The following is a 223680-nucleotide window of genomic DNA, read 5'->3' on the forward strand; positions in this document are numbered from 1 at the left end:
GTCATTGAGGGCATCGAGCACCAACTCCCACAGCCCTAACAAGGTCCAGCGCCGAAACTGGCGATAGACGCTCGACCACTTGCCGAACTCTTCAGGCAGATCACGCCAGGCAGCACCAGTGCGAGCAATCCAGAAAATGCCATCCAGAACAAGCCGGTGGTTGGAGGCAGGCCGACCGCCTTGCCCACGCACCGCCATCAAAAAGGGTTCAAAGAATGCCCACTCCGCATCCTCCATCAGCAACCGCGCCAAGATAACCTCCGCAAAAGCTATCTTGAATCACAACTCAGCCCGTTTGTGAATCCAGTTTGTCAACAGGGCCTAGTCTCCCCCAGCACAGATTTCAGCAATGTGACATCAGAGAGTATATTCCGGGCGACCGTCAACATAAAATTAACGTAGAAGCATTGATGCGTTTAGCGCTCTTGCGAACTGGCTCACTCCCAAGGCCCCGTCGTTACCGGTTTCCATACATCGCATGCACCGGAACTATTTGGGGCCGAGTTCCAAGGTGGGCGAGCAGCCTTTTTGCGGAAAGTCTTCCAGACGGCTCGGCTGCTGAGGGCGTTGCGGTGGCTGCAGGCGCAGGTCCGCTCGATATCGAAGCGGTGGCGGACGAAATCGGACAGGGTTCTGATGCGCTTGCTACCCTTGCGGATCGCCATGAACGAAGCGGAAAATAAGTAGGACAGTGGTTTTGTCGGCGCCGGGGTGATCGCTGGGGCGGGTGTGGCGGTTTTTGTTTCGCGCGAAGACGCAAAGGCGCGAAGGGGTTGGGTTTCGGGGCGGCCTTGCGGGTTGATCGGACCTTTCGATATTGCTGCCCCGGCCTTGCCAGGGCGGGCCTTTTTTGAACCCTCCCGCTGTCCGCACACCGCCTGAATGCGGGCGCACCCTCTTCGCGCCTTCGCGTCCTCGCGCGAATCCCCCCCCATCTGTAGGAAATCCCCAACAGCGCCAACAACTTGACGCTGTCCTACATCGGTTGGATTGTGGCAGACATGGTCATGACAGACCAATCCAACATGCCCGCCCCGCCGCTCGCCGAGCCTGCGGAACATCACAATCCAGACCATATCGCGGCCATGGCGCGCGGGATCGATCCGGTGCCGGTGCGCACACGGCTCGATGGCTGGACGCCGGAGCGACAGCGCGATTTCATCGCGGCGCTGGCGGCGTGCGGGGTGGTGGCCGAGGCGGCGGCGCGGGTGGGGATGAGCGCCCGCAGCGCATACAAGCTGCGCGCCCGCCCCGGTGCCCGCAGCTTTCGCGAGGCATGGGAGGTGGCGGTGGACAGCGCGATGGAGCGGCTGGCCGATGCCGTCTTCGCGCGCGCGCTGCACGGCGTCTCTCGCCCCATTTTCTATCAGGGCGAACAGGTGGGCGAGCGCCGCCATTATGACGAGCGGCTGGCGATGTTTTTGCTCAGCCGCCGCGCGCCGGACCGGTTCGGCTGCTGGATCGACCGGCGCGAGGTGCGCTGCGACGCGGACGAGCATGGCGCCGCGCTGGCCGAGGCGCTGGACCGGGTGACAGCGGATGCACTGGCGCAGGACGCGGCCGAAGCGCGGGCGATGGCCGGTGATGCCCCGGACCGGGCCGCGGCTGCGACCGCGGGCGCGGGTCCGGGTCCGGCTGTGGCGGGCGAAGCGGCGGGCGATCCGCCATATGATCCGCCATGCGATCCAGAAGAGGATGTGGACGATCTCGGCACATGGTGGCTGGAGGAGGGCGAGGATGAGGGTGATGCCGCCGTGCCCGAACGCCCGCCGCTCCCGCGCCCGGCCTATTATACCGATCGGCAGGTTGAGGAACGGCGCGAAATCCGCGAGCGCGTGCCCACGGCGGAGGAAGTCGACGCGCAGCTGGAGCGCAAGCTGGAAGCCTATGCCCGTGCGCAGCGGATGGCCGCCGAGCGCAGGGCTGCGCGGGACCAGGCGGCAGGCGACCAGAGCGAATCCGCGCCGACATATCGCGACCAATGCGAACTTCCGGACGGGGCGGATGGCTGGCCGGGTAGGTCGTGCGGCGGCGGGGCGTCCGGCAGCGCGCCTGCTGCTTGGGCCGCTCCGGGCTAGGCGCGGCGGCGGGGTGGGTATAGTCTGGGCGGCATGACCCGATTGTTCGCTCTGCTCGCCCCGTTGTTCCTGCTGGCCGCCTGCCAGAATGGCATGGCGGGGTCGCAAGAGGAGGATGTGCGGCCCTTCGCCGGGATCGATGCGGCGGAGACGGTGCGCTTTTCCGGCACCGAGCCCTTCTGGGGCGGCGAAGTGACGGCCAGCCAGCTGCGCTACACCACGCCGGACGATCCGGACGGGGCGGCGATAGCGGTGGACCGGTTTGCGGGGCGCAACGGCGTGTCGTGGATCGGCACGCTGGACGGGGCGGACTTCGTGCTGGCGGTGACGCCGGAGCAGTGCCGCGACGGCATGTCGGACCGGACCTATCCCTATGCCGCGCTGCTGAAGATCGGCGCGGACCAGCGGGAGGGCTGCGCCTGGACGGACGCACAACCGTTCACCGGGCCGGACGCGCCATGAGCGGCGGTATGAAGGGCTTGGCGGACAATTTGCCGGAGAAGGCGGCGCTGCTGCGGCGGGTGAAGGCGTCGCGCGGCGGCTGGAACCCGGATTTCCGCCCGCCCGGTCTGGAGCCGACGGGGCCGGGCGAGGAATCGGTATGGGACTATCCGCGCCCGCCGCTGATGGCGCCCGCCCCCGCGCCGATCCGCGTGCTGCATGGCGACAGGCTGGTGGCCGCCAGCGATCGGGCGGTGGAGGTGAAGGAGACGGCGGGCGCGCCGGTGCCCTATGTGCGCCCCGCCGATGTGCGGACCGACTGGCTGGTGCCCAATGGGCGCCTGTCCGTCTGCGAGTGGAAAGGCGTGGCGGTCGGTTTCGATCTGGTGGTGCCCGGCGCAGCGCCGGTGGCGGACGCGGCCTGGTGCTATCCCGATCCGTTCGACGATCTGGCCGAGGGCTATGCGGGGCTTGCCGGCTGGTTCGCCTTCTATCCCGGCAAGCTGGCATGCTTTGTGGGGGAGGAACGGGCGCGGCCGCAGCCCGGCGGCTTTTACGGCGGCTGGGTGACCGACCGGATCAAGGGGCCGATCAAGGGCGCGCCAGGGTCCCAGGGCTGGTGAAGGAACGAAGGAGGGCATGAAAAAGGCCCGCGGGGCGAACCCGCGAGCCTTGATAATTCAAATGGGATCAGCCGATCAGGACGGCATCAGCACCGTGTCAATCGCGTGGATCACGCCATTGGTGGCGGGCACGTCCGTCGCGGTGACGGTGGAGGTGTTGCCGGCCGCATCGGTCAGCGTCACGGTGCCGCCATCGGCCTTGGCCGTGAGCATCTCGCCATTGACCGTGGTCAGCTCTGCGGTGCCGCCATTATCGGCGATCATCTTGGTCAGCGCCGCGGCATCCACATTGCCGGACACGACATGATAGGTCAGGATACCAGCCAGCTTTTCCTTGTTGGCCGGTTCCATCAAGCTGCCGAGCGTGGCGGAATCGACCTTTTCAAAGGCCGCGTTGGTCGGCGCGAACACGGTGAAGGGGCCGGGGCCGCTCAGCGTTTCGCCAAGACCGGCGGCGGTGACGGCCGAGACGAGGGTAGAAAACTGCGGATCGCTCTGGGCGACTTCGACGATGGTGCCGGCGGCTTCCGGCGTGGCCATGCTGTCCATGTCGGTCGTGGCCATATCGGCGGTTTCGGTGTCGGTCGTGGCTTCCTGCGCACAGGCGCCGGTCATGCCCACAAGAAGGGCAGCGGCAGAAATCTGGATGAGGCTTTTCATGCGATAGTCTCCATTTATAATCTATGTAGGAAACAGGTGGGCTTATCCTTTGTTCCAACAAGCGACAGAATATCGCGGATTACATCTTCGGGCTGCGCGCAATCCGTACCAGTTCGCGGTCCAGCGCCTGCAGGAAATTGGATCGGTCTGCCTTGCTGAACGGGGCAGGGCCGCCGGTTATGCCGTCGGCCCCGGCGCGCAGGTCCGCCATGATGGCGCGGGTGGCGATGGCGGGGCCGATCGATGCGCTGGTGAACGGTTTGCCGGTGGGGGCCAGCACGGTGGCGCCGGCTTTCAGGCAGCGATCCGCCAGCAGTATATCGGCGGTAATGACGATGCTGCGCGGCGCGGCCTGCTCGGCAATCCAGTCGTCCGCCGCGTCGAAGCCGTCGGAGACGACCACCCGTTCGATCAGGGGATGGTCCGGCACGCGCAAATGGCTATTTGCCACGATGCGCACCGGTACCTCGTGGCGCCAGGCCACGCGGTAGATCTCGTCCTTCACCGGGCAGGCATCGGCGTCCACCAGGATCATCGCAGACATTTCAGCGCCTCCTGCCGAAGGGCCAGTCGATCACGCCGCCGACCCACAGCGCGAGCCAGATGAGCACCGGCTGCAGCAGCATGCGCGGCGCATGATAGGTCCAGCCAAGCATGGGTTCGGGGGAGGACATGTCGATCACCATATGGTGGATATTCGCCGGAAACACGCAGACGGCATAGAGCGCCAGGCCGATGCCGGCGGCGCGGCGGAGTGGGCGGGAAAGTGGCTGCAGCAGGCCCGCCGCGCCCAGCAGTTCGGCCACGCCGGTCAGCGCAATGACGGCGTGCGGGGCTGGAACCCAGGCCGGTGTAATCGACAGAAAGGGTGCAGGGGACAGGATGTGCAGCACGCCGGCGGCCAGATAGGCCATGGCCAGCAGCCAGCGCCAGATGGTCCGCGCACGACTTTCCGGCGCCCTGGCGGATTGTGTGGAAGCAAGGGACTTGGGCAAGATGGCGGCACTCCAGCAAAGGTCTTGCCCTGCTTTGCGCAGCGCCGCGCGCCAGGCAAGGGGCCCGGCACGCGATCGAGTGGATCAGTCGTTCTTCATATTGTCGAGGCCGCGCACCACGCCGGACTTCAGCGATGGCTGGGAGGCGTTGGTTTTCTTCTTTTCCGCCTTGGGTTTGCGAATTTCCTTGCTGGATTTCTTCTGGCTCTTGGCCATGCCTGGTTCCGATCGGGGCGGGATGCCCTGGCGAGAGCCTACACTGGATCAAGGCCGGCAGCGTCATGAAATACGGAAGTTGGAGAGGCGGGGGCGCTCACCGCCTGGAAAAGCCGCGCGATAGCGGGGAAGCTCTTTGCCGCCTGCTGCGTTGGGCGGGCATGCCGAATTTGATCGACCATATTGCGCACCGTAGATCCGCAGGAGGCGCATGGTCGGCAAAGCCTGCCAAGGCGCGCTGGCTTGCCGCCGGGATAGGCCTGCTGCTCATCGGCACGCTGTTTGTAGCGATCTTAGGTCATGCCATCGCCGACGGGGCCAATTTCGCGTTCGACCGGGCGATACTGCTGATGATGCGCGAGGGCGCCGGCCAGGGTGCTCCCATGGTGCCCGAAGGCCCTGCCTGGCTGCAAAAGGCGATGATCGCCATCACGGCGATGGGCAGCGGCACCATATTGACGCTTGTCGTTTTGGCCAGCGCCGGGTTTCTGCTGGTGCAGCGCCATCTGCTCACCGCCGCGCTGGTGGTGATCGGCGGTTCGACCGGCCCGGTCGCTGTCGCCATCGCCAAAGCTGTTTTCGGCCGGGTGCGGCCTGATGTCATCAACCATCTGGTGGAGGAAGGATCGGCCAGCTTCCCGAGCGGCCACGCCGCCAACAGCGCGGCGGTGTATCTCACCTTGGCGCTGGTGCTGGTACAGATCGTGGAGCGCAGGCGTGAGCGCACCTATATCATTGCCGTGGCGGCGGCGCTGGTTTTGGCGATCGGGTGCAGCCGGGTCTATCTTGGCGTGCATTGGCCCAGTGACGTGCTCGCAGGCTGGACCTTCGGGGCGCTCTGGGCTGCTGGCTGGTGGGCGATCGCGCATTGGTTGCGGGCCCGTTTTGCCCCGGATCATGGAATCGGCGTGACGCCGGACCAATCCGCTTGATCGCGCTTTGCCACGCTCCGCCCTTGATTTTCCGGGCAAAGGCGTGAACGCTCGAACCTCCCCCCATTTGGGGAAAGGATTTCTCGCCGTGCAAACGGCAGTCCGTAGACAGGCATAATAAAGGAAAGCGCAGCATGGCTGACAAAAAACCCGCAAAATCGAATGCGCTGCAGCGCGAGGTGACGGTGACACCCGAACTGGCCGATATCACCGGTGAAGGCCCGCTGACGCGCGCTTCGGTGACCAGCAAGGTCTGGGATTACATCAAGAAGCATGATCTGCAGGCTGCAGACGACAAGCGCCAGATCGAGCCTGACGACAAGCTGGGCAAGGTGATCGGCAAGGAGCGGATCTCGATGTTCAAGATGACCGCCGCGATCTCCAAGCACATCAAATAAGATAAGGGGCGCTTCGGCGCCCCTTTTTTTCGGTTCCCAAATATGGCGCAAGGCAAGACCGAACCTGTCGATAGGATGCTGCGCAGGGGGCAGTGCCTGTGCGGCGCGACCAGCTATCATGTCCTCGGTGCGCTCGACGAGGCAGCGATTTGTCATTGCACCATGTGCCGCCGCGCAACTGGATCTGCGCTCAACGTCGCTGTGCCCGTGACGACCGATCGCGTGGAATGGACGGGGCGTGAAAAGCTGACGGAGTTCGAGAGCAGCCCCGGCAAGATGCGCGCCTTCTGCGGTGGGTGCGGCGCGGCCGTTTACAGCCGGCGCACGGACAAGCCGCACAGCATCCGGCTACGCATCGGACTGCTCGAGCAGATGGATGAAATCACCGACCTCTATCACATCTACTGGGCCAGCCGGATTGGCTGGATCGACCGTTTCGACGCGCTGCCGAAGAACGACGGCGAGGAGCCGGGCCGCGACTAGCCGCCCTCGGCCCCCCACGCTGCGGGCGGCGCGGCAATACGGTCGCTATAGTCGAACGTCACAGTGAAGCCTTGCTGCTCGCCGACATCGGGGACGGTCAGCGTTGCCGCTGCACTTCCCATATCGATGATGAGCGGCGTATCCGCACCAGCGATGGCGAAGCGCTGCTGCGTGGTGCTGCTGTCACCGTCGCTCGTGGCGGTCGTGCCATTCAACGCTCCCGGTGTGCCATCTTCGGCCTGTTTTGCGATATTCAGCGTCAGACCATTATCGGCGCGCATCAGGCTAAAGCGACGAGAACGATCCCAGACTTCCTCCGAGGGGCTGACCTGCAACGGGCCGATATTGGCGTGCAACGCCATGGTGACAGGGCCGCCGGCCGCGCAATCGCCGATGGACAGCACCAGTTCCTTGCCAGCGAGCTGCGCGTTGCCGCCGGCCACGCTGCCGCGGAAAGCGCGGCCACATTTGCTTTCCACATTCTGCATGAAAGCCGTCTGCGGACCGGTTGCAGCCTGCTCTCTGGCGGCGCTGTCATCGGCCGTGCCGCATCCTGCCAGTGCCAGACAAGCCGCCGTTCCGGCCGCGATCAGTGCTTTGCGCATATCCTCATCCCTTCCCCTGTGCTAAGCGGAGATCATGGCATAATCTGCTGCGCTTCCCAAGGATGTAGATAGCTGCTATACCGCACCCGCTATCGTCGCCCACCGACGGAACTTGGCGTCTTGGCGCGTGCGCAAGCATCTGCCGCTACACTGCTTTCCTTCCAGAATCGACTTCCGGCGAATGAGGCGCCGCAACACGTGCGGCGTCGGCCAAATATGTTTCTGTACGAAAGGAAACGCATATGCCTACCGGCACCGTAAAATTCTTCAATTCCGACAAGGGCTATGGCTTCATCCAGCCCGAAGACGGCGGCGAAGACAGCTTCGTTCACATCAGCGCCGTTCAGGCTGCTGGCATGGACACCCTGCAGAAAGAGCAGCGCGTGAGCTACGAAATCGAGCAGGGCCGCAATGGCAAGAAATCTGCCGTGAACCTGCAGTCTGCCTGAATCCATTCGGATTTGACGTATGATTGATTAACCGAGGCCCGTTCGAGAGCAAAGCAATGCAAAAAGAAGCGAAGTTTTTTCTCGAGCGGGCCGAGGCCGATGCTGCCCTCGCGGCTTCCACCAGTCTGGACAATGTGCGCGACCGTGCGTTGCGCAGCGAAAAGGCCTGGCGTGCCATGGCTGACCGGGCTGAGCGGACAGCCGTGGAACGCAAGACGCGGGAAGCCGAAGCGGAAGAACGGCGCATCGCCGCCGCCTGACACGGCGGAAGACCAGGAGTTAGACTCTGTTTTAACCGTGAGGCGTTTGGCCAGCTGGCCGGACATGTCATGCTCGTAGCGTTGCTGCGGGCATTTTTTGTGCCGAAAGCGCGCGATCAACATGCCGTCCGGAAACCACATTGTAAAATCAGCAGTTTAGCTCGAAAGCTACAGTTCAGTGACAAAATGCTTGCGCTGATGTGACATGGCTGTCATTCTTCTGTCATAAAGAAACAGGAGAAGATGATGTTGCTGCCCCTATTGCTAGCTGGCTCGATTTCCATCCTGCCGCCGACGGGCGCGGCGACGGCAAACGACAGCCTCGAAATCAATTACGATCAAGAGCAGCTTGGTTTTGCCGCCATGCAGGCTGGCGATACGATGACGGCAATCCAGCAGTTGGAACGGGCATCGGCGGAGCTTCCCGATGACCCGGGGCGCCTCATCAATCTCGGCACGGCCTACGCACGTATGGGGCGTCTTATCGATGCGCGCGCTGCCTTCAGCCGCGCCGCTGCATCCCGCACCCATTTCGATCTGATTTTGGCTGATGGCAGCGTGGTCGACAGCCGCCGGGCAGCATCCTATGCGCTACGGAAACTCGACGACCGACCAAGCCTCATGATCGCAAGCGGTAACTGACTGCCCTGACGATCCGTTTCTGGCGATCTGGAAAATCTGGATAAGACCAGCATGACGCGCCTGTCGATCAATCCGGATCGACGGCGCGCCATTGTTTGTGCTTGATCATGATCGCGGAAAATAGCTCGGATCCGATCAGGCGCTGAAGCCAGTCCTGCACATTGGGCAGAGCCTGCCGGGCAAACCAGTCCCGATCCGTTGCCGCAAACTGCCGCACGAACGGAAAAATCGCGATGTCGGTCAGCCGTCTATGCGCGCCACCAAGATAGGCAGCGCTTTCCAGCCGTTCCTCCAGCCTCTGCAGCAAGGCCAGACCCTCGGCCCGGTGTTCTTTTGGATCGCTGTCATGGCGGGTGTCATATTTGTAGCGATCGAGATGATGTTTGAACGGGCCATCATTGGCCGCGATCAGCGTCGCATCGTCGCCATCCAGCCACTGTTCCGGATCGTTGGAACGCAGCGCCCAGTGCATGATGCCCAGGCTTTCCTCGATTACCGTGCCATCTGAAAGAACCAGCACCGGCACCGTCGCTTTGGGCGATGCTTCGCGCAGTTCGGGCGGTTTGTCGCGAAGCACCACTTCGCGATGTTCATAGTCCGCGCCGCTGACGCGCAGCGCCATGCGCGCGCGCATGGCATAGGGGCAGCGCCGGAAGCTGTAGAGGACAGGCCTATCCGTCATCACGGCCGCCCGGCTGTTTCGCGCCGACATGCGGTTCGCCGCGGGCCGCCGCCAGCGCAGCCTGCCGGTGCCGTTCCGCATAGCGCGCGCGCTGGTCATCGCTGCGGCTTTCATGGCAGGCGGGGCAGCTGACGCCGCGTTCGAACTTCGGGTCTGCGCGTTCGGCATCGCCCACCGGCATGCGGCAAGCGCGGCACAGTTCATGATCGCCCGGCGTCAGGCCGTGGCCCACGCTCACCCGTTCATCGAACACGAAACACTGGCCATCCCAGCGGCTTTCCGCCTGCGGCACCTGCTCAAGATAGGACAGGATGCCGCCTTCCAAATGATAGACCTCGTCCAGGCCCTGCTGCTTCAGATAGGCGGTGGATTTCTCGCATCGGATGCCGCCGGTGCAGAACATGGCGATCCGGGGCGCCCGATCACCTGCGGTCAATGCATCGCGATTATCCTCGAACCATTGCGGGAAATCGCGAAAGCTCTTGGTGCGCGGATCTATGGCCCCCCGAAAGCTGCCGATCGCCACCTCATAATCATTGCGCGTATCGATCAGGATCGTGTCCGGATCGTCGACCAGAGCGTTCCATTCCGCGGGCGGCACATAGCGCCCCACCGCACCGACCGGATCGATATCCGGCTGTCCCATGGTCACGATCTCTTTCTTGATCCGAACCTTCATTCTGTAAAAAGGCATGGCCGCGGCGCGCGAATCCTTGGTCGACAGATCGGCGCAGCCGGGCAGCGCGCGAATATGCCGCAGCACCGTTTCGATGCCATCGTCGGTCCCGGCGATCGTCCCGTTGATCCCCTCAGGTGCCAGCAGCAGCGTGCCTTTCACCGCGGCATCGCGGCAGCATTGCTCCAGCGCCGCACGCAAGCCGGCAAGATCGCCAAACGGCGTGAACTTGTAAAGCGCGGCAACGCGGATCGGCATATCGTCTTGAGTCATGGTGGCAGTCTCGGTTCAGGTTCAGATGCCGGCATACCATGCATAATTGGCGACATCTTCCCAATATCCGCCCTTGCCCTGGCCAATGTCCTCCAGACTTGCCACCGCCTCGATAGCCTGCAGATATTTGGCCTGCTTATAGCCCAACTGTGTTTCCACCCGCAGGCGCAGCGGCGCGCCATTGCGCACGGGCAGCGGTTCCTCGTTCAGCCGATGCGCGATGATCGTTTGGGGATGGCGTGCATCGATCATGTCGATGCTCTCATAATAGGGAATGCCGCCGCCCATCACATCAGCGCAGCGGAACACGATATAGCGCGCGTCCCGGCGGATCCCCGCCTGATCGAGCAGCATGTGCAGCGGCACGCCTGTCCAGGTGCCGATGGCGCTCCAGCCTTCCACGCAGTCATGCCTTGTGGTCTGCGTGCGCTGGGGCATCGCGCGCAGCTGATCGAGCGTCCAGCGGCCGGGGCGATCGAACAGGCCGCGCGCTTCCAGCGTCCAACCGGCAAAATCGCTGGCGATGGCGGCTTGATAGGCCGGATTGTCCGGCGCCTGCGTTCCATTGCCCCGAAAGAAGGGGGATCGTTCCGATATCGGAAATTCGCGGGCCAGGGCAGCGCGGCTGCCAAGCGACCGGTGCACCGCAAAGTTGAGATCGGTGGCCGAGCGCAGAACGCCGCGAAACGCCTCATTTTCATTCAGCATGTCGCAGCCGGATAAGAACAGGCCCGATCCGACGGCGGCTGTCGAACCGAGCAGCTTGCGGCGGGTAATCGGCTGATCGCTCATGCGCGTTCCTCCACCGGTTTCCGGCCACCGCTGATCATGCCGCGGAGCTGCATAAGGGGGCGTGTCAGCAGCACGAGCGCGACGTGCACCAGAAAAAACGCGAAGAGCGACCAGGCGAAGATGAAGTGCAGCGATCGTGCGCTCTGCCGCCCGCCGAACACGTCCAGCAGCCATGTCCAGTTCGCATCCATCGCCGGAGACATGGCGATGCCGGTAAAGATCATGCCGGGGATGAGAATGAAGATGGTGAGGATATAGCTGATCTTCTGCAGCCAGTTATATCCCTTGCGGGGGGTCTCACCGACAAATTCGAAACGCGCATGGCGCGCGAGATCACGCTTGATGTTCTGCGCCGCCCATTCGCTTTTGCGGATATGCAGATCGCGCTGGACATGGCGGTTGATGAGCGAGGCGATCATGAAGGCGAGCAGGGTAAAGGCCAAAAGGCTGGCAAAGAAGAAATGCCACAGACGCGCATCGGCCAGGCTGTAATAGCCGGGGATGGTCGCCCAGTGCGGAAACCGTTCGAGCACCAGCCAGGGCTGATCATAATTGGCGCCATAGCTTCCCCAATATAACATGGGGTGGGCGTTGAAGATATTGAGGCCGCTCATGAACAGGATGGCCAGGCTGAGCACGGTCAGCCAATGCCAAAGCCGGGTGGTCCATGCATGCTTGACGCGCATGGCCGCAGGCGGGGGCTGCTGATCCGCCGAAGCGGGGGGATGGATCTCGGTTCGGCTCATCTATTCAGCCCTTGCTTTAGCAGGCGTGTCTGCAAGCTGCCAGCGTTGAGGTGGGGCATGTGCGACCGCCACAGCGTGCCCGCCGGCACCGCGCATGTCATACGTCGCGCGGCTTGCCTTGGACGCGATATGTCTGTTCCTTTTGCGCCAATGGCGTGGCAGACAGCTCAAAACCATAACATTTGCAGAGGAAGCGTCATGGCTCTGGCCCCCGATGTATCGTCGAGTACCGATCCGCACAAAATCGAAAAGCCAGGCGAGCATATTCACGCACCGGGCCTGCAGGGTTTCGTTTTCGCGCTGTTCCTGATCTTCGGTGGCATCACGTCGCTCAACGATGTGATCATTCCCAAGCTCAAAGAGCTGTTCACGCTCAATTTCACGCAGGCCATGCTGGTGCAGTTCTGCTTTTTCACGGCGTATCTGGTGATCGGCATTCCCGGCGCGAAGCTGGTTAAGCGGATCGGCTATATGCGCGGCGCCGTGGCCGGTCTGCTCACCATGCTGGCAGGCTGCCTGCTGTTCATTCCAGCATCGCAGACCGCCACTTATGCGTTGTTCCTGTTCGCGCTGTTCGTGCTGGCAAGCGGTGTGGTGATCGTGCAGGTGGTCGCCAATCCCCTGATCTCGCTGCTTGGCCCGGCCAAGACATCGCATAGCCGCCTGACCTTTGCGCAGGCGTTCAATTCCCTTGGCACCACCATCTTCCCCATCATCGGCGCTGCCTTGATCCTCGGCAGTCTCGCCGATCTCAGTGCGTCCGAACTTACGGGGCCGGAGCTCAGCGCCTACCGTACGGCGGAAAGCCAGGCGATCGTCGGTGGATATCTGGCGATTGCGGTGATGCTTGCCATCGTCGCCGCCGTGGTGTGGATGTTCCGTAACAAGCTGGAGGGCGAAAAGCATGAGCCCAGCTCCGGCCTCGGCGGGCTCGATCTGCTCAAGCGCAAGCGGTTCGGTTTCGGCGCGCTATGCATCTTCCTTTATGTTGGCGCGGAAGTTTCGATCGGTTCGCTCATCGTCAGCTATCTGGAGCTGCCCGGCGTCATGGCGCTGAGCCAGGCGAAGGCCGGTTCGATGATCGCGCTTTATTGGGGCGGGGCAATGATCGGGCGGTTCATCGGCTCGGCCGTTCTGCGGATCCTGAGCCCCGGCAAGGTTCTGGCATTCGTTGCGCTGGGCGCCATCACGCTGCTGCTGATTTCCACCAACACCACCGGCGCGGTGTCCGGATACAGCCTGCTGGCGATCGGCCTGATGAACGCCATCATGTTCCCGACCATCTTCAGCCTGGCCTGCGAAAAACTCGGCAGCCGGGCGGCAGACGGCTCGGGCATCATCAATGTGGCGATCTTCGGCGGCGCGGTTGTTCCGCTGCTGACCGGGGTCGTCGCCGATGTGGGCGGGAGCCTGTATCTGGCGCTGATTATTCCCGCGATCTGCTACGGCATCATCGCGTCCTTCGGATGGTATGCGCGCCGGCCTGCCGTCGCCTGACCGTCATGTGCAGGCCGTCCCGGTCACTCGATCGGGCGGTCGTGATCCAGCATGTCTTCTTCCTGGCTGTGCTGGCGTTCCTGCTGCACCTTTTCGCCGATCTCGTCGTCCGCCGATACATCTTCGTGGACGTCTGGGTCGGCGGGGTCTGGCAAGGTCTTCTTGTCCATGGCAGCGCTGCCATCACCGGCTGAACCGGGCTTGGTGTTGCGGGCAATCTCCAGCGGGCTGCCGCTGTCGAAACGCAGGCGATAGATTGGCTCGGGCAGACCGAACCCCTGTTCTTCCAGCGTGATCTTCACCGCGCGGATGGCGGCGCTGCGTGCCTTGAACCAGTCCGTCTGGGTCTGATCGATCCAGCCCAGGAACCGCAGCATGATGTTGCTGTCGCCCACTTCCTCAAGCCGTCCATTGGGGGCGGGATCGGCAAGCACGAAGGGCAGGGACTTCAGCCGGTCGATACCGGACGTGATCGCCTTGCCGGGGTCATCATCGGCATCCACGCCCAGAACGAAGTCGAAACGGCGTTCCGGATTGCGGGTGAAGTTCAGGATTTCGGCCATGAACACGGTGTTGTTCGGGATACGTAGATGGTTGCCGTCCAGCGTCATCAATATGGTGGCGCGGCTGGTGAGACGAATGACGCGGCCTTCGCGATCCCCGATCACCACATGGTCATTGGCGCGGAATGGCTGGCGGATGGAGAGCATCAGCGAACTGACATAATTGTCGACCGTGTCCTTCACCGCGAAACCGATGGCGAGCCCGACCACACCGGCGGAACCGAGGATCGCGCCCAGCAGCGTGGTTGCCCCCAACAGATCGAGCGCGATGATCAGGCCGATGAGGATGACCACCAGCCGAACGGTGGTGGCGATCAGATCGGCCAGAAAGCTGTTGGGGGAAATGCGTTTCCACAACGGTTTGGCACGGGCCAGCGCGCTTCCAGCAAACCAGAACAGGGCAATGATGACGAGCGCGATCGCCAGCAGCGGCAACAGCTGGACGATTTGCTGCACACGCGCCGTCAGCCGCTCCATCACCGGTGCCACGCTTTGCGACACATCTCCGTTGCGCGTGATGTTGTTCTGCACCGCCACCACGCCAGTGACGCGCAGGGCAATCTGGCGGGCGCGGTCGATATCCGAAGCCTCGCTCACTGCGCCAGACAAGGTCACCACGCCGGATTCCACCGACACCCTGGTCGGCTCCAGCCCGTCCAGTTCGCTATAGATGGCGCGCAGCCTGCTGGTGATGGCCTGGTCCTGATCGGCAGATTCGCTGATCGAGATCGCGCTGCTGCTGTCGGGACTTTCAGGCTCGGATGCGGGGGCCGACGATCCGCCGCCAAGGCCGGGCAGGGCCTGCGCGCCCAGCGGCGCGGCGGCCAGACACCAAAGCAGCGCGATGGCGGTCAAGATGGTTTTCATGCGTCTGCTTCCCGTGGCCGAAACTGGCGCGCAGCCGCGATCGGCGCTGCGGGCTATCCGGCGCACGGTATCGCGCACGGATGCCGCGGGCAAATGATTGATTTAGGACGGATTGGCCGTTGCGGCAGCGGCGCAGAGGCTCGCCAGATGATGCGCCAAGGCTCCGCCCTGGCTGCCGGTGCTCAATCCGCTTCGGGCGCGGTCTCGGTCTCGGTTGCGGGCGCGGCACCGGGCGATGTCGCCGCGCGCAGCCGCGCTGCCATGCCTTCCAGCGTCACCAGCGCGATCCGCTCCTCGGTAGAGGCGTCAGAACGAAGCATCTCGGCTACCGCGATCTGCATCTGCGTGATGTTGTCGATCGACTGCAGGCTGGCCATGTGTCGGCGCAGCGTCTCCGGGTGGCTGCCAAGATCATAGGCCAGATCGGCCAGGATCTGGGTCATGCGCAGCAGCTCGTCGGCCAGCGCGAGGTTCAGCGGATCGACCTGCTGGCTATCCTGCTCCTGTAAATGCGACATCATGTTCATTTGGACAGCAATCCGATCAGTGTTTTTCCAAGGTCTTCGGCCTTCACCGGCTGCGAGGCATAGCCGCGCTCCATGGTAAAACCGCCGTCGCTGCTTGGCAGCAGGCAGTGGCCGCGCACCCCGGCAATGGCGTTGGCCGCGCCTTTGCCGTCTTCATTATCGGACAGCAGGAGCAGACCGACCACATCCACCGTGGCGGCCTTGGCCGAGGATGCAAACAGCAGCGAGATCGAGGGGCGTTCGCCCGCCACGGGATCGCGCGGCAACAGCTTCAGTTTGCCGTCCGGCCACGCCGTCACCACGAGATGCGCCTCGCCCTGCGGGGCGAAATAGATCGTGCCCTTTTCGATCGCCATGTCGTCTTCGGCCACGACCACGCGCGGCGCGACCTGTGCGTCCATCTTTTCCGCCATGCCCTTGACCACGCCGGGTTCCAGATGCTGCACCACGATCATCGGCGGACAATCGGCCGGCAGCTGCCCGAACAGGCTGAACATGGACGATGTGCAGGAAGCGTCCGCGCCGATCACGGTCAGACGGCCGTTCCAGTCGATCGCGGCGCCGCCGCCCGAAGGGCCAGCCTCGCCGCCCGGTACGGGCATGCGGGCATTCTTTGCGGTCGCGATCGTCTTGCCCAGCTTGCCGATGATCGCATCCAGCTCCGCCGGGGCTGCCACCTTGGGTTTGGGAAGACAATCGACGGCACCAAGCCGCAGAGCCTCCACGGAATCGGCTGCGCCGTCGGTGGTCCGGGTGGAGAACATGATCACCGGCATGGGATCATTTTCCATGATCTCGGCCAGATATTCGATCCCGCTCATGCCGGGCATTTCGATATCGAGCGTCATCACATGAGGACGGTGTGTTTTCACCATCTCGCGCGCCTCGGCTGCGCCATTGGCCAGCCCCACTACCTCCACATCCTTGACGCGCTCCAGCGCACCGCAAAGCAGCGCGCGCATCGTCATGGAATCGTCAACAACAAGAACCTTGGTCTTTGACATGTCTTACTCCTGCGCGAGTGCCGCAACCGATGGCACGCCATCCACCAGCCGCTCTAGTGAGAGAACGAGGATGAGCCGTTCGTCGATCGTGGCCAGGCCATCCAGGAAATTGGAGGCCACGGAATCGCCCATGTCCGGCAGGGGCTGCATGGCATCGGGACTGACCGTCACGATGTCGTTCACGGCATCGACGATGATGCCCTGCATCTGTTCGCCGATCTGGACCACGATGATCACGTGCCGCGCCGTGGGATCGGTCTCACCCCAGCCGAGGCGATGGCGCAGATCCAGGATCGGCAGCACGGATCCGCGCAAATTGACCACACCGCGCACATAGTCCGGTACGTTCGGCAGCGGCGTGGCCGGTGCCCAGGCCCGGATTTCGCGGATTGCCATGATGTCGATTCCCAGCACCTGATCGCTCAGCTGGAATGTGATAAGTTGACGGCCCATCTGTTTATCCCTTCAAATCAATGCAGAACGCGGCGAATGGCCGTGGCCAGCTTTTCCGGATCGAACGGCTTGGTGATCCAGCCGGTCGCTCCGGCGGCGCGCGCGCGCTGCTTCTTCTCGTCCGAACTTTCCGTGGTGAGCACCAGAATGGGCAGCGTCCGCTCCCCTTCGCCGCGCACACGTTCGATCAGGCCAAACCCGTCGAGGCGAGGCATGTTGATATCCGTGATCATCAGATCGGGCTTACCATGGGACAGGACTTCCAATGCATCGATGCCGTCCTCGGCTTCGGACACCTCATAGCCGAGGTCGCACAGCGCTGCCCGAAGCAGCATCCGCATGCTCGGCGAGTCATCGACGGTAAGAATGGATTTGGACATTTCAGGCTCCTTGCCGAGAATTCAAAATAGTTCGACGTCGCCGGTGGATACGGGCGGCATGATGGGGGTGGATTTCTTAACTGGCGGCGCCATGGCGGCGGTGTTCTGCACCGACCGGCAGCGCGCCAGACCAAGCGCTGCACGAAACTGGACGCGGCGTGCGCAATTATCGCCGACATCTTCGCCGACCAGAGGAATGCCCTCCGCCCGCAGGAATTGCCGCGCAAAGGCTATATTCTCGCCGCCGATATCGCGGAAGCTGCTGCGCATCGTGGCACCGCCATAGATCCGCGCCTTCATCCGTTTGCGCATCGCCCCTTGCGCCATCATGTTGTTGATCAGCAACTCCATCGCATACACGCCGTAGCGTTGCAGCGACGCGCTATCGGTCGCGGTGCCGCTGGCGAGGAGATAGTGGTTGATGCCGCCCACCTTGGCGACCGGATCGAACAGGCAAGCGGCCACGCAGCTGCCCAGCACGGTAACCAGCACGACTTCGGGATCGCTCGAAACGCGCGTCTCCCCCTGGGCCACGGTGACATTGCGAAAACCAGCGCTGGGTTTGGCCATCATGTTCATGCTGCACACGCCTTCATGATTTCTCCTCCCATTCGGGACAACGGAATTTCCTTTTCGACGCCGCCCAGCTTGTAGGCTTGCGCCGACATGCCATAGACGACGCAACTGGCCTTATCCTGGCCGAGCGTCTTGGCACCTGCGTCACGCATGGCTTTCAGGCCAAGTGCACCATCGCTGCCCATGCCGGTCATGATGGCACCCACGGCGGCGCTTCCGGCCACACGCGCCACCGAATGGAACAATTGATCGACCGAGGGGCAGTGGCCGCTGACGCGATTTCCAGAGGCTACCCGGCAATATAATTTGCCAGGTACGCCGCCGAGCTCGAGGTGGGTCGGGCCTCCCGGTGCCAGATAGACCGTGCCCTGTTGCAGCGGCGCGCCGGGACGTGCCTCGACCACCTTGGGCTTGGAATGCCTATCGAGCCGGGCGGCAAAGCTGGATGTGAACGCGTCGAGCATATGCTGCACGACGAGGGTGGGCGGGCAATTTTCCGGAAAGGTGCTGAGCAGGTGCAAAAGCGCCTCGACCCCGCCGGTGGATGCGCCGATGGCGATAATCGCATCGGCGCGGGGTTTGACGGCCAGCACATGTGCCGCCGCCTTGGGCAGGGCAGCATGGGCCGAGCGCTTGCCATGCTTGGCCGCCGCTTTCACGGTGGTTGCCAGCGTGGCGCTTTCCGGGCTGGAAAGAATGGATTTGTTCACGCATTCGAACGCGCCCAGCGCCAGCGCATTCACGCTGGCTGTGGCTCCGGCGGCCGTCAGCGTGGACAGCATGACGACCGGCATCGGGCGCAAACGCATCAGGCGTTCCAGAAAGTCGAGCCCGTCGATCCCCGGCATTTCCACATCAAGGGTAACCACATCGGGATTGAGCGATTTGATCAGCTCCCGCGCGGCATAGGCATCCGCAGCGGTGCCCACCACTTCGATATCCGGATCCTTTTTCAGCAGGTTGGACACCGCAGCGCGCATCGCCAGCGAATCGTCCACGATCAGGACGCGCACGGTCATGCCGCGATCTTCCGAAAGGCGGTGCGGCCGATCATTTCGAAGCGCTTGGCCACCGGGCCTTCCAGCCGTTCGGAATGGCCGATATACATCATACCGCCCGTCACCAGCTGGTCGGCTAGGCGGGATTGCAGACGCTCTTTGCTGGGGCCATCGAAATAGATCATCACATTGCGGCAGCAGATGGCATCGAACTGCCCACGCATCGGCCAGTCGTTGAGCAAATTGAGCGGCAGGAACGAAATGGCGGCGCGCAAGGCTGGGTCGACGACCAGGCTCTGTTCGTCCTTCCGGGTCCATGTACGGCGCAGCTCGTGCGGCACGGTCTCCATGGTTTGCGCCGGATAGATGCCGGTGCGTGCCGTGGCCAGCACGGTTGGCGAGAGATCTGTGGCCAGCATTTTGAAGTTTTGCTTCAACAAGCGTGCTGCTTCATCACGCTTGCTGCCGAGCGCGGACATCAACCAGGTATAGGGCTCTTCACCGCTCGAGCATGCGGCGGACCACAGGCGCACCTTGCCGCCCTTGGTCAGGCGCTGGGCCAGACCCGGCCAGACTTCTGCCGTGAAATGATCGAAATGATGGCTTTCGCGAAAGAAACTGGTGTGATTGGTGGTGAGCGCATCGATCGCGCGTTCGCGTTCCGCTGCGTCCTGATCGATCAGCTTGAGATATTCCGCCACCGATTTCAGGCCGCGCTCGCGCACGCGCGGGGCCAGACGGCCATAGACCATCTGCGTCTTGCTGTCCGGCAGCAGAATGCCGGCGGTCGAATAAGCGATTTTCGCGATGATACGGTGATCGTCCATCGTGAAATCGAACTCGCGCCTGCCGGGCGGCATCTGCATGGCGGTGGCAGCGCTCACGCGGCCATCTCCAGCGTCTGCGCGGGCGCTGCGCCGGCAAAACGGCGCGCGGTCAACATGTCGACGTCAAGGATCAGGGCTACCTGCCCGTCGCCCAGGATGGTGGCACCCGCAAGCCCGTTGATGGCGCGGTAATTCGCCTCCAGGCTCTTGACCACCACCTGTCTCTGGTCCTCGATGGAATCGACCATCAACGCGGCCAGTCCATGGTCTCCATCGACCACGATCAGCACCGCCTCACGCGGGTTGGTTTCCGCATTATCGATATTCAGCTGACTGGCGATCCGGTGCAAGGGGACATAGGAGCCGCGCACGTCCAGCATGGCCGCGCCATCGCCCAGTTCGCTCACATTATGCTCGTTCGGTCGCAGGCTTTCCACGATATGGCTGAGCGGAATGACATAGGTCTGTTTGCCCACGGTCACGATCATGCCGTCCAGAACGGCCAGCGTCAGCGGCAGGCTGAGCGAAAAGCTCGATCCGACTCCCTCGCGGGACTGAATGCCGATACGGCCGCCCAAGGCCTGAATATTGCGTCGCACCACGTCCATGCCGACCCCGCGACCGGACACGCTCGACACCTGCTCCGCCGTGGAGAAGCCAGGTGCAAAAATCAGATTGTCGATCTCTTCATCGCTCATTGCCGCATCGGGCTGAATGATGCCGCGCTCGACGGCCCGTTCCCGGACGCGCTTGCGGTTGATGCCGCCGCCATCGTCCGACACCGTGATGACGATGCGGCCGGAATGGTGCGCGGCGGACAGTTTGACGACGCCCTCTTCAGGCTTGCCGGCGGCCACCCGTCGTTCCGTGCTTTCCAACCCGTGATCGACGGCGTTGCGGATAAGATGGGTCAGCGGTTCGCCGATGCGCTCGACGACCGTTTTGTCGACTTCGGTCATCTCGCCCTCGACCTCCAGGCGCACACGCTTGCCGGTTTCGCCTTCAAGCTCGCGGATGATGCGCGGCACGCGGCTGAACACGGTGTTCATCGGCTGGGCGCGGATCGCCATAGTGGATTCCTGCAGATCGCGCGTCAGCAGATCGAGGTCGCCAAGCTCCGGAATGCCGGCCAGATCATGGTCGGAAAGCTGCTGCGCCAGCATGGCCTGGGTAATGACCAACTCGCCGACCAGATTGACCAGCTTGTCCAGCTTGTCGAGATCGACCCGAATGGTCTGGTTGGCGGCCACCAACTTAGTGGGCTTGGCCGGCGCGCTTTTGGCCGGCTCGCTTTTCGGCGGTGTCGGCGCAGTTGGGGCGCTGTCGATCTCGGCTTCCGGTGCGGAAGCGGGCTGGCTGGCGCTTGGCTGCGGCTTGTCGTCTGACTCTTGCGCTGCCGGGTGCGATTCCGCGGTCGGCAGGTCTTCTTCCTGCGCTGACGGCGCATCTGCGCCACGCGTCAGTTCCAGCGTATAGCCATCGGTGAATTCGAAGACCGAGCGAATATCGTCTTCCTCAACGGATTCCGGTACGCTGATCGTCCACGTCAGATAGCTGCATTCCGCATCGAGAGAGGCCAGTGGCGGCAGATCGTCGAGATCGACTTGCTGCGTCGTTGCGCCGAGACGCGCCAGTTCGCGCAGCAGAAGAAGCGGTTCCGATCCATTGTCGAAGGCATTGCGGGCCGGGCGCACGCGCAGATTCCAGTCGGCCGGTGCCGTTTCGGCCACAGGCTCGGGCGCTTCGGCAGGACCGCCCAGCATGGCCATCAGGTCGTCAAACCCGTCATCCCCTGCTGGCGCTGCTTGTGCTTCGGGCACAGCGATGTCGGCCGGTTCGGCGGCGTCTGCGGCATTCTGGTCCACAACCGCAGCCTGCTTCAGCCGTTCGAGCATGTCGACATCGGCCGGGGCCTCTTCCGTGTCCCGCGCCGCTGCCACATGGTCGGCAAGCATGTCGAACGCTGCCAAAATGGTGTCCAGCAATGGCTGGTCCAGAGTCAGCGTCTCGTTGCGCACCAGATCGAGCAGCGTTTCATATTCATGCGTATAGGCTTGCAGGCGTTCGTGGCCGAATGCGCCCGCGCCGCCCTTGATCGAATGAACGCAGCGGAAGATGGTGTTGATAGTCTCCGGGTCGTGGCTTTCGTCACGGATGGTGGCGAACGCCTGCTCCATGCCGGCCAGGCCTTCTTCGCATTCCTGAAAGAAAAGGATTTGAATTTCATCTGTATTCACGGTCCGTATCCTTTTCTATGCGGGCTGCAGCAGCAGATCGAGACCGGCAAGTTGCGCCATGCCGGTCAGGGCATCGCTGGGATCCTCGATACGGAAAACCAGCTTTGCCTCTTTGGCGGCCTGTTGCGCAGAGACGAGAACCTGAAGACATGCCTGCCCAACCTGCTCGACATCCCCGCCATTGAGCAGCACGGATTCACCGCGATCGATGGTGTTTTTGAGGTTCGTTCGCAGCGTGCCAGCGGCAAGCGTGTCGAGAGAGGCTGGTAAGATAATAGGCATGAAATACAGGTCCTGTAGTGCCGAAAACGAAGGGTCAGTGGATCAGAATTCCGACCAGTCATCGTCGGCCAGCGCCGCATTGCCGACGCTGCGCGCAGCGGGCGCGGGCCGGGAAAGCTGACGGGCGGCATTGGCGGCGCGGGCCTGCAGCTGATGGACAGGGGGCGACTGCGCCGCACGTGATCCCCGTCCGCCGATGGTAAAGCGCGACACCTGCTGTGCCAGTGCATTGGCTTCTTCGGAAAGGCTGCGGGCGGCGGCGGTGGCCTGCTCAACCATGGCGGCGTTCTGCTGGGTCACGCCATCCATTTCGGAGACGGCGGTGTTGACCTGCTGCAGACCATTGGCTTGCTGTTCGGCAGAGTCCGCAATGGTGGCGAACATGGTGCTGAGTTCACCGACACCAGCGATGATGCGCTGCAACGACTTGCCCGTCTCACTGACCAGCTCGACGCCAGCATCGACCTGCTGGGACGAGGCCATGATCTTCGATTTGACGTCCTTCGCAGCGTCGGCAGAACGCTGTGCCAGTGCGCGCACTTCGGAGGCGACCACGGCAAATCCCTTGCCGGCGTCGCCAGCGCGTGCCGCTTCCACACCGGCGTTGAGCGCCAGCAAATTGGTCTGGAACGCGATCCCGTCGATGACCGAGATGATCTCGCTGATCTCGCTGGATGCCCGCTCGATCCCGTTCATCGCACTGACGGCGCGCTCGACGATCTTGCCCGATTCCTCGGCTTCGCTGCGGGTCTGGCCGACCAGCTTGTTGGCATTGCTGGCGCCTTCGGCAGCCTGGCGCACCGTAGAGGTGATCTCATCCATGGCGGCTGCGGTTTCTTCCAGGCTGGCTGCCTGCTGCTCCGTGCGCTGCGATAGATCATCGGATGCCTGGCGGATGTCGCCTGCGCCGTTATTGATGCCGGAGGCCGCATCCACCACGGCGGACATGACTTCAGACACGGATTCCAGCGCTTCGTTATAGTTGAGGCGCAGTTGCTCGTAATCGCTCGGGAACGCCTGATCGATGCGGAAGGTCAGATCGCTGGAGGCCAGTTTCTGCAGACCTTCGCCAAGCGCGCTGACAATCTGTTGCTGCGCTGCGGCGGCGGTGTTCACCTTCTCGCCATTGGCCCGGAACACGTCCATGGCGGTGGTCATCCGGCCCACGCAATCTTGATTTTCGGTGTGCATGATCGGGCTGGTCAGGTCACCAGCTGCAAGCCCTTCCATCCGTACGACCGTATCCACATAAGGGTCGCAGATCAGTTTCTTGGACACCAGAACAACGATGCTATGCGCCACCAGGCCGGCAACGGCGACGGCAAGCATGGTGCTGGCTGTCAGGCCGTCCGTCATGGCCATCAGGGCGGCAATGACAATGACGGCCGAGATGCCGGCATGAATAAATAGAAGCGCGTTGAACTTTGTTCGGATAGGTGCGTTTTTCTGAAACCAGTTGATCATTGCCTTAGCCTTTCGATCCAAATTTCGAAGAACCGTCCGGATGGAAGAGGGACAAGTTTTTCGGACAGAATGGCGCTTAGTGAAGAGTGGTTAAGCATCGGTTTATGCTACGGCTTCCTTCGCAAGGGATCGCCGATCGTGGGGCTGGGAAAAAGCCAAAAGGTCAAAGAGTTGCCCGCGATGATGCAGTGCACAATGCCGAGCATACCCTTTTGGGGTGATGCCCGGGAAGATGTCTTGGGCGCTCCTTGCGAATGAGTAATCCGAAGCCGCGGATCGCGGACCTAAGTTAGTCGAAACGGTTGAAATCAGCCGGTTGGCGGAAACGGCAGGTCATCTGATCGAGGCAGAGATCCAGCGCTCGGCGATCCGGATTTTCCCCGATGCCGTCGTATAGATGTCGGCATGTAGCTGCTGATGGCAGGAACATGGCAATAGCCGAAAGACCCGTGATGGCCTGCGGGCACGCAATCGTTTTGTGGACCATAGGATCAGGCCGAATCGGCTGATCAGGCCGATCCCGGCAATCCGTTGTCGCGCGCTTTGGCAAGCGGAGCGGTCGATTGCCGCTCGATCAGCGCGGCGGGAACACGCACGGCTTCTGCCTGTTTTTCACCGGTTTTCAGCTCTCGTATAATATGCTCGACCGCCTGAGAGACCGTCTCGGCCACCGGCTGTTCGATCGCGGTCATGGGTGGCTGTGCATGGCGCACCGCCGCGCTGTTATCGAAACTGATGATCGAAAGGTCGCCGGGCACGCACAGCTTCCTCTTCTCGGCGACCGCAAGCACGGCTAGCGCCATCCGGTCATTGCTGGCGATGATGGCGGTTGGAGAATCATCCTGCGCCAGAAGCGCATGCGCGCTGGCCAGACCGCTTTCATAGGTGAAGTCGCCGGGCGCAAAGAGGCCATCGGTGGAGAGCCCGGCCTGGGCCATCTCGGCGCGCCAACCGTCGGTCCGCCGCTGGCTGAGGCTATATTCCGAGGACCCGCCGATCAAGCCGATGCGCTGATGGCCCAGGCCGATCAGCAACTGCGTGGCGCGGCGGGCGGAGCCTTCATCATCCATCGTGATGGGAACGCCCGGTCCAGCGTCGCGCGATCCGATGCGCGCAAAAGGAATGCCTTGCCGATCCAGAAAGGCGATGATGACCGGGTTTTCGGAATGCGGCGGAGTCAGGATCACGCCATCGGGCTGCAGCGCGGCGAACGCGGCGGCCAGTTCGCGTTCGACATGGTCTGCATGGGTATCGACCAACTCGACCATCATGCGATAGCCATATCGGGCACAGGTCAGCATGCCGCCCAGCAGCATCTGGCCCACCCAGTCGGACCCCTCGCGCGATTGCCAGTCGGCGATGGTGCGCGCGCGATCATTCAGCGCCAGAATAAGGTAGCTGCGCGATCCACTCATCCGTCGCGCCGCGATGGACGGCACATAACCGAGCCGGTCGATCGCCTCCTGCACCCGTTCGCGCATGGCGGGCCGCACATTGGGTTCGTCATTGATGACGCGGCTGACCGTTTGTAGAGAGACCCCCGCATCGGACGCCACATGCTTGATCGTTACCGCCTGTCGCCGCCGGGCCATATCAGTTGTCCGTTCTTCCGAATAATCGGTCCGCATGCTGGCTGAGCCGGGTGAACAGGGCATGCCATAATTGCTTGCGATGGCCACCGTCCAGGGTGCCGAGCCCGCCGCGCATGGCATCGGGCAAATGCCGTGCCGTCGGCCCGTTATCCAGAAATACAAATTCGTCGAACATGGCGCGCCAGGCATCGCGCATCGGTTCCGGCAGGTCGCGCAGCGTCAGGATGGCGTGCAACATGGCCTCCATGGGGGAGCCGAGATCCGCATGCTCGTTCCACCAATAGTTCATCAGGATATTGAACGGGCCAAACGCCTGGGCGTGGTGCCACCACATATAGGGTATGAACAGCGCGTCCCCGGCCTCCAGCTCGGCGATCTGTGCATGACGGCGCGCCTCGGCAAATAGGGGGAAGCGCGCCAGATCGGCGCCGTCCAGCGGCACCATGCTGACCGGCGTGCCGGAGGGTGTGCGCTCGATCGGGCCCATGTACAGATTGGCGGTCTGCTGGGGCGGGAAGAGCGTAAAGCGCCGCCGCCCGCTGAGCACGCAGGCGATATTTTGCGACAGGTCGAAATGCGTCTGGACGGTCGTCTCGTTGCCGATCCAGAGCATGGGGTCCACTTGCGGCGGCGCATGGGGCAGCCGTTGTTCGTATAGCAGGCCGGGCATGACGGTTGCCACCGGCGTGGCTTCCATGAACAGTGCGCCGCTCTCGGCCGAACCGTCCCGCATGGGTGCGGCCAGCCTGTCGACCAGAGCCGCCAGCGTGGAGCGGTCGCGTACGAAATTATAGCCGGACAGATCGCTGGAATAGAAGAAGCGTCCGCCGATGTCCGCCGGGGCGCGCAAGATATCGATGGGTGAGGACGCGCCATGTTGCCTGCAATAGGCCGCCAGATCCGAGCGGTTGCCGGACAGGCGAACGATGGGCCAGTCCTTCGCGACGCCGCGCAAAATAGCGGGCTGCGCTGCCGGATAAATAGTCTCGCGAAATTGCTCGACGCTTGGCGCCATATATTCGGCGACCGGGGCACCATCGATCGGGGGCGGGGGAAAGGCCATGTCGTCGCGATAGCGGAAAGGGGGGCCTGATGACCATCCTGCGATGGTCATCAGGCTTGCAACGGGGCGATCAAGCCACGTTCAGAAATCGAAGCGCGCGATCAGCGTGTAGCGGCGATCGTTGCGGAAGGCCGAGCGCGTGACGCGTGTGCCGTCGAAATCGACCTGCTGCGTGGTCCGTGTAATCTCGTCGAGCAGGTTCACGCCCTGCACGCCGATCTTGATCTCGTCTGTCAGCGAGAAGAAGATCGATGCATCGAGCTGTCCCGTCGATTCCCCATAAATGGGCGAGAAGGGGAAGATCACGTCGCGCGGGGTCTGCAGATATTCCGACCGCCAATTATAGGCCGCGCGGGCGGACAAGGGCCCCTTTTCGTAAAAGACCGTCGCGTTCGCGGTGTGCTTGGACACGCCGGCCAGCGGGATATTGCCGGCAAACAGACTGCGATTGCCATCCAGATCCGGATTGGTGAAATCGCCGGCATCGACATAGGTATAGGTCAGCTGCGTACCCAGGCCATCCAGCGGGCCGGGCAGGAAATCGAAGGTGTGCTGATAGGCCAGCTCGACGCCCTTCAGGATACCGCCGCTCGTATTGTCCGGCCGGTCGACCCTGACATCGAAATTGCTTCCATCCTGTGCCGTGAAGGATCGGATTTCAAACCCGCTGTTCACGATTCCCTTGATGTCCTTCAGGAATGCGGAAACCGTGAGCGAGCCAACCTGACTGAAATAATATTCCACTGACAGATCGTAATTCCAGCTCTCGGTAGCCGTCAGCAGGCGATTGCCGCTGCTGTAGGAAAAGAGCGGACCGGTCGCCAAAGTCCCTTCCTGGGCCAGGGTATTGGTGTTGTCACCAAGCGTACCGCCAGTGGCGTAGAGCGCCAGATCGGGCCGGAAGATGCCCTTCGACACGCCCACCCGGAAAAGCAGACCGCCGCCGATGTCCAGCTTTGCATTGAAACTGGGCAGCCAATAATCGAACGTGCTGGTGGCCGGTTCGAGGAAGCTCGGGGTGTTGAACACCGCTGCAAATTGGGCCTGGCGCGTCGGCGACAACAGACAATATCCCGGGATACCGCCGGGTGCGCCGACGGCACGCGCACAATTAGTCGCGAAATCGATTTGGCCGCCCGGCGTCAATACGAAACCGTCCGTGGTTGGAAAACCAACCGTCCCGCCCGAACGCACGCTGGTGCGCACATAGCGCAGACCGATATTGCCGTTGAGAGACCAGCCATTATCGAAAATATTGTCCGATCCGAAATCAAGACGCCCGTACGCTGCGAAGCTTTCCTCGCTGACATCGGATATCTCTGAGGCCCGATAGGGCGTTCCTGCCACCAGGTCAGAGCGCGCATAGATCGGGATCCATGGGTTGAAAGTTAAAGACTTAGTATTGATAGCTTTCGCCTGCTCCTCGGTCAGGCCGCTCAGATACTCATCGACCAGATTGTCACCGCCGAAGAAGAAGGCGGAACCATCGCCAGCAGGGACCGGCGAATTGCCGCGCTGGAAATTGCCGAACGGATTGCGCAGCTGCGACGCAGGATATCCATTCGCGTAAACAGCGCCGCCGATCGTAGCGGGCTCGCCTGGTTGCCCAGCATTGGGGTTAGGTCGCTCCTGCCACGGCGCGGAGAGATTGCCCCAGTTCGAAAAGTTCGTGTTGCGCGTCACGCGATTGCGATCGGACCAGCGGGCGCCGAAGCGCACCGTCTTGAAGAAGCCTGGGCCGCCATCGGCGATGTCATAATCGACATCGGCGCGCATGCTCCACAGCTCACCTTCATTGCGCACCTGATTGTCGATCAGGAACCAGTAATAGCTCTGGTTCGGGTCGGTGAAATAGGAGGCCGGAGACGCGGACGTGCCGGGTTGCAGGAACTGCACCGCCGGGACGGTGCCCGAATTGTCGAGGAAGATATCGGACGATGTCTGCATCGCGCCGATCAAACCATTTTCGTCCCGGGTCGACGTGATGTTCTGCACTTCGATATTGAAATGCAGGCGGTCGGTCGGCTGCAGCTGCAGATCGAAGGAATAATCCTCGGTCTTCGCTTCGTCTTCCCGTTGAAAACGCAGCGCTTCGGTGGGAATGCCGCCGCCTTGCGTCAGCGTTCCGCTCTCGAAAATTCCGTCGTCATTGAAGGTGAAGTTCGTGCCTGCCGCAGGGACAGGAAACAGATCGTCGTTATTGACCAGCGCGAGCAGCGAATATTCGTCGATCGTCGCTTCGGTCTTGGCGCGCAGATATTCCAGCGTCAGCACGGCGCGCCCATCGGGGCTCTCCCACTGGCCGATTGCCGAAATGGCGTTGCGATCGCGCGTCAGATCGGTGGTGCGAACGCCGGCACCCTTGGGCACGACGACCGTCCCTGCTGGCGGGAAATTCTCCGGACCGAATTGGGGATCGCCACTGAAACCGCCCGATCCGACGGCCTGCACGCGGATACAGGGCGCGTCGAGAGACGGTGCGCGGTAGCAAGGATCCGTCACCTGAGAGGCATCGGTTCTCGTCTTCAGTTTCGACTGGGCATAGCCAAGCTGCACGCCAAAGGTGCCGACGCCGGTATCGAAGCTGTGCGCCCCGAGCACGGAGAAACCGGGCGCCCATTTTTCGGCAAAATCGCCGTAATTGGCTTCGACCGTACCGGCAATGCGCGTGCCGGGCTTGTCGAGCGGTTTGCGCGTGACGAGGTTCACCGTGCCCGAGATGGTGCCTTCGATCATGTCGGCGGTGTTGTTCTTGAACACCTCGACGCGGCCCAGCAGCTCTGGCGAGACATCGTTGAAGCTGAGTGTGCGGCCGCCATTGGCGGAAAAGATGTCGCGCCCGTTCAGCTCGGACCGCACGAAGGGCAGCCCGCGGATGATCACGCCAGACCCCTCGACCGAGAACCGGTCCGGATCGTTCGCCTGCTCGAAACGGCTGATGTTCACGCCGGGCACGCGCTGCAGCGCTTCGGCCACCGAACGATCGGGCAGCGCGCCGATATCCTCTGCGGTGATCACGTCGACAAATGTATCGGCGTCACGCTTCAGATTCTGCGCGCTTTCCAGCGAAGCGCGGAAGCCGCTTACGATGATGACGTCGTCATTGTTGACCGTGCCGCTGAGATCGTCGCTGGGGCCATCGATCTGGCCTTCTTCGGGCGGGGCGGCGGCAGGCGCTTGCTGGGCATGGGCGCCGGAGGCCGCCAGAATGGCGAGGCTGGAAGCGGTGCTCCAGTTGAGGATGTGCCGCGTAATATCACCACGGCCTGCTGCTTTGGTCATGAAATGCCCCTCCTGAAATGCTCGCGCGCCGATGACGGGCGCGAATCTTCTGGCCCTGATTGGCCTTTCTATTAGTTCCAGCCTAACCGCCCATGTGAGCGTTCACAACAGCGAGGAATGAACGTTCACATATTGCGCTCTGCCTGTTACCTGCTTGCAACAATTTGCCGTTGGCGTCCAAGATGGCGATCGCGGCATGAAGGCCGGAGAGGGTGTGATTATGGCTATCAGTTCGATCATTATCGTGGGCGGCGGCACGGCCGGCTGGATGACCGCGGCGGCCCTTTCCAAGCTGGTCGGTAAACGCGGCCTGTCGGTCACGCTGATCGAATCCGAACAGATCGGCACCGTCGGCGTGGGCGAGGCGACCATTCCGCCTTTCATCAATTTCAATCAGCTGATCGGCGTCGAGGAATCCGATATGCTGGCGGCGGCCAAGGGCAGCTTCAAACTGGGTATTCAGTTTTCCAACTGGGGGCAGCAGGGCGACAGCTATTTCCATCCTTTCGGCACCTATGGCTATGAAATCGACGGCGTGTCCTTTCACGCCATCTGGCAGCGCATGCAGGCGGCGGGGGATAAGCGCCCGCTGGCCTATTTCAGCCCGGAAACCATGGCCGCGCAATTCGGCCGTTTCGCCAAGACCGAAGGCGAGACGCGTGGCGATCTGCCCCCCATCAATTATGCCTATCATCTGGACGCCGGGCTCTATGCTGCTTTCCTGCGCAAGCTGGCCGAGGGGCGGGGCGTCCTGCGCCGGGAGGGCAAGGTGGCCGATGTCTCCTTGCATGGCGAGAACGGCCATGTCCGTTCCGTCACGCTGACCGACGGCAGCGTGATTGCGGGCGATCTGTTCGTGGATTGCTCCGGCTTTCGCGGCCTGCTGATCGAACAGGCGCTGGAGACAGGCTATGAGGACTGGAGCCACTGGCTGCCATGCGACCGGGCCGTCGCCATTCCCTCCGCCGGCACTGGCACGGTTGCGCCCTATACCAGGGCCACCGCTAGGTCTGCGGGCTGGCAATGGGAGGTGCCGTTGCAGCATCGCAACGGCAACGGCCATGTCTATTGCTCGGCGCATATGCAGGATGACGAAGCGCTGCGCATCCTGACCGATAATATTCAGGGCGCGGCGCTGGCCGATCCCAATTTCCTGCGTTTCACCACCGGTCGCCGCAAGAAATTCTGGAACAGGAATGTGGTGGCGCTGGGGCTGTCGGCCGGCTTCATGGAGCCGCTGGAATCGACATCGATCCATCTCATCAACACCGGGATTTCGAAGCTGATCGCCTTGCTGTCGGTCGATGACATCACCCCGGCGCAGGCCGATGCGTTCAACCGCCTGACCGGCAAGGAATATGCCCGTATCCGCGATTTCCTGATCCTGCATTATTGCGCTACCAAGCGCGATGACAGCGCGTTCTGGACCTATTGCCGCACCATGAGCATCCCGGACAGCCTGTCCGAAAAGATCGAGCTGTTCCGCCTCAACGGGCAGATATTCCGGGAAGAGGACGAACTGTTCGCCGCGACCAGCTGGGTCGCCGTGATGATGGGCCAGGGCATCTTCCCGCGCGGCTACAGTCCCATGGCCGATGCGCTGGAAGATACGAACCTGCCCAACGAATATAACGAGATCGACAAGTCGATCCGCCACCTTATCGCCAGCATGCCGGAACACCGCGCCTTCATCGACCGGTTTCTGGAAAAGCGATAAGGCCGATCAGGATCCGCCATGGATGGCTGAATGGCAGATATTCCCCTGCGATCGACCCAAGGGCCAAGGATTGGAGCCTCTACGGCGTTGAGAATTGGGCTTGCCAGACGCAGCTTTGCCGAGAGCTGCGGTCGCAGGTGATCGTGCCCGGTTTATGGCTGCTTGTACGGGGTTGGCATCTGCCGCATGTGTTTGCGCACATCGTACCAATACACCGCGCAAAAAATGGCTATTTTGCCAATTGTTGCGGGATAATGTCCCGGTGGTGACCCCTACGGGAATCGAACCCGTGTTTCAGCCGTGAAAGGGCCGCGTCCTGGACCGCTAGACGAAGGGGCCTCCGCCGGGAAGATGCGCGTTTAAGGAACAGAATCGCCGCGGTCAACCCGCTATGGCAGCATCTTCCAAATGGAGTTCGGCGGCGGGGCGTGCGCCCCAGTCATCGATCTTCGCGCGGCCCGCCAGCCAGTATTTCGCGCCGGGGCCGCCGTGAAGCAGGGTTTGGCCCAGAACGCTGTCCGCGGCGCGGAAGGCCATGGCCTTGAAACGGCCGCCATCATCGCCCTGCACGATGGCCCGGACATGGCCATTGCCCACGATATCGCATTTCACGATTCGCACCGGCCCGGCCACCACGCGCGGCGCGGGCCAGCCCATGCCATAGGGTCCGCCGCGCTCCACGGCGCCGACAAATTGGGGGTTCAGCCCGCGCGGGGAGAGCAGGGCATCGATCATCATCGCGCGCTCATCCCCGGCGCGGGCGATATCGCCGGCCAGTCGCTCGTCGAGAAAATCGGCGAGCGCGGCAACCTGATCGGCCTTCACCGTCAGCCCTGCCGCCATGGCATGGCCTCCGCCCGCCACCAGCAGGCCCTGATCGCGCGCGGCAATGATGGCCGCGCCCAGATCCACGCCGCTGACGGAGCGGCCCGATCCCTTGCCGATGCCGTCTGCATCGATGGCGATGACGATGGCGGGTTTGCCGGTCTTTTCCTTGATGCGCCCGGCGACGATGCCGATGACGCCCGGATGCCAGCCCTCGCCGGCGAGTAGGGCGACGGAGCGGTTGTGCTGGCCGGGCAGCATCTCCTCTGCCGCAGTCTGCACCGCGCCTTCGATGGCCCGGCGCTCTTCATTCAGCATGTCGAGCGTTTGCGCGATGTCGCGCGCTTCGTTCGGGTCTTCGGTCGTGAGCAGGCGTACGCCGAGATCGGACTTGCCGACGCGCCCGCCTGCGTTGATGCGCGGGCCAAGCGCAAAGCCCAGATCGCTGCAAATGGGCGCACGGCTGAGGCGGCTGGCGTCGATCAGCGCGTTGAGCCCCACATTGCGGCGGGCGGCCATGACCTTCAGCCCCTGCGCCACGAAGGCGCGGTTCAATCCCTTGAGCTGTGCGACATCGGCCACGGTGCCCAGCGCCACCAGATCGAGCAGATCGAGCAGCTGCGGCTTGGTGCGGGTCTTGAAATAGCCGCGCTGCGACAGGACACGGCGAATTTCGACGGCCAGCAGAAAGGCCACGCCCACGGCGGCGAGATGACCATGGCTGGCCGCCTCGTCGCATTCGTCCAGCCTATTGGGGTTCACCAGCGCCAGCGCCTGTGGCAGCTCCACGCCGCATTTGTGATGATCGACCACGATCACCTCGACGCCGGCTGCCTTGGCCTCCGACAGGGCGTCATAGGCCATCGCGCCGCAATCCACGGTGACGACGAGGTCCGATCCCTGCTGGCCGAGCCGCACCAGCGCTTCGCCGGACGGGCCATAGCCCTCCATCAGCCGGTCGGGGATATAGGCGTCTGCGGTCAGGCCGAGCTGGCCGAGGAACCGGATCAGCAGCGCGGCGCTGGTGGCGCCATCGACATCATAATCGCCGAACACCGTGACGCGCTGCTGCTTTTCCACCGCATCGGCCAGGCGTTCGGCAGCAAGCGTCATGTCGCGGAAAATGGCGGGATCGGGCAGGAAGCCCGTGATCGACGGGTTGAGATTGGCCTCCAGCGTCTCGCGCGAACAGCCGCGGGCGAGCATCAATTGCGTCAGCAGATCGTCCGGACGGAAGCCGGGATCGCGCGCATCCGCCCCGTTGCCACGCCAGCGCCATGGCTGGCCGGACAAAGACCGCTCGATATCGCACACATATTGCATGCGGGCAGGGTAGCGCATGCGGGTGGCCGCGTGAATCGAAATAACGATGGCCCGGCGATCAATGGGACGCGCGCGCCTTCGCAGGCGCGACGGGCAATGCTATGTCTACGGTCATGACTAGTCTGCTCATCGTGCATTTCAGCCGCACCGGGGGTTCGCGCCAGCTGGCGGAGGCGGCACGCGATGGCGCTGCCGAGGCGAGTGACGTGACGATCCATTATCTGGACGCGGGAGAGGCCGGGCCGGACGATCTTTTATCCGCCGATGGCTATCTGTTCGCCTGCCCGGAAAATCTGGCGGCGATCGCCGGCGGGATGAAGGAGTTTTTCGATTCGACCTATTATCCGGTACTCGGCCGCATCGAGGGGCGGCCCTATGCGGCGATCATCTGCGCCGGATCGGACGGCGAGAATGCAAAAAAGCAGCTCGAACGGATCTGCACCGGCTGGCGGCTCAAACGCATCGCCGATACGCAAGTGGTGAACGTGGCAGCGCAGACGCCCGAAGAGATTCTGGGCGAAAAGACGATCGGCAAGACGGCGTTGGACGCCGCCCATGAACTTGGCGGCGCGCTGGCGGCAGGTCTGGAACTAGGGGTGTTTTAGGCGCGACACCCGCACGCATGGCTTACCGTGTGTCTTGGCCGACAGCACGGATCATTGGTTCACCAGCCACCGGTATAGGCCCAGATTCCGATGACGGTAATCAAGGCCATAGCCACAAAGAAGATGATCTGGTTGCGGCGTTTTTTGAGGATGATTTCCGCGCCGCGCGCATCGACGGCGTCGATATCCGGGCCGGTTTCAGGGTGGGAGTGGTCATTGCGCTGGGCCATGCGGAGTCAATCCGCCAGCCCGCGCAACGTTCCGCCGCCCGTCAGTCCTTCTGATGTTCGCTCTTCACCCAGCGCACGGTGCCGCTGCTGGCGCGCATGACCACGCTTTCGGTGGTGATGACGCCGCGGCGCAGCGATTTGACGCCTTCGAGCAGCGATCCGTCGGTCACGCCGGTGGCGGCAAAGATGCAGTCGCCCTTGGCCAGTTCCTTCAGATCATATTGCTTGTTGAGATCGGTGATGCCCCATTTGGCGGCGCGGCCCCGCTCGTCATCGTTGCGGAACAGCAGTCGGCCCTTGAACTGCCCACCCACACAGCGCAGCGCGGCGGCGGCCAGCACGCCCTCGGGCGCGCCGCCGGAGCCCATATACATGTCGATCGTGGTGTCTTCGTCCGTGGTGGCGATCACGCCGGCCACATCGCCGTCGGGGATCAGCTGGATGCCGCAGCCAATGGCGCGCAGCTCGGCAATCAGCGTCTCGTGGCGCGGGCGATCGAGCACGCAGACGATGATCTCGTCCGGGGCCACGCCCTTGGCCTTGGCCACGGCCTCCACATTCTCGCGCACCGACTTGTCGAGATCGATCACGCCATCGGGATAGCCGGGGCCCACGGCCAGCTTGTCCATATAGACGTCCGGCGCATTGAGCAGGCAGCCTTCCTCGGCAGCGGCCAGCACGGCCAGCGCGTTCGGCCCGGCCTTGGCGGTGATGGTGGTGCCTTCCAGCGGATCGAGCGCGATGTCGATCTTTGGTCCGGTGCCGGGCGCACCGCCCACCTTTTCGCCGATGAACAGCATGGGCGCCTCATCACGCTCGCCTTCGCCGATGACGACTGTGCCGTCCATCTGCAGCGTGTCGAACGCCCGGCGCATCGCTTCGACGGCGGCGGCATCGGCCGCCTTTTCATCGCCCCGGCCGATCAGCTTGGCCGCGGCCATGGCGGCCGCCTCGGTGACACGCACCATTTCCAGAACGAGAACGCGGTCGAGAATATCGCTGGGCTTGGGCATCGAAGGCTCCTGTTTCACTATCGCCTGAACCGGCTTGGTTGCGAACCCGATAAGCGAGGCCTGTTGCAATGTCGAGAATGGCGCGCGACCATGGCGGGCGGGCCCGGCGAAAGGATGGTGCGATGGCGAACGAAGAGGTGAGGGCAGGGCGCTGCCATTGCGGCGCGGTGCGGTTCAATGTGCGGCTGGCGGATGGCCTTACAAGCGCGCGCCGGTGCGACTGTTCCTATTGCGCGGCCCGCGGCGCGGTGGCGGTGACCGCGATGCGCGGCGATCTGAAGGTGACGGACGGCGCGGACAGGTTGACCCTGTACCAGTTCGGCACAGGCACCGCGGAGCATTATTTTTGTGCGGTCTGCGGCATCTACACCCATCACCGCCGCCGATCGAACCCGGACGAGCTCGGCGTCAATGTCGCCTGCCTGGAGGGGCTGAGCCCGTTCGATTTCGACCACGTGGTGGTGAACGACGGCCAGACCCATCCGAACGACCGCCCGCCGGGCGCCGGCACACGGCAGGCGGGCGTGCTGATCTACAAGCGCCATCAGCGCTGAGGCGCCGGGTCAGGCCGTTTCCTTCGGCCATTGGTCGATAAGCGTCAGGCGCGGAACGATCGCGCCGGGAGCGATCAGCGCACCGGGCGCGATCACCGCATTGGCACCGACACGGGCTCCATCGCCAAGCAGAGCGCCGAACTTGGTGGCGCCCGTTTCGATAACGCCTTCGTCCGTTGCGATCCTGATCGCCGCGCCGCCGCGCTCGTTCCGGTAATTGGCGACGATCGCCCCCGCCTCGACATTGCTGCCGCTCCCCAGAATTGAATCGCCGACGAAGCTCAGATGGGCGATCTTGGCACCGCCGAACAGGAAGCTCGTCTTCACCTCGCACTGCGGGCCGACGATACAACCGGGGCCAAGATAAACGCCGCCACGGATATAGACGCCGGATGCGACGAAGGCGTTCGCCTCCAGCAGCACCGGCCCTTTCAGGATGGTGCCGGGTTCGATCACGGCGCTGCGGTGACGCGCGACCGTACCTTCGCGGATGTAATCGTCATCCAGCCCGGCAATGGCCTGCTCGATCAACTCTTCCGCCCTCGCGGTGGCTTCCCAGGGCACCGAAACGTCAGGGCCTTGCGCAAAGTCCCGCCAGGCCGAAACATAGTCCGCTATGGCCGGGGCCGCGCTCATGCGTTCAGAATATGCATGACCATCGGCTCGGCCTGCAGACTGTCCGAACCGGCGAGTTTCTGGAGCGCCTGGTCGATGCAGCGTTCCTCCACCTCATGCGTCACGATGGCGATGAGCGCGCTGTCGCCGCCTGCCAGCGCAGGCTGGATCAGGCTTTCCACCGATACGCCTGCATCGCGCATGGCTGCGGCGATCTCCGCCAGCACGCCGACCTTGTCGGCCACTTCGAAGCGCAGATAGACCTTGCCGGAGCGATGGCCGGTTTCCGCCGTTTCGGCGGGTTCCAGCGCGCTGGCCGGCATGGCGAAGCTGTGGCCCACCTGGCCGCGCGCCAGATCGACCAGATCGGCCACGACGGCACTGGCGGTGGGGCCATCGCCCGCGCCCGCGCCCTGAAACAATAGCCGCCCGGAATAATTGCCCTCGGCCACCACCGCATTGGTGGCACCATCGATGCGCGCCAGCGGATGGGCGAGGGGCAGCAGGCAGGGGTGCACGCGCTGGAACAGCTTGCCTTCATCCAGTTCGGCAAAACCGATCAGGCGGATCACATAGCCCAGCGCGCGGGCCTGCGCGATATCCTCGGCCCGCACCTGCGTGATGCCGCGCGTCTCGACGCCTGCGAAATCGAGCCGGGTGCCGAAGCAGAGTGAGGCGAGAATCGACAGCTTGTGCGCGGCATCCGTGCCCTCGATATCGAAGGCCGGATCCGCCTCGGCATAGCCGATGGCCTGCGCGGCGGAGAGCACCTCGTCAAAGTCGCGCCCGTCCGCTTCCATCGCGCTGAGCACATAATTGCAGGTGCCGTTGAGGATGCCATAGACGCGCTCGATCCGGTTGGCCGCCGCGCCTTCGCGCAGGCCCTTGAGCACGGGGATCGCGCCGGCCACCGCCGCCTCGAACAGCAAGGGCGCGCCGGTTCGTTCCGCGATATCGGCCAGTTCCAGCCCGTGATGCGCGATCAGTGCCTTGTTGGCCGTCACCAGCGCCTTGCCCGCGCCCAGCGCATCGCGCGCAAGAGCGAGGGCGGGGCCATCGGAACCGCCGACCAGCTCGCACACCACATCGATATCTTCGGCCTGCGCAAAGGCGGCCATGTCGTCCGCCCAGCGATAGCCGGACAGATCGACGCCGCGGTCGCGGCTCCGGTCGCGCGCGCTGACCGCGACGATCTCGACCGGGCGACCAGCCCGCCGGGCGATCAGCTCGCGATTCTCCTCGATCAGCCGCACCACGCCGGTGCCCACGGTTCCAAGGCCTGCCAGGGCCACACGCAATGCTTCGGTCATGATTTCGGCCCTTTGTCAGCTCTGTAACGGCGCGACGGGTAATCGCGCGATGCGGTTATCCTCTTGGCCACGCCCTGGCTAGCCCATCGCGCTCCGACGCTTCGGGCCGCCTATACTTGTCGCGGGCATTGAACGTGCGCGCGCTTAGCGGTTCATGATCAGCGGGGCATCGCTGACCGGCGGCCTGCCGGTGCAGGTGCCGATCGACCGGCGGACAAACTGATAATCCTCGCGCGCACGCCCATTGTTGACCGCATCGCTGCTGGACAGCGCGCTATTGGGCAGCCGCTCGGGCAGGCCGCCACAGGCCAGGCGATACCACAGCAGGCTGTCGCGCGTGGGGGCCGAGGCGGCTTCATCGACGATTTCGGATAGCGAGACGGACCAGCGGCGCTCCTGCCCCGGCCGGCTCAGAATGCTGATCGCGATCGGGCGCTGATCGGCGGTCGAAAGAAAGATCTGCGTTTCGCCTTCACCGGGAATATTGCCGGGCACGTGCACGGCGTTGTCGACTCCCGTAATCGCGGGCGGCGCGTCGATCGCCACGGCTTCGCGCGTGACCGATCGCACCAGCGCATCGGTCTGCACGCCATAGGGCAGGAGCGCATCCTGCCCGGACAGCTGCAGCGTGCCGTCTCCTGAAATGCGGCCAAAGGCAAAATAGCGGGCCCCTTTCGGACGCGCCATCCGGCCGCGCGAATCCTGCTGGATGTCGGCCAGAAAACGCAGCTCCGGCGGCACGCTGGTGGAGCCGCGGATCAGGCTGTTCACGGTGGCCTCTATATAGAAGCGCGTGACGCCCACGGGCAGGGGGCCGCTGCGTTCCGGCTCTACCGGTGTGGCGCGGGTGACGATCAGGTCGACGATGGCCGGTGCGTTGACGACGCGCTGCGCCACGCTGGCATAGGCAGGCACCTGTTCGGTATAACTGGTCTGACTGGTCGCAGCGCATCCACCCAGCGCCAGCGATGCCAACGCGGTGATATGATAGACTTTCCTGCAACGCATCGACGCGGTCCTTTTATTGTCTGATTCATCAGCTGCCGGTGCGGGCATGCCGCGCCTGCCCTGTCGCTGGCGTTAACCATAGGGCATCTGATTTGGCCCTGGCGGCGTATAACCCTTTCTAACAAGACCGGTCGACCGCAATAATCGCATTGCCCATCCCGGTTATGCCGGTTAAGACCGGGGAGAAGTAGGAGAAAGCCGTTGCGCATGGCCCTGTCGCTGCCCTAGCAGTGGTGGAGCCAGCCCAGCGAGGGAATATAAGGAGCAACGCAGCCGAATGGCCTATGCAGACCAGGGAATGAGCAACACGAAGCTCGTTTCAATCGTAATCGTTGTCATCATTCATGCGCTGATCGGGTACGCTTTCGTGACCGGTCTGGCTTATAGTGCTGTGAAGAAAGTGGCAGAGGATCTCAACGTCATCGATGTGACGGAGGAAGAGCCACCGCCACCGCCGGATGAACCGCCGCCGCCTGAGCCCGATCCGCAGCCGCAAGTCGACCCTCCCGTAGTGTCGCCGCCGCCGATCGTGAAGACGCCGCCGCGGCCCAATCCTGTGCAGACGGTGCGGGACATTCCGCCGGCAGCTCCGGTCACGCCGGTCTTCAACAAGATCGGCCCGGTGCCCAAGCTTGCGCCGCCACCGCCACCGCCGCCACCTCCGCCGCCGCCGCCACCGCAGCGCGCCAATCCGGAGCCACGTGGCAATCCGGGGCGTTGGGTGACGAACGCCGACTATCCATCACGCGCTCTGCGTGAAGGGGCTGAGGGCACCACGCGCTTTACCCTAACGGTGGGTGCGAATGGCCGGGCCACGTCCTGTCAGGTGACCGGATCGAGCGGGAACAGCGAGCTGGATCAGTCGACTTGCCGCAACATGGAGCGGAGGGCGCGTTTCGATCCCAAGCTCGATGCGCAAGGCAATCCGACGACAGGTACCTGGTCCAACGCGGTCCGATGGGAGATCCCGGAATAAGCGCAGCGTTCAACGCCGCCCGGGTTTCAAGAGTAAATATTCGAAGAGGAAAGTCACACCATGTCCATTGAACTTCTCAGCGCTGCAGCCGGTGGCTCGCAGAATAAATTCGGTCTCCTGGAGGCCCTTAATGAAGGCGGCGTCATCAGCTGGTCGATCTTCGTGGTCCTCGTGATCATGTCGGTCGGTTCCTTCTACATTCTGTTCACCAAGCTGTTCGAGCAGCAGAAGGTGATCAATCAGGGCAAGAAGGCCCGCGCCGGCTTCTGGCGTGCGTCGAGCCTGAAGGAAGGTTCGTCCAAGCTGGAGAAGAACAGCGCCTACAAGCAGCTCGTCGACGATGGTCTGCACGCCCAGGGTCGTCACGGCCAGATGGTCGATCAGCAGGAAGCCCATGACTATCTGCACGGTTCGCTGGCGCGTTCGGAAGCCTCGATCAACACCAAGCTGAACAGCGGCCTGGCGTTCCTCGCCACCGTGGGTGCGACCGCACCGTTCGTCGGTCTGCTCGGTACGGTTATCGGCATCTACTCGGCGCTCATCAAGATCGGCATCGCCGGTCAGGCATCGATCGACGCCGTGGCCGGCCCGGTTGGTGAAGCCCTGATCATGACCGCGCTCGGTCTGTTCGTGGCCGTTCCTGCCGTGCTTGCGTACAACTGGCTGCAGAGCCGCAACAAGTACATCCTGCGTGATCTGAACGCCTTCTCCAACGACCTGCTCGCTTACATGGGTTCGGACGGCAAGGTGAAGCCGGAATATGTGACCGCATCGACGGCCGCCAAGCCAATCACCAAAACGTCCGGTCAGGCCGGTGGCGTGCAGTCGCCTGCCGTGAAGCCCGGCACGACCGGCGCGGCAACGACCACGACCACGACGCCCAAGCGTTGATGATACGGGCGGGTGACGGCCAGCGCGCCGTCGCCCGCCACTCAAAAATATTCCAAGGCCTTCATGGCCGCGAAGATTAGAGGATTTAATCCATGGCCATCAGTTCGGGAGGCGGCGGTGCAGACGCCCCGATGTCCGACATCAACACGACTCCGCTGGTGGATGTCATGCTGGTGCTACTCATCATCTTCCTCATCGCCATTCCGGTGGTGATCCAGACGGTGGACCTCGATTTGCCGGTGGTTCGCTTCGAACCCACGATCACCAAGCCGGAGAATGTTCTTCTGGCCGTGAGCGCGACCGATGTGAACGGCCTGAGCCCGGGCGAGGACGGCTTTGCCGGTGCATCGCCCAATGGCGAATGCCGCGTCTACTGGAACACGACGCCAATCGATTCGACCGAGCTGGTCGATCGTGCGGTGGACAAGCTGGAAGCCGAGATCGAGGCGCTGGGTGGCCCCGCGGCCATTCAGTCTGGTAGCGTCGATCCAGATGATCTTCCAGAAGTCCATATCCGCGGTGACATCAACACGCCTTATCGCTGCATTGGCGGTGCCATCTATCAGATGCAGTCGGCCGGTTTCTCGAAGGTCGGTTTCATCTCGACCCCCGTCGACATCCAGTCCGCCATCTGAATACGGCGCTGGTCTGGCGTCCTTGAACGAGCTTAGGAGAAAATAATCATGGCAATGAGCGGAGGCAATGACGACGGCTCCCCCATGATGGAGATGAATACGACGCCGCTGATTGACGTCATGCTCGTGCTTCTCATCATGTTCATCATCACCATCCCCGTGCAGACGCACGCGGTGAAGATCGATCTGCCGGTGGACAGCGAAAGCACGACACCGCCAGTGGACCCGATCGTCAACAAGGTGATCATCACGCCGGAAAACGTCATCCAGTGGAATGGTGAGCCGATCTCCCTGCAGCAGTTCGACCAGCTGTTGCAGCAGTCGCTGCAGTTGCCGGTGGAGCCCGAGCTGCAGTTCCAGCCTTCCCCGACGACGCGGTATCTGATCGTCGATGAGGCGCTGGCCTCCATCAAGCGGTCGGGCATCACCAAGTTCGGATTTGTCGGAAATGAACAGTTCCGTCAGTTCAACAAGGCTGCGGTCGCACCGCGCTAAACAGGGATCACTCTTCGGATCTCGAAGGGCGGCGCTTAACAGCGCCGCCCTTTTTCGTTGTTGGTCCATGACGCGTGCGCTGGTCCGCGCCGCTGACCGCGCTGGTGCGGCAAAGATGGGGGTCTGCACGCTCGGCTGAAAACCCGTCCGCCTGCTTTATCTCACGACGGCCGACTTGGCCCGGAACGGCAGCTTGCAGGAAGCGCAAAGGCCTAGCCCAGTAGTACCGCACGCGATTTGGCTGGGCTTCGCCGGTGAAGCGTGATGGCGCCTTCAATGCGTCTGCCCAACGCGACAGATCGGTCAGCCCTCGATGGTGCTGCCTGAGATCGCTGCTGGAGGAGCCTAGGTCGCTCGGATGGCGTCGTCAAAATCTGCCCGACGCGCTTGTCACAGCATCCACCGCTGGGTCTGCTAATGCCGTTCCCCGACTGACCACGCACGTGATGCGCGCTCTGCCGTCCCCTGCGCGCCTCAGACGCAACCAGGAAGCTTAGTCCGCGTCGCCAATTAGCATGGTGGCCAGCTTGGTGATCATGGTATCGTTGGAGGCAGGCTTCGCGACGACGGGCGCGCCGAGACGCCGGATCAGCTCGCCCTGACGATCCAGATCGCCGGAATGCAGCAGGAACGGCACCGATAGATCCAGCAGCCGCCGGGCAATGGGCTCGCAATTGGTCGTGCGCCCCAATGTGACGTCCAATATGGCCGCATCCGGGGTTTGCGCATCGATGTGCGCATCCGCCCGCGTCACGGTGCGTGCGGTGATGACGGAGGCGCCGCACCTTTCAAGGGCGTGCTGCAGATCGAGCGCAATGAGCGGCTCGTCTTCCAGCACCAGGATGCATTTTCCGGCCAGCGCCGCCCGCGCGGTTTCGCTGGCCTTAATCGGCATCGATCGGCACCCTGATCCGCACTTCGAGACCCATGGGCTTCCAGCTATGTTCGATGGTGCCTTCTGCCGCCGCCAGCAGGCGCGTCACAATGGCCACGCCGGTGCCTTGGTCCTGCGGCGGTTGATCGACCGGTGGCCCGCCCGTTTCCTTCCAGTCGAGCAGTATATCGTCCCCGTCACGGAGCCAGCTGATCGCCACCTCTCCATGTTCGGCACCGAGCGCACCATATTTGATGGCGTTGGTGGCCAGCTCATGCAGGGTCAGGCCAAGCATCGAGACGATATTGGTATCGAGCCGAATGCGATCGCCATGATAGCTGATCTTCTTGCCCCCGCCATCATAGGGGCCGAGCACCGCCTTGGTCATCTGCCCGATATCGGTGCTGCCGGATTTGGCCTCATCCAGCGTGCTTTCATAGGCCCGGCCCAGCGCCTGAATGCGCGAGGTGATCCAGTCGGCCATCGCCGGCTGCTGCCGTTCCCGCCCGGCCATGTTGACGATGGCCGAAATGACGGAAAACATGTTCTTGATGCGATGGCTCAGTTCCCGCGCCATCATCCGCGCATGCTGTTCGTCCGCCCGCGCGGCGTTGACGTCGGTCACGTCCCACTGGCTGCCGAACAGATATTTCAGCTCGTTCTTGTCATCGTAGATCGGGCCGATGTGCAGGGCATTCCAGAAGGGCGTGCCGTCCTTCTTGTAATTGAGGATTTCCACCACGGCGACCGCGCGGGCTTCCACCGCATCGCGCAGCTTGTTCACGGTTTGCCGGTCGGTATCGACGCCCTGCAGAAAACGGCAATTATGGCCGAGAATTTCCTCCTCGTCATAACCGGTCAGCTCCCGGAAGGCGCGATTGCAGAAGACGATCGGATCGTCCTCCTGATTCGGATCGGTCAGACAGATCGCCATGCGGGTCTGCGCCATGGCCTGTTCGAACAGAAGCCCGGACGCGCCGGAAAACCGGCCTTCATTCTCCACGCTGCGGAACCGCCCAGGCGAATTGTCGAACGCCGTGTGCGACTGATCATATTTGTCGGCCATGCCGCAGAATTAGCAGAAAAAAGCCGGTGCACCAGCCCCCAGAACGGCCGCCCTGATCCTGCGGGTTACGCGCCTTCGAACTGCAATTTGGCGAGGCGCGCATACAGGCCCCCGCCGGCCTCCAGCGCATCATGGCTGCCCTGCTCCACGATCCGGCCCTGGTCCATCACGATGATGCGATTGGCCGAACGGACGGTGGCCAGGCGGTGGGCGATGACCACGGTGGTGCGGTCCACCATCAGCCGTTCGAGCGCATCCTGCACCAGCCGCTCGCTTTCGGCATCCAGCGCGCTGGTGGCCTCGTCCAGCAGCAGGATCGGCGCGGTGCGCAGCATGGCACGCGCGATGGCGATGCGCTGGCGCTGCCCGCCCGAAAGGCGCGCGCCGCCTTCGCCCAGATAGGTGTCGAGCCCTTCCGGAAGCCCGCGCAGGAACGTCTCCGCATTGGCCAGCCGCGCCGTTTCCCATAGCTCTTCATCGGCGGCGTCCCACCGGCCATAGCGCAGATTGTCGCGCGCGCTGGCGGCGAAGAGCACGGTTTCCTGCGGCACATAGGCGATGCGCTGCCGCAGCTCCGCCGGATCGGCGCTGGACAGCGGCACGCCATCGATGCGCACCGTGCCGCGCTGCGGATCGTAAAAGCGTAAGGCCAGCTGGAACAGGGTGGATTTACCGGCGCCCGATGGGCCGACCACCGCCACCGTTTCGCCCGGCTCCACGGTAAGGGTGAAATCGTCCAGCGCCCGGTCATCGGGCCGGGTGGGGTAGCGGAAGGTGACCGAATCGAACGACAGGCTGCCGCGCGGCGCGGGCATCGCCACCGCCTTGGGTCCACGGCTGATATCGGGCGCGGCCTGCAGCAGTTCGCCCAGCCGCCCGGCTGCGCCCGCGCCGCGCAGGATATCGCCCCACACTTCGGTCAGCGCGCCAAAGCTGCTGGCGGTGAGCACGCCGGCAAAGATGAAGGCGGTGATGGTGCCGCCGGTTAGCCGCCCGGCCACCACATCGGCCGCGCCCTCCCACATGATGCCGGTAATCGCGCTGAAGATCATGGTGATGACCACCAGCGTCAGCGCCGCGCGCCATGTGATGCGGCGGCAGGCGGTCTCGAAACTGGCTTCGACCGCCTGGGCAAACCGGCCACGCTCCCGCGCTTCCTGCCCGAAGGCCTGGACGATCTTCATCGCCCCCAGCGTTTCGGAGGTCATCGCGCCGACATCGGCAATGCGATCCTGGCTGGCGCGGGACACATCGCGCACCTTGCGGCCGATCAGCACGATCGGCACGATGATCAGCGGAATGCCGATCACCAGCATGGTGGCTAGCCCCGGCGCCAGAACGAACAGATAGATGATGCCGCCGATGCCCAGCACCACATTGCGCAACGCGATCGACACGGTGGTGCCCACGGTCTGTTCGATCACCGAGGTATCGGCGGTGAGGCGCGAGGATATTTCGCTCGGGCGGTTTTCCTCGAAGAAGCGCGGCGCCTGGCCCAGCAGATTGGCGTGCACGTCGCGCCGCAGATCGGCCACCACCCGCTCGCCCAGCCAGCTGACGAAATAGAAACGCGCGGCGGTGGCGATCGCCAGCACGCCGACGATCATGAACATGTAATGGAAATAGGGCGCGATATTGCCGGTCTGCGATCCGAAACCCTTGTCCACCATCTGCTGCAACTGGCGCGGGATGGCCAGCGTGGCCAGCGCGGCCAGCAGCAGCGCGATCGCCGCATAGGCCAACTGCTTGGGATATCGCAGCAGATAGCGGAACACGATTTTGAGGCTGCCGATATGGCGCACCGCGCCCGGCTCGATCGCTGCTTTCGTGGGGGTTCTGGCCATGCCAGCGCGTTAGCAGGGGCGGGTGGACGTGGATAGTAGGGATGCAGCGCGGCCGGCGCGCGTCGCGGCCCGGCCCGGCCCGGACCTTGCCCCTGCGGCTCCGGCGGCCACCGGCATGCCGGTGCAGCATCGCCACGGCGCTGCATTGCAACATTCATCATTTTGTGCCTACATATGGGCAACATACCGATTATTCGAAGGACCAGCATGCTCTACAGCAGCTATGAAATGCAGCGATCGCTCCTCGCCGGTGCCAGCGTTTTTGCCAATATGGGTGCCAACCTCCTTACCAACCCGCTGAATCCCATGTCTTATCTGGGTGGCGGACCGGTGCTGGCCTCGGCCCTCGATGTGTTCGCGCATGCGGCCAGCCCGCGCGGAAAACCGGCGTTCGGGATCGAATCCGTAGAGGTCGACGGGAAGACCGTGGCGGTGAAAGAGGAGATTGCGCTGCGCAAATCCTTCGGCCAGCTCAAGCATTTCGTGAAGGAAGGCGTGAGCGATCAGCCCCGCCTGCTGATCGTGGCGCCCATGTCCGGCCATTTCGCCACGCTGCTGCGCGGCACGGTGGAGCGCATGCTGCCCGGCCATGATGTCTATATCACCGACTGGCGCGACGCGAAGAACGTGCCCCTGAGCGAGGGGTCGTTCGATCTCGACGATTATATCGATTATGTGGTCGATTTCCTGGAGGAGATCGGCCCCGGCGCGCACATGCTGGCGGTGTGCCAGCCGTCGGTGCCCTGCTATGCCGCCACCGCCTTCATGGCGCAGGACAAGAACCCCTGCGTGCCCAGAACGCTGACGCTGATGGGCGGCCCAGTCGATACGCGCGAGGCCCCGACGGCGGTGAATACCCTGGCGACCGAGCGGCCGCATGCCTGGTTCCAGCAGAATGTGATTGCCACCATCCCGGCCATGTATCCGGGCGCGGGGCGCAAGGTTTATCCGGGCTTCCTGCAGCTGGCCGGCTTCATGTCGATGAACCTCGGCAGCCATCTCAACAGCCATTGGGAGATGTTCAAGCATCTGGTCAAAGGCGACGATGAAAGCGCCACCGCCAGCAAGGATTTCTACGAGGAATATCGCTCGGTCTGCGACATGACCGCCGAATTCTATCTGCAGACGATCGAGATCGTGTTCCAGACCCATGCCCTGCCCAAGGGCGAGTGGCTGCACCGTGGCCGCCTGGTGGACCCCAGCGCGATCACCGAGACGGCGGTGCTGGCGATCGAAGGCGAGATGGACGATATCAGCGGCCTGGGCCAGACCAAGGCGTCGCTGACATTGGCGACCAAGCTGCCCGACGAGAACAAGCGCTATTATATGGCCGAAGGCGCGGGCCATTACGGCATCTTCAACGGCAGCAAGTGGCGCACCAAGGTGGCCCCGGTCGTGGAAGAATGGATTGCCAAGTTCGACTAGCGGGCAGGCGGGGCCGGTGACGGCCGCGCCCACGCTGCTGACCGGGCGCCTGCGTCTGCGCGCCCATGAGCTGCGCGATTTCGAGCCCGTGCTGGCGATGTCCGCGGATCCGGCGGTGCACCGCTTCATCGGCGGCGCGCCGGCCGATCGTGCGCAGGTCTGGGAAAAATTCCTGCGCGGCCCCGGTTTCTGGCCGCTGCTCGGCTTTGGCCTGTGGGTGGTGGAAGAGCGGGCGGCGGGGGCCTTTGTCGGCCAGATCGGCTTCGGGCGGTTCGAACGCGCCATCGACCCGTCATTGCCCGACTGGCCGGAAGGTGCCTGGGTGCTGGCGTCCGAACATCATGGCAAGGGGTTTGCCAGCGAGGCGCTGGCGGCGGCGCTGGCCTGGGCGGATGACGCGCTTCGCAGCCCGCTATGCTGCATCATCGCGCCGGAAAATGGCGGGTCGCTCGCTCTGGCGCATCGGCACGGCTTTCGCGACGTCCGCCGCGCCGCCTATCATGGGGCGGACACCACGGTGCTGGAACGACCGGCGCCGCCTGCCGTGAGCGCCTGACCGTACCGGCGCCGCGTCCTCTCATGACATAAAAAAGGCCCCGGACGAGGGGGCCTTTTTCATTGGGTAGAAGGCGCAAGCCTTACATGGTCGTTTCGATATGCTTCTGGTTCGGATCGCCATAATTGATGTCGCCGCCGAACAGCATTTTCAGCTTGTTGCCGACCGACAGGTCCGCTTCCCACATTTCCGCATTCTTCATGTCGAAGCGCAGCAGGGTAAGGTTCGGATCGTCCTTGCCGCCATCGAACCAGGATTCGATCGCGTTCGACCAGAATTTGTCGATCAGGCCGCGGTCGTCGCTGACCGACAGCATGCCGGAGATGCAGGCAAAGAAGTCATGGCCCTTGCCGGAAAACTGCACCATCGCTTCGGGATGGGACACGAGGCCGGTGGCCAGACGGTTGTCCTTGCGCGCGTAGAAGAACAGGCTGTTGGGGATATCGTCGTCGAACTGCGCGGTCATCGGTTCGGAATGCGCGTTCTGGGCGGGAAGGCCGATCATGACGAAGGGGCTCTTGTCGAGCGCTTCCCAGAATTTCTTGATAATCTCTTTGTTGTCCATTGTTGGGCTCCTTCTGTGTTTCATAGGTCCAAACGTGTGGCCCCTGCGGAACGTTCCCATCGCGCGGGTGCCCCATCACGCGGAGGCTGGCCCGATCGGCCCTTGAAAATCATCGGCAAGGCGGCAAACAGGGGATGCAGCAGGCCAATCGACCATATCGGCACCAAAGGATTGATCATGGGCACAGTAACGAGCAGCGTGACCACCGGCACGCGCAAGCGCAAGCTGGACCCGGCGGCCAATCCCGCAAAGTTGAAGAAGATCGGCCAGATCACCACGCGCAAGCTGAACGCCAACCCCTATGTCCAGCATGTCGATGTCGAAGGGGCGCAGGTCTATGTCTATCAGAACTTCCTGCCGGCGGCGGATTGCCAGCTGCTGATCGACCGGATCGATGCCGAGGCGGTGCCGTCCACCCTGTATGAAGGCACCGAAACCAAGAATTTCCGCACCAGCTACAGCTGCCATCTGAGCAGTTACGATGCCGATGTCTCGCGGATCGAGAACCGCATGGCTGAGGTGCTGGGCATCGACAATCATTTCTCCGAAACCATGCAGGGCCAGCGCTATCAGATGGGCCAGGAGTTCAAGCCGCACCATGATTTCTTCCATGTCGGCGAAGGCTATTGGCAGCAGGAGCGCAGCAAGGGCGGGCAGCGCAGCTGGACCGCGATGATCTTCCTGAACGAGGTGCCGGAGGGCGGGCAGACCGAATTTCCGCAGCTCGGTATCGGGGTGGAGCCCAAGCAGGGCATGATGCTGATCTGGAACAATATGCGGCCCGACGGCCTGCCCAATATGAAGACGCTGCACGCCGGCACGCCGGTGAAGCTGGGCACCAAATATGTCATCACCAAATGGTTTCGCCAGAACAACTGGCTGAAGCTGGCGATGGCGGACTGACGATCGCTTTCTCTTGGGGCGGCGGACATGCTCGTCCCGCCAGGCGAGACGTTTATCGATGGCCGATTGCGTTCCCGGCGCACATGCTATTGCTGGTGGCCGCAACATGGGGCCGCGCAGCAAGCGTGACCTCGCATAACGGGGATGATTCCATGAAATCGATACTGCTCGCCAGCGCCGCCGCCCTTTGCCTCAGCGCCTGTGCCGCCATGCCGGACAATCGCCCGGCCGCCGCCGCCACCGCGCCGCAAGCCGTATCGACCGATCAGGCAGCGCATGAGGAATTGTTCGCGCTGTTTTCTGCGGCAGACGAGGCCAATCTGAAGCGTAACCCGCTCGAAGCGCTGTTCCGCGGCGACGATCGCTATGCCGACCGGCTGGGCGATTATCTGTCCGATGCCTATGACGCCGCCGAAAAGAAGGCGGCCGAGGACAATCTCGCCGCGCTGAATGCCATCGACCGCGCCGCCCTCTCGCAGACCGACCGCATCGCCTATGATGTGTTCGCGCAGAACCAGAAGGCGATCCTGCGCGGCTTCGAGGCGGATGTGTACACCGCCAGCATCGTGCGGCCGATCAACCATTTCAGCGGCTTTCACACTTTCTATCCCGGCTTTGCCAGCGGCAAGGGGGCGGCTCCGTTCAAGACGCTGGCCGATTATGAGAACAATCTGAAACGTCACGCGCAGTTCCTGGCCATCAGCGACCGCGCGATCGACCGCTTTCGCCAGGGCATGGACGCGGGCATTTTCGAAACGAAACTGACCATCCGCAACGTGATCGACCAGCTCGATACGCAGCTGGCCATTCCGGTGGAGGAATCGCCTTATTATGCGCCGGTGACCATGTTCCCGGACACGATAAGCGCGGCGGACCAGGCCCGTCTCCAGCGCGAATATCGCGCCATGGTGGTGGACGGCATCTACCCGTCCTATCGGCGAACGCGCGATTTTCTGGAAAACGAATATCTGCCGCTGGCCCGCGAAGAGGTGGGCCTGTCCGCGATGAAGGGCGGCGCGGCCTATTATGACTATCTGCTGCAGCAGACGACCACGCTGGACGATGTGACCGCCGATGGCATCCACCAGCTGGGCCTGAGCGAAGTGGCGCGCATTCGCGGCGAAATGGAAAAGGTGAAGGACGAAGTCGGCTTCGAGGGCACGCTGGCCGAGTTCTTCGAATTCATCCGCACCGATCCGCAGTTCAAGCCGGAAAGCCGCGAGGCGCTGACCGCCAGTTATTACGCCATCGAGAAAAAGGTGCAGGCGCAGATCCCCAGCCAGTTCGCCACGCTGCCCGAGGCGCCGCTCGAAATCCGGCCCTATGAGGAATATCGGGAGAAATATGAGGCTGGTGGCAGCTATCAGTCCGGCACGCCGGATGGATCGCGACCCGGCATCTTCTATTTCAACGCCTATGATCTGCCCAGCCGCACCACGCCGGGCGAAACCACGCTGTTCCTGCACGAAGGCGCCCCGGGCCATCATTTCCAGATCAGCCTGGCGCAGGAGAATGAGGCGCTGCCCAATTTCATGCGCTTCGGCGGCAACACGGCCTATGTCGAAGGCTGGGCGCTCTATGCCGAATCGCTCGGCTATCCGATGGGCCTGCTGAACGATCCCTATCAGCGCTTCGGCTCGCTGGACGACGAGATGCTGCGCGCCATGCGGCTGGTGGTCGATACCGGCCTGCATTCCAAGGGCTGGGGCCGCGACAAGGCGATCGCCTATATGCTGGCCAATAGCGGTATGGGCAAAACCGATGCCACGGCGGAGGTGGAGCGCTATATCGCCATTCCCAGCCAGGCGGTGGCCTACAAGATCGGCGCGCTGACCATCCAGCGGTTGAAGAAGCAGGCTGAGGCTGCGCTGGGCGACCGGTTCGATCCGCGTGAATTCCACGATCAGGTGCTGGGCACCGGCGCGCTGCCGCTCAGCGTGCTGGACGCGAAAATTCAGGACTGGATCGCCGCCAAGGGCTGATCGCCGCCTCTTCTTCTGCGGTCCAGGCGGCGTGCGGATCCACGCGGCGCGCGGCGGCGTTACAGGTCGATGACCCATCGACGCTTCCCGCGCCTCGGCGCGCTTGCCCTGGCGCTCGCCGCCCCACTGGCTCTGGCCGGCTGCATGGGTCAGGTGACAGCGCCGGAGCTGGCGGCGCCCACCCCGCGCTTCGACGCGCTGGCCTTTTTCGAGGGCGAGAGCACGGGGCTGGGCACGCTGGACAAGATCGTCGGCAAGACGGTGACCACCCGCGTCAGCAGCACCGGCACGCGCCAGCCGGACGGATCGCTGCGGCTCGTGCAGCGCGTGACCGAAGGCAGCAAGCCGCAGCGCACACGCAGCTGGGTGATCCGCGAAACCGCGTCTGGCCGATATCAAGGCACGCTGACCGATGCCACCGGCCCCGTCACCGGTGAAAGCAACGGCAACCGCCTGCACCTCGCCTACCGCATGAAGGGCGGCTTCGACGTCGACCAGTGGCTGTATCTCGAACCCGGTGGCCGCGTGGCGCAAAACCGCATGAAGGTCAGCAAGCTGGGCGTGGCCGTCGCCAGGCTGGACGAGACCATCCGCAAACAGTGAGCGCCCGCAAGCCGTAATTAAGCGCTGTCCTACTGGGGGCGGGGTGGGGTATGCTGATGGTTATGATGTTTGCGTCTGCCCCTGATCCGTTCCGCTTTTCCGCGTGCGGCGGGGTGGGAGATTTTGTCGCTCTGGACAGTGTGACCTGTGTGAACCTGGCGTGCGCGCCGGGGGTGTTTGCATGGCGCAGGTGAAGGCCGCGCGGCCGCTGGAGCTGTTCTCGCGCGCCGAGTGGAGCGCCTTGACGCAGGTGTCGCGATGGCGGGGCGCTTGGCTGGTGGTGCATGGCTGGGCGGTGATCGCGCTGGCCATCGGCGGCGCGCTTTGGACATGGGAGGTTGCCGGGCCGCTGGCCGGGGTGCCCGCCGTGCTGCTCGCGATCGTGATCGTCGGCGGGCGGCAACTGGGCCTGGCCATCCTGATGCATGACGCGGCGCATGGGCTGCTGAGCCCGAACCGGCGCTGGAACAACCGGCTGGGCGAATGGCTCACCGGCGCGCCCGTGGGCAGCGATTTGCAGGCCTACCGCGCCTATCACCTGACCCATCACCGTTACACGCAGCAGGAGGAGGACCCGGACCTGATCCTGTCCAAGCCTTTCCCGACCAGCCGGGCCAGCCTGCGCCGCAAGATGTGGCGCGATCTCACCGGCCGCACCTTCCTCAAGACGCGGGCTGCGCAGGTGCTGGGCGGCTGGCGGGCGCTGACGAAAGCGCGCGCAGAGGGGGCGGGGAAGGGCGAAGTGCGCTCCTTTGCCGGAAACGCCGTGCTGCGCTTCCTGCTGGTGAACGCGCTATTGCTGATCGTGCCATGGGCGCTTGGCGCCGGGCCGTGGCCGTTCCTGATCTGGCTGGCCGCGCTGGCCACCACGTTCCAGCTGTTTCTGCGCATCCGCAACATTGCCGAGCATGCCTGCACCGCCACCGGATCGGACGATCCGTTCACCCATGCGCGCACCACGCATGCCAACTGGATCGAGCGGGCTACCGTCGCGCCCTATTGGGTCAACTTCCATTCGGAGCATCATCTGTTCATGGCCGTCCCCTGCTATCGCCTGCCGTCGGCGCACCGCGCGCTTGTTGCCAAGGGCTATGCCGAGCGCATGACCATCGCGCCGGGCTATGCCCATGTGCTGCGCATGGCAGCGGGCGCGGCATGAGCGCCGAGATCGCCACGAAGGGCCGCGCGATCCTGGAGACGCTGGTGGCGTTCGACACCACCTCGCGCCTCAGCAATCTGGCGCTGATCGAATGGGTCGAGGCCTATCTGGCGAACTTCGGTATCGCCGGGCGGCGGGTGCCGAATGCGGCAGGCGACAAGGCCAATTTCTACGCCACCATCGGTCCTGATGTGGCGGGCGGGGTGATCCTGTCCGGCCATAGCGATGTCGTGCCGATCGACGGGCAGGACTGGTCGAGCGATCCGTGGGTGGTGACCGAGCGCGAAGGCAAGCTGCACGGGCGCGGGACCAGCGACATGAAGGCGTTCATCGCGCTCGCGCTGGCCGCGGTGCCGCTGTTCCAGCAGGGGCGGCGGCCCGTGCACATTGCGCTGAGCTATGACGAGGAGGTCGGCTGCAAGGGCGCGCCGGACATGATCGCCAGCATCGCCCGGCATGTGCCCGCACCGATGCTCGCCGTGGTGGGTGAGCCGACCAGCATGGCGGTGGTGACGGGGCATAAGGGCATCGCCCTGCACGAGGTGCGCGTGCGCGGGCATGAGGCGCATAGCAGCCTGACGCATCTGGGTGTCTCGGCCAACAATGTCGCCATCGGCCTGATGCACGAACTGATGGAACTGGCCGAGGCGCTGAAGGCGCAGGCCGATCCGGACAGTCCGTTCACCCCGCCGCACGCCACGCTGACCGTCGGCATCATGCAGGGCGGCACGGCGAGCAACATCCTGGCGCGCGATTGCCGCTTCCAGTTCGATCTGCGCTGCCCGCCCGGGCAGGACCCGCTGGCGATCCTTGCGCCGTTCATGGAGCGGGTGGCCGCGGTGGATGCCGAGATAAAGTCGCGGTTTGAGGAATGCGGCGTGACCATCGAGCGCTTGTCGCACACGCCGCCGCTGACGCCGGTTGCGGACGGCGCGGCAGAGGCGTTCGTGCGCTCGCTCACTGGCGATAACGGCCCGGCGCTGGCGGTGTCCTACGCCGCCGAGGCGGGGCAGTTCGCCCGCGCCGGCTTCGCCACCGTGCTGTGCGGCCCCGGCTCGATCGAACAGGCGCATCAGCCGGACGAGTGGATCGCGCTCGACCAGATCGACAAGGGCGCCGCCTTCATGGTGCGGCTGGCCGAGCGATTGGCTGAGCGCCCGGCTGATCGCCCGGAAGAGCGGTAGAGGGGGAGGCGGTCTAGGCCAGCGCTTCGGCGATCAGCGTGCGCGTGTTGGCGACGCCGTAGAGCTGGATGAAGCTGCCCATACGCGGGCCTTGCGAGGAGCCGAGCAGCGTCTCGTACAGCGCCTTGAACCAGTCACGGAGGTTCTCAAAGCCATGCGCCTCATCCTTGCCGATGGTATAGACGATGGTCTGAATGTCCTCCGCAGGGGCATCCTCGGGCAGCTCGGCGAGCGCCGCATCGAGCTGCCGCAGCGCCGCCACCTCGCCGGCCACCGGCTTGCGGCGGTTCAGCGTGGGGGCGATGTAGTCGCGGGCATAGGCCAGCGCGTTGTCGATCAGGCCGTCCAGCTCTGGATAGCGCTGCGCCGACGCATCGGGCACATAGTTGCGCAGATAGCTCCATACCGCGTCCTTGTCCGCATCGGCGCCCATCACGCCGACGAGGTTGAGGAGCAGGCCGAAGGTGACCGGCAGCTCGCCATCCGGCACGTCGCCGTTGTGCAGGTGATGCACCGGGTTGCCGAGCCGCTTGTTCGCATCCTGATCCTGCCAGTTGGCGCGGAACTGGTAGTAGTCGTCCACCGCACGCGGGATCACGCCGACATGCAGCTGCTTGGCGCTCTTGGGGTTGGGGAAGATGTAGAAGGCGAGCGAGGTGTCGCTGCCATAGGTCAGCCACTGGTCGATCGACAGGCCGTTGCCCTTGGACTTCGAGATCTTCTCGCCCTTCTCGTCCAGGAACAGCTCGTAGATCAGTCCTTCCGGCTTGCGCCCGCCCAGCACCTTGGCGATTTTGCCGGACTGGATACCGCTGTCGGTCAGGTCCTTGCCGTACATCTCATAGTCCACGCCCAGCGCCACCCAGCGCATGGCCCAGTCGACCTTCCACTGCAGCTTGGCATGCCCGCCGAGGATCGACCGTTCGATGGTCTGTCCCTCATCCTCGAAGCGCACGATGCCCTCTTCGGCGTCGACCACCTCGACCGGCACCTGCAGCACGACGCCGCTGGTCGGGCTCACCGGCATGACGGGCGAGTAGGTGCGGCGGCGTTCCTCGCGCAGCGTGGGCAGCATGATGTCCATGATCTGGTCGAACCGGCGCAGCACGTTCTTCAGCGCTTCGTCGAAATGACCGCCCTCATAGCGCTCGGTCGAGCTGATGAACTCGTACTCGAAGCCAAAGCGATCGAGGAAGCTGCGCAGCTGTGCGTTGTTGTGCGCAGCGAAGCTGTCATGCGTGCCGAACGGATCGGGGATGCGGCTCAGGGGCTTGCCCAGATGTTCGGTCAGCATGGCGTGATTGGGCACATTGTCGGGCACCTTGCGCAGGCCGTCCATATCGTCGCTGAACGCCACCAGCCGGGTGGGCGCGCCGCCGGTGAGCGTCTCATAGGCCTGCCGGACCCAGGTGGTGCGCTGCACTTCCTGAAAGGTGCCGATATGGGGCAGGCCGGAGGGGCCGTAACCGGTCTCGAACAGCACGCCGCCGGGCTTGCCATCGGGGTATCGCTTGAGGAGCTTCTTCGCCTCCTCGAATACCCAGGTCTTGTTCTGCTTGGCGGCGGCTTGATAGTCCACGGACACTGTTTCCTTTCCGTTCCCACATGGCATATGCGGGGCGCGTGAACACTCACCTAGCTTTCCCCGCGCTGCATGCAAGCCATGCGGGCATCTGGCTGGCCGAGCCGGGTCAGCCGCCGCGTGCCATCTCGAAGGGCGATGCGATCGGCCGGGCGGCGGAAACACCGGTGATCCTGATGAATGCGCCGCTGGTCGGGCGGCGGCTGGGCTATCCCGATCTGTCGGGGCTGGATCTGCTGGAGATGTTCGCCTTCGTACACCCCGCGCGCTTCATGGTGCCCACGCCCATGGGGCTGGCGCGGGTGCTGGATATCCCGGTATCGACGCGGGCGGAAGACAATGGGATCGATGACGCGGCCATTCCGCTGCTCTATCTCGCTGCTGCCGAAAAGCTGCTGGCCACCCTCGCCGATCCCGACTGGGCCGAGCGCGAGGGCGCATGGAACAGCGCGCAGGCGCTGTTCCGCCTGCGATGGCCTTGGGCAGCGGAGGTCAGCAAGCGCATCAAGCGGCCCGATAAGGCCGAGCGCTGGCTGTTTGCCAAGCTACCCGAATGGGAGGAACGAGCCGCGCGTCCGCAGCCGAAACAGGTGCGGATCGATGAGGATGAAGCGCTGAAAAGCCTGCACGATCTCACCGGCGATGGCGCGGAACGGCGCGAGGGCCAGCGGCGATACGCGGTGGAGGCGGCCAAAGCGTTCAATCCGCGCGCCGTGAAGGGCCAGCCCAATATGCTGCTTGCCGAGGCGGGGACCGGTATCGGCAAGACGCTGGGCTATCTTGCGCCCGCCGCGCGCTGGTCCGCCAAGTCCGGCGGAGGGGTCTGGATCAGTACCTACACCAAGAACCTGCAACGTCAGCTGGTCGGAGAAACGCAGCGGCTCTATCCCGATCCATCCCTGTTCCGTGAGAAGGTGGTGGTGCGCAAGGGCCGCGAAAACTATCTCTGCCTGCTCAACCTGGAGGACGCGCTGCAGGGCGGCTTTCAGGGGCGTGCAGCGGTGCTGGCGCAGCTGGTGGCACGCTGGGCCGCGTTCACGCGGGATGGCGATATGATCGGCGGCGATCTGCCCGGCTGGCTGGTCACGCTGTTCCGGCGCAATGGCACCACCGCGCTGACCGACCGGCGCGGCGAGTGCGTCTATGCCGGCTGCCCGCATTACCGCAAATGCTTCATCGAACATGCCGCGCGGGCCAGCGCGGATGCCGATATCGTCATTGCCAATCATGCGCTCGTCATGGTCAATGCCGCACGCGGACGCGAGCAGGCGAGTGCGCCGACGCGCCTGATCTTCGACGAGGGGCATCATCTGTTCGATGCGGCGGACTCGATGTTCGCCGCCGCGCTGACCGGGCAGGAGACGATCGAGCTCAGGCGCTGGATCATCGGCCCGGAAGGCAAATCGCGCGGACGCAGGCGCGGGTTGGCCGCGCGGCTGGCCGACGTTGCGAGCTATGACGAAGAGGGCGGCCGCGCCATCGAAGCAGCGCGCACGGCAGCGACAGGATTGCCGTCCGACGGCTGGCTGCAGCGCGTGGCGGAGGGCGATCCGTTCGGGCCGATCGAGCGATTGCTGTGGGCGGTGCGCGGTTTCGTCTATGCACGGGACGAGAGCAAATCGGCGGAGGCCGGATATGGGCTCGAGACCGAGATTGCCGATCTGGACGGGCCGACGGTGGATGCCATCGCCACGGCCATCGAGGCGCTGGAGATGTTGCAACGCCCGCTGGTTGTTCTGGGACGGCGGCTGGAGGCCATTCTGGCCGATCCGCCGGACTGGATGGACGCGCAGGCCCGTGCGCGTATCGAAGGCGCGATGGCCAGTATGGTTTGGCGCGTGGACTTGCTTGGTGGCTGGATATCGCTGCTGTCCAACGCCGTGGGCACGGCAGACCCGGACTTTGTCGACTGGATGGCGGTGGACCGGTTCGAGGGGCGCGATTTCGATATCGGCCTGCATCGCCACTGGCTCGATCCGATGCGTCCGGTGGCCGAGATCGTGCTGAAGCCGGCGCACGGCGTCATCGTGACCTCCGCCACGCTGCGTGGCGGCGGCGATTGGGATACCGCGCAGGCCCGGTCCGGTGCGGTGCATCTGGACAAGCCGGCGGACCAGTTCGCCGCGCTCAGCCCGTTCGATTATGCCAATCAGGCCGAGGTGCTGATCGTGACCGACATCAAGCGCGGCGACACCGCGGCGCTGGCGCAAGGCTTTGCCCGGCTGATCGAGGCGAGCCGAGGCGGCGCGCTGGGGCTGTTCACCGCCATCCGCCGTCTGCGCGCCGTCCATGCGCGGATCGCGGACCGGCTCGCCCGGTCCGGCCTGCCGCTCTACGCCCAGCATGTCGATCCGATCGACACCGGCACGCTGGTCGATATTTTCCGGGACGACCCGCGGGCTTCGCTGCTGGGCACCGACGCGCTGCGCGATGGCGTGGATGTGCCCGGTCAGTCTCTGCGGCTGGTGGTGATGGAGGGCGTACCCTGGCCCAAGCCCAATATCCTGCACCGTGCGCGCAAGCTGGCGTCGGGCGGCAAGGATTATGACGATCGGATCATCCGCGCCCGGCTGGCACAGGCCTTTGGACGGTTGATCCGCCGGGCGGACGACCATGGACGGTTCGTCATGCTGTCCTCTGCCATGCCGTCGCGCTTCCTGGATGCCTTTCCGCCCGGCACACCGATCCGCCGGGTTACGCTGGACGAAGCGATTTCCAGCATTGCCGGGCTTTCGCCAGCGGCTAAAAGCGGGCATGAGCGGGATGGACTGCAGAGCCTGCTGGGTGAGGACCTGACCGACTTATGAAGAAACTCACGCTGATACGCCATGCCAAGTCGGACTGGTCGGACGATGGCCTGCGCGATGTCGACCGGGCACTGAATGACCGCGGCTGGCGTGCTGCGCGGGTGGTCGGCAAATGGATGGCCGATCAGCGGTTGCAGTTCGATCTGATCCTGGCCAGCCCCGCCGTGCGCGTGGCGGAAACGCTCAGCGGTCTGGCGGAGGGCTATGGCCGCAAGCTCGAAGGCAGGGTCGACAAGCGGATCTATCTCGCGTCATCGGTCACCCTGCTCGAGGTGTTGCGAGACCAGGGCGGCGATGCCGATCATGTCATGATGTGCGGGCATAATCCCGGCATGGAAGATCTGGTGCTGGACCTTGTGCCGGAAGCCGTCGGCGGGGGGCAGCGCGACGCCGTGGAAGAGAAATTCCCGACCGCGTCTGTGGCCGAGATCGTGCTGGAGATCGCCGAATGGCGCGAACTCGACGGTCGTTGCGGGCGTATCGAGCGCTTCACTCGTCCGCGTGATCTGGCTGAGGATCTGGGGCCCCAATATCTGCGTTGAAGCCGCGTAACCCGCCGCCCTGATTGAACTAATCCCCTGATTGGCCATTTGGTCTTCAGGGATGGTTCAGCAGGTCCATTACATGCTGATCATTCGCGTAATGGGAGAGTTTCAATGCCCTATCAGAAAATACGAAATCTAGTCATGCTCGCATCGGCCAGCGCAGTCCTAGGCGGATGCACGGGACTGTACGGCGACGGTCTCTATACTGGAGCATCGGTCGGCACCGGCTATTATGACGATGGTTATTATGGCAACGGCTATTCCGGCTATAATAATTATGCCAATGTTGGTGACCCCTATTGGGGCTGGTATGGGGATTATTACTATCCCGGCAGCGGAGCCTTTGTTTACGATCAATATCGACGTCCCTATCGCTGGAACCGAGCGCAGCAACGCTATTGGGCGCAGCGCCGCCAGGGCTGGCGCGGCCAGTATCGCAATGACGGCAATTGGGGTGATTTCGATCGCAATGGACGAGATTATCGGCGGGATCGGAGAGATCGCGACTATCGCGGCGATGGGCGGCGATATGATGACCGGAATGATAACCGTCGGCCGCGCTATCGCGATCAGCGGGACGGGCGTGGTGATGACAGGCCACGCAACCGGCGGCGGGATGACCGTGCCGGCGGCCGTGCAGCGGTCAACGGCCAGGTGCAGACGGATGTGGCAACCGCTCGTGCGCAGGCCGTTGCACAGAGGCGTGCGGCAGTGCAGGCGCGCCGCGATGCAGCCAACGCGCCCCGCCGTCCAGAAGCCAACCGTTCGCCTGCAGCGGTCGAGCGTCGTGCGCAGCGGGCGGCGACGCGGGCTGAGCGCGTTCGTGCCCGCGGCGAGGCGAACCGTCGCGGCAGATTGGAACGCACACAACCGCAATAATCAAATATCAGCGGCGATCGGGCGGGCCAGGTTCAGGCTTGTTCGATCGCCTTGGCCAAGCGGCTACGGATCGATTGCAATTTCTCGTAAAGATTGCCGCTTCGGCCCGGCTCCTGTGCAATGTCTTTCGGCAGTGCAGCATGTTCATGCGCGTCCGCGTCATTGCTCTCGAGATGCTGGCGAGCACCTTTGATGGTAAACCCGCGATCTTGCAGTAGCGATCTGATCCGCCGCAACAGGGCGGCATCTTCCGGGCGGTAATGACGTCGTCCTCCGGCTCTTTTGAGCGGGGACAACATGGGAAACTGTTCTTCCCAATAGCGCAGAATATGCGGCTTCACGCCGATTTCCTGTGCCATCTCGCCGATAGTACGAAACGCGTCGTCGGCTTTGTCTGTCACGCGTCAGTCGCCTGCCATGACGCGTGAACGCATCTGCTGGCTGGGACGGAAGGTGAGCACGCGGCGTGGCGCGATGGGGACTTCCACCCCGGTCTTCGGATTGCGACCGATGCGCTCGCCCTTGTCACGCAAGACAAAAGTGCCAAAGCCCGAAATCTTTACATTCTCACCGTCGATCAGCGCGTGGGTGACGTGCCCGAGGATAGACTCGATCATGCCGGCGGAGTCGGAACGGGACAGGCCAACCTGACGATTGATCATATCGGCAAGATCGGCCCGGGTGAGGGTGCCCTCAGAACGCATTTCGGTCTCCATTTGATCAGCCTGCATTGGCAAAAAGCTATAGGATTGGGCGCGCTTACGCAAATCTGTAAAGAATTCGCAAGTTCTAGAAGCGGATGACGGCGGCGCCCCAGGTGAAGCCCCCGCCCATGGCTTCCAGCACGATCAGATCGCCGTGCTTGATGCGGCCATCCTTTACCGCAACGTCCAGCGCCAGCGGAACGGATGCTGCCGACGTGTTGGCGTGCTGATCGACGGTCACGACCACCTTCTCTGCGGGAAGGCCGAGTTTGCGCACGGTGGCATCGATGATCCGCGCATTGGCCTGATGAGGCACCACCCAGTCCACGTCGTCGGCATGCACACCGGCAAGGTTTAGGGTTTCGGTCATTACTTCGGCAAGGTTGACGACGGCGTGACGAAAGACTTCCCGGCCCTTCATCCGCAATTTGCCGACGGTGCCGGTCGTCGATGGACCGCCGTCGACAAACAGCATGTCGTCATATTCGCCGTCCGCGTGGAGCTTGGTCGCCAGAATGCCCCGGTCGCCATCCTCTGCCTTGAGCACCAGCGCGCCCGCTCCATCGCCGAACAGGACGCAAGTGGTGCGATCTTCCCAATCGAGAATGCGGCTGAATGTTTCCGATCCGATGACGAGCGCCTTGCTGGCCGACCCAGCCCGAATCATGCTTTCGGCCACGGACAGGGCATAAAGGAAGCCGGAGCATACCGCCGCGACGTCAAACGCCGCGCAGCCGCGAATCCCCAGAAGCCTCTGGATCTTCGTGGCGCTGGCCGGGAAGGTGTTGTCCGGGGTGGCGGTTGCCAGAATGATGAGATCGATTTCGCCGGCGTCCATGCCGGCCGCCTCCAGCGCCTTGGCCGCGGCCGCGGCGCCCAGCGTGGCGGTCGTTTCATCCGGCTGTGCGATATGCCGAAACTTGATGCCGGTGCGGTCCGTGATCCATTCATCGGATGTGTCCACCCGGTCGGACAGCTCCGCATTGGACACGCGCGTGCGGGGCAGCGCCGAGCCGGTTCCGGCGATAATAGCGCGTCTAGCGCTCATGCCGCTTTGCCATGATGGGGCAGGACAGCAGCGATATCGGACAGGTTTTCGCTGATTCGGTCGATCAGCGCTTCCTCGACCAGGCGGGCGGCCACCGCAACGGCATTGGCCACGCCCTTGGCATCCGCGCTTCCGTGACTTTTCACGACCACGCCGTTGAGGCCGAGAAACACGCCGCCATTGTGATTGTTGGGATCGAGATGATGCTTAAGCAACTCGGTGGCCGGGCGGCTGATCAGGAAACCGATCTTGGACCGAATCGAGCTGGAAAAGGCATCCCGCAGCAGATCGGTCACGAACCGCGCCGCGCCCTCGACCGCCTTCAGGGCAACATTGCCCGAGAAGCCGTCGCTCACGATCACGTCCGCTTCGCCGCGGCTGATCTTGTCCGCTTCGGTGAAGCCGAGAAATTCGAGCGGCAGATGTTCGGCCCGGTGGAGCGCAGCGGAGGCATCGCGCAGCTCTTCGGTGCCCTTCAGATCTTCGGTGCCGATGTTGAGCAGCTTCACGCGTGGGCGCTCATACCCATAGAGGATGCGGCTATAGGCCGCGCCCATGACGGCGAATTCCACCAGATTGCGGGCATCGGCCTGCGTGTTGGCCCCCAGATCGAGCATGACGAGGTCATTGTCTTCGATGGTCGGAAGCAAAGCGGCAAGAGCGGGCCGGTCGATCCCCGGAATGGTGCGCAGCGCGATCTTGCTCATGGCCATCAGCGCGCCGGTATTGCCAGAGCTGACAGCGGCGCTGGCCGCGCCGCTCTTCACCGCCTCGACCGCCAGTCCCATGGACGTGGTCTTGGCTTTGCGAATGGCCTGAGTCGGCTTTTCATCACCCTTGACCACGCCTTCGACATGCGTGATCTCCGACGCTGCGCGCAGCCCCGGATGATCGTCCAGGGCGCGTTCGATCTGCGCCTGATCCCCGACGAGGATAAAGCTGAAGCCTGGATGACGGTGACGTGCCAGGGCAGCGCCCGCAATCATTACGCGCACGCCCTCATCGCCGCCCATCGCATCGATAGCGATACGCGGCTTCATAGGCACATTACCGTCCTTTCGACGTGGAACGGATTACAGCGCCGGCGCGAGAATTTCGCGCCCGTTATAGTGATTGCATTCGCCGCACATATGGTGCGGGCGCTTCAGTTCGCCGCAATTGGGGCATTCCTGATACGCCATTGGCTTCAGCGAGTCGTGCGAGCGACGCATGCCGCGCTTGGACGGGGACGTCTTTCTTTTTGGTACGGCCATCTCGGCACCTGTTCTCTTTTAATCAAAAATATCTGTTACAAGCGCGATACGCCCGAAGCACCCGGCTGGCAAGCGGCCCGCCGGACGGCGTTGGGTGTGTCAATCACGCAAGCGAATGCGCGCACATAACGAATATCGGGTGATTTGCAAGCGCGGCGTGGCCCGAGGGCGCGTGAAATCGAACGACAGATCCGGATGTGTGGAATTATGCTGCAGCCAAGTTTTGCCGCATGATCAGGTTTCGCCAATGGTGCCCATGGCCGGCGGATCGACGGTGCAGGCGTTGCGGGTTAGGCCATGCATCATGCCAATGATGCTTGGCGGCCGTGCCCAAAAACAATGACGTGGCGCGCGCCACAGGATAGAGCGCCGCCAGATTTATCGAAGGACCATAATATGACCGACCATCAGACCGATCAGGACAAAGGCGCAGGCACCACCGGCGTGGACGTGCCGCCAGATCATCTGGCCATTTCCCCAGCCAGCAAATTTCACGATGCCGAGAAGCTCGCGCGCGGGATCGGCATTCGATTCAAGGGTGAGACCAGAACGAATATCGACGAATATTGCATTTCCGAAGGCTGGGTGCGGGTGCAGGCCGGCAAATCGCTCGATCGTCGCGGCCAGCCGCTCACCATCAAGCTCTCGGGCCCGGTCGAAGCCTGGTATGAAGATCTGGGTGATAATCCGCCGGTCGCAAAGAAAGGCGACTAATCGCGGATCAGTTGGTGAGCGACCCGATCAAGTCACCGATCGGGTCGTCTCTCCGCACAGGCTCATGCGCGGTAAGCGGCGCAGGGCTTTTCGATCTGGGCGATGACGCGGCAGCTGTCTGGAAGACCGGCCGTTGCGGTTGCCTGGGTGCGCGGCCATTATAGATGAAGCCGTGCAGCGGGTAATGCGTGGTGCCCAGGCCGCCAATCGGCGTGTACCAGACCCGCACTTCGCTCCAGTCATTGGCGGGCGACACATCGACCACCGCGACATCGTCCTCGATCTGGCCACGTCGTCCATTGATGGTCGACCAATTGCTGTGCCGCACCAGCACGGTACGCGAATCGACGATCCGGCTGACCGCGGCAACATGGCCCAGCCGCATGGCGCCATGCGGCTTGAACGCCATGACTGCGCCGACCTGCGGGATGCTGCCCCGTTCATAGCGCCCGGCGGCCTTGCCCCACCATGTGTGGGCATCGCCATAGATCCGCACGCCGGAAACGTCCCGCGCATAGGGAACGCATTGCAGGCCATCGCTGTCTTGCGCGGCGGCTGGCACGGCTGCAAGAGCCGTCACCACCGGTATCATGCAGCAGCGCAGCCGCTTGAGCGAAATAGCAGTTTGAAACATCACCGCCATTATCCACGGTCCGATGCAACGGGCGGCTAAGCTTTATGCTTAACGAAGACGGTTAACGGGCCCTTCATGGGCCTCCAACATTGTCTGAGGGCGGCTTTACGGCAGGCGCACATGCACGGCGCGGTCCAGCACGGGGTGGAACGGTGCCGGCTCGGTGCCGGTCATCCAGACTTGTCCGCCACGCGAATCCAGCCGGGCAAATAAAGCTTCGCGTCTGACCGGATCGAGATGCGCCGCTACCTCGTCGAGCAGCAGGATGGGCCGTGCGCCGCGCGCTTCGGTCACGGCATCGGCATGGGCCAGCACGATGGCCAGCAGCATGGCCTTCTGTTCCCCCGTCGAGGAGAACTCCGCGCCGATGTCCTTGGCGGCATGGCGCACCAGCAGATCGGCACGGTGTGGCCCGATAAGCGTGCGTCCGGCAGCCCGGTCCATATGGCGGCTGGCGCGGATAGCGTCGAGCAGCGCATCCGGCGTGGCGGAGCCGCCGCCCTTGAGCGCCAGGAGGGGCCGCGCGAAGGGACCGTCATGCTCCTGCTCCAACCGCTCGGACAGCTGCCCGATCAGGGTCTGCCGCGCCAGGGAGATGGCCGCTCCATGGTCCGCCATCTGCCGCTCGAGAGCATCGTACCAGCGCGGGTCCGCAGGCTCATCCGCTGTCAGGAGCCTGTTGCGTTCCCGCATGCTGCGTTCGTAGCGGGCGGACGTGCGGGCATGATCTGGCTGCGAGGCATAGGTCAGCCGGTCGAGAAAGCGGCGGCGTGCCGATGCGCCTTCCGTAAACAGCCGATCCATGGCGGGTGTCAGCCACATCAGCGACAGCCACTCCGCCAGCGCCGAGGCGGTGGCAGTGGCTTCGTTGATCCGCACGCGCTTGCGATCCGGGGCGGCAGGGTCCGTGCCGACGCCCAGGGCGGTGTCGCCAAGCTGGGCGAACACCGTAAAACCGCCAGGCCCCTGTTCGCGCGCCATGATCGGCAGGGCGGCGCGCCGCAGTCCCCGGCCGGGCGACAGCATGGAAATCGCCTCCAGCACATTGGTCTTGCCGGCGCCGTTGGGGCCGGTGAGCAGAACGAAGCCAGGGGCCGCCGCAATGTCCAATTGGGCGTGATTGCGAAAATCGGTCAGGGTCAGCCGGGAAATCGTCATCCCGCAAACCCCTGCGTGATGCCCTGCGGCGTTTCAAGCGGAACGCGGCCCACCCATAAAGCCAACATGCGGTAGTTTTTCCCTATTATTGGTTTTGGGCCAGACCGAATGAGCGGCATGATTTTTCAGGAAGCCCGGAATTCCGCCATTTTTCCGGTTTGGCACGGGTCCTGCAACGGTGTTTGCATCGACGGGGAGCAGCCTCGGAGACCACAAAAACAAGGGAGAATATCATGACCGACCAGTTCCGCACCCGCATCGCCGCCATCACCGCAGCCTGCTTCTGCGCCGTTATCACCATCAGCATGAGCGTGGCGCCGGCGATCAATCCTGCCGCCGGTCTCGTCGCCTGAGCGACAGACCAGATTTCAACCAATCCAATTTCAACCAATCCAAGGAGTATTACCCATGACCGAACAATTCCGCACCCGTCTCACCGCCGTTACCGCAGCCTGCCTTTGCGCCGTCCTCACCATCGGTATGAGCGTGGCCCCGGCTGTCAGCCCCGCCGCTAACCTGATCGTTTGACCAGGCCCCGCAGCTCCCAAAATTCGTCATCGCTAAACAGGACCAGATCATGCAAAACGCTCTTCATCTCGACAAGTCGCACGCCAAGCTCTTGGGCGTCTGTGCAGGCTTGGCCAATTGGGCAAACGTCGACGCCACCTTGATCCGCCTCGGCTTCGTCATCACCACTTTGCTGGGGTTCGGCCTGCCACTTATACTCTACATCGTCATCGCGCTCATCGCCGACTGAAAAACCGTTGCCGGACTCAGCCTTAAGCTTTGCGTTCGGATCCGATGTCGCTACCATCGAGACAAGTCAGGAATTTTTGAACCCTGCCCGGCAGGGGGAACGGACGGACTGGATGGGTGGCGACGAGATCGACGGGAACAGCCGCAATACACGGCGAGCCCATGTCCGCATCGGCGCCCAGATCCGCGCAGATGGTGGCCCACGTTTCTCCGTCGATGTGCTGGATCTATCGTTGAGCGGGTTTCGCATCCACTCTTTGAATTATATCGGGCCGGAAGCGCGGGTGGTGCTGACCTTGCCAGGACTTTCGCCCCTATCGGCCCATATCGTCTGGGCCAATGCCGACATTTATGGATGCGCTTTCGATGCGCCGCTTTATCCTGCGGTCCTCGACCATATTGTAAGCAAATTTCCGTCGTTCGGAGACGGTGACAGCGCATAATTGCGGGATCGTGCCCTGATAGAGAAGGTGAACAGCGGACGATTATCGGTCGGAACCGCGTTCCGGACTGTCCGTTTCAGAGGCGAAAGGAATTCGATTATGGCCGATAAAAAAGATGAGCTGATCCCTGAAAAGCGGATGGAAGATATGTCCGTCGCACCGGCAGACCCCAAGAATGAGGATGCTGCCGACAAGGAAAAGGCGAGCGAAAAAGACGCGCCGCGCAACGAGGATAATCTCGAAGAAGGGCTGGAAGACACGATGGACGCTTCCGATCCACCGAGTTCACTCCAGCCTTGAACGGATGCCCAGTTACGCCGCTTTGCGGATAAACACGGTTCCGGCGCTATAGCCTGCACCGAATGAACAGATCAGGCCGATGTCGTCTTTGACGAGATCGGCCGAATGTTTGTGAAACGCAATGATGGAGCCAGCGCTGCTGGTGTTGGCATATTCATCGAGCACCGTCGGGCTCTCGTCATCACTCGCTTCGTGGCCCAGCACCTTATGTGCGATGAGCCGATTCATATTGGCATTGGCTTGATGGAGCCACAGACGCCGTAATTGCGTCCCTGCAATGTCCAATTTTTCCATATGGTCCGCAATCATGGCGCTCACCATGGGAACCACTTCCTTGAACACCTTGCGTCCTTCCTGGACGAACAGCTTGTCATCATCGTCACGCGTTTCCGGGTGGGCGCGATTCAGGAAGCCGAAATTGTTGCGAATGTTGTTGCTGAAGGATGTCTTGAGCCGGGTGCCCAAAATCTCCCAATGATCGGCAGGCGCGATGTCGCTGCTTTCGACCAGCACCGCCGTGGCCACATCTCCAAAAATGAAATGGCTGTCACGGTCCCGCCAGTTCAGATGGCCTGACGTGATCTCGGGGCTCACCACCAGCACCGAACGCGCATGGCCCGCGCGGATGAAATCGGCGGCGGTCTGGATTCCAAAGGTTGCCGAAGAACAGGCGACATTCATGTCAAAACCAAATCCCTCTCCGCAGCCCAGTGCATCCTGAATTTCCACGGCCATCGCAGGATAGGGGCGTTGCATGTTGGAGCAGGCACATAGCACGGCATCGACATCCGCCGGATCGCGGCCAGCGCGTTCAAGCGCCATATTGGCTGCCTTCACGCCGATCTCAGCCATCATGGAGGGTTCGTCATCGCTGCGTTCGGGCAGGCGGGGCTCCATGATCTCGGGATCGAGTATCGATGCCTTGTCCATCACATGCCGGGCCTTGATGCCGCTCGCTTTTTCGATGAATTCGGTCGAGCTCGATGTCTTGGCGTCGATGCTGCCATCGGAAATGGCATCCGCATGTCGGGCGTTCCAGCGTTCTGCATAGAGATTATAGCTGGCGACCAGTTCGTCGTTCGAAATGCTCTGGGGCGGGGTGAAAAGTCCCGTCGCGGCAATCACCGGTTTTGCCGTGCGCTGATCTGTCATGAAGGCTTACTCCTGAAACTGACTTGCGACTCTAGGATTGCAGGGAGAAATCGGCAAGCCGGGGCGCGCGAGTCGGCGACAAGACCTTGTTCATCAATAGACAATTTGAAAAGACCTAGTCTCCGGCACAAACGGCGTTACGATCTCCCGGCTGCCGATGGTTCGGCGGCTTCGGGGTGGGTCGGGGAGCACGGAACATGCGTAAAACAATCGGTGCTTTAGCCGGGATCGTCACCGTCCTGTCTTCATGCGGCGGCGATTCCAGTAGTTCTCGTACCAGCGTGACGCCGCCCACGGCGGCGCCATCACCGCCCACCTCGACAGCTGGTTGTTCGCTGACCGAGCGACAGAACTGGGCCGCCAGCCAGATCAACAGCAATTATCTTTTTCCGGAAACATTGCCCGCAAATCCGAGTCCCGCAGGATATGCGAGCGTGCAGGACTATATCGACTTTCTGACTGCGGGTGCGCGCGCGCAGCAGAAGGATCGATTTTTTACGTACATCACCTCGATAGAAGAGGAAAATGCCTATTATAACAGCGGTGCGAATGCTGGCTTGGGGGTTCGGCTCAGCCTGACCTCCAATAATGAGCTGTTCGTAAATGAGGCGTTTGAAAACGCGCCCGGTCTGGCAGCAGGCTTGGATCGCGGCACAGAAATTGTCGGGATCGGGACAAACCAATCGAACATCCGCACGGTCGCCGATATCCTCGCTTCAGCGGGCAGCCAGGGTTTGTCCGACGCATTGGGCCCTAGCACGGCAGGTGTGACGCGGTTCTATCGAATTCGTAATGCCGGCGGCGAAAAGACCGTGAGCATTACCAAGGCCGAGTTCGAACTGACCCCGGTTTCTGCACGATATGGTGTCAAAATCATCGAGGATGATGGCGAAAAAATTGGTTATCTGAACCTGCGGCAGTTCATCGGGCCCGCCGAAGCGCCGCTGCGCAACGCCTTCACCAATTTTCGTAATCAGGGCGTGAGAAAGGTGATCGTCGATTTTCGCTATAATGGCGGCGGGCTCGTCTCGATCGCCGAGACGCTGGGCAATTTGCTTGGCGGCGGGCGTTCGTCGTCCGACATTTTCAGCTACACCACTTTCCGTCAGAGCCTGGCATCCAATAATGAAACCACCCGTTTCGCGCCGGCAGGCAACGCCGTCGCACCGCTGAAGCTCGCGTTCATCGGGACGGGCGGCACGGCGTCAGCGAGTGAGCTGGTGATGAACAGCTTCATTCCTTATCTGAGCAGTGACAACGCGCTGATCGGGACCAATACCTATGGCAAGCCGGTCGGGCAAATTGCGGTAGATCGTCCGCAATGCGATGATCGGCTGCGTGTTGTCGCCTTTCGCACCGAGAACGCTAACCGGCAGGGCGATTATTATTCTGGCCTGGCAAGCTTTATGAAAACCACGTGCGTTGCCGCCGATGACATCCGGTATCAGCTTGGCGACCCGCAGGAAGCTTCGACGCGCCAAGCCCTCGATTTTCTGAAAGGGCGGGGCACCTGCACGCCAATCGCTTCGAGTTCGGCTTCCGGAGGCATACGCGCACAAGGCAACACGCAGCTCGTGCCGACGGAAAAACTCGAACTGCTCACACCGCAAGATGCGACCACTCCGCAGCGCGAGACTCCAGGGCTCTTCTGACAATTTTACCGAACGACAAAAAAATGGCCGGTCGACCCATGGGTTGACCGGCCATCAAATAGATAACTGCCAGATCAGCAGTCGAAATAATCAGGGGCTGACTGGCTCATCGTCGTCATTGGAAACGGCGATAATGGCACCGGCAAGAACGCCCGCTGCCAGAACCAGCGCGAAAATCGCGCCATTGCCTGCAAGAGCGGATTCACCGTCAGATGCCGAGCTGCCGCGCTCAACCGAAGCGACCGACAAAGGGGCGGCCGATGCAGTCGCCATCACAGGCGTTGCTACCAGTGAAGCAATTGCGGCTGCTCCGAAAAGTGGCTTGATCATAAACATATCTCCTACGGGAAAGGTAATTCCTGTGCGCCCGACGGACATGTTCCGAAGACACACAATAAACCTACGCATAGACTTGTGCATAGTTCCGGTAGGGAAATGAGTGTTTTTGGATCCCCCGTGAGGACTCGAACCTCAATTGACGGAGTCAGAGTCCGCTCTCTTACCATTAGAGGACAGGGGAATAGGATGCGCGAGATAGATTCGAGGGTGCTGGATGTCAACCCGAACAAGCCTGTCATTTTCACATTCTCACGGTCACTTGCCTGAAAATGGCTTTGCGCCTAGTTTCATTATCAGGTTCCGGGAACAAATGTTCGCCGGCGAGAAATGAAGTTGATACGGCATGGGCGAATCCACAACGCCCTCGCCGCAGACCGATCGCGTGAGAGGAAAGGGCCGAACGGCCAAACGCGGCGATGCGGGCGCAGGGAAGAAAAACGGTAGTATCAGGAAACTACCTTCGGCAGCACGGTGGCCCGCGAGGAAGGCCTATGCCGCGCTGGATCTTGGCACCAACAATTGTAGATTGCTGATCGCGAAGCCGTCCGCAGATGGCTTCGTGGTGATCGATGCTTTCTCACGCGTTGTGCGATTGGGTGAGGGGCTGGCCTCATCGGGAAAGCTGAGTGACGCCGCCATCGATCGTGCGATTGGCGCGCTATCGGTCTGCTCGGACAAGCTGAGACGCCGCAATGTCACGCTTGCGCGATCGGTCGCCACCGAGGCCTGCAGGCGCGCGGAAAATGGACAGGGCTTTATCGACCGGGTGCAGCGGGAAACCGGTATCCGGCTCGATATCATCACGGCGGAGGAGGAGGCGCGGCTTGCTGTTTTGGGCTGCCATGTTCTGCTGGAACCCGGGCAGGGACCGGCGCTGATTTTCGATATCGGGGGCGGGTCGACCGAACTTGTGCTGGTTTCGACAGGCGGAGCAGTGCCGGAGATTATCGACTGGCAAAGCGCTCCCTGGGGGGTGGTCTCGCTATATGAAAGCGAGCTGCCCAATGCTGAAACGGCCGAAGACCGTCTGGCCGCTTATGAACGGATGAAAAACCGGGTTCGGGAGAGCTTTTCGGCTTTCACGGCGCGCTTGCCCGAGCGAAAGCCGGAACATCGGCTGCTGGGCACGTCCGGTACGGTAACCACGCTCGCCAGCCTCCATCTGGGCCTGCCAAGCTATGACCGGAAAATGATCGACGGCCTTATCGTGCCGTCCCGTTCGATGCTGGATATCTGCCAAAGGCTGTCTGCCATGTCGCCGCCGGAACGGGCGCAGCAACCGTGCATCGGCAAGGAGCGTGCCGATCTGGTGGTGGCCGGATGCGCCATCCTCGAAACCATTTTGGAGATCTGGCCGACCGCCCGTCTTGGCGTGGCGGACAGAGGTATCCGCGAAGGGATTTTGCGCACGCTGATGGCGGGCGAGGATGGTATGAAAGCATGACTAAGGAACGTGTCAGAACCGCGCGCAAACGCAGCGCGCAATCCACCCGCTGGCTCCAGCGTCAACTGGACGATCCCTATGTCAAACGGGCCAAGGCCGAAGGCTATCGCAGCCGCGCCGCCTATAAGCTGATCGAGCTGGACGAGAAATTCGCTCTGTTGAAGGGCGCGCAGCGCGTGGTCGATCTTGGGATCGCTCCCGGCGGCTGGGCGCAGGTGATCCGCAAGATGCATCCGAAGGCCGCAATCGTCGGTATCGATTTGCTGCCGGTCGATCCTATCGAAGGGGTGACCCTGCTCGAAATGGACTTCATGGACGATAGTGCGCCCGGACTGCTCATCGATGCATTGGGCGGGCCGCCGGACCTGGTACTGAGTGACATGGCGGCGAACACCACCGGCCACAAGCAGACGGATCATCTGCGCACGATGGGTCTGGTGGAAGCGGCTGCGGCCTTTGCAATCGACAATCTGCACCCGGGCGGATCATTTCTGTCCAAGTCTTTTGCCGGCGGTTCGGATCAGTCCTTGCTGAGCGAACTGAAGCGCAACTTTACCAGTGTCAAACATGCCAAGCCGCCTGCTAGTCGCAAGGGTTCGGTGGAATGGTACGTCGTTGCCAAGGGCAAAAAGGCCTAGTCTGCAGCGCTGACTGCCTGCTTCAGCCGCTCAAAGCCGACTGCCCCTTCCAGCACGCCATCACCGGTGACCCATGTGGGTGTACCGCTGAATCCGATGCTGCGGGCCAGATCGAAATTCTTGCGCAGCTCAGCCGTGACCATGTCCGATTGCGCAAATTGCCGCGCCGCCGCCATATCGAGGCCGGATGCGGTGGCTGCCTTGGCGATGGTGGCCTCGGTAGGTTTGCCAGCGGCGTACATGGCGTCGTGGAACGCCTTGTACTTGCCCTGCCGCGCGGCAGCGAGCGCCATGCGCGCCGCCTGCTCGCTGCCCTTGCCCAGAATGGGCAGTTCGCGGAACACGACTTTCAGATTTCGGTCGCTGGCGATCAGCCGGTTGAGATCCGGCACGCTGGTGCGGCAAAAACCGCAGGCATAATCGAAAAACTCTACCAGAACCCGCTGCCCATCGGCATTGCCTGCGACCGCACCCGGAAAAGGGGTCTCGATGTCGCTGCGAACATCGGCCAATCGGCCCTGCGCATCGCGCTTTTGCAGGATGTCGACGGCTTCCGTGATGATTTCCGGATTACTCAGGATATAATTACGAACCACCGCTTCCATCGCGCTGCGATCTTCCGGGGTCAGATTCGCGGCTCTCAGATCCTTGTCTGCGGCGGCGGCGGGATCCAGCGGCTGTGGTCGTTCGGAACGCTCCCCCCCGGTGAGGGTCAGGTACACCGCCGCAAACAGGGCGAGGAGACATACCGCGCCGAGAAGATAGAGTAGCGGCGCGCGCGAGGCGGGTTGGGTACTATCGAACATGGGAATGTACTAACAGGCGCGCATGCACTGTCCAGCGGCCGTCATCGACGCCGCTTCTTGTCATCTTCCAGCTGCGCTTCCGCGATCAGACGAATGTCCTGCGCGCGCAACCAGTCCGGGCTGTAATCCGGCAGGCCGCTCATGGCCTGATCCGAGTGGCGCAGCGCCAGACTGGACTCCCCGGTCATCAGATCGCGTTCTGCCGTGGCCAGGGCGGCCCGCGCCTGATCACCCTGTTGTTCATAGACCACGCCCAGCTGATACCAGGCAAAGGGGTTGCGGTTGTCCCGTACGACCGCGGATTTCAGGACCTCCTGCGCTTCGGCCAGATTGGCCCGATCTTCTGTGGCAACGAGCGCATGGCCGAACAGCGCGGCGATCAGCGGATTATTGTCGGATCCCGCCACAGCCTTGCGCAAAGGCGCCATGGCCTGATCCGGCTTGCCTGACTCCAAAAGAATCTGGCCGTATAATTCCTGAAAATAGGGGTCGTTCGGGTCCGTCGCGATCAGGGATTGCGCCTCCTGCGTCGCCTTTTTGGGATAGGCCGATTTGTGCCAGGCATAGGCACGGGCGTAGCGGGCGGGCACGCTCTGGTCGCTTTCCGGATAGTCCCGCAATGTTTCCTCCGGCCTCGCGATGTAACCCAGCAGCTTCGCTTTCACCCGCTTGAAATCGCTCTCCCATTTCGGGTTGAGCGGCGCTTCCCAGGCCGGATCCTTGGAATAGGTATCGCGCAGATACTGGACGCGGTCTCCCGAGAGCGGATGGCTGCGGACAAAGGCCTGCTCATCGTCCTGCGGAATACCGAGACGGAATTCATAGCTCTGCAGCTTCTTGAAAAAGTCGATCGACCCGCGACCGGTGATGCCGGCCTCTGACAGGTAGCGCGCGCCGCTGGCGTCGGCAACGCTTTCCTGCACGCGCGAATAAGCGAGATATTTGCCGATCGCGGCGCGCTGGCCCGCCATCATGATGCCTGCTGCAGCGTCACCGGCGCCCGCCACGGCGGCAAGTGCGCCAAGGAGCAGCGATCCGATCGTGATGCTTTGGGCCGAAGCTGCCGCGTCTCCGCCGCGCATCGCGTGGCCGCCTTCGACATGGCCAAGCTCATGGGCGATGACGCCCTGAACCTCATTGGCGGTGCTGGCCTCTTCGATCAGGCCGCTATTGATGTAGACTGTCTGTCCGCCAGCGGTGAATGCGTTGATCGCCCGGTCGCCGACCAGAACGATTTCCACATCCTCCGGTCGCATGCCAGCGGCACGGACCAGCGGCGCGCTGATTTCTCGGAAAAAAGCCTCGGTCTCCGCATCGCGCAACACACTCTGCGCTGCCGCAGGCCTGAGCGCGATAACCAGGGAAAGGACGAGACAAACGGCAGTGCGGACCATCATACTGCCAATGCGTTCCGGCCGCTGAACCGGACGTGAAGCGCGCGGGCAACCGGACGAGGTCCAGCAATGCCCGCGCGTATCAGTCATAGCGATAAAATCGCTATCGGCGTGGTGATCTCAGCCAAAGGTTCGCTGCCACCAGCCGCGTCGTGGCGGGCCACCATCAGACCCGTCTGCGCTGTCGCCGCCGTCGGCCTGGGAAACATCGTTTCCTTCGGCTGCCACGTCCGTTGCCGCTGGTGCAGGTGCAGGTGCAGGTGCAGGTGCAGGGGACGGTTTGGGCTCGGTCGCTGGTTCCTCGTTACTGCCGGCAGTTTCGGCAGGATCGGACGTAACAGCCTGTTCCGCCGGCTCAGCCTTCTTGCGGCGGGCACGGGGCTTGGGCTTCTCGGCAGCATTGCCGTCGCCGTCGCCGCCGTCAGCGGAGGTGTTGTCGGCGTCCGCCTTTTTGGCACGACTGCGGCGCTTGGGCTTTGGCTTCTCCTCGTCAGCAGATGGAGCGCTGTCGGTCGCCTTATCCGCTCCTGCCGTCGTGGCCTCGTCCTGCGACGACTGCTCGTCCGTGGCTTTGGCCTTGGCCGGCCGGCGACGCGCACGTTTTTTCGGAGCCTCGGCTTCGGCGTCCGGCGTCTGGCCATCGGCATCGCTATCCGTGGCCACGGCATCGCTATCCGCTGGCGTTCCACCGTCTTGCATAGCAGCGTCTTCACCGCTGGACTTGCGTCGACGTCCGCGGCGCGCACGGGGCTTATCGTCCGATGAGCTGTCCGTCCCGCGTTCTTCGGCAGCGTCGCCCTTTTTGGCGTCATCATCGCCATGACCGCTCTGCTGACCGTCGGCATCGTCGGACTGGTTGCCCTGCTCGTCGTCCTCGCGCTTGCGACCACGACCGCCGCGCCGACCACGACGCCGGCGCTTGCGCTTCGGCTTGTCGTCATCGCCATCTTCATGCTGACGATTGCGCGGCTGGTTCCGGGGCTTTTCGTCCCGCTCCTCGCTCTCGGCCCCCGCGCTATCGTCAGTTGCGTCCTGATCGTCCAGATCGTCGGCAACGTCGTCCGCGAAGTCTTCCTCGTCGACGATCGGTTCGAAATGTACTTCCTTCTGCGGTTTGCCGCCGGAGCTGCTCACCGTCATCTTGGCGCCCTCGGCCTCGCTATTGGGCAGGATTTCGATCACGACGCCATAGCGCTCCTCGATCTCGGCCAGCTCATTACGCTTGGAATTGAGGACGTAGATCGTCGCTTCCTGGCTGGAGCGCAGCGTGATTTCGCGGCCCTTGCCCTTCGCGGCTTCCTCCTCGATGTGCCGCAGCGCCGTAAGCCCGGCAGACGACGCCGTGCGCACAAGGCCCGTGCCTTCGCAATGCGGGCATTCGCGGGTCGATGCTTCCAGCACGCCGGTGCGTAGACGCTGACGGCTCATCTCCATCAGACCGAAGCTCGAGATGCGACCGACCTGAATGCGGGCGCGGTCGTTCTTCAGCGACTCCTTGAGGCAGCGCTCCACCTTCCGGTTGTTGCCGTTCTTTTCCATGTCGATGAAATCGATCACGACCAGACCGGCCATATCGCGCAGACGCAGCTGCCGGGCGATTTCGCGCGCGGCTTCCATGTTGGTGGACAGCGCCGTCTGCTCGATCCCATGTTCCTTGGTGGATCGGCCCGAGTTGATATCGATCGAGACCAGCGCCTCGGTCGGGTTGATCACGATATAGCCGCCGGACTTCAACTGCACGACCGGCTGGTACATCGCGGACAGCTGATCTTCCACGCCATGGCGCTGGAACAGCGGAACCGGGTCCGCATATTGCTTCACCTTGCGTGCATGGCTCGGCATCAGCAATTTCATGAAGGACTTGGCAGACTTGTAGCCTTCATCCCCTTCGACCAGCACCTCGTCGATCTCGCGATTGTAGATATCGCGGATGGCACGTTTGATCAGCGCACTGTCGCTGTGGATCAGCGCCGGTGCGGCGCTGCCCAGCGTGCGTTCGCGGATCTCGTCCCACAGGCGCGCCAGATAATCGAAGTCGCGCTTGATCTCCGGCTTGGTGCGGGAAAGACCGGCGGTCCGCACAATGCAGCCCATGGTGCGGGGCAGGTTCAGATCGTCGACGATCGATTTCAGACGCTTGCGATCGGACGCGCTGGAGATCTTCCGGCTGATGCCGCCGCCATGCGACGTGTTGGGCATCAGCACGCAATAGCGCCCGGCGAGCGACAAATAGGTGGTCAGCGCCGCGCCTTTATTGCCGCGCTCTTCCTTGACGACCTGCACCAGCAGGACCTGACGACGATGAATGACGTCCTGGATCTTGTAGCGGCGGCGCAGCTCCTGACGCTTGGCGCGCGCGGCGTCGCTGGCCCGGGCAGCGGACCGTCCGCGACCATTGCCATTGCCTTTGCGGCCACGCCCACGTCCACGACCACGCGCGCCGGACTGATCGTCGTCCGCGTCCTCATTGGCGTCGTCGCTCTCGAGATCCGGAATCTCGCCTTCCTTGGCATCGATGGTATCGACCGACGTGTCCTTGTCGACCTCGACCAGCTCCGGTTCGTCGAGGCCGTTATCGTCGTCGTCGGCAGCGTCTGCCGCATCGTCGGCATCGTCTTCTGCTTCGCGCGCGGCGGCTTCTTCTTCGGCGGCCTCAGCTTCTTCGGCGAGCAGCCGGTCGCGATCTTCCTTGGGGATCTGATAATAATCAGGATGGATTTCGGAGAACGCCAGGAAGCCGTGGCGGTTGCCGCCATAATCGACGAATGCCGCCTGCAACGAGGGCTCAACCCTGGTAACCTTGGCTAGATAGATATTGCCTTTGAGCTGTTCATGCTCAGCGGATTCGAAGTCAAACTCCTCAATCCGGTTTCCTTGGACGACCGCGACCCGGGTTTCTTCCCGGTGGCGCGCGTCGATCAGCATACGCGTTGTCATGTAATGTTCTCCTGGCAGAGCGGGCGCAAACCACTACGGGCGCAGCCTTGCCAATTTGCTTGAGGCCGACGTGTAGGGACACAAAGCCCTCCGTCCGGCACGGTGATGTTAGAAATGCATCTGCTGCAGCGATATTGTCCGGGCGCGTGGCGCGGACGAAATCCGGACGCAGCCCATAGGCCGCTTGCCATGCGCCGCGCTTCCCGAGGGAGGCGGCGTATGTCCGAATTTGATACCTCATGCAGCGTCAACCTGATTGGTAGCGGCGCAAAAATGATGCCGCCATGATGCCGATGGACGGGGATTTCTCTTCCAGTCGATCGGGTCGGGTCTGGGCTAGCAGCACTGCCTGTCTATCGCAACCTATTTGGCAAAGTAGGTGCCTGGTGTCACGCCGACCGTTCCGAAACACTGTCCTTACGCACCGTTAACCATGGGCATTAACGGTGCTGCGAAAGCTGCTGCTAAGCCTGGCTGTAAACCGTATTTGCGAACCGCGCCGAAGCGACTGAAGCCGTAGCAAGGCTACCTCACGAGCGTAATTCGGAGCACGGACCTTGGATAGAATTTTCTGGACGATGCGCGGCAGCGGACGCCATATGGCGGCCATGATCGCGCTGATCCTATCGCTGCTGATCGCCTATATGCCGGTGCATGCGAGCGCCATTACCGGTGTGCGCCTGCAAGGCGATGAACTGGTGGTGGATTTCGACGCTCCGGTGGAAGGCGCGTCCGTCTTTGGATTGCAGGGTCCGGACCGTGTCGCGATCGATGTCGACGGCATAAACCATGCGTCCTTTGCCGAACGCGACAGCGCCTTGGGATATGTACGCGGGGGCCAGTTCGATGAAGACACTGCCCGTATCGTGGTGGATCTCCATCAACCCGTTACGCTATCGGACTTCCGCTTTGCCGATGATGGGCGCAGTCTGATTTTGGCGCTCGCGCGTACGAGCGCGACGGACTTTGCCCGCAAGCTCGTGGCCAACCGTCAATCCTTGCTGGCGCCGGCGATGGCGCGGCGCGTCGCAGAGCCGGGCGGCTATAGCGTGTCGATGAAACTGGCGCCGCCGCGTACCAGCCGCAATCTGCCGACCATTTACGGGCGCGACGATCCGCGCCTGCCCCTCGTCGTCATCGATGCCGGCCATGGCGGCCATGATCCCGGCGCGGTGAGCCCCCATGGCGGCAAGCTGGAAAAGGACGTGACCCTCGCCATTGCCAAGGCGGTGCGGGACAAGCTGGTTGCCAGCGGCCAGGCACGCGTTGCCCTCACCCGCGATACCGACAGCTTCATCGTGCTGCAGAACCGCTATGCCATTGCGCGCAAGCTGGGCGCCGACCTGTTCATTTCGATCCATGCCGACAGCGCGGAAAATCAGGCCGCGAGCGGGGCCACGGTCTACACCCTGTCGGAAGTCGCGTCGGACCGGGAGGCGCAGCGCCTGGCATCACGGGAAAACAAGGCGGACATTATCAATGGCATCAATCTCGGTGCGGCAGGCGATGATCTGTCGTCCATCCTCATCGACCTGACCCAGCGAGAGACGATGAACATCTCCGCCGATTTTGCCGAATTGCTGGCGCGCGAAGCGAAAAGCAACATGCGCGTCAAAGCCAATCCACATCGGTTTGCCAGTCTGATGGTGCTCAAAGCCCCCGATACGCCGTCGGTGCTTTTCGAAACCGGTTATCTGACGAACGAAGACGACGTGGCATTCCTTTCTTCGTCGGCCGGTCAAAGGCGGGTGGCGCAGGGTATTTCATCGGCAGTTCAGGTGCATTTCGCAAAGAAGATTGCTCTGCGCTAGGCGGCTATGATCCTCTAACGGCTGGATCGGGGCCTGCTTAAGGCTGGCGCGCTTGAGGAAAGCTGATAGAAAACGCGCCTGATGGATAAGGCTGATACACCGAATTTCGCTTACCACCTGCGCCGTGACGCAGGAGGGCTGGCATCGCGCCTGTGGCAGAGCCGCTGGATCAAGGCGCTGTTGGCTCTGGCAGTGCTCGGGCTGGTCGCTTTGGTGGGGCTGTGGTTCTTCGTGGCCAAGGACCTGCCGGACGCGGCAGCGCTCACCGAATATGAGCCGCCACTGCCCACCATCGTTCGCGATTTTCAGGGGGAGCCGTTTCACAGCTATGCGCGGGAACGGCGCGTACAGCTGCAATATGCCGATTTCCCACCACTGATGGTGCGCGCTTATCTGGCAGCCGAGGACAGCACCTTCTTTCAGCATGGTGGGCTGGATTATCCCGGCATCATGTCTGCGGCGATCAACAATGTGACCTCGTCCGGCCGCTCGCGCGGTGCCTCGACGATCACGCAGCAAGTTGCCAAGAACATCCTGCTGACCAATGAAGCGACCTATAGCCGCAAGCTGAAAGAGGCGATCCTGGCCTTCCGCATGGAAGACGCGCTCACCAAGCAGCAGATCCTCGAGCTTTATCTGAACGAGATTTATCTCGGCCGAAACGCCTATGGCGTCCAGGCGGCGGCCCAGGCCTATTTCGGCAAGGATGTCGACCAGCTGGACTTGCATGAGATTGCCTATCTGGCGATCCTGCCAAAGGGGCCGAGCAATTATCAACCGGAAAGCAATGCCCAGCGCGCGATCGTCCGCCGCAACTGGGCTTTGGGCGAAATGCAGTCCAATGACTGGATTTCGCAGGCACAGATGCAGGCGGCGCGGGCCGAGCCGCTGGGAACGATTGCCCGGCAGGGCAGTCAATTCGCATCGCAGGGCGGGTATTTTGTCGAAGAGGTGCGCCGCCGCCTGATCGATCGCTTCGGTGAGAATGCGGAGAGCGGGCCTTATAGCGTATATGCCGGCGGCCTCTGGGTGCGCAGTTCGTTCAATCCCGACTATCAGAAATGGGCGACGGAAGCCCTGCGCGATGGCATGATGCGCTACAGCGCCGGGCGCGGCTGGAAGGATGTGATCGGATCGATCGATCTGGATGATGGGGATTGGGCAAGGCAGCTGGCCTCCACCGGAAAAAATACCGATTACAAGGACTGGCGTATCGGCGTCTATCTCGGCGATAACGAGATCGGCTTTTCCGATGGCAGCCGCGCGCCGTTGCAGGGTGTGCCGTCTGCCATGACGCCGGGTATGCTGACGGCCGCTGCGCCATCAGGCAGCAACTGGGCGGTGCGCAGCGTGCCGGAAGTGGGCGGCGGCATGGTGGTGGAGCATCCCACATCCGGTCGCATCTTCGCCATGCAGGGCGGGTTTGACAATCGCCTGTCGAGTTTTAACCGTGCCACGCAGGCGATGCGCCAGCCCGGATCGACCATCAAGCCCTTCGTATATGCCTCGGCGATCGATCAGGGCATGACCCCGGCCACGATGATCGTGGATGGGACGTTCTGCGTCTATCAAAGCGCCTCGCTTGGGCAGAAATGCTTCCGCAACTTTGGCGGTGCCGGTGGATCGGGCGCACATACGATGCGCTGGGGGCTGGAACAGTCACGCAATCTCATGACGGTGCGGGCGGCCAATGATGCCGGCATGCCCAATGTGGTGAAGACCATCAAGACGATGGGGATCGGCGATTACAAGCCGTATCTGTCGTTCGCGCTGGGTGCCGGCGATACCACGGTGGAGCGGATGGTGAACGCCTTCTCCATGCTGGTCAATCATGGCCGCAAACTGGATTCGACCGTGATCGACTTTGCGCAGGACCGGCGTGGTCAGGTGATCTGGCCCAAGAACTGGAAGCCCTGCCGCGGCTGCAATGCGGACGAATGGAATGGCGGGCCGATGCCGCGCTTCACGCCGGACGGAAAGCAGCTGATGGACCCTGTGACCGCCTATCAGGTGGTGCATATGCTCGAAGGCGTGGTGCAGCGTGGCACGGCGACCGTCCTGCGCGATCTGGATCGTCCGCTGTTCGGCAAGACGGGCACCACCACGGGGCCAACCAATGTTTGGTTCATCGGCGGATCGCCCGATTTGGTGGCGGGCGTCTATCTTGGTTTCGATCAGCCGCGCAGCCTTGGCGGATATGCGCAGGGTGGCCGGGTGGCGGCACCGATTTTCAAGCAGTTCGCGCAAAAAGCGTTTGAGGGCATGCCGGCCCGTCCCTTCACCGCCCCGGATGGCGTACGGCTTGTGCGGATCGACCGGCGTACCGGCCGCCGCGTCTATGGCGCTTGGCCGGAGGGTGGCCCGCTGGACGCGGTGATCTGGGAGGCGTTCAAGCCCGAAACAGAGCCGAAGCGCACGATCCGGACGGAGGAAATTGCCGCGCGCAGCCAGCGGCAGGCACGGCGTAAATCCGCCAGCCAGGCCAAGGCCAAGCCGGTGCCGGGCGTCGTCGGGACGCAGCAGGACAATGATTTCATCGCCAGCGAAGGCGGCATCTACTAGGCTTGCATGAAGACGGGGATGCGGACTGGGGGAGCCATTTCGCTTCCCCTACATTGCGGACACATGGCAGCTTTATCCTATGTCCGCGAAAATCTGGTGCTCTTCGGTGCGCTTGCGGCCAATCTCGGCATCGCGATCGCAAAATTCGTCGCGGCCAGCATCACCGGTTCGTCCTCGATGCTGTCCGAAGGGTTTCATTCCGTCGTCGACAGTCTCAATCAGGTCTTGCTGCTATATGGCGGCCACCGCGCCAACCGTCCGCCGGATCATCAGCACCCCTTCGGCTATGGCCGGGAGCTGTATTTCTGGGCGTTCGTGGTGGCGATCCTCATCTTTGCCGTGGGCGCGGGCATTTCGATCTACGAAGGCTATGTCCACTACACGTCGCCCGAGGAATTGACCGATCCGACGATCAACTATGTCGTGCTTGGCGTGGCTGCGTTGATGGAAGGAACGAGCTGGACCATCGCGGTGCGTGAATTTGCGTCCAGCAAGGGTGAGGGCAGCTGGTGGGAGGAGATCAAGCGATCCAAGGACCCCTCCGTCTTCGTCGTGCTGTTCGAAGATTCCGCAGCGCTGGCCGGGCTGCTCGTCGCCGCCCTTGGCGTTTGGGCGAGCCACGCCTTCAACATGCCCGAGCTTGATGGGGTCGCGTCCATGGTCATCGGCGTGATCCTTGCGGCGGTGGCTATCACGCTGGCGCGCGAAGCCAAGGGCCTCCTGATCGGCGAAGGCGCCGATGCCGCGCGTATCGAGACCATTCGATCCATCGTGGACCGGCAGGCATGGGTGACCGCGGTCAACCATGTGCGCACGGTCCATTCTTCGCCGGAACAGGTCTTCGTCGCCATCAGCGCGGACCTTGCCGACGATCTGCGCATGGGGGAGGGCGAGCGGCTGATCGAGGAACTTGAAGATGAACTGCGCGCGGCCGTGCCGGAATTGTCCTCAATCTAGTGCGCCCCGAAAAAGCGCAGGACGCTGCCGATCTGCCAGCACATTAAGTCGCGTTATTTCGCCAGAATATCGGCCTCCGCGCGCGCCATATAGGCCCGGGTCAGCGGCAGGGCATGCCGGTCGCGGGTGAACTGGATCTGATAATTGCACATGCCGCCATATTCGAAACTGGAGGTCGCGCCTGCCAGATAGAACATCCACATGCGGTAGAACCGCTCATCATGCAGTGCGATGATCTCCTCCCGATGCGCGAGGCAGTTGGCATACCATTGGCGCAGGGTCTTGCCGTAATGGAGGCGCAGCATCTCGGTATCGGTGGCGATCAGGCGAAACTTCTCGCTTGCGGCCACCGTCTCGGAAAGGGCGGGGATATAGCCGCCGGGGAAGACATATTTTCTGGTGAAGGCGTCGGTCGTTCCGGGCGAGCCGATCCGTCCGATCGTGTGGACCAGCATGACTCCGTCATCGACCAGCAGGTTCGCGCAGGCTTCGAAAAACGTCTCGAACTGCGGGCGGCCCACATGTTCGAACATGCCCACGGAAACGATCCGGTCAAACTGTTTGCCGCGCCCGGGCAGCTCGCGATAATCGACCAGCTCGAACGAAATGCGATCGGCGACTCCGGCCGCTTCGGCGCGCTCCTGCGCCAGGGCCAGCTGCTCGCGCGATAGCGTGATGGCCGTGACGCGGACCTGAAATTTCTGCGCCAGATAGATTGCCATGCCGCCCCAGCCGCAGCCGATATCCAGCACATGGTCTCCATCGCGCAGGGCCAGTTTGGCAGCAATATGCGCCAGCTTGGCCTCTTGCGCCTGGGCCAGCGTTTCCACGCCGTCATCCCAATAGGCGCAGCTATACTGCATGTGCTCGCTATCCAGCATCAGCTGGTAGAGCGGATTGCCGATATCATAATGATGCGCGACATTGCGCTGCGAGCCCAACTTGTCGTTGATCGCCTCCCGCGCAAAGGCGATGCGGTTGCTGAGGCGCCGCAGCGGGCTCGGCGGGCCGATGCTTCCGCCGCGATCCCATGGGGTGTTCGCACGCAACAGCTCGACCAGTTCCATGATGCCACCCTGCTGCAGCGTCAGGCGGCCATCCATAAAGGCTTCCGCCGCGCCGAGCCGCGGATCCAGCACGATATCACGCGGAACCTTGGAGTCCGTAAATGTCAGGGCAACGTCGCGAAAGCCTTCGGCCGGTTGGCCGAAGGTCTGCTGCGTGCCGTCGGCAAAGGAGACGGTAAGCGTGCCTTGTTTGACGATGGAAGAGAGGTAGCGGCTGACGAGGGTTTTGCTCATGGCGGCTATCTATGGATTGCTGCTGCCTTGCGCCATCGCTTTTTGCCGCTCAGGAGCATCGATCGGGAGATTTGGCGGCGCCGGGCAGCGCCAGGTCAATCTTCCGCCGCCAAACCCAGAGCGTGCGCCATGAGCGCGTAGATCGCGTTCTGTTCTATGGTGCCAGATACCAGATAGGCGCCAGGCCCGATGGCCTTCAGCGCAACATCTTCGCCGGCATGGGTTTCCGAACCGAGCGGGACAAGCGCCTGCTGCTGATAGTCTTTGGCCGTCGTGTCCGTATCGGCAGGATCGGTGCGTCCAGTCGCCGCAACGGCGCCGGGCCCGTTCATGTAGCCGAGCGTGGTATAGGCCTTGCCGTCCTTGGTGGCCGGCGCGCCATCTTCATCGGCATTGACCAGGCCTAGGATCGGATTTCCCCGCGCCGGATAGCCCGCCATGGTGAAGACGTGGCTGTGATCGGCTGTGACCATGATCGTCGTCTCCGAAGGATCGGTCAGGTCGAGCGCTGTCTGCACCGCTTCATCCATCGCCGCAAAATCGGCAAGCGCGCGATAGGCATTGCCGGCATGATGGGCATGGTCGATGCGTCCCCCCTCTACCAGCAGGACAAAGCCTTCCGCTTTGTTCGACAAGCGCTGGATGGCGGCGCGGGTCATGGCGGCGATCGACGGTTCCTTGCCCGGATCTCGCGCGCGATCGGCATCATATTGCATATGGCTCGGCTCGAACAGCGCGAGCACAGGCTTGCCGTTGGCAGGCAGCGCGGCAAATTGCGCGCCGTTCCAGATATAATGGCCGCCGGTACGGGACGCCCAATCGGCAGCCAGATCGCGGCCATCGGTGCGTGCACCGGTCTTGCCCGGATATTCCGGATCGGCCTCATCGGCGCGCAGGAAATTCGCACGGCCCCCGCCCATCATCAGATCGAACCCGCCGCCATGGTTCCAGTTGACCAGCTGCGCGGCGATATCGGTGCAACCGGCGGCCTTGGCTTCGGCTGGCAGAACGGCATCATTCTCCCAATCACGGCTGGCGCTGTGGGCATAGGTTGCCGCAGGCGTGGCGTGAGTGATGCGCGCGGTGGAAATGATACCGGTGGCGCGGCCCTGATCGGCGGCCCGCTCGAATAGGCTTTCGACTGGTGACGAGAGCGATGCGGCGCAGTCGCCCGTCGTCACGCTCGGCGCCATGCCCAGCGTGCCGCTGCGGGATTTGGTGCCAGAGAAAATGGCCGATGCGGTGGCGGCGCTGTCCGGTACCTGGAAATCCGTGGAATAGGTTTTGACCATCGCGGTATAGGGCAGGCTGTCCTGCGCCGTGACCAGGCTTTCGCCATCGCGGCCCTTGCGCTCGCCTTCGAAAATCCGGCCGGCGGTCAGCGTGGCGATGCCCATGCCGTCTCCGATGAAAATGATCAGATTTTTGGCGGGCCCCTTGATGGGTTCGCGCGCAATCTGGCGCTGCACGAAGGCTTCTGCCTCGGCGCGATATTGCGCAGCGCTTTTGCTGCGCGCAATCGATCGCTCTTCCGGTGCGTCGCCACTCAGCACACTGTCCGCCTGCGGGCGCAACACCGTGGTCGGCGCGGGCGCGGCGGAATTGACCAGTTCCTGCTGCGCATTGGCTGCACAGCCGGCGAGGAGAAGGGGGATCAGGGCGAAGGCATGGCGCATGATATCGGGACTCGCATAAGGCAGGCTGAGATGATGACAGGGTGATCCCACAGGCTGGTTACAGCTTCAAGACGCGCCCTGCATACAGGAACCATGCGGTATCAGGTGGCGCCACCTATCAAAGTTTACGCGCCACTATTCGGACGGGTTGATCGTTCCACCGTCATGCCGATCATCACGACCGGCTGGAGATTGCCGCGATGTTCACCCAGCTCAACCCGCCCATGCCCGTAACCGTCACCGATCGCGGCAAGGGCCTGGCCTTCGCCGTCATCGACTATGGGCCGGAGCATAATTTGATCTGGGTGACGGCTATCGATGCCACCGGGGAAATCTGGTGCGCGCCCAACCCCAAGGTGCGCATGCAGAACAACTGGACCCAAGGGCGCATGATACCGCCTTCTCCGGAAGATCCGCCATTCGCCGTCAGCGCTCAATCGATACGATAATCTATCGGCGTCATCGTGCCGTTATTGCTTGTCGGTGCGGAACAGGCGGTCATGCCGATAATGAGATCCATCTCGGCGCGGAAGGTGATGGTGTCGCCGGCTTTGCTGAGCGGGGGCTGGACGCTGAAGCGACCGGTATCACCATCGACGGGCACGTTCATGAAGATGTTGAAGGCGCAGGGAATGCGGTCTGCGCCGATATCGTAATCGTCGAGGGCGGCAGCCAGATTGCCGAAGCAGCCGCGATGCGGGTCATCGTCATTATACAGGATACGGAAGGTATCCTTGGAACAGGGCGTCAGCAGAAAATCATGCCGCCCGACATCATCCTGTTCGATATGGAGCATGATGTTGGACCGGTTGGAATATAGCCGGTGACCCGTCGTCAGATAGATCGTGTCCTGATAATCGAAGGTGCGACCATTGGAGATGACCTCGTCCCGGTCATGGAGACCGAAGGCGACCAGATCGCTCACTTGCTCGCCCATGGGATCGCACACGATCAGACGCTGGCCGCGCTTCAGTTCAAACGCGGTCCCGGTGCGGCGTTCGATGCGGGTCATCTGGGTCATGGCGTGTCTTCCGATGGGCTGGGGCGGTGATAGGGGGCAGACCAGCTGCCGGGTACGGACCGGCCGCTATACTGCCGCGCCTCGGATATGGTGCCGTGCCGCGACAACATGGGATTGTCCGATCCCTGCAGCGCATGATCGCGCGCCAGGATCGCGCCGCGAAGTTTCTCGTAGCGGCCCTGTTCACGCAGAGTCTCGAACTGATCGTGCAGATTGAAAATCAAGGTGGGATAGGTGAACCGCCGCGCCTTGCGGCTGGCACCCGGATGCAGACCAACCACGAAGAACGCCGATCCGCCGAAGCTGAGCGAGAAATGGGGATTGTCCGGATCGGCGCTGACGCCGTCCTCCTGGTTCTGGCCCAGCCAGACATCCTTGTCCGTCATGGACTGGATGCGCTTCCACATGTGCCGCTCGAATGCTTTCTCGCTCAGCAATAGCGGCGCGCAATAGATCACCGCGAAAGAACGGAAAAGCTTGGGCTCGTCTTGCGCTTTCGCGGCAAAGTCCATCAGCTTGCGATGGACCTCCAGATCGTTCCAGCTGGACGCGATCGATCGCGCGCAATGAATGTCGAGCTGCCGCTTGCCAAGCGCCGATTTGGCACCGACGCAGGGAAACTCGTTGCGGGCGATGAACCGTTCCAGCGAATCGGGGGGTGTTGGTTGCATAACGCGCCCTATTAGGCCCGGATCATCGTGGGTCGATTAATCTAGATGTATGTTAACATAGGTTTTGGCATGCCTTGCGTTCGTGGTAGGCTGAGGACTTGCCGTCAAAACCCATCGGCCGATCCGCCGAACAAGCGACGCGCTGCGCTTGGCCAGACCCGATCCTTTACATCGCCGCGCGATCCACTAATTCCAAAGCCACGCAATTTCAGTCCTGGAGCCATGTTCATGCGCGCAGAAGCGCAATCCCTTGTCGACCGTATCGACGCCGCCCTTGCCCTGGTTCGCCGCTCGCTCGATTGGGATCGCGCGCTGCGCCGACTGGACGAGTTGAACGCGCGCGTCGAAGACCCGACACTCTGGGACGATCCAAAGCAGGCCGAGACGGTGATGCGCGAACGTCAGCGGCTCGATAGCAACATAGGCGCGGCCAGGGAGATCGAGGCGGAGAAGACCGACACGGTCGAGCTGATCGAGATGGCCGATGCCGAAGGGGATAGCGAGATGGCCGACGAGGCACTGGCCTCCCTCAAGGCGCTGGCCGACCGGGCGGACCGCGACAAGGTGAACGCGCTGCTGGGCGGTGAGGCGGACGGAAACGACTGCTATCTGGAGGTCCATGCCGGCGCGGGCGGCACCGAGAGCAACGACTGGGCCGAGATGCTGCTGCGCATGTATCAGCGCTGGGCCGAGGCCCGCGGCTACAAGGTCGAGATGGTCGAGTATCAGGGCGGCGACAGCGCGGGCATCAAGTCCGCTACGCTGCTGGTGAAGGGCGAGAACGCCTATGGCTATGCCAAGACCGAGAGCGGCGTGCATCGCCTGGTCCGCATCAGCCCCTATGACAGCTCGGCGCGCCGCCATACCAGCTTCTCCAGCATCTGGGTCTACCCGGTGATCGATGACGACATCGCCATCGAGATCAACGAGAGCGACCTCAAGATCGACACCTATCGCGCGTCCGGTGCGGGCGGGCAGCACGTCAACACCACCGACAGCGCCGTGCGCATCACCCACATGCCCAGCGGCATCATCGTGGCCAGCCAGAACGACCGCAGCCAGCACAAGAACCGGGCCGAGGCGATGGGCATGCTGAAGGCCCGCCTGTACGAGGCCGAACTGCGCGAGCGTGAGGAGCGCGCCATGGCCGAGCATGCCTCCAAGTCCGACATCGGCTGGGGCAGCCAGATCCGCTCCTACGTCCTCCAGCCATACCAGATGGTGAAGGATCTGCGCACTGGCGTCACCAGCACCGCCCCCGGCGATGTGCTGGACGGCGCGCTCGACCCCTTCATGGCCGCCGCCCTGGCCCAGCGCGTGACGGGCGAAGCGGTCGAGGTGGAAGACGTCGATTGACGATGCGGCGGCTCTCGATGGCGGCTGCGCTGCCGCTGTTGGCGCTGCTGGCGGCCTGCCAGAACGGCGCCGCCACCAAGACGGACGCCTCCGCCTTTCCCGAACCCAATCGCCCGGTCGCCAATGTCGTCGCCACGCAGTTCAGCAATGAGCCTGCGCGCGAGGCGGCGAACGAGGCGCAGATCGTCATGGACTGGGCAGATACCCGGCCCGGCATGACCGTGGCCGATATCGGCGCGGGTGAGGGCTATTACACCGTGCGGCTGGGCGACCGGGTGGGCGCCAAGGGGCGCGTGCTGGCGCAGGACATCGACCGCGCGGTGCTGACCCGGCTGGGCGAGCGCGTGGCGCGCGACCGGCTGGACAATGTCTCCATCAAGCTCGGCGCGCAGGACGATCCGGGCCTGCCCGATGCCAGCTTCGACCGCGTGTTCATGATCCACATGTACCATGAGATCGCGCAGCCCTATGCCTTCCTCTGGCACCTGCGCCCCGCGCTGAAGGCGGATGGCGAGGTCATCATCGTCGATGCCGACCGGCCCACCGCCAATCATGGCACCCCGCCCAGCCTGCTGTTCTGCGAGCTGAAGGCGGTGGGATACCGGCTGACCGGCTATGAAGAGCGCCCGGACATCGGCGCGTACATCGCCCGCTTCGCCCCCCAGGGCGATCGCCCGGAGCCCAGCGCCATCACCCCCTGCGCCGCTCCGGAACCGGCCCCAGAACTAGCCCCAGAACCGGCCAAGCGCTGATCCCGCCACCGCCGCAGCGCGCGGATACAAGCGCGCCGCCGCTCGTTGACCAGGCATCCCCCAAGTGAAGGAGAGATGCCATGAGCGACCACCCCAAGCAGGACGATGCCGCGAGCAGCCCGCCCCCGCGCGATCCGCCCGGCAAGCTGAGCCCGGACGAGCAGCGCGGCGGCGACAGCAGCCACCCGCAAAAGCAGCGCAACGATCCGGTCACCCCCAAAGACCGCAACCACTGATCCCGCGCGGCCGGAGGCAGCCCAAGCAGCCCCCGACCCGCATGGCCGCTCTCATGCGTTTGCGGCCCGGAGAGGCGGCCAGGGTCACACTGGTTCACACTGTACAGAGCGGGAAACTTCAAAGCCCCGAACCCTCCACCATCACAGCCCCCGCACACACCCGCCGAGCGGCCCTCACCCGCCCGCGCCGAGCCGATGCGCCGAAAAGCGCCAGCGAATCCAACAGCATGGGTCATGGAGCATCATGGCATGCGGGCGGGGTTGTAGGACAGGGCGATGAAAGGCAGATCATTATGATCTCACATGCCGAATTTTATGACGCGCTAGCGAATCCAGCCTTTGTAGTCACTGTGGTATGACAGGACCTTTACATTCCCCGGAGTAACACGCGCTGCTATTGCACAAGCGGAAAGGGCCGCGCGACATTGTCGCGCGGCCCTTCCTATATCCCTTTCCGCACCGGCAAACCTTGGGAAGTAAGCCGCCAGAGTTCGCTGAACTTCTAGAAGTCGAAGCGTGCGCCGGCGTACAGGAAGCGTCCAATATTGTCATATTGACCACTGCCCGAGCCGGTACCGTCCAGACCCAAAGGTGGAAGAGTGTCGAGCAAATTGTCGACGCCCACGTAAAAGCCAAAGTTGCTGTCCATCTCCAAATCGACCCGGATATTGTGATAAAAAGTTTCTGGGTATTCGATTGGGAATGAATAGTCTGGATTTTCCGCCGGGCGACCCTGCAGCGGATTAAACGTTTCGAAAGTGTTAACGAACTGCTCGCCGATGTAGCGCAGATTATAAGTTACGCGCGGTACGCCGAAGTCGAGTCCAACGATCATGCTGCCAGCAAACTCTGGATCACCGAGCTCGAGGAGTTGCTGATTGATGAAATTCGGATCGTCAATGTCCGTATAGTTGTCTCGATTGATAACGTAAGACAGAAGGCCACGGAAGTTCAGAGCAACTGCGCCAAAGTCGCGCTGGTAATTCAAATCAAAGTCAATGCCGGATGTTTTCTGCTTCGCAAAGTTGAACGGTCCAGAAATAAAGGACCGATCAGTTGGCGCTACGTCTAGGCTGATCGTGGAACCGCCTAGCTGACGATCAGATTGACCCTGAAACGTTCCGTCGGGTCGCCGAAATACGGCGGCGCAGTATTGGTTGTTGATGCCTGATGGAGAATCATAGCACTGGTTGATGATCGTCTGGGGTGCGAGTGAGAAGATAACATTGTCGATCGAAATATTGTAATAGTCGACTGTGAACGACAATCCAGGCACGAATTCTGGCTGGAACACCGCGCCAAGCGTGTAGCTATCCGATACTTCGGCATCAAGATTGGGGTTGCTGCCATTTAAGCCGCGAATACCTGACGCAGGGATATTCGTAAACGCCTGTGAAACACCATTTACCAAAACTGTCGTCGGAACGCCGTCAGCCGCGCAGTTGGCTGCACGATTTGGGTTGTCGTTGATAAAGCGCGAGTCGCAAGGATCTACAAGACCATTCAGGAATGTCTGGCTTGGAGCTGCAAGCAAGTCCGACTGCGTGGGAACACGAACAGAGCGTGCATAGCTTCCCCGTAGACGGAAGCTACGGAATGGCGCCCATACCACGCCGCCGTTGTAGGTTTCGACGGTTCCCACGTTACCAAGATTATAGTCCGAAACGCGGAATGCACCCTCAACAGTGAGTTCTTCGGCGAAAGGAATGTTTGCCAGGAGGGGGATGCGTACTTCGCCATAGGCCTCATAAACTTCCAGATCTTCAGGATCGAAGACCGGAATGGCATTCAAGAACGTTCCGCCGCTTCTTGTAAATTCATCAAAAGCGGAAAACGCTGTTTCCTTGCGATATTCTGCTCCCAAGGCGAAACCAATTGGTCCCCCTGGAAGCTCGAACAACTGCGAAAGATCGCCATTTACATAAGCTGTAGCCTGATATTGATCAGCCCGCTGCTCGCGTGTCGAATCTGTTACAATGTAATTAAGTGCTGCGGCAGATGGCGCTCCTTGCCCAAATAGATTAACCGGGACACATGCAGGGTCGTCATTAGCTGTGCCAGCATCAGCATTGATAGCACAGACAATATTCCCCGCTCCATTGCGAACGGCGTCTATCGAATTGAAATACCGGTCGATATTTACGTTACCTTCGGTGCGATAGAATGTGTCTAGGCGCCCGTAGTTGAAAGCGACTTCATAGCCCCAGTCATCATTGAACGTTCCATCGACGCCCGCCACAATGCGATATGTTTCACGCCGATGCTGTTCGCCGCGTCCGCCGAAATCCGTGTTGAACCGGAATGCGGAGAAGGACGTCGCTCCAGGAGCGAGTGACTGCTGAAGCGTTGAGCGAGCCTGAGCGGTCAGGAATGGGTTGTTCAACGAAAACGTGTTGTTGAAGAAGGTTGGCTGACCTTCCTGAATCGCATCGATTCGAACGTACTTCGCTTCGACAAAGGGCCGAAATGCCGGAGACACTTCAAAACTGGCGAGCACGTTGGCGGTATAACGTTCTGTTTCTGGAGCAAGCTGCCCAGTCAGCAACAAGGTCGAACCTAGTCCACCAACTGCGTTACCTGAACCAACGGTTCGGAGATCTTTGCTCACTACATTACGAATGAGATTCCCGTTCGGTGCGAAAGCAAAAGTAAAGCCAAGCGGGTTTCCGGATTGGTTGTTCTGACCCGTGCAATTGAATGCCTGCCGCGCGGCGCTGCCCGAGCAGCTTGATGTAAACAGGCCGCCTTCAGAAATGTTGATGTTACGAATGCCTTCGACAAAAACACGGTCTGGAATGCCATTGCCACCGGCTGGCTCACCAATCGTGTTTTCAACCTGCTGAAGCTGGCGACGCCCGCTATAGGCGCCGGTGAGATCATCACGGTCGGTATTATAAAGACCGCGCGCTTCGCTATACTCACCTGCAACAGTGATGTTGCCGCGGCCGTCAGCAAAATTTTTACCGGCAATTAGCGATGCCGTATAGGTTCCGCGACCGCCATGATCTGCAACACCGGCCTGAACACGCCCTTCGACGCCTTCGTAATCGCGCTTGAGGATAAAGTTCACGACGCCCGCAACCGCATCGGCACCGTACACAGCACTGTTGCCGCCGGTAACGATGTCGATGCGCTCGACAAGCGCACTTGGGATGGTGTTCACATCGACGCTGGTTGGCACGCCAGGCTGGCTGGTAATGTGCCGCCGCCCATTCACCAGCACCAAGGTGCGGTTTGTTCCGAGACCACGAAGATCGATAAGGTTGAGCCCGGCGGTACCGATGAAGCGCGTGGAATTTTGCTGGCTAAAGGTCGACCGCAACGAAGGAAGGTCATTCAAGGCATCGCCTAGGTTGACTTCGCCGGTTGACTGGATTTCGCCGAGAGAAAGTGACGTTACAGGGTTCGGGCTATCCAAGTTAGGCCGCTGAATACGCGTACCCGTAACGACGATCGCGCCGCCGAGCGAGGAGCTTTCTCCGGCCGGGGTTACTGTCGTATCATCATCCTGATCGGCTGTAGCTTGAGCGTCCGCGTCCTGCGACTGGGCTGCAACCGGGGCCGAAAAGAGTGCCATTCCGATTGCGATAGGGGCCACGCCTAAATGAGAAAGAGTCTTGATGCGCATAGTTTCCATTCTCCACCGCTCTCGGGATGAGTGCGGTCTCCTAGCTGTTTGATAAATAGAAAAATGCTTGGGCATTCAGCAAATGTAAAGCGTGCTCATGGACCTCCTGATGTTTAATGATCGGATGGCGCATTTAGGCAACAGTTGACCAACTCGCGCTTCCGAATCAGATTGCTTGGCTCAGCGCTGATAAACGTATGTGGGTATAACGAGCTGCAAAGGCTGCGGAAATCGACGAAGAGTTCGTGCCCTCCGATGGAGTCTGATGCATACTTGTGTTGCATAAGAGGAGGTGGATGTAGTCGTGCTCTCAGGTTGGTCTTTCACTCCTCCCCCATCCGCAACGCAGCGATAAACGCTTCCTGCGGGATGCTGACATTGCCATATTCGCGCATCTTGGCTTTGCCCTTTTTCTGCTTTTCCAGCAGCTTCTTCTTGCGGCTGATGTCGCCGCCATAGCATTTGGCGGTCACGTCCTTGCGCATGGCGCTGATCGTCTCGCGGGCGATCACCTTGGCGCCGATGGCGGCCTGGATCGGGATCTTGAACAAATGGCGCGGGATGAGGTCTTTCAGCCGTTCGCATAGCTGGCGGCCACGGGCCTCGGCCTCGCCGCGGTGGACGATCATGGCGAGCGCGTCGACCGGTTCATTGTTCACCAGGATGTTCATCTTGACGAGGTCGCCCTCGCGCAGGCCGATCTGCTCATAATCGAAGCTGGCATAGCCGCGGCTGATGCTTTTCAGCCGGTCGTAGAAATCGAACACCACCTCGTTGAGCGGCAGTTCATAGCCCACCTGCGCGCGGCCGCCCACATAAGTGAGCTCGGTCTGGATGCCGCGCCGGTCCTGGCACAGCTTCAGGATGGAGCCGAGATATTCGTCCGGCGTGTAGATGGTCGCCTTGATCCACGGCTCCTCCATATGATCGATATGGACGGGATCGGGATAGTCGGCCGGATTGTGCAGATATTGCACCGATCCGTCGGTCATCGTCATGCGATAGACCACGGACGGGGCGGTGGTGATGAGATCCAGATCATATTCGCGCGTGAGGCGCTCCTGAATGATCTCCAGATGCAGCAGGCCGAGGAAACCGCAGCGGAAGCCGAAGCCGAGCGCGGCGCTGGTCTCCATCTCGAAGGTGAAGCTGGCATCGTTGAGGCGCAGGCGGCCGATGCTCTCGCGCAGCTTCTCGAAGTCCGCAGCGTCCACGGGGAACAGGCCGCAGAACACCACCGACTGCACTTCCTTGAAGCCCGGCAGCGCCTTGTCCGCGCCGCCCTTCACGGTGGTGATGGTGTCGCCCACGGCGGTATCGGCCACCTCCTTGATCTGCGCGGTGATGAAACCGATCTCGCCGGGGCCGAGTTCGGGCAGCTGGGTGATCTTGGGCTTCATGCAGCCCACCCGGTCCACCAGATGCTGCGATCCCTGCTGCATGAAGCGGATGTTCATGCCCTTTTTCAGCACGCCGTCGATCACGCGGATCAGGATGACGACGCCCAGATAGGGATCGTACCAGCTGTCCACGAGCAGGGCCTTCAGCGGCGCATCGCGGTCTCCGCCGGGCGGCGGGATGCGGGTGACGATGGCCTCCAGCACTTCCTCGATCCCGATGCCGGACTTGGCGCTGGTGAGAACCGCATTGTCCGCCGGGATGCCGACGATATCCTCAATCTCGGCGCGCACCTTGTCCGGCTCGGCGGCGGGCAGATCGATCTTGTTGATGACCGGCACGATCTCATGATCATGCTCGATCGACTGGTACACATTGGCCAGCGTCTGCGCCTCCACACCCTGCGCGGCGTCCACCACCAGCAGCGCGCCCTCGCACGCGGCCAGCGAGCGGCTGACTTCATACGCAAAGTCGACATGGCCGGGCGTGTCCATGAGGTTCAGCTCATAGGTCTCGCCATCCTTGGCGGTATAATCCAGCCGCACGGTCTGCGCCTTGATGGTGATGCCGCGCTCGCGCTCGATATCCATATTGTCGAGCACCTGCTCGCTCATCTCCCGCTCGGTCAGCCCGCCGGTGTGCTGGATCAGCCGATCGGCGAGGGTGGATTTCCCGTGATCGATATGGGCGATGATGGAGAAGTTACGGATTTTTGAAAGCTCGGTCATAGGCTTGAGCGGATAGCGGGGCCGGGCGCGGCTGTCATCTGGCGAATGGCGCGCAAAGCAGCTTGGCAGATCGGCCTGGCAGGTCCAGCTTGGCAGGTACAGCTTGGCAGGTACAGCTTGGCAGGTACAGCTTGGCACGTGCGGCTTGCGCGCAGGTGGCAAGCTGTTCACAAGCGGTGTGCCGGACGACGCGCCGGGTATGGAAAAATACAGGGATCTGCCGATGTTTGCAGTGCATTACGACCAGTCGGCCAATCGGGTGCTCATGTCCGTGCAAGGCCATTTCACGCCCGATGACGTGCAGCGCCTGTCCGATGCGGTGACCGCTGCAGTGGCCCAGGCGAAGCAGCATGGCGATGACTTCGACGTCCTGGTCGAATCGCCGGCATTCCCGGTCCAGGCGCAGGATGTGGCGGCTTTGCTGGCCGGGATCATGGAGCGCGGCATGCCGCTGACCACCGGCCGCGCGGCGGTGGTGGTGGGCAGCCATCTCAGCCTGATGCAGGCCAGACGGACGCTGCTGCATCCCCGGCTGCAGGCGTTCCTGTCCCCCGTCGAGGCGCAGGCATGGCTAGCGGGTAGCAATCCGGACATGCCCATGCCGCTGGGCACCTGACGCGCCCGCGCGGTTGCCCGCGCATTTTCCCGATTGCCAAGGCTGAAAATCGGCATAATGGATTCGGTCGGCTATTTGCCGGGCGTGAGGGTTGGGCCTGCGTTCCAGATAAGGTCGATGCTCTCATGATTTTCGGACGCGTAAAGCCGCTCGATGCGATTCTCGCCACGGCGGAAAAGAAATCCCTTACCCGCACCCTTGGTCCCTGGCAGCTGACCCTGCTGGGCGTGGGCGCCATCATCGGCACCGGCATTTTCGTGCTGACCAGCGAGGCCGCGCAGAAGGCGGGGCCGGGCATGATGTGGAGCTTCGTCATCGCCGGGCTGGTCTGCGCGGTCGCGGCGCTCTGCTATTCCGAGCTGGCCTCGATGGTGCCCGTCGCGGGCAGCGCCTATACCTATACCTATGCCGTGATGGGGGAGCTGCTGGCCTGGATGGTCGGCTTTGCGCTGATCCTGGAATATGCGGTCTCGGCCAGCGCCGTCTCGGTCGGCTGGTCGGGCTATTTTGTGGGGCTGCTGGCCAATGCCGGGATAGTGCTGCCCCCGGCGCTGACGCAAGGGTTCTACGCGCCGGGCGGGTTCATCAATTTGCCGGCCATGGTCATAGCGCTGCTGGTGACGGGCCTGTTGATGATCGGCACCACGGAAAGTGCGCGCGTGAACGCGGTGCTGGTGGTGATCAAGGTGACCGCGCTCGTCATTTTCATCGCCATCACTCTGCCCATGATGAAGGGCCAGAATTTCGATCCGTTCATGCCCAATGGCTGGACCGGGCCGGGCCTTGGCACCGGTTTCGGCGCGCTGGGCGCCGCCGCCTCCATCTTCTTTGCCTATGTCGGCTTCGATGCCGTTTCCACGGCGGCGGAGGAAACCAAGAATCCGCAGCGCAACGTGCCGATCGGCCTGATCGGCGCGCTGGGCATCTGCACCGTCTTCTATCTGCTGGTGTCCGCCGGGGCGATCGGCGCCGTCGGTGCACAGCCGATCGCGGCGCCGGGTGGCGGGCTGCTGCAGCCCGGCTCCACCGCATTCGCATCGCAATGCCAGTCGCTGCTGGCCGCCGGGCGCGAGCCGCTGGTCTGCTCCAAGGAAGCGCTGGCCTTTGTGCTGCGGCAGGCGGGGCATCCGGCGCTGGGCAATATGATCGGCATCGCGGCCTTTGTGGCGCTGCCGTCCGTCATCCTCATCATGCTGTTCGGCCAGACGCGCATATTCTTCGTGATGGCGCGCGACGGTCTGCTGCCCACAGGCCTGGCCAAGATCCACCCCAAGTGGAAGACGCCGCATGTCATCACCATGATCACCGGCGTGGCGGTGGCCGGTTTCGCCGCCTTCCTGCCGGTCGGGCAGCTGGCCGATATCTCCAATTCCGGCACGCTGTTCGCCTTTTTCATGGTCGCGCTGTCGGTGCTGGTCCTGCGCCGCACCCAGCCGGATCGGCACCGCCCGTTCCGCACGCCGTTCGTCTATATCGTCGCGCCGCTGGCGATCATCGGCACGGTCGGGCTCTATGTCAGCCTGCCGCTGGAGGCGATGCTGGTGCTGCCGGTATGGGGCGGCATCGGCCTGGTGATCTATTTCCTCTATGGCTACCGCAAGAGCAATGTCGCGCTCGGCATTATCGAGGTGCATGAGCTGGATGCGGATGCCCCGCCGGAGCCGCTTCCCCCGCACGCCTAGGCCAGAACATCCTCCCCGCCGCCGGGGAGGATTTGCTTGCCCTCCCCCGGTGGGTCGCTAGCCTTTCGGGCGAAGGAGAGCGGCATGCGTCACATCGCGATCATCGGGTCCGGCCCGGCAGGCTATTATACGGCGGAGGCCGCGCAAAAGGCGTTCGGGCAGGACGTGCGCATCGATATCATCGACCGGCTGCCCACGCCCTTCGGCCTGATCCGCTTCGGCGTGGCGCCCGATCATCAGTCGATCAAGGCGGTGGCGCGCCGCTATGAGAAGGTGGCGCTGAGCGACAATGTGCGTTTCTGCGGCCATGTCTCGGTGGGGCAGGACATCTCCATCGCCGAGCTGCAGGCGTTGTACGATGCGGTGGTGCTGGCCACCGGCGCGCCGCACGACCGGTTGCTGGACCTGCCGGGCAGCGATCTGGCGGGCGTCTATGGCAGCGCGGCCTTTGTTGGCTGGTATAATGGCCACCCCGATTTCGCCGATCTGGATCCACCGCTGGACGGGCGCGATGTCGTGATCGTGGGCAATGGCAATGTCGCGCTCGACGTGGCGCGGATCCTGTCCAAGACGGTGGCCGAATTCGATGACAGCGATATCGTCGGCCATGCGCTCGCCGCGCTGGAGCAAGCGAACACGCGCCGCATCACCATATTGGGCCGCCGCGGCCCGCATCAGATTGCCATGACGCCCAAGGAGTTGGGCGAACTGGGACGGCTGGAAGCGGCCAGCCCGCGCGTCGACCCGGCCGATCTGCCGAAGGAGGCCGCCGATGCGCAGCTGGAGCCGGGCATGCGCAAATCGGTGACGCTGCTGCGCGAATATGCCGTCATTCCGGAGGCGCACCGGGCGACCAAGAAGGTTTCGATCGATTTCGATTTCTTCGCCTCTCCGGTGGAAATAACGGGCGAGGGCCGGGTGGAGGCGGTGCGCGTGGAGCGCACGCGGCTGGACGCGGACAACCGCAGCGTCGGCACCGGAGAAACCTATGACATCCCCGCCGCGCTGGTGGTCAGCTGCATCGGCTATCGCACCCCGCCGATCGAGGGCGTGCCCTATGAACAGGGGCGCGGGCGCTTCGCCAATGAGCAAGGCCGCATCCTGCCGGGGCTTTATTGCGTCGGCTGGGCCCGGCGCGGGCCGACCGGCACCATCGGCACCAACCGCCCCGACGGCTATGAGCTGGTCGAGCGCATATTCGAGGATATCGGGGCCGAGGATATGGGGGCGGGCAGCGGCAAGGCCGGACGCGCCGGTCTGGATGCGCTGCTGGAGACGCGCGGCGTGGACCTCGTCACCTTTGCCGACTGGCAGAAGATCGACGAAGCCGAGATCGCCCGCGCCACCAGCGGCCACCCGCGCGAGAAATTCGTGAACGTGGAAGATATGATCGGGCTGCGGGGGGATTAATCCGACAGCAGTTCGACGATCGACGATGGACCGATGCGCGATGTCTGGAACCGGGGCGCGAGGCGGACCCCGCTCAGCCGAAAAAGGCCAATGCCGTCGCTGTTAGGGGGTTCGCCGGATCGGCCAACAGCTTGGCGGTGAGCGCAAGACACATGATGATCAGAAGGGGCCGCACGGCGCGTGTGCCAAATCGCATGGTGCTGTGCGCGCCGAGATAGGCACCTGCGATACTTGCAACGGCCATGGCGAGGCCGGTCGCGATCAGGACCTCGCCCGCCAGCAACAGGACGATGACGCTCGAAAGGTTGCTGGAGAAGTTCAGCAGCTTCGTGTGCGCAATGGCGTTGACGGTGCCGAGGCCGAAGACCGCGATAAGAAGGGTGGTGTAGAAGGAGCCCGTGCCGGGGCCGAAGAAGCCATCATAGGCTCCGATGACAGCAGCCAGCACGAGCAGGAGAAAGGGCCGCGCCCGCACATGGCGGTCTTCGTCACTCAGATTGGGCTTCAGCAGATAGTAGATGGCCATCGCAATAAGCAGAATGGGGATGAAACCGGCAAGAAACTCCGGGTCGATGCGGGTCAACACGAACGCGCCGGCAGCAGACCCGATAAAGGCCGAAACGGCCGGTCCAGCGAAACGCCCGAGATCGATCCTGCCGCGACGGGCGAAGGTCGCCACGGCTGTCGCGACGCCGAACGTGGCTTGCAGCTTGTTGGTCCCGATGGCCGCCGCAGGTGGGACTCCGGCTGCCAGCAAGGCGGGCAAGGTGAGCAGTCCGCCGCCACCCGCTATGGCGTCCACGAACCCCGCCAGGAATGCGACGGCCATGAGGAGCGCTATGACGTCGAATGGCAATTCCATCGCGGCCCATTAGGCTGCGATGTCGGGGTTCGCAACGTCAGAAATTGGACGCGGAGATAGCCATTCCAGAATAGCGGCGCGTCGTGATCACTCCGCCTCGGCTGCCACGCCCGTCGCACCGGAACCGCCGGGCATGCCGGCAAAGGTCACCACGCTTTGCGCGCCATCGGCGGACAGCGCCGAGACGCCGAACAGATTGTTGTCGATGATCACGCCTTCCAGCACGGCTTGCGTTTGATCGGCGGGGATGTTGCGGGCGTCGGTCCAGTCCATCTGGTCGGCGCGGCGCCAGTGGACGCGGTATCCGGCGGCGTTCTTGACGGGCGCCCAGCTGACCGTGGTGTCTGCGCTCACCGCGCCTTCTATGTCCACGCTGGCGGGGGCGGCGGGCGCGGCGGCGAGTTCACGGATCACGTCCATGTTGAGCGCGGTGACGCGGGCCAGATAGTCGAAGTCCATCTTGTCGATGGTATCGCCATAGACGCGGCCGTCTTCGGTGCGCAGGTCCTGATGCTGATAGTCATAATGCTCGACCACTTCGGAGAAGCGGATGGCGGGATAGCCGCGCTTCAGGAAGGGGGTGTGGTCGCCGCCGCGGCGAAAGCGGTCGGGGCGGCGGATGGCGAGCACTTCGAGCCGTCCGGGCGCGGCAGAGGCCACGCGGTCGATGGCCTTGGCCAGGGCGCGGGACGGGCTGTCATCCTCCCCGCCGATGGCGCGCTGCGTGGCGGCGGCTTCGGCATCGGCCACGGTGCGCAGGCCTTCGCTGAACACGCGCACCTGATCGGCGACATGCTGCCCGCCAATGCCGTTGCTGTTGCCGACCACATCATTGTTGAGCACGGCGCTGACCGTCCAGCCGCGCTGCGCCGCCGTCTTGGCCAGCAGCTCGCCGCCGAACAGGCCCTGCTCCTCGCCGGAGAGCGCGGCATAGATGATGGTCGCGTCGAACCGTTCCCTGGAGAGCAGCCGTGCCGCTTCGAGCACCAGCGCGACGCCGGAGGCATCGTCGTTCGCGCCCGGCGCATCGGAGCTTGCGTCCATCACATCGCTCACCCGGCTGTCGATATGCCCCTGCACGATGATGACGCGGTCCGGATCGCCCGTTCCGCGCTGGATGCCGAGCACATCTTCCACGCGCACGCCCTGCGGAATACGATCGCCGGTCACCGTCTCGCCGATCGTCTCGACCGTGATGCAGCCGCCGCAATCCTTCGAGATCGTGCGGAAACGGTCCGCCGCAAAGGCGCGGGCGGCACCGATGCCGCGTTCAGGATCGGTGGCGGAGGACAAGGTGTGCCGGGTGCCGAAATCGACCAGCGTCTGCACATTGTCGCGTAGTCGCTGCGGATCGGGCGCGGCATGATCGGCCGGCGTCTGCGCTGCGACGGCGGTGGACAGAAGAAGGGCGGGGGCCAGGAGGATATGTTTCATGGCCAAGGGGATAGCGCAGTCAGGCCCGCTTCAAAAGACCGTTGCCGGGATCAGGGCAGATATTCGTCATCCGGCAGGCGGGCGGACCAGACCGCCAGATCGTTGAACGGGATGGGCGCCAGGAACTGCACCCCGGCAAAGCCCTCTCGCCACCAGCGCACCAGAGCCTTCTTGCGGCCGAAGCCGTCGATGGCGATCCGCAGCTCGCTGCCCTGTTTCAATTTGGTCTGGACCTCGATGCTGGCACCGGCCAGCGAAATGTCGATCAGATGCACCTGGCGGATGTCGCCATTCACATCGATCGCCGCCGGCAGATTGATGCGCAGGCGCTGTGGCCGCCGCTTGTGGTGGCTGTCCGGCAAGGCAATCAGCGTGGCGGTGTCGATCGGCTGTTCGAATTCGAACCCGCAATGATCGCCGCGCGACCAGCGCTTGTGCATGCGCATGGTGCGCCCGCCCAGAAATTCGATATCGACGATGTCGATACCTTCCATCGGGCCGAAGACCTGTAATTTCATGCCGGTGCTGGAGAAATCCCGCATGATGCAAAAACAGTCATGATCGGGAAGCAGCAATTTGGCGGTCCGAAAAATGACGCGGTGCCGCTCATTCGAACGGCGGTCATCGCCATTCTCCTGCTCGATCAACGTGCCATGTGCAGCCTGGGTCATGCGGTATCTTTGTTTTTCGCCACGCCTGCTACTAACCACAGAAATGTTAAGAAATGATGCAAAGCGGGCAGGCCAAGCCGTTAATTGCCAGCGCGGCGTTGCTTTTTGCGTCGCAGGACGTGGCGACAGAGTTGCTGCGCGATACCACAGACGGTAGAAAAGTTGTCAGGCTCGGCAGTTCAGAGCCGTATATAATGGCCAGCTATATCAGGAGAGCGCGATGGAATGGATGATCTTGCCGTTTAAGCGGTACGCCGATTTTCGCGGTCGTTCGCGCCGCAAGGAATATTGGATGTTCACGCTGTTTATTGCCATCGCCACGGTGCTGCTGGGTGCCATGATGGTCGTCAGCGCAGAGGGCTTAGGCACCGCCTTCGGCCTTGTTGCGCTGCTGGGGGGGCTGGTTATCATCATTCCATCGCTGGCGGTGCAGGTGCGCCGTTTCCACGATCAGGACAAATCGGGCTGGTTCGTCCTGCTTAACCTGATCCCCTATATCGGCGGCTTTATCGTGCTGATCATGATGCTCCTGCCCGGCACGGCTGGCAAAAACCGCTATGGGCCAGACCCTAAGGCGCTGGGCGAGGACGCACTGACCGAAACCTTCCGATGACGCCCGTCGCTTCAACATCTGTCACACCCATGGGCGCGCAATAGGCGGCACTGGCGGGTCTCGCCGGTTCAGGGCTTTTCAGCTCAGGGCTTTTAAGTTCAGGCTAGGGCAGCATCGCCGACGAAGGGATTGCTCTGGCGTTCGCGCCCGAAATTGCTGGCCCGGCCATGGCCGGGGATGAAGGTGGTGTCATCGCCCAGCGGCCATAGCTTCTGCGTGATCGCGTCGATCAGGTCCTGATGATTGCCCATCGGAAAATCGGTGCGCCCGATCGACCCTTCGAAGAGAACGTCGCCGACAATGGCCAGCTTCGATTCGCGGTGATGGAAGACGACATGGCCGGGCGTGTGGCCAGGGCAGTGATAGACGTCCAGCGTGAGATTGCCGACGGTCACCCGGTCGCCATCGTCCAGCCAGCGATCGGGCTCGAACGGGGCGCTGTCCAGCCCGAAGCGCGCGCCGTCATCGCCCAGCCGGTCGATCCAGAACAGGTCCGCCTTGTGCGGCCCTTCGATCGGCAGGCCCAGTTCTTTCGCCAGCTTGCCTGCCTCGCCGCAATGATCGGCATGGCCATGGGTGATGAGGATCTTTTCCAGCTGCACCCCGGTCTGCTTCACCGCATCCTTCAGCTTGTCCAGATCGCCGCCTGGGTCGACCAGCGCGGCCTTGCCCGTGGCGGTGCACCAGATCAGCGAACAGTTCTGCTGCAGCGGCGTGACGGGGATCATCGCGGCCTTGAGCGGCGGTGTCGGCTGGGCGGTGCTGGAGGTGACATTGGGCATGGCTGCAAATCTGGCCGGGCCGGGGGCATGATGCAAGCCCGTTGGCGATCGGGGCGGGCGGGGGATCAGAAGCGCCGGCCCGCCCAGACCACGCGGCCGATCACCTCCACATCCGCCCATGGCACGCTGTCATAGCTGGGATAGGCCGCATTGTCCGACAATATGGACAGCAGCCCGCCGGGCGCCAGAGCCAGCCGTTTGACCATCAGCGTGCCATCCATGCGGATGACGTGAATCCCCTCGCGGAAGGGGCGCTGCGCGGCGGCGCTGTCGACCATGATCTGGTCGCCATGCGACAGGGTGGGCTCCATGCTCTCACCCAGCACCGCGATCAGCTTGTGCGTATCCGGACTGGCCCCGATAGAGCGCAGCCAGGCTGCATCGAAGGCGATGCCGCCGCTGGCCGCATCGCCCTGCGCAAAGGCACCGCCGCCGGCGGACGCTTCGGCTTGCAGCCGGTCCAGCCGAATCAGGCCGCCGGTTCCTGCCGAATTCCTATCCTGCGCGGGAATGCCCAATGTGGACGCGGCCACGCCGAAAAACTGGGCAATGGTCCGGCAGTCCTCTTCGGCCAGGCGCCGCGGGCTTCCGCGCTTGATAAACTGCTGAATATACGCAGGATTCTTTCCCAGCAGTCGTGACAGACCGGCATAGTCCCCACCATGATCGATGATGAGGCGCTCCAGCGCGCGGCGTTGTCCGGTTCCATCCATCAGGCCAGCATAGAGATAGGAAAATTCCTAGACAAGTAGGATTTGGAAAGGAACAAAGAAGGAACATTGATTCGGCGGACGGGGAGCGAAGGCCATGCATCTAGGACGGACAGTGGAACGGTTCTTGCGGGAGGCGGATATGCCGGCGACCAGATTCGGCCGTCTGGCGGTGAACGATCCGCGCTTTGTGCACGATCTGCGCAATGGACGGGAGCCGCGCTCGCGCACCGCAGACCGCGTCATCGCCTTTATCGAACATTTCCGGGAGCATCATGATGCCGCATGACGCCTTGCTGTGCCGCGGCGCGGGCCGGGTGGTCCGTCACATGGTGGATATCGTGGGCCAGCCATGCGTGATCCGCTGGGCGGGGCAGCGCCCCTGGGCCAGTGCCACGTTCGATGGCTTGCGGCTGGCCGTGCAGCTGGAACTGACCGAAGAGCCCGCACCCGAAGATCTGCGCGCCATATGTCTTCGCCTGGAGCAGGCCGATTATGGCGTGGCGAAATATCTGGTCGCCGATGTGCAGGCCGCCGGCAAGGCGCGCATGATCGATATAGAGGCGCTGCTGATCCGGAACGCCTGATCGCTCCTCAGGCGCTGCGTTGGCTCAGGCGCTCCAATGTCTCCAGGGCGGCGCGCAGCGCCTCGTCCATATCGTCGGAGGGGCCGTTCCGGTCTGGCGTCTTCGAGGGGGCCGGAGCCTTGCTGTCCACTTCAGACGCGAAAGCCGGACGCACCGTCTGTCGGGATTCGGGAAAGGGCGCGCTTTTTCCTGACGGCGCTGCGGCCATGCGTGGCCCTGGAGATGGTGGTTCGGATGCTCCGCCGTCGCTGCACTGCGCCGCAGATGGTGCTGCCGGTTCAGGGGGCTGCGTCGTTTGCGCAGGCGTCACGGCGTCGACAGGCGCCGGTTCCGATTCGGCACGCGCGCTGTCGGTCGCGGCGGTTTTGGCACTTTGCAGAAGCCGCCGTTCGAGCCGGTCGATCAGCGCATTCAGATCGAGATCGGCATAGGGCATGCCCTGATCCGCTGCCCGATCGCCATGGTCCTGCGCAGCAAGCCGGTCCTGCTCGCGATCCGAAGATACGGGCCGTGTCGGCGGAACGCTGTCGCCGGCATCCATTTGCGGAGGTGATGCTTGTGGGGATGGGCTGGAAAGTGGCCGCCAATTGTCCACCTCTGCAGCCTTGGCCGCCATCGGCACGGCACGGGGGGCGTCCGTCGGGGCGGGCTCGGACGGATGGTCCGCTGCGGTGCCGGTGGATGGCGTGTCCGCTTCGGTGGGGGCAGGCGCGGCGGCGCGGGTGCCAAAGGTATCTTCCATGTCCGCGAAATCCGCACTGGCTGAAATCGGCCGACGTGGCGGCGCATCAGGGTGGCGGTCGAACCGATTGAGCCTGGGCACATCCTCGGTCGCCCGCACGCTGGTGGTTGGCGCGGCCTCCTCCGTTTCCCGGCCAGCCAGCGCATCGAGCCTGCTTTTTACCTTGGCAAACCAGCCCGGCCCGGACGCCATATTCGCCTGGCTGTCCGACGCGTCGATGGGCCGGACCGCAGCGGGCGGCAAACGGCGCTCGGTGGCGGCATGGTCTTGCATGGTGATCAACTCCTTGGAATCAGTGCGCGAAGGCTCCTGCTGACCGCGAACGGCCAGCACGATGCCCGCCGCCAGAACGGCGGCGGCAAAGGCCAGGGCCAGCCTTGCGGTCATGCCGAGCGGCGGGGCGGCTTGCGCTATCATTTCGGACAATCCGCTGGACGCGGTGAAATTCTCGATCACGCCGATCGGGATGAGCAGCGTCGCGCATGCAGCCACGGTTCCGGCCAGCAGGGCCAGAATGATGGGCTGAATTCGCTTGTCGATATGCATGCCTGCTCCTGCGAGGGCGCGCCTATGCGGCGCGTTCGTCCACCGCACCATCTAGCAAGGAATGGTAAACGGGATCGTAACGAAGAACGTTGCTCGCCCAGTCGCGTTCCTGCCGGACGAAGGCCTGTGCCGTGTCGCGCCGGGCTTCCCAGCCGTGCCGATCGTCCAGCATAGCGCCCACCGCCTCCGCCAATGCCAGCGGATCGTCGGGCGTGAACAGGGTGCCGGTCTTTCCATCGGCAATCAGTTCGCGGTGGCCGCCCACATCGGATGCGGCGACCAGGCGGCGCTGGGCCATGGCCTCCAGCGGTTTGAGCGGGGTCACCAGCTCGGTCAGCCGCATGGCCTTGCGCGGATAAACCAGGATGTCGATCAGGCTGTAATAGCGCTCCACCGCCTCATGCGGCACGCGCCCGGCGAAATGGATCGCGTCGGCCGAGGCGGTCTGTCCGGCCTGAGACCGCAGCGCAGCCTCGCACGGGCCGCCGCCGACCAGCAGCAACTGCGCGCGGGGATGGCGCTGGCGCAGGCTGTCCATCGCCGCGATGGCGATGTCGAGCCCCTCATAATCGTAGAAGCTGCCGATAAATCCGATCACCGGGCCATCGTCCAGATTGAGCGCGCTGGCCAGCGCGTCGTCGCGCGGCGGCGGCGCGCCGAACAGATCCAGGTCCACACCATTGGGGGAGACCACGATCTTGCCCGGCGGAACGCCGCGCCGGATCAGATCCTGTTTCAGGCCGTCGCAGATCACGGTCACGGCATCGGCCTGCCGTACCACGCGCGATTCCAGCGCACGGGTGACGCGATATTTGGCGCTGCCCTCACGGCCCGTACCGTTGCCAACGGCGGCGTCTTCCCAGAAGGCGCGGATTTCATAGACCAGCGGCACGCCAAGCTGCACGGCGGCGCGCTGCGCGGCCATGCCGTCCATCATCGGCGAATGGGCGTGGAGAAGATCGAACGGCCAGCTTCGGTGCAGCGCCACGATGCGATCGGCCAGCATGGAAATCTCGCGAAATTCGCGCAGCGGAGAGGGCATGGCGCTGCGTCCGGGCGTGCGGAAGAAGCGCAGGCCCTCATGCTCCCGGGCGTCCAGCCCTGCCGAGGCGTCCGGATCATATTGGCCGGTGCCGGTGGACTGGCGCAGACCGGTCAGCCCGGCCACCTCCCATCCGGACCGCTCCTGCGCCTTCATGATCGCGCGCGTGCGGAAGCTGTAGCCGCTGTGCAGCGGCAGGCTATGGTCTAGGACATGGAGGATGCGGGCCATGGCATGATACCCTGTCGTAAAAGGCTTAACGGGCCGTCAACCTAAGGCACGTAGAGCCTTCATTCTATTACAAAGCCGGGCAGCCCAGCGCGCTATGATCGACCATTTTTCCATATTGCTCAGTCACGGCCTGCTGTTGCTGGCCTATTGGCGTTTGTTGCATCGGCCGGATCTGGACATCGAACAGCCGCGCAAGGCCATGGCGGAGCAGCTTGGCCTGGGCGATGGGCCTGGTCCGAAAGACCCCGGCGCGTCTGCCGATAGCGGCAGGCGCTGAGCGGGCCGGATGCGCGATCTCTATCTTCTCGGCTTTCTGGGGCTGTTCCTGCTGTTCGGCCTGCGCAAGCCGTTCCTGTTCACGCTGACCTATGCCTATATCGATATCGTCGCGCCGCAGCGGCTGAGCTATTATCTGCTCAACAGCATCCCGATCTCCCTCATCGTCTTTGCGCTGGCGCTGTTCGGCTTCCTGCTGGACCGGAACAAGATCGACGCCCGCGTGTCCGGCCGGCAGATCTGCATGCTCGTGCTGCTGGCCTATGCCGGATACACCACGATCACCGCCGATGTGCCGGTGGAGGCCGCCTCCAAATGGGATTGGGTGTGGAAGGCGCTGGTCTTCGCCATCTTCCTGCCGCTCACCTTGCGAACGAAGCTGCGGATCGAGGCGCTGGCGCTGACCATGGTGCTTTCGCTAGCGGCGCTGGTGGTCAATGGGGGGCTGAAGACGCTGCTGTCCGGCGGCGGGTACGGGGCGCTGGTGATCCTGGTGGATGACAATAGCGGCCTGTATGAAGGATCGATCATCAGCTGCGTGTCGATCGCGGTCATTCCGCTGGTCTGGTGGCTGGCCAATCACGGCACCATCTTTCCGGCCCGTGACGAACGCTGGCGTCTGCCGCTCAAGCTGTTCGCCATCGGCCTGACCGGGGCGGCCATTCTGGTGCCGATCGGTACGCAGGCGCGCACCGGGCTGGTCTGTCTGGTGGTGCTGTTCATCCTTTCCCTGCGCTTTTCGCGCTATAAGATGCTCTATGCGTTCGGCGCGATGTTTCTGGCGCTGGCGGCCATCCCCTTCCTGCCAAGCGCGTTCAGCGAGCGGATGGGCACCATCCAGAATTACGAAGAGGACGAGTCCGCCTCCACCCGCCTCGCGGTCTGGGGATGGACGCTGGACTATGTGAAATCGCATCCCGGCGGCGGCGGGTTCGAGGCCTATCGCCAGAATACGCTGCGCTATGAAATGCCGGCGGTGGACAGCAACGGCATCGCCACCGGCGGGACGGAGGTGCAGGAGGTGGTGGATGCCGGGCGCGCCTATCATTCCAGCTATTTCGAGATGCTGGGAGAGCAGGGCTTTTTCGGCCTGCTGCTCTGGCTCATCATCCATGTCGGCGGGGTCTGGCGGATGGAGCTGCTGCGCCGCCGCTACAAGGACAGCCAGAAGGCCGATCAGCAATGGATCACTCCGCTGGCGCAGGCGCTGCAGAATGCGCAGATCGTCTATCTCACCGGATCGCTGTTCGTCGGCATCGCCTTCCAGCCCTTCGTCTACATGCTCATCGCCATGCAGATCGGGCTGGACACCTATCTCGCCAGGCGGCGCAAGGAGGAGGGGTTCGTGTCGATTGCCGCGCAGCTGAAGGCCAAGGCCGGCTGACGGGTTACCGGCCCGCAGCGGGCTGTGCATCCGCCCGGCACCGGCACTGCGTTGGACAACGCAGCCGCCAATCCCTATCTGCCGCGCGGCGGCGCATGGGCGCTGCCGGCATGATGCAGATGGAGCAATCGATATGGCCAGCAAGCTCACGGAAAAGGCCGCCAGCCCCTTGCCCAAAGGCAATGACGTGGCTGCCGCCTGGACCGAACTGACCGACTATCTCCAGTCGATCGCGGACTGGTTCGTGGTGCACTGGGTGGAGGTGTTGATCGCGCTGGCCGTGGCGGTGGTGCTGTATGTGGCGCTCTCCGCGCTCAAGCGGCTGGGCGTGCGCTATGTCCGCCGCAATGAGAATCTGACCGGCTATCGCATGATCATCGGCCGCGCGATCGCCAAGACCACGCGCAGCTTCCGCTTCCTCATCGCGGCGCAGCTGGTGGCCAGCTATGCCAGCGCGCCCGACTGGCTGGAAAGCTTCATCGGTTTTCTGTTCACCATCACGGTGGTGCTGCAGATCGCCATCTGGGTGCGCGAGCTGCTGATCGGGTTCATCGAGAAGCGCAACCACAGCACCGAGGATTCGCACGAAACGCTGGATAGCGCGATGAAGCTGATCCACATTTTCGTCACCTTCGTCATTTTCGCCATCGCCGTGGTCGTGATCTTGGGCAATCTGGGCGTGGACGTTACCGGGCTGATCGCCGGTCTGGGCGTCGGCGGTATCGCCATCGGTCTGGCTGCGCAGGGCATTTTCGCGGATCTGTTCGCCGCCATCGCGATCATTTTCGACAAACCCTTTTCCAAGGGAGACACCATCCAGTTTGACAGCTTTTCCGGATCGGTCGAGGAAATCGGTCTGAAATCCACCCGGGTACGGGCGGTGACGGGTGAGGAGATCATCATCTCCAACGCCAATCTGCTGAACAAGGAAATCCAGAATCTCACGCGCCGTCCGCACCGGCGCACCAAATTCGCGATCACGCTGATCTACCAGACGCCTGCCGACAAGGCGGACAAGGTGCCCGATATTCTGCAGGACATCGTGGAGAGCGCGGGTGCCACCTTCGTGCGCGCAGGTTTTGTCGGTTTCGGTGACAGTTCGATCAATTACGAGGTGGAATTCGACGGCCCGTCCGATTTTACCGCCAGCTATCACCAGCGCCACCGCGTCGGCATTGCCATCTTCGATCGCTTTGCCAAGGAAGGGCTGGAATTCGCCTATCCCACGCAGACCACCTTCACCTCCGCGCCGGACGGCACCATGGTCATGCCCTATCCGCAGATCCAGCCGGTACGGCAGATCGAGGACGGCACCGACGTCTGAGCGCGTCCATCCGTCCACCTGCCGTAACGGCAAGCCGTTTTGCTTGAGAAAGTGGCGGCGACAGGCCATGGTCGCGCCATACCGATAAAAGGAGAGCGGCATGGCCGAAACCATTGCGCCCGAACAGATGAAAGACAGAATTGGCCAGGAACTGGGCGTGTCCGACTGGGTGACCGTGGATCAGGACATGATCGACAAGTTCGCCGAAGCGACGGGCGACCATCAGTTCATCCATGTCGATGTGGAAAAGGCCAAGATGACGCCGTTTGGCGGCACCATCGCCCATGGCTTTCTAACGCTGTCCCTGCTCCCGCGCCTGGCGGCCGAGGCGGATATGCCGCGGCCAGAAGGCGTGAAGATGGGCGTGAATTACGGCGGCAACAAAGTCCGCTTTCTGACGCCTGTCAAATCCGGATCGCGCGTGCGCGGGCGGTTCAAGCTGCTCGATATCGAGGAAAAGCGGCCCGGCCAGTGGCAGCAGACGCAGGAATTCACGGTCGAGATCGAGGGGGAGGGCAAGCCCGCCCTGATCGCCGAGTGGATCAGCCAGTTTTTCGTATAATTTAAAACGCCACTATCATTCCGGCGCTATCCGGACTCTCCAAAGGCGCAGCGCCCGATGAGAGCCCGGCTTTTGCCGGGGCGACGCCTTCAGAAACCATCACAGGAGTACATCATATGCGTGACGCCGTCATCGTTTCCACCGCCCGCACCCCGATCGGGCGTGCCTATAAGGGTGCTTTCAACAACACGCAGGGCCCCACGCTCGGCAGCTATTCGGTCAAGGCCGCAGTCGAGCGTGCTGGCGTCGAAGGCAGCGAGATCGATGATTGCATCATGGGCTCGGCGCTGCAGCAGGGCACCACGGGCGGCAATGTCGCGCGGCAGATCGCACTGCGCGCAGGCCTTGGCATCGATGTGCCCGGCATGACGATCGACCGTCAGTGCTCGTCGGGCCTGATGAGCATCGCCACCGCCGCCAAGCAGATCATCACCGATCGCATGGACTGCGTCGTGGCCGGCGGGCTGGAGTCGGTCTCGCTGGTGCAGACCAAGGAAATGCGCGTGATGCCCGATCCGGAGCTAATCCAGATGCACGGCGCGGTGTACATGCCCATGCTGCAGACCGCCGAGACGGTGGCCCAGCGTTACGGCATCAGCCGTGAGCGTCAGGACGAATATGGCCTGCGTTCGCAGCAGCGCACCGCCGCTGCGCAGGATGCGGGCAAGTTCGATGACGAGATCGTGTCCGTTTCCACCACCATGAAGGTGCAGAACAAGGAAACCGGTGAGATTTCGGACAAGGACGTCACCATCTCCAAGGACGAGGGCAACCGTCCGGAAACCACGCTAGAGGGCCTGAACAGCCTGAAGCCCGTGATGGGCGAGGGCACCTCGATCACCGCCGGCAACGCCTCGCAGCTGAGCGATGGCAGCTCCGCCAGCGTGCTGATGGAAGCCAAGGTCGCCGAAAAGCGCGGATTGACGCCGCTGGGTCGTTACATCGGCATGGCGGTTGCCGGTACCGAGCCGGACGAAATGGGCATTGGCCCCGTGTTCGCCATCCCCAAGCTGCTCGAGCGGTTCGACCTCAAGGTGGACGATATCGGCCTGTGGGAACTGAACGAGGCGTTCGCGGTGCAGGTGCTGTATTGCCAGGACAAGCTGGGCATTCCCGATGAGCTGCTGAACGTCAATGGCGGCTCCATCTCGATCGGCCACCCCTATGGCATGACCGGCGCGCGCTGCACCGGCCACGCGCTGATCGAAGGCAAGCGTCGCGGCGCGAAACATGTCGTCGTGACGATGTGCGTCGGCGGCGGCATGGGCGCAGCCGGTCTGTTCGAAGTGCTCTGATCCAGCGATCTCGAGCCAAGTGATAAAAGGCCGTCCTGCATTTCTGCAGGGCGGCCTTTTTTCCGTCAGTCGATGATCTGGCCCCGCGCCATGACCCAGTCGACCTGTTGCAGCGCTGCAGCATCTTCCAGCGGATTGCCGGAGACCGCGATCAGATCGGCAGAGTAGCCCGGCGCGATCCTGCCGATCTGCCCTTCCATATCCAGCAGCCGGGCGGCCACGGTGGTGGCGCTGGCCAGCGCCTCGCGCGGGGTCATGCCGGCATCCACCAGCATCTGAAATTCCTCGGCATTGCGGCCATGCGCGAACACGCCCGCATCGGTGCCGAAGGCGACCGGCACGCCGAGCTGCTTGGCAAGGCCGACCGCCTTGCCGACCTCGCTCAGCGTCATGCGGATCTTGTTCTCCACCACGGGCGTGTACATGCCCGTGCCCAGCCCTTCGGAGACGCCGCGAAAGGCCAGTAGCGTTGGCACCAGATAGGTGCCCCTGGCCTTCATCACGCGCAGCGCCTGCTCATCGGCAAAGGTGCCATGTTCGATCGAATCGATGCCCGCCGCTGCCGCCGCCTCCACGCCGCGCGCGCCATGGGCATGGGCCATGACCTTGAGGCCAAGCGAATGCGCGGTATCGGCGATCGCGGTCATCTCGTCATCGGTGAAATGCGCGCCCAGACCGCGGCCCTGCTGGCTCAGCACGCCGCCGGTCGCGGTAATCTTGATGACGTTGGAGCCGTTGCGGCTGGCCTTGCGTACCCTGGCGGTGCACTCGACCGCGCCCGTGCAGGTGAAGCCGCTGGACAGCAGATCGTTGATCTCCGGCAGGAAGCCGGACACATCGCCATGCCCGCCGATGATCGCGAGCGGCGGCCCGGCGGCAATGATGCGCGGGCCGGCAATCAGGCCTTCATCGGTGCCCCGGCGCAGCGCGAACGCGGTCTGCCCGGCGGAGCCCGCCTCCCGCACGGTGGTGAAGCCGGCCTTCACGGTTTTCAGCGCATTTTTCACGCCCACGACCACGCCCCATTCGCCCGGTTCGGTCGCTTCCTTCCAGAAATCGCCGCCCGGATCGCCGGTCAGATGCACATGTGTGTCGATCAGGCCGGGCAGCACGGTCTTGTCGCCGAGGTCGATGATGTCGTCGCCGGTGGCCGTTCGGTCGATCCCGGCGGTGATCGAGACGATTTTGCCGTCCTCGACCAGCACCGTGGCCGGACCCATGGGGTCGGACGCGGCATCGGTGATCAGATTGCCGACAAGGATCGTCTCGGCGGCTCCCGGACCGGCAAGAGCCAGCAGGGGCAGGGCGAGCAGCAGCGCTTTCATCTCATCATTCTCCTTGGACGATCGGCGAATCACATGACGCCAATTCTGGCGGCGATGATAGCGCGGCCCTGGCCGTTCCGCATGCCCGGCGGGCCGGCACCGGGAAAGACTTGCCAGCGCGGGCGCGCTCGGGGCAGGAGCGGGCGATCATGACCATATCTTCGCAATTCGCCCAAGCGGGCCAGTGGCTGCGCGCCCATCCGCTGATCGTCGCGGCCCTGGCCGGCCTGCTCGTGGCCGAAGGCTTCGCGCCGCAATATCGCCTCATCCTGCTGCCGCTCATCGGCTTTGTCGCGCTGATGCACTTGCTGCTGCACGCCAGCGGCGCGCGTCAGGCCTTCCTGATCGGCTGGGTTTTCGGGCTGACGCAGTTTGTGCTGGGGCTCAACTGGATCGCCACCGCCTTCACCTATCAGGCCGAGATGCCGGTGTGGCTGGGCTATATCGCGGTGCTGCTGCTCTCCGTCTATCTGGCGGTTTACCCGGCGCTGGCCGGGCTTGGCGCATGGTGGATCGGGCGGGGCAGACCGCTGGCCTTTGCCTTGGGTTTTGCCGGGCTGTGGACGCTCACCGAATGGGTGCGCGGCTGGCTGTTCACCGGCTTTCCGTGGAACCCGCTATCCAGTCTGGTCATCGACCATGGCATCCTGCCGCACGCGATGCGCTGGATCGGCACCTATGGCCTGTCCGGTCTGCTGCTGCTGGTGCCGGGCTTCTGTCTGTGCGCGCTGCACGGGCGGCGCGGCGATCATGCGGTTGGCGGTAAGGGTGGCTGGGCGCTCGGCGCGGCCAGTCTGGCCATGATTGCCAGCATGTTCGTGCCCAAGCAGCTTGGCACCCCAGTCGCGACGGGCGACCAGCCGACGATCGCCATCGTGCAGCCCAATATCGGGCAGGACATCGCCAATGATCCGACGCGCTATGAGGAATTTTTCGCCCGGCTCGCCCGGCTGTCTCAGCCCGCGCCCGGCCAGGCCCCGTTCGACATGGTGTTCTGGCCGGAAGGGGCGATCCCCGATTATCTGGAGGACGGCTATCCGCGCCGTTTCTATCAGGCGACGACCTACGGCGCGTCCGCCCGTCTGGCGCGCACACGGCTGGCCGATGTGGCCCGCGGCGGGCTGCTCATCACTGGCGCGCAGGATCTGGAACTGAACGGCGACCGGCTGGCCGGCGCCCGCAACATCGTCACCGCCATCGGCCCGGGCGGGCGGCGGCGCGGCACTTATGCCAAGGCGCATCTGGTGCCTTATGGCGAATATCTGCCGATGCGCGGCCTGCTGGAGCCGATCGGCCTGTCGCGGCTCGTGGCGGGCGATATCGATTTCGATCCCGGCCCCGGTCCGCGCTCGCTCGCCTTGCCCGGCATGCCGAAGATGGGCGTGCAGGTCTGCTACGAGATCGTTTTCTCCGGCCATGTCGTGGACCGGGCCAACCGGCCCGATTTCCTGTTCAATCCGTCCAATGACGGCTGGTTCGGCGTGTGGGGCCCGGCGCAGCATCTGCGCCAGGCGCGGATGCGTGCGATCGAGGAAGGGCTGCCGCTGGTCCGCGCCACCACCACCGGCATCAGCGCGCTGGTCGATGCCGATGGACGGGTGCTGGATCGGCTGGACAGCGGAACAGCCGCGCGGATCGCCGCAACCTTGCCGCCGCCGCTGCCGCCCACGCTATTTGCGCGCTTCGGCAATTGGCTGGCCGTCCTGTTCGGCGCGCTACTTGTCGCGGGCGGGATTGCAAGCCGCCGCCGCCCTCGCTAGAGCGCATATAAAGCATTCTTTATATCATGGAAACTGGCGAGGCGGCGGTTTATGCGTAGCGACTATATCTTCACTTCTGAAAGCGTTAGCGAAGGCCATCCGGACAAGGTGGCCGATCAGGTTTCCGACGCGATCGTCGACCTCATGCTGGCCAATGACCCGGAATCCCGCGTGGCCTGCGAAACGTTGACCACCACCAATCGTGTCGTCCTGGCAGGCGAAATCCGCTGCCAGCCGCTGTACGATGCCAAAGCGCATGCGCAAACCGGCGGCTGGGCCCCGGGCGCGCTGACTCAGATCGAGGAAGCCGTGCGCGGCACCGTGAAGGACATCGGCTATGAGCAGGATGGCTTTCACTGGGAAACGCTGGAGCTGCAGAACTATCTGCACGGCCAGTCCAGCGAGATCGCGCAGGGCGTCGATGCCAAGGACAATAAGGACGAAGGTGCCGGCGATCAGGGCATCATGTTCGGTTTCGCCTGCAATGAAACGCCGGATCTGATGCCGGCCACGCTGGATTATGCGCACAAGATTCTGGCGCGTCTCGCCACGGACCGCAAATCGGGCGCGGCGGACTTTCTGGAGCCGGACAGCAAGAGCCAGGTGACCTTGCGCTATGTCGATGGCAAGCCGGTCGGCGCCGAAGCGCTGGTCGTCTCCACTCAGCATGCACCGGGCTATTATTTCCACAATGGCGAAGGCGATGCCAAGCTGTACGGCCGGCTCAGCGACTATATCCGGTCGGTGTTCGACGATGTGCTGCCGGAAGGCTTCGTCAGCGACGATACGGTGATCCACGTGAACCCCACCGGCCGCTTCGAAATCGGCGGGCCGGATGGCGATGCCGGGCTGACGGGCCGCAAGATCATTGTCGATACCTATGGCGGCGCTGCCCCGCATGGCGGCGGCGCGTTCAGCGGCAAGGATCCGACCAAGGTCGATCGCTCGGCGGCCTATATCACGCGCTATCTGGCCAAGAATGTCGTTGCCGCCGGTCTGGCCGAGCGCTGCACGATCCAGCTGAGCTACGCCATCGGCGTGGCCGAGCCACTGAGCGTCTATGTCGATATGCACGGCACGGGCGAGGCCGATCCGGCCAAGCTGGAGACGCTGCTGCCGCAACTGGTGCGCCTCACCCCGCGCGGCATCCGCACGCATCTTGGCCTCAACAAGCCGATCTACAAACCCAGCGCCGCCTATGGCCATTTCGGCCGCGATGTGACCGGGGACCTGTTCCCGTGGGAAAAGACCGATCTGGCCGACAAGCTGAAGGCCGAGTTCTGAAGCTTCTGCGATGATGGCGTATAAAGAAGGCGATCCGACCACGCTCAACCGGCTGTACGGCCGGTCCAAGGGCAAGCCGCTGCGCGAACGGCAGCAGCGGCTGCTGGACGAGTTGCTGCCCCAGATCGCGGTGCCGGAAGAGGGCCCGGTCACCAGCCGCGCGCTCAGCGGCATGGAGCGCCCGATGCATTTCGAGATCGGTTTCGGCTCGGGCGAGCATATGGTGGGCCGCGCCGACATGCTGCCCGATCATATGTTCGTGGGCGCAGAGCCGTTCCTGAACGGTGTCGCCGCCGCGCTGGCGCAGATCGAGGACAAGGCGTTGCCCAATATCCGGCTGCACAATGGCGATGCGCTGGAGGTGCTCTCGCGCATACCGGACGGATCGCTGAGCTTCGTCTATCTGCTGCACCCCGATCCCTGGCCCAAGGCGCGCCATGCCAAGCGGCGGATGATGAACAAGGGCCCGGTCGACATGATCGCGGCCAAGCTGAAGCCTAATGGCGAGTTCCGCTTCGGCACCGACCATCCGGTTTATCTGCGCCACGCGCTGATGGTGATGCAGGGCCGCACGGACTTCGAATGGCTGTGCCAGCGCCCGAAGGACTTCCTCACGCGCCCCGGCGGCTGGCCGGAGACGCGGTACGAATCCAAGGCCCGCAAGCAGGGGCACGAGGTCTGGTATTTCCGCTATCGCCGCCGCGAGGACTGAGCGCGGTTGCCGCGCTGATGCTGGCGTTCCACGCTGAAATGCCAGCTTGGCATGCGCGCAAGTTTATATAGCTATCCGGCCGATCGAAACTGGCATAATCGCTGGCACACCTCATGCGTGAAAGTGCCGTTCCATGCCGGATCCGAGTGCCTTTGATTTCTCCGCAATTCTTCCCTTCATCCTCGTCGGTTTTGCCGCCCAGTCGATCGACGGCGCGCTGGGCATGGCCTTTGGCGTCATCACCAACACCATGCTTGTCGCGCTGCTCGGCATTCCACCGGCACAGGCCTCGGCCAAGGTGCATGTGGTGGAAGTGTTCACCACCGCCGTTTCGGGCATCAGCCATCTGGTGAGCGGCAATATCGACTGGCCGCTGTTCGGCCGCCTGTTGATCCCCGGCGTCATCGGCGGCGTTGCGGGCGCCTATCTGCTGACCAGTCTCGATGCGTCCGTGGTGAAGCCCTTCGTGCTTGCCTATCTGGCGCTGATGGGCGTCTATCTGCTGACGCGCGGCCTGTTCTATCCGCCCAAGGTGAAGCGCCCCAGCGTGGTCGCGCCGCTCGGCCTCGTCGGCGGCTTTCTCGATGCGGCGGGCGGCGGCGGCTGGGGGCCGGTGGTGACCTCCAATCTGCTGGTGCAAGGGGCCGAGCCACGCAAGGTGGTGGGCACCGTCAACAGCGTGGAGTTCTTCCTCACCCTCACCATTTCGGCCACCTTCATCTATCATCTGGGGTTCCAGAGCTTTGCCGGGGCCACGCTGGGCCTGCTCATCGGCGGGGTCGCGGCGGCGCCCTTCGGCGCCATCATGGCCAAGCGCTTCAGCCCCAAGCTGATGCTGGTGCTGGTCGGCATCGTGCTGACCGCGACGAGCGCCTTTTCGCTCTACCGCGCGGTGACCGGCTGAGCCGGCTTGGCAGGTTTAGCCGGCTTGGCAGGGGCGGGCGGCGGGGCTAGCTTTGCCGCCCCGCACCGTCCCTGAACATAGGTCCGCCGCCATCATGAAAATCTACGGCTCCAGCTTCTCGCCCTATGCCAGAAAAGTCATCGCCTACTGCATCGAGGCGGGGATCGATCATGAACTGGTCAGCATCGGCCTCGGCTCGCCCGATCCGGGTTTCCAGGCCGCTTCGCCCCTCGGCAAGATGCCTGCGATGGAGGATGACGGTTTCACGCTGGCGGACAGCAGCGCCATCATCCATTATCTGGAAGCCAGGCACCGACCGGGCCTGATCCCGCAGGACCCGCAGGGGCTGGGCAAAGCCGTCTGGTGGGATGAGGTGGCCGATGCCGAGCTGTTCGGCGCGCTGCAGCCCGCCTTCTTCAACCGCATCGTCCTGCCGCTGTTCCAGCGCCGCGAGGGCGACATGGCGGCAGCGGACCGCGCCATGGCCGGGCCGGTCCCCAAAATCCTCGACTGGCTGGAAGCGCACATGCCCGAAGGCGATGGCTGGCTGCTCGGCGAGCGGCTGACGCTGGCCGATATCGCCATTGCCAGCCCGCTGGTGAACCTGCGCCACGCCGGCGGCACGCTGGACGCGCACCCCCGCATTGCCGCCTTTGCCGAACGCCTGCACGCGCGCCCCTGTTTTGCATCGTCGATCGCGTGGGAAGAGCGCGCCTTGGCAAAGATTCGCGGCTGAGCGCCCGCGCTGATAGCGCCCCGGCTCTGGCAGAGCGCGTCCGAAATGTTCAGGCGACTATCCGCAGGCCGTCGCCGTCGGAGGGCGGCGATATCCGTTCCAGCGGCGCGGTGCGCACACAGTCCCGCCCGGCCGCCTTGGCACGGTACATGGCAAGGTCTGCGCGGCTGAGCGCGGTCTGTGCGCTGTCATTCGGGTGGATTTCCACCACGCCGAAACTGGCGGTGATGGTGCACATATCGGGGAAGGCCTCCAGCCGCAGGGCATGGCTTGCGATCCGCACCCTGTTGGCGGTCTCCATGGCCTCGCCCAGCCCGCTGGCTTCCAGCAGGATGGCAAATTCCTCGCCGCCGATCCGGCCAGCGCAACCCTCGTCCGCGACGGCGCGGCAGATGGTGGCCGCAAATTCGGCGATGACCTGATCGCCGCATTCATGGCCATAGGTATCGTTGATCGCCTTGAAGTGATCGAGATCGCAGATGATGAGCGACATGGGCGCGCGTCGGCGACGCCGGGAAACCATCCGGCTCAGCTCATGATGAAAGGCCGCGCGGTTGAGCAGGCCGGATAGACCGTCCGTCAGGGCCTGCCGTTTCAACTCGGTCAGGAGCTGCTGCACCATGATGACGATGATCAGCAGCGCAAGCGCCACGCCAATCACCGTGCCGAGCGCCTGCGAATAGGCTGCATAATCGGTCGAGAGATAAGGTTGGCTCGCATTGTCGAACCGCCCCGTCGCCAGCGCAATGAAGGGTTTGGCTAGGAAATGCGCACAGGACAGCACGAAGACGACGCCCAGAGCGCGGTCCAGCTTGGCACGCCGCTCTGACAGGATCACCCATGCGCCGATCGACTGCATCGCGGCCAGCGGTGCCTGATACATGATGTAGCCGGTCAGGGAATTCTGGAAGGCGAACTGCGCAGTGAAGATCAGCCCGGCGGCCACCAATGCGGTGAGCGGGATGACCCAGCGCGCGATCGGCCGTTTGTAATGGATGCTGAGACCGACATTGATGAGCGCCAGGCCACCCATGAAGGTCGTGAGGGTCAGGGTGGCGAGACTGGCGGAATGTGGCCATTCCGCCGTCGCCAGCTCGAATATCAGATAGAGGGAGCTGATGAGGAAGCTTCCGGCGAACCAGAAGGCCGCGCGAAACCGGTTATCGAGCAGCGCGATCGCCAGCATCGCCGCCGCGAAGGACAGCGCGATGGCCAGATTGACCCACACGAAAAATAACGCGCTACTCATCGACTTGCTTCCCTGATCGCAGACCATGTGCGCGCCGTGATCGAAGGCCTTCCGGCATCATGAGCCCGCGCCCCACCCTTGATGCTGTTCCAAGGGCCTACATTATTTCGGTAGGGAAATCATTAACAGTCGCACTGGCCGATGCGGCAGCAAGACCATGCGGACGGTCGGACGATCGCGCCGTCCCTATGGACGACGGCCAGTTGCAGCGCGCGGCCCTGGTCCGCCGGCGGCCGCAAAAGAAACCATATAGGCACAAATATATTGACATCGTAACGCTCCTTCGGTACATAAAAGGAAGATCGAGATGAAGCGATTTGGGGCATGAGGCTCCCGTCCACCGGGCGGGGGCCTTTTTCATGCGCCGGATCGGGGCTGGGAGAGCGGATATGGCAAAGAAAGAGACGGCTTCGGTGAACGATGCGGCGCAGCTGGCAGCATGCAGGGGCGATGTCGCTTTACCCGAGGGTTATGAGATCAAGACGGGCAACGGCAATTTTCCGCAGATGATGCCGATCAAGCGCAACGGCTGGAGCAAGAAGCGGATCGACATGTTTCTGTCCGTTCTGGCCAATAGCTGCAATGTTCAGATCGCCGCCGCGTCCGCTGGCGTGGACCGGGCCACGGCCTATCGCCGGCGCGCGCGGGACGCGGCGTTCGCCGCGGGCTGGGATGCTGCGCTGCAGGTCGGGTTCGATCGGCTGGAACAGGCGCTGCTGCGCCGGGCCCTGGAGGTGGCCGACGGCTTTGCGGTGGCTGACGAACCCGCGCAGCTGCCGCCGATGACCATCGCCCAGGCGATGGATTTCCTGTCACGGCACCGCAGGGAAGTGCGCGGAGACGGCGCGGTGGGCCGGGGCAGTGGTGGGCGCAGACCGACGGCGGCAGAAACGGACGCTGCGCTTGCCAAACGCCTGGATGCCTATGACCGCAGTCGAGGCAAAAGCGCATGAGCGGCGATGCAGGGGAAAGCGGCGCCACGATCCGCGCTCTGCTGGAGCGGCTGGAGGCTATCCCGGCGGCGCACCGGAGACGGCTGCTGGCGCGGCTCAGCGTGGCGCAGCGTGAGGAGCTGTCGCAGCGCTGGCAGGGCTTCGAGCATGCCGGGCAGCGTGAACCCTGCGGCGACTGGCGGGTGTGGCTGATCCGCGCGGGCCGGGGGTTCGGCAAGACGCGCGCCGGGGCCGAGTGGGTGAGCGAATATGCGCGCGCCCATCCGGACGCGCAGATCGCCCTTGTCGGCGCGACGATGGAGGATGCGCGGCGCGTGATGGTGGAGGGGCGCAGCGGCGTGCTGGGCGTGGCGCGCGCGCATGAAAAGCCGCGCTGGAAAAAGGGGGCGGGCGAGGTGCATTTCGATAGCGGCGCTATCGCCACCGTCTTCTCGGCGGAGACGCCGGAGGCGCTGCGCGGGCCGGAACATCATGCCGCCTGGTGCGACGAGCTGGCCAAATGGCGGCGCGCCAAGCCGGTGTGGGACAATCTGATCATGGGGCTGCGGCTGGGCGACAATCCCCGCGCCATCGTCACCACAACGCCGCGCGCCGTGCCGATCCTGCGCACGGTCATGGCGATGGACGGCTTTGTGGAGACGCGCGGAGCGACGCGCGACAATCCGCATCTGTCGCGGCGCGTGGTGGCCGATCTGGAGGCGCAATATGGCAGCAGCAATCTGGGGCGGCAGGAGCTGTCCGGTGAGCTGATCGAGGATGTCGAGGGCGCGCTGTGGAGCCGCGCGCTGCTGGAAGCGCGGCGCTGCACGGTGCCCGAAGAGCTGCGGCGCGTGGTGGTCGGCGTCGATCCGCCGGCTGGCGCGGGCGATGGCGATGCCTGCGGGATCGTGGTCGCCGCCATGGTCGATGGCGCGCGCGCCGTGGTCCTGGCCGATTGCAGCGTGGAGGGCGAAGGCCCCGCCGGCTGGGCGGCGGCGGTCGCCAATGCGGCGCGCGAATGGGGCGCGGACCGCGTGATCGCCGAGGCCAATCAGGGCGGCGCGATGGTGGAAAGCGTGCTGCGCGCCGCCGATGCCATGCTGCCCGTCACCCTGGTCCACGCCAGCCGCGGCAAAGTGGCCCGCGCCGAACCGGTGGCCGCGCTCTACGAGGCGGACAAGATCCGCCACGCCGGGCATTTCGCCGCGCTGGAGGACCAGCTTTGCGGCCTGATCGCGGGCGGCGGTTATGAAGGGCCGGGCCGTTCGCCCGACCGCGCCGATGCGCTTGTCTGGGCCATCGCCGCGCTTTTGCTGGGCAAACGCAGCGCTGTGCGTGTGACCGGGCTGTAACACCTACCCCCCTTTTTCAGGAGGGGACCGAAAGGAACGATCTATGACCATCCTCAATTCCCTGCGCCTCGCCTTCAAGGGCGGGGCGGCAGCCGGGCGGCCGCGTCTGGCGCGCTGGTTCAGCTCGCCCTGGGGCGCATCCTTCACCGATGATGCGCCGTTCAGCTACGATAGTGCGATCCGCGCCGGATATGAACGCAATCCGGTCGCCCAGCGGGCGGTGCGGCTGGTGGCCGAGGGTGTGGGCGGCGCGCCGGTGGAAAGCGCCGCGCCCGGCCTCGCCGCGCTCGCCAATGCATCGAGTGCGGGGCAGCGCCTGTTCGAGACGGTGGCGGCGCAGCTGCTGCTCCACGGCAATGCCTATGTGCAGATCTTGCGCGGCGCGGATGGCGGCGTGGCGGAGCTGTTCGCGCTGCGCCCGGACCGCGTGACCATCTTGCCGGATGCGCGCGGCTGGCCCGCCGCCTATCATTATCGTGCCGGCGAGGCGATCGACGCCATCGGCCCCGACGGGCGGCCGCAGATCGTCCATATCAAGGGCTTCCATCCTCTTGACGATCATTATGGGCTGGGCTGCCTCGGCGCGGCGGCGGAGGCCATCGCGGTGCACAATGCCGCCACCCGCTGGAATCGTGCGCTGCTCGACAATGCCGCGCGGCCCAGCGGCGCGCTGGTCTATGATCCGGGCGACGGTTCCACCCTGTCGCCCGAGCAATTCGCGCGGCTGAAGGCGGAACTGGAGGGCGCCTATCAGGGACCCGGCAATAGCGGGCGGCCCATGCTGCTGGAAGGCGGGCTGAGCTGGCAGGCGATGGCGCTTTCGCCCGCCGACATGGATTTTGCCGGGCTGAAAGAAGCCGCCGCGCGGGAGATCGCGCTGGCCTTCGGCGTGCCGCCCATGCTGCTCGGTCTGCCCGGCGACAATAGCTACGCCAATTACCGGGAGGCGAACAAGGCGCTGTGGCGGCTCACCTTGCTGCCGCTGGTGCAGACGATTTGCGAGGCGATCGGCCAGGGGCTGGCCGACTGGTATCCGGGCGCTGCGCTGGACGTGGCGATCGACCGGGTGCCGGCGCTGTCCGAGGATCGCGAGCGGCTCTGGTCCAGCGTGACCGCCGCCGATTTCCTGACGCGCGAAGAGAAGCGCGCGATGCTGGGGCTTACGCCGGAGGAGGAGATGATATGAAAACGGCCGATATGCTGGCGGGTCTGGCCGCCGAGGCGCGGCGCGAGGGGATCGACGTCACCACGCTGCGCGCGATCATCGAAGAAGCGAGCGATGCCGGGGCAGCCCGCGCGCTGGAGCGGCTCGGCCTGTCCGATGGCGCGGCGCATGGCGATGTGAAGGAACTGCGCCAGCTGCTCGCCGCCTGGCGGGAGGCCAAGCGCGGCGCGCTGAAGGCGGCGCTGGACTGGTTGATCAAGGGTCTGTGCGCGCTGCTGCTGATCGGCATCGCGGTGCGGCTGGGCGCCGGGGAGCTGATGCGATGAACGGCAATCTGCGTCCCGTCAGACGCATCGCCGGCTATGCGGCGATCTTCCATATCGAGGATCGCGGCGGCGACGTCATCGTGCCCGGCGCTTTCACCCAAAGCCTCGCTGCGCTGAACCCGGGCACGCTCCCGCTCCTGTGGCAGCACGACCCACGCCGCCGGATCGGCACGATCACCTATGCCGCCGAAGACCGCAAGGGTCTGCGCGTGATCGCGGCGCTGACGGAGGAGGGCAGCGCCTTGGCGCAGCGCGGATGGCAGGGCGGTCTCAGCTTCGGTTATCGCGTGCTGGCCAGCGAGGGCGAGCGGCCGAGGCGATTGTTGCAGGTTGACCTGGCCGAAGTCAGTCTGGTCGGTCTGCCCATGCAGGCCCTGGCAAAGGTCCATCAGCGCGCTGCCTGACACTGGTTCCCACCGCCGCCCCACCGGGCGGCTTTTTTTTCGTCCAAAATCCACCACCGAAGAAGGAAATTCCATGGATATCATGACCAATAACGCACCGGCGCAGGCCAATGTTACGCCCACGCCCGATCCGCTGGAGGCGTCGTTCGATGCGGTGCTGCGGGCCGATGAGCATGAGGCGAAGATCGGCGGGCTTCGCGCCGATGTCGATGCGTTGAAGAGCGATGTCGGCGGGTTGCGCAGCCGGATGGACAAGGTGGCCGCGGCCGCCGCGCGTCCGGTGCTGGCCGCCAGCGCTGCGGGCGAACCCGGCGACGCCCCGGTGTCCGCCGCGCCCGAAGTCAAAAGCTTCATCGACGGGTATCTGCGCCGGGGCCGCGAGACCGAGGTGAAGGCCATGAGCGGCAGCTCCGGGCCGGAAGGCGGCTATGCCGTGCCGCGGCAGATCGATGCGCTGATCGGGCGCAGCTTGATCGATATCTCGCCGATCCGCGCCATCGCCACCGTGGTGCAGACCGGCACGGCGGGCTATCGCAAGCTGGTGACCACCGGCGGCACACCGTCCGGCTGGGTCAGCGAAACCGCCGGGCGTCCGGCCACCGACACGCCGGAATTCGCCGAAATCGCCCCGCCGACGGGTGAGCTTTATGCCAATCCGGCGGCAAGCCAGGCGATGCTGGACGATGCCGCCTTCGACGTGCAGGCCTGGCTGGCGGACGAGATTGCCCGCGAATTCGCCCGTGCCGAGGGCGCGGCGTTCGTGAACGGCAGCGGGGTGAACCAGCCGCGCGGCTTCTTGACCGTCACCAGCACGGACGAGCCGGACGATGTGCGCGCGTTCGGCGCAATGCAATATCTCCCCAGCGGTTCATCCGGCGCATTCGGCGGTACCAATCCGGAAGATGCGCTGGTCGATCTGGTGCATGCGCTGCGACCCGCCTATCGGCAGGGCGCGGCGTTCGTGATGAACTCGGCCACGCTGGCGCGCATCCGCAAGTTCAAGACGGCGGACGGGGCGTTTTTGTGGCAGCCCTCGCTCAGCGCGGGCCGCCCGGACACGCTGCTCGGCTATCCCGTGGTGGAGGCCGAGGATATGCCGGACATCGCGGCGGACGCCACCGCCATCGCCTTCGGCAATTTCCGCGAGGGCTATCTGATCGCCGAGCGCAGCGCGACCAGCATCCTGCGCGATCCCTTCACCAACAAGCCGTTCGTGCATTTCTATGCGACCAAACGCGTGGGCGGCCAGGTGATGAATGCCGAGGCGATCAAGCTGCTGAAATTCAGCGCGGGCTGATGACGCTTAATCCTCCCCGACCGGCTCGGGGAGCACCTTTTTTCTCTTTTCGAAAGGCGGCTTTCATGAGCTTTCCACCTGGACAGGTGACGATGAGCCAGCCCGTGCTGGACCCGGACGCGCTGGCCGCGCTCAAACGCTATTTGCGGATCGCGGTGGATGGCGAGAATGCCGTTCTGACCGAGCAGTTGATGAGTGCTTATGCGCTGTGCGAGCGGTTTCTGGGCGTGACGCTGATCGTGCGCGACATCACCGAAATTCTCACCGGTGGCTCGGGCTGGCAGGCGCTGACCTATCGCCCGGTCATCGCGATCGATGCGGTGGACGGGCTGCTGGCCGATGGGCCGGAGGTGGCGCTGGCGGTCGATAGCTATGCGCTCGACATCGCCGCCGATGGCAGCGGGCGCGTGCGGATCGAGCGGCCGGGCGCGGCGGGCCGCGTGCGCCTGCAGTACAGCGCGGGGATGGCGGGCAACTGGAACGGCGTGCCGGAGCCGCTGCAGCAGGGCATCATCCGCCTGGCGGCGTTCGGCTATAGCGAGCGTGCCGCCGATGCACGTCCGCCCGCTGCCGTCACGGCGTTGTGGCGGCCCTATCGCCGGATTGCCCTGATATGAGCGGCGGGGGCATGAGCGGAGCGGACAAGGTGGCGCGTGCGCTGCTCAGGCGCGGCGCGGCCATCGCGGCGCGGCGGGTAGAGCGGCGCGCGGACCGGCTGGCCGACCTGTATGCGGAAGTCTTGCCGGGTGCGTCCACGGAGCGCGGTCCACGCGGTGTCGTTCTGCGCGGACGGCGGCTGATGGCGCGGATGCTGCGCGATCCGGTCGCGCGCTGGCCCGGCGGGTGGCTGTCATGAGCGCGATGACGCACGTGCGCACGGCGGTGCTGGCTGCGCTACGGGCCGATCCTCTGCTGCGTAGCGATGTGAACGGCGTGTATGACGCCGTGCCGCCCGGTGCGCAGCCGCCCTTCATTGTGCTGCCCGACGGCGCATCGATCGACTGGGGCACCAAGACCGCGCGTGGCCGGGAGCTGCGCTTGCCGGTGACGATCGAGGTGGACCGGGCCGATCTGTCGCCGCTCGCCCGGATTGCCGATGCGGCGGAGGCTGCGGTGCTGGCCTTGCCGCCCGATGTGCCCGGATGGCGGATCGCCAGCTGCGTCTATCTGCGCAGCCTCACCAGCGCCGACGGCAAACGCCACCGCCGCCTGATCGAGTTCCGCATACGGATGCTGGAAATATAAGCCACGATCCTCCCCGTCAGCGGGGAAGCGGAAGCCTGACGGGCTGAAGGGGGAAACATCGGCGAAGCCCATCGCGTGCCGCCGAACGCCCCGCACCATCCGTCCGCTCAAGGCTTCGCCGGAGAGTTCGCCCCTCCTGTCCGGGCAAGACCTTCTTTATTACAATCCAAGGAGACCAATCATGCCAGCCGAAAAAGGCAGTGCTTTTCTACTCAAGATCGGAGACGGGGCGGGCAGCCCGTCCTTTGCCACCATCGCCGGACTGCGCACAACGCAGCTGTCCATCAATGGCGAGGCGGTGAACGTCACCAGTAAAGACAGCGGCGGATGGCGTGAATTGCTGTCCGGCGCGGGTGTGCGCTCGGTCAGCGTGTCCGGCGCGGGCATCTTCACCGGATCGGATGCCGAGAAGCGGTTGCGCGGCCATGCGCTGGGCGGCCTGATCGACGATTATGAGCTGAGCTTCGAAAGCGGCGAACGCATGCGCGGACGCTTTCTGGTGAGCCGCCTCGACTATGCCGGCGATTATAATGGCGAACGCAATTACACGCTGAGCCTCGAAAGCTCCGGCGCGGTGGCCAGTCTATGAGCCAGCCGGGGAGCGCCCCCGCAAACCCGGCGCGCGGTGAGGCGAGCGTGCGCGTGGGCGGTGAAGCGGTGGTGCTGCGGCCCAGCTTTGCCGCGCTGGTGGCGGCGGAGGAAGAACTCGGCCCCCTGTTCGCGCTGGTCGAACGGGCGGCGGCGGGGGAATTGCGGCTGGCCGAGCTGGTGGCGCTGTTCTGGCATTGCCTGCGCGATACGCCGGAGGGGCTGGACCGCGCGCGGTTCGGCGAGGCGCTGGCAGAGGCCGGGCTGGCGGCGCTGACGCCGGTGCTGCGCGTGCTGCTGAAGCAGATCTTGCAGGGGCGCTAAGGGTGGACCTGCCCCGGTTTGCCGATCGGGCGCTGGCCCTGTTCGCTCACGCCGCGCTGCTGCTGCACTGGCGACCTGACGATTTCTGGGCGGCGACCCCGGCGGAACTGGCCGCGATCCTCTCGCCACCCGGCGCCATGCAGGCACCGCCCGATGTGCACGAATTGATGGAAAGATTTCCCGATGGATGACGAACTGGAAACGCTGGTGATCGGCGTGCGCGCGGACACGCAAGGGTTTGCGCGCGATGTGCAGACCATGCGCGCGCAACTGGACGGGCCGCTGGCCGACGGACTGGAGCACGCGGGGCAGGCGCTGGAACGCGGGCTGTCCGGCGCGATCCGGCGCGGGCGGTTCGGGTTCGAGGAACTGAAGGATGTCGCGCTCTCGACGCTTGCCGACATCGCGGCGGCGGTGGTGCAATCCAGCATCGGATCGCTGCTTGGCGGCGGCGGTGCGGGCGTATCGATCGGCGCACTGCTCGGCGGATTGCTAGGCGCGCCGGGACGGGCCACGGGCGGGCCGGTATCGCCGGGACAGGCTTACCGCGTGGGCGAGCGCGGACCGGAATGGTTCGTGCCGACATCGAGCGGCAGGGTCGAGACCGGCGGCGCAGCGGCGGCCGGGCCGGTGGTGAACCTCACCGTCAACATCGCCGATCGCGGCGGTGCCGGAGCGCCGCAGGCGCTGCAGCGCTCCAGCCGACAGGTGGCCCGCGAGGTGCGGCGCGCGCTGCAAGGCTGACATTTTCCCGAAAGGAATTCCCATGCCCCATTGGCTTGCCAGGGCGGATGACGCCGCGCATGTCGTGCTAGAGCATATGGCGCGCTTCGATGCGCGCTTCTGGACCGTCGATTTTCCGCGTCCGATGATGGCCTCCACCGTCACCACCGGCCCCGGCGCGCTGCGTGTGGATGCGGTGTTCTATCAGAGTGACGATCTTGCCGGGCTGATCTGGGAGAGCGAGGACCGCTGGGACCATCCGCTGCTCGCCTATGAAACGGTGCGCGATTATGCGCGGCTGACGCTGCGTTTTCACTGGCGCTCGTCCGGCATCATGCCGCTCGATGCGATCAACGGGCCGACGCTGACCATCGAAGGCCGCGATGCCGCAGGCCGGCCCCGCAGCTGGTATGTGCGGCTGTGGAACTATGCGGTCGGCACGCCCACCGATGCGGCCATCACCCTTGCTTTCGGTGCGCTCGATGGCGGCTTCCTGCTACCTGGCGAGGCCGATCGCGTGCATCCCGGCGATATCGATCGCATGTTCATCTCGCTGGTGCCGCCCGGCTATACCGGCCGTCCGGGCCATCTGCCGGGGCCGGCGGAGGGCTGGGTGGAGATCAGCGACATGGCCTGCGATGGGGAGCGGGCGGTGATCGGTCTGGCCGATGCCATGCTGCCCGAACATGCCCTGCGCATGGCGACGGGGTATGACGACGCCTATAATCAGAGCCCCGAACGGCTGCTGCGCCAGATCCTCGCCCTCGGCTATCGCGGCATCATCAACCATTATGTGGGGATGAGCCATTATTTCCGGCTCGAGGCGCTGGGCGAGGGCCTGTATGTCAGTCTGGCGGGCAGCGCGTTGAACGCACCATGCGCCGCCTGGCATCGCGATTTTGCGGTGCGCGCCCTGGCCATGGGGTTCGAGACGATCTTCTCGCTCAGTTACGAGCTGTTCGATGCGCATTGCTGGAACGACTGGAAGCAGCGCGCGGAAAATGGCGATCCGGCGCTGACCGGCTGGGACCCACCCTCCACCTTGCTCTCGCCCGCGCATGGCGGCGCGATGGGCTATCTGCGCGCGGTGGGCCGGGCCTTTGCCGCCATCCAGCGCGATGCCGGGCAAGCCGTCCGCTTCCAGATCGGCGAGCCCTGGTGGTGGATCATGCCGGACGGACGCATCTGCCTTTATGACAGCGCGGCCTGGGCGGCCTTTGGCAATGGCATCGTGTCGATCCCCGACATCAAGGGCCCCAAGACCCCGGCGCAGCAGGCCATGCTGGAGCAGGCGGGCACGATGTTGGCGGCCTCCACCGCCGCCCTGGCCGATGCGGTACGGGCGCAAGCGGGCGGCGCAACACTCTATCTGCTGGTCTATCTGCCCACGGTGTTGGACCGGGACGCGCCCGATGCGCAGCGGGCCAATGTGCCGATCGGCTGGGCCGCGCCCGCCTTCGATGTGCTGCAGCTGGAAGATTATGACTGGACGGTTGCCAACGATGTTGCGGGCACCGAGCGCGGCGTGGCCGCGATGACCGCGCGGCTCGGCTATCCGCTGGAGGCGCAGGAATATTTCGCGGGCTTCGTCCTGAAGCCGGAGGACACCCCGCAATGGCGCGCCATCGCCGCGGCGGTGGCGCTGGCCGAGCGGCGCACGCCCGGCCGCAACTATGTCTGGGCGCTGCCGCAGGTGGCGCGCGACGGCTTTACTTATTTCACCATGGAGCAGGACGATATGCGCGCTTTCGACGATGTTCGCTTTCCGCTGGCCATCGGGCGTCATGCCAGCGTCTCGCCGGAATTTTCCACCGGGATCGTGACCACCCTGTCGGGCCATGAACGCCGCTCGAGTGACTGGTCCGATGCGCGGCTGACCTTCGATGCGGGGCCGGGGGTGCGCAGCGAGCAGGACGCGGCGCTGCTGATCGCCTTTTTCCGTGCCCGGCGCGGCGCGGCGATCGGCTTTCGCTTTACCGATCCCAGCGACCACAGTTCCAACGGCATGAACGGCGCGCCTACCGCGCAGGATCAGCCGATCGGCAGCGCGGACGGGCAGGCGACCGACTTCGCGTTGATCAAAAGCTATGAAACGGGCGACATGGAGCAGCGCCGCCGCATCACGCGGCCCGTGGCGGGCACGGTGCGCATGGCCGTGGACGGCGTGGAAACGCAGCTGTTCCGCGTGGAGCCGCTCGGCATCGTCCGGTTCGATACCCCGCCGCCAGAGGGCGCGCACATCAGCGCTGGCTATCTGTTCGACGTGCCGGTGCGCTTTGCCGAAGACCGGCTGGACATTGGCCAGGCCACCCACGGGGCAGACGATATCGCCAGCGTACCGCTGGTGGAGGTGAAGGAATGAGCGGCGGTCACTGGCTGGACGAGCCATGCACCACCACCGCCTTTGCCTGGACCTTGCGCAGGCGAGACGGGGTGGCGCTGGGCTTTACCTCGCATGATCGCGATCTGGAGATTGAGGGGCTGCTGTTCCGGGCGGCGCCCGGGCTGGTGCCCAGCGCCATCGTGGAGAGTGCCACGCTTGACGGCGACGGCCTGGATATCGACGGCGGTATCGCCAGCGATCTGATCAGCGAACGCGATCTGGACAGCGGGCGATGGGATGGCGCGGCCCTGGAGGTGCATCTGGTGGATTGGACCGCGCCGTCCAGACGCCGCCTGCTGGCCGCCGGATCGCTGGGTGAGATTGCCCGCAGCGGAAACGCCTTTCAGGCGCAGCTGCGCGGACCGGCGGCGGCGCTAGACCATCCGGTTGCGCCGCGCACATCGCCCGCCTGCCGCGCCGATTTCGGCGGCCCAGAATGCGGGATCGATCTGATGTATCACCGCAGGGAGGGGCGCATCGTTTCCGTGCGTGGCGAAGAGTTGATCCTTGCGGATCTGGCCGATGGCGCACGCTACCGGTTCGGGCGGCTGCGCTTCCTGTCCGGCCCCAATTGCGGGACGATGCATGATATTGCCGATGGCCAGGGCGACCGGATTTGGCTGACGGCAGTGCCTGCCCTGCCGGTCGATGCCGCTACGCGCGTGATGCTTTGGGAAGGCTGTGACCGGTCGATCGATAGCTGTGCCGCGCGTTTCGGCAATGCGGTCAACTTTCGCGGCGAACCCCATCTGCCGGGCAATGATCTGCTGACGCGCTATGCAGGCGCGACCTGATGGACCGTCTGGAGGCGATCGCGGCGCGGGCGATGGCATTGGTCGATACGCCGTTTCTGCTTGGCGGACGTGATCCTGCACAAGGGGTGGATTGTATCGGGCTGGCCTGGCTCACATTGGGCAAGTCCGGCCCCGTTCCGAACGGCTACCGGCTGCGCGGCGGCAGCGCGCATCGCTGGCGGGCATGGTTCACCTCTGCCGGCTTTGCGCCCGTTCATGACCGGCCCAATCATGGCGATCTCTGGCTGGTGCGCGTCGGCCCCTTGCATCTTCACCTGCTGGTCGCAGTGCCGGGCGGGTTCGTCCACGCCCATGCCGGATTGCGGCGGGTGGTCTTTTTGCCGGGCGATCCGCCGTGGCCCGTCGAAGGCATCTGGCGCGCGCCGCCACAGCCAACACATCAATGGAAGGAGACGCCGGCATGGCCACGATCCTGTTGAATGCCGTCGGTTTTGCGGTGGGCGGGCCGATCGGAGCGGCGCTGGGCGGTTTGGCCGGGCGCGCGATCGACCAGCAGATCTTCGGTGGCCCAAAGGGCGCCGAAGGGCCGCGCCTGAAGGAGCTGGATGTCCAGACTTCCAGCTATGGCAGCGAGATACCGGCTATCTTCGGCGCAATGCGCGTGGCCGGCACCGTGATCTGGGCGACCGACCTGATCGAGCGCAAAAGTACCGAGGGCGGCGGCAAGGGGCGTCCCGGCCAGACGCGCTATGATTATTCGGTCAGTTTCGCGGTGGCCCTCTCGAGCCGCCCGGCGATGCGCGTGGGCCGCATCTGGGCCGACGGCAATCTGATGCGCGGGGCGGCAGGCGATTTCAAGGTGCCGGTCAGCTTTCGCTTCTATCCGGGCCTGGGCGATCAGAAAGCCGATCCTCTCATAGCCCAGGCGGAAGGCGCGCAGGCCCCCGCCTTTCGCGGCATGGCCTATGCGCTTTTCGAGGATTTGCAGCTGGCCGATTATGGCAACCGCATTCCCTCGCTGACCTTCGAGCTGTTCGAACGCGACGGCGCGGTGACGCTGGTGGACATCGCAGCGGCGACGAGCGACCGGCTGGTAGTGGGCGACGACCCTGCAGCGGTGGCGGGATTTGCCGCCAGCGGCAGCGCGCGCGATGTCGTTGGCCTGATTGTCGAGGGCGCCGGGTTGCGGCTGACCCGGACGGACCGGGGATTTGTCTTTCCTGCCGCTGCCCCACCTGCTGGCGCGCTGGACGCCCCGCTGGCGGCGCTGGACGGCGAGGCGGTGGATCGACCACGACGGTCCCGTGCGCCCCTGGCGGACTATCCGATAGCGCTCGAATATCGCTATTATGATGTGGCGCGCGATTATCAGGCGGGCATGCAACGCGCGCGCCGTACCGGGGCAGGGCGAGGCATCGCACGGGTTGATTTTCCTGCCGCCATGACGGCTGAAACCGCGATCGAAGTCGCGCAGGCGCTGGCGCGCCGTGCCGGCGCCGAGCGCGAACAGCTGACCATCGCCGCGGCTTATGGTTCGGTCATGCCGCATGTGGGCCATCAGCTGACCTGGGCGGGCGGTGCCTGGACGATCACCGGCCTGGAACATCGGCGCGGGGCCTTGCTCATCACCGCGACGGCGCTGCCACGTTATGGCCCTGTGATGCCGTCGGCTGTTGCCGGGCGTGCATTGCGCGAACCCGATCTGGTGCATGGGCCGACGGCGCTGATGCTGGCCGAGCTGCCCGATATCGCCCGCAGCGGCACGGACAGGCCGGTCGTGGTGGTGGCCGCTGCCGGTGCATCCGCCGGCTGGCGACGCGCGGCTCTTTCTTTGGGCAACAGCCCCGATTCCCTCCGACCGATCGGCCCCACGGCGCTGCCGGCCATCTTCGGCGTGCTTGTCGACAGTCTCGAGACGGCCACGGCCAATCTCATCCACTATCATCGCCCGGCACGCGTCCGGCTGCTGGGCACGGACATGATGCTTGGCGACGCGGATGAGGAGGCTCTGTTCGCCGGCGCCAACATGGCCGCGATCGGCAGCGAGCTTGTTCAGTTCGAGACCGCTGTGCGAGACGATGCGGGGTGCTATGTCCTGTCCGGATTGCGCCGCGGGCTTTTCGGTAGCGAGGCCATGGACGCGCATCCTGCCAACACGTCCTTTCTGATGCTGCAGCGCGAACAGCTGCATATCCTGGAGGGGCCGGACGTTGCCGCGGGCCTGCCTCTGACGGTTGTTGCGTCGGGCGTCGGAGATGAAGGCGCGGCGCTTGCCTCTTTCGACGTGGCCGGGACGGCCAGCCTGCCGCTGCGGCCTGTTCATTGTCATGCGCAGTGGCAGAGCGGCGGTCTTGCTGTGCGCTGGATACGCCGCTCCCGTCTCGGCGCGGACTGGTCCGCGACGGTCGAGCCGCCCATGGGAGAAGACAGCGAAGCTTACCGCGTCGAGATCGTCTCCGAATCCGACGGGCTGCTTGCGACCTGGCGTGTGGATGCGCCCCGGCTGCTCGTGCAGCGGGTTCTTCTCGACCAATGGCGGTCCGATGGAGTGGCGGAGGTGACGGTCGTGATCCGCCAGATCGGGCGCAACGGTTTGTCGCCGGACGCACATATCGCCGTTTCTATAGCCTGAAGCAGGCGGAGTTGCGCCGGCTGAAATTTCTGAAGGAGCGTTTCATGAATGCATTCACAACTCCGCGCTTTTCCTTGCCGACATTGGCCCTCGCGCAGGCCCAGAAGGAACTGGTGCATAATGAAGCGCTATCGTTGATCGATCTGCTGCTGCATGCCGTGGTGGAAGGCTTTGCCGATGACCCGGCAGCCTTGTCGCCTGCGGCGGGGCAATGCTGGGTGGTGGGGCCAAGTCCGATGGGTGACTGGGCCGACCGGGCCGGCCAGGTGGCTGGGTGGACTGAAGGCGGGTGGCGTTTCGCCTCGCCCGTCGATGGCATGCGGCTGTTCGACAGGGCCACCGGCTCCAACCTGCTGTTCCGTTCGGGAAGCTGGATTGGCGCCATGACCGCTCCGGTCCCGTCCGGCGGCGATGTCATCGATCTGCAAGCACGCGATTCGATCGCGACCATCGTTGCGGCGCTGCATCAGGCCGGTCTGCTGCTTGCTAATTGATCTGTTCCCGTCTATCAGGGTGGTGAACGACGTCTTTTTCGCCCTTCAAGGTCGCAAAGGAGACATTTTCGCAACAGATGGAACCATTGCGAACTTGCACGCGTTTGAGCGACCGGATAGTAGATAACTACCGATTTCAGTTCCTATATAGATAGAGGGGAATTTAATGCGTAAGCTAGCCATTGGTGTGGCACTTGCCACAACCGCGCTGACGCCTGCCATGGCACGCGACGGTGCCTGGTATGCAGGTGTCGAAGGCGGCGTAATGCTCGTCGAAGATACAGATTATGACGTCAACGGTGTGAGCAACGACCTCACGGTTGATAGTGATTACGGCTGGAACGCCGATGCCGTGGTCGGCTATGACTTCGGTGCGTTCCGCATTGAAGCCGAAGTCGGCTATCAGCGCGCTGATGCCGATGAAGTTGTCACGGGTAGCCAGGGTATTGTGGGCAATCTTCCCGCAGGTTCCACGTTTGACGTAGCCGGTGATACGAGCGCGCTCAGCTTCATGCTGAACGGTCTGCTCGACTTCGGTGCCGATGACGGCATTCAGGGCTTTGTCGGCGGCGGTGCCGGTGTGGCTCGTGTGAGCCAGGACCTGGTTCTCGCGAACAACTTCGTCGACGATTCGGACACGAGCTTCGCATGGCAGGCTATCGCCGGTGTGCGCGCTCCGCTTACCGAGAGCGTGGACGTTGGCCTGAAGTACAAGTTCTTCAACGTGCCGAACGTGGACCTCATCAGCAACTTTGGCGACACCTATGAAGGTCGCTATCGTTCGCACAGCCTGCTTGGCAGCCTGATTTTCAACTTCGGCGCTCCTGAGCCCGTGGTTGCTCCTCCTCCGCCACCGCCGGCTGCTACGCCTACTCCGCCACCCCCACCACCGACTCCTGAGCCAGTGTCGTGCAACAGCGGTCCGTACATCGTGTTCTTCGATTGGGATAAGTCCAATCTGCGTCCCGATGCTGCAACCGTGCTCGACAACGCTGTGGCTCAGTATGCCAATTGTGGTTCGGCACGCGTCATGCTTGCTGGTTACACCGATACGTCGGGTACCGCGACCTACAACGTTGGTCTTTCCCAGCGTCGTAACGCTTCGGTTCAGTCTTATCTGCAGTCCCGCGGTGTTCCGCAGGCCCGCATCGCGACGGAAGCTTTCGGTGAAACGAACCTTCGCGTTCCCACCGCCGACGGTGTGCGCGAGCCGCAGAACCGCCGCGTTGAGATCACATACGGCCCCAACGCCGGTTACTGATCTTTCGCTTCGATTATTATCGAGAAGGGCCGGTCGAACGACCGGCCCTTTTTTTTGTCTGTCTTCGATTCACAGCGTCCGTGGTCGTCAAAGATCTGCCGCTGAAAGCCTGACTTCTTCCCTTCGCGCCCACCATGTTGGAAACTATTGCGCTGCTGACGGTTGATATCGACAGAAACAAAGGGAGATAGAGATGCGAAACATCGTTCTAACAAGCGCGGCATGTGCGGCCATCGCCTTGACCGGGTGCCAGCAGGAAAGCCCTTCAAACGAGGCAGACATTGCCACCGTGACGGAAGAAACCCCTACCACCGGCGGCATGGTAGACGCAGAAAGCGCGACTGCAGCGCTTCAGACGGCCGATGGAACATCCGTCGGCGAAGCCCGGATCAGCACAATGGACGGCGGCCTCAATCTCACCTTATCCGTGACTGGCATGCCTCCTGGCAATCATGGCGTGCATATTCACCAGACCGGCAAATGCGACGCCCCCGACTTCAAGAGCGCGGGCGGGCACTGGAATCCCACTGACAAGGAACATGGTCTGGCTAATGACAATGGCTCGCATATGGGCGATTTCGTGAACCTGGAAGTGGCTGCCGACGGCACAGGCAGTCTCGAACGCCCGATAAAAGGCGCGACATTAAAAGGCGGAGCCAACGCTTTGCTCGATAGTGACGGCGCCGCGTTCATCGTTCATGCCGGCCAGGACGATCAGATGACCGATCCATCAGGCGACAGCGGTGACCGTATCGCCTGCGGTGTATTTGAAAAAACCGCTAGCTAAGACCTAGTCGAACTCTTCTCCGGCGGCGGCGGCACGATCACGTGCCGTCGCTTCCGAAGCCGGCAGAAGTCGCGCGGCGATAATTGCTGCCGTCAAGGCGATGGGCACGGTTACCAGCAGGGACAATACGCCCACCGATAGGCTTTCCGTCAGCGCGGACACGCGGCCAGCGAGATATGGCCCAAGCGCCAGCCCGATTAGCGTAGTTCCGATAAAGAAACTCGCCGTTGCCGTGCCGCGCATGCGTGGCAAAACCAGGTCCTGTGTCGTCGCCGCAGCCGCGCCCAGGGCACAACTGGAAAGCGCCTGCGCCGGAAACAGCATGAGATAGAACAGGGTCAGGCTGTCCGTGGTAAAGCCGATGGCAATCGCCGGCACCGGTGCAACGGCGCCGAAGATGACGACCCAGAGCCGCCCGGCGGCATGTTTGGCGCGAAGTTTGTCGGCCAGCCACCCACCACCAATCACACCGATAAATCCGGCCGAAGCGCCCAGGCTGCCGACAATCCAGCCGACCTCGCTCTCGGAAACCCCGAAATTTCTCAGCGCATAGGGCGATGCCCAGAAACTCACCGAGTAGCTGATGAAGGCGTTCAGGCCATAAGCGAGCACCGTGAGCAGAAATGCCGGCGTTCCCAAAGTGAGGGCGAATGTGGGTGGATCGGTCCGCCGTAGCGCACTGGCCCAGCTATACACCGCATAAGCGCCAATACCGACTGCGGCCCATTGCTTGATCGGCTCACCCAGCGCGATCAGTCCGCACACGATGCCCGTGACCAGCAGGCCAACCGCCAGATTGCGCAGGAGATTGCCCGACCGGGCCGCGCCGATCAGGGTCAGCGGCGGAATGATGGTGATCAGTTCCGCAAAGAAATCGCGGAATGGATGGGGACGGGTCTTGCTCACAATGCCTTCGGACTGGCCGCGCATCGGCTCCCGCAAGGTGAAAACCCATAGGGCAAGAAGTAGCCCTGGCAGGCCGACGGCCATGAAAGCGGCCTGCCAACCGGCCAGGCCGAGCGGCGCCATATCCTTGACCGGATAAGCCTCGTTCCAGTTTTCCACGACCAGGCCGCCAAGCCCTAGCGAGAGGCCGCCGCCGATATAGAGTCCGGAGGAATATAAAGAGAGCGCGAGTCCGCGCCGTTTTTTGGGAAACCAGTCCGAAATAAGCGAATAGGCGCTTGGGCTGGCCGTGGCCTCGCCGATACCCACGCCGATCCGCGCACCGGTCAACATCAAGCCATTGCGGGCCAGGCCGGACATGGCCGTCATGACGGACCAGAGACTGAGGCCGATGGTCATCAGCCGCACGCGGTGCCAGCTATCCGCCAGCCGCCCCAGCGGGATACCGAACAGTGCATAGAACACGCCAAAGGCGGTGCCATAAAGGAATCCGATGTCATCGTCGGTGAGGTTGAGATCGCGCTTTACGTCCTCCGCCAGAATGCTGAGCACCTGCCGGTCGACGAAATTCAGGATGTAGACCAGGATCAGGATCGATAGCACGTACCAGGCATAGGCCGGGGTCTTTGCATCCGGATCGATGGTCGAATCCGCCGGGGTGGGTGCTTGCATCGGGCCTCTCCTTGCCTCTTTATGCCGTAGCTGTATCAGAGCGCTGCGCTTCTGCAATCCGTAGGATTTATATGGCTTTCCGCATCCTGTTCGTCTGCCTTGGCAATATTTGCCGTTCACCGCTGGCGGAAATCGCTTTGCGGGAGGAAACGACACGACGCGGTCTGGATGTCCAGATCGACAGCGCCGGGACGGGCGATTGGCATATTGGCGATCCACCGGATCCGCGCAGCATAGCCGTGGCCGCGCGCCATGGCAGCGACGCGAGCCTCCTGCGCGCGCGGCAGGTTCAGCCGGACGACTTTGAACGGTTCGACTGGATTATCGCCATGGATCGCCAGAATTTTGCCGATCTGCAATCGCTGGCGCCTGCGCAAGCCAAGGCCGAACTGCGTCTGGCGCTCGATGTTATCGATCAACGCAAAGGGGAGGGGGTGGCCGATCCCTATCATGGCGATGACGCCGCGTTCGAGCGCACCTGGGCCGAAGTGACCGCGATCGCCATGGCCATGGCCGATGAGATTGCCGCTCAGACCAAGGGGTAATCCACGATTTGCTCATAGCGGGACCCCGCTTCGCCGAGATGGCTTTCATAAAGCGCAAAATTGGTCACCACGAAGGACGGCGGGCGCAGGCTTGCATGCGCGGCGATGAAATCCGCCGTCGGCCCGCTGTGGCTGTTCAGCCGCGCGATCGTGATATGCGGCAGAAACTTGCGATGTTCGTCCGGATGGCCGAGCTGACGGCACGTCCGATCGATTTTACGCTTCAGCTGGCCGAGCGGTTCGCTGGGCACAATCCTGGCCCATAGCGCACGGGGATATCCCTTTCGCTCAAACTGGCCAACGCCGTCGATGGTGATTGGGAAGGGCGGAACGGCGATGCTGTGCAATGCCTCCGCCAGATCATTCGAATCGTGCCGGGACAGTTCGCCGATAAAGCGAAGCGTGACATGCAGCTGGTCATCATCCTGCCAGCGCGCACCGCGAATGCCATCCATCAAATTCAGCAGAGGCGTGCGCACCTCCTGTGGTGGGCGAATGCCGATAAAAAGACGGTGCATCATGTCTGCCGGTGTAGCGACCGGAGAGCGCCGATCGCAATAGCTTGAAAACTGCGCGCATAAAGACGATATTCATGGGGCAAGTGGCAATGCTGTCACGAACGAAAATTTGGGAGTTTTTCTATTATGGCATGGCCCGATCCAAGAGCGACCGGAGCGCGTACCTTCCCCGGCCGAGCCGGAACCAGCGAAGCCTTTGACGCAGGCCTGCGGTCCTACATGCTCAAAATCTATAATTATATGGCGAGCGGTGTGCTGCTGACGGGCGTCGTGGCAATGCTGTTCGCACGCGGCGGCGAAACGTCGCTGGCTGCGCAGGTCATGCTGGGCGGTGGGCCGCTCGCATGGATCATCATGCTGTCGCCACTCGCGATCGTCTTCGCGATGAGCTTCGGTCAGAACAAGTTCTCCACCGGCACCCTGCAGATGATGTACTGGGGTTTTGCCGTGCTCATGGGCCTGTCGCTCAGCACGGTGTTCCTGATGTATACCGGCGCATCGATCGCGACCACCTTCTTCGCCACGGCAGGCGCATTCGCCGGCCTCAGCCTTTACGGTTATACCACCAAGAAGGATCTGAGCGCCTGGGGCACGTTCCTGATCATGGGTGTCGTTGGCCTGATCGTTGCCAGCGTGGTCAACATCTTCGTGCAGTCGAGCGCGCTCAGCTTTGCCATCAGCGGCATCGGCGTGCTGATCTTTGCCGGTCTGACGGCCTATGACACGCAGAAGCTCAAGAGCCTCTACCAGCATGTTGCCGGAACGGACATGATGGGCAAAGTCGTGATCATGGGGGCGCTGAACCTCTATCTCGATTTCATCAATATGTTCCTGTTCCTGCTGCGCTTCATGGGCGTCGCCCGCGACTAGGCCCAGGCGCATTCATCACCGATAAACAGACGCCCGGCCAGCCTTGCTGCCGGGCGTTTTGTTATCTCCGTTTGTCGTATCGGGGCTTTTCAACGCGCCTGGGGGGTGTCAAACGAGCCCTTGAGATTTTTGAGGGTAGAGAACGCATGTACAAGACTGTCGCCCGGGCCGCGTTGTTGGCCGGACTGACCTCATTGGCTGCCTGTGCGGCGCCGCCACCACCGGCACCCCCGCCGCCGATCATCGTTCCATCCTCCTTCCCGCCGCGTCCGATCCCGCCGCTTGGCGCGGCAACCGGCATGTTCATTCCGCCCAAGGGCGTGGACGATGTGCGCATGACGCCGAACCGCGGTCTGGACAGCGACGAAGTCGTCTGGAATTTCCGATCGGCGTTCAACGTGGCCGCGCTGAACTGCCTGCAGCCGAAATATCAGCGTTTCGCCGATGATTACAAAAATTATCTGACGGCGCATCGCACCATGTTGAACGATGTCAATCGGCGGCTGGATACGACCTACCGGTCCCGCTATCCGGCTGGCGAATCGAACCGTATCCGCGATACGTCGTCGACCGATCTGTATAATTATTTCTCGCTGCCACCGGTCACCAGCAGTTTCTGCAATCTGATGCTGGAACTGGGCCCGCAATCGGCCCTGGTGCCGACCGCGGAGCTGCCGGTCTTCTCTGCCCGTGCGCTGGGGTTGATCGACAATCTGTTCATCGAATTTTACGATGACTATTCGGAATATCAGCGCCGCCTGGCCGCCTGGGAAGAGCTATATGGCCGCCTTGGCCGGGTCACGCTGGAAGGCCAGCGCCAGTAAAGCAGCAGGCCGGCCATCCGGCAGGCCGGCCGTTTTATAACAGCCCGAGCCGCGGCGCTGCCCGTCAGCGCTGCGGCTCGGCACCTTCTCCACTCCCATTGCCAACGCCACGGGCCTGCCCCTCGGCCTGTCGCCCGGCGGCGTCCACCGCCCGCTGGATCTGTTCCCGGCGGCGATCGATCTGGTCCAGCCTGCGTTGGGTTTCGGCGTCCGGATCGATCCGCAGGCCTTCACGGTCGATGCGGATATTATTGCCGTTGATCGACCCTTCGATGGCCGCGTCTTGGCCCATGTCGATCTGGAAATCCTCCGGCAGAGTCAGGCCGTCCGGAATCATGCCTTCTTCCGCTTCGGGAAGCGCCTCTTCTTCCGGCACCACGCGGCGCGGCGCAGACCCGGGAATGGCGCCGATCATGAAATCCTTCCACATGCGCGCCGGGGTGCCGCCGCCACTGGCCCGCCCCAGCGAACTATTGTCATCGCGCCCCACCCAGACGCCCACCACCAGATCGCCGGCAAAGCCCACGAACAGGGCGTCGCGGCTGTCCTGGCTGGTGCCCGTCTTGCCAAAGGCCGGAATGGCCAGCGCCGCCGCACGGCCGGTGCCGCTGTTGACATTGGCGGCCAGTAGATCGCGCATCTGGGCCCGCGTACGCGCACCGATATCCTCACGCCCATCGAGCAGGCGCTGGAAGAAATTCTTCTCGTTGCGCTGGATCGCATGGGGATCGACCGGCGCATAATCGGCGGCGATGCCGGCAAAGGCGGCGGTAAGATCCATCAGGCCGACGCCCGCCGTGCCCAGCGCCACACTGGCATTGGCCGGCAGCTCCTCGGTAATGCCAAGCGAGCGCGCGGCCCGCTGGATCGCCTTGCTGCCAAGCTGGGTATAGAGCTTGACCGCGACGACATTGCTGGAGCTGGCAAAGGCGTCGCGCAGCGTGATCTGGCCACGATAGCGCCCGCCGGCATTGGCCGGGCGATAGTCCCCCGTGGTGATCGGACTGTCATCGACCAGCGTGTCCGGCGTCATCCCGCTTTGCAGGGCGGCCAGATAGACGATGAGCTTGAACGTCGATCCCGGCTGGCGGCGTGCTTGCACGGCCCGGTTGAATTTCGAGGTGGCATAGTCCTTCCCGCCTACCATGGCGACCACTTCGCCATTGGTGCGCATGGCCACGATAGCCACCTGCGCGCCTGCAGGCGTCGATCGGCGGGCGATGCGTTCCGCCAGGCTTTGTAGCTGGCGGTCCAGCGTCGTGCGAACCCGCACGGTTTCATAGCCATTGGCCTCGGTCACGGCGCGCGCCTGGCCCAGCGCCCAGTCGGCGAAATAGGAGCCTGCCGGCATGGCCGCGCCGGGCCGGTGATCGACGACGGCAGGCCGAACCGCCCTTGCAGCGTCCGGCGTCATGTATCCGGCGGCGGCCATGGCCGAAAGAACCACCTTTTCCCGCGCAACCGCACCGTCGTAATTGCGGGTGGGCGCCAGGCTGGACGGCGCCTTGACGAGGCCGGCGAGCATCGCCGCCTGCGTCAGCGTCAGCCGCTCCGGCTGGCGATAGAAATAGTGCATCGACGCCGCGCGCAGCCCGTAGACATTGTCACCGAAATAGGCGTTCGAGAGATAGCGCTCCAAGATTTCATCTTTGGTCAACCAAGCTTCCAGCCAGAGCGCGATCGGCACTTCCTTGAGCTTGCGGCTGACGGTGCGGTCCAGCTTGAGATAGCTGAGCTTGGCCAGCTGCTGCGTGATCGTGCTGCCGCCTTGCTGCTGGTCCGAGCTGATATTGGTCCACAGCGCGCGCGCTATGCCCTGCGGATCGATGCCCCAATGGGAATAGAAACGCCGGTCCTCGACCGCCATGAAGGCCTGCTTCACATGATCCGGAAGCCGTTCGATCTCAACCGGTTCGGCCATGATCGGCCCCTTGCGGGCAATGACGGTGCCATCGCGCGTTTCCAGCACGATCTGCGGCGGCACCAGCGGCTGGGCCGTGCGGGACACCGGCACGAACAGCGCAAGCCAGCCGATCAGCAGCACCAGCGCCACCAGCCCGGCATAGGCCGCATATTTCAGATAGCGCCAGCGCCAATGCCGGCGCAGCCAGCCGGATTGTGCCTGCTCTTCCGGTGGCGGCGGGATGGGTGCTGCCGCGCCGCCATAATCGTCCCACTGGTTCGCGGCAGCCGGATCGGACGCGCCGGGCCAACCCCGCCCCATTTCTCTCGATCCGTCGTTCATCCGTGCTGTGTTACACGGGCAAGACAGGAAGCGCGAGCGAAAACATGGGCTGCCGCGCGCAGCGTCGCGGCGTCAGCGTTCACGGCGTTGTAGAGCCGTCATGGGTGAAGCTGCCATGCTGCAAGAATTGCAGGACCTGCGCTTTCACCCCGTCGTTCCAGATCATGCCGCTGTGCGATACGGGGAGCACGATGTGGTCGGTCTCGCCGGTCAGATGGGTGGAGGCGACCGACACCGCGCCGTCGTGCGGGCCTGGCATGATGCGGCGGGACAGCACGGGCACGCCATAAGGGCGGTCCCCGGCGATGATACCGACCGGATAATCGACATGCCCCATCAGGCTTTCGACCCGTTCGGGGCGGCGCAGCGACAACACCTCTTCCGCCGGGCCGAAAAATGCGCCGGATATGCGGGCTTTGGCAAACAGATCGATCCACTCGCTGCCGCCGTGCGGGGGGCCGAGCATCACCACCTTGCCCATGTGCGGTGGCCGTGCGCGCGCTATCAGTGCCCGTGCGATAAGGCCGCCCATGCTGTGCGTTACAAAATGCACGGGGCCGCGCTCTGCACGGCGCATGACGGGCAGGAGTTCCTCCACGATCTGTTCGAACGGGTGGAGACGGGAGCGATAGGGCGGGGCGATGGTGTCGAAACCGGCCTGCCGCAGCACGCGATCGACCGGTAGCAGCGTGATCGGCCGCATGAAGAAGCCATGCAGCAGGATGACGGTGCCCCGTTCGCCTGTTTTTCCGTCGCTCCCTGTTTTTCCGTCGCTCATAGTCGGTCAGTCAGATGCAAAAGGGACAGCGTAACGGCTGTCACGCTGTCCCCTTATTCTCTCTTACTCGGCCTCGCTGGGCTTTTTCGGCTTGGTCTTCTTTTTCTTGCCCTTGGACTTGGGCGGGGCCGGTGTGATCTCGAAACTGGGCTGATCGTCCTTCATCCGCACGATCACCTCGCCGCCATGCTCCAGCTTGCCGAAGAGCAGCTCTTCGGCGAGCGGCTGTTTCAGCTTTTCCTGGATCAGGCGGCCCATCGGGCGGGCACCGTAGAGCCGGTCGTAACCGCGTTCGGTGAGCCATTCCTTGGCTTCGTCGTCCAGGCTGATGTGAACGTTCTGGTCTTCCAGCTGCATCTCCAGCTGCAGGATGAATTTTTCCACCACCCGGCTGACGACCTCGGTCGGCAGGTAGCCAAAGGGCACGATCGCATCGAGACGGTTGCGGAATTCCGGTGAGAACAGGTTCTTCACCGCTTCCTCGCTGGCGTCTTCCTTCGATATATTGGTGCCGAAGCCAATACCTTCCTTGGCCATATCGGACGCACCGGCATTGGTCGTCATGATCAGGATGACGTTGCGGAAATCCACCGTCTTGCCGTGATGATCGGTCAGGCGGCCATTATCCATCACCTGCAACAGGATGTTGAACAGGTCCGGATGCGCCTTCTCGATCTCGTCCAGCAGCAGCACGCTGTGCGGATTCTGGTCGACCGCATCGGTGAGCAGACCGCCCTGATCATAGCCGACATAGCCCGGAGGCGCGCCGATCAGGCGGCTGACCGAATGGCGTTCCATATATTCGCTCATGTCGAAGCGCTTCAATGGAATGCCGAGGATCGAGGCGAGCTGGCGCGCCACCTCGGTCTTGCCGACGCCGGTGGGGCCGGAAAACAGATAATTGCCGATCGGCTTGTCCGGATCGCGCAGGCCAGCGCGGCTCAGCTTGATGGCCGAAGACAGTGTTTCGATGGCCTTGTTCTGGCCGAACACGACGCGCTTCAGATCGCCTTCCAGATTGGCGAGCGAGGACTTGTCGTCGCTCGACACCTGTTTGGGCGGAATGCGCGCCATCGTGGCGATCACCTTTTCGATCTCACTGGGCGTGATCATCTTGCGGCGGCGGCTGGGCGGCAGCAGCATCTGCATGGCGCCCACCTCGTCGATCACGTCGATCGCCTTGTCCGGCAGCTTGCGATCATTGATGTAGCGCGCGGAAAGCTCCACTGCGCTGCGGATCGCATCGGGCGTGTACTTCACATTGTGATGCTCTTCGAACGCGCTGCGCAGCCCGGCCAGGATTTTCACCGTATCCTCGATCGTCGGTTCGTTGACGTCGATCTTCTGGAAGCGCCGCAGCAAGGCGCGGTCCTTCTCGAAATGGTTGCGGAATTCCTTGTAGGTGGTCGATCCGACGCAGCGGATTGAGCCGTTGGACAGCGCAGGCTTCAGCAGGTTGGACGCATCCATCGCCCCGCCGCTGGTGGCCCCGGCACCGATCACCGTGTGAATCTCGTCGATGAACAGCACCGCATGCGGCAGCTTTTCCAGCTCCGACACCACGGATTTCAGCCGCTCCTCGAAATCGCCGCGATAGCGCGTGCCGGCCAGCAATGCGCCCATGTCGAGCGAATAGATCACCGCTTCCTTCAGCACGTCGGGCACCTGGCCTTCGTGGATGCGGCGCGCGAGTCCCTCGGCGATGGCGGTCTTGCCCACGCCCGGTTCGCCCACATAGAGCGGGTTGTTCTTGGAACGGCGGCACAGGATCTGGATCGTGCGATCCACTTCCAGCGACCGGCCGATCAAGGGATCGATCTTGCCCGCTGCGGCCTTCTCGTTGAGATTGACGGTGAACTGGTCGAGCGCGCCGTCCTTCTTGGACTTGCCGTCCTTGTCGTCCGCCTTCTCGCCGGGTTCGGCCGGCTCGTCCGATCCTTCGACCTGACCGTTCTTGCCCACGCCATGGCTGATGAAGCTGACCGCATCGAGGCGGCTCATATCCTGCTGCTGCAGGAAATAGACGGCATAGCTCTCCCGCTCGGAAAACAGCGCGACCAGCACATTGGCGCCGGTGACCAGATCCTTGCCGCTGCTCTGCACGTGCAGGATGGCGCGCTGCACCACGCGCTGGAAACCGCTGGTCGGGGACGGGTCCACCTTTTTGCCGGTCACGCGCAGGCTGTCGAGTTCGGTATCGAGATAGGCTGCCACGGCCTCGCTCAGTTCGCCGATGTCCACGCCGCAGCTCTGCATCACCTTGGCCGCGTCATTATCTTCCACCAACGCGAGCAGCAGATGCTCCAGCGTGGCATATTCATGCCGCCGATCGGACGCATTCATCAGCGCCTGATGCAGGGTCTTTTCAAGAGATTCGGTGAAACTGGGCATGCGGCTGATCTCCGATGCGGCCAAGGGCCGCAGATTGGTGGCGAGCGGTCACCGGCATGATGACCTGCTTTCGCGTCTGTTCAAGGTTTATGTCGGAAATCTTGCCCCCGCTTTCAACGGGTGCGGTTCATTTCCGGAACAGCGCGTCGGCATGGGAACGATGGCTGACGGCAGCGGTCTTGCGCGCCTCGCACCGGGCGATCTCTCCGTGCAGCGCGGCAATGCGGGCCTCCAGCTCCTCCACCGACAGCGGATCGAGGTCTTCGCGCAGCACCTGGCCGAGCGGTTCGGAGGGGCGAGGGTCTTCGGCATCGTTCATATGGGGAAATGTTGACGTCAGCGCTGCGTCTGTCAATAACCCCGGCTCGATAGCCGCTGCGGGGGGTGGCAGGGAACGGGGACAAAAGCGATGAATCGACGCGCCGATCTTCCACTTCAGATGCGTTGCATCGCCATCGACACGTATGGCGGGCCGGAGGTGCTGCAGCCGAGCGAACGGCCGCTGCCCGAACCGGGTGAGGCAGAGGTGCTGATCCGCGTGGCCGCCGCCGGTGTGAACCGTCCGGACGTCATGCAGCGCAAGGGCCATTATCCGCCGCCGCCGGGCGCATCCGATCTGCCGGGGCTGGAAATTGCGGGCGAAATCGTGGCGGTCGGCCAGGGCGTGGGGCCCGAGATGATGGGCCAGCCGGTTTGCGCGCTGGTGTCGGGCGGGGGCTATGCCGAATATTGCCTGGCCCCGGCGGCGCAGTGCCTGACCGTGCCCGAAGCGCTCAGCATGGAGGAAGCCGCGGCGCTGCCCGAGACGCTGTTCACCGTGTGGCATAATGTGTTCGAGCGCGGCTATGCCGGGCAGGGCGATCGCCTGCTCGTCCATGGCGGTACCAGCGGGATCGGTTCGATGGCCATCAAGCTGGGCAAGCTGTTCGGCCTGACCGTCTATGTCACGTGCGGATCGGACGAGAAATGTGCCGCCGCGCGCGCGCTCGGCGCGGCCGAGGCGATCAATTACAAGTCCTGCGATTTCGTCGAGGAAATCAAGCGCCTGACCGACGGGGACGGCGTGAATGTGGTGCTCGACATGGTGGGCGGCGATTATGTTGCGCGCAATATCGCCTGTCTGGCGCCCGATGGACGGCATGTGTCCATCGCGTTCCAGCGCGGCATGTCTGCCGACATTTCCATCCTCGATATCATGCAGCGCCGGCTGGTGCTGACCGGATCGACCCTGCGTGCCCGGGATGCCGGGTTCAAGGCGCTGCTGGCCGACGAGATTGCACGCAATGTCTGGTCCTTCGTCGAGGAGGGCAAGCTGAAGCCCGCGATCGACAAGAGCTTCCCGCTCGATCAGGCCAGCGCCGCGCATGAGCGAATGGAGGCCCGCGATCATGTCGGCAAGATCGTGCTGACCATCTGACGCGCTCCCGGCAAGGATGCGCAGCCATTCGGGACCGGCGTCCAGAAGGGCCAGCCCTTTGACATTGCGTGTGTTTGTCAAAAAAGCTTCACCGCGCCCAAGCCGCCATGTCACAATGCCATGGCATTGCCGCCTTGTTGATCCGGGGGCAGAGGCAAGGGAGAGCTATGGTGAACGCTCTGACCGATTTTCCAATCGCACTAGACGAACAGCTCTATGACGATCGCCTGCGCCAGCGGCCGGCCGCCAAAGAGGTGCACCGCAAGAAATATCGCACCGTCTGGATTTCCGATGTCCACCTCGGCACGCGCGGATGCGCCGCGGACATGCTCATCGATTTTCTGGACCATGTCGATAGCGAGACGATGTATCTGGTCGGCGACATTATCGACGGCTGGCGGCTGAAGAAGAAGTTCTACTGGCCGCCCGAACATAATGATATCGTCTGGCGCATTCTCAAGCGCGCCCGGCGCGGCACGCGGATCGTCTATATTCCGGGCAATCATGACGAGATGTTTCGCCAGTTCACCGGCCTGAATTTCGGCGGGGTGGAGATCAAGCGCGCCGCCTTCCACGATACCGCCGATGGCCGCCGCCTGCTGGTGCTGCACGGGGACGAGTTCGACACCATCATGCTGGCCCATCGCTGGCTCGCCTTCGTCGGCGATACGGCCTATTCCGTCATGATGCGCCTGAACCATGTGACGAACAAGGTGCGCAACCGCCTGGGCCTGCCCTATTGGTCGCTGTCCAAGGCGGCCAAGCACAAGGTCAAGAACGCCGTGGAATTCATCTCCCGCTTCGAGGAGCTGGTGGCCCGCGCCGCGCAGCAGCGGGGCGTCGACGGGGTGGTGGCCGGCCATATCCACACCGCCGAATTCCGGCTGATCGACGGCGTGGAATATTATAATGACGGGGACTGGGTGGAGGGTTGCACCGCGCTGGTGGAGCATTTCGACGGGCGCATGGAAATCCTGCACTGGGCGGACGAGATCGCCCGGCGGGATCGCCAGCCGGCAGCGGCCGCTGCCGACTGGGCCGAACCGATGCTAGAGGCGGCGGAATAGGGGCGGGGGCCGTGAAGATCGCCATCGTCACCGATGCCTGGCATCCGCAGGTGAACGGGGTGGTGCGCACGCTGACCAATATGTCGGATCAGCTGCGCCGGATGGGGCATGACATCCGCGTCATCTCGCCCGAACAGTTCACCAGTTTTCCGTGCCCGACCTATCCGGAAATCCGGCTGGCGCTGGCCAGCAGCGGCACGGTGGGCGGCATGCTCGAAGATTTTGCGCCGGACGCGATCCATCTGTCGACGGAGGGGCCGCTATGTCTGGCGGCGCGCCGCTGGTGCGTCCGGCGGGGCCGCCCGTTCACCACTGCCTTCCACACCATGTTCCCGGACTATGTCGCCCGCCGTACCGGCATGTCGCCGGAACTGGTCTGGCCGTTGATGCGCCGCTTCCATGCCCGCTCCGCGCGGGTGATGGTGGCCACGGACAGTATCGCCGAGCAGCTGCGCGCCCACGGCATCGGCCATCTGGCGCATTGGGGCCGGGGCGTGGACCTTGCCGCCTTTTCCCCCGATGCGCCGCCGCCCGCTTGCTATGCCGATCTGCCGGGGCCGATCCTGCTCTATGTCGGCCGGGTGGCGGTGGAAAAGAATGTGGAGGCGTTTCTGGCCGCCGATGTGCCGGGCAGCAAGGTTGTGGTGGGCGACGGCCCGGCGCGCGAGCAGCTGGAACGCCGGTTCCCGCAGGCGCATTTTCTGGGCCCCCTGTCGGGCGCGCAGCTTGCAGGCTGCTATGCCGGGGCGGACTGTTTCGTCTTCCCCTCGCGCACCGATACCTTTGGCCTGGTGATGATCGAGGCGCTGGCCTGCGGCACCCCGGTGGCCGCCTATCCGGTGCCCGGCCCGCTCGATATTCTCACCCCCGAAAGCGGCGCGATGGCTGGCCGTCTGGAAGACGCCATTACGCAGGCGCTGGGGCTGGACCGGGCGGCCTGCGCCGCGCATGGTGCCGGTTTCACCTGGGAGGCGAGCGCGCGGCAATTTCTGGACGCGCTGGAGCCGCGCGCCGAGCCATGGGGGCCGCGCCGCGCCGCCTGAAACGGCGTGCCGCCACGTCAGCCTTGCCGCCGCCACGGCTTTGCCCTACATTATCTTCCGATACGGCCATCCCGCGAGGGGTGGCCCTTATTGTTTGGAGAAAATGCCGTGGCCCAGAATGTGGCTCCCTTGATGCCTCACGCGACCGCCGCCTGGCTGGTCGACAACACCTCGCTCGGATTCGATCAGATCGCGGAATTCTGCGGTCTGCACATCCTGGAAATCCAGGCGATGGCCGATGACATGACCAGCAGCAAATATACCGGCCGCGATCCGGTGCGTGCGGGTGAACTGACGCTGGAGGAAATCGAGCGCGGTCAGGCCGATGAGGAATATCGCCTCAAGATCCAGAAGGGCCCCGATCAGGTCCGCCGCACCAAGGGCCCGCGCTACACGCCGGTGTCCAAGCGGCAGGACAAGCCGGACGGCATTGCCTGGCTGCTGCGCAACCACCCCGAAATTTCGGACGCGCAGGTCTGCAAGCTGATCGGCACCACCCGCAACACGATTAACGCGATCCGTGAGCGCAGCCACTGGAACATCGCCGAGATCCAGCCCAAGGATCCGGTGACGCTGGGCCTGTGTTCGCAGCGCGAGCTGGACGCCGTGGTGTCCAAGGCCGCTAAGAAGGCCGGCATCGAAGAGCAGGGCGTCGACGAAGCCAAGCAGGGTGTCGACCGTGCCGCGCTGATCGAAGAGCTGCGCGCCGAACGGGCCGAGGAAAAGCGCGTGGCGGAAGAGGCCTTGCGTGAGGGCGAAGAGGGCGAGCAGGGCGATGCCGCGGAAGGCGAAGCCCCGCGCACCGAAGAGCTTACCGCAGAAAACCTCTTCAAACGCTGATAGAAAGGCGGGCGCCGGCCATGCGGCCTGTGGCGCCCGCCTTTATCTGAACATTCTGTATCTGAATATTCTGGCCCAAGCGGTTTGATCCGAAGGATCGGCCAGCGCTGGCCCAGTGTTGGCCCAGAGCTGGCAGACTGATCCCGCAGGCCGCTTCCCGGCGGCAAAAAAAACCCGTTTCAACGCCAATCGAACCCGCCCTGCCACCAGCAGGTTGCTCCGGTCGCTGGTCTCGCTTACACGCCTGTCAACAGCAGACAGCAGGAGTGGTTATGGCATCGGACAACAGCATCTGGAACGGTTCGAAATATCGCCACCCCAGCGCATGGGCGCAGGACTTTGCGCCGATGACGGTGCCGCAGATGTTCGCCGCGTCCGTGCGGGACCATCCCGATGCGCCGCTGGTCGATTTTCTGGGCCGCAAGTTCAGCTATTCCGCGCTGGCCGCCCGCGCCATGCAGGTGGCCGCCGGCCTGACCGATCTGGGCATGAAGCCCGGTGACCGCGTGGGCCTGTTCCTGCCCAATGTGCCCCATTATGTCGCGGCCTATTATGGCGCGATGATCGCGGGCATGGTGGTGGTGAACTTCTCGCCCCTCTACAGCGCGGCGGAGCTGGGCCATCAGGTGGAAGACAGCGGCACGCGGCTGCTCATCACCGTCGATGCCACGGCGCTGCTGCCCACCGCGCTGAAGGTGCTGGAAGAAAGCTCGCTCGAAAAACTGGTCGTCGGATCAGTGGCCGAGGGGCTGCCGACGGCCAAGGGTCTGGCCTATCGCCTGTTCAAGCGCGCCGATATCGCGGCGATCCCCAAGGACAAGGCGGTCACCCGCTGGTCCGATCTGATCGATAATCGCGGCGAATTTGCCGGCAATGACCCGAAGCCCGAAGACGTTGCCCTGCTGCAATATACCGGCGGCACTACCGGCACGCCCAAGGGGGCCATGCTGACGCATCAGAATCTGACCGCCAATGCGCGGCAGATCCAGATGATCGATCCGGGCACGGTGGCGGTGGACCGCATCATGGGCGTGCTGCCGCTGTTCCATGTGTTCGCCAATGCCTGCGTGCTCAACCGCACGGTGCTGCGCGGCGGCGAGATCGTGATGCTGCCGCGCTTCGATGCGGGCGATGCGCTGAAGGCGATCCAGCGCACCAAGCCGGTGTCCATGCCCGGCGTGCCGACCATGTATCAGGCGCTGCTCGATCATCCGGCCATCGGCAAGACCGATTTTACCTCGCTGCAATATTGCATTTCGGGCGGCGCGCCGCTGGCGCAGACGGTGAAGACGCGCTGGGAAGAGGCCACCGGATCGCAGTTGATCGAAGGCTATGGCCTGACCGAAAGCTCGGGCGTGGTGTCCAGCAATCCCTATATCGGGGCGGGCAAGATCGGCACCATCGGCCAGCCGATCCCCGGCACGCGCATTCGTCTGCTGGACAAGGAAGACCCCTCGAAGCCCGCGCCGGAGGGCGAGCCGGGCGAGCTGACCTTTGCCGGTCCGCAGGTGATGAAGGGCTATTGGCGGCGTCCCGATGCGGACGCCAAGGTGTTCGACGGGGAATTTCTGCGCACCGGAGATGTGGCGACCATCGACGAGGACGGCTTCGTCGCCATCGTCGATCGGCTGAAGGACATGATTTCGGTGGGCGGGTTCAAGGTGTTCCCCAGCCATATCGAGGATGTGCTCTACACCCATGAAGCGGTGCGCGATGCCCTCGTGATCGGTGTGCCGGACGATTATCATGGTGAGCTGCCCAAGGCGTTCGTGACGCTGAACGATGGGGCGGATGTCGATGGCCAGACGCTGATGGCCTGGCTCAATCCCAAGGTCGGCAAGCATGAGCGGGTGAACGCCGTGGTGGTACGCGACGAATTGCCCAAGACGATGATCGGCAAGCTGGATCGCAAGGCGCTGCGAGCCGAAGAGGGGGTTTGAACGGTTCTGGGTAGCGAGACCGGGCGTGCGCGCGGGCCTGATGGGAGGCCGCGCCATGGCAGCCTTCGCCGCCCGGCAGCGTTGCCATAACCGCTTGCCACGCTCTTAAGCAGATTTCATCGGCGCCGCAGATATTGGTGTCTGCGGCGCCGATGTAGGAAATTATATTGCGCGAGCGCGCAATCGATACGTGCTCACTTTGTCAACTTCGGACAGCTTTCGAAGCGTTCAGTCCGCGAACACCGTCTTGGCGTTCATGAACTCGTGCAGGCCGAAGGCGCTGAGCTCGCGGCCATAGCCGGAGCGTTTGATGCCGCCGAAGGGCGCTTCCGGAGACGATGCCAGAACCTTGTTGAAGGCGGTCATGCCGGATTCGATCTCATTGGCGAAGCGCTGCTGCTCGGCCTCGTCCTGCGTGAACACCGCCGAGCCAAGGCCATAGGGGGAGCGGTTGGCGATGCGGATCGCATCGTCGATATCGTCCGCCTTGAACACCATGGCGACGGGCCCGAACAGCTCCTCCTCCATCAGCGGGTTTTCGGTGGTCATGCCGCTGATGATGCCGGCGTTCATGAACGCCCCGCCGTCGCCCACGGCTTCGCCGCCAAACTCGACGGTGGCATCGGTGCCGCGCACCTTTTCCATCTGTTCCAGCACGGTATCGCGCTGCTCGAAGCTGGAGAGGGGGCCCATGTCGGTGCCCTCGTCGAACGGATCGCCCCAGCTTACCGCCTTCATGCCGGCGCGGAACCGCTCCATGAAGTCCTCATAGATATCCTCGTGCACGATCATGCGCTTGCCGCAGATACAGCTCTGTCCGGTATTCTGGATGCGCGCCTTCACCGCCTTTTCGGCCGCATCGGCGATATCGGCAGAGGGCATCACGATGAACGGATCGGATCCGCCCAGCTCCAGCACCATCTTCTTCAGCTGCTTGCCCGCCGTTTCGGCGACCGCAGAGCCGGCACCCTCGCTGCCGGTCAGCGTGGCCGCGACCACCCGGTCGTCTTCCAAAATAGCGGCGACCGCGCCGGACTTGATGACCAGGTTCTGAAACAGGCCCTCGGGCGCACCGGCCTCGCGGATGAGGCGGTCCATCATCTCGGCGCAGCCCATGGTGACGCTGGCATGCTTCAGCAAACCGACATTGCCGGCCATGATCGCGGGCGCGATGAAGCGCACCGCCTGCCAGAGCGGAAAGTTCCAGGGCATGACTGCCAGCACCGGGCCCATGGGCAGGTACCGGGTATAGACATTGCCCTCCGCCCGTCCCCAGCGGACGTCCTGCAACAGCGCGGGGCCATGTTCGGCATAGAAGCGGAAGGCGGTGGCGCATTTCTCGGCCTCAGCCTTGGCCGAGGCGAAGGTCTTGCCCATCTCCAAAGTGATCTGGCGGCCCAGCGCCTCGCTGTTTTTCTCGAACGCGTCGGCAATGGCGGAAAGCAGATCGGTCCGTGTCTTGTAGTCGGTCTTGCTCCAGCTGGCATAGGTTTCCGCCGCCTTGGCAAGCTTGGTCTCGATCTGCTCTGCGGTCAGCTCGCTATAGTCTTCGAGCGTTTCACCGGTGGCAGGATTGCTGGTCGTGATCGTCATATCTGGCTCCTGATCGCTTTGATGACCAAGCGTTGGAGCCAGCGGTTCGTTCCGCAGCTACTCGGCGTCGGGTTCGGCGGGCTCGGCATCGGCCGGTGCGCTGCCATCGGCGGACGTGCCGCCGCCGCTAGCTTCGGGATTGTCGCCAGCGGCTTCGGACGCAATTCCTTCCACCTCCGGCGCTTCGGACCGGATATCGTCGATCGAGATCATGTCATCGCTGATGGTGCCTTCCAGATCGTCGACATTGTTCATGACCGTTTCGGTCACCTCCTTGTCGGCGGGCGCGGCATCGGGTTTGTCGCCGCCACAGCCGGCCAGCAGGGCCAGCGCCGCGAGGGGCAGGATAGCGTCGCGCATGCTCTTCTCCGTCTATTATCCGTCAGTCGCCGACTGCGGCCAGAAAGCTGCCGAAATGCCGGCGCAGCGCAGCATCCAGATCGGCCATCCCCGCATCGATACCGAGCGCAGCCATGCTCGTCACCGGAAATTCACTGATGCCGCAGGGCACGATGCCGGCAAAGTGGCTCAGGTCCGGGTTCACATTCACCGCAAAGCCGTGCGCTGTGACCCAGCGGCGCACCCGCACGCCGATGGCGCCGATCTTGGCTTCGCGGCCCTGTGCATCGTCGCACCATATACCGATGCGGCCCTCGGCGCGGCGCGCGGCTATGCCGAATTCGCCGAGCGCGGCGATCACCCAGCCTTCCAGCGCGTGAACGAAGCAGCGCACGTCGCGCCCGCGCTCGTTGAGGTTGAGCATCACATAGCCCACCCGCTGGCCCGGCCCATGATAGGTATAGCGGCCACCGCGACCGCTATCGAAGACCGGAAACCGGTGTTGCAGAAGCTCGGCCGGGTCTGCGCTGGTCCCGGCGGTATACAGCGGTGGATGTTCCAGCAGCCAGATCAGCTCTTCGCCGCTGCCATCGCGAATCGCGGTCTGCCGTGCGTCCATGCGCGCCACGGCTTCGGGATAGGCGATGGGCCCGGTGGCCTCCTCCCATGCCACGCCGTTCGGCCGGTCATGACCCCCGGCCTGCAATTGATTGATCTTTTCCATCGAGCGTAGAAATGGACCGACGAACGGCGGGCGGCAAGCCTTGTCAGCACGCAGATGGCCGCTTAGAAATCGGCCAAGGAATGACAGGGATGGGACATATGGCAAAGAAGCTCGATTTTTCGGACGCGTGGAATGATGCGACCGGCCTGTTGAAGGCGCACAAGGAAGGCGTGCTGGCGATTGCCGGAGTGTTCCTGTTCCTGCCGCAAATCGCGATCGGCTATTTCGCCAGTGGGTTGGATGTCGAAGGCGTCAATGACTCTTCGCAGGTGGCGCAGATCTACGAAGCATGGTTTCTCGCCAATGGACTGTTCCTGTTTCTCGCCAGTGTCGTCTCGATGATCGGCTCGGTATCGCTGTATGTGATCTTTCTGCGCGGCAACCAGACCATCGGTCAGGCGATCTCGACCGGGCTGAAACTGTTCATCACCTATTTTCTGGTGGCGGTGCTGACCGCCATCGCCGTGGCGTTCGGTTTCGTTCTGTTGATCGTTCCCGGCATCTATTTCGCGGTGAAATTCTCGCTGGCACCGGCCGCGCTGGCTGCAGAGCATATCACCAACCCGATTGCGGCCATGAAGCGTTCCTGGGCGGCCACCAAGGGCAACAGCCTGCGCATATTTTTCCTGCTGCTGATTGTCGGCATCGTCGGGCTGATCGCCGTCATGGCCGTGTCCGCGGTGCTCGGCATTCCGGTCAGTCTGCTCCTGCCCACCGAGGCAGCCCTGTTCGTCAACAATATCATCAGCTCGCTCGCCGGTGCGATTTTCAGCGCGATCTTCATCGCCCTGTACGCCGCGATCTATCGGCAGCTGGCCGGCAGCTTCACCCGGCGCGAGCTGGAAGAGACGTTCTAGGCTGCTTTCTGTCTCACCCGGCCCGATGCAGCGCCGGGTGAAATAGGCCTTAGGTCCAGCGCGCTTCGGGCGGCAGGCTCATCAGGATCGCATCGATATTGCCGCCGGTCTTCAGGCCGAACAGCGTACCGCGATCATAGAGCAGGTTGAATTCGGCATAGCGCCCACGCCATTCCAGCATCTGCTGGCGGTCGGCCTCGTTCCAGGGCTCGTTCATCCGGCGTCGCACGATGGCGGGATAGACATCCAGAAACGCTTCGCCGACATCGCGGCTGAACTCAAAATTGCGATCGAACTGCGCCGCGCTGTCCGCTTCCAGATGGTCGTAGAATATCCCGCCGACGCCGCGATGCACCGCGCGATGGGGGATGTAGAAATAATCCTCCGCCCATTTGGCATAGCGCTCGTAGACGTCGGGGCCATAGGGGCTGCAGGCTGCGCGCAGGCGGGCATGGAAGCCATCCGTGTCTTCCTGCTTTGGAAGCGGTGGATTTAGGTCCGCGCCGCCGCCGAACCATTTCTTCGTGGTCGTCAAAAAGCGGGTGTTCATATGGACCGCGGGGACATGGGGGTTGGCCATATGGGCCACCAGGCTGATGCCGGTGGCCAGAAAGCTGGGGTCCTCCGCCGCGCCGTTGATTGATGCGGCGAAATCCGGATTGAACGTCCCACCCACGGTGGACACATTGACGCCGACCTTTTCGAATATCTTGCCCTTCATCATGCCGCGCACGCCGCCGCCGCCCGGCTGCCCATCCGGATCGTCGCGCTGCCAGGCGGTGTAGGCGAACGCCGCGTCCGAACCGGCCTCGCGCTCGATCGCCTCGAATTCGGCGCAGATGCGGTCGCGCAGCGCCTCGAACCAGTCGCGTGCCTGCTGCTGCTGACCGTCCAGGGTCAGGCCGGTGGTGTCTGGGGAATGGGGCATGCGGATCCTCGTGGCATTCATGGAAGCCAGCGCTTCAGGGCAACTGGCCGGTCTGGCGTAGCGCCTCGGCCAGCGCGATGCCAGCCGAGACGGCCAGATTCAGTGAGCGCAGATCGGCGCGCATGGGAATGCGCACCGCAGCATCCGCACGCGTTCGCACATCTTCCGGCACGCCGGCACTTTCCGAACCGAAGAGAAGCTGATCGTCCGCTTCAAAGGCAAAGTCGTAAAGCGATCCGCTTGCCTTGCTGCTGAGCAGGACAAGGCGGCCGGGGGCCGGTGCAGCGCGAAACACCTCCCAATCGGCATGCCGCGCCACATGGGCGAGAGCAGCATAATCCATGCCTGCGCGTTTCAGGGCGCGGTCCGAGAAGGGAAAGCCGCAAGGCTCGATAATATCGCACGGCACGCCAAAACAGGCGGACAGCCGCAAGATGGTGCCGACATTGCCGGCGATGTCCGGCTGGAAGAGAGCGATGCGCATCGCCGGGTCATAAGCGAAAGCCGATGGCGACGTAAGCCCGCCGGGCTGTCCCCAATGGCGCCCGTAACGCGATCATGCCGTTCAGAAAAAGCGGTTGGCAGGTTGGGCAGGCCCGGCTATCAGACCCGCTGAATCGAAGCGCTGGATCGACGAACCGATCCGCCTCGGGCCTCAGGGTAGGATGGATCTTCCCGGCGGCGTCAGGTCAGGCGCGCAACTTTGCAAGGGTATCGCATGGCAACGGTCGAGCAGGCTGATCCGGTCCTGAAAGAAGACGGCGAAGGCGTCCGCCGCCGCGATTTTATCAATATCGCAGCATTGGGCGTCGCTGGCGTCGGAGCCACCATCGCGGTTATCCCGCTGGTCAACCAGATGAACCCCAGCGCCGATGTGCGGGCGCTGTCTTCGGTGGATATCGATATTTCCTCCATCCAGCCCGGCCAGGCGATCAAGTCCACCTGGCGCAAGCAGCCGATTTTCGTGCGCAATCTGACGCCGAAGGAAATTGCCGAGGCGAACGCCGTCAATGTGTCGACCTTGCGCGATCCGCAGACGCTGGCCGAGCGGACCGAAGAAGGGCACGAGAACTGGCTGATCACGCTGGCCGTCTGCACCCATCTCGGATGCATTCCGCTGGGCGCGGGCGAGGGCGAGAACAAGGGTGCGTTCGGCGGTTATTTCTGCCCGTGCCACGGTTCGTCCTACGACACCGCGGCGCGCATCCGGCAGGGGCCCGCTCCGCGCAATCTGGAAGTGCCACCCTATACTTTTACCTCCGACACCGTCGTGCAGATAGGCTGAGGATCCGACCATGAGCTTTCCCTGGGCCAAACATTATGAACCCAAGAATCCGGCCATGCGCTGGATCGACGAGCGTCTGCCGCTGCCGCGGCTGGTGTACAGCGCCGTCGGTGCTGGCTATCCGGTGCCGCGCAACCTGAACTATTTCTGGAATTTCGGCGTGCTCGCCGGTGTTGCGCTGGTGGTGCAGATCATCACCGGCGTCATCCTCGCGATGCATTACACCGCGAATATCGACACCGCTTTCAACAGCGTTGAAGCCATCATGCGCGATGTAAATTCCGGCTGGCTGATGCGCTATGCGCACGCCAACGGCGCAAGCTTCTTCTTCATCGTGGTCTATATCCATATCTTCCGCGGCCTGTTCTACGGGAGCTACAAGGCCCCGCGCGAGATGATCTGGCTGCTCGGTCTTGTCATCTTCCTGCTGATGATGGCCACCGCCTTCATGGGTTATGTGCTTCCCTGGGGTCAGATGAGCTTCTGGGGTGCGCAGGTGATTACGGGCTTCTTCTCCGCCATTCCGGTGGTGGGTGAGCCGATCCGCCAGTGGCTGCTGGGCGGCTTCGTGCCGGATCAGGCAACGCTGAACCGCTTCTTCTCGCTGCATTATCTGCTGCCGTTCGTGATCGCCGGCACCATCATCCTGCACATCTGGGCGCTGCATATTCCGGGTTCCAACAACCCGACCGGCGTGAGCGTGAAGGGGCCGCAGGATACCGTGCCCTTCCACCCTTATTACACGGCGAAGGATGGTTTCGGCCTGGGCGTGTTCCTCATCCTGTTCTCGTTCATGGTGTTTTTCCTGCCGAACGCGCTTGGCCATGCGGACAATTACATCGCGGCCAATCCGCTTTCCACGCCTGCGCATATCGTGCCGGAATGGTATTTCTGGCCCTTCTACGCCATCCTGCGTGCGTTCACCGTCGATCTTAGCTTCTTCGGACTGTTCACGATCGTCGAGGCGAAGCTGCTGGGCGTGATTGCGATGTTCGCATCGATTCTGATCCTTTTCTTCCTGCCCTGGCTGGACAACAGCCCGGTGCGGTCCGGCAATTATCGGCCGAAGTTCAAGATCGCCTTCATCATCCTGGTGTTGGACGTGCTGGTGCTGGGTTTCTGCGGGCAAATGCCGGCAGAGGAACCATGGGTTATGCTGAGCCAGCTTGCCGCGGCTTACTATTTTGCGCATTTCCTGATCGTGCTGCCGCTGATCTCGCATTTCGAAAAGCCGTTGCCACTGCCGGGTTCGATCACAGAAGCGGTGCTCAACAAACATCGCATCAAGGGCGAGCGCGACGCGCTCCCGGGCATGGGTAGCGCCACCCAGCCGCAGCCGGCCGAATAAGAGGATCGACGACTTCCGATGAAAATCATTCTCAATCTGATAGGCGCGTTCTTCGTCGCTATTCTGGTCTGGTCGTTCGGCGCCGGAGCGGTGGAATATCTGACCTCGTCGCATGAGGAGAGCGTGGAGCATAAGTTTCATGAGGAACCTTTGGACGTCAGTTTTCCCAGCGATGGTGCACTCGGCACGTTCGACAAGGCGCAGCTGCAGCGCGGCCTGAAGGTTTTCCGTGAAGTCTGCGCGGCATGCCACAGTCTCAACCAGGTGGCGTTCCGCAGCCTGACCGATCTTGGCTATTCCGAGGATCAGGCGAAGACCATTGCGGCCGAATGGCCCATCGAGACACCTTCGATCAATCCGGAAACCGGAGAGGCGGCCACGCGCCCCTCCTTGCCGATCGATCATTTTCCCGCGCCTTATCCCAATGTGGTTGCAGCGCGCGCGGCGAACAACAATGCGGTTCCGCCGGATCTGTCGCTGATCACCAAGGCGCGCGAGGGCGGCGCACCTTATGTCTACTCGCTGCTTATCGGTTATCGTCCCGTGCCGGCAGACTTGCCGGAGGCAAACCGTCCGTCGACTGGCCTCTACTACAATCCCTGGTTTGCGAACCTGAACCTGGCGATGCCCGCACCGCTGACAAGCGCCGGTCAGGTAACCTATGATGATGGCACGGAAGCCAGCCTGCCCCAGATGGCAAAGGACGTCACGGCGTTCCTGATCTGGACGGCAGAACCAACGCTGCCCGCACGCAAGCAGACGGGCTGGGCGGTGATCCTGTTCCTCATCCTTGCGACCGGGCTGGGTTATATGGCGTATCGCAATGTCTGGATCGATCAGAAGCACTGACAGCCGCAGGCACTTCGTTATTTCCGATATGAAAAAGGGGCCATCTGGCCCCTTTTTTGCGCATGGCCATGTGCCATTCGCTTGTGGGCTGCAAAGGCCTCCGATGACGTGGTTCAGTCGAGCACGCGATGCAGCGCTTCATGCCACTGTTCCAGACGCAGGTCCCGCGCGCTGGCAGCCATGGCTGGTTCGAAACATTCGACATCACCACGCATAGAATTAGTCGCTTCTTCCAGATGCACGCACAGATCGATTCCGCATGACGCCAGCATGGCGGCGCCGAGCGCGGTGGTTTCCAGAAAGGCAGGGCGTTCCACCGGCAAATCCAGAATGTTGGCGATATCCTGCGCCATCCAGTCATTGGCCGCCATGCCGCCGTCGATGCTGAAACTGGTCCAGGCTGCTCCATCGGCAGCGAATGCCGTCTGCAGATCATAGGTCTGATGCGCCATCGACTCCAGGGCGGCGCGGGCAAGATGGGCGGACCCGGTCGAGAAATCGAGCCCGTCGATCAACCCCCGCGCATCCGGCCGCCAATGTGGCGCGCCGAGCCCAGACAGGGCCGGCACGATCACCACCCCGCCATTATCCGGCACGGACGCCGCCAGCTGCGCCGTTTCCGCCGCCGTCTGCAGGATGCCAAGTCCATCGCGCATCCACTGGATCAGGCTGCCTGCCACGAAGACGGAGCCTTCCAATGCATAATGCCGCACGTCATTTTCCTGGAACAGGACGGTGCTGAGCAATCGGTTCGCGGATGTGGGCACCGCCGTGCCGCTGTTGGACAAGATGAACGCGCCCGTGCCGAAGGTGGCCTTGGTTTCACCCGTCGTCAGCCGCGCTTGCCCGATCGTGGCGGCCTGTTGATCGCCGGCCATGCCGCAGATCGGCAGGGCCACACTGAACAGGCCTGGCTGGGTCTTGGCATAGCAACCATAGCTGTCCACGATCGCCGGAAGGGCGGTTTCGGGCACGCCGAAGAGATCGAGCATCTCCGGATCCCAGTCTTGCCCGTCCAAAGCCATCAGCGATGTGCGACTGGCATTGGAGGCATCGCTGATGTGCAGTCCACCGGTCAGCTTGTAGCATAGCCAGCTCTCGATGGTGCCGAACATCAGGCGATCGCCGGCAGCGGCCACGGTGTCGATATGATCGATCATCCAGCGCATCTTGGCTGCGGAAAAATAAGGATCGAGCAACAAGCCCGTGCGGGCCTGCACCAGCGGTTCCTTGCCGGCCGCCTTCAGCTCTGCGCAGCGGTCCGCCGTGCGGCGGTCCTGCCAGATGATTGCGCGCGTCAGCGGCTCCCCGGTGGCGCTGTCCCACGCCACCACCGTCTCGCGCTGGTTGGTAATGCCGATTGCGCCGATCTCACGTGCCCCGCCGCTGCGCGCGATCACGGCCTGGCAGCAGGCAAGGGTCTTCTCCCAGATTTCCCGCGCATCCTGTTCCACACGGCCAGGGGCGGGAAAGAAGGTCTTGATCACCGCCTGCTCGCTGTCCAGACATTGTCCCGTGCGCGAAAACAGCATCGCCCGCGTCGAGGTCGTGCCCTCATCGATCACCAGTACCTTGTCGCTCATCTCAGCCCCTGTTCGCTGCGGACGTGTGCGTCGCGAGGGATCGTAACATCGGACGCTGCAAAGGAAAGCATGGCATGCTAAAGGCTTTACCGATGTACGATCTGGCAATTATCGGCGGCGGTGTGAACGGGTGCGGCATCGCGCGTGATGCGGCTGGGCGGGGCCTGCGCGTCCTCCTGTTGGAAAAGGATGATCTGGCGGCGCATACAAGCTCTGCCGCCACCAAGCTGATCCATGGCGGTCTGCGCTATCTGGAGCAGAATGAGTTTCGCCTGGTCCGCAAGGCGCTGAAAGAGCGCGAAGTGCTATTGCGCGCCGCGCCGCACATTATCTGGCCGCTGCGATTTGTTCTGCCGGTCGATAAAGGCATGCGGCCTGCGTGGCTGCTGCGTACCGGCCTGTTCCTGTACGATCATCTGGGCGGGCGGGAGCTGTTGCCCGCCACGCAGACGCATGATCTGCGCACATCGCCGCTTGGCGCGCCGCTGGAAGACCGTCTGACGCGCGGGTTCAGCTATTCCGACTGTTGGGTGGAAGATTCGCGGCTGGTGGTGCTGAACGCCGTCGATGCGCGGGAGCGTGGCGCGGACATTCGGACCCGCACCGCTTGCACCGGCTTGGAACGCCGCGTGGACCGCTGGGTCGTGTCGGCCGGGGAGCAGCGGTTCGAGGCGCGGGCGCTGGTGAACGCCGCCGGTCCTTGGGCAGATGTCGTCGCCGGTCTGGCAGAGCCGCAAGGCGGCCATGCGCTGAGGCTCGTCAAGGGCAGCCATATCGTGGTGCGCAAGGCCTATGAGGGGGATCAGGCCTATATCTTCCAGAACGGCGATGGCCGGGTGATCTTTGCCATTCCTTATGAGCATGACTTCACGCTGATCGGCACCACCGACCGACCTCATGAGGAACCCGGCGTTCCGCCGCAGGCCAGCGAGGAGGAAATCACCTATCTGATCGATGCCGTGAACGATTATCTTGCGCAGGACCTGACGCGCGATGATGTGGTCTGGACCTATAGCGGCGTGCGGCCCCTCTATGACGATCATGAGGCCGATGCATCCGACGTTACCCGGGACTATGTTCTGAAGCTGACAGAGACCGGCGGAGCGCCCATATTGTCGGTGCTGGGCGGCAAGCTGACGACCTATCGGGTGCTTGCGCAGGATGCCTTGGGTCAACTGGCGCCTCTGCTCGACTGCAAGGCAACGCAATGGACCGCCGATGCCGTCTTGCCGGGCGGAGACTTTCCGGTGGACGGCTACAAGGCGCTGGCGGATGATTATGCCAGGCGCTGGCCGTGGCTCGACCGTGCGGTTTCTGCCCGCTACGCCCGGCTTTACGGCACCCGCGCCACCATCTTCATGAACGGCGCGTCGGGCGTGCAGGATATGGGCCGCCACTTCGGCGCGGGCCTGTTCGCCCGCGAGGCACGCTATCTGGTAACCGAGGAATTTGCCCGCAGTGCTGACGACATTTTGTGGCGACGCACCAAATTGGGTCTGCATCTGAGCGCGGAACAACGGGCCAAATTCGCGGCCTGGTTCGACGAGGCATTGAAGCCCGATTGACGAATGGGTGATGCGCTGGCAGAAGCGACGCCGCACGCGGGTATAGCTTAGTGGTAAAGCCCTAGCCTTCCAAGCTAGTTATGCGGGTTCGATTCCCGCTACCCGCTCCATCCTCCGTTACAATGCGTGCGCGGTATAGTCTTGTAGAAAGACCCTCTGAATCGATGTTCTTTCCAGATGACATTTTGCTCGATGTGGCGGTGCGCGGCATCGTTCTGACCGTTGTTGCATTGATCTTCGTGGTCTTCACGATTCGCATCGTGGGGCTGCGCAGTCTTTCCAAGATGACGAACTTCGATTTCGTATCGACGGTTGCCACCGGCTCGCTCCTCGCCAGCGCCGCAACGGTCAGTGAATGGCCGGCGTTCATCCAGTGCCTTGTGGCGATCATGTTCCTGTTCGTGGCACAATATGTGCTCGCCAAGATGCGCAAGAGCACGGACAATGTCGAAAATGTGCTCAGCAACAAACCGATGCTGCTGATGCGCGATGGCGTGATGGATGAGGCCGCGCTGAAGTCAGCCCGGGTCACCAAGAGCGACGTCATCGCCAAGCTTCGGGAAAGCAACGCGCTGAGCCTCGACAAGGTGCGTGCCGTCGTGCTGGAATCGACCGGCGATATCTCCGTGCTGCATGGCGACACTTTCGATGATCGCCTGCTGGACAATGTGCAGGGATTCGACTGAACCCTGCCGGCTGGATGAACGGTTCGCCGGCGCGTTACATTTTGCTACAAATCAAGCGATGCCCCGGCACATGTTCGGGACAAACAGGGCCTATCTCCATGATCATGGCGGGACCGCTTCTATCCGGAAGCCACCGTCGCACGATATGATCAGAACGGAGTAGACCATCATGAAAACGTCTTTCTTTTTCGCCGGTGCAGCCATGCTGGCACTTGGCACGGCCGCGGTCGCGCAGTCCGGCGGCGAGCGTAGCGGCCCCACCACGCGCAGCGAGGTGATCGCCAAGGTCGACGCTCGATTTGCCAAAATGGATGCCAATGGCGATGGCGTGGTGAACGAAGCCGACCGGGCGGCGCGGCAGGCGCAGCGTTTTGCAAAGCTCGATACCAATAATGACGGGGAACTGACGCCCGAGGAATTGCGGGCCGGACGCGAGATGCGTCATGACCAAATGCGCGAACGCCGCGCCGATCGCCCCGCGCCGACGGTCGAACAGCAGCAGAAATGGGCCGACGCCCGAGCAAAGCGCGCCGGAAAAGGTGGGGATCGCACCGCCCGCATGGCCGAACGCTTCGCCGCGCGCGATGGGGATGGCAATGGCAAGCTGAGCCTCGCCGAATTTTCAGCGCGCCCTGATCGCGCCGATCGCCCGGCCAGCAAGCGTGCCGGTCATCGCGGCCATCATCGTGGCGGAAAAGGCATGATGAACAGGGCCGATGCCAATAGCGATGGGACGATTTCCATCGAAGAAATGCGCACGGCGGCTCTTGCGCGTTTCGACAAGGTCGATAGGGACGGCGACGGAACAATATCCGCCGCCGAGCGGCAGGCTGCCCGTGACGCGCGAAAGGCGCGGCGCCAGGCTGCCAGCCAGGACGGCTGAACGAGACCGGTGTCCGCTCATCCTCCCCCCGAGTGTGGCATCGGGAGGGGTACGGTCAACTCTTCGGAGGGACGCCGTGCCCCTCAACCCATGGTGGAGCGCTGATATGTCCGGCCGTCCGCATTTGCTGTTGATCGATGACGAAACCTCGATCCGCGATCCCCTGGCGCGCTATCTGGAGCGGCAGGGTTTTCGCGTTACCGAGGCCGAAAGCGCGGCCAGCGGCCGGTCCGCCCTCGGTGCCTATGGCATCGATCTGGTCTTGCTTGATATCATGATGCCCGGCGAGGACGGCCTCAGCCTGACGCGGCATATCCGCGCGCATGGCGAGATGCCGGTGATCCTCCTGACGGCACGATCGGAAGAGACCGACCGGATCGTCGGGTTGGAAATGGGCGCCGATGATTATGTCGTGAAGCCGTTCAGCCCGCGTGAGCTGGTGGCACGGATCAAGACCATCCTGCGCCGCGCCGCGCAGGGCGTTCGCGTGGAAAGTGGGGACAGCACCGATTATCGCTTTGCCGGCTGGACCCTGAAAACCGCCGAGCAGGAGCTTTATGCCGCGGACGGCACGTTGGTGCCGATTTCCAGCGGAGAATATCGGTTGATCGAGGCCCTGGTGCAGCGGCCGGGCCAGGTGCTCAGCCGCGACCAGCTGCTGGATCTGACCCAGGGGCGGGAGGCCGGCCCGTTCGACCGCGCAATCGACAACCAGATCAGCCGCCTGCGCAAGAAAATCGAAGTCGATCCGAAAAACCCTGTGCTGATCAAAACCGTGTGGGGCGGCGGTTATCGGCTGGCCACCGAGGTGCGGACCGGGTGAATGTCTTGCAGCGCCTGTGGCCGCGTACGCTGGTTGGCCAGATCCTGCTGGCCGCAGCGCTGGCGCTCGGTCTGGCGCAGACGGTGAATTTCGTGCTGCTGCTGCGCAGCATAGAGACGCAGGCCATTGGGCAGGCATCGGCTTTTGCCGGGGGCCGTCTGATCTTTGTCGCCAGTGACGACCGGCGGGCCCAGCGCATGCAGCGCCGCGCCGATCGGCCACCGCAGCGCCGTGGTGGTGAAGGCGTTCGGCGCCGCAATAGCACCCTGTTCAGCAGCACGCCGCCGGCTGTGGCGGGCGAATCACAGCCCGACGCTGCGCTGCGCATCATGGACGCGGCGCGCCAGAACGATGTGCAGTTTCAGGCGGTGCGCGTCACGCTGGCCGATCGCGCGGATGTTCCGCCCCCCATGCGCCGGCGGGATGGACCGCAGGCAGGGCTGCGCGATCGATTGAGGCCCGGTGCCGCGCCAGCCAGGCGTTCCTTGGTCGTGTCGGCACAGCTTGGCTCCGGGCAGTGGGTCAGCACCGCCTCCGCCCTGCCGCAGCGCGGTGCGCCGGTGATAGGCTGGCTGATCGGGCAAACGCTGATCCTGTATCTCGCCATTCTCCTGCCGCTCGCCTTTATCGCGCACCGGGTAACGCGGCCTCTGCGCACGCTGACGGGGCGCGCCAATGCGTTCAGCGCCGAAAGCGTCCATGCCCCACTGGCCGAGAAAGGGCCCGAGGATATCCGCAATCTCATTGCAGCGATCAACGCGATGGAGGGGCGCGTGACCGCCCTTATCGGCGAAAAGGACGTGATGCTGGGCGCCATCGGCCATGATCTGAAGACGCCGCTGGCCGCGCTGCGCGTGCGGATCGAATCGGTCGATGACGATGAGGAGCGTGAACGCATGGCGGCCTCCATCGATGAGATGGTGGGCATTCTCGACGATATCCTTGTGCTGGCGCGGCTCGGCCGGTCGGGCGAGGCGCTGCGCCGCACCGATCTGACGGCGCTGACCGAAACCGTGGTGGCGGAGTTTGTCGATCGCGGCGGTGCGGCAACGCTGGCCGATGCCAGCGGGCTGGTGATCGCGGACATACGCCCCGTCCTCATCCGCCGCGCCTTGCGCAACTTGATTGGAAATGCGCTGAAATATGGCGGTGTTGCCCGCGTCCACGTGGCGCGCGACCGTGGCAGTGTTTGCGTGACGATCGACGATGATGGGCCGGGCATCGACCAGGCCGCAATCGAAACGATGTTCGAACCTTTTGTCCGTGCCGAGGCGTCGCGCAACCGGGCGACCGGGGGCAGCGGCCTGGGATTGACCATCGCGCGCGCCATTGCGCGGCAGCATGGCGGCGCCGTGACGCTGGTAAACCGGCCGGGCGGCGGGCTGACGGCGCGGCTGAGCCTACCTGGATGATCGGCGCTGGCGCGGCGCGGCCGCAGTGGCTAGCTATAGACCCATGAGCGCAGATTCAGACAGCTTGCCCAAGGCCACGCCCGCCGCCACCGTGGTGATATTCCGCACCGATCCGGATGGCGGGCCGCCGTTGCTTTGCATGGTCGAGCGGTCCGCGAAAATGGTTTTTGCGCCCGGCGCCGCGGTCTTCCCCGGCGGGCGCGTGGACCCGGACGATTACATGCTGGCCGAAACATTGGCGCCCGAGCTGGACCGCGACGACGCGGCAGCCCGCATCGCTGCCATTCGCGAGACGCTTGAGGAAACCGGGCTCGCGATCGGCATTGCGCAGGATGGCAGACGCCCCGCTGCAATCGTGCTCGATCCGGCACGCGATGCGCTGAATGGTGGCGCGCTTTTCTCCACGATGTTGAAGGAACTCGGCTGGTCGCTGGATCTGGCGAGTTTCATTCCATGGTCGCGCTGGCGGCCACCCGGATCGCTCGAGACGCGGGTGTTCGATGCGCGCTTCTACATTGCCGATGCGGGCGTTGCCAGGTTGGAGGGCGTGGCCGATCAGACCGAAAATACGTCGCTTTTCTGGGCCAGCGCGCAGACCGTTCTGGACCGTGCGGATGCCGGCGAACTGTCGATCATCTTCCCGACCCGCCGCAATCTGGAGCGGCTGGCGCAATTTGAAGATTTCGCCAGCGCCCGCAAGCATGCGGACAGCGTGCCCGTCCGGACCGTGTTGACCTTTGTCGAGGACCGCGACGATGGCCAGTATATCTGCTTGCCGGACGGCCATGGCTATCCGGTGCTGGAAGAGCCGATCACCTCCGCCAAACGCGGATGAAAGCTTCACCGGTGTGAAGCGCGGCGCGGCACATCTGTTCCCATAGAAAAGCATCACCCCGGCACAGGCCGCGGTGACGCCAATGGAGCCCGATTCCGTGGCTCAGTCTTCCGGTGCGATGGTGACCTTCAGGCCGTCCAGTTCGTCCGTGATCGGGACCTGGCAGGACAGGCGCGACGTTTCGTTGCGATGGTCCGAGCTTTCCAGAAGATCGTCCTCATCCATATCCATCTTCGGCAGCTTGGCTGCGTAATCCGGATCGATATGAACATGGCAGGTGGCGCAGGAGCAGCAGCCACCGCACAGCGCCAGCAACTCGTCAAAGCCATTGTCGCGGATCACTTCCATCAATGTCAGGCCGTCCTCGGCCTCCACCGCACGTTCTTCTCCATCGCGTCCGGTAACCCTGATCGTCGGCATGTTCACTCCTGCTTTCCTGTTCTCGGGGGCCGACATAAGCCGCCATTCGGCAGATGGAAAGGGCGTTGCCTTGTCATGGCCGAACGACTATCGGCCCTGCCAGGCCATGGGTTTCCGCTGCGAGGCGGGACGAAGAGGGAAGCCGGTGCGGGATAGTCCCAAACCCGGCGCTGCCCCCGCAACTGTGACCGGCGAGCGATCGTCCCGATATGCCACTGGCGCTCCGGCGCCGGGAAGGTGGGGCGATCCGCGATGACCCGGAAGTCAGGAGACCTGCCCGTAGCCGCTGTCTTTTCGGCCGGGCGGGGTGCACCGGGTGGAACGAGGGCTTTCCTTCGCGTGACGGCATTTTGATACGTCATGCGAAAGGAAAATTTAGTGAAATTTCGAACAACGCTTCTGCTGGCGGGCGCTCTGTGCCCGGCATCCAGCCTCTTCTGTGTGGCTGCGTCTGCCCAGTCGCTCGATAATCTGCCAGAAACCACGCAGGATGCCGATATCGTGGTGACGGCGTCCGGTACCGAACAACCGGTCGAGGAAACCGGCCAGGCGGTGACGGTGCTGACGCGCACGGACATCCAGGCCTTCCGCTCGGTCGACGAGGCGCTCGCCCGCACGCCGGGCGTAACCGTGGCGCGCAATGGCGGCATCGGGCAAACCAGCAGCGTCTTCATTCGCGGCGCGGAAAGCCATCAGACGCTGGTTCTGCTGGACGGGGTAAAGATCAACGATCCCAGCGCGCCGCAGGGCGGCATCGATTTCGGCCAGCTGCTCGCCGCCAATATCGCGCGGATCGAGGTGCTGCGCGGCCCCAGTGGCATTGTCTGGGGCAGCCAGGCGATCGGCGGCGTGGTCAATATCGTGTCGGAACAGCCGACGGAAGGCTTCGAAGCGCGTGGCCGCGCTGAATATGGCTATCGCGACAGCGCGGAAGGCTTCGCCAATATCGCCGGGACCAGCGGCATGTTCGAGGGCAGCCTCGGCGGCGGCTATCTGAGAACCGACGGCATCAGCGCGTTCGATGAAAATCAGGGCGGCACCGAGCGGGACGGCTATCGCAATGTCAGCGCCAACGCAAAGCTGCGCGCCCATCTGGGCGAGGCGCTGAGCATCGATCTGCGCGGCTATTATATCGACGGACGCACCGAGTTTGACGGTTTCCCACCGCCCAATTTTGCGCTGGCCGATACCGAGAGCTTCTCGGAGAACAGCCTGTTCGTGGGCTATGCCGGCGCCAATCTTTCGCTGCTGGAGGGCCGTTTCGAGAACCGCCTGTCCTATACCTATACCGATGTGCAGCGCGATAATTTCGATGTGGTTGGCGGGATCGATACCCCCGGTTTCCAGAGCCAGGGAGAGCTGGACCGCTTCGAATATCGCGGTGCGGTGACGCCCGTGGACGCAGTGACTCTGTTGTTCGGTGCGGAGACCGAGCTGTCGCAGCTCGACACCCTGTCTCCGGGTTTCCAGACCGATCCGGACCGCTTCGATCAGCGGCAGAATGCGGTCTATGGTCAGGCGATCGTGCGGCCCATCACCGGCCTGACGCTGACCGGCGGTCTGCGTTATGACCATCAGGAGCGCGGCGAGTCCGAGACGACATTTGGCGGCAATATCGCATACACGCCCAATGACGGTGCAACCCTGCTGCGCGGCACCTATGCCGAGGGATTTCGCGCGCCGTCTCTATACGAGAAGTTCAGCGATTATGGCACAGCGTCGCTGGCGGCCGAGCGGGCGGACAGTTTCGATATCGGCGTGGAACAGGGCATTCTGAACAACAGTGCCCGCGCATCGGTGACCTATTTCAACCGCGATACGACCAACCAGATCAATTTCGACAACGCGACCTTCACCTATCAAAACATCGCCGCGACTCATGCCGAAGGCGTGGAGGCGGTGCTGCTGTTGAAGCCGACCGATCGGCTGGATGTCAGCGGCCAATATAGCTGGATCGACAGCACCAATCGTTCGCCGGGCGCCAATTTCGGTAATGATCTGGCCCGCCGCCCCGAACAGACGGTGAGCGTTTCGGCCGATTGGCGCAGCCCGTGGGGCCTCGATCTGGGCGCAGGCGTGCTGCTGGTCGACGACAGTTTCGACAATGCGAGCAATACCAGCCGACTGGATGGCTATGCGATTGCCAATATCCGCGCAGCCTTCGCGCTGACGGGCGGCATCGAAGTCTATGGCCGCATCGAAAATCTGTTCGACGAACAGTATCAGACGGTGGCCAATTACGGCACGCCGGGCCGGGCCGCTTACGCCGGACTGCGGGCGCGTTTCTGATGCGCTGGCGGGCGGCAGCGTTGCTGCTGCTGATCGGGGGGCTGTCTGCCTGCGCCGATCCAGCGGCAACGGCGTCGCCCGCCACCCCGCCTGCCGATCCGCAGCGGATCGTATCGCTGAACCCCTGCACCGATGCGATTTTGACCGAGCTGGTGGCGCCGGACCGCATTGCTGCGATCAGCGCCTATTCGCAGGACGCCGATGCCAGTTCGATGGATCTATCCAGGGCGCGGCGTTTTGCCAGCGTGGGCGGCACCGCGGAAGAGGTGATCGCGCTGCGCCCCGATCTGGTGGTGTCCGGCGGCGGTTTTTCGCCCGCCACGGAGGCGGCGCTCAATCGGATGGGCATTCCGGTGCTGACCTTCGGGATCGCCTCCACCATCGCCGACAGCCGTCAGCAAATCACCGATATGGCCGCTGCCTTGGGCGTGCCCGCACGCGGGGCGGCGCTGCTTGGGCGAATCGATGCCGCGCTGGCGGCAGCCAGATCCGATCGGCAGATCCCGGCCCTTGTCTGGATGGGGGACGGATTGGTACCGGGTCGCGGAACGCTGGTGGGCGACGTGATGGCGCAAAGCGGATTCCGCAACGCCAGCGCCGATTACGGGCTGCAAAGCTGGGATATCTTGCCGAGCGAATATGTCGTTGCGCAGCCGCCGCAGCTGGTGTTCATGGACCGGCGCGGTGCTGCCGCCGGATCGCGCGAGGATGGTGCCAAGCGCCGCCGTATGGAGGCGCTGCGCGCAAGCGGTGCGCACGTCACCATTGCCGATTTTCCGCACCAGCTGCTCTATTGCGGCGGGCCGACACTGATCCCGCTGGCCAAGCGGCTGGCGCAGGCGAGGGCGGCGTTGTGAGCCGGCCCGCCAAGCTCCTGTCGCTTGCCGCGCTCATGGTGGTGCTGTTTGCGCTCTCGCTGATGGCGGGCAAAGTCTGGGTGCCGTTCGACGCCTGGTTCGGCACCGATCCGCGCTGGTGGATCATTCTGGAACTGCGCCTGCCGCGCGCGATTCTGGGTGCGGCGATCGGCGGCATGCTTGGCCTGTCCGGGGCGGTGCTGCAGGGCTATATGCGCAATCCGCTGGCCGATCCTGGCGTGCTCGGCATCAGCTCGGGCGCAGCCTTTGGCGCGGTGGCGGCGATCTTTTTCGGCGTGGGCGGCAGCCTGCTGCTCCTGTTCGGCTCGGCCATGGCCGGTGCGGCGGGCGCGATCCTGCTGCTCGGCATCTTCGTCGGCCGCTCCGCCAGCGCCGTCTCGCTGATCCTGGCGGGCACGATCCTCGCCAGTCTTGGCGGCGCGCTCACCGCGTTCCTCATTTCCATTTCGCCCAATCCCTTCGCGACCAGCGAGATCGTGACCTGGATCATGGGCGCACTGACCGACCGCGGCTATCGCGAGGCCGCCTATGCCTTGCCCTGTATCGCCATCGGCATGGCGCTGCTGCTGACCACGGGGCGCGCGCTCGATGCGCTGGCCCTGGGGGAGGAAAGCGCGCGATCGCTCGGCGTGCCGATGGGCGGGCTGCAGGCGTTGATCGTCGGCGCGGTGGGCCTGGGCGTCGGGGCCGGCGTGGCGGTGACCGGCGTGGTCGGCTTTGTCGGGCTGATCGTGCCGCATCTGCTGCGGCCCTGGTTTGGTGAACGGCCCTCCGCGCTGCTGCTGCCATCGCTGCTGGGCGGCGCGGCGCTGCTGCTGGCGGCGGACAGTCTGGTGCGGCTGGCGCCTGGCGCGAACGAAGTGAAGCTGGGCGTGGCCATGGCGATGATCGGCGCGCCGTTCTTCTTCTGGCTGCTGCTGAAATATCGGGGCCGCATCCTATGGAACTGAGGACGCGCGATCTGGGTGTTCGGCTGGGCCAACGGCAGGTGCTGGACAACGTGTCCGCCATCTTCGCGCCGGGCCGGATTACCGTCCTGCTGGGCCCCAATGGCGCCGGCAAATCCAGCCTGCTCAAAAGCCTTGTCGGCCTGATCCCCGGCCAAAGCGGTGACGTCCTGCTGAACCGGCGTCCGCTGCGCGTCATATCGATGCGCGATCGCGCCCGCGCCATGGCCTATCTGGCGCAGGACCCGGTGGTGCACTGGAATCTGATCGGGCGCGATCTGGTGGCATTGGGGCGGTTGCCGCATCGCGGCGCGTTCGGCGGGCCTTCGCGTGCGGACATGGTTGCCGTGGACCGCGCATTGGCCGACACCGGCACGCAGGACTTCGCCGACCGGCCGGTGCACAGCCTGTCGGGCGGCGAACGGGCCCGGCTTCTGCTTGCCCGCATGCTGGCGGGCGAGCCGCAATGGCTGCTGGCGGACGAACCGCTGGCCAGCCTGGATCCCGCGCACCAGATCGATATGCTGCGCCTGTTCCGCCGCGCGGCCGACCGTGGGGCAGGGGTGCTGCTGGTGCTGCATGATCTGAACCAGGCGGCGCGAATCGCCGACGATGTGCTGATCCTGAAACAGGGCTGCGTTGCCGCCATGGGCACCAGCCAAGATGTCCTGACCGCGCCATTGCTGAGCCGCGTATATGAAACACCGATCCACCAGATCGCGGGAGAGGACGGAATGCGCCTGTTTCACGCGTCCGGAACGTAGCGCGGCTATCAGCCGGCCAATATGATCGGCCTTGGACCGGGGCGCCATCCTGCCTATGTCCGCTGCAAAGCTGCCCGATAGCGGGCCCAAATCTGGAGCGAACCTATGTCCACCCACCATATGAGCGATGCGCGCTATGCGCCGGTCATCATCATCGGCTCCGGCCCGGCAGGCTATACCGCCGCCGTCTATGCCGCGCGCGCCAACCTCTCGCCGATGATCATTTCCGGCGTGGAGCTGGGCGGTCAGCTGATGACCACCACCGATGTCGATAACTGGCCCGGCGACGATGCCGGCGTGCTCGGCCCCGATCTGATGGAACGGATGAAGAAGCATGCCGAGCGGTTCGGCACCGCGCTCGTCACCGACCATATCGAGGAAGTCGATTTTTCGCAGCGCCCGTTCCAGCTCAAGGGCGGGGCCGGGCGGTATCTGGCCGATTCGGTGATCATCGCCACCGGTGCCAGCGCGCAATATCTCGGGCTGCCGTCCGAGCAGGCCTATATGGGCAAAGGCGTTTCCGCTTGCGCCACCTGCGACGGCTTTTTCTACAAGAACAAGCCGGTGGCCGTGATCGGCGGCGGCAATACCGCCGTGGAAGAAGCACTCTATCTTTCCAATATCGCCAGCCATGTCACGCTGGTCCACCGGCGCGACAAGCTGCGCAGCGAGAAGATCCTGCAGGACCGCCTGTTCGAGCGGCAGGAGGAAGGCAAGGTCACCATTCTCTGGGACCATGTGCTGGATGAGGTGCTGGGCGATCCGATGGGGGTTACCGGCATGCGGGTGAAATCGGTGAAGGACGAGCAGACGCGCGATATCGATCTGCACGGCGTGTTCATCGCCATCGGGCACAAGCCCAACACCGGCATTTTCGAAGGGCATCTGGAAATGAATGGCGGCTATATCCGCGTGGAAAGCGGGCTGGACGGCAATGCCACGCAGACCAGCATTCCCGGCGTTTTCGCCTGCGGAGACGTGATGGATCATGTCTACAGACAGGCGGTCACCTCCGCCGGAACGGGCTGTATGGCCGCGCTGGATGCCGAGCGTTTTCTGGAGGTAGAGGGGGCCAGCGAACGGATCGACGTATCCGCCTGAGCGGCATGTCACTCATGCTTGCGCAACCGTTTGAGCACGTCTAAGGGGGACGATGATTGGGACCAAAGCCCCGTCACGTGAAACGCCTTGGAACCGGAGCCGTAATGGCGGTCCGCGTACATGCTATGGAGTGAATTTATGAAGAAGCTTATTGCCCTTTCGATGGCCGGTGTTGCCGCTGTTGCTCTGTCCGCTTGCTCGCCAGCAGCTGACGAAACCACGACCGAAGACACCATGACCACCGACATGGCCACCACCGAGCCCATGATGGACGACACGATGGCAACCGACGCCATGGCGACTCCCATGATGGAAGGCGATGCGATGGCAACGCCTGAAATGGAAGCCACGCCGATGGCTGACGAAGCTATGTAAGATTTCGTCTTTTTGACGACATCGACCGCGTCGGAATCCTCGAGATTCCGGCGCGGTTTTCTTTTGGGCTATGCTGTCGCTCGATCGCCGGTCAGGCCAGCAGCCAGTCCACCGCGCTTGTCCGCTCGGTAAATAATTTGAGATCTTCGCGAATAGCCTCGGCCTCGGCCAGCCGCCGAAATTGCATCCGGCTTGTACCTTCGCCCACCAATATCGCCACCTTTCGGGACTTGCGCGGGGTGTCCCGGACGAAATCGGCAAACATCTGCATGATGGATTGCGGCTGCACGCGCAGGTCCCGCACGTCGACCAAGGTCACATGTCCCCGCTCGATATCGCCCAGTTGATCGGCCGCGCGGGCCTTCGCTAAACCGATTTCTCGGGCGATCGCAGGATCGATATTGCTTGGAAGCGTGATCAAAATCAGCCGCCTGGTTGGCTCGACACTCAGGGCAAACAAGGTTCGGACTCCGCTTGCGTTTTGGCTGACTGTGATAGCGAACAGTCCTTGAAAAAAGGTTGCCCTGCGCACGGGTTTTCGGACCTTTCCCGCTTTTTCGAAGCCCGCGAATGACGCAGCAAAAGCCAGAAAACTGCCATGTCCGGCGGACGATAGCGACATCCGGCAGCCGGAATTGGCAGATGTCAGGGCCGCCGGGGGAGCGGGTGGACGCCGGGCTGTGTTGCCGGGAGCATGCATTCTGTGCAGTCCATGGGCCACTGCATGCTTGATAGCCGGCCCCCGTGCCACTAGCGCGGGCGCGACATGCCCAAAGGAGTTCTTGCCCCATGACCGACCGCCCGCAAAAAGTCGTCCTCGCCTATTCCGGCGGCTTGGATACCAGCGTCATCCTGAAATGGCTGCAGGTGGAAAAGGGCTGCGAGGTGGTCACGTTCACCGCCGATCTGGGGCAGGGCGAGGAGCTTGGGCCGGCACGCGCCAAGGCGGTCAAGATGGGCGTGCCGGAAGACCATATCTTTATCGAGGATCTGCGCGAGGAGTTCGTGAAGGATTATGTCTTCCCGATGATGCGCGCCAATGCGCGCTATGAGGGCGATTATCTGCTGGGCACCTCGATCGCCCGCCCGCTCATCTCCAAACGTCTGATCGAGATTGCGCGCGAGACCGGTGCCGACGCCATCGCCCATGGCGCGACCGGCAAGGGGAACGATCAGGTCCGTTTCGAGCTGAGCGCCTATGCGCTCAACCCTGACATCAAGATCATCGCCCCATGGCGCGAATGGGATCTTACCAGCCGCACGCGCCTCATCGAATGGGCCGAGGAGCATCAGATCGACGTGCCCAAGGACAAGCGCGGCGAGGCACCTTTTTCGACCGACGCCAATCTGCTGCATACCTCGTCCGAGGGTCTGGTGCTGGAAGATCCGTGGCAGGAAACCCCGGACTATGTCTTTTCGCGCACGGTCAATCCATGGGACGCGCCAGACACTCCGGCGGACATCGTCATCGGATTCGAACAGGGCGATGGCGTGTCGCTCGACGGCCAGAAGCTCTCGCCCGCGTCGCTGCTGGAAGCGCTCAACGATCTGGGCCGCGATCACGGCATCGGGCGGCTCGATCTGGTGGAAAACCGCTTCGTCGGCATGAAATCGCGCGGAATGTATGAGACGCCGGGCGGCACCATCTATGCCGCCGCGCATCGCGCCATCGAGCAGCTGACGCTGGACCGCGGCGCGGCCCATCTGAAGGATGAGCTGATGCCGCGCTATGCCGAGCTGATCTATAACGGCTTCTGGTTCAGCCCGGAGCGGGAGATGCTGCAGGCCGCGATCGACCACAGCCAGGCCAAGGTGACCGGCGATGTGCGGCTGAAGCTTTACAAGGGCGGCGTTCATGTGACGGGTCGCCGCGCCGATGTGAATTTCGATCTCTATTCCAAGGACGTGGTCACGTTCGAGGATGATGCCGGCAAATATGATCAGCGCGATGCCGAGGGCTTCATCAAGTTGAACGCGCTGCGCCTGCGCCTGCTCGGCCGCCGCCCGAAATAAGCCGATGCTCGCCGCGTCGTTCACTTTGCTGGCCGGACTGGTCGTGCTCGTCGCGGGTGGCGAGTTTCTGGTGCGCGGTGCGGTCAGCTTGGCCGAGCGTGCCGGATTGTCGCAACTGCTGATCGGCCTGACGGTCGTGGCATTCGGTACGTCGGCGCCCGAGCTGGTGGCCAGTGTGGAGGCCGCGCGATCGGGCGCGCCGGGGATTGCCTGGGGCAATATCGTCGGCTCCAATCTGGCGAACAGCCTGCTGATCATGGGGCTGGCTGCGGTGATCTATCCGCTGGCGGTCGAGCGGAGGCCCTTGTGGCGCGATGCGGGACTGGGGCTGGCGGCAACCGCTGCGCTATATGGCTGCGCGCTGGCAGGCGTGGTCGGTGTGGTGGAAGGGCTGGCGGCCATCGGGCTGCTGCTGGCCTATCTGATATACGCCTATCGCAGCGAACGGCAGAGCGGCGCGGCGGAGCATCAGGCGCGCATGGACAGCGTCGCACCCGACGGATCGAAACCGGCGCAACCGCCCGTCTGGAAATCCACCCTGTTTCTATTGGGCGGTTTGATCGGCATCGGTCTGGGCGGCCATTGGCTCGTGTCCGGCGCGGTCGATATCGCGGCGCTGGCCGGGCTGTCCGAAACGGTGATCGGCCTGACCGTGGTAGCCATCGGCACGTCGCTGCCCGAAGCCGTTACCGCCGTGATCGCCGCGATGAAGAAGGCCAGCGCGGTGGCGCTTGGCAATGTGCTGGGGTCGAACATCTTCAATCTGCTGCTGATCGGCGGCGTAACGGCCATCGTCTCCCCCGGCAGCGTGCCGACCGAGCTTCTGTCCTTCGGCCTGCCCATGCTGATTGCGGTGTCTGTCCTGCTGCTGCTGTTCGCGACGACCAACCGGCGGGTCGGCCGGCGTGAGGGGGGCACGCTACTGGCGGTCTTTGCCGCGCAGATCGGCTATAGCGTGTGGATGGGATGATGCGGCGGTACATCTGTTCCAGCGTGGTGTTTCGACATCGATGCGCGAAGCCGCTAATCACTGCGCATGGCTGATCCCGTTTCTCCGCTTCCTCGTCTGGTTCCCGCGCTCACCATAGCGGGGATCATCCCGTTCGCGGCGGGCGCGCTCTATCTGCTCGCGCCGTTCGGTCCGCCGCACTGGCATGCGCTCGTTTCGACGGCGCTGGCCTGGTGGGCCGTCATCATCCTCAGCTTTATGGCCGGCTCCTACTGGGGCATGGCGGTTACAGGGCAGGCCGATCCCCTGCTTCTGATCGGTAGCAATGCCGCTGCAATAGCCGCCTGGGCCGCCCTGATCGGGCTGCCTTCGGACTGGATACCGGTTGCCATCTCCACGCTGTTCGCGCTGTTGCTGCTGCTGGAATGGCGCGCTTATGCCACCGGGCGCGTGCCGCTTTTTTATCTACGGCTGCGCATGGCCATTACCAGCGCTGTGGTGATCTGCCTCTGCGTGCTGGTGATGGCGGACTAGGAATTTCCGACAAATGGGCGATCCTGTTCGTGCTCATCACGATCCTGGGGCCCATGTCCGGCAGACATTTCAATCCGGCGGTGACTTTGGCTGCGCCGGCATGCCGCGACATCGGAAAAGGTGACGCCGCGGCCCAATAGTCTTGCCCGGCTGGCAGGGGGCATTCCGGGCCTATGGGCAGCGGGCACCATCCTTGCGGCCATGCTGTGCCAGTGGCTATGTTTCGACGAGACATGACAGGCCGAGCCTGTGTAACCTCTTCACCGTCCGCTTACCTTTCATGGTTAAGGCCGCCTCGATGACCGATGACGCGCTTCCCTCGCAGAGACCCGCTTCCGCCGTCAGCCTTGGCGTGGGTTTGTCGGGACTGGCGGGACTGGCGCTGTGGCTCGCGATCGCGCGTCACTTCGGCGCATTGGCGAATCTGATGGGCATTGCCGGTCTGCCAGACCGCGCGGACGGGCCCTATGCGGCGCTGCTCGGCGTGCTTGCCTGCGGCATTCCCATGATCGGCTGGTCGCTGCTCGTGGACAAGGTGCATCGCCGCCGATCGACCGGTATCGACTGGAGCCTGCGCCGTCCGCTGGCGGAGGTGGTGGATATATCCATCGTCAAGATCGCCGGATATTGGGCAACATGGGCATTGATCGGCGCCATCTATGCGATCGGACGTTTCTGGTGGACCACCCAATATGCCAATTATCCCTTTTCCATGTCGCTGTTCGAGGCTGCGCTTGTTCCGCTGATCATTATTTCGGCGCCCTATATCGTCTGGCTTGACCGGCATCTGATCGATCCGAAGGACACAGCCTGGCATTTCGGTGCCTGGATCGCCGGGCGCGGGGGATGGGACAAGGCGATGATCCACCATCATCTGCGCGCCTGGGCGGTGAAGGGGTTCTTTCTGGCGTTCATGCTGTCGATCATACCGGGCGGCTTCTATGAGATCGTGAACTACGACTTGGCCGAGATTGCTACAAATCCAGCCTGGATCGCGAACGCGCTGATTGTCACGATGTTCGTAATCGACGTGCAACTGGCCACCGTCGGCTATCTGCTGACGATGAAGCCGCTCGATAGCCATATCCGCACGGCCAATCCGTATCTCGCCGGATGGGTCGCGGCATTGATCTGCTATCCCCCGTTCACGCTGATGAACAATGGCGGCCCGCTCGATTATCATGTCGCGACATCGGACTGGGCGATGTGGTTTGCAGATCAACCGGTGCTGCTTTGGGCCTGGGGCGCGATGCTGGTCGTTCTGACGGGTATCTATGCATTCGCCACGCTGGCCTTTGGCCTGCGCTTTTCGAACCTGACGCATCGCGGGATCCTGACCCATGGCCCATATGCGTGGACGCGGCACCCGGCCTATGTTTCCAAAAATGCCTATTGGTGGCTGGCGACCATGCCGTTCATCGTAACCAGCGGCAGCGCGGTGGACGCGGTCCGCAACAGCGCGCTGCTCGCCATCACCAGCGCAGTCTATTATTGGCGCGCCCGGACCGAGGAGAAGCATCTGCTCGCAGATCCCGTTTATCGCGCCTATTACAACTGGGCCGAGGAGCATGCTCCATGGCCGCGGCTGCTGCGCAAGATCAGCGGTGGACGGATCGGCAATCGTGGTAAAGTCGACGACGCTGCCATGCTGCCCGCCGAATAACCCTCAGAAACTTTCGCTTTCATAGACATGGCTGACATCGCCGTTCCATGCCCCATGGTAACGGTCCAGCATGCGTTCTGCATGGGTTTTGCCGCTGGCCACCACTTCGTGGAGCGGATCGAGAAAACCGGTTTCATTATCTCCGCTCTGGTTGAGCCGTTTGCGCGCGGTCAAACCCTGCGCCGCGATGGCGAGCGCGTCCTTGGCCAGATCGCGCAGCGTACCGCCGCCGGGGATCGCCGCCTTGAGGCCCTCTTTCGGCACCGCATCGCGCAGCATCTGGCGCTCCTCGATGGTCCAATCCTTGACCAGATCCCAGGCGGCATCGAGCGCGCCCTGATCGTATAGCAGGCCGACCCACAAGGCGGGCAGCGCGCAGATGCGGTTCCACGGCCCACCATCCGCGCCGCGCATCTCGAGAAAGCTTTTCAGGCGAACCTCCGGAAAGGCGGTCGACAGATGGTCTACCCAGTCGCTCGCCGTCGGCTTTTCGCCCGGCAGAACGGACAGCTTGCCATCGAGAAAATCGCGAAAACTGAGGCCAGCGGCGTCGATATAGCGCCCTTCGCGGAACACGAAATACATCGGCACGTCGAGCATATAGTCGACATAGCGATCATAGCCGAAACCATCCTCGAACACGAAAGGCAGCATGCCGGTGCGGTGCGGATCGGTGTCTGACCAGATATGGCTGCGATAGCTGAGATAGCCATTGGGCTTGCCTTCGGTGAAAGGCGAATTGGCGAACAACGCGGTGGCCAGCGGCTGCAGCGCCAGACCGGTGCGGAACTTTTGTGCCATATCGGCTTCGGAGGCATAGTCTAGGTTAACCTGAATGGTGCAGGTGCGCAGCATCATGTCCAGGCCCAGATCGCCGACGCGCGGCATGTGATCCATCATGATCTTGTAGCGGCCCTTGGGCATCACCGGCAAATCCGCGCGCGCCTTGTCCGGCCACATGCCAAGGCCGAGAAAGCCGGTTTTCGTGACCGCGCCGACCGCTTTTACCTGATTGAGGTGCCGCCCGGCTTCCGCGCAGGTCTCGTGCAGATTGTCGAGCGGAGCACCCGACAGTTCGAGCTGCCCCGCCGGTTCCAGGCTGACCGTGCCGTCCTTGCCGCTCATTGCGATGACATTCTTGGTGCCGTCCGGTCCGATTTCCTCAACCGGCTTCCAGCCATATTTTTCCAGAGCCAGCAAGAGGTCGCGGATGCCCCCATCCTCCGCATAGCTCGGCGCCTGGTGCGTTTCGCGATGATAGACGAACTTCTCATGCTCGGTGCCGATGCGCCAGCTCGCCTTCGGCTTCTCGCCGCCAATCATAGGCGCTAATAGATCGTCGCGGCTTTCGATGACCGGATCGCTCTGCTCGGATGTAGACCTTGTGCTCATGTCCACCCTGTAGGTATTGCGCAGGTGGTTGGGAAGAGGTGCGTGGCGATTCAGGATGCCGTCACCGCGATTCGATCGCCGTCAGCTCCAGTCGCCGCGCCCAGCCATCCACAGACTGACTGCGGCAACCGCTGCGGTATCGGCGCGCAGGATGCGGGGCCCGAGCGACACCGGAACGGCTTGCGGCAAGTCGCGGATCATGGCGTTTTCCTCATCGGTAAAGCCGCCTTCGGGGCCGATCAGGATGGCGGCTGGTCCGTCATGGGCGCGCAGGGCACCGCGAAAGCTGCTGCCACCGCGCTCGTCGCAGAAAAACAGATGGCGTTCGCCCGGCCACTCGGCGAGCATTGCGCCGAGCGAGGTGAAATCGGCCAATTGCGGCAATGCATTGCGCTCGCACTGTTCCGCCGCCTCGATCATATGCGCGCGCATCCGGTCTTCCTTCACCTTGTCCACCACCGCCCGCGCTGTGCCGACAGGGATGAAGCGCCGCACGCCCAGTTCGCAGGCCTTTTCCGCCACCCAGTCGAATCGTTGACGCTTGATCGGCGCGGCGCATAGCCATATATCCGGCACTTCTTCGCGGGCGCGCAGACGATCACCGATCGTCACGGTGCAGCGACGCTTGTCGGCGCCGATGATGGTTGCAGGATAGTCGCCGGTGTGATCGTCGAACAGCGTCAGCATCGCGCCTTCGCCAAGACGCATCACCTTCAGAAGGTAATGCGCCGCCGGTCCGTCTAGCGTGATCTGCATGTCCTTTTCAAGAGGCTGATCCACGAACAGCCGGGGGGCGGAACGGGGCGGCCAGGCGGGGGTGGCGGGCATAGCGATGTCATCCATGGATCGGGAACATATGCCTGTTGCCGCAGCAACGGTGCGAAGTCGAGGCATGTGGCGTGCCTGTTCGAATAGAGGTGTCTCGACTTCGCCTATGGTGACCGCTTATGGGCGTGGGTGTGGCACAAGAAACAGACAACAGCTCCGTTCCGGATAGCGAACATCGCGGCCTGACCGCCCTCCTGCCGGTGGCTGCGCGGCCTTTTGCGTTGCTGGCGCGGCTGGATCGGCCGATCGGATGGTGGTTGCTGTTCTGGCCCTGCGCATTCGGGCTTGCCTTGTCCGGCGGTGCGCTGGCCCGATGGGATCTGCTGCTCTGGCTGCTGCTCGGCGCTGTCGCCATGCGCGGCGCCGGCTGCGTCTATAACGATATTGTCGATCGCGATCTGGACCGGCAGGTGGCGCGTACGGCGTCCCGTCCACTGGCCAGCGGAGCGGTGACGCTCAAGGCCGCATGGATATGGCTGGGCATTCTGTGCCTTGCTGGTCTGATCGCATGGTTGCAGCTGAACTGGACGGCGCGGATTGTGGCGCTGGGCAGCGTGGCGCTGGTCGCCGCCTATCCGTTCATGAAGCGCATCACATGGTGGCCGCAGGCCTGGTTGGGCCTCGTTTTTTCATGGGGTGCGCTGGTCGGCTGGAGCGCATGGACGGAAACGCTGCCACTAGGCGCGGTCCTGCTCTATGCTGGCTGCATCTTCTGGGTGATCGGATATGATACGATTTATGCCCTGCAGGATCGCGAGGACGATGCGCTTGTCGGCATCAGATCCAGCGCGCTGCGGTTGGGCACCCATGTGAAAGCCGGCGTAACCAGCTGTTATCTGGCCACGCTTGCCTGCTGGCTCATGGCATTCTCACAGCAATTTCCGGACCCATTTGCCTATCTGGCGCTGTTGCCGGTTGCCGGACATTTCATATGGCAAATTGCAACGCTCCGCCCCAATGACGGGGCAGATGCATTAGCAAAGTTTCGCTCCAACAGGTTCGCGGGGCTAATGATGGCCCTAGCCTGTTTTGTGGTGGGGACCGCCTGAACCCTCAGGCGGAAACGCTTCAAGCCGGACGGCTTATGGGAGCGCTTTTTCCAGAAAGATCACATCGTCCTGCTCGGAAATGCGCATCATGGCGCCACATCCGCTCGGAACAATCGGGCTGGGGGATTTCATGTCATCGGCCAAGCCACCCTTCAGGGCATCTGCTTCGGCGTCGGTGAAAATGTAAAAGTCTGTTTTGTCTAGTTGTTGCATGAACATCATATAGCAGGTTCGCCGCGAAATTACAAATCGGTGCAAGAATCTTATTCCGCCGCCAGCAATTCCTCGGCTGCGCCAAGGTCCACCGAGACAAGGCGGCTCACGCCCTGTTCCATCATGGTGACGCCAAACAGGCGGTCCATGCGGCTCATCGTGACCGCATTATGGGTGACGATCAGATAGCGCGTATCGGTCTCTTTGGTCATCCGGACCAGCAGATCGCAGAAGCGTTCGATATTGGCATCGTCCAGGGGGGCATCGACTTCGTCCAGCACGCAGATCGGTGCCGGGTTCGTCAGGAACTGCCCGAAGATCAGCGCCACCGCGGTCAGCGCTTGTTCGCCGCCGGAAAGAAGCGTGAGCGCGGCCAGCTTTTTGCCCGGCGGCTGCGCCAGGATTTCCAGTCCAGCCTCCAGCGGATCGTCGCTTTCGATCAATTCGAGATGGGCCGCGCCGCCTTCGAACAGGGTGGCAAAAAGGCGTTCGAAATGACCGTTGACGGTTTCGAATGCGGCCAGCAGCCGCTGCCGACCCTCCCGGTTCAGGCTGCCGATCGAACCGCGCAGACGATGCACGGCTTCAGTCAGTTCGGCGGCTTCGCTGCGACTGGTGCCGATTTCCAGATCGAGCGCTTCAAGCTCGTCATCCGCCACCAGATTGACCGGCCCTATCCGCTCGCGCGCCGCCTGCAGCTTGTCCAGTTGCGCCGATGCGTCCGGCGTCGCCAGATCTTCGGACGGCTCGAAATCATGTGCCTGCGGCAAGTCCTGCGGCGGACAGGCGAAGCGTTCGGATGCAATCCGCACCATCTCCATGCGGCGCAGGTCCTGGCTGTCCGCCCGCGCGGACGCCCCGGCCCGTTCTTCCCGCGCTGCCGACAATGTCTCTTCGGCGTTGCCGAGGGCGGATTCGATCTGTTGCAGCAATTCCGCCGCATCTTCCAGGGCGGCTTCGCTGCCGGCCAACGCGTCTCCCGCAGCAATGCGCCGGCGGTCCAGCTCGGCGATGTCGGTATCCAGCGCTTCGGGCCGGTCGGCGATGGTCGCCAGCTGGTCGGCTGTGGTCTTGCGTCTGCGCGCCAGGGCGATCTGGCGCTCCTCCGCCTCGCTCTTGCGGCCTTCATGCGCACGGATATCGGCCTGCAGTCCGGCGCGGCGTTCGCGCGTGCTGGCGATCGACTGGTCGAGCGCGGACAGGTCCGCCTGGTGGGTTCGCAATTGTTGCCGCAGCGCTTCCCCAGCGGCGTCCAGCTCGGCGGTGCGCGTGCGCAGCGCCTGGTCGTCCGGCAGATCCTCCAATGTGGCGCGGGCCTGCCGCAGTTGTTCATCCGCCTCGACCTTGCGGTCGGCATTGGCTGCGAGGCGCTGCTCCAGATCGGCGGCCAGGCCTTCGCTGCGTTCGATGCGGCCATCCAGACGGTCTTTTTCCCGCTTGGCCTGACGCACCGCCTCTTCGGCGGCGCGCAAGCGATCGCGGGCCTGGGCGATAACCGCATCGACGCCTTGCCGCTGTTCGGACAACAGCGCGTCCTGCGTCTCCGCATCTTCGACCGCGCGGATTTCGGTAGCCATCAGATTTTGCAAGTCAGCCAGCCGATTGCGCCGCACCAGCTGTTCGGCAAGGTCTCCCGCTGCGGCAATGGTGACGGTAAAGCCATCCCAGCGGCGCATGCGTCCATCGCGTGTCACCAGCCGCTGGCCCAGCGAAAGCGTTTGGCCGTCATCGGTGTCGACCACCCAGATCTGCGCCAGCCGCGCGCCAAGGGCGGCTGGGGCATCGACATGGTGGGACAGCCGCTCTGCCCCATGCGGTCCGGCCGCATCATCGATGTCTGCGCCGCTCCAATAGCGCACCGCGCCGTCGTCCAGCGCAGCAGCCAGATCATCGCCCAAAGCGGCGGCCAGCGCGGTTTCGTAGCCAGGTGATGCGCGTACCGCGTCGACCGCGCGATTGCCGCCGCCTTTCTGCGCCGCAAGCGCTTGCTCGATCGCGCTGGCCTCCGCCCGTAACCCGGCCAATTTTGAGCGATGGGCGGACAAGGTCTGGGCAAGCCTGTCGGCCTGTTCGGCCATGGCGCGGCGCTCGCCATGCGCCGCATCGCCAGCCGCGTCGGCCTCCGCCACGATGGCGCCTTGCGCGCTGATCTCCTGCTCGGCATCCGACAATGCGTGCTTCAGGGACGCGACATCCGGCAACTCTGCCAACGCCGATTCGGCGCGTTCGCACTCGGTGTTGATTTCCACGAGGCACCGCTTGGCCGCAGCTTCGGCCGCCAGCGCGACTTGCCGATCTGCGTCTATCCGCGCCAGCTCGGCGCGTGCTTTGGCCAGGGCTAGCTCATTTTCCCGTGCTGCCCGATCTGCCGCATGGAGCGCTTTTTCGATCTCAGGGCGTTCGGCCTCCAGTTCGGTGAGTTCTCCCGCCGAGTGCGCAATCCAGCCGCGGAGGTCTTCCAGTCTCTCCAGTGCGGCACGGGCGCGCTTGTCCTCCTCCGTCAAATCGTCGGCAATCTGTTCGGTCTGCCGTTGAAGATCCTGCAGCCGTGCGCCCATCTGTGCGCGCTCGGCCTTCAGCGATGCCAGGCTCGAGTCGAGTCGCGCGGTGTCATCACGAATATGGCTGTGCCGGGCGCGGGCTTCTTCCAGCGCCTTTGCCGCATCATGCCGTTCGATCTGCAGCTTTTCGCGGCGTTTGGCCGCTTCTTTCGCCACGCTTTCCGCTTGCTGGGCTTCGGCCCGCGCTGCATCCGCCGCGCGCCGCGCATCGCGCCAGCGCACATAGATCAGGCGCGCCTCGGCTTGCGCGATCTCGCCCGACAATGCCTTGTAGCGCCGCGCGGCTTTGGCCTGACGCCGCAGGCTGTTGGCACGCACGTCCATGTTTGCCAGCATCAGGTCGACGCGCTGCAAATTGGTTTCTGCGCCGCGCAGTTTTTGCTCGGCATCCTTGCGCCGCGCGTGCAGCCCGGCAATACCGGCGGCTTCTTCCAGCATCATCCGCCGCTCGGCAGGTTTGGCGGCGATCACGGCGGCAATGCGGCCCTGGCTCACCAGCGCGGGGCTATGCGCCCCGGTCGCGGCGTCGGCGAACAGCAGCGCGACATCCTTGGCGCGTACGTCCCGGCCATTGGCGCGATAGGCAGAGCCCGCGCCGCGCTGGATTCGCCGCACGATTTCGATTTCGCCATCGTCCGCGCCGATTGGCCCGGCAGTGCCCTTCGCCGCTTCCGCCAGCAGCGACACTTCGGCAAATTGGCGGGGTGGCCTCGTCGCGGTGCCCGCGAAGATCACATCTTCCATACCGCCGCCGCGCATGGATTTGGGGCTGTTTTCCCCCATCACCCATCGGATGGCTTCCAGCAGATTGGATTTCCCGCAACCATTGGGGCCAACCACACCGGTCAGCCCCGGCTCGATCCGCAGCTCCGCCGGTTCGACGAAGCTCTTGAATCCCGCCAGCCGGAGCTTTTTCAGGTGCATGAAAGCTGGCTCCCAGCCTTGATCCGCAGCCGGCCGAGGGCGGTCAACCGGCGCCTATCAGCGCGCGCCGGCGGTTTGCAGTTCCTGTTGCACGATGCTCCAGCGGTTGCCGTCCAGCTTGCGGCCATTCAGGAAGAAGGTCGGCGTGCCGGTGACTTCCTTGTTAGTCGACGCATCTTCGGTGATTGCCACCAGTTTTTCGATTGCCGGGATATCCGAAAGGCAGGCGCGGGCCTGATCTTCGGATACGCCGCGGGCCTTGAAAAAATCGATCACGTCCATCGCTTCACCCATGGCCAGGAAGCGGCGCTCGGGCGGCTGTTCCATCGCGGCCTGCAGGCGCTGCGGATTGCTGTCCTGCATCGCCATGACGGGTGCCAGCACTTCCTGCTGATTCATATAATTCTGCTCGGTCAGGCCGAAATAGGCGTCCGGGCCGCTGCAGCGGGTCAGCAGGGTGATCGGAATATCGAATGGGGTCAGGATGAAGTTGCGGATTTCGTAGCTCACGCGCCCACTGTCGATATAATCCTTTTTCAGCGGTTCGTCGGCTTCCTTTGCGAACTCGGCGCAGTGGCTGCAGGTGACAGACGCATATTCCACCAGCTTCAACGGCGCGTCGGGGTTGCCCATGACAAAACCCCCTTCCGGCGTTGCACTGACCACATCGCGCCACTGCTGACCTTGTGGCGCGCTGACGTTCGCAATCGCCTCACCGCTGGGCTCCGCCGCCGTTTCCGCCCCGTCATTGCAGGCAGACAGCGCCAAGGCCAAGGCGATGGGGGCGGCTGCGAAAAGTGAAGCTCTGGTCATTGGTCGATCATCCTCGGGATTGCGTTATCGAACGGGCAATAGCGGCTTGAGCGCAGCCCAGCTATAGACGTCTTTCAGCAGCTTGCCGTTGATCATGAACATCGGCGTGCCGGTCACACCGGCGGCTTGGCCCGCTTCCGTCATGGCCGCGACGGTCTTCTGGCTCGTTTCATCGGCAAGGCAGGCATCGAGCTGCGCTGGCGTGAACCCGCGTGTCTGCATCAGTTTGTACAGGCCGCTGTCCTTGGCGATTTTGCCTAATCGCTCGGCATAGGAGCCTTCGAACCAGCTTTTGCGCGTTTCCACGCTGGAGCTTTGCACGGCGGAGAGCCAGACCGGCTGGTTGCGCATGATAAGATGGTGATTGTCGAAAAACTGCGATGATGTGCCGCAGCGCGCGAGCATGGCGGCGGTCAGATCAACGGGATCGCGGATCAGATTGCGCAGCTCGAAGCTGGCGAGGCCACGCTGGATATAGCCGTTCTTGAGCGGCGCTGAAGCTTCTTCTTCGAACATCGCGCAATGCGGGCAAGTGTAGCTGGCATATTCCACGATTTTCGTGCGGGCCGCCGGGCTGCCAAGCAGATGCCCGCCAAGGGGCGTTTCAGCCACTTTTACAGGGGCCGCTTTGGCGGCGGTCTGTGCGGGCGCGGCGATGGCGGCGGAAGGGGCAGCCACGGCCAATGCGGCGGCGGCGAACATTTTGGGAAGGGCAGTCATATCAGTCCTTGTCAGCCATTTGGCGCGCAAGCGATTCGAGCACCGCGGCCAGTTCGGGATCGGCAATATCGCGTAGGCCTTCGCCCAGTTCCATGGGCAAAGGCTTGAGCGATGGCGGCCCCGCATCCCGTTTTACGGGGGTCTGCTTGGGCGGCTGTATAATGCCGTGGATGAACTTCAGCTTGTCGACGGCGGCGTAACCGAAAAACCGGTTCACGCGCTCGATAATCTCCGGCGCGACATGCTGCATCAGCGTGGCGTGCGCGCCCGATACCGTCAGCTCCAGCGTGCCGCCGGAACGTTGACCGCTGGGAAAGCGGATGGCCTGTGGGGCGCTCACTTCGGCATAGCGATCACCCACGATTTCCGGCCAACGCGTCACCACCGAGCTTTGCACGAAGCCGAAGCGGCGGAAGGCGGCCCGGCCCACTTCGGGCATCAGATCGCTGATCGCCTTCGCCTCTCCACCGCGTGGACGCGAATAGGGGCGGGGGCCTTTCGGCCTGGGGGGCTTTTTCGGTCTGCCGCTGCTGGTGGGTGGTTCAACCATAAGGATCGCCATGCCATAGAAACGCAATGCCCGTCGATATCAAAGGGCGCGAGATGATCGCGCCGCGCCTGCTGGCGCATTATGATCGCCATCGCAGAACGCTGCCCTGGCGCGCACATCCAGGGGCGACGGTCGATCCCTATGCCGTCTGGCTGTCGGAGATCATGCTGCAGCAGACAACGGTGGCGGCGGTCACGCCGCGATTCGCGCGTTTTCTGACACGCTGGCCAACTCTTGCCGACCTGGCACAGGCGGACGAGGCCGATGTCATGGCCGAATGGGCGGGGCTGGGCTATTATTCGCGGGCGCGCAATCTGATCGCCTGCGCCCGGCTGGTGACCGAACAATATGGCGGAATGCTGCCGGATAATGAGGCGGCGCTACGCAAGCTGCCCGGCATCGGGGATTATACCGCTGCTGCGATCGCCGCCATTGCTTTTGGGCAACGCGCGGTGGTGGTGGACGCCAATATCGAACGCGTGGTGGCGCGTTTGTTCGCCATCGATGCACCGTTGCCAAGCGGGAAGAAAGCCATCCGCGCAGCCGCCGACGCCATCACGCCGGACAGCCGGGCGGGGGATTTTGCGCAAGGTCTGATGGATTTGGGCGCGAGCATCTGCACGGTGCGCGATCCGCAATGCATGCTCTGCCCGTTGCGCGATGGCTGCGCAGGTTTCGCGGCAGGCAACCCGGCGCGCTATCCGGTCAAGGCGGCGAAAAAGGCGAAGCCGGAACGGTGCGGAACGGCCTATTGGATTGAGCGCGACGGACAGGTGGCGCTGGTCACCCGTCCGCCGCACGGACTATTTGGCGGTATGCGCAGCTTTCCGGACGACGGCTGGCGCGCGGGAGCGGACGGAGACGGCGTGCCTCCCATCGTGGCAGACTGGCAGGTCGCGCGCCGTGCGGTTCGGCATGGGTTCACGCATTTCTGGATAGAGCTCGATTTGGCCCTTTGCATCGAGTTTTCAGCCGATATGGAAGAGGTAACATGGTGGCCGATTGACCGGCTGGAAGATGCGGGCCTGCCAACCTTGTTTGCCAAGGCGGCGACGCGGTTCAAGGAGATGAGACATGCGGCATGAGCGATTGGGCAAGCTGAACCGGCGCGGTTTTCTGACACTGGGCGGCACAGCCGGGCTAGCTGCGCTGGCACCGGCACCGCTTTGGGCCATGGCGCAGCCGGGCGACGATTGGCCGACGGTCAGCGCGAAACTGCGCTCTTATGTGGATACGCGCAAGGTGCCGGGTGCCATGGCGGCGATCGGCTGGGGCACGGATGCGCCGAGCTTTGTGACCGCCGGTACGATTGCGCTGGATTCCGATGTGCCCGTGGACGCCGACACGCTGTGGCGCGTCTATTCCATGACCAAGCCGATCACCGGCATGGCGGCGATGATGCTGATCGGTGACGGCAAGATGCGGCTGGACCAACCGGTTGCCGATTTCATCCCTGAATTTGCCGAGATGCGGGTGCTGACCGATCCGGCCATCACTCTGGAATCGGTGCCGGCCAAAACGCCGATCACCATCCGCCATCTGCTGACGCACACGGCGGGGCTGGGCTATTCGATCATCACCAAGGGGCCTTTGCTGCAGGCCTATCTCAATCAGGGAATATTGCCCGGGGTGGTGAGTCGCCAGCCAATTCCCGGGTTCGAAGGCGGGGCCGATGTGCCACCGCTCGATGAATTCGCGCGCCGTGTTGCCGCTCTTCCGTTGATCGCGGAGCCGGGCACCAAATGGAGCTATTCCATCGGCCTCGACGTGCTGGGGCGGGTGATCGAAGTGGCCAGCGGCATGAGCTTTGGCCAGTTCCTGCAGACGCGCCTTTTCGATCCGCTGAAGATGACCAGCAGCTTCTTCCAGGTTCCCGAAGCGCAGACGGACAGGCTGGCCACCAATTATGCGGTGATCGGCGGACTGCTGATCCCGATCGATCCGGGCGCCAACAGCATTTTTGTCGACAAGCCCGCATTCCCGTTCGGCGGCGCGGGCCTGGTTTCGTCAGCCCGCGATTATGACCGCTTTCTGGCCATGCTGATGGGTGGTGGCACGCTGGACGGCACAGAGGTCATGCGGTCCGATATGGTGGACCTAGGCACATCGAACCTTCTGCCCGAGGGCATCGATCTGTCTTCCAGCTGGATTGCCGGACAGGGCTTCGGCGCGGGTGGACGCGTGGGGCTGGGCGACAGGGCGGGCACCTATGGCTGGGCCGGCGCGGCGGGCACGGTGGCGGGCATCGACCGCATGCGCGGCATCCGCAGCTCCGGCTATCTGCAATATATGCCGAGCGAGATGTACCCTTTCCAGTCTGAATTTTTCAACTGGGTCTATAGCGATCTTCCCGCGATGATGCGCCTGAAGGCGGCAGCCTGATGGCGATCGACCCTGGCTTTTGCGCGCCCGGACTGGACCGTGCCGATGCGCTACGCAGCGATCCCGATGGCTTGCGCGCGGCGATGATGCGGCCCGGCGCCCGGCTTCTGCGGATGAGCGGACTGGATCCGGATATTGGCGAGGATGGCGGCCTGAGCTGGGGCAGTCTGGCCGAAGCCGATCCCGAAGGAGATCTTTTGCTGCTGGGTCTGGATGACGGCGCACCGCGGTTTGCGCATGTCGGCCATGTACTGGCGCAGGGGCAGCCGATCCCGCTGCTGTGGCAGGCGCTTGCCGTCCTGCCGGAACGCGATGCCGCGATCTACGCTAGCGCGCGTAGCCTGGTCGACTGGCATGCGCGGCACCTTTTCTGCGCGCGCTGCGGCGGCGACACGCGCATCGAAAAAGCCGGCTGGTCGCGGCGGTGCACCCAGTGCAGCGCTGAACATTTTCCGCGAACCGATCCGGTCGTGATCATGCTGGCCGAGCATGAGGGCCGTGTCCTCTTGGGCCGACAGCCGCAATTCCCGCCCCGCCGTCTTTCCGCGCTGGCCGGCTTTGTGGAACCTGGCGAGACGGTAGAAGGCGCCGTCGCGCGGGAATTGTATGAGGAAGCCGGAATTCGCGTACATGATATCCGGTATATCAAGAGCCAGCCCTGGCCTTTCCCAAGCTCCCTGATGATCGGCTGTTTTGCGCAGGCAGAAAATGATGTGCTGACGATCGACACAACGGAGCTGGAAGATGCGCAGTGGATTAATGCCGCTGGCGTTCGCGCGGCCATGGCGGGAGAAGACGCTGCACCGTTCATCGCGCCGCCGCGGCTGGCGATTGCTCATCATCTGTTGGAGCATTGGCTCGAAACTCGCGGGTAATTTCGGGCACGCACGGGGCGATCCTAACCAATTTGAAACCTGTGATTGCGCATAACCCTTCTGTTGCATGTCGGAGTTGAAAAGGCGGCCAGGTCTTTTGCCGACTCACCGAGACAGAAGGACGTATGGCAGATGGCGCATATCATCATCGCAGATGACGACGAGATCGTAACGGACATCGTCAGCGAAGCGTTTCGCTCCTATGGCCATTCCATTGGCGTGGTTGGCAATGGGGCCGATGCGCTCGATGCCATCAGCGCAAAGTCGCCGGACTTGGTCATCCTGGACTGCAATATGCCGAAAATGGGCGGATTGAGCGCGCTGCGTGCGATACGCACCCATCCTACCTTCTATCGTGTGCCCATCATGATGCTGACCGGAAACACCAGCTCGATGGATCAGGATATTGCCATCTACACCGGCGCGGATGCTTATATCACCAAGCCTTTCGATCCAGATTATCTGGTGTTCGAGGCGGAAGACATCATCGCGAAATATCAGAAGGCCGCCTGATCCGGCAGCCTTTCCTAGCTATCTAGAGCAGCGCCAGTTTCGTCAGTTCGCCGATCATCTTGGCGGGCATATCGGCCATGGCATCGTCTTCCCCATCCAGGTCCGCCGGCGCATCGGCCTCTTCCAGATAGCGCCAGCCCTGATGCGCGCGTTTGGCCTGGCTGCGCACCGGCACCAGCCTCGGGCTGAGCAGAATAAGCGTGCGGCCGTCCGGCGATTCGCGGAAGCCCAGAATTTCGGAACGTGCCATGATGCGATGCGCGATGATCCAATAAAGCGATCCGCCGACCATTTCCTCATGCCGTTTGGGGCGATAGCGCGTACTGTGAAACAGACCGCCCTCTGCCTGTGCGCGCGCGCGCAACCGCTCGCGCAGCTCGGAAAAGCTGTCGATGCGATAGGCGATTTTGGTCATGTTCAGCGGCATGAGACGCATTTGGGGGCCGATACGCGCCTCGGCAATGGGGCGCATCTCCCCGGCCGCAAGCGGGGGGCGTTGTCAGCCCACCAGTCCGCTCGCCACGGCCAGGCCGAGGAAGATCAGAAAGCCCATCGAATCGGTGATCATGGTCACGAACACGCTACTGGCCACCGCAGGGTCCTGATCCAGCCGATCGAGGATGATGGGCACCATGACCCCGGCCAGGCCGGAAATCAGCACGTTGAACAGCATGGCGCAGGCGATCACGCCGCCCAGCATGGGGTTGCCGAAGGCGAGCCAGGTGCCGATGCCGATCAGTACCGCGATGGTCGCCCCGTTCATCAGTGCCACGCGCACTTCGCGCCAGACGATGCGCGCGGTGTTGGAGCGGGTAAGCTGGTTCATCGCCAGCGCGCGCACCGCCACAGCCATAGTCTGCGTTCCCGCATTGCCGCCGATCGAGGCGACGATCGGCATCAGGATCGCCAGTGCCACCATCGTCTCGATCGCCGCGCCGAATGCCCAGATAATGCCCGATGCCACCATGGCGGTGCCCAGATTGGCAACCAGCCAGCGTACGCGCGCGCTGTAGGTTTCGCGAAGCGGCTCGTTAATATCGCCTTCGCCGGCACCGGACAGCAGCAGGATATCCTCGCCCGCCTCGTCCGAGATAATATGCACGATATCATCGGCCGTGATCACACCGATCAGCCGCCCGGCATCATCGATGACAGCCGCTGAAATCAGCGCATATTTCTGAAAGCGCTGGGCCACCTCTTCCTGATCCATGCCGACCGGAATCAGCGTTTGTTCGCGCTTCATCACGTCGCTGAGCGGAATGTCTCTCGGCGTGCGCAGGATCCAGCTGAGATGGCAGGTGCCGATCGGCCGATGCTGCGGATCGACGACGAAGATTTCCCAGAATTCCGTGCTGAGATCGCCGCCTTCGCGCAGATAGTCGATCAGCTGCCCCACCGTAATATGTTCCGGCACGGCCACCAGGTCGCGCTGCATAATGCGCCCGGCAGATTCTTCGGGGAAGGAGAGCGCACTTTCGATCGCGGCGCGGTCTTCAGGCTCCAGCTCGGCCAGCACCGCCTGCTGGTCGGCATCGTCCATTTCCTCGATAATCGCGACGGCGTCATCGGTCTCAAGCTGGCCTGCCAACCCGGCCACACGCGCGGCGGGCAAGGCATCGATAATGTCATCACGGACATAATCATTGACCTCGGCCAGCACCTCGGCGCTGACCAGATCACCGATCGCTACAGCCAGAACGGCGCGTTGATCGTTCGGTACGATCTCGAACAGATCTGCAATGTCGGCGTTGTGCAGCTGCTGGACGAGGGCGTAAGTCTCCTCTCGCTCCCCGTTTTCCAACGAATCGAGCACGCTGCGCACGAAGCCGGGCGTCAGCAGATTGTCGTCGTCATGCGTTTCCACGCCGCGATCGAACTCATCGTCCCGGGGCAATTCAGCGATGTCGGCCATGGCGCTTTCCCCCTTCGGCTATACTGTAGCGGCGTCACAGCCAGCCTAAACACGCGCACTTGCTGCAATGCAATGGGGCCGATGGCGCAATTATGCCGGAACGGGTGGCAAGCCGGTGCGCTTATCCCTAGATCGCAACGCGAAACAACAACCGAGAAAGCACCCGTTTATGGCAGACCAGACTCTCACGCTCGAACTGGACGATGGCCCCGTGGTCATCAAGCTACGCCCCGATCTGGCCCCCAAGCATGTCGAGCGCATCACCGAGCTGGCCAAGGACGGCTTTTACGATGGCGTGGTGTTTCATCGCGTGATCCCCGGCTTCATGGCGCAGGGTGGCGACCCGACCGGCACCGGCACAAGCGGTTCCGACAAGCCGGATCTGCCGTCCGAGTTCAGCAAGGAATCGCATCAGCGCGGCACCTGCTCCATGGCCCGCACGATGGATCCGAACAGCGCCAACAGCCAGTTCTTCATCTGCTTTGACGATGCCAGCTTCCTGGACGGCCAGTACACCGTCTGGGGCGAAGTGGAGAGCGGCATGGAACATGTCGACGCGCTGCCCAAGGGCGAGCCACCGGCAAACCCCGGCAAGATCAAGAAAGCGACCGTGGCCTGAAGGCCGCTTGCTTCAAATGATGACGGGGGTCGGGAGCAATGCTTTCCGGCCCCTTTTTCTTGGCCAGGCGCTGGCCGCCGGTTAGATTTCCGCCCGGACCAGCCAGTCGTGGAATACGCGCACGGCACGGTGCTCCAGCGCGCGGGGGCGGCAGACGAACCAGTAGCTATAAGGGCTTTTCACCTCGATATCGAACAGCCGGGTCAGCCGTTCGTCGCGGGCATCGGAAAAATGGCTTCCATGCATGATAGCGATGCCTAGTCCCTGCGCCGCGGCCTCGAGCATGAGAGGGCCGGAATCCATCTGGTCGATCGAGCCCGGTTTCAGATTGGGCAACCCGACTTCGCGGCGCCAGGCCTCGAATGTTTCCGGCATCTCGCTGTGCACGAACACCGTCTGGCCCTCCAGATCGCTAGGATTCGTCAGATTCTGCTGTTCGGCAAAGGAGCGGCTGGTGATCGCATAGACGCTGTTGGTATCGAGCCGGCGGCTGTAGAGCTTCTCATCCACCTCGCTGGCGATGATAATGGCCGCATCCACGCTGTCGCCCAGAAGATTTTCCGCATGGCTGGAGGTGACCACATCGAGGTGCAATTTTGGATAGAGCCGTCGCAATTCGCCAAGATTGGGTATCAGCCGTTGCGATCCGAACAGCGGCAACACCCCAAGTTTCAGACGGAAATCGGAATCGCGATCCGTTACCGATTCGACGGCGTCGGCTATCATATCCAGGGCCGGTGACACCGCGGCTAGCAACCGTTCGGCCTCTGCATTGGGCGTCATCGTCTGTGCCTTGCGGTCGAACAATGGCTTTCCAATGAAATCTTCCAGCGATTTCAAGCGACGGCTCAATGCCGGGGCCGAAATGGCAAGATCCGCCGCTGCCGCCTTCGCGCTACCGAGATTCACGGTCCGAACGAAAGCTTCGAGAGCACGTAAGGGGGGAAGGCGTCGCATTTGTCTTCTGTCTCAATGATATATTGCGTTGCAGCAGTGGAGCGGCGGGCGAAAGTGGCGGATTACCGTGCGAACAAGGTGCCACCGATTGCGTATTATGCAAGACAAATGATTCCTTTCGCACTTGCACAATAAATTCGCTGCCTGCATAACACTCGTGCCTTTCAGGCATCCTCTCCTAAGACTTTCAAGGGCCGGTTTTCGAACCGGCCTTTTTTTTGTCCTGCTTCGGCGGATGGGTAGTGGATAACGCGAAGGTCCTCCTTTCAGGGCAGGGCGACGCGCATCTGGCGGATCATGATGGCAGGCGGCCCCCTCGCAACTTCCCTTCGTCAGCACCATTATAGATGCGAGCGAACAATCGACGAGAGGGAGCCACATGGCTGATGATGAGCCGCAGACCCCGCCCATGGCGGGCCGCAAACTGCAGGTCGCGAATGCGAAAAAGGAAGATAGTGGACGCGGGCTGGCCCGCCTGTCCCGTCAGGTCATGGCCTCTCTTGGCCTGGTGCAGGGCGATATTGTCGAGATCGAGGGCAAACGGTCCACGCCAGCGCGCGCGGTGGATCCCTATGCTGAAGATGAAGGATTGGAGATCATCCGTATCGATGGTCTCCTTCGCATCAACGCCGGCGTAGGCGCGGGTGAACATGTGACCGTTAAAAAGGCCGAATCGAACCCGGCTACACGGGTGGTCCTTGCCCCAGCGCAGCGCGATCTGCGCCTGCGGGGCAGTTCGCAGGCGCTCAAGCGCACCTTCATCGGTCGTCCGATGGTGGCGGGAGACGTAGTGGCCACCGCGGGGCAACGTCGCGTCGACCCCAGCGAGATGCCGCCCCAGTTGCGCCAGATGATGAATGCGCCAGCCTTCTCGTTGACGGAGATTCGCCTCAAGGTGGTATCCACTACGCCCAAGGGTCTGGTGCATATCGATGAGACCACAGAGATCGAGCTGCGCAGCGAGTATACCGAGCCGAAAGAAGGTCGCCGCGCCGATGTAACCTATGACGATCTCGGTGGAATGACCGAGACGATCGATCAATTGCGCGAAATGGTCGAGCTGCCGCTGCGCTATCCAGAGCTGTTTACCCGCCTGGGCGTCGATCCGCCGCGCGGCGTGCTGCTGCATGGCCCGCCCGGCACCGGCAAGACCCGGCTGGCGCGCGCTGTCGCCAACGAATCGGACGCCAATTTCTTTCTGATCAACGGGCCGGAGATCATGGGGTCCGCTTATGGCGAATCCGAAAAGCGGCTGCGTGAAGTGTTCGAACAGGCAACGGAAGCTGCGCCGTCCATTCTGTTCATCGACGAGATCGACTCGATCGCGCCCAAGCGTGATCAGGTGCAAGGTGAGGCGGAAAAACGCCTCGTCGCCCAGCTTTTGACGTTGATGGACGGCCTCGAGCCGCGGACCAACTTGGTCATTATCGCGGCCACGAACCGGCCGGAAGCCGTGGACGAGGCCCTGCGCCGTCCGGGGCGGTTCGATCGTGAAATCGTGGTCGGCGTTCCAGATCAGGCCGGTCGGCGGGAAATCATGGCCATCCACACACGCGGCATGCCGCTTGGGGAAAAGGTCGATCTCGACGAACTGGCGCGCACAACATACGGATTTGTCGGTGCCGATCTGGCCGCATTGGCGCGGGAGGCTGCGATCGAAGCCGTCCGGCGCATCATGCCGAAGATCAATCTGGAAGAAGGCACCATCCCACCCGACGTGCTCGCATCCCTCGAAGTCACGCGCGAGGACTTTATGGAAGCCATCAAGCGCATCCAGCCGTCTGCGATGCGCGAGGTCATGGTCCAGGTGCCGCAGGTGCGCTGGGAAGATGTCGGCGGATTGGACGATGCCCAGCGCCAACTGCGCGAGGGCATCGAGCTTCCGCTGCGCAACCCCGACGCGTTTCGCCGTCTCGGCATCCGTCCGGCCAAGGGCTTTCTGCTCTATGGCCCGCCCGGTACCGGCAAGACACTGCTGGCCAAGGCGGCCGCGCGGGAGAGCGAAGCGAATTTTATCGCGACCAAAAGTTCGGACCTGTTGAGCAAATGGTATGGTGAGAGCGAGCAGCAGATTGCCAAGTTGTTTGCCCGTGCCCGGCAAGTGGCGCCGACTGTCATCTTCATCGATGAAATCGATTCGCTGGTGCCCGCCAGGGGCAGCGGTGGCGGCAGCGAACCGCAGGTTACCGAACGCGTGGTCAACACGATCCTGAGCGAAATGGACGGTCTGGAAGAGCTGCAGTCGGTCGTTGTTATTGGCGCGACAAACCGACCCACCCTTGTCGACCCTGCCTTGCTGCGGCCAGGACGGTTTGACGAGCTGATCTATGTGTCGGTGCCGAGCAAGGATGGACGCCGCCGCATTCTGTCTATCCATACCGGCAAGATGCCGCTCGGATCGGACGTCGATCTGGACGAGATCGCTGAGCGGACGGAGCGTTTTACCGGAGCCGATCTGGAAGATCTGGTCCGCCGGGCCGGTCTGTTCGCCCTGCGCGAGGGGGGAAGCGATGTGAGTGAAGTGGGCATGAGCCACTTCAGTCAGGCGCTCAACGCCAGCCGCGCATCGGTAACGGAAGAGATGGAAGAGGAATATCGCACCATCGAATCCAAGCTGAAACAAAATGCCATGCGTGCGCAGTCGATCGGCTTCGTGACGCCGGGCATGTTACAAAGCCGTGGGGACAAGGACTAAGGCGCGCAGGGGGAAGCTGCCGCCTGCGCGTCAGGCTTCCCCCGTTTCCACCGTGAGCGTGAAAAACCCCCACAGGAACACGACAGCGGCAATGCTGGCGGCCAATATGAAGACGCTCCAGCTGTTCTGATTGTAGATAAACACGCCGAAGCTTGGCCCCAGGATGAACGCGGCGCCATTGATCGATGCCACCATACCGGCGACCGCGCCCTGATCTTCCGGGGCCACGGCTAGCGAGGCCCCTGCAGTAAAGCCCGGACGGAACAGTGCAAAGCCGAGCGAGGCGATGCCGAAGCCCGCTGCGATATGATACAGGCTATCGGCAGCGCCCATCATCAGCGCGCCGCCGGCGATGAAGACCATACCGAACAGGATGCATTTTCGCGGGCCCATTCTTAACATCGGGATAATGCCCCATTGTGCGATCAGCGTGGCCGCCGCGCCCACCGTCAGGACAAGGGCCGTTGGCTCATAGGCTTCGGCCGGCGTCGCCCTGAGACCAAGCCGATCGAGCACGAGAAAGCCAGCAACGAAGCTCAGGATCGCCTGAGCGTGGCCGCCCACCAGCCCCACGGCGAGCCAGTTGCGCACGCGTGGGTCGAGCCATTGGAGCCGAGTCCGCTCGACGGTGCCGTCCGGATCGGCCGCGATCGAACTGGGGGCTGCACTGGCAAAAGGTTCACTGCTGGCAAAGCTTTGGGTTGAAAAACGGGGATCATCGGTCGGAAGCTTCAGCCGCAGGGCAATGATGACGACAAAGCCGATGAGCGCAAATACGAGCATGGGGCCGGCATCGTCGACGATCGGCAAAATGAAGAACGGTGCCAGAAATGGGCCGATGATCGTTCCGAGACCAAAGCTGCTGGCAATAAGGGACAGGGATTTCGTGCGCTGCTCCCGGTCGGTGCGGGCAGCGACATAAGCCTGGACCGCCGGCGGGGCGGCCGAGCCGAACGCGCCGAAGATGGAGCGGAAAAGGGCAAAGACAATCAAGGTGACCGCGCCGCTCATCAGGCCGTTGAGACCGGCGAAAAGCACGAGCCCGCAACAGAGCATCGAAATGGAAAAGGCCGTGACGCCAAGGGTCATAAGGGCTTTTCGTCCGCGCCGGTCCGACAGGCGTGCCCAGCGCGGTGCGGTAATGACCCAGAGCAGCGCGCTCCATGTGAAGGCGGCACTGATCCAGTAATCTGCCACGCCGAGCTGCGTGCCGATCGCCGGCAGCACGCTCTGCATGGCCGTGTTGCCCGCCGCGCTGATCAGCATCACCATGAACAGCACGGTCATGCGTGATGTCGGAATGGCATCCGGGTTGGCGAGCTGCATATGCTTTGGCGGTTCCTGAACAGGCGCGTCCGGCATCAGTCTTCCGTGCGCCCGATGCCGCCGCTGACGGTTTTGTCCATCGTGCTGACCAGAAAATAGGCGACGCTGCGATAGATCCGGGTGAAGAACCCGTTATTCTCATCATGGATCTGCTTGGTGACGTGGATGGATTCCTCGGCCATCCGGTCGATCCGTTCGCGGATATGGGCGGCAGCCTCCGGGCTTTCGATCCGCACCATGATTTCCAGATTCACGAACAGGCTGCGCGCATCCATGTTCGAGCTGCCGGCATAGACGATGTCGTCGATCACAACGCATTTCATGTGCAGCCGACGTGGCTGATATTCGTAGATATCGGTCTTGCGCTTAAGCAAGTAGCCATGCGTCAGACGATGCGCGGCGATGGTGATCTGATGATCCGTTTTGCCGGCGAGGATGAGCCTTGCCTTGCCGCGCCGTGCGACCTTGGCGATCCGACGCATGATGCCGCGACCGGGGGAAAAATAGGCGGCAACCATGTCGAGCTGTTTGCCTTTTTCCAGATCACGCTTGAGCGACCGCACCCAGGGACTGAGCCGACCTGGCCCCCCGATGGTCCATTCCACTTCGCCCTTGTCACCATGCCAATGGCGCACCAGGCGCCGGACATCGCGCAACCGCACCTTCTTCTGCTTGGCAATCTCGATCAGTTTTTCATAATAATCACATAGCTGGCAGGCATCGGGGCCGGAAACGAGCACCCCCATATCTTCCCAGCTGTTTTCTGGCGGCTGGGCCTTGTCGAAATAGCCCGCAGCCATGTTGAAGCCGCTGACAATGGCGTGCTGCCCGTCGACGATCAGGATTTTCTGATGGTTGCGGATCAGGGCTTTGGTGGACCAGGCAGCGGAAAATTTATGCCAGGTGCCACCTTCGCGTAAGAATTCGTTGAAGAATTCGTCCGGCGTTTCATCGCTCCCGACGGCGTCGATCACCAGCTGGACGTCTACGCCGCGTTTGCATGCACGGCATAGCGCCTTCATGAACGCTTTACCGACCTCGTCCTCGCCGACGAAATAGAAAAACGTCCGGATCTGTTTCTCGGCCATATCGATCAGGCCGATGACAGCGTTCAACCGGTCCCCCGGTTCGTGAAAGAAGCGGACCTCATTGTCCTCCACCGCAAACACGGGCACGTCGATCGTGCGCGGATCGGGATATTGGCCCACGGATCAGGCCGCCAATTCGGCGGCGGTCAATGCATAAAGCGGGGCTTCTCCGGCCATCGCCGCGCCTTCCAGGCCGGTCGCTTCGGGCACCATGGCGGCGATATAATAGTCGGCGGCCGCAATTTTCGATTTCAGGAAGGGGTCATTGCCTTCGCCCAGTTCCTGCATTGCTGCGCTGCGCTGCCTAGCCATCAACCATCCGCTGACGAGCGTGGCATACATCGTCAAAAAGGGCACGCTGCCGCCCAGCTTGTCGTCGATGCTGGCATCATTCTGCATCCATTGCATGACCCGCCCGGTGGCCGCGGCCAGTTGCTTCAGGGGAGCGCTGTCCTCGACCTCGGCCGTGATCATTTCCAGCAGGCCGCGCATGCTTTCGCCGCCATTCATGCTCATTTTTCGCCCGACCAGATCGGCGGCCTGAATGCCATTGGTGCCTTCATAGATCGGCGCGATCCGTGCATCGCGATAATGCTGGGCCGCGCCAGTCTCTTCCACAAAGCCCATGCCGCCATGGACCTGAATACCCAGACTTGCGATCTCGATGCCCATGTCGGTGGCATAGGCCTTGGACAGAGGGGTCAGCAAATCGGCCAGCGCCCGCGCGTCTTCATCGCCAAGCGTGGCCCGGTCCACCTGACCGCTGGCATAATAAAGCAGCGCCCGGATGGCCTGCGTGCCGGCCTTCATGCGCAAAAGCATGCGGCGCACATCCGGATGGTCCAGAATGGCAATCGGATCGCGGCTTTCTCCACCCGCGCGCGCGGACTGTACCCGTTCGGCGGCGAACGCCAGCGCCAGCTGCGTTGCACGCTCGCCGATCTGCACACCCTGCAGACCGACATTCAGGCGGGCATTGTTCATCATGGTGAACATGGCGCGCATACCGCCATGCTCCGGCCCGATCAGGTAGCCGATGCTGTCTCCGCTTTCGCCATAGGCCAGCACACAGGTGGGCGAGGCGTTGATGCCGAGCTTGTGCTCGATCGACACCGTCTGCACATGATTGTCCTCGCCGACCGAACCATCGTCATTCACCCGGTATTTGGGCACCAGAAACAAAGAGATCCCGCGCGTGCCAGCAGGCGCATCAGGCGTACGCGCCAGAACGAGATGGACGATATTCTCCGCCATGTCATGGTCGCCAAAGGTGATGTAAATCTTCTGGCCCTTGATGTTCCAGCCGCCATCCTCGCGCGGGGTGGCGGTGGCGGTCAGCGCGCCAACATCGGAACCGGCCTGCGGCTCGGTGAGGTTCATCGTACCGGTCCATTCGCCGCTGGCGAGCTTGGGCAGGTACAGATCCTTCTGCTCCTGACTGCCATGATGCGCGATCGCCTCGACTGCGCCGACGGACAGGATGGGGCAGAGTGTGAGCGCCATATTGGCCGCGCCCAGGCTTTCCAGAGATACCGTAGCCAGCGAAAAGGGCAGGCCCTGGCCGCCAAAATCGGCGGGCGCAGCGATCCCGGCCCAGCCATTCTGTACATAGGCGTCCCAGGCCGCCTTGTAGCCATCGGGCATGACCACATGCCCATCCTTCATCCGCGCACCGACGGTGTCTCCGATGCGATTGAGCGGTGCAAATTCCTTTTCCGCAAATTCCCCGGCGCCTTCGACGATCGCCTGAACCATATCCGGCGTGGCATCGGCAAAGCGATTATGGCCGGCCAGTTCATCGATGTCGGTAACATGCTTCAGGACAAACAGCTGCTCGCGGGTGGGGGCGGTGAACATGGGGCAAGGTGCTTTCATTATAAAATGGCCAGTCTGCTATAGATATGGTGCGCCAGAGTTGCAAAGCACGGCGATGCAATGAATGGAGCGGGCCTGATGCCGATCGAACCAGCCAATGATGCCAGCATTGCCCGCGCCGCTGATTTGCTGCGCGCCGGACAGGCGGTCGCACTGCCAACGGAAACGGTCTACGGGCTGGCCGCCGATGCCGCCCGGGACGATGCGGTGGCGCAAATCTACCGGATCAAGGGGCGGCCCAGCTTCAATCCGCTGATCGTGCACATCCGGGACATGGAGCATGGGGAACGGCTGGCGCATTTCGATGACCGGGCCCGCGAACTGGCGCAGCGCTTCTGGCCAGGGCCGCTCACCCTGGTGTTGCCAAAACGGGCCGAAGCGCCACTTGCCGGTGCCGTAACGGCGGGTTTGCCCACCATAGCCCTTCGCTGTCCGGCTCATCCCGTGATGCAGGCGGTACTGCAGGCATGTGGTCTTGCACTGGCAGCGCCATCGGCCAATCGCAGCGGTGCGATCAGTCCTTCGCTGGCGGGTCATGTCGCTGCATCGCTTGGGGATCGGGTGCAACTGGTTCTCGACGGCGGACCGACCCAACAGGGTGTCGAATCCACGATCGTAAAGCTGGAAAAGGATGGCTGGCGGTTGCTGCGTCCCGGGCCCTTGTCGGTTGAGGAACTGATCGCAGCGTCAGGGGGCGGACCGATCAAGGCTGCAGGGCAGGGCATAGAAGCGCCAGGACAACTTGCCAGTCATTACGCCCCCAGCAAGCCGCTTCGGTTAAACGCGCTGCGGGCAGAACCGGATGAATGGCTGATCGGCTTCGGTGTAATTGGCGGTGACGATACGCTATCACCGGCGGGCGATCTGGCAGAGGCGGCCGCGGGCCTATATGCTGCGCTTCACCGCGCCGATGCCAGCGATTTCAGCCGGATTGCCGTGGCACGGGTGCCACATGATGGAATCGGCGCTGCGATCAATGATCGACTGAACCGGGCATCCGTCCGTTAAACCGGCTCGCTCGATAGATCGTCGATTTCGCGCTCTATCTCGTAAAGATCGTCACAGGCGTTGCTGCGGGCATCGCGATCACATTTCTTGCGCAGTTTGTCGCGCTCCCGCGCCAGTTTGCCCAGACGTTCCTCGCGTTCGCGCAGTCGCTTGCCCCGCTTCTCATCGCGTTCGGACTGGCTCGTGGTAACGGCATCCACGCCGGATCCGACAGCGTTCACGCCGGTCTTCGCAACCTTGACGGGCAGGGTTACGATATCCGCCACTGTGCCGAGACATCCGCCCAGAAGCGGAACGATCAGAAGGGTGGGCAAAAGGCGCGATAGGGACATGGGCAGGAGCCTAGCCTGCCGGAGATATTCGTCCAGTGAACAATTAATTCAGCAAATCGATGGCAAAGGCGCGAATCTCGTCTTTCATGTCGTCGCGTTCCATCGCCAGTGCCAGATTCGCCTGAATGAAGCCGCTCTTCGATCCGCAATCATAACGCTTGCCGTCGAAGGTATGCGCGTGAAATGGCTGCTCGCCGATCATCTTGGCCATGGCGTCGGTAAGCTGGATTTCGCCGCCTGCGCCCGCTTGCTGCGTTTCGAGAACGCGCATGACTTCCGGCTGCAGGATATAACGGCCCGATACGATGAGGTTGGATGGGGCATCGGCCACCTCAGGCTTTTCAACCAGACCCTTCACCTCAGTCAGGCTGCCTTTGCGCTCCCCTGGATCGATCACGCCGTAGCTCGATACCTTTTCGTGCGGTACTTCGAGCACGCTGATCATGTTCCCGCCCACCTGTTGATAGGCATCGACCATCTGCTTCATGCAACCGGGGCTGCCATGCATCATCTCGTCCGGGAGGAAGATGGCGAAGGGTTCATCACCCACAATATCGCGCGCGCACCATATGGCGTGGCCAAGGCCAAGTGGTTCCTGCTGGCGAACATAGGCGCAATTGCCCGGCGTCAGCCTTGTGCCAGCCAGCGCGCTCATATCCTTGCCGCGCGCGGTCATGGTGGCTTCCAGCTCATAAGCGATGTCGAAATGATCTTCGATCGCGCTCTTGCCGCGGCCGGTAACGAAAATCATCTGCTCGATACCAGCCTCGCGGGCTTCATCGACGGCGTATTGGATCAAGGGTCGATCGACGACCGCCATCATTTCCTTCGGGACTGCCTTGGTGGCCGGCAGAAAACGCGTGCCAAGTCCGGCAACAGGAAAAACAGCTTTGCGGATCGGTTTCATTGGTAGCCCCCTACAAATACAAGATGCCCCTACTTACGCAGGGGCATCCAGAATTTTCAACCGGTCTTCTCAGGCGTTCTCACGGAGCCGATCGGCAAATCCTTTTTTCAGTTTCTGCAATTTGGGCGGAATAATTGCCATGCAGTACGGATTGCCGCGGCCTTCCCCTTCCCAATAGTCCTGATGATAGTCTTCCGCCGGATACCATGTCGTGGCTTCCTCGATCGTCGTGACGATTTCGCCCGACTGATCATTTGCGGCGCGATCAATCGCGGCTTCGGCTTCACCTTGCTGATCACCGTTCAGGGGGAACATCGCGCTGCGATATTGTGTGCCGACATCGTTGCCCTGGCGGTTCAGCTGCGTCGGATCATGGGTGGCGAAAAAGATGTCTGCCAGATCACCATAGCTGATGACCGCCGGGTCATAAGTAACCCGGATTGCCTCGGCATGGCCCGTGCTGCCCGAGCATACCTCACGGTATGTCGGGTTTTCGACATGCCCGCCAATATAGCCGCTTTCAACGCCGCTGACGCCGCCAAGCTGCTTGAACACCGCCTCGGTGCACCAGAAGCAGCCGCCTGCAAAAATTGCCTGTTCGCTCATATTATGTCCTTCTCCAATGCGGAAAAACCTGTTGCCACCAAGATGGGAAGGATCGCGCCGCAGGCAAGTCCGGGGAAGCTGGCTCCGTGTCTGAACGTCAATCGAGTGGCGGCAGGGGCGCGCGCAGGATTGGCGGTACCAACACACCGTTGCGGCGGTCTGCCGCCATCGCGGCGGCCATCTCCTCGCGCAGCTGGCGCACGCGGTTCTTCCACCGATAGTGCGTGCTATCGGAAAAAATGCCGAGGCCATGTTCCTTGCCGAAGCGGGTCCAGAAGCGCACCGCGTCTTCCGGATCATAACCAGCGTTCAGCATGAGCCACACTGACAGCCGATCGGCCTCTTCTTCGGTCGCCTTGATCCGCCCGGCACTTTTACCAAACAACCGGCCGATGCCGCGATCAACGCCTGCAGCGTCCAGTCGCTCGCGGTGACGCAGGATATTATGGGCCAATTCATGCGCAACCACGGCCACAAGCTGCCCGTCGTCCGCGGGCAGAGTGGAACCCTGGTCCGCTTCTCCGTTGTCCAGCGCATATTGTACCAGCGGCAGATTGACGCTGACCATCCGGCCATCGGCGCCCGCATCCAGTCCGTCCTCAATCCGGATCTGATAGCTGGTGGCACAGGTCGGCAGAGGCGTCACATCTTTCACGAGCGTCGAACCCTGGCGTAGAAACTCCATAGTGACGGGACTGCCATCCTTGGACATGGAAGCCAGCTTTTCGCCGATACGCCGGATACGCGCATAGGGATCGTCCGCAGCGTTGCTGCCAAGCGCCTCGATGTCGACGCGGGGGGTGTCATCGAGCGCGACGAACGCATCGCCAACCTGGATGCCGGCAAGATCGGCCGGGCTTTTCGGCACTACTGCCGCCACCTCAATCGGCGTTTCGAACGCGAAGACGCCGGATATGGCGGACCGATCAGTATATTGGTCGATATCATGCCATTGCAGCCCCGTCGCGGCTGCCCGTTGATCGCACAGCGGCGCATTGGCGGTGCCTAGACTATAACCGATCGCCGCGAGTTGCCCATCGAGCGCCTGGAGGGCGCGATAGGGAGAATCGGTTGCCTCTGCCAACCCTGTCTCCGCTGTCGGCTTTTGCGCCTGCACGGCGGTTGTTGCTGGCAGCATGGTAACGGCAAGAAGGGCTAAGAGGATATAACGCATGATTGCTGCTTTATCGCCTTCCGGCTGAACCTGCGACATCGCAATGGTGATCGACCGGCCTGGCTGGATGCGTCAGAGCGGATTGACCGTCTGGCTGTTGGCCCATGCCATGATCAGCGCCACCATTATCATCGCACCGCCGGACAGGCGTTGCAGCAATTTGGTCCAGTCGCGCTCCAGCGCGAAGCGATTGGCCCCGGCGGCAAGCAAGGCGTAGGTGCCCATTCCGATACTTTCGGTCACCAACGTGATGCCGGCCAGCATCATGATCTGGGGCAGGATGGGAAAATGCGGATCGATGAACTGGGGCACGAACGCGGCATAGAAGATCAGCGCCTTGGGATTGGCCATGTGCACTGCCAGGCCATCGAGGAAGCCATGCCGAAAGTCGCCGCGCCGCGCCATGGCTTTTCCAGCCTGGCCGTTGCGCCGCCATATTCGGATGCCCATCACCAGCAGGTACAGCACGCCGGCCCAGCGCAGTAGCGCATAAGCATTGGGGGCCGCTGCGATGAGGGCCATCAGCCCGATTGCACTCAGCCCATACCAGATAAAATTGCCGGTATGGATGCCGGCCACGGGCCCAAGCCCGGCGCGCAGACCGCCGCCCAGAACATGGCCGATCGTCACCATCGTCGCCGGCCCGGGCGTGAGGCAAAAGACCAGATCGGTCAGGAAGAACAGGATCAGCCGGTCGCTATACAAATGATGCCCCCCCCTTTCGCCGCTCATCGCACGGCGTTATGCCGCCCGCCATCTTGTCAGGCCGCGTATCGGCCCCGCTTAAAAGGCACCTTCATGACCCCAGAACGCAAGGCAATGATCGCCAGCGCCGCCATCCTCGTCTTCGGCGGCGTGGGCTATTGGGCGAACGGCATGATCTATTCCAGCGCCGAAGCGATGGACATGATCGAGACCTTGCGCGATTCTGCCTTGTATCTCGGCAGCGCGATGGCGACCAGCTCGGGCACCACGCTGGCGCTGATGCTGACGCTGGTGGGCTTCATCCAGCGGCTCGACACCAGTTTCAGCCACGGCGTCTACAAGCGGATCGGCTATATCGCGTTGTTCTCCACCTTCTCTCTGGCCGGATCGGTCGTCCTGCTGCTGGTGCTGACCCTGCCGATCGGCGAGTTCGATAAGCTGCCTTCGCAATGGTATCCTATTCTATACACCGTCATTTATTCGCTCGTCATCGTACTGTCGGCGCTGCTGGTTGGCACGGTGACTTTGGTGTTCGGCACCGTCATGCTGCTGATCAACAGTCTGCGGCCCGAAGCGGAAAATACAGACGACTGAAGCTGTTCGGACCATGTGAGACCGATCACGAAAAAGGCCCGCCGGATCGCTCCGACGGGCCTTTTTCTATGGAATACTGAAAATGCTTATTCCGGTGCGGGGCCTTCGCCCGCGCTATCGGTCACGACCTCGCCCAGCGGTTCGCTGGTGGCTTCGGCCGCTGCGGCATCCTGCTTCAACTCCGCCTCATGCTCTTCAGCAGCGGTCTGGGCAGCGATCAGCTCTTCCTGGATCTTGCGCTGCTGGGCCCGAAGCGCGGTATCGCGGCTGGTGGCCGCGATGCGCACCCGGTTCATCGCCGCGCCGGTACCGGCAGGGATGAGACGGCCCACGATCACATTTTCCTTCAGACCGGTCAGTACGTCCTTCTTGCCCTCGACCGCGGCCTGCGTGAGCACGCGCGTGGTTTCCTGGAAAGAGGCCGCCGAGATGAACGAGCGGGTCTGGAGCGAAGCCTTGGTGATGCCCAGCAGAACCGGCTTGCCTTCGGCCTTGGTCTTGCTGCGCGTCAGCTTGGAATTGATCGCATCCATTTCCTCACGATCGACCTGTTCGCCCGGCAGGAGGGTCGTGTCGCCGCCATTGGTAATCTCAACCTTCTGCAGCATCTGACGAACGATCGTCTCGATGTGCTTGTCGTTGATCTTCACGCCCTGCAGTCGATAGACTTCCTGAATTTCGGCAACCAGGAACTCGGCCAGCGCTTCGACGCCCATGACTTCCAGAATATCGTGCGGGTTCGGAGAACCGCCGATCAGATTGTCGCCCTTGCGGACGAAATCGCCTTCCTGAACGTCGAGCACCTTGGTCTTGGGGATCAGGTACTCGACTGGATCGCCCTCTTCCGGAACGATAGCAATCTTGCGCTTGGCCTTGTAGTCGCGAACGAATTCGACCTTGCCCGAGATCTTGGCGATGATCGACACATCCTTGGGGATGCGTGCTTCGAACAGCTCGGCCACCCGCGGCAGACCGCCGGTGATGTCGCGCGTCTTGGCAGCTTCGCGGCTGATACGAGCCAGAACATCGCCTGCCTCGACCTGCTGACCGTCTTCGACGGAAAGCATGGTGCCGGGGCCGAGCAGATATTTCGCGGCTTCACCGGAATCGTCGTCCAGCAGCGTTAGACGAGGACGCAAGTCCTCCTTCTTGGCGCGGCCGACTTCGCGATATTCGATGACAACGCGCTGGGCGATGCCGGTGGCTTCGTCCGTCTGCTCGGCAAGCGTCTTGTTGTCGACCAGATCCTGGAACTTCACCGTACCCGGCTTTTCCGTGATCACCGGTTGGGTGAACGGATCCCACTGGGCCAGCTTGTCGCCGGGCTTCACCTTGTCGCCCTGATCGACATCCAGCACCGTACCATATGCGATGCGGTGGACGGCCAGTTCGCGGCCTTCCTTGTCCACGATCACCAGTTCGCCGGTACGGCTCATCGCCAGGCGGCGATTGCGCTTGTCGACGATGGTCGGCAGATCGCGCAGTTCGATCGTGCCTTCATGGCTGGCTTCGAGGTTGGACTGCTCGTTGAGCTGCGCCGCGCCGCCGATGTGGAACGTCCGCATCGTCAGCTGGGTGCCGGGCTCACCGATCGACTGGGCAGCGATAACGCCGACCGCTTCGCCGATGTTGACAGGCGTACCGCGGGCCAGATCGCGGCCATAGCATTTGCCGCACACGCCGACCTTGGATTCGCAAACCAGCGGGCTGCGGATCTTGAGCGACTGCATGCCCATTTCTTCCAGCTTGGCGACGGCATATTCGTCCAGCATGGTGCCGGTCTTGTAGAGCACCTTGCCATCCTCGACGATATCCTCACCGATGGTACGGCCCAGCACGCGCTCACCGAGCGACGCGATGGTCGAACCGCCCTGGATGATCGAGCGCATTTCGAGCAGACGCTCGGTGCCGCAATCTTCCTCGACGATGGTGCAGTCCTGCGACACATCGACCAGACGGCGGGTCAGATAACCCGAGTTTGCCGTCTTGAGCGCGGTGTCGGCCAGACCCTTGCGGGCGCCGTGGGTGGAGTTGAAATACTCCAGAACCGTCAGGCCTTCCTTGAAGTTCGAGATGATCGGCGTCTCGATGATCTCGCCCGACGGCTTGGCCATCAGGCCGCGCATACCGGCCAGCTGCTTCATCTGCGCCGGGCTACCACGGGCACCGGAGTGGCTCATCATGTAGATGGCGTTCACTTCGGCTTCGCGGCCATTCTCGTCCTTCGGCGTCGCTTTCAGCTTTTCCATCATGGCGTTGGCCACCTGGTCGCCGCAACGGCTCCAGCAGTCGATTACCTTGTTGTACTTTTCCTGCTGCGTGATCAGGCCGTCCTGATACTGCTGCTCATAGTCCGCCACGGTGGCCCGCGCGTCCTCGACCAACTGGATCTTCTCTTCGGGAATGATCATGTCGTCCTTGCCGAACGAGATGCCGGCCTTGAACGCGTTGCGGAAGCCCAGCGTCATGATGGCATCGGCAAACAGCACCGTGTCCTTCTGACCGGTGTGACGATAGACCTGATCGATCACGTCGCCGATTTCCTTCTTCGTGAGAAGACGGTTCACCAGATCGAACGGCACCTTGTGGCTCTGCGGCAGGCACTCGGCCAGCAGCATGCGCCCGGGCGTCGTGTCGACGCGCATCATGTAGGGCTTGCCCTTCTCATCGGTCTGCGGGACGCGGCTGGTGATCTTCGAGTGGAGCGTGACCGCACCCACTTCGAGCGCCTGATGCACCTCTGCGATATCGCTGAGCAGCATGCCCTCACCGGGCTCGCCCTCACGGTCCATCGACAGATAATAGAGGCCCAGGATCATATCCTGCGACGGCACGATGATCGGCTTGCCGTTGGCGGGCGAGAGGATGTTGTTGGTGGACATCATCAGCACGCGCGCTTCCAGCTGCGCCTCGAGGCTCAGCGGAACATGGACGGCCATCTGATCGCCATCGAAATCGGCGTTGAAGGCCGAGCAGACGAGCGGGTGCAGCTGAATGGCCTTGCCCTCGATCAGCACGGGCTCGAACGCCTGGATGCCGAGACGATGGAGCGTCGGTGCGCGGTTGAGCATCACGGGATGCTCGCGGATCACCTCGTCCAGAATGTCCCAGACTTCCTTGCGCTCCTTCTCGACCCACTTTTTGGCCTGCTTCAGGGTCATGGAGAGACCCTTGGCATCCAGACGGGCATAGATGAACGGCTTGAACAGCTCGAGCGCCATCTTCTTCGGCAGGCCGCACTGGTGCAGCTTCAGTTCCGGACCGGTCACGATGACCGAACGACCGGAATAGTCGACGCGCTTGCCCAGAAGGTTCTGGCGGAAGCGGCCCTGCTTACCCTTGAGCATGTCGGACAGCGACTTCAGCGGACGCTTGTTGGCGCCCGTGATCGTGCGACCACGACGGCCATTGTCGAACAATGCGTCGACCGATTCCTGCAACATGCGCTTCTCGTTACGCACGATGATGTCCGGCGCGCGCAGCTCGATGAGCCGCTTCAGGCGGTTGTTGCGGTTGATCACGCGGCGATAGAGATCGTTGAGATCGGACGTCGCAAAACGGCCACCGTCCAGCGGCACCAGCGGGCGCAGTTCCGGTGGAATGACTGGCACGACTTCCAGAATCATCCACTCCGGGCGATTGCCCGAACCGATGAAGCTTTCGACGACCTTCAGTCGCTTGATGATCTTCTTGGGCTTGAGCGTGGATTTGGTCGTCTCCAGCTCTTCCATCAGATCGTCGCGTTCCTGCTCCAGATCGAGATCCATGAGCATGATCTTGACCGCTTCGGCACCGATGCCGGCGGAGAAGGCGTCCTCGCCATATTCGTCCTGCGCTTCGAGCAGCTCGTCCTCGGTCAGCAGCTGGAATTTCTCCAGCGCGGTGAGGCCCGGCTCGATAACGACGTAATTCTCGAAATACAGGATCCGCTCGAGCTGCTTCAGCTGCATGTCGAGCAGCAGGCCGATGCGCGAGGGCAGGGACTTCAGGAACCAGATATGCGCAACCGGCGCGGCCAGTTCGATATGGCCCATCCGCTCACGACGCACCTTGGTCACGGTGACCTCGACGCCGCACTTCTCGCAGACGATGCCCTTATATTTCATGCGCTTGTACTTGCCGCACAGGCACTCATAATCCTTCACCGGACCGAAGATGCGCGCGCAGAACAGGCCGTCACGCTCGGGCTTGAACGTGCGATAGTTGATGGTTTCCGGCTTCTTGATCTCGCCGAAGGACCAGCTGCGGATGCGCTCCGGGCTCGCGAGACCGATCTGGATCTCGTCGAACGTTTCGGGCTTGGCGACCGGATTGTTGAATTTGCTCAGTTCGTTCATGTGCTGTCCTCGTTGGGCTTTTGGCCCATTCAAATTCTTTCAGGGTCGGTGGGAAGGGCGGCCATCACAGCCGCCCCGACCCTTATTCTGCCGCCTGCGGCAGTGCGTCCGGTCCTTCACCGTCTTCGCCGACCACATCGTGCGAATGCAGATCGACGTTGAGACCCAGCGAGCGCATTTCCTTCACGAGCACGTTGAAGCTCTCCGGAATGCCCGCCTCGAAGGTGTCGTCGCCCTTGACGATCGCCTCATAGACCTTGGTACGGCCGATCACGTCATCCGACTTCACCGTCAGCATTTCCTGCAGGGTGTAGGCGGCGCCGTAAGCCTGGAGCGCCCAGACCTCCATCTCACCGAACCGCTGACCACCGAACTGCGCCTTACCACCCAGCGGCTGCTGCGTGACGAGCGAGTAGGGGCCGATCGACCGGGCGTGGATCTTGTCGTCCACAAGGTGATGCAGCTTCAGCATATAGATGTAGCCGACGGTGACCTTGCGGTGGAAGCGATCCCCCGTGCGGCCGTCGAACAGCGTGACCTGACCCGAGGTGTCGAGCCCGGCGCGGGCCAGCATCTCGGACACATCCGCCTCACGCGCACCATCGAACACCGGGGTGCCCATGGGAACGCCGAAGGTGGTGTGTTCGGCCAGATCGATGATCTCCGCATCGGTCCGTTCGGCAATCTCGTCGGCATATTCCTTGCCGTAGCTGATCGCCAGACGCTCGCGTACGGCTTCGGGCGGCGCAGCGGCCTCCGGATTGGGATTGGCGTGGCGCCATTCCTCGAGGGCCTGCGAGATCTGCTGACCCATGCCGCGTGCGGCCCAGCCCAGATGCGTCTCGAAGATCTGACCCACGTTCATACGGCTCGGCACACCCAGCGGGTTGAGCACGATATCGGCATGCGTGCCGTCTTCCAGGAACGGCATGTCCTCGATCGGCAGGATGCGCGAAATCACACCCTTGTTGCCGTGACGACCGGCCATCTTGTCGCCCGGCTGCAGCTTGCGCTTCACCGCCACGAACACCTTGACCATCTTGAGCACGCCGGGAGCGAGCTCATCGCCGCGCTCCAGCTTCTCGCGCCGATCTTCGAACTTCTCGACGATCAGCTTGACCGCCTGGTCATACTGCGCCTTCACCGCTTCCAGATCGGACTGGGTCTTGTCATCGGCAACGGCGAATTTCCACCATTCGTGACGCTCGGTCTCTTCCAGCAGCTCTTCGGTCAGTTCGCTGCCCTTCTTCACGCCCTTCGGCGCTGCCGTGGCCGTCTGGCCGATCAGCATTTCGCGCAGACGGTTGTACGTCGCACGGTTCAGAATGGCGCGCTCGTCTTCACGGTCTTTGGCGAGGCGTTCGATTTCCTCACGCTCGATAGCCAGGGCACGTTCGTCCTTGTCGATGCCGTGACGGTTGAACACGCGCACTTCGACCACCGTACCGGCAACGCCGGGCGGCAGACGCAGCGAGGTGTCGCGTACGTCGGAGGCCTTCTCACCGAAGATGGCGCGCAGAAGCTTCTCTTCCGGCGTCATCGGGCTTTCGCCCTTCGGCGTGATCTTGCCTGCCAGGATATCACCCGGATGCACTTCGGCACCGATATAGACGATGCCCGCTTCGTCGAGGTTGCGCAGCGCTTCCTCGCCGACATTCGGGATATCGCGGGTGATGTCTTCCGGCCCGAGCTTGGTGTCGCGGGCCATCACCTCGAACTCTTCGATATGGATCGACGTGAACACGTCATCCTTCACGATGCGTTCGGAGATGAGGATGGAATCCTCATAGTTATAGCCGTTCCAGGGCATGAAGGCGACCAGGCTGTTCTTGCCCAGCGCCAGCTCGCCCAGCTCGGTCGAGGGACCGTCGGCAATGATATCGCCGGTGGCGATATGCTCGCCCACCTTCACCAGCGGACGCTGGTTGATGCAGGTGTTCTGGTTCGAACGCTGGAACTTCTGCAGACGGTAGATGTCGACGCCGGACTGGCCGGGCTCGACTTCGCCCGTCACGCGGATAACGATACGCGTTGCATCCACCTGATCGACGATGCCGGCGCGCTTGGCGCCGATCGCGGCACCCGAATCGCGTGCCACGGTGCCTTCCATACCGGTGCCGACCAGCGGCGCCTCGGCACGCACCAGCGGCACGGCTTGACGTTGCATGTTCGCACCCATCAGTGCGCGGTTGGCGTCATCATTTTCCAGGAACGGAATGAGCGACGCGCCGACCGAAACCAGCTGCTTGGGGCTGACGTCCATCAGCGTGATCATGTCGCGCTGCGCCATCAGGAACTCGCCGGCCTGACGGCTGGAGACGATTTCCTCGACGAATGAACCGTCGGCCGTCAGCTCGGCATTGGCCTGCGCCACCGTGTGCTTCTGCTCTTCCATGGCGGAGAGATAGACCACATCGTCGGTGACCTTATTGTCGATCACCTTGCGATACGGCGTTTCGATAAAGCCATATTTATTGACGCGGCTGAACGAGGCGAGGCTGTTGATCAGGCCGATGTTCGGGCCTTCCGGCGTCTCGATCGGGCAGATACGGCCATAATGGGTCGGGTGAACGTCGCGGACTTCGAAGCCAGCCCTTTCACGGGTAAGACCGCCCGGCCCAAGCGCCGACACGCGGCGCTTGTGGGTGACTTCGCTCAATGGATTGGTCTGATCCATGAACTGCGACAGCTGCGAGGAGCCGAAGAATTCACGCACGGCGGCCACGGCGGGCTTGGCGTTGATCAGATCGTTCGGCATCACGGTGGAGACATCGACGGAGCTCATGCGCTCCTTCACGGCGCGCTCCATGCGCAGCAGACCGACGCGATACTGGTTTTCCAGCAGTTCGCCGACCGAGCGCACGCGGCGGTTGCCGAGATTGTCGATATCGTCGATTTCGCCCTTGCCGTCCTTCAGGTTCACCAGTTCGGTGATGACCGCTAGAATGTCTTCATTGCGCAGCGTGGTCACCGTATCTTCGGCATCCAGATCGAGGCGCATGTTCAGCTTCACACGGCCAACCGCGGACAGATCGTAACGCTCGCTGTCGAAGAACAGGCCTTCGAACAATGCGTCGGCGGTCTCGCGGGTCGGCGGTTCGCCAGGGCGCATGACGCGGTAGATCGCGTCCAGGCCCATGTCGCGGTCCTCGGCCTTGTCGGCCTTCAGCGTGTTGCGCATCCAGGCGCCGGTCGTGACATGATCGATGTCCAGAAGCTCGAGCTTCTTGATCTTGGCATCGTCCAGCTTTTCCAGATTCTCGGCGGTAACTTCGTCACCTGCCTCGATATAGATTTCGCCGGTCTTCTCGTTGATCAGATCATAGGCGCTGTAACGGCCGAAGATTTCCTCGGTCGGGATTAGCAGCGTGTTGAGGCCATCGCTTTGCGCCTTCTTTGCAGCGCGCGGCGTGATTTTCTGGCCGGCTGCGAACACGACTTCGCCGGACTTGGAATCCACGATGTCGAACGTCGGCTTCTGGCCGCGCCAGTTTTCGGCCACGAATGGAATGTTCCAGCCGTCCTTGGCACGCTCGAACAATACGCGGTCATAGAAATGGTCGAGGATCTGCTCGTCGTCCATGCCGAGCGCATAAAGCAGCGTGGTCACCGGCAGCTTGCGCTTGCGGTCGATACGCACATTGACGATGTCCTTGGCATCGAACTCGAAATCGAGCCACGAACCACGGTACGGAATCACACGGGCGGCAAACAGGAACTTGCCGGAGGAGTGCGTCTTGCCACGATCATGATCGAACAGCACGCCGGGGCTGCGGTGCATCTGCGAAACGATGACGCGCTCGGTGCCGTTGATGAAGAAGGTGCCGTTCGACGTCATGAGCGGCATATCGCCCATATACACGTCCTGCTCCTTGATATCGAGCACGGAGCGGGCTTCGGTGTCCGGATCCACCTCGAACACGATGAGGCGCAGCGTCACCTTCATCGGCGCGGCATAGGTAATTCCGCGCTGGCGGCATTCCTCGACGTCGAACTTGGGCGGCTCCAGCTCATAATGCACGAAATCAAGCTCGGACGTGCCGGCGAAATCGCGGATCGGGAATACGCTGCGCAGCGTCTTCTCCAGACCCGACACATAATCGATCGACGGATCAGACCGCAGGAACTGCTCATAGCTCTCACGCTGCACCTCGATGAGGTTCGGCATCTGGATGACTTCGTGAATATCGCCGAAGATCTTCCGGATGCGCTTCTTGCGCGTGGGGATGTCGACGACGGTGTCGGGGAGCTTGGTTGCCATGAGTGATTGTGCCTCGTTGAGCCGCTGAATCTAAATCGCTGGCGCCGTGGGAACCGAATGCGCGAAAAGCCGCAAGGCGTGCTCCCCTGAAGGAGGCCTGCAGCTTTGTCATACGCATCGGTAAAACCGGCCGATCAATCCTTGAGAACGCTGCGCGACGGCGACCTCTTCCCGAACGGGCGGTTGTGTTGGATATAGGGCAGCGGGGTCCGGCGGTCAAGGCAGGGGCGGAACCAATTCCATCACGCCGGGTTATCGAGAACAAACCGGCAACGAAAGGCTGTGCCATGACCGACCATATCGATAATCCCAAACTCGCCGATAACCCTGATGACAATGCCGAAAAAGATCCGGAAAACTGGACCACCGGTGATGAACCGATGACCGGCGCCCAGAAAAGCTACCTCAACACGCTGTGCGAGGAAGCCAAAGTGGAACTGCCCGAAAAGGGCATGACCAAGGCGGAAGCGTCGATCCGTATCGATGAGTTGAAGAGCCAGCTGAACAAATAGGCGTTGAGCACTACGTAAAGAAGCCGCCGCTCGGAAATTTCCTGAGCGGCGGCTTCTTTCATTCCTAATTTCGCCGAATGAGCTCTGACTTGGTTAAATTACCGCCAGCTGCCGGTTGGTCAGCTTGCCGCCATATTGCTTCTGCAGCCGCACCTTGCGAGCCAGATCGTCGATGATGACGCTGGAAAAATCCACCTCGGTAAGGTCCTCGATATAATTGAGGCCGCCAGGGGTATCGACATTCACCTCCATCATCTTGCCGCCAACAATGTCGAGCCCGGCCAGATACATGCCGTCGTCGATCAGCTTTGGGCCAACAATCTCGGCGACGCGCAGCATTTCCTCGGTCGGCTCCACCATTTTCACGCCGCCACCGGCAGAGATATTGGAACGCATATCATCCGTCTGCGAAAAGCGGTGCATGGTCGCATAGCAATTATCGACCTTGAGCGGCCGGCCATTGAGGGTGAGCATGCGGATGTCGCCATCGGCGGCGCCGGGCAGATATTCCTGCACGATGGCATAGCCGTCGCGGGTAACCGCTTCGATGATCTGGTTGAGATTGGCCTTGTTGTTCTCATCGATGATGAAAACCCCGGTGCCGCCCGATCCCTGCAACGGCTTGATCACGCCCTTGCCGCCATGGGCTTCGATGAAATTTTTCACCTCATCCTCATGGCGCGTGATGCAGGTGGCGGCCCGCACGTCTTCCGGAAAGTTCTGGAAATAGGTCTTGTTGACGGCGTCCGTCAGATTTTCCGGATCGTTCAGCACGATCGTGCCGTTTTTCGCCGCGACCTGCGCAAACAGCAACCCGGCCGGCGGTGCCCAGTCCCGCTCGCCAAGTTCTTCGGCAGGATCGGACCGCAGCATCAGGATGTCATAATCCCCGATGCAGATGCGCTGCTTTGTGTTTTCGGCATCGTGGAGATGCGCCAGATAGGTCTTGTCGCTCTTGAACTTCTTTTGCTGACCCACCGTCGCCATGGCGCAGATCGACCCTTCGGCATCATAAATGAAGTCGCCCAGGCCGATCAACGCCACCTCATGGCCCAGGGCGCTGGCTTTGCGGGCCAGCCGGATGGTGGTGTAATTGTCCTGCTCGGTTTCGACACGATTGACGGCAAATGCGATTTTCATAACTCGGGACTCTCTTGGTACAGTTGCGTGATGTCGAGCGAGCGAACCCGGTCGAGGCGTTTCATGGCATCGAGATCGTCGAGATAGCGCGGCAACAGATCCGGCTTGAGGAGCATGCCGTCGTCGATCAGCTTTTCCAGCGTATGCAACTGCTTCAGCGCGAACTTGCCGATGAACAGGATCTCGAAGTCGCCATCGCTGGCGAGATAATCCATCACTTCCATGATGCCGCGTAGATAGACCGCATCCTTTGTCAGGCCGCCGCCTCGCTTTGCGCGCAGAGCAGTGTGGAAGGACGCATGCTCGCCCAATTTATAATCTTCGTAGAGCACGGCGAATATGTCTGCCATGGGGGCGTCGGTCACCGCCATATGAGCGGCCTCCACGCGGGCCGCGAGTTCGCGCAGCCGCGCTGCCGGCAGATAGCCACAAAGATATTCGGACAGGACGGCCAGACCTTCCTGCATCCGATCATAGTCCGCCAGGCCGCATTCCAGCACCTTGAGCGGTTGCAGGCGGCCATTATGCCGCGTCACGCTGTGCGTGCCTATTTCATGCGCCAGCAAGGGCAAGATACGCGCGCTTTCCACCTCGTAATCGCAGGCGACGTGCAGATCGCCCTGTACGGTGACGAGCTGCGTACCGGGGTTGGGGTTCTTGACCGCCTTGTAACGGAAATCGTCACTGCGTTCGCGATAGGCCGCCATTTCCTCTTCCGCGCAGCGCATGACAGCACTGCAGTCCGCATCGCGCGGGCCAGCGTCGATCATCGGCACCGTATCGCGGATGTTACGCGCCGCTTCCAACAGCCCGGGCGCGACATTGCCGAACAGATCGAGGCTGGTGAGCACGAAACCGGGTTGGTCGCGAAAGCGGATCAGCTCGATCTGGCGATCCAGCTCGCGCTGTTTTTCGATCAGCAAGGCTTCGAACATGGGACTGTCGAAATCGTGGAAATGCAGCGACAAGAGATCGCGCCGCATCTCTGTCAGATTGTCGGGGAGCGGGCCATATTGGAACGGCGGCGCTTTCTTGAAGCCGCTGTCCCGGAAATCGGTCCAGATCTGTTCGATATTGGTCGGGGTAAGCCGTCCAAGCCAGTCGATCTCATCTTCCAGCTGGTCCAGCTTCTCATCGATCCGCAAGGTCTGCGGGTGCAGTGTGATGGTTTGATCGGTCATGCCGCCACCTGCTGCAATGCCCGGCGTGCACCTTCCACTGCAAGGAGCAGGCCCTGGCGCAAATGCTGCAAGGCGAAAATATCCGCCTCCTCGCTCCATTCATCCATGAAGATCTTTTTATATTCCAGCGTCATGACGCAGGCCTTGTCCCCATAGATCGAATGCAGCCATTCGGGAAAGTTGCCGCCGTCCTCCCATCGAACATTGATGCCCACAGAGGGCGCCTGGCCATTCACCGGAACACTGCGCAACGTCTCGGCAAAATCCCTCAGAAGATCGCCGTACACCGCCTTATCCAGTGTGGTCGCGCCGACATCGATGTCGGGGTTTTTGTCGGCGGGGGCAGGGTCGCCATCCGGCCCGTTGCGTTTGAAATTATAGCTATGAATGTCGAGCAGCAAAATACGCCCATGTTCGGCGATCTTGTCGCCGCACAGCTGCTTCATGGCGGCGTAAAATCGATCATGGATGGCGCGGCTCTGCTCCACCTGTTCGTCGGGCAGCGCATCATCCCAGATCCGCAGATCCCAGGTCTTGCTGGGATCCCGCGTAATGCAGATATCGCGCGGTCTGTTCAGATCGCATTCGAAGCGGGAAATGTTGGCACGAACGCTCGTATCGGCCACGCTGAGGAAATAATCGGTGAGCGGGTCCTCCTCGCGCAGCCGACCTTTGTCTTCGATGGCCAGCCAGGGCTTGAGCGAATCGCGAATGCGATGCCCGCTGTGGATAGCGGTGGCGATGATGGGGCCCTGGCCGTCCTGGACCTGCCAGTCGGCCCCATCGGCGGTGATTATATCGGGAGAGTAACGGTTCATGCCCCACCAATGGGCGGGCGCGCGATTGGTTCAGTCCCTAGTCCCCGGCAAAGGCCATCAGGTGCCGCGGCGTCACATCTGCCGTGCGCAGTAGCGCTTCACCGCCAAGATCCGGCAGGTCGATCACGAACAGCGCGGTATCCACCACGGCGCCTGCACCCCGCAGCAGTTCGACCGCCGCCATGGCCGTGCCGCCTGTGGCTATCAGATCGTCGACCAGCAATATGCGCTGGCCCGGGCGGATGGCGTCGTCATGCATCTCGATCCGGTCGGTGCCATATTCCAGGGTGTAGTCCACGCCCACGCGGCTGCCCGGCAGTTTGCCCGGTTTGCGCAGCATCACCTTGCCCAGCCGCAGCACATAGGACAGCGCCGACGCGATAATGAAACCGCGCGCTTCCAGTCCTGCAATCAGATCATATTCTTTACCCTCTACCAGCGCGGCCATGCGGTCGATCGTGGTTCTGAAGCCCTCCCCATCGAGCAACAGGGTGGAGATATCCCGGAACATGATGCCCGGCTTGGGGTGATCGGGAATGGTACGCACCAGCGCAGCGAGATCGGCATTGTCCGTCATGGGGCGGCTCCGAGGGGGCAGGGGAAGGGATGCCGGGAACTGCCGTGGCCGGGCCAGCGATGTCAAGCCGGGCAAGTACCTGGCTTCGCCCGCCGCCCTGCGTAGCGCGGCCTAGGCGCGGCCTGAGCGCCACCGATTGCCAATATAGCGCAAGGATGATAAGGCGCAGCCATGGAGAAAGTCATGACTAGAATCAGTCTGATTGCGTTGTCGATTCTCGCACTCGCGACAGCGGGTTGTGCGGAGAAGTCCGAAGTGGCGGCGAAGGACGACAAGCCGGTCTATACGATCCCGGTGCCGCTCGCCTGAGCATTGGCTGACATCATTATCTCTACGCAGGGCGGTACCGCAGGGTGCCGCCTTTTTTGTGGTGATGGATGGTCATGCCGGATCTGCGCCGTCTGGCGCGCATCGCCAATTTGATCGTCACACGCAAAAAGGGCGCCTCCGCTGGAGACGCCCTTTCGCGTAATATCATCCGGCCGGAGCCGGTGTGAATTACTTCAGCTCGACGGTGCCGCCAGCTGCTTCGATCTTTGCCTTGATCTCTTCGGCTTCTGCCTTGGCAACGCCTTCCTTGATCGGCTTCGGCGCGCCTTCGACGAGGGCCTTGGCATCGGTGAGGCCCATCTGCGTGATCGCACGGACTTCCTTGATGACCTGGATCTTCTTGCCACCGTCGCCGGTGAGGATCACGTCGAATTCGGTCTGCTCTTCAGCAGCAGCGGCATCGCCGCCACCAGCGGCCGGACCGGCAACCGCAACGGCTGCGGCAGCGGAAACGCCCCACTTCTCTTCCAGCGCCTTGGAAAGCTCAGCGGCTTCCAGGACGGTGAGTTCGCTCAGCTGGTCAACGAGCTTTTCGATGTCTGCCATGATATATTGCTCCGTTTTCTAATAGTCTTGGCCGCTGCCGATCAGGCAAGGCGGCCTTGGTTCAGTGAATGGTCTTAAGCCGCTTCTTTTTCGCCATAGGCGTGGAAGACGCGGGCCAGCTTGGCCGAAGGCTCCTTGACGACGCGGGCGATCTTGGTCGCCGGTGCCTGGATGAGCCCGATAAGGGTCCCACGCAGTTCGTCGAGCGAAGGCATGGACGCCAACGCCTTGATGCCGTCCGCATCGAGCAGGGTGCTGCCCATCGCACCGCCGACAATTTCCAACTTGTCGTTGGTCTTGGCGAAGTCGATCGCAACCTTGGCGGCGGCGACCGGATCGGTGGATGTGGCGAGCGCCGTCGGCCCCGTCAGCAGATCGCTGAGCGGCGCGTAGTCGGTCCCGTCGAGGGCGATACGGGCAAGGCGATTCTTGGCGACCTTGTAGCTGGCGCCGGCATCACGCATCTGCGAGCGCAGATCGGTGGACGCTGCCACCGTGAGCCCCAGATTACGCGTGACCACGACAACCGCGGCGTCCTGGAAGGTGCTGTTCAGCTCTTCCACGGCTTGCGATTTCTCAGCACGGTTCATGCTTTTCTCCTTGTCCGTGGAGAAGAGGGCCGGGGCCATCCGCTCCACATGCGAAAATCGAACAGGGCAGCAAGCCGCCCGGTCCGGTGGTATTGTCCGTGGGGAAAAGTCATGGCCCCGTGCGCATATCATGCCAACGGAGCGGGGATGGGCGAAGGGCCGATCCCGGTGCATTTCATTTGTCCCCGTCTAGGCTGGCGAAGTTTAAGAGGGCCAAAGCCCTCACCGGCTGTCTCGGACGGTGAGCAACCGGCAAGCCGGTCAGTCGAGGCGGGGCAATAGCGGCTGGGCTGGCAAAGTCAAGCCGCCAGGCGGGCCCGCTGCGCGGGATATGGTGCCCGATCCTTGCGCAAAGTTGACAAAGTGAACACGATTCCCTTGCCGGCGCACGCAAGCGCATTGCCCGCGTACGCACGAAAATTTCCTACATGGCCGCTCCAGCGCCCATGGCGCTGGCATGG

The 223680-nt window shown here is 63.1% G+C and carries 217 protein-coding genes, 3 tRNA genes, 1 pseudogene and 1 riboswitch; of the genes and pseudogenes, 117 read left to right on the forward strand and 104 right to left on the reverse strand.

Annotated elements, in window-relative coordinates; translation table 11 throughout:
• On the reverse strand, positions 1-237 hold a 237-nt coding region (locus tag G410_RS0100015; protein ID WP_022671605.1), incomplete at its 3' end, for an IS5 family transposase.
• A gap of 770 nt (positions 238-1007) precedes the next feature.
• Here G410_RS0100015 and G410_RS17205 point away from each other — a divergent pair.
• From G410_RS17205 to G410_RS0100035, 3 genes are read left to right on the forward strand one after another with little or no spacing between them, the layout of a single operon-like run.
• Positions 1008-2078: a hypothetical protein gene (locus G410_RS17205; protein ID WP_156851804.1), complete on the forward strand. Its 1071-nt coding sequence runs from the start codon at positions 1008-1010 to the stop codon at positions 2076-2078.
• Between the two features lie 33 nt (positions 2079-2111).
• Positions 2112-2540: a COG3650 family protein gene (locus tag G410_RS0100030; protein ID WP_022671608.1), complete on the forward strand. Its 429-nt coding sequence runs from the start codon at positions 2112-2114 to the stop codon at positions 2538-2540.
• Positions 2537-3142 carry a DUF427 domain-containing protein gene (locus G410_RS0100035; RefSeq protein WP_022671609.1) on the forward strand — a complete coding sequence of 202 codons (606 nt, stop codon included), beginning with the start codon at positions 2537-2539 and terminating at the stop codon, positions 3140-3142. The genes G410_RS0100030 and G410_RS0100035 overlap by 4 nt, the downstream gene beginning before the upstream one ends.
• Positions 3143-3217: 75 nt before the next feature.
• On the opposite strand, the gene G410_RS0100040 is transcribed toward G410_RS0100035, so the two are convergent.
• The 4 genes from G410_RS0100040 to G410_RS18355 form a co-directional block, all read right to left on the reverse strand.
• A complete protein-coding gene (locus tag G410_RS0100040; RefSeq protein ID WP_022671610.1) occupies positions 3218-3802 on the reverse strand; it encodes a fasciclin domain-containing protein in 585 nt (194 codons plus the stop codon).
• 79 nt (positions 3803-3881) lie between these two features.
• A complete protein-coding gene (locus tag G410_RS0100045; RefSeq protein WP_022671611.1) occupies positions 3882-4346 on the reverse strand; it encodes a YaiI/YqxD family protein in 465 nt (154 codons plus the stop codon).
• A gap of 1 nt (position 4347) precedes the next feature.
• On the reverse strand, positions 4348-4797 hold the full coding sequence (locus G410_RS0100050) for a DoxX family protein (RefSeq protein ID WP_022671612.1): 450 nt from the start codon (positions 4795-4797) through the stop codon (positions 4348-4350).
• Positions 4798-4881: 84 nt separating this feature from the next.
• The gene (locus tag G410_RS18355) at positions 4882-5013 is read right to left on the reverse strand and encodes a hypothetical protein (protein WP_022671613.1); all 132 of its coding nucleotides are present in this window, start codon (positions 5011-5013) and stop codon (positions 4882-4884) included.
• 161 nt (positions 5014-5174) lie between these two features.
• Between G410_RS18355 and G410_RS14960 the strand changes: the two genes are divergently transcribed.
• From G410_RS14960 to G410_RS0100070, 3 genes are all read left to right on the forward strand, one after another.
• Complete coding sequence (locus G410_RS14960; protein ID WP_022671614.1) at positions 5175-5945, forward strand: phosphatase PAP2 family protein; 771 nt, start codon at positions 5175-5177, stop codon at positions 5943-5945.
• Between the two features lie 134 nt (positions 5946-6079).
• Positions 6080-6343 (forward strand): SWIB/MDM2 domain-containing protein, encoded by a 264-nt coding sequence (locus tag G410_RS0100065; RefSeq protein ID WP_022671615.1) that lies wholly within the window; start codon positions 6080-6082, stop codon positions 6341-6343.
• A 42-nt stretch (positions 6344-6385) separates the two neighbouring features.
• Positions 6386-6826, forward strand: a complete 441-nt coding sequence (locus G410_RS0100070) for a GFA family protein (protein WP_022671616.1) — start codon at positions 6386-6388, stop codon at positions 6824-6826.
• On the opposite strand, the gene G410_RS0100075 is transcribed toward G410_RS0100070, so the two are convergent.
• Positions 6823-7431: a hypothetical protein gene (locus G410_RS0100075; protein ID WP_022671617.1), complete on the reverse strand. Its 609-nt coding sequence runs from the start codon at positions 7429-7431 to the stop codon at positions 6823-6825. The genes G410_RS0100070 and G410_RS0100075 overlap by 4 nt on opposite strands.
• A gap of 242 nt (positions 7432-7673) precedes the next feature.
• Here G410_RS0100075 and G410_RS0100080 point away from each other — a divergent pair, with 242 nt between their 5' ends.
• From G410_RS0100080 to G410_RS14965, 3 genes are all read left to right on the forward strand, one after another.
• On the forward strand, positions 7674-7880 hold the full coding sequence (locus tag G410_RS0100080) for a cold-shock protein (RefSeq protein ID WP_022671618.1): 207 nt from the start codon (positions 7674-7676) through the stop codon (positions 7878-7880).
• Between the two features lie 56 nt (positions 7881-7936).
• Positions 7937-8140, forward strand: a complete 204-nt coding sequence (locus G410_RS0100085; protein ID WP_022671619.1) for a hypothetical protein — start codon at positions 7937-7939, stop codon at positions 8138-8140.
• 243 nt (positions 8141-8383) lie between these two features.
• Positions 8384-8782: a tetratricopeptide repeat protein gene (locus G410_RS14965; protein ID WP_156851805.1), complete on the forward strand. Its 399-nt coding sequence runs from the start codon at positions 8384-8386 to the stop codon at positions 8780-8782.
• Between the two features lie 67 nt (positions 8783-8849).
• Here G410_RS14965 and G410_RS0100095 read toward each other — a convergent pair whose 3' ends face one another.
• The 4 genes from G410_RS0100095 to G410_RS0100110 are packed head-to-tail and all read right to left on the reverse strand — an operon-like array spanning position 8850 to position 11951.
• Entirely contained in the window at positions 8850-9464 is a 615-nt protein-coding gene (locus tag G410_RS0100095; protein ID WP_028970861.1) for a glutathione S-transferase, read from the reverse strand.
• Positions 9454-10413, reverse strand: a complete 960-nt coding sequence (gene trhO, locus G410_RS0100100) for an oxygen-dependent tRNA uridine(34) hydroxylase TrhO (protein WP_022671622.1) — start codon at positions 10411-10413, stop codon at positions 9454-9456. Before trhO ends, G410_RS0100095 begins: the two co-directional genes overlap by 11 nt.
• Positions 10414-10434: 21 nt before the next feature.
• Positions 10435-11205: a molybdopterin-dependent oxidoreductase gene (locus G410_RS0100105; protein WP_022671623.1), complete on the reverse strand. Its 771-nt coding sequence runs from the start codon at positions 11203-11205 to the stop codon at positions 10435-10437.
• Positions 11202-11951, reverse strand: a complete 750-nt coding sequence (locus G410_RS0100110) for a cytochrome b/b6 domain-containing protein (protein WP_022671624.1) — start codon at positions 11949-11951, stop codon at positions 11202-11204. Before G410_RS0100110 ends, G410_RS0100105 begins: the two co-directional genes overlap by 4 nt.
• Before the next feature lie 198 nt (positions 11952-12149).
• Between G410_RS0100110 and G410_RS0100115 the strand changes: the two genes are divergently transcribed.
• Positions 12150-13448, forward strand: a complete 1299-nt coding sequence (locus G410_RS0100115; RefSeq protein WP_022671625.1) for a sugar MFS transporter — start codon at positions 12150-12152, stop codon at positions 13446-13448.
• 23 nt (positions 13449-13471) lie between these two features.
• On the opposite strand, the gene G410_RS0100120 is transcribed toward G410_RS0100115, so the two are convergent.
• The 14 genes from G410_RS0100120 to G410_RS0100195 all read right to left on the reverse strand — a co-directional run bounded on the left by G410_RS0100120 (position 13472) and on the right by G410_RS0100195 (position 29563).
• Complete coding sequence (locus G410_RS0100120) at positions 13472-14878, reverse strand: mechanosensitive ion channel family protein (RefSeq protein ID WP_028970863.1); 1407 nt, start codon at positions 14876-14878, stop codon at positions 13472-13474.
• Positions 14879-15060: 182 nt separating this feature from the next.
• Positions 15061-15396, reverse strand: a complete 336-nt coding sequence (locus G410_RS14970; RefSeq protein ID WP_211214982.1) for a hypothetical protein — start codon at positions 15394-15396, stop codon at positions 15061-15063.
• 5 nt (positions 15397-15401) lie between these two features.
• Positions 15402-16409, reverse strand: coding sequence for a response regulator (locus G410_RS0100135; RefSeq protein ID WP_022671629.1), 1008 nt, complete (start codon positions 16407-16409; stop codon positions 15402-15404).
• A gap of 3 nt (positions 16410-16412) precedes the next feature.
• A complete protein-coding gene (locus G410_RS0100140) occupies positions 16413-16862 on the reverse strand; it encodes a chemotaxis protein CheW (RefSeq protein ID WP_022671630.1) in 450 nt (149 codons plus the stop codon).
• Positions 16863-16879: 17 nt separating this feature from the next.
• The gene (locus G410_RS0100145; protein WP_022671631.1) at positions 16880-17242 is read right to left on the reverse strand and encodes a response regulator; all 363 of its coding nucleotides are present in this window, start codon (positions 17240-17242) and stop codon (positions 16880-16882) included.
• A gap of 21 nt (positions 17243-17263) precedes the next feature.
• Entirely contained in the window at positions 17264-17821 is a 558-nt protein-coding gene (locus G410_RS0100150; protein ID WP_022671632.1) for a chemotaxis protein CheD, read from the reverse strand.
• Positions 17818-18837 carry a protein-glutamate methylesterase/protein-glutamine glutaminase gene (locus G410_RS0100155; protein ID WP_022671633.1) on the reverse strand — a complete coding sequence of 340 codons (1020 nt, stop codon included), beginning with the start codon at positions 18835-18837 and terminating at the stop codon, positions 17818-17820. The genes G410_RS0100150 and G410_RS0100155 overlap by 4 nt, the downstream gene beginning before the upstream one ends.
• Entirely contained in the window at positions 18834-19700 is an 867-nt protein-coding gene (locus tag G410_RS0100160) for a CheR family methyltransferase (RefSeq protein ID WP_022671634.1), read from the reverse strand. Before G410_RS0100160 ends, G410_RS0100155 begins: the two co-directional genes overlap by 4 nt.
• Positions 19697-21880 (reverse strand): chemotaxis protein CheA, encoded by a 2184-nt coding sequence (locus G410_RS0100165; protein WP_022671635.1) that lies wholly within the window; start codon positions 21878-21880, stop codon positions 19697-19699. Before G410_RS0100165 ends, G410_RS0100160 begins: the two co-directional genes overlap by 4 nt.
• A gap of 15 nt (positions 21881-21895) precedes the next feature.
• Positions 21896-22162 (reverse strand): STAS domain-containing protein, encoded by a 267-nt coding sequence (locus tag G410_RS0100170; RefSeq protein ID WP_022671636.1) that lies wholly within the window; start codon positions 22160-22162, stop codon positions 21896-21898.
• Positions 22163-22204: 42 nt separating this feature from the next.
• Complete coding sequence (locus G410_RS0100175) at positions 22205-23626, reverse strand: methyl-accepting chemotaxis protein (RefSeq protein ID WP_022671637.1); 1422 nt, start codon at positions 23624-23626, stop codon at positions 22205-22207.
• A 509-nt stretch (positions 23627-24135) separates the two neighbouring features.
• The gene (locus G410_RS14975) at positions 24136-25218 is read right to left on the reverse strand and encodes a LacI family DNA-binding transcriptional regulator (RefSeq protein ID WP_022671639.1); all 1083 of its coding nucleotides are present in this window, start codon (positions 25216-25218) and stop codon (positions 24136-24138) included.
• A gap of 1 nt (position 25219) precedes the next feature.
• A complete protein-coding gene (locus tag G410_RS14980) occupies positions 25220-26332 on the reverse strand; it encodes a cupin-like domain-containing protein (protein WP_022671640.1) in 1113 nt (370 codons plus the stop codon).
• 30 nt (positions 26333-26362) lie between these two features.
• Positions 26363-29563: a TonB-dependent receptor gene (locus G410_RS0100195; protein WP_022671641.1), complete on the reverse strand. Its 3201-nt coding sequence runs from the start codon at positions 29561-29563 to the stop codon at positions 26363-26365.
• A gap of 220 nt (positions 29564-29783) precedes the next feature.
• On the opposite strand from G410_RS0100195, the gene G410_RS0100200 reads away from it, so the two are divergent.
• The gene (locus tag G410_RS0100200; protein WP_028970867.1) at positions 29784-31280 is read left to right on the forward strand and encodes a tryptophan halogenase family protein; all 1497 of its coding nucleotides are present in this window, start codon (positions 29784-29786) and stop codon (positions 31278-31280) included.
• A gap of 263 nt (positions 31281-31543) precedes the next feature.
• On the opposite strand, the gene G410_RS0100205 is transcribed toward G410_RS0100200, so the two are convergent.
• A tRNA-Glu gene (locus G410_RS0100205) sits at positions 31544-31619 on the reverse strand.
• A 42-nt stretch (positions 31620-31661) separates the two neighbouring features.
• Positions 31662-33428 carry a single-stranded-DNA-specific exonuclease RecJ gene (recJ, locus tag G410_RS0100210; RefSeq protein ID WP_028970868.1) on the reverse strand — a complete coding sequence of 589 codons (1767 nt, stop codon included), beginning with the start codon at positions 33426-33428 and terminating at the stop codon, positions 31662-31664.
• Positions 33429-33541: 113 nt separating this feature from the next.
• On the opposite strand from recJ, the gene G410_RS0100215 reads away from it, so the two are divergent.
• Positions 33542-34033 carry a flavodoxin family protein gene (locus G410_RS0100215; protein WP_022671644.1) on the forward strand — a complete coding sequence of 164 codons (492 nt, stop codon included), beginning with the start codon at positions 33542-33544 and terminating at the stop codon, positions 34031-34033.
• A gap of 59 nt (positions 34034-34092) precedes the next feature.
• Here G410_RS0100215 and G410_RS17845 read toward each other — a convergent pair whose 3' ends face one another.
• Both G410_RS17845 and glpX read right to left on the reverse strand, forming a co-directional pair.
• Positions 34093-34263, reverse strand: coding sequence for a hypothetical protein (locus G410_RS17845; RefSeq protein WP_022671645.1), 171 nt, complete (start codon positions 34261-34263; stop codon positions 34093-34095).
• 41 nt (positions 34264-34304) lie between these two features.
• Positions 34305-35276 carry a class II fructose-bisphosphatase gene (gene glpX / locus G410_RS0100225; protein ID WP_022671646.1) on the reverse strand — a complete coding sequence of 324 codons (972 nt, stop codon included), beginning with the start codon at positions 35274-35276 and terminating at the stop codon, positions 34305-34307.
• A 122-nt stretch (positions 35277-35398) separates the two neighbouring features.
• Between glpX and G410_RS0100230 the strand changes: the two genes are divergently transcribed.
• Positions 35399-35830: a GFA family protein gene (locus G410_RS0100230; RefSeq protein ID WP_028970869.1), complete on the forward strand. Its 432-nt coding sequence runs from the start codon at positions 35399-35401 to the stop codon at positions 35828-35830.
• A gap of 9 nt (positions 35831-35839) precedes the next feature.
• Here the strand turns inward: G410_RS0100230 and G410_RS0100235 are convergent, their stop codons facing one another.
• The 3 genes from G410_RS0100235 to G410_RS14985 form a co-directional block, all read right to left on the reverse strand.
• Complete coding sequence (locus G410_RS0100235) at positions 35840-36466, reverse strand: LbetaH domain-containing protein (RefSeq protein WP_022671648.1); 627 nt, start codon at positions 36464-36466, stop codon at positions 35840-35842.
• Complete coding sequence (locus G410_RS0100240; protein WP_022671649.1) at positions 36463-37755, reverse strand: homoserine dehydrogenase; 1293 nt, start codon at positions 37753-37755, stop codon at positions 36463-36465. The genes G410_RS0100235 and G410_RS0100240 overlap by 4 nt, the downstream gene beginning before the upstream one ends.
• A gap of 144 nt (positions 37756-37899) precedes the next feature.
• Positions 37900-38763 (reverse strand): hypothetical protein, encoded by an 864-nt coding sequence (locus G410_RS14985; RefSeq protein WP_156851806.1) that lies wholly within the window; start codon positions 38761-38763, stop codon positions 37900-37902.
• Positions 38764-39040: 277 nt separating this feature from the next.
• On the opposite strand from G410_RS14985, the gene G410_RS0100250 reads away from it, so the two are divergent.
• The 4 genes from G410_RS0100250 (at position 39041) to G410_RS0100265 (ending at position 41760) form a co-directional block, all read left to right on the forward strand.
• Positions 39041-39739, forward strand: a complete 699-nt coding sequence (locus G410_RS0100250) for an energy transducer TonB (protein WP_022671651.1) — start codon at positions 39041-39043, stop codon at positions 39737-39739.
• Between the two features lie 60 nt (positions 39740-39799).
• The gene (locus G410_RS14990; protein ID WP_022671652.1) at positions 39800-40630 is read left to right on the forward strand and encodes a MotA/TolQ/ExbB proton channel family protein; all 831 of its coding nucleotides are present in this window, start codon (positions 39800-39802) and stop codon (positions 40628-40630) included.
• 92 nt (positions 40631-40722) lie between these two features.
• The gene (locus G410_RS0100260; protein ID WP_022671653.1) at positions 40723-41265 is read left to right on the forward strand and encodes an ExbD/TolR family protein; all 543 of its coding nucleotides are present in this window, start codon (positions 40723-40725) and stop codon (positions 41263-41265) included.
• Between the two features lie 48 nt (positions 41266-41313).
• A complete protein-coding gene (locus tag G410_RS0100265; RefSeq protein ID WP_028970870.1) occupies positions 41314-41760 on the forward strand; it encodes an ExbD/TolR family protein in 447 nt (148 codons plus the stop codon).
• A 493-nt stretch (positions 41761-42253) separates the two neighbouring features.
• On the opposite strand, the gene G410_RS0100270 is transcribed toward G410_RS0100265, so the two are convergent.
• The 3 genes from G410_RS0100270 to G410_RS0100280 form a co-directional block, all read right to left on the reverse strand.
• Positions 42254-42655 carry a response regulator gene (locus G410_RS0100270; RefSeq protein ID WP_022671655.1) on the reverse strand — a complete coding sequence of 134 codons (402 nt, stop codon included), beginning with the start codon at positions 42653-42655 and terminating at the stop codon, positions 42254-42256.
• Positions 42645-43700 (reverse strand): PAS domain-containing protein, encoded by a 1056-nt coding sequence (locus G410_RS0100275; protein WP_022671656.1) that lies wholly within the window; start codon positions 43698-43700, stop codon positions 42645-42647. Before G410_RS0100275 ends, G410_RS0100270 begins: the two co-directional genes overlap by 11 nt.
• A 65-nt stretch (positions 43701-43765) precedes the next feature.
• The gene (locus tag G410_RS0100280; RefSeq protein WP_022671657.1) at positions 43766-45544 is read right to left on the reverse strand and encodes an ABC transporter transmembrane domain-containing protein; all 1779 of its coding nucleotides are present in this window, start codon (positions 45542-45544) and stop codon (positions 43766-43768) included.
• Positions 45545-45751: 207 nt separating this feature from the next.
• On the opposite strand from G410_RS0100280, the gene G410_RS0100285 reads away from it, so the two are divergent.
• Both G410_RS0100285 and G410_RS0100290 read left to right on the forward strand, forming a co-directional pair.
• Positions 45752-46969 (forward strand): polyhydroxyalkanoate depolymerase, encoded by a 1218-nt coding sequence (locus G410_RS0100285; protein WP_022671658.1) that lies wholly within the window; start codon positions 45752-45754, stop codon positions 46967-46969.
• Between the two features lie 16 nt (positions 46970-46985).
• On the forward strand, positions 46986-47525 hold the full coding sequence (locus G410_RS0100290; protein WP_022671659.1) for a GNAT family N-acetyltransferase: 540 nt from the start codon (positions 46986-46988) through the stop codon (positions 47523-47525).
• Positions 47526-47607: 82 nt separating this feature from the next.
• Here the strand turns inward: G410_RS0100290 and G410_RS0100295 are convergent, their stop codons facing one another.
• The gene (locus tag G410_RS0100295) at positions 47608-48090 is read right to left on the reverse strand and encodes a pyridoxamine 5'-phosphate oxidase family protein (protein WP_022671660.1); all 483 of its coding nucleotides are present in this window, start codon (positions 48088-48090) and stop codon (positions 47608-47610) included.
• Between the two features lie 177 nt (positions 48091-48267).
• On the opposite strand from G410_RS0100295, the gene G410_RS0100300 reads away from it, so the two are divergent.
• From G410_RS0100300 to argE, 5 genes are all read left to right on the forward strand, one after another.
• Positions 48268-48993 carry a prolyl hydroxylase family protein gene (locus G410_RS0100300; protein WP_084488906.1) on the forward strand — a complete coding sequence of 242 codons (726 nt, stop codon included), beginning with the start codon at positions 48268-48270 and terminating at the stop codon, positions 48991-48993.
• Between the two features lie 152 nt (positions 48994-49145).
• Entirely contained in the window at positions 49146-50975 is a 1830-nt protein-coding gene (locus G410_RS0100305; protein ID WP_028970874.1) for a DUF885 domain-containing protein, read from the forward strand.
• Positions 50976-51044: 69 nt separating this feature from the next.
• A complete protein-coding gene (locus tag G410_RS0100310) occupies positions 51045-51578 on the forward strand; it encodes a DUF3833 family protein (protein WP_022671663.1) in 534 nt (177 codons plus the stop codon).
• A gap of 181 nt (positions 51579-51759) precedes the next feature.
• A complete protein-coding gene (locus G410_RS0100315) occupies positions 51760-52737 on the forward strand; it encodes a fatty acid desaturase family protein (RefSeq protein ID WP_022671664.1) in 978 nt (325 codons plus the stop codon).
• Positions 52734-53921, forward strand: coding sequence for an acetylornithine deacetylase (gene argE, locus G410_RS0100320; RefSeq protein WP_022671665.1), 1188 nt, complete (start codon positions 52734-52736; stop codon positions 53919-53921). Before G410_RS0100315 ends, argE begins: the two co-directional genes overlap by 4 nt.
• 13 nt (positions 53922-53934) lie before the next feature.
• Here the strand turns inward: argE and G410_RS0100325 are convergent, their stop codons facing one another.
• Positions 53935-55533 (reverse strand): lysine--tRNA ligase, encoded by a 1599-nt coding sequence (locus tag G410_RS0100325; RefSeq protein ID WP_033317243.1) that lies wholly within the window; start codon positions 55531-55533, stop codon positions 53935-53937.
• Here G410_RS0100325 and G410_RS14995 point away from each other — a divergent pair.
• From G410_RS14995 to G410_RS17850, 3 genes are all read left to right on the forward strand, one after another.
• A complete protein-coding gene (locus tag G410_RS14995; RefSeq protein WP_022671667.1) occupies positions 55527-58310 on the forward strand; it encodes an ATP-dependent DNA helicase in 2784 nt (927 codons plus the stop codon). The genes G410_RS0100325 and G410_RS14995 overlap by 7 nt on opposite strands.
• On the forward strand, positions 58307-58852 hold the full coding sequence (locus G410_RS0100335) for a SixA phosphatase family protein (RefSeq protein ID WP_022671668.1): 546 nt from the start codon (positions 58307-58309) through the stop codon (positions 58850-58852). The genes G410_RS14995 and G410_RS0100335 overlap by 4 nt, the downstream gene beginning before the upstream one ends.
• Positions 58853-58996: 144 nt before the next feature.
• Positions 58997-59734, forward strand: a complete 738-nt coding sequence (locus G410_RS17850) for a hypothetical protein (RefSeq protein WP_051137161.1) — start codon at positions 58997-58999, stop codon at positions 59732-59734.
• Positions 59735-59766: 32 nt separating this feature from the next.
• Here G410_RS17850 and G410_RS0100345 read toward each other — a convergent pair whose 3' ends face one another.
• From G410_RS0100345 to rpmF, 5 genes are all read right to left on the reverse strand, one after another.
• Positions 59767-60135 carry a MerR family transcriptional regulator gene (locus tag G410_RS0100345; RefSeq protein WP_028970876.1) on the reverse strand — a complete coding sequence of 123 codons (369 nt, stop codon included), beginning with the start codon at positions 60133-60135 and terminating at the stop codon, positions 59767-59769.
• A 3-nt stretch (positions 60136-60138) separates the two neighbouring features.
• The gene (locus tag G410_RS0100350; protein ID WP_281163325.1) at positions 60139-60450 is read right to left on the reverse strand and encodes an integration host factor subunit alpha; all 312 of its coding nucleotides are present in this window, start codon (positions 60448-60450) and stop codon (positions 60139-60141) included.
• 73 nt (positions 60451-60523) lie between these two features.
• A complete protein-coding gene (locus G410_RS0100355; protein ID WP_022671670.1) occupies positions 60524-61486 on the reverse strand; it encodes a beta-ketoacyl-ACP synthase III in 963 nt (320 codons plus the stop codon).
• Entirely contained in the window at positions 61483-62526 is a 1044-nt protein-coding gene (gene plsX / locus G410_RS0100360; RefSeq protein WP_022671671.1) for a phosphate acyltransferase PlsX, read from the reverse strand. Before plsX ends, G410_RS0100355 begins: the two co-directional genes overlap by 4 nt.
• Before the next feature lie 33 nt (positions 62527-62559).
• The gene (gene rpmF / locus G410_RS0100365) at positions 62560-62739 is read right to left on the reverse strand and encodes a 50S ribosomal protein L32 (RefSeq protein ID WP_022671672.1); all 180 of its coding nucleotides are present in this window, start codon (positions 62737-62739) and stop codon (positions 62560-62562) included.
• Positions 62740-63135: 396 nt separating this feature from the next.
• Here rpmF and G410_RS0100370 point away from each other — a divergent pair, with 396 nt between their 5' ends.
• Positions 63136-63453 (forward strand): DUF3297 family protein, encoded by a 318-nt coding sequence (locus tag G410_RS0100370; RefSeq protein WP_022671673.1) that lies wholly within the window; start codon positions 63136-63138, stop codon positions 63451-63453.
• 7 nt (positions 63454-63460) lie between these two features.
• Here the strand turns inward: G410_RS0100370 and G410_RS15005 are convergent, their stop codons facing one another.
• Both G410_RS15005 and recF read right to left on the reverse strand, forming a co-directional pair.
• A complete protein-coding gene (locus G410_RS15005) occupies positions 63461-64087 on the reverse strand; it encodes a CHAP domain-containing protein (protein WP_425411241.1) in 627 nt (208 codons plus the stop codon).
• A gap of 105 nt (positions 64088-64192) precedes the next feature.
• Positions 64193-65245: a DNA replication/repair protein RecF gene (gene recF / locus G410_RS0100380; RefSeq protein ID WP_022671675.1), complete on the reverse strand. Its 1053-nt coding sequence runs from the start codon at positions 65243-65245 to the stop codon at positions 64193-64195.
• Between the two features lie 577 nt (positions 65246-65822).
• On the opposite strand from recF, the gene G410_RS0100395 reads away from it, so the two are divergent.
• From G410_RS0100395 to G410_RS15015, 3 genes are all read left to right on the forward strand, one after another.
• A complete protein-coding gene (locus G410_RS0100395; protein WP_022671678.1) occupies positions 65823-66002 on the forward strand; it encodes a PspC domain-containing protein in 180 nt (59 codons plus the stop codon).
• A gap of 112 nt (positions 66003-66114) precedes the next feature.
• The gene (locus G410_RS15010) at positions 66115-66444 is read left to right on the forward strand and encodes a PilZ domain-containing protein (protein ID WP_022671679.1); all 330 of its coding nucleotides are present in this window, start codon (positions 66115-66117) and stop codon (positions 66442-66444) included.
• 99 nt (positions 66445-66543) lie between these two features.
• Positions 66544-66744 (forward strand): hypothetical protein, encoded by a 201-nt coding sequence (locus tag G410_RS15015; protein ID WP_022671680.1) that lies wholly within the window; start codon positions 66544-66546, stop codon positions 66742-66744.
• A 12-nt stretch (positions 66745-66756) separates the two neighbouring features.
• Here G410_RS15015 and G410_RS0100410 read toward each other — a convergent pair whose 3' ends face one another.
• Positions 66757-67896, reverse strand: coding sequence for a beta-ketoacyl-ACP synthase III (locus G410_RS0100410; RefSeq protein WP_022671681.1), 1140 nt, complete (start codon positions 67894-67896; stop codon positions 66757-66759).
• A 197-nt stretch (positions 67897-68093) separates the two neighbouring features.
• On the opposite strand from G410_RS0100410, the gene G410_RS0100415 reads away from it, so the two are divergent.
• On the forward strand, positions 68094-69548 hold the full coding sequence (locus G410_RS0100415; protein WP_028970878.1) for a S41 family peptidase: 1455 nt from the start codon (positions 68094-68096) through the stop codon (positions 69546-69548).
• 90 nt (positions 69549-69638) lie between these two features.
• Here G410_RS0100415 and G410_RS0100420 read toward each other — a convergent pair whose 3' ends face one another.
• Positions 69639-69884, reverse strand: a complete 246-nt coding sequence (locus G410_RS0100420) for a hypothetical protein (RefSeq protein ID WP_022671683.1) — start codon at positions 69882-69884, stop codon at positions 69639-69641.
• Positions 69885-69994: 110 nt separating this feature from the next.
• A tRNA-Gln gene (locus G410_RS0100425) sits at positions 69995-70068 on the reverse strand.
• Positions 70069-70230: 162 nt separating this feature from the next.
• On the opposite strand from G410_RS0100425, the gene G410_RS0100430 reads away from it, so the two are divergent.
• A complete protein-coding gene (locus G410_RS0100430; protein WP_028970880.1) occupies positions 70231-71331 on the forward strand; it encodes a Ppx/GppA phosphatase family protein in 1101 nt (366 codons plus the stop codon).
• Complete coding sequence (locus tag G410_RS0100435) at positions 71328-71969, forward strand: RlmE family RNA methyltransferase (protein ID WP_028970881.1); 642 nt, start codon at positions 71328-71330, stop codon at positions 71967-71969. Before G410_RS0100430 ends, G410_RS0100435 begins: the two co-directional genes overlap by 4 nt.
• Here G410_RS0100435 and G410_RS0100440 read toward each other — a convergent pair.
• From G410_RS0100440 to G410_RS0100450, 3 genes are all read right to left on the reverse strand, one after another.
• A complete protein-coding gene (locus tag G410_RS0100440; RefSeq protein WP_022671685.1) occupies positions 71966-72775 on the reverse strand; it encodes a DsbA family protein in 810 nt (269 codons plus the stop codon). The two genes, G410_RS0100435 and G410_RS0100440, sit on opposite strands and share 4 nt — an antisense overlap.
• 41 nt (positions 72776-72816) lie before the next feature.
• Entirely contained in the window at positions 72817-74172 is a 1356-nt protein-coding gene (locus G410_RS0100445) for a M48 family metalloprotease (RefSeq protein ID WP_022671686.1), read from the reverse strand.
• Between the two features lie 117 nt (positions 74173-74289).
• The gene (locus tag G410_RS0100450; protein ID WP_028970883.1) at positions 74290-77106 is read right to left on the reverse strand and encodes an Rne/Rng family ribonuclease; all 2817 of its coding nucleotides are present in this window, start codon (positions 77104-77106) and stop codon (positions 74290-74292) included.
• 557 nt (positions 77107-77663) lie between these two features.
• Between G410_RS0100450 and G410_RS0100455 the strand changes: the two genes are divergently transcribed.
• The 3 genes and pseudogenes from G410_RS0100455 to G410_RS15020 all read left to right on the forward strand — a co-directional run bounded on the left by G410_RS0100455 (position 77664) and on the right by G410_RS15020 (position 82483).
• Entirely contained in the window at positions 77664-78917 is a 1254-nt protein-coding gene (locus G410_RS0100455; RefSeq protein ID WP_245559272.1) for an N-acetylmuramoyl-L-alanine amidase, read from the forward strand.
• Positions 78918-78998: 81 nt separating this feature from the next.
• Positions 78999-81479 (forward strand): penicillin-binding protein 1A, encoded by a 2481-nt coding sequence (locus G410_RS0100460; RefSeq protein ID WP_022671689.1) that lies wholly within the window; start codon positions 78999-79001, stop codon positions 81477-81479.
• 63 nt (positions 81480-81542) lie between these two features.
• Positions 81543-82483, forward strand: a pseudogene (locus G410_RS15020) (cation diffusion facilitator family transporter).
• Between the two features lie 6 nt (positions 82484-82489).
• Here the strand turns inward: G410_RS15020 and G410_RS0100470 are convergent.
• Positions 82490-83737, reverse strand: coding sequence for an SAM-dependent methyltransferase (locus G410_RS0100470; RefSeq protein ID WP_022671690.1), 1248 nt, complete (start codon positions 83735-83737; stop codon positions 82490-82492).
• Positions 83738-83832: 95 nt separating this feature from the next.
• On the reverse strand, positions 83833-85413 hold the full coding sequence (locus tag G410_RS0100475; protein WP_022671691.1) for an alkaline phosphatase: 1581 nt from the start codon (positions 85411-85413) through the stop codon (positions 83833-83835).
• A gap of 200 nt (positions 85414-85613) precedes the next feature.
• Here G410_RS0100475 and G410_RS15025 point away from each other — a divergent pair, with 200 nt between their 5' ends.
• Positions 85614-85862, forward strand: a complete 249-nt coding sequence (locus tag G410_RS15025) for a hypothetical protein (RefSeq protein WP_022671692.1) — start codon at positions 85614-85616, stop codon at positions 85860-85862.
• Here the strand turns inward: G410_RS15025 and G410_RS0100485 are convergent.
• Entirely contained in the window at positions 85847-86425 is a 579-nt protein-coding gene (locus G410_RS0100485; protein ID WP_211214989.1) for a DUF1989 domain-containing protein, read from the reverse strand. The genes G410_RS15025 and G410_RS0100485 overlap by 16 nt on opposite strands.
• A 5-nt stretch (positions 86426-86430) precedes the next feature.
• Positions 86431-87105 (reverse strand): guanitoxin biosynthesis heme-dependent pre-guanitoxin N-hydroxylase GntA, encoded by a 675-nt coding sequence (gene gntA, locus G410_RS15030; protein ID WP_022671694.1) that lies wholly within the window; start codon positions 87103-87105, stop codon positions 86431-86433.
• 228 nt (positions 87106-87333) lie between these two features.
• Between gntA and prfB the strand changes: the two genes are divergently transcribed.
• The 3 genes from prfB to G410_RS17855 all read left to right on the forward strand — a co-directional run bounded on the left by prfB (position 87334) and on the right by G410_RS17855 (position 89449).
• Positions 87334-88461 (forward strand): peptide chain release factor 2, encoded by a 1128-nt coding sequence (gene prfB / locus G410_RS0100495; protein WP_028970884.1) that lies wholly within the window; start codon positions 87334-87336, stop codon positions 88459-88461.
• A 2-nt stretch (positions 88462-88463) separates the two neighbouring features.
• Positions 88464-89213 (forward strand): class I SAM-dependent methyltransferase, encoded by a 750-nt coding sequence (locus tag G410_RS15035; protein ID WP_022671696.1) that lies wholly within the window; start codon positions 88464-88466, stop codon positions 89211-89213.
• Positions 89214-89293: 80 nt separating this feature from the next.
• Positions 89294-89449: a hypothetical protein gene (locus G410_RS17855; protein ID WP_022671697.1), complete on the forward strand. Its 156-nt coding sequence runs from the start codon at positions 89294-89296 to the stop codon at positions 89447-89449.
• A 502-nt stretch (positions 89450-89951) separates the two neighbouring features.
• Here the strand turns inward: G410_RS17855 and G410_RS15040 are convergent.
• Complete coding sequence (locus G410_RS15040; protein WP_022671698.1) at positions 89952-93077, reverse strand: TonB-dependent receptor domain-containing protein; 3126 nt, start codon at positions 93075-93077, stop codon at positions 89952-89954.
• A 323-nt stretch (positions 93078-93400) separates the two neighbouring features.
• Positions 93401-95203 (reverse strand): translation elongation factor 4, encoded by a 1803-nt coding sequence (gene lepA, locus G410_RS0100515; protein WP_022671699.1) that lies wholly within the window; start codon positions 95201-95203, stop codon positions 93401-93403.
• 103 nt (positions 95204-95306) lie between these two features.
• Between lepA and G410_RS0100520 the strand changes: the two genes are divergently transcribed.
• From G410_RS0100520 to G410_RS0100530, 3 genes are all read left to right on the forward strand, one after another.
• Complete coding sequence (locus G410_RS0100520; protein ID WP_156851807.1) at positions 95307-95819, forward strand: hypothetical protein; 513 nt, start codon at positions 95307-95309, stop codon at positions 95817-95819.
• A gap of 125 nt (positions 95820-95944) precedes the next feature.
• On the forward strand, positions 95945-97501 hold the full coding sequence (locus G410_RS0100525; protein ID WP_022671701.1) for an amino acid permease: 1557 nt from the start codon (positions 95945-95947) through the stop codon (positions 97499-97501).
• A gap of 84 nt (positions 97502-97585) precedes the next feature.
• Positions 97586-98911 (forward strand): FAD-dependent oxidoreductase, encoded by a 1326-nt coding sequence (locus G410_RS0100530; protein WP_022671702.1) that lies wholly within the window; start codon positions 97586-97588, stop codon positions 98909-98911.
• Between the two features lie 73 nt (positions 98912-98984).
• On the opposite strand, the gene G410_RS0100535 is transcribed toward G410_RS0100530, so the two are convergent.
• The 3 genes from G410_RS0100535 to G410_RS0100545 form a co-directional block, all read right to left on the reverse strand.
• Entirely contained in the window at positions 98985-99740 is a 756-nt protein-coding gene (locus G410_RS0100535; protein ID WP_022671703.1) for a TSUP family transporter, read from the reverse strand.
• 120 nt (positions 99741-99860) lie between these two features.
• Entirely contained in the window at positions 99861-101207 is a 1347-nt protein-coding gene (locus G410_RS15045) for a M28 family metallopeptidase (protein ID WP_051137182.1), read from the reverse strand.
• 50 nt (positions 101208-101257) lie between these two features.
• The gene (locus G410_RS0100545; RefSeq protein WP_022671705.1) at positions 101258-101878 is read right to left on the reverse strand and encodes a PilZ domain-containing protein; all 621 of its coding nucleotides are present in this window, start codon (positions 101876-101878) and stop codon (positions 101258-101260) included.
• Positions 101879-102098: 220 nt separating this feature from the next.
• On the opposite strand from G410_RS0100545, the gene G410_RS0100550 reads away from it, so the two are divergent.
• Complete coding sequence (locus G410_RS0100550; protein WP_022671706.1) at positions 102099-102491, forward strand: DUF805 domain-containing protein; 393 nt, start codon at positions 102099-102101, stop codon at positions 102489-102491.
• 98 nt (positions 102492-102589) lie between these two features.
• On the opposite strand, the gene G410_RS0100555 is transcribed toward G410_RS0100550, so the two are convergent.
• Both G410_RS0100555 and G410_RS0100560 read right to left on the reverse strand, forming a co-directional pair.
• Positions 102590-103273 (reverse strand): MBL fold metallo-hydrolase, encoded by a 684-nt coding sequence (locus G410_RS0100555; protein ID WP_022671707.1) that lies wholly within the window; start codon positions 103271-103273, stop codon positions 102590-102592.
• Positions 103274-103338: 65 nt separating this feature from the next.
• A complete protein-coding gene (locus tag G410_RS0100560; protein WP_022671708.1) occupies positions 103339-103986 on the reverse strand; it encodes a S24 family peptidase in 648 nt (215 codons plus the stop codon).
• A gap of 139 nt (positions 103987-104125) precedes the next feature.
• Between G410_RS0100560 and G410_RS0100565 the strand changes: the two genes are divergently transcribed.
• The gene (locus G410_RS0100565; protein WP_342662445.1) at positions 104126-104272 is read left to right on the forward strand and encodes a hypothetical protein; all 147 of its coding nucleotides are present in this window, start codon (positions 104126-104128) and stop codon (positions 104270-104272) included.
• The gene (locus G410_RS0100570) at positions 104259-104570 is read left to right on the forward strand and encodes a hypothetical protein (RefSeq protein WP_156851808.1); all 312 of its coding nucleotides are present in this window, start codon (positions 104259-104261) and stop codon (positions 104568-104570) included. The genes G410_RS0100565 and G410_RS0100570 overlap by 14 nt, the downstream gene beginning before the upstream one ends.
• A 7-nt stretch (positions 104571-104577) precedes the next feature.
• Here G410_RS0100570 and G410_RS17215 read toward each other — a convergent pair whose 3' ends face one another.
• Both G410_RS17215 and G410_RS0100580 read right to left on the reverse strand, forming a co-directional pair.
• Positions 104578-105858: a hypothetical protein gene (locus tag G410_RS17215; RefSeq protein WP_022671711.1), complete on the reverse strand. Its 1281-nt coding sequence runs from the start codon at positions 105856-105858 to the stop codon at positions 104578-104580.
• A gap of 22 nt (positions 105859-105880) precedes the next feature.
• Positions 105881-107131: a TIGR04063 family PEP-CTERM/XrtA system glycosyltransferase gene (locus tag G410_RS0100580; protein ID WP_022671712.1), complete on the reverse strand. Its 1251-nt coding sequence runs from the start codon at positions 107129-107131 to the stop codon at positions 105881-105883.
• A 94-nt stretch (positions 107132-107225) separates the two neighbouring features.
• Here G410_RS0100580 and G410_RS15055 point away from each other — a divergent pair, with 94 nt between their 5' ends.
• The 5 genes from G410_RS15055 to G410_RS0100610 all read left to right on the forward strand — a co-directional run bounded on the left by G410_RS15055 (position 107226) and on the right by G410_RS0100610 (position 111972).
• Positions 107226-107408 (forward strand): hypothetical protein, encoded by a 183-nt coding sequence (locus tag G410_RS15055; protein WP_022671713.1) that lies wholly within the window; start codon positions 107226-107228, stop codon positions 107406-107408.
• 9 nt (positions 107409-107417) lie between these two features.
• Positions 107418-108791: a putative O-glycosylation ligase, exosortase A system-associated gene (locus tag G410_RS0100590; protein WP_022671714.1), complete on the forward strand. Its 1374-nt coding sequence runs from the start codon at positions 107418-107420 to the stop codon at positions 108789-108791.
• Positions 108792-108924: 133 nt separating this feature from the next.
• A complete protein-coding gene (locus tag G410_RS0100600; RefSeq protein ID WP_022671716.1) occupies positions 108925-110115 on the forward strand; it encodes a mechanosensitive ion channel family protein in 1191 nt (396 codons plus the stop codon).
• 100 nt (positions 110116-110215) lie between these two features.
• Complete coding sequence (locus tag G410_RS0100605) at positions 110216-110677, forward strand: MaoC family dehydratase (RefSeq protein ID WP_022671717.1); 462 nt, start codon at positions 110216-110218, stop codon at positions 110675-110677.
• Between the two features lie 116 nt (positions 110678-110793).
• The gene (locus G410_RS0100610; RefSeq protein ID WP_022671718.1) at positions 110794-111972 is read left to right on the forward strand and encodes an acetyl-CoA C-acyltransferase; all 1179 of its coding nucleotides are present in this window, start codon (positions 110794-110796) and stop codon (positions 111970-111972) included.
• 65 nt (positions 111973-112037) lie between these two features.
• On the opposite strand, the gene G410_RS0100615 is transcribed toward G410_RS0100610, so the two are convergent.
• Positions 112038-113297, reverse strand: a complete 1260-nt coding sequence (locus G410_RS0100615; protein ID WP_022671719.1) for a metal-dependent hydrolase family protein — start codon at positions 113295-113297, stop codon at positions 112038-112040.
• Between the two features lie 149 nt (positions 113298-113446).
• On the opposite strand from G410_RS0100615, the gene lnt reads away from it, so the two are divergent.
• The 5 genes from lnt to G410_RS0100640 all read left to right on the forward strand — a co-directional run bounded on the left by lnt (position 113447) and on the right by G410_RS0100640 (position 118693).
• Complete coding sequence (lnt, locus tag G410_RS0100620; protein WP_084488912.1) at positions 113447-115057, forward strand: apolipoprotein N-acyltransferase; 1611 nt, start codon at positions 113447-113449, stop codon at positions 115055-115057.
• 51 nt (positions 115058-115108) lie between these two features.
• Complete coding sequence (gene metK, locus G410_RS0100625; protein WP_022671721.1) at positions 115109-116341, forward strand: methionine adenosyltransferase; 1233 nt, start codon at positions 115109-115111, stop codon at positions 116339-116341.
• 10 nt (positions 116342-116351) lie between these two features.
• A complete protein-coding gene (gene trmB / locus G410_RS0100630) occupies positions 116352-117053 on the forward strand; it encodes a tRNA (guanosine(46)-N7)-methyltransferase TrmB (RefSeq protein WP_022671722.1) in 702 nt (233 codons plus the stop codon).
• Positions 117054-117186: 133 nt separating this feature from the next.
• On the forward strand, positions 117187-117957 hold the full coding sequence (locus tag G410_RS0100635) for a sulfite exporter TauE/SafE family protein (protein WP_022671723.1): 771 nt from the start codon (positions 117187-117189) through the stop codon (positions 117955-117957).
• A 94-nt stretch (positions 117958-118051) separates the two neighbouring features.
• A complete protein-coding gene (locus G410_RS0100640) occupies positions 118052-118693 on the forward strand; it encodes a glutathione S-transferase family protein (RefSeq protein WP_022671724.1) in 642 nt (213 codons plus the stop codon).
• Between the two features lie 49 nt (positions 118694-118742).
• Here the strand turns inward: G410_RS0100640 and G410_RS15060 are convergent, their stop codons facing one another.
• Entirely contained in the window at positions 118743-119942 is a 1200-nt protein-coding gene (locus tag G410_RS15060) for a GGDEF domain-containing protein (RefSeq protein ID WP_162604058.1), read from the reverse strand.
• A 389-nt stretch (positions 119943-120331) separates the two neighbouring features.
• Here G410_RS15060 and G410_RS17220 point away from each other — a divergent pair, with 389 nt between their 5' ends.
• From G410_RS17220 to G410_RS0100745, 20 genes are all read left to right on the forward strand, one after another.
• Positions 120332-120895: a hypothetical protein gene (locus tag G410_RS17220; RefSeq protein WP_022671726.1), complete on the forward strand. Its 564-nt coding sequence runs from the start codon at positions 120332-120334 to the stop codon at positions 120893-120895.
• Entirely contained in the window at positions 120892-122226 is a 1335-nt protein-coding gene (locus tag G410_RS0100655) for a DNA-packaging protein (RefSeq protein ID WP_022671727.1), read from the forward strand. The genes G410_RS17220 and G410_RS0100655 overlap by 4 nt, the downstream gene beginning before the upstream one ends.
• A gap of 43 nt (positions 122227-122269) precedes the next feature.
• Positions 122270-123412: a phage portal protein gene (locus G410_RS0100660; RefSeq protein ID WP_022671728.1), complete on the forward strand. Its 1143-nt coding sequence runs from the start codon at positions 122270-122272 to the stop codon at positions 123410-123412.
• Entirely contained in the window at positions 123409-123717 is a 309-nt protein-coding gene (locus tag G410_RS0100665) for a DUF6127 family protein (protein ID WP_022671729.1), read from the forward strand. The genes G410_RS0100660 and G410_RS0100665 overlap by 4 nt, the downstream gene beginning before the upstream one ends.
• Positions 123714-124121: an HK97 family phage prohead protease gene (locus tag G410_RS0100670; RefSeq protein ID WP_022671730.1), complete on the forward strand. Its 408-nt coding sequence runs from the start codon at positions 123714-123716 to the stop codon at positions 124119-124121. The genes G410_RS0100665 and G410_RS0100670 overlap by 4 nt, the downstream gene beginning before the upstream one ends.
• Before the next feature lie 82 nt (positions 124122-124203).
• Positions 124204-125418 (forward strand): phage major capsid protein, encoded by a 1215-nt coding sequence (locus tag G410_RS0100675; protein ID WP_028970889.1) that lies wholly within the window; start codon positions 124204-124206, stop codon positions 125416-125418.
• 65 nt (positions 125419-125483) lie between these two features.
• On the forward strand, positions 125484-126035 hold the full coding sequence (locus G410_RS0100680) for a head-tail connector protein (protein ID WP_245559273.1): 552 nt from the start codon (positions 125484-125486) through the stop codon (positions 126033-126035).
• On the forward strand, positions 126032-126274 hold the full coding sequence (locus tag G410_RS0100685; protein WP_022671733.1) for a hypothetical protein: 243 nt from the start codon (positions 126032-126034) through the stop codon (positions 126272-126274). Before G410_RS0100680 ends, G410_RS0100685 begins: the two co-directional genes overlap by 4 nt.
• Positions 126271-126663, forward strand: a complete 393-nt coding sequence (locus G410_RS0100690; protein WP_022671734.1) for a DUF3168 domain-containing protein — start codon at positions 126271-126273, stop codon at positions 126661-126663. The genes G410_RS0100685 and G410_RS0100690 overlap by 4 nt, the downstream gene beginning before the upstream one ends.
• A 181-nt stretch (positions 126664-126844) precedes the next feature.
• Positions 126845-127252, forward strand: a complete 408-nt coding sequence (locus G410_RS0100695) for a phage major tail protein, TP901-1 family (protein ID WP_022671735.1) — start codon at positions 126845-126847, stop codon at positions 127250-127252.
• Positions 127249-127575: a gene transfer agent family protein gene (locus G410_RS0100700; RefSeq protein ID WP_022671736.1), complete on the forward strand. Its 327-nt coding sequence runs from the start codon at positions 127249-127251 to the stop codon at positions 127573-127575. Before G410_RS0100695 ends, G410_RS0100700 begins: the two co-directional genes overlap by 4 nt.
• Before the next feature lie 2 nt (positions 127576-127577).
• Positions 127578-127766 (forward strand): phage tail assembly chaperone, encoded by a 189-nt coding sequence (locus G410_RS15070; RefSeq protein ID WP_022671737.1) that lies wholly within the window; start codon positions 127578-127580, stop codon positions 127764-127766.
• Positions 127759-128319, forward strand: coding sequence for a hypothetical protein (locus G410_RS0100710; protein ID WP_022671738.1), 561 nt, complete (start codon positions 127759-127761; stop codon positions 128317-128319). Before G410_RS15070 ends, G410_RS0100710 begins: the two co-directional genes overlap by 8 nt.
• Positions 128320-128341: 22 nt before the next feature.
• Positions 128342-130660 (forward strand): DUF2460 domain-containing protein, encoded by a 2319-nt coding sequence (locus G410_RS0100715; protein WP_022671739.1) that lies wholly within the window; start codon positions 128342-128344, stop codon positions 130658-130660.
• A complete protein-coding gene (locus G410_RS0100720) occupies positions 130657-131475 on the forward strand; it encodes a DUF2163 domain-containing protein (RefSeq protein WP_022671740.1) in 819 nt (272 codons plus the stop codon). Before G410_RS0100715 ends, G410_RS0100720 begins: the two co-directional genes overlap by 4 nt.
• Positions 131475-131915, forward strand: coding sequence for a C40 family peptidase (locus tag G410_RS15075; protein WP_022671741.1), 441 nt, complete (start codon positions 131475-131477; stop codon positions 131913-131915). The genes G410_RS0100720 and G410_RS15075 overlap by 1 nt, the downstream gene beginning before the upstream one ends.
• Positions 131897-134068, forward strand: a complete 2172-nt coding sequence (locus G410_RS0100730; protein WP_022671742.1) for a phage tail protein — start codon at positions 131897-131899, stop codon at positions 134066-134068. The genes G410_RS15075 and G410_RS0100730 overlap by 19 nt, the downstream gene beginning before the upstream one ends.
• Positions 134069-134112: 44 nt before the next feature.
• Positions 134113-134562: a DUF2793 domain-containing protein gene (locus G410_RS0100735; RefSeq protein ID WP_028970892.1), complete on the forward strand. Its 450-nt coding sequence runs from the start codon at positions 134113-134115 to the stop codon at positions 134560-134562.
• 166 nt (positions 134563-134728) lie between these two features.
• Positions 134729-135823: an OmpA family protein gene (locus tag G410_RS0100740; RefSeq protein ID WP_022671744.1), complete on the forward strand. Its 1095-nt coding sequence runs from the start codon at positions 134729-134731 to the stop codon at positions 135821-135823.
• Positions 135824-136016: 193 nt separating this feature from the next.
• Positions 136017-136610: a superoxide dismutase family protein gene (locus tag G410_RS0100745; protein WP_022671745.1), complete on the forward strand. Its 594-nt coding sequence runs from the start codon at positions 136017-136019 to the stop codon at positions 136608-136610.
• 3 nt (positions 136611-136613) lie between these two features.
• Here G410_RS0100745 and G410_RS0100750 read toward each other — a convergent pair whose 3' ends face one another.
• Positions 136614-138188: a spinster family MFS transporter gene (locus tag G410_RS0100750; RefSeq protein ID WP_022671746.1), complete on the reverse strand. Its 1575-nt coding sequence runs from the start codon at positions 138186-138188 to the stop codon at positions 136614-136616.
• 71 nt (positions 138189-138259) lie between these two features.
• On the opposite strand from G410_RS0100750, the gene G410_RS0100755 reads away from it, so the two are divergent.
• Positions 138260-138733 (forward strand): low molecular weight protein-tyrosine-phosphatase, encoded by a 474-nt coding sequence (locus G410_RS0100755; protein WP_022671747.1) that lies wholly within the window; start codon positions 138260-138262, stop codon positions 138731-138733.
• On the opposite strand, the gene thpR is transcribed toward G410_RS0100755, so the two are convergent.
• Entirely contained in the window at positions 138718-139251 is a 534-nt protein-coding gene (gene thpR, locus G410_RS0100760) for an RNA 2',3'-cyclic phosphodiesterase (RefSeq protein WP_028970894.1), read from the reverse strand. The genes G410_RS0100755 and thpR overlap by 16 nt on opposite strands.
• Before the next feature lie 123 nt (positions 139252-139374).
• Here thpR and G410_RS0100765 point away from each other — a divergent pair, with 123 nt between their 5' ends.
• Both G410_RS0100765 and G410_RS15080 read left to right on the forward strand, forming a co-directional pair.
• Entirely contained in the window at positions 139375-140121 is a 747-nt protein-coding gene (locus G410_RS0100765) for a Bax inhibitor-1/YccA family protein (protein WP_425411242.1), read from the forward strand.
• Positions 140122-140267: 146 nt separating this feature from the next.
• Entirely contained in the window at positions 140268-140945 is a 678-nt protein-coding gene (locus G410_RS15080; protein ID WP_022671750.1) for a hypothetical protein, read from the forward strand.
• 64 nt (positions 140946-141009) lie between these two features.
• Here G410_RS15080 and G410_RS15085 read toward each other — a convergent pair whose 3' ends face one another.
• From G410_RS15085 to G410_RS0100790, 4 genes are all read right to left on the reverse strand, one after another.
• Positions 141010-143169: a transglycosylase domain-containing protein gene (locus G410_RS15085; protein ID WP_022671751.1), complete on the reverse strand. Its 2160-nt coding sequence runs from the start codon at positions 143167-143169 to the stop codon at positions 141010-141012.
• A gap of 100 nt (positions 143170-143269) precedes the next feature.
• The gene (locus G410_RS0100780) at positions 143270-143968 is read right to left on the reverse strand and encodes an alpha/beta hydrolase (protein WP_022671752.1); all 699 of its coding nucleotides are present in this window, start codon (positions 143966-143968) and stop codon (positions 143270-143272) included.
• A gap of 63 nt (positions 143969-144031) precedes the next feature.
• Positions 144032-146359 carry an ATP-dependent Clp protease ATP-binding subunit ClpA gene (clpA, locus tag G410_RS0100785; RefSeq protein ID WP_022671753.1) on the reverse strand — a complete coding sequence of 776 codons (2328 nt, stop codon included), beginning with the start codon at positions 146357-146359 and terminating at the stop codon, positions 144032-144034.
• 127 nt (positions 146360-146486) lie between these two features.
• Positions 146487-146678, reverse strand: a complete 192-nt coding sequence (locus G410_RS0100790) for a DUF1192 domain-containing protein (protein WP_022671754.1) — start codon at positions 146676-146678, stop codon at positions 146487-146489.
• A gap of 90 nt (positions 146679-146768) precedes the next feature.
• On the opposite strand from G410_RS0100790, the gene G410_RS0100795 reads away from it, so the two are divergent.
• From G410_RS0100795 to G410_RS0100815, 5 genes are all read left to right on the forward strand, one after another.
• Positions 146769-147776, forward strand: a complete 1008-nt coding sequence (locus tag G410_RS0100795) for an NAD(P)H-quinone oxidoreductase (protein WP_022671755.1) — start codon at positions 146769-146771, stop codon at positions 147774-147776.
• A gap of 170 nt (positions 147777-147946) precedes the next feature.
• Entirely contained in the window at positions 147947-148843 is an 897-nt protein-coding gene (locus G410_RS15090) for a UDP-2,3-diacylglucosamine diphosphatase (RefSeq protein ID WP_051137184.1), read from the forward strand.
• Positions 148844-148854: 11 nt separating this feature from the next.
• A complete protein-coding gene (locus G410_RS0100805; RefSeq protein ID WP_022671757.1) occupies positions 148855-149886 on the forward strand; it encodes a glycosyltransferase family 4 protein in 1032 nt (343 codons plus the stop codon).
• 132 nt (positions 149887-150018) lie between these two features.
• Positions 150019-150726, forward strand: coding sequence for a DUF1013 domain-containing protein (locus G410_RS15095; RefSeq protein ID WP_084488834.1), 708 nt, complete (start codon positions 150019-150021; stop codon positions 150724-150726).
• 272 nt (positions 150727-150998) lie between these two features.
• Positions 150999-152666 carry a long-chain-fatty-acid--CoA ligase gene (locus G410_RS0100815; RefSeq protein WP_022671759.1) on the forward strand — a complete coding sequence of 556 codons (1668 nt, stop codon included), beginning with the start codon at positions 150999-151001 and terminating at the stop codon, positions 152664-152666.
• Between the two features lie 228 nt (positions 152667-152894).
• Here the strand turns inward: G410_RS0100815 and G410_RS0100820 are convergent, their stop codons facing one another.
• From G410_RS0100820 to lipB, 3 genes are read right to left on the reverse strand one after another with little or no spacing between them, the layout of a single operon-like run.
• Positions 152895-154259: an NAD-dependent succinate-semialdehyde dehydrogenase gene (locus G410_RS0100820; protein WP_022671760.1), complete on the reverse strand. Its 1365-nt coding sequence runs from the start codon at positions 154257-154259 to the stop codon at positions 152895-152897.
• Between the two features lie 57 nt (positions 154260-154316).
• The gene (locus G410_RS0100825) at positions 154317-154619 is read right to left on the reverse strand and encodes a hypothetical protein (RefSeq protein ID WP_022671761.1); all 303 of its coding nucleotides are present in this window, start codon (positions 154617-154619) and stop codon (positions 154317-154319) included.
• Between the two features lie 22 nt (positions 154620-154641).
• Positions 154642-155322 (reverse strand): lipoyl(octanoyl) transferase LipB, encoded by a 681-nt coding sequence (lipB, locus tag G410_RS15100; protein WP_022671762.1) that lies wholly within the window; start codon positions 155320-155322, stop codon positions 154642-154644.
• 98 nt (positions 155323-155420) lie between these two features.
• On the opposite strand from lipB, the gene G410_RS0100835 reads away from it, so the two are divergent.
• On the forward strand, positions 155421-156179 hold the full coding sequence (locus G410_RS0100835; protein WP_156851809.1) for a DUF7847 domain-containing protein: 759 nt from the start codon (positions 155421-155423) through the stop codon (positions 156177-156179).
• Between the two features lie 49 nt (positions 156180-156228).
• On the opposite strand, the gene hemF is transcribed toward G410_RS0100835, so the two are convergent.
• Both hemF and G410_RS0100845 read right to left on the reverse strand, forming a co-directional pair.
• The gene (gene hemF, locus G410_RS0100840) at positions 156229-157107 is read right to left on the reverse strand and encodes an oxygen-dependent coproporphyrinogen oxidase (RefSeq protein ID WP_033317264.1); all 879 of its coding nucleotides are present in this window, start codon (positions 157105-157107) and stop codon (positions 156229-156231) included.
• A gap of 34 nt (positions 157108-157141) precedes the next feature.
• Complete coding sequence (locus G410_RS0100845) at positions 157142-157591, reverse strand: tRNA (cytidine(34)-2'-O)-methyltransferase (protein WP_022671765.1); 450 nt, start codon at positions 157589-157591, stop codon at positions 157142-157144.
• A 234-nt stretch (positions 157592-157825) separates the two neighbouring features.
• Between G410_RS0100845 and petA the strand changes: the two genes are divergently transcribed.
• From petA to G410_RS0100860, 3 genes are read left to right on the forward strand one after another with little or no spacing between them, the layout of a single operon-like run.
• Positions 157826-158392, forward strand: coding sequence for a ubiquinol-cytochrome c reductase iron-sulfur subunit (petA, locus tag G410_RS0100850; protein WP_022671766.1), 567 nt, complete (start codon positions 157826-157828; stop codon positions 158390-158392).
• Between the two features lie 10 nt (positions 158393-158402).
• On the forward strand, positions 158403-159740 hold the full coding sequence (locus G410_RS0100855) for a cytochrome b (protein ID WP_022671767.1): 1338 nt from the start codon (positions 158403-158405) through the stop codon (positions 159738-159740).
• Positions 159741-159758: 18 nt separating this feature from the next.
• Positions 159759-160589 (forward strand): cytochrome c1, encoded by an 831-nt coding sequence (locus G410_RS0100860; protein WP_022671768.1) that lies wholly within the window; start codon positions 159759-159761, stop codon positions 160587-160589.
• Positions 160590-160702: 113 nt separating this feature from the next.
• Here the strand turns inward: G410_RS0100860 and G410_RS0100865 are convergent, their stop codons facing one another.
• Entirely contained in the window at positions 160703-162172 is a 1470-nt protein-coding gene (locus tag G410_RS0100865; RefSeq protein WP_022671769.1) for an FGGY family carbohydrate kinase, read from the reverse strand.
• A 74-nt stretch (positions 162173-162246) separates the two neighbouring features.
• On the opposite strand from G410_RS0100865, the gene glpD reads away from it, so the two are divergent.
• The 7 genes from glpD (at position 162247) to G410_RS0100900 (ending at position 168376) form a co-directional block, all read left to right on the forward strand.
• Positions 162247-163737, forward strand: coding sequence for a glycerol-3-phosphate dehydrogenase (gene glpD, locus G410_RS0100870; RefSeq protein ID WP_028970898.1), 1491 nt, complete (start codon positions 162247-162249; stop codon positions 163735-163737).
• A 36-nt stretch (positions 163738-163773) separates the two neighbouring features.
• Positions 163774-163847, forward strand: a tRNA-Gly gene (locus G410_RS0100875).
• 54 nt (positions 163848-163901) lie between these two features.
• Complete coding sequence (locus G410_RS0100880; RefSeq protein ID WP_022671771.1) at positions 163902-164423, forward strand: DUF421 domain-containing protein; 522 nt, start codon at positions 163902-163904, stop codon at positions 164421-164423.
• A 169-nt stretch (positions 164424-164592) separates the two neighbouring features.
• On the forward strand, positions 164593-165306 hold the full coding sequence (locus tag G410_RS17225; protein WP_022671772.1) for an EF-hand domain-containing protein: 714 nt from the start codon (positions 164593-164595) through the stop codon (positions 165304-165306).
• 106 nt (positions 165307-165412) lie between these two features.
• Complete coding sequence (locus G410_RS0100890; RefSeq protein WP_022671773.1) at positions 165413-166129, forward strand: response regulator; 717 nt, start codon at positions 165413-165415, stop codon at positions 166127-166129.
• 5 nt (positions 166130-166134) lie between these two features.
• Complete coding sequence (locus tag G410_RS0100895) at positions 166135-167541, forward strand: sensor histidine kinase (RefSeq protein WP_028970899.1); 1407 nt, start codon at positions 166135-166137, stop codon at positions 167539-167541.
• Between the two features lie 43 nt (positions 167542-167584).
• Positions 167585-168376 carry an NUDIX domain-containing protein gene (locus tag G410_RS0100900; protein WP_022671775.1) on the forward strand — a complete coding sequence of 264 codons (792 nt, stop codon included), beginning with the start codon at positions 167585-167587 and terminating at the stop codon, positions 168374-168376.
• A 102-nt stretch (positions 168377-168478) separates the two neighbouring features.
• Here the strand turns inward: G410_RS0100900 and G410_RS0100905 are convergent, their stop codons facing one another.
• Complete coding sequence (locus tag G410_RS0100905) at positions 168479-168796, reverse strand: 2Fe-2S iron-sulfur cluster-binding protein (RefSeq protein ID WP_022671776.1); 318 nt, start codon at positions 168794-168796, stop codon at positions 168479-168481.
• A 91-nt stretch (positions 168797-168887) separates the two neighbouring features.
• A riboswitch (cobalamin riboswitch) is annotated at positions 168888-169091 on the forward strand.
• Positions 169092-169174: 83 nt separating this feature from the next.
• Between G410_RS0100905 and G410_RS0100910 the strand changes: the two genes are divergently transcribed.
• From G410_RS0100910 to G410_RS15110, 6 genes are all read left to right on the forward strand, one after another.
• Positions 169175-171085, forward strand: coding sequence for a TonB-dependent receptor plug domain-containing protein (locus G410_RS0100910; protein ID WP_022671777.1), 1911 nt, complete (start codon positions 169175-169177; stop codon positions 171083-171085).
• Complete coding sequence (locus tag G410_RS0100915; RefSeq protein ID WP_022671778.1) at positions 171085-171942, forward strand: ABC transporter substrate-binding protein; 858 nt, start codon at positions 171085-171087, stop codon at positions 171940-171942. Before G410_RS0100910 ends, G410_RS0100915 begins: the two co-directional genes overlap by 1 nt.
• The gene (locus tag G410_RS0100920) at positions 171939-172913 is read left to right on the forward strand and encodes a FecCD family ABC transporter permease (protein ID WP_022671779.1); all 975 of its coding nucleotides are present in this window, start codon (positions 171939-171941) and stop codon (positions 172911-172913) included. Before G410_RS0100915 ends, G410_RS0100920 begins: the two co-directional genes overlap by 4 nt.
• Positions 172904-173674, forward strand: a complete 771-nt coding sequence (locus tag G410_RS0100925) for an ABC transporter ATP-binding protein (protein ID WP_022671780.1) — start codon at positions 172904-172906, stop codon at positions 173672-173674. The genes G410_RS0100920 and G410_RS0100925 overlap by 10 nt, the downstream gene beginning before the upstream one ends.
• Before the next feature lie 105 nt (positions 173675-173779).
• The gene (gene trxB, locus G410_RS0100930) at positions 173780-174775 is read left to right on the forward strand and encodes a thioredoxin-disulfide reductase (RefSeq protein ID WP_245559274.1); all 996 of its coding nucleotides are present in this window, start codon (positions 173780-173782) and stop codon (positions 174773-174775) included.
• 138 nt (positions 174776-174913) lie between these two features.
• Entirely contained in the window at positions 174914-175150 is a 237-nt protein-coding gene (locus tag G410_RS15110) for a hypothetical protein (RefSeq protein WP_051137164.1), read from the forward strand.
• 91 nt (positions 175151-175241) lie between these two features.
• Here G410_RS15110 and G410_RS17860 read toward each other — a convergent pair whose 3' ends face one another.
• Entirely contained in the window at positions 175242-175850 is a 609-nt protein-coding gene (locus G410_RS17860; RefSeq protein ID WP_156851810.1) for a hypothetical protein, read from the reverse strand.
• Between the two features lie 89 nt (positions 175851-175939).
• Between G410_RS17860 and G410_RS0100945 the strand changes: the two genes are divergently transcribed.
• From G410_RS0100945 to G410_RS15115, 4 genes are all read left to right on the forward strand, one after another.
• Positions 175940-177163 (forward strand): argininosuccinate synthase, encoded by a 1224-nt coding sequence (locus G410_RS0100945; protein ID WP_022671784.1) that lies wholly within the window; start codon positions 175940-175942, stop codon positions 177161-177163.
• Between the two features lie 4 nt (positions 177164-177167).
• Entirely contained in the window at positions 177168-178133 is a 966-nt protein-coding gene (locus G410_RS0100950; RefSeq protein ID WP_022671785.1) for a calcium/sodium antiporter, read from the forward strand.
• Positions 178134-178199: 66 nt separating this feature from the next.
• Positions 178200-178646 carry a DUF3429 domain-containing protein gene (locus tag G410_RS18180; protein WP_022671786.1) on the forward strand — a complete coding sequence of 149 codons (447 nt, stop codon included), beginning with the start codon at positions 178200-178202 and terminating at the stop codon, positions 178644-178646.
• A gap of 298 nt (positions 178647-178944) precedes the next feature.
• Positions 178945-180309 carry a methyltransferase family protein gene (locus G410_RS15115; RefSeq protein ID WP_033317269.1) on the forward strand — a complete coding sequence of 455 codons (1365 nt, stop codon included), beginning with the start codon at positions 178945-178947 and terminating at the stop codon, positions 180307-180309.
• A 3-nt stretch (positions 180310-180312) separates the two neighbouring features.
• Here G410_RS15115 and G410_RS0100965 read toward each other — a convergent pair whose 3' ends face one another.
• On the reverse strand, positions 180313-181701 hold the full coding sequence (locus tag G410_RS0100965; RefSeq protein WP_022671788.1) for a glutamate--cysteine ligase: 1389 nt from the start codon (positions 181699-181701) through the stop codon (positions 180313-180315).
• A gap of 81 nt (positions 181702-181782) precedes the next feature.
• Positions 181783-182529, reverse strand: a complete 747-nt coding sequence (locus G410_RS0100970; protein WP_028970903.1) for a 16S rRNA (uracil(1498)-N(3))-methyltransferase — start codon at positions 182527-182529, stop codon at positions 181783-181785.
• Between the two features lie 131 nt (positions 182530-182660).
• Here G410_RS0100970 and ubiA point away from each other — a divergent pair, with 131 nt between their 5' ends.
• Entirely contained in the window at positions 182661-183578 is a 918-nt protein-coding gene (gene ubiA / locus G410_RS0100975; protein ID WP_028970904.1) for a 4-hydroxybenzoate octaprenyltransferase, read from the forward strand.
• Positions 183579-183611: 33 nt separating this feature from the next.
• On the opposite strand, the gene G410_RS0100980 is transcribed toward ubiA, so the two are convergent.
• Genes G410_RS0100980 through G410_RS0101000 form a run of 5 tightly spaced genes read right to left on the reverse strand, consistent with a single transcriptional unit; the run spans position 183612 to position 189359 of the window.
• On the reverse strand, positions 183612-183791 hold the full coding sequence (locus G410_RS0100980; protein ID WP_156851811.1) for a hypothetical protein: 180 nt from the start codon (positions 183789-183791) through the stop codon (positions 183612-183614).
• A gap of 50 nt (positions 183792-183841) precedes the next feature.
• Entirely contained in the window at positions 183842-187276 is a 3435-nt protein-coding gene (gene smc / locus G410_RS0100985) for a chromosome segregation protein SMC (RefSeq protein ID WP_022671792.1), read from the reverse strand.
• Between the two features lie 57 nt (positions 187277-187333).
• A complete protein-coding gene (locus tag G410_RS0100990; RefSeq protein ID WP_022671793.1) occupies positions 187334-188089 on the reverse strand; it encodes a thioredoxin domain-containing protein in 756 nt (251 codons plus the stop codon).
• A 24-nt stretch (positions 188090-188113) separates the two neighbouring features.
• A complete protein-coding gene (locus tag G410_RS0100995; RefSeq protein WP_022671794.1) occupies positions 188114-188809 on the reverse strand; it encodes a DsbA family protein in 696 nt (231 codons plus the stop codon).
• Position 188810: 1 nt separating this feature from the next.
• Positions 188811-189359 carry a DUF721 domain-containing protein gene (locus tag G410_RS0101000; protein WP_028970906.1) on the reverse strand — a complete coding sequence of 183 codons (549 nt, stop codon included), beginning with the start codon at positions 189357-189359 and terminating at the stop codon, positions 188811-188813.
• Between the two features lie 26 nt (positions 189360-189385).
• On the opposite strand from G410_RS0101000, the gene G410_RS0101005 reads away from it, so the two are divergent.
• From G410_RS0101005 to G410_RS0101020, 4 genes are all read left to right on the forward strand, one after another.
• Positions 189386-190444, forward strand: coding sequence for an A/G-specific adenine glycosylase (locus G410_RS0101005; RefSeq protein ID WP_022671796.1), 1059 nt, complete (start codon positions 189386-189388; stop codon positions 190442-190444).
• Positions 190434-191741 carry a serine hydrolase domain-containing protein gene (locus tag G410_RS0101010; protein ID WP_022671797.1) on the forward strand — a complete coding sequence of 436 codons (1308 nt, stop codon included), beginning with the start codon at positions 190434-190436 and terminating at the stop codon, positions 191739-191741. Before G410_RS0101005 ends, G410_RS0101010 begins: the two co-directional genes overlap by 11 nt.
• Positions 191741-192616 (forward strand): NAD(+) diphosphatase, encoded by an 876-nt coding sequence (gene nudC, locus G410_RS0101015; protein WP_022671798.1) that lies wholly within the window; start codon positions 191741-191743, stop codon positions 192614-192616. Before G410_RS0101010 ends, nudC begins: the two co-directional genes overlap by 1 nt.
• Positions 192617-192748: 132 nt before the next feature.
• Positions 192749-193129 (forward strand): response regulator, encoded by a 381-nt coding sequence (locus tag G410_RS0101020; RefSeq protein WP_022671799.1) that lies wholly within the window; start codon positions 192749-192751, stop codon positions 193127-193129.
• Between the two features lie 22 nt (positions 193130-193151).
• Here the strand turns inward: G410_RS0101020 and G410_RS0101025 are convergent, their stop codons facing one another.
• The gene (locus G410_RS0101025) at positions 193152-193544 is read right to left on the reverse strand and encodes a DUF1489 family protein (protein ID WP_425411238.1); all 393 of its coding nucleotides are present in this window, start codon (positions 193542-193544) and stop codon (positions 193152-193154) included.
• Between the two features lie 84 nt (positions 193545-193628).
• Positions 193629-195041, reverse strand: coding sequence for a magnesium transporter (mgtE, locus tag G410_RS0101030; RefSeq protein ID WP_022671801.1), 1413 nt, complete (start codon positions 195039-195041; stop codon positions 193629-193631).
• Positions 195042-195210: 169 nt separating this feature from the next.
• Here mgtE and G410_RS0101035 point away from each other — a divergent pair, with 169 nt between their 5' ends.
• Positions 195211-195660, forward strand: a complete 450-nt coding sequence (locus tag G410_RS0101035) for a peptidylprolyl isomerase (protein WP_022671802.1) — start codon at positions 195211-195213, stop codon at positions 195658-195660.
• 81 nt (positions 195661-195741) lie between these two features.
• Here the strand turns inward: G410_RS0101035 and G410_RS0101040 are convergent, their stop codons facing one another.
• On the reverse strand, positions 195742-196617 hold the full coding sequence (locus G410_RS0101040; RefSeq protein WP_022671803.1) for a LysR substrate-binding domain-containing protein: 876 nt from the start codon (positions 196615-196617) through the stop codon (positions 195742-195744).
• 379 nt (positions 196618-196996) lie between these two features.
• Between G410_RS0101040 and G410_RS0101045 the strand changes: the two genes are divergently transcribed.
• Complete coding sequence (locus tag G410_RS0101045; protein WP_022671804.1) at positions 196997-199312, forward strand: CDC48 family AAA ATPase; 2316 nt, start codon at positions 196997-196999, stop codon at positions 199310-199312.
• A gap of 30 nt (positions 199313-199342) precedes the next feature.
• On the opposite strand, the gene G410_RS15120 is transcribed toward G410_RS0101045, so the two are convergent.
• Genes G410_RS15120 through G410_RS0101060 form a run of 3 tightly spaced genes read right to left on the reverse strand, consistent with a single transcriptional unit; the run spans position 199343 to position 203583 of the window.
• Positions 199343-200674 (reverse strand): MFS transporter, encoded by a 1332-nt coding sequence (locus G410_RS15120; RefSeq protein WP_022671805.1) that lies wholly within the window; start codon positions 200672-200674, stop codon positions 199343-199345.
• The gene (locus G410_RS15125; RefSeq protein ID WP_022671806.1) at positions 200674-201846 is read right to left on the reverse strand and encodes a phospholipase D-like domain-containing protein; all 1173 of its coding nucleotides are present in this window, start codon (positions 201844-201846) and stop codon (positions 200674-200676) included. The genes G410_RS15120 and G410_RS15125 overlap by 1 nt, the downstream gene beginning before the upstream one ends.
• A gap of 3 nt (positions 201847-201849) precedes the next feature.
• The gene (locus tag G410_RS0101060; protein ID WP_022671807.1) at positions 201850-203583 is read right to left on the reverse strand and encodes an acyl-CoA dehydrogenase; all 1734 of its coding nucleotides are present in this window, start codon (positions 203581-203583) and stop codon (positions 201850-201852) included.
• Positions 203584-203679: 96 nt separating this feature from the next.
• Between G410_RS0101060 and G410_RS0101065 the strand changes: the two genes are divergently transcribed.
• Positions 203680-204609: an L-threonylcarbamoyladenylate synthase gene (locus G410_RS0101065; protein WP_245559275.1), complete on the forward strand. Its 930-nt coding sequence runs from the start codon at positions 203680-203682 to the stop codon at positions 204607-204609.
• On the opposite strand, the gene G410_RS0101070 is transcribed toward G410_RS0101065, so the two are convergent.
• The 5 genes from G410_RS0101070 to G410_RS0101090 form a co-directional block, all read right to left on the reverse strand.
• On the reverse strand, positions 204606-204941 hold the full coding sequence (locus tag G410_RS0101070; RefSeq protein WP_022671809.1) for a hypothetical protein: 336 nt from the start codon (positions 204939-204941) through the stop codon (positions 204606-204608). The two genes, G410_RS0101065 and G410_RS0101070, sit on opposite strands and share 4 nt — an antisense overlap.
• A gap of 43 nt (positions 204942-204984) precedes the next feature.
• Positions 204985-205848 carry a UTP--glucose-1-phosphate uridylyltransferase GalU gene (gene galU, locus G410_RS0101075; RefSeq protein WP_022671810.1) on the reverse strand — a complete coding sequence of 288 codons (864 nt, stop codon included), beginning with the start codon at positions 205846-205848 and terminating at the stop codon, positions 204985-204987.
• Positions 205849-205917: 69 nt separating this feature from the next.
• The gene (gene msrA, locus G410_RS0101080) at positions 205918-206454 is read right to left on the reverse strand and encodes a peptide-methionine (S)-S-oxide reductase MsrA (RefSeq protein WP_022671811.1); all 537 of its coding nucleotides are present in this window, start codon (positions 206452-206454) and stop codon (positions 205918-205920) included.
• 97 nt (positions 206455-206551) lie between these two features.
• The gene (locus G410_RS15130) at positions 206552-207628 is read right to left on the reverse strand and encodes a M48 family metallopeptidase (RefSeq protein ID WP_156851812.1); all 1077 of its coding nucleotides are present in this window, start codon (positions 207626-207628) and stop codon (positions 206552-206554) included.
• A gap of 72 nt (positions 207629-207700) precedes the next feature.
• The gene (locus tag G410_RS0101090; RefSeq protein ID WP_084488836.1) at positions 207701-208360 is read right to left on the reverse strand and encodes a LysE family translocator; all 660 of its coding nucleotides are present in this window, start codon (positions 208358-208360) and stop codon (positions 207701-207703) included.
• A 66-nt stretch (positions 208361-208426) separates the two neighbouring features.
• On the opposite strand from G410_RS0101090, the gene G410_RS0101095 reads away from it, so the two are divergent.
• Positions 208427-208927, forward strand: coding sequence for a hypothetical protein (locus G410_RS0101095; protein ID WP_033317223.1), 501 nt, complete (start codon positions 208427-208429; stop codon positions 208925-208927).
• Between the two features lie 86 nt (positions 208928-209013).
• On the opposite strand, the gene rpoC is transcribed toward G410_RS0101095, so the two are convergent.
• Together rpoC and rpoB are read right to left on the reverse strand one after the other, a co-directional pair.
• The gene (gene rpoC, locus G410_RS0101100) at positions 209014-213264 is read right to left on the reverse strand and encodes a DNA-directed RNA polymerase subunit beta' (RefSeq protein WP_022671815.1); all 4251 of its coding nucleotides are present in this window, start codon (positions 213262-213264) and stop codon (positions 209014-209016) included.
• Between the two features lie 82 nt (positions 213265-213346).
• The gene (rpoB, locus tag G410_RS0101105; RefSeq protein WP_022671816.1) at positions 213347-217525 is read right to left on the reverse strand and encodes a DNA-directed RNA polymerase subunit beta; all 4179 of its coding nucleotides are present in this window, start codon (positions 217523-217525) and stop codon (positions 213347-213349) included.
• A gap of 287 nt (positions 217526-217812) precedes the next feature.
• Between rpoB and G410_RS0101110 the strand changes: the two genes are divergently transcribed.
• The gene (locus tag G410_RS0101110) at positions 217813-218037 is read left to right on the forward strand and encodes a DUF3072 domain-containing protein (RefSeq protein WP_022671817.1); all 225 of its coding nucleotides are present in this window, start codon (positions 217813-217815) and stop codon (positions 218035-218037) included.
• A 93-nt stretch (positions 218038-218130) separates the two neighbouring features.
• Here the strand turns inward: G410_RS0101110 and G410_RS0101115 are convergent, their stop codons facing one another.
• The 4 genes from G410_RS0101115 to G410_RS0101130 are packed head-to-tail and all read right to left on the reverse strand — an operon-like array spanning position 218131 to position 221753.
• Positions 218131-219177 (reverse strand): ATP-grasp domain-containing protein, encoded by a 1047-nt coding sequence (locus tag G410_RS0101115; protein WP_022671818.1) that lies wholly within the window; start codon positions 219175-219177, stop codon positions 218131-218133.
• Positions 219174-220358: a tyrosine/phenylalanine carboxypeptidase domain-containing protein gene (locus G410_RS0101120; protein WP_022671819.1), complete on the reverse strand. Its 1185-nt coding sequence runs from the start codon at positions 220356-220358 to the stop codon at positions 219174-219176. Before G410_RS0101120 ends, G410_RS0101115 begins: the two co-directional genes overlap by 4 nt.
• Complete coding sequence (locus G410_RS0101125) at positions 220355-221176, reverse strand: N-formylglutamate amidohydrolase (protein ID WP_022671820.1); 822 nt, start codon at positions 221174-221176, stop codon at positions 220355-220357. The genes G410_RS0101120 and G410_RS0101125 overlap by 4 nt, the downstream gene beginning before the upstream one ends.
• A gap of 37 nt (positions 221177-221213) precedes the next feature.
• Positions 221214-221753 carry an adenine phosphoribosyltransferase gene (locus G410_RS0101130; RefSeq protein WP_022671821.1) on the reverse strand — a complete coding sequence of 180 codons (540 nt, stop codon included), beginning with the start codon at positions 221751-221753 and terminating at the stop codon, positions 221214-221216.
• Between the two features lie 183 nt (positions 221754-221936).
• Here G410_RS0101130 and G410_RS18360 point away from each other — a divergent pair, with 183 nt between their 5' ends.
• Positions 221937-222062: a hypothetical protein gene (locus G410_RS18360; protein WP_281163326.1), complete on the forward strand. Its 126-nt coding sequence runs from the start codon at positions 221937-221939 to the stop codon at positions 222060-222062.
• A gap of 189 nt (positions 222063-222251) precedes the next feature.
• On the opposite strand, the gene rplL is transcribed toward G410_RS18360, so the two are convergent.
• On the reverse strand, positions 222252-222629 hold the full coding sequence (gene rplL, locus G410_RS0101145; protein WP_022671824.1) for a 50S ribosomal protein L7/L12: 378 nt from the start codon (positions 222627-222629) through the stop codon (positions 222252-222254).
• 74 nt (positions 222630-222703) lie between these two features.
• The gene (rplJ, locus tag G410_RS0101150; RefSeq protein WP_028970911.1) at positions 222704-223219 is read right to left on the reverse strand and encodes a 50S ribosomal protein L10; all 516 of its coding nucleotides are present in this window, start codon (positions 223217-223219) and stop codon (positions 222704-222706) included.
• Between the last annotated feature and the right edge of the window lie 461 nt (positions 223220-223680).

The organism is Novosphingopyxis baekryungensis DSM 16222 (assembly GCF_000420305.1).
Classification (GTDB): domain Bacteria; phylum Pseudomonadota; class Alphaproteobacteria; order Sphingomonadales; family Sphingomonadaceae; genus Novosphingopyxis; species Novosphingopyxis baekryungensis.

Bases quoted from the DNA above. Each gene is read 5' to 3' on its own strand.
- G410_RS14995 (WP_022671667.1), top strand. From the start codon at position 55,527: ATGGCATATGCGGGGCGCGTGAACACTCACCTAGCTTTCCCCGCGCTG.
- G410_RS14980 (WP_022671640.1), bottom strand. From the start codon at position 26,332: ATGACCATCGCAGGATGGTCATCAGGCCCCCCTTTCCGCTATCGCGAC.
- G410_RS0100270 (WP_022671655.1), bottom strand. From the start codon at position 42,655: ATGCCGATTAAGGCCAGCGAAACCGCGCGGGCGGCGCTGGCCGGAAAA.
- G410_RS0100410 (WP_022671681.1), bottom strand. From the start codon at position 67,896: ATGACAGATCAGCGCACGGCAAAACCGGTGATTGCCGCGACGGGACTT.
- hemF (WP_033317264.1), bottom strand. From the start codon at position 157,107: ATGCCCCATTCCCCAGACACCACCGGCCTGACCCTGGACGGTCAGCAG.
- G410_RS0100560 (WP_022671708.1), bottom strand. From the start codon at position 103,986: ATGGATGGAACCGGACAACGCCGCGCGCTGGAGCGCCTCATCATCGAT.
- clpA (WP_022671753.1), bottom strand. From the start codon at position 146,359: ATGCCCAGTTTCACCGAATCTCTTGAAAAGACCCTGCATCAGGCGCTG.
- G410_RS17845 (WP_022671645.1), bottom strand. From the start codon at position 34,263: ATGGCCCAGCGCAATGACCACTCCCACCCTGAAACCGGCCCGGATATC.
- G410_RS0100670 (WP_022671730.1), top strand. From the start codon at position 123,714: ATGAACGGCAATCTGCGTCCCGTCAGACGCATCGCCGGCTATGCGGCG.
- nudC (WP_022671798.1), top strand. From the start codon at position 191,741: ATGGCGATCGACCCTGGCTTTTGCGCGCCCGGACTGGACCGTGCCGAT.
- argE (WP_022671665.1), top strand. From the start codon at position 52,734: ATGAGCGCCGAGATCGCCACGAAGGGCCGCGCGATCCTGGAGACGCTG.
- G410_RS0100795 (WP_022671755.1), top strand. From the start codon at position 146,769: ATGAATCGACGCGCCGATCTTCCACTTCAGATGCGTTGCATCGCCATC.
- G410_RS17215 (WP_022671711.1), bottom strand. From the start codon at position 105,858: ATGCATATCGACAAGCGAATTCAGCCCATCATTCTGGCCCTGCTGGCC.
- G410_RS0100235 (WP_022671648.1), bottom strand. From the start codon at position 36,466: ATGAGCGCGGCCCCGGCCATAGCGGACTATGTTTCGGCCTGGCGGGAC.
- G410_RS0100395 (WP_022671678.1), top strand. From the start codon at position 65,823: ATGCAAAACGCTCTTCATCTCGACAAGTCGCACGCCAAGCTCTTGGGC.
- G410_RS0101115 (WP_022671818.1), bottom strand. From the start codon at position 219,177: ATGAAAATCGCATTTGCCGTCAATCGTGTCGAAACCGAGCAGGACAAT.
- G410_RS0100570 (WP_156851808.1), top strand. From the start codon at position 104,259: ATGATGCCGCATGACGCCTTGCTGTGCCGCGGCGCGGGCCGGGTGGTC.
- G410_RS0100690 (WP_022671734.1), top strand. From the start codon at position 126,271: ATGAGCGCGATGACGCACGTGCGCACGGCGGTGCTGGCTGCGCTACGG.
- G410_RS14975 (WP_022671639.1), bottom strand. From the start codon at position 25,218: ATGGCCCGGCGGCGACAGGCGGTAACGATCAAGCATGTGGCGTCCGAT.
- G410_RS0100170 (WP_022671636.1), bottom strand. From the start codon at position 22,162: ATGCCTATTATCTTACCAGCCTCTCTCGACACGCTTGCCGCTGGCACG.
- G410_RS0101045 (WP_022671804.1), top strand. From the start codon at position 196,997: ATGGCTGATGATGAGCCGCAGACCCCGCCCATGGCGGGCCGCAAACTG.
- G410_RS0100695 (WP_022671735.1), top strand. From the start codon at position 126,845: ATGCCAGCCGAAAAAGGCAGTGCTTTTCTACTCAAGATCGGAGACGGG.
- G410_RS0100780 (WP_022671752.1), bottom strand. From the start codon at position 143,968: ATGAGCGACGGAAAAACAGGGAGCGACGGAAAAACAGGCGAACGGGGC.
- G410_RS15115 (WP_033317269.1), top strand. From the start codon at position 178,945: ATGACCGATGACGCGCTTCCCTCGCAGAGACCCGCTTCCGCCGTCAGC.
- G410_RS0101110 (WP_022671817.1), top strand. From the start codon at position 217,813: ATGACCGACCATATCGATAATCCCAAACTCGCCGATAACCCTGATGAC.
- G410_RS15075 (WP_022671741.1), top strand. From the start codon at position 131,475: ATGGACCGTCTGGAGGCGATCGCGGCGCGGGCGATGGCATTGGTCGAT.
- G410_RS15005 (WP_425411241.1), bottom strand. From the start codon at position 64,087: ATGTTTCAAACTGCTATTTCGCTCAAGCGGCTGCGCTGCTGCATGATA.
- G410_RS0100110 (WP_022671624.1), bottom strand. From the start codon at position 11,951: ATGAGCCGAACCGAGATCCATCCCCCCGCTTCGGCGGATCAGCAGCCC.
- G410_RS0100280 (WP_022671657.1), bottom strand. From the start codon at position 45,544: ATGGCCAGAACCCCCACGAAAGCAGCGATCGAGCCGGGCGCGGTGCGC.
- G410_RS0100265 (WP_028970870.1), top strand. From the start codon at position 41,314: ATGGCAATGAGCGGAGGCAATGACGACGGCTCCCCCATGATGGAGATG.
- G410_RS0100970 (WP_028970903.1), bottom strand. From the start codon at position 182,529: ATGCCCGCCACCCCCGCCTGGCCGCCCCGTTCCGCCCCCCGGCTGTTC.
- rpmF (WP_022671672.1), bottom strand. From the start codon at position 62,739: ATGGCCGTACCAAAAAGAAAGACGTCCCCGTCCAAGCGCGGCATGCGT.
- G410_RS0100600 (WP_022671716.1), top strand. From the start codon at position 108,925: ATGGCCAGCAAGCTCACGGAAAAGGCCGCCAGCCCCTTGCCCAAAGGC.
- G410_RS0100260 (WP_022671653.1), top strand. From the start codon at position 40,723: ATGGCCATCAGTTCGGGAGGCGGCGGTGCAGACGCCCCGATGTCCGAC.
- trhO (WP_022671622.1), bottom strand. From the start codon at position 10,413: ATGACTCAAGACGATATGCCGATCCGCGTTGCCGCGCTTTACAAGTTC.
- G410_RS0100580 (WP_022671712.1), bottom strand. From the start codon at position 107,131: ATGGCCCGCATCCTCCATGTCCTAGACCATAGCCTGCCGCTGCACAGC.
- G410_RS0100035 (WP_022671609.1), top strand. From the start codon at position 2,537: ATGAGCGGCGGTATGAAGGGCTTGGCGGACAATTTGCCGGAGAAGGCG.
- G410_RS0100835 (WP_156851809.1), top strand. From the start codon at position 155,421: ATGGCAAAGAAGCTCGATTTTTCGGACGCGTGGAATGATGCGACCGGC.
- G410_RS0100900 (WP_022671775.1), top strand. From the start codon at position 167,585: ATGAGCGCAGATTCAGACAGCTTGCCCAAGGCCACGCCCGCCGCCACC.
- G410_RS15010 (WP_022671679.1), top strand. From the start codon at position 66,115: ATGGGTGGCGACGAGATCGACGGGAACAGCCGCAATACACGGCGAGCC.
- G410_RS15060 (WP_162604058.1), bottom strand. From the start codon at position 119,942: ATGAGTAGCGCGTTATTTTTCGTGTGGGTCAATCTGGCCATCGCGCTG.
- G410_RS0100150 (WP_022671632.1), bottom strand. From the start codon at position 17,821: ATGAACATGATGGCCAAACCCAGCGCTGGTTTTCGCAATGTCACCGTG.
- G410_RS15045 (WP_051137182.1), bottom strand. From the start codon at position 101,207: ATGAAACATATCCTCCTGGCCCCCGCCCTTCTTCTGTCCACCGCCGTC.
- G410_RS0100655 (WP_022671727.1), top strand. From the start codon at position 120,892: ATGAGCGGCGATGCAGGGGAAAGCGGCGCCACGATCCGCGCTCTGCTG.
- G410_RS0100325 (WP_033317243.1), bottom strand. From the start codon at position 55,533: ATGCCATGTGGGAACGGAAAGGAAACAGTGTCCGTGGACTATCAAGCC.
- G410_RS0100420 (WP_022671683.1), bottom strand. From the start codon at position 69,884: ATGTTTATGATCAAGCCACTTTTCGGAGCAGCCGCAATTGCTTCACTG.
- G410_RS0100445 (WP_022671686.1), bottom strand. From the start codon at position 74,172: ATGATGGTCCGCACTGCCGTTTGTCTCGTCCTTTCCCTGGTTATCGCG.
- G410_RS0101065 (WP_245559275.1), top strand. From the start codon at position 203,680: ATGCCGATCGAACCAGCCAATGATGCCAGCATTGCCCGCGCCGCTGAT.
- glpX (WP_022671646.1), bottom strand. From the start codon at position 35,276: ATGCCCAAGCCCAGCGATATTCTCGACCGCGTTCTCGTTCTGGAAATG.
- G410_RS0100565 (WP_342662445.1), top strand. From the start codon at position 104,126: ATGCCGGCGACCAGATTCGGCCGTCTGGCGGTGAACGATCCGCGCTTT.
- G410_RS0100640 (WP_022671724.1), top strand. From the start codon at position 118,052: ATGAAAATCTACGGCTCCAGCTTCTCGCCCTATGCCAGAAAAGTCATC.
- G410_RS0100980 (WP_156851811.1), bottom strand. From the start codon at position 183,791: ATGCAACAACTAGACAAAACAGACTTTTACATTTTCACCGACGCCGAA.
- G410_RS0100105 (WP_022671623.1), bottom strand. From the start codon at position 11,205: ATGAGCGATCAGCCGATTACCCGCCGCAAGCTGCTCGGTTCGACAGCC.
- G410_RS0101095 (WP_033317223.1), top strand. From the start codon at position 208,427: ATGACCCCAGAACGCAAGGCAATGATCGCCAGCGCCGCCATCCTCGTC.
- G410_RS0100535 (WP_022671703.1), bottom strand. From the start codon at position 99,740: ATGGCCGTCGCATTCCTGGCGGGGTTCGTGGACGCCATAGCGGGTGGC.
- G410_RS0101020 (WP_022671799.1), top strand. From the start codon at position 192,749: ATGGCGCATATCATCATCGCAGATGACGACGAGATCGTAACGGACATC.
- trxB (WP_245559274.1), top strand. From the start codon at position 173,780: ATGTCCACCCACCATATGAGCGATGCGCGCTATGCGCCGGTCATCATC.
- rplJ (WP_028970911.1), bottom strand. From the start codon at position 223,219: ATGAACCGTGCTGAGAAATCGCAAGCCGTGGAAGAGCTGAACAGCACC.
- G410_RS0100240 (WP_022671649.1), bottom strand. From the start codon at position 37,755: ATGACCGAAGCATTGCGTGTGGCCCTGGCAGGCCTTGGAACCGTGGGC.
- G410_RS17205 (WP_156851804.1), top strand. From the start codon at position 1,008: ATGACAGACCAATCCAACATGCCCGCCCCGCCGCTCGCCGAGCCTGCG.
- G410_RS0100755 (WP_022671747.1), top strand. From the start codon at position 138,260: ATGGCTTTCCGCATCCTGTTCGTCTGCCTTGGCAATATTTGCCGTTCA.
- G410_RS0100230 (WP_028970869.1), top strand. From the start codon at position 35,399: ATGGCGAACGAAGAGGTGAGGGCAGGGCGCTGCCATTGCGGCGCGGTG.
- G410_RS14965 (WP_156851805.1), top strand. From the start codon at position 8,384: ATGATGTTGCTGCCCCTATTGCTAGCTGGCTCGATTTCCATCCTGCCG.
- rpoC (WP_022671815.1), bottom strand. From the start codon at position 213,264: ATGAACGAACTGAGCAAATTCAACAATCCGGTCGCCAAGCCCGAAACG.
- lepA (WP_022671699.1), bottom strand. From the start codon at position 95,203: ATGACCGAGCTTTCAAAAATCCGTAACTTCTCCATCATCGCCCATATC.
- G410_RS0100335 (WP_022671668.1), top strand. From the start codon at position 58,307: ATGAAGAAACTCACGCTGATACGCCATGCCAAGTCGGACTGGTCGGAC.
- G410_RS0100285 (WP_022671658.1), top strand. From the start codon at position 45,752: ATGCTCTACAGCAGCTATGAAATGCAGCGATCGCTCCTCGCCGGTGCC.
- G410_RS15025 (WP_022671692.1), top strand. From the start codon at position 85,614: ATGTTCACCCAGCTCAACCCGCCCATGCCCGTAACCGTCACCGATCGC.
- G410_RS0101005 (WP_022671796.1), top strand. From the start codon at position 189,386: ATGCCCGTCGATATCAAAGGGCGCGAGATGATCGCGCCGCGCCTGCTG.
- gntA (WP_022671694.1), bottom strand. From the start codon at position 87,105: ATGCAACCAACACCCCCCGATTCGCTGGAACGGTTCATCGCCCGCAAC.
- lipB (WP_022671762.1), bottom strand. From the start codon at position 155,322: ATGGAAAAGATCAATCAATTGCAGGCCGGGGGTCATGACCGGCCGAAC.
- G410_RS0100140 (WP_022671630.1), bottom strand. From the start codon at position 16,862: ATGGGCCGTCAACTTATCACATTCCAGCTGAGCGATCAGGTGCTGGGA.
- G410_RS17220 (WP_022671726.1), top strand. From the start codon at position 120,332: ATGGCAAAGAAAGAGACGGCTTCGGTGAACGATGCGGCGCAGCTGGCA.
- G410_RS0100175 (WP_022671637.1), bottom strand. From the start codon at position 23,626: ATGATCAACTGGTTTCAGAAAAACGCACCTATCCGAACAAAGTTCAAC.
- G410_RS0100665 (WP_022671729.1), top strand. From the start codon at position 123,409: ATGAAAACGGCCGATATGCTGGCGGGTCTGGCCGCCGAGGCGCGGCGC.
- G410_RS0100070 (WP_022671616.1), top strand. From the start codon at position 6,386: ATGGCGCAAGGCAAGACCGAACCTGTCGATAGGATGCTGCGCAGGGGG.
- G410_RS0100945 (WP_022671784.1), top strand. From the start codon at position 175,940: ATGACCGACCGCCCGCAAAAAGTCGTCCTCGCCTATTCCGGCGGCTTG.
- G410_RS0100605 (WP_022671717.1), top strand. From the start codon at position 110,216: ATGGCCGAAACCATTGCGCCCGAACAGATGAAAGACAGAATTGGCCAG.
- G410_RS14985 (WP_156851806.1), bottom strand. From the start codon at position 38,763: ATGCGTTGCAGGAAAGTCTATCATATCACCGCGTTGGCATCGCTGGCG.
- glpD (WP_028970898.1), top strand. From the start codon at position 162,247: ATGCTAAAGGCTTTACCGATGTACGATCTGGCAATTATCGGCGGCGGT.
- G410_RS0101090 (WP_084488836.1), bottom strand. From the start codon at position 208,360: ATGAGCGGCGAAAGGGGGGGGCATCATTTGTATAGCGACCGGCTGATC.
- G410_RS0100450 (WP_028970883.1), bottom strand. From the start codon at position 77,106: ATGACAACGCGTATGCTGATCGACGCGCGCCACCGGGAAGAAACCCGG.
- G410_RS0100305 (WP_028970874.1), top strand. From the start codon at position 49,146: ATGAAATCGATACTGCTCGCCAGCGCCGCCGCCCTTTGCCTCAGCGCC.
- G410_RS14970 (WP_211214982.1), bottom strand. From the start codon at position 15,396: ATGTCGCATTTACAGGAGCAGGATAGCCAGCAGGTCGATCCGCTGAAC.
- G410_RS0100370 (WP_022671673.1), top strand. From the start codon at position 63,136: ATGACCGACCATCAGACCGATCAGGACAAAGGCGCAGGCACCACCGGC.
- G410_RS0101130 (WP_022671821.1), bottom strand. From the start codon at position 221,753: ATGACGGACAATGCCGATCTCGCTGCGCTGGTGCGTACCATTCCCGAT.
- G410_RS0100550 (WP_022671706.1), top strand. From the start codon at position 102,099: ATGGAATGGATGATCTTGCCGTTTAAGCGGTACGCCGATTTTCGCGGT.
- G410_RS0100660 (WP_022671728.1), top strand. From the start codon at position 122,270: ATGACCATCCTCAATTCCCTGCGCCTCGCCTTCAAGGGCGGGGCGGCA.
- G410_RS0100590 (WP_022671714.1), top strand. From the start codon at position 107,418: ATGCGCGATCTCTATCTTCTCGGCTTTCTGGGGCTGTTCCTGCTGTTC.
- G410_RS0100075 (WP_022671617.1), bottom strand. From the start codon at position 7,431: ATGCGCAAAGCACTGATCGCGGCCGGAACGGCGGCTTGTCTGGCACTG.
- G410_RS0100685 (WP_022671733.1), top strand. From the start codon at position 126,032: ATGAGCGGCGGGGGCATGAGCGGAGCGGACAAGGTGGCGCGTGCGCTG.
- G410_RS18180 (WP_022671786.1), top strand. From the start codon at position 178,200: ATGGCTGATCCCGTTTCTCCGCTTCCTCGTCTGGTTCCCGCGCTCACC.
- G410_RS0100095 (WP_028970861.1), bottom strand. From the start codon at position 9,464: ATGACGGATAGGCCTGTCCTCTACAGCTTCCGGCGCTGCCCCTATGCC.
- G410_RS0101120 (WP_022671819.1), bottom strand. From the start codon at position 220,358: ATGACCGATCAAACCATCACACTGCACCCGCAGACCTTGCGGATCGAT.
- G410_RS0100045 (WP_022671611.1), bottom strand. From the start codon at position 4,346: ATGTCTGCGATGATCCTGGTGGACGCCGATGCCTGCCCGGTGAAGGAC.
- G410_RS15040 (WP_022671698.1), bottom strand. From the start codon at position 93,077: ATGCGCATCAAGACTCTTTCTCATTTAGGCGTGGCCCCTATCGCAATC.
- G410_RS0100470 (WP_022671690.1), bottom strand. From the start codon at position 83,737: ATGAGCAAAACCCTCGTCAGCCGCTACCTCTCTTCCATCGTCAAACAA.
- G410_RS0100815 (WP_022671759.1), top strand. From the start codon at position 150,999: ATGGCATCGGACAACAGCATCTGGAACGGTTCGAAATATCGCCACCCC.
- G410_RS0100860 (WP_022671768.1), top strand. From the start codon at position 159,759: ATGAAAATCATTCTCAATCTGATAGGCGCGTTCTTCGTCGCTATTCTG.
- galU (WP_022671810.1), bottom strand. From the start codon at position 205,848: ATGAAACCGATCCGCAAAGCTGTTTTTCCTGTTGCCGGACTTGGCACG.
- G410_RS0100200 (WP_028970867.1), top strand. From the start codon at position 29,784: ATGGCTATCAGTTCGATCATTATCGTGGGCGGCGGCACGGCCGGCTGG.
- G410_RS14960 (WP_022671614.1), top strand. From the start codon at position 5,175: ATGCCGAATTTGATCGACCATATTGCGCACCGTAGATCCGCAGGAGGC.
- G410_RS0100295 (WP_022671660.1), bottom strand. From the start codon at position 48,090: ATGGACAACAAAGAGATTATCAAGAAATTCTGGGAAGCGCTCGACAAG.
- G410_RS0100680 (WP_245559273.1), top strand. From the start codon at position 125,484: ATGAGCTTTCCACCTGGACAGGTGACGATGAGCCAGCCCGTGCTGGAC.
- smc (WP_022671792.1), bottom strand. From the start codon at position 187,276: ATGCACCTGAAAAAGCTCCGGCTGGCGGGATTCAAGAGCTTCGTCGAA.
- G410_RS0100030 (WP_022671608.1), top strand. From the start codon at position 2,112: ATGACCCGATTGTTCGCTCTGCTCGCCCCGTTGTTCCTGCTGGCCGCC.
- G410_RS0101040 (WP_022671803.1), bottom strand. From the start codon at position 196,617: ATGCGACGCCTTCCCCCCTTACGTGCTCTCGAAGCTTTCGTTCGGACC.
- G410_RS0100460 (WP_022671689.1), top strand. From the start codon at position 78,999: ATGGATAAGGCTGATACACCGAATTTCGCTTACCACCTGCGCCGTGAC.
- G410_RS0100735 (WP_028970892.1), top strand. From the start codon at position 134,113: ATGAATGCATTCACAACTCCGCGCTTTTCCTTGCCGACATTGGCCCTC.
- G410_RS0101070 (WP_022671809.1), bottom strand. From the start codon at position 204,941: ATGTCCCTATCGCGCCTTTTGCCCACCCTTCTGATCGTTCCGCTTCTG.
- G410_RS0100820 (WP_022671760.1), bottom strand. From the start codon at position 154,259: ATGACGATCACGACCAGCAATCCTGCCACCGGTGAAACGCTCGAAGAC.
- G410_RS0100430 (WP_028970880.1), top strand. From the start codon at position 70,231: ATGGGCGAATCCACAACGCCCTCGCCGCAGACCGATCGCGTGAGAGGA.
- G410_RS0100675 (WP_028970889.1), top strand. From the start codon at position 124,204: ATGACCAATAACGCACCGGCGCAGGCCAATGTTACGCCCACGCCCGAT.
- G410_RS0100610 (WP_022671718.1), top strand. From the start codon at position 110,794: ATGCGTGACGCCGTCATCGTTTCCACCGCCCGCACCCCGATCGGGCGT.
- G410_RS14990 (WP_022671652.1), top strand. From the start codon at position 39,800: ATGTCCATTGAACTTCTCAGCGCTGCAGCCGGTGGCTCGCAGAATAAA.
- G410_RS0100310 (WP_022671663.1), top strand. From the start codon at position 51,045: ATGACCCATCGACGCTTCCCGCGCCTCGGCGCGCTTGCCCTGGCGCTC.
- G410_RS0100080 (WP_022671618.1), top strand. From the start codon at position 7,674: ATGCCTACCGGCACCGTAAAATTCTTCAATTCCGACAAGGGCTATGGC.
- G410_RS0100215 (WP_022671644.1), top strand. From the start codon at position 33,542: ATGACTAGTCTGCTCATCGTGCATTTCAGCCGCACCGGGGGTTCGCGC.
- msrA (WP_022671811.1), bottom strand. From the start codon at position 206,454: ATGAGCGAACAGGCAATTTTTGCAGGCGGCTGCTTCTGGTGCACCGAG.
- recF (WP_022671675.1), bottom strand. From the start codon at position 65,245: ATGACGATTTCCCGGCTGACCCTGACCGATTTTCGCAATCACGCCCAA.
- G410_RS0101035 (WP_022671802.1), top strand. From the start codon at position 195,211: ATGGCAGACCAGACTCTCACGCTCGAACTGGACGATGGCCCCGTGGTC.
- G410_RS17855 (WP_022671697.1), top strand. From the start codon at position 89,294: ATGAGCGACCACCCCAAGCAGGACGATGCCGCGAGCAGCCCGCCCCCG.
- G410_RS0100720 (WP_022671740.1), top strand. From the start codon at position 130,657: ATGAGCGGCGGTCACTGGCTGGACGAGCCATGCACCACCACCGCCTTT.
- G410_RS0100065 (WP_022671615.1), top strand. From the start codon at position 6,080: ATGGCTGACAAAAAACCCGCAAAATCGAATGCGCTGCAGCGCGAGGTG.
- plsX (WP_022671671.1), bottom strand. From the start codon at position 62,526: ATGAAGCCGCGTATCGCTATCGATGCGATGGGCGGCGATGAGGGCGTG.
- G410_RS0100250 (WP_022671651.1), top strand. From the start codon at position 39,041: ATGGCCTATGCAGACCAGGGAATGAGCAACACGAAGCTCGTTTCAATC.
- G410_RS0100730 (WP_022671742.1), top strand. From the start codon at position 131,897: ATGGCCACGATCCTGTTGAATGCCGTCGGTTTTGCGGTGGGCGGGCCG.
- G410_RS0100715 (WP_022671739.1), top strand. From the start codon at position 128,342: ATGCCCCATTGGCTTGCCAGGGCGGATGACGCCGCGCATGTCGTGCTA.
- G410_RS0100275 (WP_022671656.1), bottom strand. From the start codon at position 43,700: ATGGCCGACAAATATGATCAGTCGCACACGGCGTTCGACAATTCGCCT.
- G410_RS0100865 (WP_022671769.1), bottom strand. From the start codon at position 162,172: ATGAGCGACAAGGTACTGGTGATCGATGAGGGCACGACCTCGACGCGG.
- G410_RS15085 (WP_022671751.1), bottom strand. From the start codon at position 143,169: ATGGGGCGGGGTTGGCCCGGCGCGTCCGATCCGGCTGCCGCGAACCAG.
- petA (WP_022671766.1), top strand. From the start codon at position 157,826: ATGGCAACGGTCGAGCAGGCTGATCCGGTCCTGAAAGAAGACGGCGAA.
- G410_RS0100300 (WP_084488906.1), top strand. From the start codon at position 48,268: ATGGGCACAGTAACGAGCAGCGTGACCACCGGCACGCGCAAGCGCAAG.
- lnt (WP_084488912.1), top strand. From the start codon at position 113,447: ATGACCATATCTTCGCAATTCGCCCAAGCGGGCCAGTGGCTGCGCGCC.
- G410_RS0100135 (WP_022671629.1), bottom strand. From the start codon at position 16,409: ATGTCAAAGACCAAGGTTCTTGTTGTTGACGATTCCATGACGATGCGC.
- G410_RS15120 (WP_022671805.1), bottom strand. From the start codon at position 200,674: ATGCCGGACGCGCCTGTTCAGGAACCGCCAAAGCATATGCAGCTCGCC.
- recJ (WP_028970868.1), bottom strand. From the start codon at position 33,428: ATGCAATATGTGTGCGATATCGAGCGGTCTTTGTCCGGCCAGCCATGG.
- G410_RS0100145 (WP_022671631.1), bottom strand. From the start codon at position 17,242: ATGTCCAAATCCATTCTTACCGTCGATGACTCGCCGAGCATGCGGATG.
- G410_RS0100905 (WP_022671776.1), bottom strand. From the start codon at position 168,796: ATGCCGACGATCAGGGTTACCGGACGCGATGGAGAAGAACGTGCGGTG.
- G410_RS15110 (WP_051137164.1), top strand. From the start codon at position 174,914: ATGAAGAAGCTTATTGCCCTTTCGATGGCCGGTGTTGCCGCTGTTGCT.
- G410_RS0100925 (WP_022671780.1), top strand. From the start codon at position 172,904: ATGGAACTGAGGACGCGCGATCTGGGTGTTCGGCTGGGCCAACGGCAG.
- G410_RS17225 (WP_022671772.1), top strand. From the start codon at position 164,593: ATGAAAACGTCTTTCTTTTTCGCCGGTGCAGCCATGCTGGCACTTGGC.
- metK (WP_022671721.1), top strand. From the start codon at position 115,109: ATGCGTAGCGACTATATCTTCACTTCTGAAAGCGTTAGCGAAGGCCAT.
- G410_RS18355 (WP_022671613.1), bottom strand. From the start codon at position 5,013: ATGGCCAAGAGCCAGAAGAAATCCAGCAAGGAAATTCGCAAACCCAAG.
- G410_RS0100195 (WP_022671641.1), bottom strand. From the start codon at position 29,563: ATGACCAAAGCAGCAGGCCGTGGTGATATTACGCGGCACATCCTCAAC.
- G410_RS0100915 (WP_022671778.1), top strand. From the start codon at position 171,085: ATGCGCTGGCGGGCGGCAGCGTTGCTGCTGCTGATCGGGGGGCTGTCT.
- prfB (WP_028970884.1), top strand. From the start codon at position 87,334: ATGCGCGCAGAAGCGCAATCCCTTGTCGACCGTATCGACGCCGCCCTT.
- G410_RS18360 (WP_281163326.1), top strand. From the start codon at position 221,937: ATGACTAGAATCAGTCTGATTGCGTTGTCGATTCTCGCACTCGCGACA.
- G410_RS17860 (WP_156851810.1), bottom strand. From the start codon at position 175,850: ATGCATGCTCCCGGCAACACAGCCCGGCGTCCACCCGCTCCCCCGGCG.
- G410_RS0100890 (WP_022671773.1), top strand. From the start codon at position 165,413: ATGTCCGGCCGTCCGCATTTGCTGTTGATCGATGACGAAACCTCGATC.
- G410_RS0100745 (WP_022671745.1), top strand. From the start codon at position 136,017: ATGCGAAACATCGTTCTAACAAGCGCGGCATGTGCGGCCATCGCCTTG.
- rpoB (WP_022671816.1), bottom strand. From the start codon at position 217,525: ATGGCAACCAAGCTCCCCGACACCGTCGTCGACATCCCCACGCGCAAG.
- G410_RS0100115 (WP_022671625.1), top strand. From the start codon at position 12,150: ATGGCTCTGGCCCCCGATGTATCGTCGAGTACCGATCCGCACAAAATC.
- G410_RS0100350 (WP_281163325.1), bottom strand. From the start codon at position 60,450: ATGGAGACCGAAATGCGTTCTGAGGGCACCCTCACCCGGGCCGATCTT.
- G410_RS0100845 (WP_022671765.1), bottom strand. From the start codon at position 157,591: ATGCGCATCGCTCTCTTCCAGCCGGACATCGCCGGCAATGTCGGCACC.
- G410_RS0100485 (WP_211214989.1), bottom strand. From the start codon at position 86,425: ATGACCCGCATCGAACGCCGCACCGGGACCGCGTTTGAACTGAAGCGC.
- G410_RS0100435 (WP_028970881.1), top strand. From the start codon at position 71,328: ATGACTAAGGAACGTGTCAGAACCGCGCGCAAACGCAGCGCGCAATCC.
- G410_RS0100355 (WP_022671670.1), bottom strand. From the start codon at position 61,486: ATGAGCGCTAGACGCGCTATTATCGCCGGAACCGGCTCGGCGCTGCCC.
- G410_RS0100880 (WP_022671771.1), top strand. From the start codon at position 163,902: ATGTTCTTTCCAGATGACATTTTGCTCGATGTGGCGGTGCGCGGCATC.
- G410_RS15055 (WP_022671713.1), top strand. From the start codon at position 107,226: ATGATCGACCATTTTTCCATATTGCTCAGTCACGGCCTGCTGTTGCTG.
- G410_RS0101060 (WP_022671807.1), bottom strand. From the start codon at position 203,583: ATGTTCACCGCCCCCACCCGCGAGCAGCTGTTTGTCCTGAAGCATGTT.
- G410_RS15130 (WP_156851812.1), bottom strand. From the start codon at position 207,628: ATGCGTTATATCCTCTTAGCCCTTCTTGCCGTTACCATGCTGCCAGCA.
- G410_RS15080 (WP_022671750.1), top strand. From the start codon at position 140,268: ATGTACAAGACTGTCGCCCGGGCCGCGTTGTTGGCCGGACTGACCTCA.
- G410_RS15015 (WP_022671680.1), top strand. From the start codon at position 66,544: ATGGCCGATAAAAAAGATGAGCTGATCCCTGAAAAGCGGATGGAAGAT.
- G410_RS0100085 (WP_022671619.1), top strand. From the start codon at position 7,937: ATGCAAAAAGAAGCGAAGTTTTTTCTCGAGCGGGCCGAGGCCGATGCT.
- G410_RS0100545 (WP_022671705.1), bottom strand. From the start codon at position 101,878: ATGACCCAGGCTGCACATGGCACGTTGATCGAGCAGGAGAATGGCGAT.
- G410_RS0100790 (WP_022671754.1), bottom strand. From the start codon at position 146,678: ATGAACGATGCCGAAGACCCTCGCCCCTCCGAACCGCTCGGCCAGGTG.
- G410_RS0100825 (WP_022671761.1), bottom strand. From the start codon at position 154,619: ATGCGCGACGCTATCCTGCCCCTCGCGGCGCTGGCCCTGCTGGCCGGC.
- G410_RS0100530 (WP_022671702.1), top strand. From the start codon at position 97,586: ATGCGTCACATCGCGATCATCGGGTCCGGCCCGGCAGGCTATTATACG.
- G410_RS0100740 (WP_022671744.1), top strand. From the start codon at position 134,729: ATGCGTAAGCTAGCCATTGGTGTGGCACTTGCCACAACCGCGCTGACG.
- G410_RS0100995 (WP_022671794.1), bottom strand. From the start codon at position 188,809: ATGACTGCCCTTCCCAAAATGTTCGCCGCCGCCGCATTGGCCGTGGCT.
- G410_RS15035 (WP_022671696.1), top strand. From the start codon at position 88,464: ATGCGGCGGCTCTCGATGGCGGCTGCGCTGCCGCTGTTGGCGCTGCTG.
- G410_RS0101025 (WP_425411238.1), bottom strand. From the start codon at position 193,544: ATGACCAAAATCGCCTATCGCATCGACAGCTTTTCCGAGCTGCGCGAG.
- rplL (WP_022671824.1), bottom strand. From the start codon at position 222,629: ATGGCAGACATCGAAAAGCTCGTTGACCAGCTGAGCGAACTCACCGTC.
- G410_RS0100965 (WP_022671788.1), bottom strand. From the start codon at position 181,701: ATGAGCACAAGGTCTACATCCGAGCAGAGCGATCCGGTCATCGAAAGC.
- G410_RS0100315 (WP_022671664.1), top strand. From the start codon at position 51,760: ATGGCGCAGGTGAAGGCCGCGCGGCCGCTGGAGCTGTTCTCGCGCGCC.
- G410_RS0100750 (WP_022671746.1), bottom strand. From the start codon at position 138,188: ATGCAAGCACCCACCCCGGCGGATTCGACCATCGATCCGGATGCAAAG.
- G410_RS0101000 (WP_028970906.1), bottom strand. From the start codon at position 189,359: ATGGTTGAACCACCCACCAGCAGCGGCAGACCGAAAAAGCCCCCCAGG.
- G410_RS0100525 (WP_022671701.1), top strand. From the start codon at position 95,945: ATGATTTTCGGACGCGTAAAGCCGCTCGATGCGATTCTCGCCACGGCG.
- mgtE (WP_022671801.1), bottom strand. From the start codon at position 195,041: ATGGCCGACATCGCTGAATTGCCCCGGGACGATGAGTTCGATCGCGGC.
- G410_RS0100700 (WP_022671736.1), top strand. From the start codon at position 127,249: ATGAGCCAGCCGGGGAGCGCCCCCGCAAACCCGGCGCGCGGTGAGGCG.
- G410_RS0100555 (WP_022671707.1), bottom strand. From the start codon at position 103,273: ATGCCCAATGTCACCTCCAGCACCGCCCAGCCGACACCGCCGCTCAAG.
- thpR (WP_028970894.1), bottom strand. From the start codon at position 139,251: ATGCACCGTCTTTTTATCGGCATTCGCCCACCACAGGAGGTGCGCACG.
- G410_RS17850 (WP_051137161.1), top strand. From the start codon at position 58,997: ATGCTCGCATCGGCCAGCGCAGTCCTAGGCGGATGCACGGGACTGTAC.
- G410_RS0100415 (WP_028970878.1), top strand. From the start codon at position 68,094: ATGCGTAAAACAATCGGTGCTTTAGCCGGGATCGTCACCGTCCTGTCT.
- G410_RS0101125 (WP_022671820.1), bottom strand. From the start codon at position 221,176: ATGAACCGTTACTCTCCCGATATAATCACCGCCGATGGGGCCGACTGG.
- G410_RS0101010 (WP_022671797.1), top strand. From the start codon at position 190,434: ATGCGGCATGAGCGATTGGGCAAGCTGAACCGGCGCGGTTTTCTGACA.
- trmB (WP_022671722.1), top strand. From the start codon at position 116,352: ATGATGGCGTATAAAGAAGGCGATCCGACCACGCTCAACCGGCTGTAC.
- G410_RS0100635 (WP_022671723.1), top strand. From the start codon at position 117,187: ATGCCGGATCCGAGTGCCTTTGATTTCTCCGCAATTCTTCCCTTCATC.
- G410_RS15095 (WP_084488834.1), top strand. From the start codon at position 150,019: ATGCCTCACGCGACCGCCGCCTGGCTGGTCGACAACACCTCGCTCGGA.
- G410_RS0100475 (WP_022671691.1), bottom strand. From the start codon at position 85,413: ATGCGCCATGCCTTCGCCCTGATCCCCCTTCTCCTCGCCGGCTGTGCA.
- G410_RS0100855 (WP_022671767.1), top strand. From the start codon at position 158,403: ATGAGCTTTCCCTGGGCCAAACATTATGAACCCAAGAATCCGGCCATG.
- G410_RS0100155 (WP_022671633.1), bottom strand. From the start codon at position 18,837: ATGACCGTGCGCGTCCTGATCGTGGACGATTCGCTGGCGATGCGCGCT.
- G410_RS0100120 (WP_028970863.1), bottom strand. From the start codon at position 14,878: ATGAAAACCATCTTGACCGCCATCGCGCTGCTTTGGTGTCTGGCCGCC.
- G410_RS0100990 (WP_022671793.1), bottom strand. From the start codon at position 188,089: ATGACCAGAGCTTCACTTTTCGCAGCCGCCCCCATCGCCTTGGCCTTG.
- G410_RS0100440 (WP_022671685.1), bottom strand. From the start codon at position 72,775: ATGTTCGATAGTACCCAACCCGCCTCGCGCGCGCCGCTACTCTATCTT.
- G410_RS0100950 (WP_022671785.1), top strand. From the start codon at position 177,168: ATGCTCGCCGCGTCGTTCACTTTGCTGGCCGGACTGGTCGTGCTCGTC.
- G410_RS0100710 (WP_022671738.1), top strand. From the start codon at position 127,759: ATGGATGACGAACTGGAAACGCTGGTGATCGGCGTGCGCGCGGACACG.
- G410_RS0100040 (WP_022671610.1), bottom strand. From the start codon at position 3,802: ATGAAAAGCCTCATCCAGATTTCTGCCGCTGCCCTTCTTGTGGGCATG.
- G410_RS0100615 (WP_022671719.1), bottom strand. From the start codon at position 113,297: ATGAAAGCGCTGCTGCTCGCCCTGCCCCTGCTGGCTCTTGCCGGTCCG.